The sequence below is a fragment of the Streptomyces sp. NBC_01317 genome (assembly GCF_035961655.1).
Taxonomy (GTDB): domain Bacteria; phylum Actinomycetota; class Actinomycetes; order Streptomycetales; family Streptomycetaceae; genus Streptomyces.
The window spans coordinates 1,952,777-2,183,462 of sequence record NZ_CP108393.1 but is presented as its reverse complement, the minus strand read 5'-3'; the positions used below and the strand labels follow the sequence as shown (position 1 = coordinate 2,183,462).

Genomic DNA, 230,686 nt, shown 5'->3' with positions numbered 1-230,686 from the left:
GACCGACGACACCGAGATGGCCGTGTCCGTCCTGGCGGTGCTCGCCGCGCACGGCCGGGTCGACCAGGACGCCCTCGCGCACTCGTTCGCGGACCACCACGACTTCGACCGCGGGTACGGCCCCGCCGTGAACCGCATGCTCAGGCTGGTCCGGGAGGGCGGTGACTGGCGCGAGCTGGCCGCCGGGCTCTTCGACGGACAGGGCTCCTGGGGCAACGGCGCGGCGATGCGGGTCGCGCCGCTCGGCGCGTGGTTCGCCGACGACCCCGAGCGGGCCGCGCGTGAGGCGGAGCTGTCCGCGTACCCGACCCATCAGCACCGCGAGGCCGTCATGGGGGCCGTGGCGGTGGCCGTGGCCGCCGCGCTGGCGGCGGATCCCGCCGGGCCGCCGTCCCCGGAGGCGCTGCTCGACGGCGTGATCGCGCTCCTGCCGCCCAGCGCCGTCGGCGCGGGGGTGCGGCGGGCGCGGGAGATGCTGGACTACGACGACGCGAGCACGGTGGCGGCGGTCCTCGGCTGCGGGCGGCGCACCAGCGCGCACGACACGGTGCCGTTCGCCCTGTGGTCGGCGGCCCGGGGGCTGGGCGACTTCGAGCGGGCCTTCTGGACCACCGCGCAGGTGGGGGGCGATGTCGACACGACCTGCGCGATCGTCGGCGGAGTGATCTCCTCCGGGCGCGCCGGGGCGCCGCCGACGGAGTGGCTGGAGCGGACGGAAGAGCTGCCCGCGTGGGGGGACACGGCCCGGCGTCGCCCCGCCTGACCTGTCACGGCCCTGCCACCGGTCCCTCAGGCCGCCGGCTGCCGCGCGCGGTGGCGGCGAGCGGGGCGTGCCGTAGAGGCGTACGAAAGCGGTACGGGACGCCCCACGCGGGAGCGTCCCGTACCGCCTCCGTACGAACAGCGACCTCTCAGGCGACCGGCCCCGCCGCCTTGCCGCTCAGCGCCTCCAGGTCGCTCTTCCGCACCCGGATCACCAGCACCGCCGTCAGCAGCGCGACCACCACCATCGCCACCGCCGCCATGAACGCGGTCGAGATGCCCTGGGTCAGCACCGCGTGACCCCAATGCCCCGGCAGCTGCTGCGTCTTCGCCAGCTCCGCCTTCTCCGCCGCGGTGCCCTGCGCCAGGAACGACGGCAGCTGCTTGTCGGCCTCGTCGCGGCTCGCCGTACCGAAGACGGTGACCAGGATCGAGAGCCCGAGCGAACCGCCCACCTGCTGGCTCGCGTTCAGCAGACCGGACGCCGCGCCCGCCTCGTGCTGCGCCACCCCGGAGACCGCGGTCAGCGTGAGGGTGACGAAGTTCAGCCCCATGCCGAAGCCGAAGATCACCAGCGGGCCGAGGACACCGCCGACGTACGTGCTCCCCGGGTCGATCAGCGTCAGCCAGAGCAGCCCGATCCCGGCGAACGCCGATCCGGCCACCATGAACGGCTTGGGACCGAGGACCGGCAGGAACCGCTGCGACAGCCCGGCGCCCACGGCGATCGCGACCGTCACGGGCAGGAACGCCAGGCCCGAGGTGATCGGGCTGTAGTCGAGCACGTTCTGCACGAAGAGGACGATGAAGAAGAACATGCCGAACATCGCCGCCGCCAGGCTCAGCATGATGACGTACGTCCCCGACCGGTTCCGGTCGGCGAACATCCGCAGCGGCGTGATGGGTTCCTTCGCCCGCGACTCGACCAGGACGAACGCGGCCAGCAGCACGACCGCCGCCACGAACGAACCTATGGTGACCGAGTCCTTCCAGCCCTCCTCGGACGCCCGGATGAAGCCGTACACGAGGGACGCCATGCCGAGCGTGGACGTCGCGGCGCCCGTGAGGTCGAAGCGCCCCGGGTGCCGCTCGGACTCGTTGATGTACATCGGGGCGAGGACGGCGATCAGCACGCCGATCGGCACGTTGACGAAGAAGACCCACCGCCAGTCGAGCCACTCGGTGAGCATGCCGCCGGCCAGGAGTCCGACCGCGCCGCCGCCCGCGGAGACGGCGGCGAACACCCCGAACGCCCGGTTGCGCTCGGGGCCTTCGGCGAACGTGGTGGTGATGAGCGCCAGCGAGGTGGGGGAGGCGATCGCGCCGCCGACCCCCTGGAGCACGCGGGCGGCGAGCAGCTGCCACGGCTCCTGGGCGAAACCGCCCAGGAGGGAGGCGAACGTGAAGAGCAGGATGCCCGCCATGAAGACCCGGCGGCGTCCTAGGACGTCGCCGGCCCGGCCGCCGAGCAGCAGCAGACCGCCGAACGTGAGGGTGTACGCGCTCAGCACCCAGGAAAGATCTGTGGTGGAGAAGCTCAGCGCGTTCTGGATGTGCGGGAGCGCGATGTTCACAATGGTGGCGTCAAGCACCACCATGAGCTGGCAGGCCGCGATGACGGCGAGCGCGATTCCCGGGCGCCCGCTCCGTCGGGCCGCGCCCGGTGAGGTGCCGGGTGTGTCGAGTTGAGAGGTTGTCACTGCTGGATCCCCCACAAGTGAATTAGTGAACGCATCCGTTCACTGTCCCGTACACGGTAGTGAGTCCCCTTCAAGGAACGCAAGCGTTCACTGGGTGCTGTCTCGCAGGCGTTCACTGGGCTCTGTCGTCCCAGGAGCCGTCCCCCGATGGAGAGTTACTGATGGTTTCTTCGCGTCCCGCCGCCGGGGCCCGGCCGCAATCCGTGTCCCTGCGCCGGCGGGGGCCCGTACTGGAACGGGCCATTCTCGAGGCCGCGCTGGAGCAGTTGAGCAGGGTCGGCTGGAACGGCCTGACGATGGAGGGGGTCGCCGCGGGCGCCCGGACGGGCAAGGCCGCCGTCTACCGGCGCTGGCCCTCCAAGGAGGACCTGGTCGCGGACGCCCTCCAGGCCGGACTGCCGGCGGTCGGGGAGGCGCCCGACCGCGGGAGTGTGCGCGAGGACCTGTACGAACTGTGCCGGCGGATGCGGGACGCGATGTTCTCCCTGCCAGGGGCCGCACTGCGCGCGGTCGTTCACGAATGCGACGCGCCCACGGCCGAACGTTTCCACGGGCTGATCTTCAGCGGTCTCATCGAACCGTCCAACCGCCTCTTCGGAGAGGTCGTGCGCCAGGGGATCCGGCGGGGGGAGGTCCGTTCCGACGCCATCGGCGAGCTGGTCTTCGACGTGATCCCGGCCCTGATGATGTACCGCTCCAAGATGTGCGCCAGCGAACTGCCCGACGAGGAGATCGTCGAGATGATCGACCGGGTCATGGTGCCGCTGCTGCGTTCGCGGCCTGTTTGAGCCGGTCCGGGGCGGCGCGGCCGGTTTGGGCCGGTCCGGGAGGCGCCCGGCGCGACAGTGGGTACCCGCCCTGTCGCGTCGCGTCGGGGCGGCGTAATGTTGCGAACGCCATGCCGTACGAAGCACCCACGCACACTGTCGAGCGATCGCTCCGAGCGACCACCGGCGCCAGGATCATCGCCGGCGTCGACGAAGTCGGACGCGGAGCATGGGCCGGACCCGTCACCGTCTGCGCCGCCGTCACCGGACTGCGCAGGGCTCCGGCCGGCCTCACCGACTCGAAGCTCATCAACCCCAAGCGCCGTACGGAGCTGGCCGGTGAGCTGGCGGGGTGGGTCACCTCGTACGCGCTCGGACACTCCTCCCCGGAGGAGATCGACGAGCTGGGGATGACCGCGGCCCTGCGGCTCGCCGCCGTACGCGCCCTGGAGGCGCTGCCGGTACGGCCCGACGCGGTGATCCTGGACGGCAAGCACGACTATCTCGGGGGACCCTGGCAGGTGCGTACGGTCATCAAGGGCGACCAGTCCTGTGTCTCGGTGGCGGCCGCCTCGGTGCTCGCCAAGGTGCGCAGGGACGCCATGATGGCCGAACTGGGCGCCGGGTCCGAGGAGTACGCCCCGTTCGCCTTCGGCGCCAACGCCGGCTATCCCTCGCCGGTGCACAAGGCGGCGCTGGAGGAACGGGGGCCGACGGCCCAGCACCGGCTCTCGTGGTCCTACCTCGACGGCCTGCCGCGCTGGCGGCACCTCAAGAAGGTCAGGGTCTCCGCGGAGACGGCCGCGATGGAAAGCGGGGGCCAACTCGGCTTCGATTTCTGAAACTTCCGGTGAACCCTCCGGCCCGTGTGTCTTCCGACCTCGGACATGGGTACAAATGTGCCAACCCGCCGATGCTTTTCGCGTCGGTATTTGATAGACATCCAGTTATGCCTCTCTTCCCCGAGGAGCCTCAGATTCACGAGAGAGCCCAGGGTCCCAGCGCCACCCCGGCCACCGGCCGGACCGCGCAGACCCCCCGTCCTGTACCCGGCCCGCGTCCCGTGCCGGGGCCGCGCTCCGCGGCGACCCCGCGTCCCGGTCGTCCGGGTCCCGGTCCCGCGAGGCCCGCGCCGCCGGCGCAGCGCTCGGCCGGCTCCGCCGGAGTGCCCCAGGCACCCCGGCCCGCCACCCCTTCCACCCCCAAGATCCAGCTGACCCCGGCTTCCGTGGACGGGGCGCTCGACGCCGCAGACGAGACCGTCGACCTGCTGCTCGACTCCGGTCGGGCGCCGGGCGACATCCTCGTGCTCACCACCGGCGAGCAGCACCCGTGGGCCACGCACGAGCTGTCCTTCGGCGAGGCCGCCTACTGGGCCCAGCACGACGCCCGCGAAGACGTGTTCTTCGCGGACGCCGCCGCCGTCGCCCGTGCCCAGCCCCGCCCGGTGGTCGTCGTGGTGGTCAACGGGGGCGGTGACGAGGTCTACGCCCGCGTGCTGCCCGCGGCCCGGGAGCGGGCCACGGCGCTGCTGGTCGTGTGCGGTGACCCCGAGCGGGTCAACGCCGTGCTCGGCGCGGGTGTCTGAGCCTCACCCTGTCGTGACCCGGCTGCCCGTCAGGGGGCGGCCGGGCCGCTGAGGCCGTGCGGCGTGCGCCTGTCAGGCCTGCCCGCGCGCGGGTGTTCGCCACGTCCGGCTCACGGTCGTACGGCATGCCCAGCTCACGGTCGTACGGCGACTTCGGCGTTCGGCCGTACGGCGGTTCAGCGCGCGGCCGTACGCCTCAGCGCCTCCACCGCCCCGCTGCGGAGCGGTGTCACCTCGGGGTCGGACGCCGTGTCGGCCAGATCGACCGGTGCGGACTCGGAGTTGGGGCGCCGGCCGCCGCGGCCCTCGCCCAGTACCTGCCAGCCGCCGCGCGTCAGCGTGATGTACGCGCCGCACCGCAGCCCGTGCAGGGTGCAGGCGTCCCGCAGCCCCCACATCCAGGCCCCGTCCTCCTCCGTCCAGCGCTCGTCGCCCTCGCGGCAGTAGAGCAGGACCGCGGTGCGCACCGGCGTACGGCGGCGCAGGTCGTGCGGGATGACCCGGCGCAGATGGGCCAGGAGGGCGTTACGGAACTCCCAGCCGTCCACCGGCGCCGCGCGGGGGACGAACGAGGCGCTCGCGGCGAGCCGTTCCTCATGGTCGAGCACGGCCACGACGGCCGTCGCGGGCTTCGGGCGGTGCCGGCTGTGCAGGCCGCTGACCACCTCACGGGGGTTGCTGAGCAGCGGTATGCCCGCCGCCGCCCATTCGGCCGGCTCCAGCATCCTGGTGAGGCGGCTGACGGAGCCGGCCGGTGATGTGGTGATCGAAGTGGCTGCGGACGGAGCGAATCCGAAGGTCACGATCCTCCCTTCGCATTCACGCCCACGGTGCGGGCAGGGTCGGGTGGGGGGCGCACCGCAGCACAGCCCTTGCGGACCGCAGGGGGACCGTGCGGGGAGACTCTCCAATTCTCGCTGGCGTATCGGCATGCGGCAACGAGCAATTGGCCCGACTGACCGGAATGCGGGTCTATGTGTGCCATATCCCTGCGGAGACCGGCCACAACCACCGATTCCCGTCCCGGCCGAACCGTGAAGACCAGCGGAAACATACCCGGCGCCCCGACCTGGCGTGCCGAAGGACCCGGGACGGAGCGGGCGCACCCTCCGTAACCGGTTCGCCACGCCGGGTGGATTCGTTGATTGTCACTGCCGTCGGGTTGCATGGGGGTATGGACAACCTGGAGCTCCGTACCGAAGCCGATGCCGTTCTCGCTGAGCTCGTCGGTGCCCCAGGGGGATCGGCGCGGCTGCGGGAGGACCAGTGGCAGGCGGTGTCCGCCCTGGTGGAGGAGCGTCGCCGTGCGCTGGTGGTCCAGCGGACCGGCTGGGGCAAATCGGCTGTGTATTTTGTGGCCACCGCCTTGTTGCGCCGGCGTGGCTCCGGTCCCACCGTGATCATCTCGCCGCTGCTGGCGCTCATGCGCAACCAGGTCGAGTCGGCGGCGCGGGCCGGTATCCAGGCGCGCACCATCAACTCGGCCAACCCCGAGGAGTGGGACACGATCTACGGCGAGGTCGAGCGGGGGGAGACCGACGTTCTCCTCGTCAGCCCGGAACGCCTGAACTCGGTGGACTTCCGGGAGCACGTACTCCCCAAGCTCGCCGCCACCACGGGCCTGTTGGTGGTCGATGAGGCGCACTGCATCTCCGACTGGGGCCACGACTTCCGCCCGGACTACCGGCGGCTGCGGACCATGCTCGCCGAACTCGCCCCCGGCGTACCGGTGCTGGCCACCACCGCGACCGCCAACGCGCGTGTCACGGCCGATGTGGCCGAGCAGCTGGGCACGGGGGGCGGGGACGCTCTGGTTCTGCGCGGGCCGCTGGACCGGGAGAGCCTGCGGCTGGGCGTGCTGGAGTTGCCGGACGCGGCCCACCGGCTGGCGTGGCTGGGGGAGCGTCTGCGGGATCTGCCGGGTTCGGGGATCATCTACACGCTGACGGTGGCGGCGGCCGAGGAGGTCGCGGCGTTCCTGCGCGGGCACGGGTATCCGGTGTCCTCCTACACGGGGAAGACGGAGAACGCCGACCGTTTGCAGGCCGAGGAGGATCTCCTCGCGAACCGTGTGAAGGCGCTGGTGGCGACCTCCGCGCTGGGCATGGGATTCGACAAGCCGGACCTGGGGTTCGTGGTGCACCTGGGCTCACCCTCGTCCCCGATCGCCTATTACCAGCAGGTGGGGCGTGCGGGGCGGGGCGTGGACCACGCGGACGTGCTGCTGCTCCCGGGCAGGGAGGACGAGGCGATCTGGGCGTACTTCGCTTCGGTGGGCTTCCCGCCCGAGGAACAGGTACGGCGCACACTGGCGGCCCTTGAACAGGCGGGGCGTCCGTTGTCGCTGCCGGCTCTGGAGCCCCTGGTCGACCTCCGGCGTTCGCGCCTGGAGACGATGCTGAAGGTCCTGGACGTGGACGGGGCGGTCGTGCGTGTGAAGGGCGGCTGGACCTCCACGGGACGGCCGTGGGCGTACGACGCGGAGCGCTACGCGTGGGTGGCCCGGCAGCGAGAGACCGAACAGCAGGCCATGCGGGACTACGTGGCGACCGCGGGCTGCCGGATGGAGTTCTTGCAGCGGCAGCTCGACGACGAGAAGGCCGTCCCCTGTGGCCGCTGCGACCGCTGCGCCGGTCCGTGGCTCGACCCGGCTGTCTCGCCGGGGGCCCTGGCGGCGGCCAGGGGGGAGCTGGACCGGCCGGGGGTCGAGGTCGAGCCCCGCAAGATGTGGCCGACCGGGCTCGCCGCGGTCGGCATCGACCTCAAGGGCCGTATCCCGGTGGGCCAGCAGGCCGTCGCGGGGCGCGCACTGGGCAGGCTGTCGGACATCGGCTGGGGCAACCGCCTGCGTCCGATCCTCTCGGCGCAGGCGGCCGACAGGCCGGTCTCGGAGGAGGTGCTGGCCGCCGTCGTGACGGTGGTGGCCGACTGGTCCCGTTCACCGGAGGGCTGGGCCGGCGGCTCTCCCGACGCGATGGCACGGCCTGTGGGGATCGTCGCGATGCCCTCCCGGACCCGCCCCCAGCTGATCGCTTCCCTGGCCGAGGGGGTGGCCCGGGTCGGCAGGCTCCCGATGCTGGGCGGTCTGGCCTACACCCCGCACGCCGACGAGCACGGCGCACACCGCAGCAACTCCGCGCAGCGGCTGCGCGCCCTGGTCGCCTCGTTCACGGTGCCCGACGAACTCGCCGCCGCCCTGGCCCATACCCCCGGCCCGGTGTTCCTCGTCGACGACTACTCCGAGTCCGGCTGGACCCTGGCCGTGGGCGCGCGCCTGCTGCGCCAGGCCGGAGCCGAGCAGGTGCTCCCGCTGGTCCTCGCCCAGGCCGGGTAGCCCAGGCCGGGTGGGGGTCTCCACGGGCTCGCGCCCGGATGTGGCTGGTTTGCCCTGTGGACAAAGTTATCCACAGGGGTCGCGGGATCCGGTACTTCCGCGAGACGGTCATGCCATGAACAAGCACCACGAACCGACCGGAACCGCCGACGAGCAGCAGATCACCCTGCGCAGTCCCGCGGAACTCGCCGACGCCCTGCCCTATCTCCTCGGATTCCACCCCACCGACTCCGTCGTCATGGTCGCGCTGCACGGCGGCCGTGGACGGTTCGGGGGGCGGCTCAGGCTCGGGATCCCCCGCTCGCCGGGGGAGTGGCCGCCCGTGGCCGAGCAGCTCGCCGAATGCCTGGTCGAGGGGAGCGAGCGGCGCGGGACCCGGCCGGACGGCATCGTCGTCTTCCTCTGCCAGGACCCGGCGGAGGGCGAGAGCGGCCGGCGGGTGATGGAGCGCCTGCGCCCGCTCGCCCAGCGGTTGCGGATCGCCTGCGGCGCGCTGGACGTGCCCGTGTACGAGGCGCTCTGCATCTCGGACGGGAGGTACTGGTCGTACTGCTGCCCCGACGTCCGCTGCTGTCCGCCCGAGGGTACGGGTCTGGCCCTGCCCGGTACGTCGGTGATGGCCGCGGCCGCCGCCTATGCCGGCATCCGGGTGCGGGGGTCGCTCCGGGAGATGGAGGCGCGCCTGGAGCCCCGGCCGGTCCGGGCTGCCGACGGGCAGGCGCGGGCGCTGGACGACGCGGGGGCCGCCCTCGTGCCCCGCATCCTGGGCGGCGGGAGCCGTGAGCGGGTCGGGGCGGAGACCTTACGGCTGGCGCGCGTGCTGATGAGGCGGCTGGAGGACGCGCCCCGCCGGGGTGTCCCGGACCGCGGCGCGGGGGAGTTGGACGCGGCGGACGACCGGCTCATCGGTGACGACGAGGCGGCCGCGGTCATCCTCGGGCTCCAGGACCGGGTCACCCGCGACCGGGCGGCGGAATGGATGGAGGGGGCGGAGGCGGAGTCCGCGCTCCGGCTGTGGCGGGCGCTGGCCCGCCGCTGTGTGGGGCCTTACGTGGAGCACGGGGCGGCGCCGCTGAGCCTGGCCGGCTGGGTCGCCTGGTCCCTGGGCGACGAGCCGGCGGCCCGGGTCGCGCTCGGCCTGGCGCTGCGCCTCGATCCCCGGTACGTCTTCGCCCGCCTGCTCCACCAGGCCTGCAACCAGGGCATGGATCCGGAGCAGTTGCGGCACTGCCTGCGCAGGGAGCGCGCGGCGCGGGACCGGTCGGACCCGCGCCGCGCGGCCCGGCGCCCCAAGGCCCGCCCCGTACGGCCACCCGCCCCGCGCAAGGCGCTGCCGCCCGCCGCTGCCACACGCCCCGAGGCACCGGCGGACCGCAGGGGAGCCGAGCGCCGCAGCGGGCGGCGCGGCACGAGGAGCGGGCGGTGACGGCCCGCCGGGCGGATCGCACCCGGCGGCGCACGTCGTCCTCGGTCACTTCGGTTGCTTCGGCCGGTGCCGGAGGGGGGTGCCGTCCGGGGGCGCGGCGATCAGGTGCGGTTCGCCGCGTAGTAGGTGCTGATCCAGGCCTGGCCGGTGGAGTTGACCGCGACCATGCTCGCGTGCTGATTGACGACGCCGAAGTAGTAGGTGCGGGCGGCGCCGGTTTGTGCCAGGGCGCTCCTGACGTCGTTCGTGGCGGTGGTGGTGATCTTCTCGCGGGCCTCCGCGAGATAGCCGGCGACCAGGGCGTGGACGCCGGCCGCGGCGGCCGGGACCGGGGGCCCGCCGCGCAGGAGATGCTTGAGGGTGTGCCCGACCAGGGCCTGGGCGGTACGGAAGTTGAGCTGTGCCGCCGCGGCGTGGATCGTCCGGGCGAATTCCGGCTGGTGGGTCTTCCAGTCCGCCTCCGTGCCCAGTTGTACGGGCCCCGCTCCCGCGGCGGCGGGCGAGCCGGCCGCCAGGGCGTACATCGCGTCCACCCGCCTCGGGTACGTGTCCGGGTCGTAGGCCCCGCCGAAGCTGTTCACGGCGGTCAGGAAGAACGAGTGCAGCTGGACGTAGTCGTGCACCGTCGCCGCCTGGAGGCGGTCGGCGAACGCCGTCCCGGCCGCGGCGATCACCGGGTCGGAGCCGCCCCGCAGGGACCTCACGGAGTCGCGGTGGCGCAGCAGCGCGATCTGCTCGTCCAGGGAGGGGAAACGGCCGGCGGCGAGCCCGAGGGCGGTGCGTACCTCCGGTATCTCCGTGAGGTGACTGTCCAGGGTCACCCGCCACTTCCCGAGCGCGGCGCCGAACGTCCGTTCGGTCGCGGTCACCAGGTCGGGGAGTCCGTTACCGAGCCGGACCTCGTCCAGGAACGCCGGGTGCGCGCGGAAGGACTCCCCGTTCGTCCCCTTCACCGTCCACAACGGATCGCCCTGTGTGTACGCGGCATTCTGCGCGGTGAGTACTTGCTTGAGCTCGTCCCACGGCATGGTGGTGTCCCCCCTCGTCCCATCCGTCCGCCTCTGCTGCCGCCGGGACCCACCCCTGGCCGGACGGCGGCGAACGGGCGCCGGTCGGCGCGAGCTTCACCTTCGCGTGGCGAATCCGGCGTGCCAACCCTGTGCTGGGGGGCGTGCGGGAGCAGAAAGGGCGCGCAAGGGACGCACCGGTGACGAGGCCGGCCCGGCTCCGGCCGATGAGGACGGTCGGCCGCGGCGCGTTGGGCATGCGCTGTTCGCCGGCGTCCCGGCCTGCCGCGTGGAGCTGGTGCCGGCGGGCGGCGGCCGGGCACACCGGGTGGGCCGTGGTGCGGCCCACCACGTAACCGAAGCCGTGCGGGCCGCCGGAGGGCGGGCGGGCGGCGCGATGGTCGTAACGGGTGTTTATCGTCAGGCAGACGACTATGATCGCGGCATGTCGCCCTACGACCCGTCAGCCTTCCCGCCCTTCGCTGTCACCGTCGACCTGGTCGTGCTCACCGTGCGGGCCCACGTGCTCTGCGCGCTGGTGGTCCGGCGCGGGGAGGCGCCCTTCCAGGGGCGGTGGGCGCTGCCGGGCGGATTTGTCCGGGGCGACGAGGATCTGGCCGCGGCGGCCGGGCGGGAGCTGGCCGAGGAGACCGGGCTGCCCGCGCACGACCCGTCGTCCCCGGCGCCCGGGAACACCGCCCACCTCGAACAGCTCGGCACCTACGGCGATCCCGGGCGGGACCCCCGGATGCGGGTGGTCAGCGTGGCGCATCTGGCGCTCTCGCCCGACCTGCCCGCGCCCCGGGCGGGCGGCGACGCCAACAGCGCCCGGTGGGCGCCGGTCGACGCGCTGCTCCACGGCGAGGGCGGGTTCGCCCGGGAGGACGAGCAGCCCGCGCAGCTCGCATTCGACCACGCGCGGATCCTCGGGGACGGCGTCGAGCGCGCCCGCTCCAAGATCGAGTACTCCTCGCTCGCCACCGCCTTCTGTCCCTCGGAGTTCACCGTCGGCGAGCTGCGGCGGGTGTACGAGGCGGTGTGGGGCGTCGCCCTCGATCCCCGTAACTTCCACCGCAAGGTGACCGGGACCCCCGGCTTCCTGGTCCCGTCCGGGGGCACCACCACCCGGCAGGGCGGCCGGCCAGCCCAGCTGTTCCGGGCCGGCGGCGCGACCGTGCTCAATCCGCCCATGCTGCGCCCCGAGGTCTGAACGCGGGCGGGAGCATTCGCGGGCGCGGGGTGATCGGACACGGCGTGCTCACCCTGCGCAACAAGTCGGACATATCGCGTTATCTTGCTGGGTAACCACTCTGCCGCCGAGCGGTCACACCTTCCCCGCGAGAGAAGCGATGCTCCAGGCCATCGGACTGACCAGCGCCCCCCGTCGAGACCTCACCCCCGCCGTCGACGATCTGACCTTCGAGGCCCGGCCCGGCTGTGTCACGGCGCTGCTCGGCGCCCCCGGCGCGGGCAAGACCACCGCCCTGCGGCTCATGCTCGATCTCGAACGCGGCCGCGGGGTCACCTACTTCCGGGGCCGCCCGCTGCACCGCATCGCCCACCCCGCCCGCGAGATCGGCGTGCTCCTCGGCGATGTGCCGGGCCATCCGGCCAGGACCGCCCGGGGCCAGCTCCGGATGCTCTGCGCCGCCGCCGGCGTGCCCGCCTCGCGCGCCGACGAACTGCTCGAAGTGGTCGGCCTCGCGGCCCTGCGGGACGAACCCCTCGGCGCGCTCTCCCTCGGCATGGACCGCAGACTCGGCCTCGCCTCCGCCCTGTTGGGCGACCCGCACACCCTGCTGCTCGACACGCCGTCGGCCGGCCTCTCGCCCCGCGAGACCAGCTGGCTGTTCGGACTGCTCGCCGCCCACGCCGGCCACGGCGGCACCGTGCTCTACACGACCGACGACCCCAAGGAGGCCGCCCGCACCGCCGACCGGGTCGTCACCGTGGACGGGGGCCGCCTCGTCGCCGACCAGGACCGCGCCGCCTTCTCCCGTACGCGGCTGCGCCCCCGGGTCGCCGTCAGGACGCCCCACGCCGCGCGCCTCGCCGACGCGTTGAGCCGCGAGGCCAGGGCGGGCAAGCGCTCCGTGGAGGTGATCGCCGAGGCGGGCAGCAGGCTCACCGTGTACGGGAGCAGCTGCCCGGAGATCGGCGAGACGGCCTTCCGGCACGGTGTCCTCGTCCACCAGCTCGCCGACGAGATCGGCGACACCGGCCCCGTACCCCCCTTGATCCCCGCGCCCACCGACGCCACCGACCCGCCCCTCAAGACCCTCAAGGCCCTCACCACCCCCGCCGAGCGCCAGGAGGCGCACGACACCCGGCCCGTGCCGCGGCCGAGGGCCCTGGCGTCCCGGCCCGCCCGCAGCCCGCTCAGACCCGTGCGGTACGAGCTCCGCCGCATGCTCGGCGTACGGACCGCGCCGGTGATCGCGGTCGCCGTGCTCGTCGCGTCGGTGGCGCTCGCCGTGCCGCTCGCCAGGACCGGCGGGACCCCGCTGCCCGGCCTGCTCGCCGCCTGGCCCGCGATCCTGCCCCTGCCGCCCGCCGCCCTCGGCGCGGGACTGCTCGGCGCGCTGTCGTTCGGCGACGAGTTCCGCTACCCGGCCCTGGCCGGCGCCCGGGGCACCGTCCCGCGCCGCCTCGGCCTCCTCCTCGCCAAGCTCGCCGTGACCGCCGGTACGGCGCTGCTGCTCGCCGCCCTCGTGGTGGTCGCCGACGCGGTGGCGCTGCGGCTCGCGTACGGGGCGGACGCCGCGCCCGTGCCGGACAACTGGTTCGCGCTGGGCGCGGGTTGGTCCTTGCTCGCCGTCGGCTGCGCCTGGGCCGGGCTGCTGGGCGCCGGGGTCTTCCGGGTCACGGCGGCCGGGATGGCGGCGGTCCTCGCCGTACCCGTGGCGGTCGTACCGCTCGTCCAGAAGGTGCTCGCGGGCCCGTCCGCGCGTTCGATCGCCGGATTCCCAGGCCGGTTGCGCGAGCTGGCCTGGCCCGCCTGGCCCCACCAGGCCGACCGCTGGCTGCCGGCGACCGTCCGGCTGGTCGCCCAACCGGTCGCGGCGGCGCTCACCCTGTCGCTCCTGGCCCTCCTCTGCGCGTATTTGCTCACCGGCCTTCGCCGAAGGGCCCGTTGGTGATCGAAGGTGGCCGGAAGCGTGCCCCAGTGGGCACAACTCCCCTGAAAACGCCCGCTTCTTTCCGATAAGGCGTCAATCGAAGGGCGGGCGCCGATCACCCTTTCGTGTGCTTTTCACCAAAGACCTCAAGGGCGGCGGAATCAACGCCGACAAAGGATGCGTGAGTACCCTTGCGCACACCATGATGACCGCCGCCCGCTCCGTCGACCCCGGCCTCGCCGGACCGGGCGAACTCGACCGCTACCCCTTCGCCGAGGCGCCCGGCGCCGAACGCGTGGCCTCGCCTGTCTGGGACGGGGCGGATACCGACCTCGGCCGGGTCGGCCGCCGTTCGGCGGGCAGCCGCGGCCGCGGGCTGCACGGCCAACTCGTCCAGCAGCTCGGCCAGATGATCGTGTCGGGCGACCTGGGCGCCGACCGGCCGCTCGTACCGGAGGAGATCGGACAGCGTTTCGAGGTCTCCCGTACGGTGGTCCGTGAATCGCTGCGCGTGCTGGAGGCGAAGGGGCTCGTCAGCGCCCGCCCCAATGTCGGGACCCGCGTCCGCCCCGTGAGCGACTGGAACCTGCTCGACCCCGACATCATCGAATGGCGGGCCTTCGGCCCCTCGCGCGACGACCAGCGCCGTGAGCTGGCCGAGCTGCGCTGGACCATCGAGCCCCTCGCCGCCCGCCTGGCGGCCGGCCACGGCCGGGAGGACGTCCAGCAGCGCCTCACCGACATGGTGGAGATCATGGGCCACGCCCTGGCCCAGGGCGACGCGATCACGTTCGCCCGTGCGGACGCCGAATTCCACAACCTGCTGATCCAGCTCGCCGGCAACCGCATGCTGGAGCACCTCTCGGGCATCGTCTCCGCCGCCCTCCAGGTCTCCGGGTCCCCCGTCACCGGCTGTGACCGGCCCACCGAGGCCTCGATCGCCCACCACGGGCGGATCCTGGAGGCGCTCGCGGCCGGGGACGCGAACGCGGCCGAGGCGGCCATGCGCCAACTGCTCACGGTCCACCCGGAAGTAGAGCGCGTCGTTCCGGCGCCGCGCGAGCACTGAACACCGCTCGGGTCAGGGCGTACGGGGATGTACGCGTCGTGTGTCGCCGGGCCCGCCGGGCCCGGCGACACGAATGTGGGGTCTTAGATCCCCTTCTGGCCACCTTGTCGCAAATGGGGTGTGACTCGGGCCACGTGGATTGGGCGTAACACTCCTCGGCACCGTGCGATGACCTAAGAGGTGAGAGCCGAGGAGGGAATACGACCGCCGCGCATGGCGCTGTATTCACCTCTGAGGTCCTAGCCCGCGCCGTCGGCGACATCCCCAGCCGCCGGTCGTCGGCTCCGGCCCGATCCTGGGCGGGGCCGGAAGCCGTTTCCATCGTTCCGAGAGGTTGTTCGTGTCGGCCAGCACATCCCGTACGCTCCCGCCGGAGATCGCCGAGTCCGAGTCTGTGATGGCGCTCATCGAGCGGGGAAAGGCTGATGGGCAGATCGCCGGCGATGACGTGCGTCGGGCCTTCGACGCTGACCAGATTCCGCCAACCCAGTGGAAGAACGTTCTGCGCAGCCTCAACCAGATCCTCGAGGAAGAGGGTGTGACGCTGATGGTCAGTGCCGCGGAGTCGCCGAAGCGCGCCCGCAAGAGCGTCGCTGCGAAGAGCCCGGTCAAGCGCACCGCCACCACGAAGGCCGTCGCCGCCAAGACGACCACGACGAAGACCGTCGCGGCCGCCACCGCCACCCCGTCGGCCGAGTCCGTGGACGCGGGCGCCGACGACGTCACGGCCGCCCCCGCGAAGAAGGCGGCGGCGAAGAAGACCGTGGCCAAGAAGGCGACTGCCAAGAAGGCCGCCGTGAAGAAGACGGCTGCCAAGAAGACCAGTGCCAAGAAGGACGCCGACGACGCCGACGGCGAGGAGTCGGCCGAAGAGGTCCAGGCCGGCAAGGGCGAGGAGGAGGAGACCGAGGGCGAGAACAAGGGCTTCGTCCTCTCCGACGACGACGAGGACGACGCGCCCGCCCAGCAGGTCGCCGTCGCCGGTGCCACCGCCGACCCGGTCAAGGACTACCTCAAGCAGATCGGCAAGGTCCCGCTCCTCAACGCCGAGCAGGAGGTCGAACTCGCCAAGCGCATCGAGGCCGGTCTCTTCGCCGAGGACAAGCTGGCCAACGCGGACAAGCTCGCCCCCAAGCTCAAGCGCGAGCTGGAGATCATCGCCGAGGACGGGCGCCGCGCCAAGAACCACCTCCTGGAGGCCAACCTCCGCCTGGTGGTCTCGCTGGCCAAGCGCTACACCGGCCGCGGCATGCTCTTCCTGGACCTGATCCAGGAGGGCAACCTGGGTCTGATCCGCGCGGTCGAGAAGTTCGACTACACCAAGGGCTACAAGTTCTCCACGTACGCCACCTGGTGGATCCGCCAGGCGATCACCCGCGCCATGGCCGACCAGGCCCGCACCATCCGTATCCCGGTGCACATGGTCGAGGTCATCAACAAGCTCGCGCGCGTGCAGCGCCAGATGCTCCAGGACCTGGGCCGCGAGCCCACCCCGGAGGAGCTGGCCAAGGAACTCGACATGACCCCCGAGAAGGTCATCGAGGTCCAGAAGTACGGCCGTGAGCCGATCTCCCTGCACACCCCGCTGGGCGAGGACGGCGACAGCGAGTTCGGAGACCTCATCGAGGACTCCGAGGCGGTCGTACCGGCCGACGCCGTGAGCTTCACGCTCCTCCAGGAGCAGTTGCACTCGGTGCTCGACACCCTCTCCGAGCGGGAGGCCGGCGTGGTGTCCATGCGCTTCGGTCTCACCGACGGGCAGCCCAAGACACTCGACGAGATCGGCAAGGTCTACGGCGTGACGCGCGAGCGCATCCGCCAGATCGAGTCCAAGACCATGTCGAAGCTGCGCCACCCGTCGCGTTCGCAGGTCCTGCGCGACTACCTCGACTAGCTCGACCAGAGGGCAACCGCACAGGTGTACGAAGGCCCGGCCCCGCGGAGACATGCGCTCCGCGAGGCCGGGCCTTCGCGCGGTCCGGGGGTGCGAGACTCGGCCGGTGGGATGACTCTGGGTGTACCAGAGTCCACCGGAGAGTCAGGAGCCTGTATGCGTCGTCCTCTTGCCCGAGCGCTGACCGGAGGACTGGCCGTGATCGCGGTGGGGGCCGTGCTGCCGCTCGCCTCGCCCGTGCCCGCCGCCGCGGACCGTGTGGTCATCGGCGGCCAGGCGGTACGGATCACCGACAGTCCGTGGGTCGTGGCCCTGTCCAGCCGTGCCCGCTTCGGCGGAACGCGGGCGGGCCAGTTCTGCGGAGGCGTGGTGGTGGCGCCGACAAAAGTCCTGACCGCCGCCCACTGCATGAGCCGGTCCGTCCTGGGTGCCGCGCCCGAGGCCGTACGGGATCTGCGGGTCATCGCGGGACGGGAGCGGCTGCCGGGGGCGGACGGCCAGGAGATCGCCGTACGGTCGGTCCTCGTCGACCCCGCGTACGACCCGGCCACCAACGCGTCGGACCTCGCCGTCATGACGCTGGCGGACGCGCTGCCCGCCTCGTACGTGATCCGCCCCGCGGAACCGGGCGACGAGGCGGCCGCCCCCGGCACCCCGGCGGCCGTCTACGGCTGGGGTGACACCACGGGGGAGGGGCGCTATGCGTACGGGCTCCGCTCCGCGCCCGTGACGGTCCTCCCGGACGCGACGTGCGAGCGGGCCTACCCGGGAGGCTCAGGCGGCCGCTACGAGCCCTCCACGATGCTCTGTGCGGGCGATACGGCCGGCGGGCACGACGCGTGCCAGGGAGACAGCGGCGGGCCGCTGGTGGCCCGTGGGCGGCTGGTCGGCCTGGTGTCGTGGGGCAGCGGCTGCGGGCGCGGGGAGAGTCCCGGGGTCTACACCCGGGTCACGACGGCGCTCCAGCCGGTCGCGGAGGCCCTGCAGGCCGACCTACAGGCCGACACCGGGAAGCGGCGCTGACGGTCTCGGGACGGCGCCGACCGGGCCGGACGGCGCCGACCGGGCCAGGAGACCGCACGCGGGCAGCGCAAACGGCGCCGGCGGCTCCGCCGGCGCCCCGCGTGCTCCCCGCCCTGACGAGAACGGGCGGCCTCCCCTGCTGTGCAGGAGCGGTCGCCCGTCGGTCGGTCCAGGACCGGCCCTTGGCTCGTCGTGGATGCGAGGTGTCAGTGTTCCTCTTCACCGGGGACGGCAGGGACGGCCGTCAGCCGGTCGGTCTCATCCTGTATTTCCGCGGCGATCTTCTTGAGTTCCGGCTCGAACTTACGTCCGTGGTGGGCGCAGAAGAGCAGTTCACCACCGCTGGACAGGACAACGCGCAGATAGGCCTGGGCGCCGCACCGGTCGCAGCGGTCAGCCGCGGTCAGCGGGCTCGCGGGGGTCAGAACAGTAGTCACGTCGCCTCTTCTCTAGCTCGACGAGCTGTCGTACCAGGGTCAACATCCAACCAGGCCGAAAACGTTCCCGCTCGCGGCTTTTCCTCGAAACTTCTTCTCGTGGTGGTCGGGTGTTGGCGGATGGCGGCGAATGAGCCGTATTGCTCGCTGGGCTTCGCACTACGGGGTTCGCGTTGCTTGACGTTGCTTGTCACAGGTGGGGGAGCCCTCCCGGCCGGCTTGCCGGTTGTTGATGAGGACGTGCCCGGAGCCTAAATGGTTCATGCCTGGAAGGGAACGTGATGTGTGCTTCACTCCATCGAGGGATCGAACACCTATGCGACCTTGGACTAGCATGAGAATTCGCGAGGGTGGCGTGACAACGGCTCTACCAGGCCTCTGTACCCTCTGACCGGTGACAGACGCCGGGCCTTTACCCCACTTGGGCCCATCTCAAATTCAGCGAGGAGCGAACCGCGTGACCGCCGATACGTCCGTGCCGTCCAGTGCGCTGCTGACCGCAGACCGTGACGGTTCCAACTACACCGCGCGGCACCTGCTCGTCCTTGAGGGGCTCGAAGCGGTCCGCAAGCGACCCGGGATGTACATCGGGTCGACCGACAGCCGGGGGCTGATGCACTGCCTCTGGGAGATCATCGACAACTCGGTGGACGAGGCCCTGGGGGGCTACTGCGACCACATCGACGTGACCCTCCACGAGGACGGCTCCGTCGAGGTCAAGGACAACGGCCGGGGCATCCCGGTCGACGTCGAGCCCAAGACCGGCCTCTCCGGCATCGAGGTCGTCATGACCAAGCTGCACGCGGGCGGGAAGTTCGGCGGCGGCTCGTACGCCGCCTCCGGCGGTCTGCACGGCGTCGGGGCCTCCGTGGTCAACGCCCTCTCCGCCCGGCTCGACGTCGAGGTGGACCGCAACGGCGCCACCCACGGCATCAGCTTCCGGCGCGGGGTCCCCGGCATCTTCACCGAGCAGGGCCCCGACGCGCCCTTCGACCCGGCGAACGGCCTCCTCAAGGGCAAGCGCGTCCCCAGGACCCGTACCGGCACCCGGGTGAGGTACTGGGCCGACCGGCAGATCTTCCTCAAGGACGCCAAGCTCTCCCTGGAGCACCTGCACCAGCGCGCCCGCCAGACCGCCTTCCTCGTCCCCGGCCTCACCATCGTCGTCAGGGACGAGCGCGCGGCCGGCGAGAGCGAGGGCGGCGGCACGGTCGAGGAGACGTTCCGTTTCGACGGCGGCATCAGCGAGTTCTGCGAGTACCTGGCGCAGGACAAGGCCGTCTGCGACGTGCTGCGGCTGACCGGCTCCGGCACGTTCAAGGAGACCGTGCCCGTCCTGGACGACCGCGGCCACATGACACCCACCGAGGTCACCCGAGAGCTGGGCGTCGACGTCGCCCTGCGCTGGGGCACGGGGTACGACTCCACGATCCGTTCGTACGTGAACATCATCGCCACCCCCAAGGGCGGCACCCACGTCAGCGGCTTCGAGCGGTCCCTGACCAGGACGGTCAACGAGGTGCTGCGCTCGGCCAAGATGCTGCGCGTCGCCGAGGACGACATCGTCAAGGACGACGCCCTGGAGGGCCTCACCGCCGTCGTGACCGTACGGCTCGCGGAGCCGCAGTTCGAGGGCCAGACCAAGGAGATCCTCGGTACGTCCGCGGCCAACCGGATCGTCGCGAACGTCATCGCCAAGGAGCTCAAGGAGTTCCTGACCTCCACGAAGCGCGACGCCAAGGCGCAGGCACGGGCCGTCCTGGAGAAGGCCGTCGCCGCCGCCCGTACGCGGATCGCGGCGCGCCAGCACAAGGAGGCGCAGCGCAGGAAGACGGCGCTGGAGTCCTCCTCGCTCCCCGCCAAGCTGGCCGACTGCCGCAGCGACGACGTGGACCGCAGCGAGCTGTTCATCGTGGAGGGGGACTCCGCGCTCGGTACGGCGAAGCTCGCCAGGAACAGTGAGTTCCAGGCGCTGCTGCCCATCCGGGGCAAGATCCTCAACGTCCAGAAGTCGTCGGTCTCGGACATGCTCAAGAACGCCGAGTGCGGGGCGATCATCCAGGTCATAGGGGCGGGCTCGGGCCGGACCTTCGACATCGACGCCGCCCGCTACGGCAAGATCGTGCTCCTGGTCGACGCCGACGTCGACGGCGCGCACATCCGCTGCCTGTTGCTGACGCTCTTCCAGCGGTACATGCGGCCGATGGTGGAGGCGGGCCGGGTCTTCGCCGCCGTGCCGCCGCTGCACCGGATCGAGTTGGTCCAGCCCAAGAAGGGCCAGGACAAGTACGTGTACACGTACTCGGACAACGAGCTGCGCGAGACGATGGCCCAGTTCCAGCGCAAGAACGTGCGCTTCAAGGACGCCATCCAGCGGTACAAGGGCCTCGGCGAGATGGACGCCGACCAGCTGGCCGAGACCACGATGGACCCCCGCCACCGCACGCTGCGGCGGATCAACATCGGGGACCTCGAATCGTCCGAGCAGGTCTTCGACCTGCTGATGGGCAACGAGGTCGCCCCCCGCAAGGAGTTCATCACCAGCTCGGCGGCGACGCTGGACCGCTCCCGCATCGACGCCTGAGACGCCGGAACGGACCCCGGGACCGGTGGTCTCCACCCACGGGTGGAGACCACCGGTCCCCCTTCGTTCCACCCCTGCGGCGATGTTCCGGAGCGCGCGCTTCCGTAGCGTCGGCGGTGTCGCACCACTTCGCCGCGGGAGGCCCCTCATGTCCACGTTCGTCGACGTCCTGGTCGCGGCGGCGGTCGTCGCCCTGATCGTCGCGCGCCGGACGAGGCCCCAGCGGATCACCGGTGACGGGCGCCGCTGGCTCGTCCTCCCCGTGGTCCTCGTTGTCATCGCCCTGCGCCGGTCGGGCCTCGTCGACGCGCACCACCAGGCCCTGTCCGGGCTGCTGCTCGGCACGGAACTCGTGGTGGGCCTGCTGATGGGCGCCGGCTGGGCCGCCACCAGCACGATCTGGGCCGAGCCCGACGGCTCGCTCTGGTCCAGGGGGACCAGGGCCACCGCCGCCGTCTGGGTCGCCGGGATCGCGGTACGGCTCGGACTGGCCGGCGTCGGCGCCCTGTACGGCATCCACCAGGGCACCGGAGCGCTGCTCCTCGCCCTCGCCGCCTCCGTTCTCGTCCGCAGGGGCATGCTGGTGGTGCGGTCCGGTGCCCTGAGGCCGTCGTACGGAGACGGCGCGCCGGCCGTGTCGGGGAAGGACCGTGTGTGATCACATCCCAGGCCTGGACCGTCTGGCCCTCCCGGGAGGCACTGACCGGGCAGGGCCGGACGGATTCCAGGCGCCGTATCGCCCACGTGTTCCGGCTGCTCGTCCTCGGCGGCCTGTTCTGGTCGACGTTCGCCCGTGACGAGGTCTCCGGCTGGGGCGCCGTCGCGGCCACCGCGGGACTCCTCGCCGTCGCCGGCTGCGTCTGGGCGTTCCACCGCAGCACCCTGAGGCACGAGCTGTGGCCGTCGCTCGGGCTGCTGGTGCCGCTGATGGGCGCGGCGGCCGGCGCCCACTAGGCCGGGTTCGACGTCCCGGCCGTCGTGCTGTGGTGCGTCTGCGCGGTCAGTGCCCTGGAGCGGCTGCCGTTCGCGGCCGGACTGCCGGTCGGCCTGGTCGCGCTCGGCGCCTTCGCGGCGGTCGACCACGACGCGTGGCTCACCACGCTCCTGACCGCCGCCGGCCTGCTGCTGGCCGGATACGTCCTGCGGCTGGACGCCGAGGCGCGCGGGACCGCGCAACGGCTGCTGACGCAGGAACGGGCGGCCCGCGTCGCCGAGGCGGAGTCCGCCGCGCTCGCGGAGCGGGCCAGGATCGCCCGGGACATCCATGACGTCCTGGCGCACAGCCTCTCCGCGCAGCTCGTGCACCTGGAGGCGGCGCGGCTGCGGATCGAGCAGGAACCGCACGGTCCGTTCCGCGACCAGATCCTCGAACGGGTGGTCGGCGCGCGTTCCATGGCCCGTGAGGGACTGGCCGAGACGCGCCAGGCGCTCTCCGCGCTGCGCGGCGAGATGGCCCCCCTCGGGGAGTACCTGCGGGAGCTGGCCGCGACGGACGGCGCCGAGGTCCGGATCGCCGGAGCCCCCAGGGCGCTGAGCGCCGAGGCCTCGCAGACGGTACGCCGCGTGGTCCAGGAGGCGCTGACCAACGCGCGCAAGCACGCCGCGGGCGCGCGGGTCCGGATCCGCCTCACGTACGGGACGGACGACGTGGCCCTGGAGGTACGGGACTCGGGCGGGACGGGCAAGGGCCCGGCCGGGCTCGGCACGTCCGGCTCCGGGTACGGTCTGCTGGGGATGCGCGAGCGGGCCGAACTGCTCGGCGGCACGCTGGAGGCCGGATCCGAGGGCCCCGGCGGGGAAGGATTCAGCGTGCGGCTGCGAGTACTGGCGTGACGGACCGGGCCGCGCGTACCGGCGTGACCGGCCGGGCACCGGCGCGGGTGATCGTCGCCGACGACCAGTCCGTGGTCCGCGAGGGCATCGTGATGCTGCTCGGGCTGCTGCCCGGCATCGAGGTCGACGGGGCCGCGCGGGACGGCGAGGAGGCGGTCGCCCTCGTCGCGGAACTCGCCCCCGACGTGGTGCTGATGGATCTGCAGATGCCGCGCTGCGACGGCGTGGAGGCCACCCGCCGCATCCGTACGGACCATCCGGGCACCCAGGTCGTGGTGCTCACGACCTACGCCGACGACGACTCGCTCTTCGCGGCGCTGCGGGCGGGCGCCCGGGGTTATCTCACCAAGGACGCGCAGGGCGAGGAGATCGTCCGGGCCGTCGAGGACGTCCTGGCGGGACAGGCCGGGCTGGCGCCCGCCGTCCAGCGCCGGCTGCTGGAGCGGGTCACGGCGCCGCCCGGCGCGCCGGCGCCCGACGCGCTGCCCGACGGGCTCACCACCCGGGAGGCCGAGGTACTGACCCTGGTCGCCGAGGGGCTCTCCAACAAGGAGATCGCGGGGCGGCTGCACATCGGCGCGGCCACCGTGAAGACCCACATCAACAACCTCTTCGCCAAGACCGGGGTACGGGACCGGGCGCAGGCGGTGCGCTACGCGTACCAGCGCGGACTCATCCCACCCCCGCAGCAGGGGACCACTGTCACCTGATGGAGTGAAGTCGGGGGAGTGAAGAGTCCGGGATCCCCCCACTCTGTCCATCCTTGGGGCGCGGCCGAAACGGTTCGCTGACAAGGAGAGTTGACCGGTGGAGAAGCAGGAAGGGCGTGACGCCGCAGCGGTGCGGCTCGACGACCCGTGGTACGACGCACTGGCCGACGGCTGGGGTGACCTGGACGGTACGGGCCTCCCCGCGGACCCCGCCGGCCCGGCCGCCCCCGCCGTACCGGACGGACCGCCGGCTCCCGGGCACGGCCACAGCGCCGCCGACATCTACGGGGAGGTGCAGCGCGGCCCCGCCTTCCAGGAGGTGCGCCGCCGCTACCGCAGGTTTGTCGTCCCCGCCTCGGTCGCCTTCTTCGTCTGGTACTTCGCGTACGTCGTGGCGGCGACCGCGGCGCCGGAGTTCATGGCCAGGCCGGTGGCGGGCGCGGTGAACGTGGCGATGGTGGCGGGGCTCGGCCAGTTCCTCTCCACCTTCCTGCTGACCTGGGCGTACGCGCGTCACGCCCGGCTGCACCGGGACCGGGCGGCTCTCGAACTGCGGTGGGAGACCCAGGAGATGACGCGGGGGACGGAACGGTGAGCGGCGACCACCAGACCCTGGCGCTGGTGCTGTTCAGCGCGTTTGTCGCGGTCACCCTGGGCATCACCACGTGGGTGAGCCGCGACCGCCGTGGTTCGGCGGAGGAGTTCTACGCGGGCGGCCGGCTGTTCTCGCCCATGGAGAACGGGTTCGCCATCGCGGGCGACTACATGTCCGCCGCCTCCTTCCTCGGGATCTCGGGGGTGATCGCCCTCTTCGGGTACGACGGCCTGCTCTACTCCGTCGGATTCCTCGTCGCCTGGCTGGTGGTGCTCTTCCTCGTCGCCGAACTCGTCCGCAACTGCGGGCGGTTCACCCTCGCCGACGTGATCGCCGCGCGGATGGGCGAGCGCCCGGTGCGGATCGCCGCCGGTACGTCCTCGGTCACCGTCTCCGTGCTCTACCTGGTGGCGCAGATGGTCGGCGCGGGCAGTCTGGTGGCGCTGCTGCTGGGCGGGACGAGCGGGGCGGCGCGCGCCTGGACCGTGATCGGGGTGGGCGCGCTGATGGTCGTGTACGTGTCGCTGGGCGGGATGCGGGCGACGACCTGGATCCAGATCGTCAAGGCCGTGCTGCTGATGGCGGGCGCGATCGCGCTGACCGTGCTGGTGCTCGTCCGCTTCCACGGAAACGTCAACGCGCTGCTGAACAGCGCCGTCGCGCACAGCGGCCACGGCAGGGAATTCCTGTCGCCGGGGCTCAAGTACGGCGGGGACTGGATCGCGCGCTTCGACTTCATCAGCCTCGGACTCGCCCTGGTCCTCGGCACGGCGGGGCTGCCGCACATCCTGTCCCGCTTCTACACCGTGCCCACCGCCCGCGCGGCCCGCCGCTCGGTCGTGTGGTCCATCGGGCTCATCGGCGGCTTCTACCTGATGACGATCGTGCTGGGCTTCGGCGCGGCGGCGCTGGTCGGCTCGGACGCCGTACGGGCCTCGAACGCGGCGGGGAACACCGCCGTACCGCTGCTCGCCCTGGACCTGGGCGGCGGGGCGGGATCGACCGGCGGAACGGTGCTGTTCGCGGTGGTCGCGGCGGTCGCCTTCGCCACGATCCTCGCCGTCGTCGCGGGCATCACGCTCGCCTCGTCGGCGTCCGTCGCGCACGACCTGTACGCGTCGCTGCGGCGTAAACAGGCCGAAGAAGTCAATCAAGCCAAGCAGCGGAGCGAGGTCGCGGTGGCGCGGGTGGCGGCGGCGGGCATCGGGGCGGTGGCGATCGGGCTGAGCCTGCTGGCGCAGAACCTGAACGTCGCGTTCCTGGTGGGGCTGGCTTTCGCGGTCGCCGCCTCGGCGAATCTCCCCGTCCTGCTCTACTCGCTGTTCTGGCGGAACTTCACCACCCGGGGTGCGGTCTGGTCGGTGTACGGGGGACTGATTCCGGCCGTTCTGCTCGTGGTGCTCTCGCCGGTCGTCTCGGGCAGCCCCGAGGCGATCCTCCCCGGGGTCGACTTCCACGTCTTCCCGCTCCAGAACCCGGGTGTGGTCTCGATCCCGCTGGGCTTCCTGGCCGGCTGGATCGGTACGGTCACCTCGTCGGAACCGCCGGACGCGGCGAAACACGCCGAGACGGAGGTGCGGTCGCTGACGGGGGCGGGGGCGGTGTGAGCGGTGGGTGTACGGGGCGTGCGCCTCGGACGCGAAGCTGCCCGGCCGGTCTCAGCCGTGCGGCCACGCGTACCGGTGTTCCGGGCGGCCCGTCTCGCCGTACCGCAGCGTCAGCCGTACCCGCCCCGCCCGTTCCAGCAGCTTGAGGTAGCGCTGCGCGGTCTGCCGGCTCATGCCCGCCCGCGCCGCGATCTCCTGGGCGGAGAGAGGGCCCCCGGCGCCGAGGAGCACCTGGCGGACGACCTCCGCGGTGGTGGGGGAGTGGCCCTTGGGGAGGGTGGGGACCGCGGAGGCGGACAGGGCCCCGAACATCCGGTCCACCTCGGACTGTTCGGCCTCCCCGCCGCTCTCCAGCGCGCGCCGCAGCGCCGCGTACGCCTCCAGCTTGGCCCGCAGGCCCGCGAAGGTGAACGGTTTGACCAGGTACTGGACCGCGCCGTGCCGCATCGCCGCCTGGACGGTGGCCATGTCGCGGGCCGCCGTCACCATGATCACGTCGGTCTCGCGGCCCAGCCGCCGCAGCTCCCGTACGACCGTCAGCCCGTTCTCGTCGGGCAGGCCGTGGTCGAGCAGGACGAGGTCGACGGGGCGCTCGGAGAGCCGCGCGAGCGCCTCGGCGGCGGAGTGGGCCCGGGCCACGACCCGGAAGCCCGCCACCTTCGCCACGTACGCGGTGTTGATCTCCACGATCCGGATGTCGTCGTCCACGACCAGTACGTCGATCACTCTTCCCCCGCTGTCCCACGCTCTGTCGCCCGCTCGTCCGGCGTCAGTGCCTCCGGGAGGACGACGGTGAACTCCGCGCCGCCGTCCGCCGACTCACCCACCCGTACGCCGCCACCCTGCCGTTCCGCGAGTCTGCGCACCAGCGCCAGACCCAGGCCGCGCCTGCCGTGGGACGGCAGCGCCTTCGTCGACCAGCCTTCGGAGAAGACCAGTTCGCGCTGATGGCCCGGGACCCCCGGGCCGCTGTCGGAGACACACAGCACGACCGTACGGCCTTCGGCGCGCAACTCCACCTCGATGCGCGCCTCCCCGGAGCCCGCCGCGGCGTCCAGCGCGTTGTCGGCCAGATTGCCGAGGACCGTGACGAGGCCCTGCGGGTCCACCAGCCGGTCCGGCAGGAAGGTCTCCGGGGACAGCCGCAGCGAGACACCGCGCTCCGCGGCGACCGTCGCCTTGCCGACCAGCAGGGCGGCCGCCAGCGGATCGTGGACACGCTCGGTGACCTGCTCGGCGGTCACCCGGTGCACCCCGACCACCTCGGTCACGAACTCGGCCGCCTCGTCGTGCATCTCCAGCTCCAGCAGCCCGAGCAGGGTGTGCATCCGGTTGGCGTGCTCGTGGTCCTGGGCGCGCAGGGCGTCGATCAGCCCCCGGGTCGCGTCCAGTTCCCGGCTCAGCTGCTCCACCTCCGTACGGTCACGCAGGGTGGCGACGGCGCCGCCGTCGTCCGTCGGCATCCGGTTGGCGACCAGGACGCGGCTGCCCCGTACGGTCAGCAGATCCTCGCCCCGCACCCGCCCCGACAGGACGTCGGTGGTGCGTCCCTCGCCCAGCGCCTCCTCCAGCGGCCGGCCCGTCGCCTCGGGGCCGACGCCCAGGAGCCGCTGCGCCTCGTCGTTCATCAGCCGGATCCGGCCGGTGGGGTCCAGTGCGACCACCCCTTCGCGCAGGCCGTGCAGCATGGCCTCGCGTTCGGCGAGCAGGGCCGCGATGTCGGAGAAGGCCAGGTCATGGGTCTGGCGCTGGAGACGCCTGGCGATCAGGTACGCGGCCAGCGCGCCGGCCGCCAGGGCTCCGCCCGCGTAGGCGAGCAGCCCCGGTATCGCGGCGAGGAGCCGGTCGCGGACGCTGTCGTACGCGATGCCGACCGATACGGCTCCGACGATGTCCCCGGCGTCGTCGCGCAGCGGGACCTTGCCCCGCGCCGAGCGGCCCAGGGTGCCGCTGTCGATCTCCATGACGTGCTCGCCGGCGAGCGCCTTGCCCGGGTCGGTGGAGACGACCCGGCCGATCTGGCGGGTGTCGGTGTGCGACCAGCGGACCCCGCGCCTGTCCATGATCACGACGTACTCGGCGCCGGTGGCCTTCCGTATCCGTTCCGCCTCGGCCTGCACGGGACCGCCGCTCGACGGGCGCGAGCCCAGGAGCGCGTCGGCGACCCGGGCGGAGGCGGTGGTCTCGGCGATCGCGAGGGCCCGGCGCATCGCCTGGTCGTCCAACTGCGCGCTGAGGGGGGCCACGAAGAGACCGGTGGCGAGCACGGTCACCCCGGCGGCGATGGCGAGTTGCATCAGCAGTACCTGGGAGAAGACCCGGCGTGGCCGGCCGAACCGCCGTCGTCGCTCCGACGGCGCCAACCCCAGGGTGATCGGTCCGGCGCTCATGTGTACGAACGGTAGAGGGCCAGGCGGCCTTTCCGAAATTTCCACATTCACGCAAAAAACTTGCAAGGTTTGCAGATCACTTACGTTTCCCTGTTCGGGGGCCGGATCCCGGGTGTTGGCCTGCCCCGGGCACCAACTCGGGAGGCGGGCCGAGGGATTTGGTTCTGCCGGAGATGTGGACGGACTCGCATTTCTCTGCAACTCTCTGACCGCAAAACGCAAAAGACTCCGCTGATCAGTGCAGAAACGCTTGCCGATGAGGCAGGCAGCCAGAGCCGCGCCCTCGCCGCCCCCGCGCCGAGGCCGAAGATCGGGGATCCATGAGATCGCTACGCCGGAGATGGCGGTTCCTCTCCACCGCCGTTGCCACCAGTCTTCTGATGGTGGGCTGGCCGTCACTCGCCGCTTCCGCGGCCGACGGCCCCAACATCGCCGCGGGGCGGACCGCGGCGGCCAACGCGACCACGGGCAACGGAACGGCCCGCAGTGTCACGGACGGCAACCAGTCGACCTACTGGGAGGGCAACGGCAAGTCCGCCCAGTGGGTGCAGTCGGACCTCGGGTCCAGCAAGCGCATCGACGAGGTGACGCTGAAGCTCCCCGCAGGGTGGGAGAGCCGCAAGCAGACCCTCTCGCTCCAGGGCAGTGCCGACGGCACCAGCTTCTCCACGCTGAAGTCGTCCGCCACGTACTCCTTCAGCAAGGGTGCGGGCAACAAGGTCACCGTCGCCTTCCCCGCCACCAAGGCGCGCTACGTCCGCGCCGACTTCACCGGCAACTCGGCGGGCAAGAAGGCCCAGCTGTCCGAGCTGGAGGTGCACGCCGCCGCGGCGGCCTCGGTGAACCTCGCCCTCGGCAAGACCCTCACGGCGAGCAGCTTCACCCAGGTCTACGGGCCCGGCAACGCCAACGACGGCAACAAGGCCACCTACTGGGAGAGCAACAACAACGCCTTCCCGCAGTGGATCCAGGCCGACCTCGGCTCGTCCGTCGGTGTCAACCAGGTGGTCCTGCGCCTGCCCGACGGCTGGGGCGCCAGGGACCAGACCCTCAAGGTCCAGGGCAGCACCAACAACAGCGCCTTCACCGACCTGACGGCGTCCAAGGCCTACACGTTCAACTCCGCCGGCGCGAACTCGGTGACGATCTCCTTCGACACCACCACCCAGCGCTACGTACGGATCCTCATCACGGCCAACACCCAGCAGCCCGGCGGCCAGCTCTCCGAGCTGGAGGTCTACGGCCCCGAGACCGGTGACACCACGGCCCCGAGCGCGCCCACCGAGCTGACGTACACGGAACCGGCCTCCGGCCAGATCCGGCTGTCCTGGCGGCCGTCCACGGACAACACGGGCGTCACGGGTTACGACATCTACGCCAACAACCAGCTGCGCAGCAGCGTGGCGGGCAATGTCACGACCTTCACGGACAACCAACCCGCGAGCGCGACCGTCGCCTACTACGTACGGGCGAAGGACGCGGCCGGGAACGTCTCCGGGAACAGCAACACCGTGACCCGCGCGGGCGCTTCGGGTGACACGCAGGCGCCGACCGCTCCCGCGAACCTCGCCTTCACCGAGCCCGCCTCCGGCCAGATCAGGCTGGCGTGGGGCGCGTCGAGCGACAACACGGGTGTGACGGGCTACGACGTCTACGCCAACAACACGCTGCGCGGCAGCGTCGCGGGCAACGTCCTCACCTACACGGACACCCAGTCCGCGGGCGCCACGGTCTCGTACTTCGTACGGGCCAAGGACGCGGCCGGGAACGTCTCGGTGAACAGCAACACGGTGACCAGGAACGGCACGCCGGGCACGGCCACGAACCTGGCCGTCGGCAAGCCGATCACCGCGTCCTCCTCGGTCTTCACCTTCGTCGCGGAGAACGCAAACGACAACAGCACGAGCACCTACTGGGAGGGCGCGGGCGGCAGCTACCCCAACACCCTCACGGTGAAGCTGGGCTCCAACGCCGACACGGACTCCGTCGTCGTCAAGCTCAACCCGGACAGCAGCTGGGGACAGCGGACCCAGAACATCCAGGTGCTCGGCCGCGAGCAGAACGCCACGGGCCTCACCAGCCTGGTGGCCGCGAAGGACTACACCTTCACCCCGGGCACCGGCAACTCGGTGACCATCCCGGTCGGCGCGCGCGTCGCCGACGTCCAGCTGAAGTTCAACTCCAACACCGGTTCCGGCGCGGGCCAGGTGGCCGAGTTCCAGATCCTCGGGGACCCGGCGCCCAACCCGGACCTCCAGGTCACGGCCGTCAGCGCCAGCCCGGCGTCCCCGGTCGAGTCCGACGCGATCACCGTGTCGGCGACGGTACGCAACGCCGGAGCGCTCGCCGCCCCTGCCAGCACCGTCGACCTGCGGCTCAGCGGCACGAAGGTCGGCTCCGCCTCGGTGGGCGCCCTCGCGGCGGGGGCCTCGGCCACCGTCACCGCGAACATCGGCCCGCGTGACTCCGGTACGTACCAGCTCAGCGCGGTCGCGGACCCGGCCAACGCGGTCGTCGAGTCGAACGAGACGAACAACACCTTCACCAGCGCCACCAACCTCGTGGTGCGGCCGGTCGACAGCTCCGACCTGGTCGCCGCCTCGGTCACCACCTCGCCGTCCTCGCCGTCGGCCGGTCAGACCGTCACCTTCTCGGCGACGATCAAGAACCAGGGCACGGTGGCCTCCGCGGCCGGCAGCCACGGCATCACGCTGACGCTGCTGAACTCCACGGGCGGCACGGTCAAGACCCTGACCGGCGCCTACAACGGCACGATCGCCCCGGGTGCGACCTCCGCCACGGTGGGTCTCGGCACCTGGGCCGCCGCGAACGGCTCGTACACCGTCCGGGTCGTCCTCGCGGACGACACGAACGAACTGCCGGTCAAGCGCGCCAACAACACCAGCACCCAGCCCCTCTTCGTCGGCCGCGGCGCCAACATGCCGTACGACATGTACGAGGCGGAGGACGGTGTCACCGGCGGTGGCGCGCAGGTCGTCGGTCCCAACCGGACCGTCGGCGACGTCGCGGGCGAGGCCTCGGGACGCAAGGCCGTCACCCTCAACAACACCGGCAACTATGTGGAGTTCACCACCAGGGCCAGCACCAACACGCTGGTCACCCGCTTCTCCATCCCGGACTCCGCGGGCGGCGGTGGCATCAACTCGACGCTGAACGTCTACGTCGACGGCACGTTCCTCAAGGCCATCGACCTCACGTCGAAGTACGCGTGGCTGTACGGCAACGAGACCGGTCCCGGCAACTCGCCCGGCTCCGGCGGCCCCCGTCACATCTACGACGAGGCCAACATCCTCCTGGGGAAGACCGTTCCGGCGGGCAGCAAGATCCGTCTCCAGAAGGACGCCGCGAACACCACCACGTACGCGATCGACTTCATCAACCTGGAGCAGGCCACCGCGGTGGCGAACCCGGACCCGGCCACGTACACCGTGCCGACCGGATTCACCCACCAGGACGTCCAGAACGCCCTGGACCGGGTCCGGATGGACACCACCGGCAAGCTCGTCGGTGTCTACCTGCCGGCCGGTGACTACCAGACGTCCAGCAAGTTCCAGGTCTACGGCAAGCCCGTGAAGGTGATCGGCGCGGGACCCTGGTTCACCAGGTTCTTCGCCCCGGCCACGCAGGACAACACGGACGCCGGCTTCCGCGTCGAGGCCGCCGCGAAGGGCTCGTCCTTCACGAGCTTCTCGTTCTTCGGCAACTACACCTCGCGCATCGACGGCCCCGGAAAGGTCTTCGACCTCTCCAACGTCACCGACATCACGATCGACAACATCTGGAACGAACACACCGTCTGCCTCTACTGGGGCGCCAACGCGGACCGGATCACGATCAGCAACTCCCGTATCCGCAACACGTTCGCCGACGGGGTCAACATGACCAACGGCAGCACCGACAACCACGTCGTGAACAACGACGCGCGGGCCACCGGTGACGACGCGTTCGCCCTCTTCTCGGCGATCGACGCGGGCGGCGCGGACATGTACAACAACGTCTACGAGAACCTCTCGGCGACGCTGGTGTGGCGTGCGGCGGGCCTGGCCGTATACGGCGGCTACCGCAACACGTTCCGCAACATCCACATCGCGGACACGCTCGTCTACTCGGGCATCACGGTCAGCTCGCTGGACTTCGGCTACGCGATGAACGGGTTCGGGACCGAGCCGACGACGATCGAGAACGTGTCGATCGTCAGAGCCGGCGGCCACTTCTGGGGCAGCCAGACCTTCCCCGGCATCTGGCTGTTCTCCGCCTCGAAGGTGTTCCAGGGGATCCGGATCAACAACGTCGACATCGTCGATCCGACCTACAGCGGCATCATGTTCCAGACCAACTACGTAGGCGGTCAGCCGCAGTTCCCGATCAAGGACACCATCCTCAACGACATCTCGATCACCGGGGCCAAGAAGAGCGGCGACGCCTTCGACGCCAAGTCCGGCTTCGGACTGTGGGCGAACGAGCTGCCGGAGGCGGGCCAGGGACCGGCGGTCGGTGAGGTCACCTTCAACCGTCTGACGCTCAACGGGAACGCCGTGGACATCAAGAACACGACGCCCAACTTCAAGATCATCATCAACCCGTAGGAGGGCAGTGGGGCGGCCCTCCCCCAGGGCCCCTAAGGTGATGCCGGCCGGAGCGATCCGGCCGGCATCGCGCTTGCTCGGCACTTCCTCGGCACGTGCTGGGCACCTGTAGGGCACTTGTTGGGCTCTTTACGCTGGGGAGCAAGCCGCTTGCAGCATTTGCGATAGTCTTGCGTGTATGACGCGACGACTTGCTCAGGTTGCTAAGAAGGTTGGGGTCAGTGAGGCCACGGTCAGCCGGGTTCTCAACGGCAAACCAGGTGTCTCGCAGTCCACGCGCCAGTCCGTCCTCACCGCGCTGGACGTCCTCGGCTACGAGCGCCCCACCCAGCTGCGCGGCGAGCGCGCGCGGCTCGTCGGCCTGGTCCTGCCCGAGCTCCAGAATCCCATCTTCCCGGCGTTCGCCGAGGTGATCGGGGGTGCGCTGGCCCAGCAGGGGCTCACGCCCGTGCTCTGTACGCAGACCAAGGGCGGGGTCTCCGAGGCGGACTACGTCGAGCTGCTGCTCCAGCAGCAGGTGTCCGGCGTGGTCTTCGCCGGCGGGCTGTTCGCGCAGGCGGACGCCCCGCACGACCATTACCGCCAGCTCGCCGAGCGCAAGATCCCGGTGGTGCTGATCAACGCGCCGATCGAGAATCTCGACTTCCCCTGCATCTCCTGCGACGACGCGGTCGCGGTCGAACAGGCCTGGCGCCACCTCGCCTCGCTGGGCCACGAGCGCATCGGGCTGGTGCTCGGCCCCTCCGACCACGTGCCGTCCCGGCGCAAGCTGGCGGCCGCCCTCGCGACCGCCAAGGCCGCCAGGGCGAAGCTCCCCGACGAGTACATCGAGCGGTCCATGTTCTCCCTGGAGGGCGGCCAGGCGGCGACGTCGCGCCTGCTGGACCGGGGTGTCACCGGCATCATCTGCGCGAGCGACCCGCTGGCCCTGGGGGCGGTACGGGCCGCCCGCCGGCGCGGCCTCGACGTGCCCCGCGAGGTGTCCGTCGTCGGCTTCGACGACTCCGCCTTCATGAACTGCACCGAGCCGCCGCTGACCACGGTCCGCCAGCCCATCGAGGCCATGGGGCGGGCGGCGGTGGAGATGCTGACCGCGCAGATCCAGGGCGGCGCCGTGCCGCCGGGAGAGCTGCTGTTCGAGCCGGAGCTGGTGGTACGGGGTTCCACGGCGCAGGCCCCGCGGGCCACGGTACGGGCCGAGGCGGCGGCGGCCCGCGGCTGAGCGCCGCGCCCGGCCACCGGCCATGCCGACAACGCTGTCAATGACGACATCATTGTCGAACTCTTTCGTAACACGCGTGAAATATTGCGTGTACCCGCCTCCTGTGCGCCCTCAGGTCCGCAGGATGCCCTCCAGCCGGCGCGCGGCCACCGCCAGGCCGAGGCCGCCGAGCGCGAGCAGATAGAGGGCGGGCAGGATCAGCCCCGTACCGGCCTCGCCCAGGAACGGGCCGCGCAGCAGCTCGATGCTCTGGTAGAGCGGCAGGCACTCCACCACGATCCGCAACGGGCGCGGATAGAAACCCAGCGGGTAGAACGTCGTCGCGAAGAGGAACATCGGCAGCATCGCCAGCTGGATGAACTGGAAGTCCTGCCAGTCGCGCAGGAACGTCACCACGGCCAGGCCGACCGCCGCGAAGGCGAAGCCGATCAGCAGGGCGCCGGGGACCACCAGGAGCGCCCAGGGGCTGTGGACGAGGCCGAAGGCCGTGACGACGGCGAGGAACCCGACCGTCACCAGGGTGCCCCGCAGCAGCGCCCACGCGACCTCGCCGAGCGCGACGTCCCGTACCGTCATCGGTGTCGTCAGGATCGACTCGTACGTACGGTCCGTCCTGAGCTTGCCGAACATGTTGAAGGTCGTCTCGTTCATCGCGCCGTTCATGGCGGCCGTGGCGAGCAGCGCGGGCGCGACGAACTCCGCGTAGTCCACGGACGGGTCGGGCAGGCCGGGGATGTGGCCGACCAACTGTCCGATGCCGACGCCGAACGACAGCAGGTAGAGGACCGGTTCGAAGACCTCGGCGAGCAGCAGCGGCCAGGTGTGCCGGTAGATCATGAGATTGCGTTCGACCATGGTCGCGGCCGGCATGGCGGTCCGCCTTCCTTCGCGTCAGGTGTGGAGCCGGCGGTGGTAGCGGCGCCGGGCCAGCAGGACGCCCGCCGCCGTCAGCGCGGCCAGCACCCCGGTGTGCAGCGCGGTGCCGCCCGGTGTGGCGGTGCCGAGCGCGAGCGCGCGGCACAGCTCCACGCCGTGCCACAGGGGGGAGAGGTACGCCAACGGCTCGACCCGGTCGGGCAGTTGGGAGAGCGGGAAGAACGCGCCCGAGAACATGTAGAGCGGCATGATCACAAAGCGGAACAGAGCCGTGATGCCGGCCTGCCGGCCGACTGTCACCGACCACGCCGCGATCGGCGCCGCGAAGGCGAACCCCGCCAGGACGGCCGCCGGGACCACCGCGGGGGCCCGGGTGGGGGTGACCGCGCCGAAGGCGGTGGCGACGGCCGTGAACAGGGCCGCGCTGACCGTGAGCCGGACGAGGATGTAGAGCAGGTGTCCGTACAGGATGTCGGCGGGCCGCAGCGGGGTGGCCGCCGCCGCACGGTAGTGCCCGCCGGGTCCGACCGACTGGTGGACGGGTCCGGCGGAGTCGACGAAGGCGTTCTGCATGCTCGCGGCGGCGAGCAGGCCCGGGGTGAGGAAGGCCAGGTACGAGCCGCCGTGCAGCGCGGGGTCGGTGTTGTCGCCGACCAACTGGCCGAGGCCGACGCCGATCCCGGTCAGGAACAGCAGGGGATTGGCGACGCTGATCACGACCGTGCCGCGCCAGGTGCGGCGCCAGAGGTGCAGCCAGTAGGAGAGTTCCCGCAGGGCGGGGTGGCGGACACCCCGAAACGGGAACGGGGCCGGGGCCGGGGACGGGGTGGCGGACGTCGGCACAGACACAGACACAGAGGCCCCCTAGTCGACCAGGCTGCGGCCGGTGAGCGTCAGGAAGACGTCCTCCAGGCTCGCCCGGCGGACGAGTGCGGTGACGGGAGTGATCCCGCGGGCGTGGACGGCGGCCAGGGTGGCCTCGCCGTCGTCCGTGTGGAGGAGCAGCCGGTCCGGCAACTCCTCGGCGCGGTCGACCAGTTCGCGGGCCTTGTCCACCTGGACCCGGTGCTCGGCGCGTTCGAAGCGCAGCTCCAGGACCTCACGGGTGACGTACCGCTCGATCAGCGCGGCGGGGGAGCCCTCGGCGACGATCCGGCCGCCGTCCATGACCACCAGCCGGTCGCACAGCTGCTCCGCCTCGTCCATGTAATGGGTCGTCAGGATGAGGGTGACGCCGTTCTGCTTGAGCTGGAACAGCCGCTCCCAGAGCAGGTGTCTGGCCTGGGGGTCGAGGCCGGTGGTCGGTTCGTCCAGCAGGACGATCTCCGGTTCGTTGATCAGCGCGCGGGCGATGGTCAGCCGCCGCCGCATCCCGCCGGACAGCGCCTCCACCCGTTCGTCGGCCTTCTCCGTGAGCCGGGCGAACTCCAGCAGCTCACCGGCGCGTTCACGGATCACCTTCCGGGGCAGCCCGAAGTAGCGGCCGTAGACGAGCAGGTTCTCCCGTACGGTCAGCTCCGTGTCCACGCTGTCGTCCTGCGGCACGACACCGAGCCGGGAGCGGATGTGCGGGCCGTCCGCGGCGGTGTCGAGGCCGAGGACCCGCAGGCTGCCCCCGGAGGCCGGGGAGACGCAGGCGATCATGCGCATGGTGGAGGACTTGCCCGCCCCGTTGGCGCCGAGCAGGCCGAACGCCTCGCCCCTGCGGACCTCGAAGTCGATCCCGTCGACGGCGGTGAACCCGCCCCGGTCGCCCTTGGCCCGGTAGGCCTTGCGCAGGGCGCGCGCCTCCACCAGCGGCCCGCCCGTACGGTCGTCCGGGCCGCTTCGGCCGTTTCCGTCGCCCCGGTCGTTCCACTTGTCCGGTTCTGTCATGTGACCCCCCTCGCTGACAGCAACTTTTCACGTGGATGACGCAAAAGCCAGACATTTGACGGGCTCCCCCGGGAACCCGCTCCGAGCACGAGGGACTTCCTCTACGTCGATCAGTCGGCGGCGGTCTAGTCGCGCTGCGCCGTTCGCCGTACGGCCACCTGCCGTGCCTCCCGTCCGCCGCGCCACCCCGGGGCAAGCCGCTTGCGGTATCTGCGTAAAAATTGCGTCGGGCTCTCGCAGGATCCGCAAGAAATGTGAGCCCTCACGCGCGGTGCGAGATGGCTGAAATCCCCTTCCCGGGAGGTGGGTTGAGGCGCGGAAGGCAGGTGGGGCCAGGGCTTCTCCGGTCGGTACGGGTCACCCCGTGGCCTCGCCGGGCCGCCCGGGCGGGTTGTCGGTGGCCCTGTGCCGGCCCGTGAGGCGTGGGGTCCGAAAGCGTGGGGTAGAGACCTCGCGTCGAGGTCGGCGCATGCAGGTAGCTGTCAAGTATTTGCGAAATCGGAGCGACATATTGCGGACATCCGTAGTTAGTGGTTGAGTGAGCGCCGCCACACAGCGATGCGGCTGTTGGTTTGCCACGCTCCTGCCCAAGAGGGGTCCCACCGATGAGAAGTTCCGGGTTCCGCCGTACCTGTACCGCCGCGATAGCCACCGCGCTCGCCCTCACCGGTCTGGCCGCCTGCGGCTCGGGCGATGACAGCAGCGCGGACGGCAAGACACGTATCACCGTGAACTGCATGCCGCCCAAGAGCGCCAAGATCGACCGGAAGAGCTTCGAGGACGACATCGCGGCGTTCGAGAAGGCGAATCCGACAATCGACGTGGTCGGCCGTGACGCGTTCCCCTGCCAGGACCCCAAGACGTTCGACGCCAAGCTCGCCGGCGGCCAGATGGAGGACGTGTTCTACACGTACTTCACCGACGCCAAGCACGTCGTCGACATCAACCAGGCCGCGGACATCACGTCGTACGTGAAGGACATGAAGGGCTACAGCGACATCCAGCAGTCGCTGCGCGACGTCTACAGCGTGGACGGCAAGGTCTACGGTGTCCCGCGCACCAACTACTCGATGGGGCTCCTGTACAACAAGAAGCTCTTCACGGAGGCGGGACTCGACCCCAACACGCCCCCGGCCACCTGGGAAGAGGTCCGCGCGGCCGCCAAGAAGATCGCGGCGCTCGGCAAGGGCTACGTCGGGTACGCCGACTACAGCGCCCAGAACCAGGGCGGCTGGCACTTCACCGCCGAGATCTACTCCCAGGGCGGTGACGTGGTCACGCCGGACGGCAAGAAGGGCGCCGTCGACACCCCCGAGGGCAAGGCCGTGCTCCAGAACCTCAAGGACATGCGCTGGACCGACAACTCGATGGGGACGAAGCAGCTGCTGATCCTCAACGACGTCCAGCAGATGATGGGCTCCGGCAAGCTCGGCATGTACATCTCCGCCCCGGACAACGTGCCGATCCTGGTCAAGGAGAAGGGCGGCAAGTACGAGGACCTCGCGCTCGCCCCCATGCCCGGTGGCAAGGGCACGCTCGCGGGCGGCGACGGCTACATGTTCAACAAGAAGGACACCCCGGCCCAGATCAAGGCCGGCCTGAAGTGGCTGGAGTACCAGACCAACACCCCCGGCTCCGGTCTCAACAACTGGAAGCGCGCGTCCGACCTGAAGGCCCCGGTCGGCCTGCCCGAGCCGCGGCTGTGGACCGGTGCCACCGACAGCAAGGACCAGGCGCTCAAGAAGCAGTACGCCAACGTCCCGGTGGAGAACTACCAGCCCTTCCTCGACGGCAGCCAGGCGCTGACCCTCAAGCTGGAGCCGCCGCAGGCGCAGCAGATCTACTCCGTCCTCGACGGAGCGGTGTCCGCGGTCCTCACCAAGAAGGACGCGAACATCGACAACCTGCTGAAGGATGCCCAGTCCAAGATCGACGGAATTCTGGCGCGAGGCTGACGCTCCGATGAAGACTGCCCAGGTCCCCCAGCGGTCCGCCGCCGTGCCGCCTCCCACAAAGGGGCAGCGGCCGGCGGGCCGCGGGGCCCCCAGCCCCTTCCGCCGCAAGCTGTCCCACCAGGCACGCGCCTACGGGTTCCTGATCGGCGGCCTGCTCTGCTTCGCGCTGTTCTCCTGGTACCCGGCGATCCGCGCGGTGATCATCGCGTTCCAGAAGTACACCCCCGGATCCGCGCCGGAGTGGGTGGGGACCGAGAACTTCACCCAGGTCTTCCAGGACCCGGAGTTCGGTGCGGCCTGGCGCAACACCCTGATGTTCACGCTGATCGCCCTGCTGATCGGCTTCGCCGTGCCGTTCGTGATGGCGCTCGTCCTCAACGAGCTGCGGCACGCGAAGTCGTTCTTCCGGGTCGTCGTCTACCTCCCGGTGATGATCCCGCCGGTGGTCAGCGCCCTGCTCTGGAAGTGGTTCTACGATCCGGGGGCGGGCCTCGCCAACGAGGTGCTCAGCACGCTGCACCTGCCGACGTCGAACTGGTCCAACGGCGCCGACACCGCCCTGATCTCGCTGGTGATCGTCGCCACCTGGGCCAACCTGGGCGGCACGGTCCTCATCTACCTCGCGGCGCTCCAGGGCATTCCCGGGGAGCTGTACGAGGCGGCGGAGCTGGACGGCGCGAACATCTTCCAGCGGATCCGGCACGTGACGGTCCCGCAGACCCGCTTCATCATCCTGATGCTGATGCTCCTCCAGATCATCGCCACGATGCAGGTGTTCACCGAGCCCTTCGTGATCACCGGGGGCGGTCCCGAGAACTCCACCGTCACGATCCTCTACCTGATCTACAAGTACGCCTTCCTCTACAACAACTTCGGCGGCGCCTGCGCGCTGAGCGTGATGCTGCTGGTCGTGCTCGGTCTGTTCTCCGCCCTCTACCTGCGGCTCACCCGCACCGACGACTGAGAGGAGCGCAGCGCCATGACCCAGATCGCGCCGCCTCCCCGGGAGGTGTCTCCCGACGACCTCGCGGCCAGGAAACGTCCCGCGGGACCGGCCGTACGTACCCTCGTGTCCCCGCTCGCCCTCGCGAGCGCCAAGGGCAGGGCGGTCTACTGGACCGTCTTCACCGGGGTCGTACTCGCCTTCGTCCTCGCCTTCCTGTTCCCCGTGTACTGGATGGTCACGGGGGCCATGAAGTCGCCGGACGAACTCGTCCAGACACCGCCGACGCTGATCCCGAAGACCTGGAGCCTCAGCGCGTACACCGATTCGTGGGAGCTGATGGACCTCCCCACGCATCTGTGGAACACGGTGGTGCAGGCCTCCGGCGCCTGGATCCTCCAGCTCGTCTTCTGCACGGCCGCGGCCTACGCCCTGTCCAAGCTGAAGCCCGCGTTCGGGAACGTCATCCTGGGCGGCATCCTCGCCACCCTGATGGTGCCGGCCCAGGCCCTGGTCGTACCGAAGTACCTGACCGTCGCCGACCTGCCGCTCATCCACACCAGCCTGCTCAACGACCCGCTGGGCATCTGGCTGCCGGCCGTCGCCAACGCCTTCAACCTCTATCTGCTCAAGCGGTTCTTCGACCAGATCCCGCGTGACGTGCTGGAGGCGGCGGAGATCGACGGGGCGGGGAAGCTCCGGACGCTCTGGTCGATCCTGCTGCCGATGTCCAGGCCGGTCCTCGGCGTGGTGTCGATCTTCGCGCTGGTCGCGGTCTGGCAGGACTTCCTCTGGCCGCTGATGGTCTTCTCGGACACCGACAAGCAGCCCATCAGCGTGGCGCTCGTCCAGCTGTCGCAGAACATCTCCCTGTCGGTGCTGATCGCCGCCATGGTGATCGCCAGTATCCCGATGGTGCTGATGTTCCTCGTGTTCCAGCGCCACATCATCGCCGGCATCAGCGCCGGCAGTACGAAGGGCTGACCCGGCCAGGATCGGTCCCGCACCGCATCACCCCGTTCATCTCACCCCCCTCATCTCACCCTGCCGAAGCCTTCGCACCGTGAGGCAGCTCTCCCCTGCCTCGTCGTCCCTCCGTGCACCTGGCGTCCCCGGTGTCCCGCACCACCGCGGACAGGCTCCAGGGTCCGGCCCTCCCCGGCCGGGCCGACGATCCTGCGCACCGCCGCGCCGATTCAGTCCCCGCTGCGGCGCGGCGGTGCGCAGCTCCCCACGCACCACCCTCGTCTCGTCACGGAAGGCACCGCCGTGAGGGCCAACGCACCAGCCCGAAAGGAACATCGCATGGAAGGCAGCCCTCTGGAGCCCGCCGCCCCGAACTGGTGGCGGGACGCCGCCATCTACCAGATCTACGTACGGAGCTTCGCCGACGGTGACGGAGACGGCACCGGGGATCTCGCGGGAGTGCGGGCCAGGCTGCCGTATCTGGTCGAACTGGGCGTCGAGGCCCTCTGGTTCACCCCGTGGTACCTGTCGCCGCTCGCGGACGGCGGCTACGACGTGGCGGACTACCGCACCATCGACCCGGCCTTCGGCACGCTGGCCGAGGCCGAGAAGCTCATCGCCGAGGCACGTGAGCTGGGCATCCGTACGATCATCGACGTCGTGCCCAACCATGTCTCCGACCGGCACGCCTGGTTCAAGGCGGCGCTGGCCGCCGGGTCCGGCAGTCCCGAGCGCGAGCTGTTCCACTTCAAGGCCGGGCGCGGCGAGAGCGGTGAGATCCCGCCCAACGACTGGGTGTCCGAGTTCGGCGGCACCCCCTGGACCCGCCTGGACGACGGCGAGTGGTACCTCCATCTCTTCGCCACCGAGCAGCCCGACCTCAACTGGGCGCATCCGGCGGTGCGCCGGGAGCACGAGGACGTGCTGCGCTTCTGGTTCGAGCGGGGAGTCGCGGGCGTACGGATCGACTCGGCGGCGCTGCTCGCCAAGGACCCGGCGCTGCCCGACTTCGGGGAGGGCGACCCGCACCCGTTCGTGGACCGCGACGAACTGCACGACATCTACCGCTCGTGGCGGGCCATCGCCGACGAGTACGACGCGATCTTCGTCGGCGAGGTGTGGCTGCCCGACACCGAGCGCTTCGTGCGCTATCTGCGCCCTGACGAGCTGCACACGGCCTTCAACTTCAAGTTCCTGGCCTGTCCGTGGGACCCGGCGCTGCTGCGGGCCGCGATCGACGAGACGCTCGCCGAACACGCGCCTGTCGGAGCGCCCGCGACCTGGGTGCTCTGCAACCACGACGTGACCCGCACGGTGACGCGGTACGGGCGCGAGGCCACCGGCTTCGACTTCGCGGCCAAGGCCTTCGGCACGCCGACGGACCTGGAGCTGGGCACCCGCAGGGCGCGCGCCGCCGCGCTCCTGTCGCTGGCCCTGCCCGGCGCCGTCTACCTCTACCAGGGTGAGGAACTGGGCCTGCCCGAGGTGGACATCCCGCTCGACCGCATCCAGGACCCGATGCACTTCCGCTCCGGCGGCAAGGACCCGGGGCGCGACGGCTGCCGCGTACCGCTTCCGTGGGTCGCGGACGAGCCGTACGCCGGATTCGGCTCGGAGGCCGAGCCGTGGCTGCCGCAGCCCGCGTCCTGGGCGTCGTACGCGGCCGATCTCCAGGCGGCCGATCCCACCTCGATGCTGAACCTCTACCGTGCGGCGCTGCGGCTGCGGCGGACCGAGCCCGGCTTCGGCGACGGTCCCGTGAACTGGCTGGACGCGGCGCCCGGTGTGCTGTCCTTCGCGAGAGCCGACGGCCTGATCTGCGTCCTCAACCTGGGCGCGGAGCCCGTGGACCTGCCGGCCCACTCGGCGGTCCTGCTGACCAGCAACCCGCTGGACGGCGGCGGGCGCCTCCCGCAGGACACGGCGGCCTGGCTGCGGGCCTGACCTCGCGGGCCGCCCCGTACGACCACTCGCCGCTCCGTGCCGTCCCACGGCGCGGAGCGGCGAGCGGAGGCATACGCCTCCATCCCCCCACAGAAAGGTGCAGGATCCGCACATGCATGCACATGTCAGGTACATGGCCACCGCACTGTCCGCGGCGGTGGCGGTCGCCGCGACGGGACTTGTCCTCGTCGCCCCCACGGCGACGGCCGCGGCACCCGTGAAGGCCGGCGCGACGGGGGCCGCTCCCGCGGCGGTCGCCGCCGGCGCGAGTCTCCCCTTCCGGTCCGTGGAGGCCGAGAGCGCCACCACCAACGGCGCGAAGATCGGCCCCGACTACACGCAGGGCTCCCTCGCCTCCGAGGCGTCGGGCCGCCAGGCGGTACGGCTGAACGCGGGCCAGAGCGTCGAGTTCACCCTCCCGGCCGCCGCCAACGCCCTCAACGTCGCGTACAGCGTGCCCGACGGGCAGTCCGGCACCCTCGCGGTGTACGTCAACGGGCAGAGCATCAACAAGACGCTCCCGGTCACGTCGAAGTACTCGTACATCAACACGCCCTGGATCGCCGGGGCCAAGACACACCACTTCTTCGACAACACCCGCCTGCTGCTCGGCCAGAACCTCGCCGCCGGGGCCAAGGTCAAGCTGGTCCCGAGCGTCCAGACCACCGTGGACATCGCCGACTTCGAACAGGTCGCGGGCGCTGCCGCCGCGCCGGCCGGGTCCGTCTCCGTGGTCTCCCAGGGCGCGGACCCCAGCGGCGCGGGCGACTCCACCCAGGCCTTCCGCAACGCCATCAACGCGGCGCGCGGCGGCACCGTCTGGGTCCCGCCGGGGACCTACCGGCTGACGCAGTCGCTCAGCGGGGTGGACAACGTCCAGATCAAGGGCGCGGGCAGCTGGCACTCGGTGATCCGTACGTCCCGGTTCATCGACCAGTCCAGTGCCCCCACCGGCCGGGTGCAGTTGCGTGACTTCGCCGTCCTCGGCGAGGTCACCGAGCGCGTCGACAACAACCCCGACAACTTCGTCAACGGCTCGCTCGGCCCCAACTCGGTGGTCGCCGGGGTGTGGATCCAGCACCTCAAGGTCGGCTTCTGGCTGATGGGGAACAACAACAACCTGGTGGTCGAGAACAACCGCATCCTCGACACGACCGCCGACGGCCTCAACCTCAACGGCGGGGCCAACGGCGTCCAGGTGCGCAACAACTTCCTGCGCAACCAGGGCGACGACTCGCTGGCCATGTGGTCGCTCAACTCGACCAACGCGTCGAGCACGTTCGCCAACAACACCATCTCGCAGCCGAACCTGGCCAACGGTGTGGCGATCTACGGCGGCCGCGACATCACCGTCAGCAACAACCAGATCCAGGACACCAACGCCCTGGGCAGCGGGATAGCGATCTCCAACCAGAAGTTCGCCGACCCCTTCTTCCCGCTGGCCGGCACCATCACGGTCTCGGGGAACACACTGGTACGGACCGGCGCGCTCAACCCCAACTGGGGCCACCCGCATGGTGCGTTGCGGGTCGACGCGTACGACAGCGCCATCGACGCGACGGTCAACATCAACAACACCACATTCGACAACAGCCCGTACAGCGCCTTCCAGTTCGTCTCAGGGGGCGGGACGGGCAAGGCCGTCAGGAACGTGAACATCAACGGCGCGACCATCACCAAGGTGGGCACCGTGGCGGTCCAGGCGGAGACCGCGGGCAGCGCGCGGCTCAGCAACGTCAAGGCCACGGGTGTCGGGGCGGCCGGGATCTACAACTGCCCCTACCCGGCCGGCACCTTCGCGCTCACCGACGGCGGGGGCAACTCCGGCTGGAACACGGTCTGGCAGGGCTGCTCCTGGCCCGCGCGCACGCCCTGAGCCGAGGCGGGTTCCCGCTGCCGGCATGACAGCCGCCCCTGGCGTCACTCCTGTGACGCCGGGGGCGGCTGTCCGCGTTCAGCGCCTGGGACCGTAATGTCCCGGCCCTCAAATCACCGCAGAACATGAAGAGTTGGGGGCCGTCGGAGTAGTTCACGGTTTGTCTTGACGGCCTGCATTTTCCTATGTCAATCTCTGCACAGGTCTGGACCATTGCGGCACGCAATACGCGGCAGAAGTGAGCAGCGACGATGCCTGAACAGAACGTTGCCCCTCTTTTTTCTCCGGCCGGCGCGGCTCAGTACGGCGTCTGGCTGACCGAGCGCCTGGAACTGGCAGGCCGTTGTTACCACATGCCGGTGCGTACGGTCTTCGACCGGGTCGACCCGGACGCCCTCGCCCAGGCCTGGGAGGACACGGTCGACCGCCATCCGGCCCTGGCGTGCGCGCTGGTGGAGCGGGACGGCCGGCTCGGCTCGGTGCCCGCGCCCTCGCGGCCCTCCCTGACCGTGGCCGACGCGAGCGCCGACACCACGGCCGCCTACGCCAAGCGCGTCGAGGCCGAGATCGCCCGCCCCTTCCGGCTGGACACGGGTCCGCTGATCCGGGCCACCCTCTACCGACACGGCGACGGCAGTGCGGAGTTGCTGACCGTCGCCCACCACGCCGTCTTCGACGGCACCTCGAAGGACGTCCTGCTCACCGACCTGGCGGAGGCGTACACCGCGCGGCTGCGGGGCGAGGAGCCAGTTCTTACAGCTGTCGCCGCACCGCCGTCCGCCGAGCCCCCGGAATCGGTCGTACGGGAAGCCGCCGAATGGTACGGCGAGGACGCGGCGGCAGGTCTGGTCGACGCAGCGGTCCTGCTGCCCGGGGTCCGCCCCGCGGCCCAGGTCTCCGCGCGGGCCGCCGGGGCGGGGGAGAGCGTGGAGCGGTGGCTCGAAGGGGCCGCGCACGACGCCCTGCGCGCGGCGGCCGACAAGGCCGGCGTGACCGTCTTCGAACTGCTGCTCGCCGCCGTCCACGCCCTGCTGCTGCGGTACGGCAACGAGGACGCGGCCGTCGGTGTGTCCCTCTCCACCCGCACGGCCGAACAGCGGGACGCCGTCGGCCTGTACGTCAACGAACTCCCCGTCCGCGCACCGGCCGTGGACCCCGACACCACCGGACTGGCCGACCTCGCCGCGGTGCTGCGCAAGGATCTCCGTACGCTCTACCGTTTCCGCGCGGTCCCGTACGGAGCCGTGGCGCGCGGACTCGGCCCGCGCGTGGGCCTGACCCCCGTCACCTTCAGCTACCGAAGATCCGGCGCGGACCCGCACTTCGAGGGCGCGCGGACACGGGTCGACCGGGCCGTCTTCCACCGCGCCGCACGCTCCCCGCTCAACCTCCAGGTCGTGGAGGAGCCCGCGCGCACGCTGATCGTGTTCCAGTACGACCCCGCCGTGGTGCCCCCGGACGCCGCGGAGCGCATCGCGGGACACTTCACCACCCTGCTCGACGCCGCGCTCACCACACCGGACCGCCCGCTCGCCCATCTGCCCCTGCTGGCGGGAGACGAACTGCGCCTCCTCACGGAGACCTGGCAGGCGCCGGGACCCGGACCGGACGCCCGGCTCCCGGAGGGCTTCGCGGGCGGCCTGACCGTGGTCGACCTGATGGAGCGTCAGGCGGAGCTGACGCCCGACGCCGTGGCCGTCACCGCCACGGACACGACGCTCGACTTCCGTACCCTGCAAGCCCGTTCGGCGTCCCTGGCCGCCGTGCTGAGAGCGCGCGGGATCGGCCCCGGACACCTGGTCGCCGTCCATCTGGACCGTACCTCCGCCCTCCCGGTCGCCCTGTTCGCCGTCCTGCTCACCGGAGCGGCCTACCTGCCGCTGGACCCCGGCTACCCCGCCGAGCGGCTCGCCTTCGTCGCCGCCGACTCCGGCGCCTCCCTGCTGCTCGCGGACCGGCCGCCCGCCCCCGAACTGGCCGCCACCACACCGGTGTTGCTACTGGACGACCTCGCACTCCCGGTGGTGCACCGCGCGGCGGTGACCTGGGAGCCGGAGGCCCGCGCGGTGACGACGGACACCGCGTACGTCCTCTACACCTCGGGCTCCACCGGCCGCCCCAAGGGGGTGGCGGTCGGCCACCGGGCCCTCGCCAACCTCCTCGGCTCGTTCGCCGGACTGCTGGGGTCGGGGCCGGGGCACGTCTGGCTCGGTCTGACCTCGCTCTCCTTCGACATCTCGGCGCTGGAGCTGTTCCTCCCGCTGATCACGGGCGGGCGGCTGGTGCTCGCCCGGGACGGCCTGGCGACCGACGGACCCGGCCTGCTCCGGCTCGTCCGCGACGAGGAGATCACCCACGCCCAGGCCACGCCCACCGGCTGGCAGGTGCTGCTGGCGGCGGAGCCGGGCGCGGCGGACCTCGCGGGGCTCACCGCCCTGGCCGGCGGTGAGCCGCTGTCCCTTCCTCTCGCGCGCGAACTCCGTTCTCTGGTGGGGCGGTTGTTCAACGTCTACGGCCCGACCGAGACGACCATCTGGTCGACCCGCGCCGAGATCCCCGCCGATCCGGTACGGGTCGGGATCGGCCGCCCGATCGCGCACACCCGCGCCCACGTGGTCGACCGGCACCTGCGGCTCGTCCCGGTCGGACAGGCCGGGGAACTGCTGCTCGGCGGGGACGGTCTCGCCTTCGGCTACCTCGGCCGGCCCGAGCTGACCGCGGACCGCTTCGTGCCCGACCCGTACGGGCCGCCCGGGTCCCGCCTCTACCGCACCGGTGACCTCGCGGTCCGCACCGCCGACGGCGAACTGGATTGCCTGGGCCGGATCGACCAGCAGGTCAAGATCCGGGGCCACCGGATCGAGCTGGGCGAGATCGAGGCGGTCCTGCTGGAGCACCCGGCGGTCGCGCGGGCGGCGGTCGCCGTGTACGAGGGCGGCGCCGACGGTCCCGTACTGGTCGCGTATGTGGTGCCCGCAGGGGGCGCGCCGGACGCCGGGGCGCTGCGCGCGCACCTGCGGCGCACCCTGCCGGCGGTGATGTGTCCCCAGCGGTACGTCACGCTGGAGGAGCTGCCGACGACCCCCAACGGCAAGCTCGACCGGCGCGCGCTGTCGGTACGGGAGGTGGCCCCCCTCACCCCTTCCGCCGCCGCTGCGCCCGCCGCCGTCCCGACCGCCTCCGCCGGGGACGGGGTGGTCCCGGCCCTGTGCGCGATCTGGTGCGAGGTGCTGGACCTGCCGGCCGTCGACCCCGAGGACGACCTCTTCGATCTGGGCGGCCACTCGCTGACGATCATCCGCATCGCCGCGCGTATCCGTGAATCCCTCGGTGTGGAGGTGGACTTCGACGTCTTCTTCGACACCCCGACGGTGGTGGGGATCGCCCGCGTGGTGAGCGCGTCGCGCTGATCGCGCGGCCCCTCCCCTCCACGGCGTCAGAGGACCCCACCTCGCCGGCCCCCACCCCGCCGGACCTCTCGGGCATCATCCGCCCCCGTTCGACCGTCACCCTGCTCGACCCCACCCTGCTCGACCCCACCCCGTTCGACCCCACCCCGTTCGACCCCACCCCGTTCGACCCCGCCCCGCTCGACCCCCGCGCCCCACCGCGTCCCCTGTGTCCACCGCGTCCCCTGTGCCCCACCGCAGGGCCGACGGCATCGCCCCTGGCCCGCCGCCCCCGGCGCCCAGCTCCGGCGATCTTGACCTGAACAGGACGACGATGACAGAAACACACCCCCCGACCACGGAGTGGTCGGAGGCCAAGCGCTCCCTGCTGGCCCAGCGCCTGCGCGGCGGCCGGGGCCGGGCCCGTACGGTCGACCGCAGACCCGAGGGCACCGCGCCACCGCTGTCCAGCGGCCAGGAACGCCTGTGGTTCATGGAGCAGTTCACCCCCGGATCCACCGCCTACACCCTCGCCCCGGCTCGCCGCATCCGTGGCCCGTACGACCGGATCGCCCTGGACGCCGCGCTCACCGATCTGGTCGCCCGGCACGAAGTGCTCCGTACGGTCTTCCCCGCGACGGAGGACGGCACGGCCCACGCGGTGGTGGCCGAACCGGCCCCGTTCGGCGCGGAGTTCCTCGACCTGAGCCAGGAGCCCGATCCCGGGGTACGCGAGGCCCGGGCCGCCGAGGCGGTCGAGCACCTGCTCGCCCGGCCCTTCGTGTTGGCGGAAGGCCCGCTGCTCAGGGTCCTGCTCGTCAGGATCGAGGAGCACGACCACGTCCTGGCGCTCGTCATGCACCACATCGTCTGCGACGGCTGGTCCATCGACCTCCTCCAGCGGGAGTTGGACGCCCTCCACGCCCACCACACCCACGGCACCCCGCACGGACTGGCCGAACCGCGGCTCCAGTACGGCGACTACGCGGCCTGGCAGCGCGGAAGGCTCGCCGACGGCACCCTCACCGCCTCCCGCGACCACTGGCGGACCGAACTCGACGGGGTGCCCGCGCTGGAGCTGCGCGTCGACCGGCCGCGCCCGCCGACCTTCACCTTCGAGGGCGCCGCGCACGAGTTCCGCTGGGACCGCGCCCTGTCCGAGCGGATCACCGAGGTCGCGGCGGCGTACGGCGCCTCCCGCTACATGGTGCTGATGGCCGCGTACCAGACCCTGCTGTCCCGCCACAGCGGCCAGGGGGACTTCGCGGTCGGCTCGCCCGTGGCGGGCCGGCTGCACAGTGAACTGGAGCCGCTGGTCGGCATCTTCGTCAACATGCTGCCGATCAGGGCCCGGATCACCCCCGACCTGACCTTCGCGCGCCTGCTCGGGCAGGTCAGGGAACGGACCCTGGACGCTTACGCGCACCAGGAGGTGCCGTTCGAGCAGATCGTCGGCGACCTCGCGGTGGAGCGTGACGTGAGCCGCGCCGCCGTCTTCCAGGCCACCCTGGCCTTCCAGAACTACGGCGAGTCGGCCGTCGGGGCCGCGACCGGGGCGCCGCACGCGGAGGGGTTCGGCTACCGGGCCACCACCACCCACCACGACCTCGCGCTGTATCTGCGGGACGAGGCGGACGGCGGGGTGTACGGCCTGTTCACCTACCGCACCGACCTGTTCGAGGCCGCGACGGTCGAGCGGCTGGCCGAGCGCTTCGAGGTGCTGCTGACCGCCGCCCTCGCCGACCCGGGACGCACGCTCGGCGCCCTGCCCCTGCTGGCCGACGGTGAGCGCGCCCGGCTGGCCGCCTGGTCCGCCGGACCGGCCCTCACGGTCCAAATCCCTCGCACGCTCTCCGAGTTGCTCTCCCGGGCGGCGGCGGAGACCCCCGGGGCCGTGGCGCTCACGGACGGCCGGGACAGCCTCTCGTACGGGGAACTGGAACGCCGCGCGACCGGACTCGGACACCGGCTCCGGGCGCTCGGCGTGGGCCCCGGCGCGGTGGTCGCCCTCTGCCTGGAGCAGTCCCCGGAGCTGGCCGTCGCCATGCTCGGGGTCCTCAAGGCCGGCGCCGCGTACCTGCCGCTCGACCCCGAACAGCCCACCGCCCGCGTGGAGTTCCTGCTCGCCGACGCCGGTGTGGCGGTGCTGGTCACCGATCCCGTACTGGCCGCGAAGGCCCCCGGATTCCGGGGGCGCGTGCTCCATCCGGACCCGGCGGCGGAGACCGCCGCAGGCGCCGAGCCGTTGCCTCAGACAGCCGGCCCCGGCGACCTCGCCTACGTCATCTACACCTCCGGATCCACCGGCACCCCCAAGGGGGTGGCCGTCCAGCACCGGCAGATCCTCACCTACCTCGCGGGCGCGCGGGAGCGGCTGCGCATCGAGGACCATGGGTCGTACGGGCTGCTCCAGTCGCTCGCCTTCGACTTCAGCATCACCCTCCTCTACCTCGGCCTGTCCACCGGCGGCCACGTGCACCTGCTGCCACGCCGTATATCGGGCGCCGAACTCGCCGACCGTATCGAGGAGTCGGGCATCGACTACCTCAAGATGACGCCCTCCCACCTGGCCGCGCTGGCGGCCGACGCACCCGCCGAGCGGCTCCTGCCGCGCAAGGCGCTGGTGCTGGGCGGCGAGGCGTCCTCGGCGGCCTGGGCGAGCGGTCTCGCCGCGCTCGGCCGGTGCGCGGTGTTCAACCACTACGGACCCACCGAGACCACGGTCGGTGTCACCGTCCACGAGGTCACCCCGGACGGCCCGCCCCACGGCTCCACCCCGATCGGCCGGCCGCTCGCCGGGGCGCGGACCTATGTCCTCGACGCGGCGCTGCGGCCCGTACCCCCCGGGGTCACCGGCGAACTGCACGTCGGCGGCGACCGGTTGGCCCGGGGCTACCTCGGCCGCCCCGACCTCACGGCCGACCGGTTCGTGCCGGACCCGTTCACCGGCGAGCCCGGCGCGCGGATGTACCGTACGGGCGATCTCGTACGCCAACGGGCCGACGGCGAGCTGGAGTTCCTCGGCCGCGCCGACCATCAGATCAAGGTACGCGGCTACCGCGTCGAGCCCGGCGAGATCGAGGCCGCCCTCAGCGCCGTGGACGGCGTCGGACAGGCGGTGGTCGTCGCCCGGGGCGAGGGCGTGAGACAACAGCTGGTCGGCTACCTGGAACGCGCGGGCGACAGCGAGCCGCCCGCCCCGGCCGAACTGCGCACCCGCCTGCTCGACCTCCTGCCGGACTACATGATCCCGGCGCGGTACGTCGTCCTCGACCGGCTCCCGCTGCTCGCGCACGGCAAGGTCGACCGCGCCGCGCTGCCCGCCCCCGAGGACAGCGGCGCCGGTACGGGGGAGCACGTCCCGCCCGAGGGCGGGACGGAGGAGCTGATCGCGTCCCTCTGGGCCGACCTGCTCGACGTGGAGCGGATCGGCGCGCTGGACGACTTCTTCGTCCTCGGCGGCCACTCGCTCATGGCCACCCAGGTGGTCGCCCGGCTGCGCCGCGCCCTGCCCGAACAGGCCGCCGGACTGGGCGTGATGGACCTCTTCCAGCACGCGACCGTACGGGCGCTGGCCGCCCTGCTCAGCTCCTCCGAGGAGGACCGGGGCCCGCGCAGACTCCTGCACCGGCTCACCCCGCCCCGTACCCGCACCACCGGAAGTGTGATCTGCGCGCCCTACGGCGGCGGCAGCGCGCTCATCTACAAACCCCTCGCGGACGCGCTCCCGGCGGACTGGGCCCTGCACTCGCTCGCCGTACCAGGACACGAACTGGGCGAGGAGGCAAGGCCGTTCGACGAGGTGGCGGCGGAGACGGCACAGGAGATCCTGGACGGCGTCGAGGGCCGGATCGTCCTCTACGGCCACTGCGGGCTCGGGGTCATGCTGATCGTCGAGGTCGCGCGGCGGCTGGAGGCGGCGGGCCGGGTGGTGGACGCCGTCCACCTCGGCGGCATCTTCCCCTTCGCCCGTCCGGAGAGCCGGGGCGCCGCGCTCGCGGAACGCTTCTCGGCGTTCGTGGACCGGCTGCGCAGCGACCAGGACATGGTCAACGCCCTGACGGCGGCGGGCCTCGACACCGACGACTTCAGCTCCGAGCAGCTGAGGCTGATCGTCCACAACCGGCGTTCCGGCACGAAGGAGGCCGAGCGCTACTTCGGGGAGCTGTTCCGCACCGAGGGCGGCCGGCTGCGGGCCCCGGTCATCGCGGTGGCGGGCGACCGTGACCCCGCGACCGAGTTCTACCAGGAGCGCTACCGCGAGTGGCACCGCCTCACCGACACCACCGGAGTGGTGGTGCTGGACGAGGCCGGGCACTTCTTCCTCAAGTACCGCGCGGAGGAACTGGCCGTGGTCCTCACCGAGGTGGCCCCGGCCGTCGCGGAGGGCGCGGACCGGCGCCATGCCCGTACCCCCGGGGCCACGTGGTGGCTGGAGGGAGTGTCGCGGGAGGGGGGCACGGATCCGGCCCCGGTCGCCGGGGTGGACGCCGACCGTGCCGAGCGCGCTGACCGTACGACCGTACGCCCCAGCCTCGGCCGCTTCCTGGCCGTCGCCACCGGCCAGCAGGTCTCGATGATCGGCTCGGCCCTGACCGAGTTCGCACTCCCCATCTGGATCTACCTCAGGACCGGCTCCCTCGCCAGCTTCGGCCTGCTCGCCGCCTGCGCCCTCGTCCCCGGCATCCTCGCCGCGCCCCTGGCCGGCGCCGTCGTCGACCGCAGCGACCGCCGCAAGGTCATGCTCGCCGGCGACCTCGCGGCCGGTGCCACCCAGGCCGCCCTGCTCGTCCTCTACCTCACCGACAGCCTCCAGGTCTGGCACGCCTACGCCCTGATCGGCCTGCTCTCCCTCGCCCTCGTCTTCCAGCGCTTCGCCTGGGGCTCGTCGGTGCCCCAACTCGTACCCAAGCGTTTCCTCGGCCGCGCCAACGGCGTGACCCAAATGGCCCTGGGATTCGCCCAGTTCCTCGTCCCGCTGTTCGCCGTCGGGCTGCTCGCCGGAATCGGACTCGGCGGCATCCTCGTCCTCGACGTCGTCAGCTACACCGCCGCCGTCGCGATCACTCTCGCCGTACGGTTCCCGAAGGCCATGGCCGCCGTGCGCAGGGAGAGTGTGCTGGAGGAGATCAAGGGCGGGTTCCGGCGGGCGCTCGGCAGCCGCCACTTCCGCGCGATGCTGCTCTTCTTCGCCGCCCTCAACATCTTCCTGTCCCCGCTCTTCCTCCTCACCACCCCGCTGGTGCTCTCCTTCGCCGACCTGGCCGCCACCGGCTGGGTCGCGGTCGCGGCGGGGGCGGGCGCGGTGGTCGGCGGCCTCACCCTGCTCATCTGGGGCGGCCCCCGCCACCACCGGCTGCGCGGTGTCCTGTACGCGACGGCGGGACTGGCCGTCGCCTGCGTCCTCACCGGGCTGCGGCCCTCGCTGCCGCTGGTCGCCCTCGGGGCGTTCGGGATGACGCTCGGCCTCGCGCTGCTCAACGGCACGTACGCGACGATCATCCAGACCAAGGTGCCGCTGCGCTTCCACGGGCGGATCATCGCCGTCAACACCATGGTCGCCTGGTCCACCCTGCCGGTCGGTTTCGCCGTGATCGCCCCGCTCGCACCCGGCCTGCTCCAACCGCTGATGGAGGAGCACGGCGCGCTCGCCGGCACCGTCGGCCAGGTCATCGGCACCGGCGAGGGCCGGGGGATCGGTCTGCTCTATCTGCTCTTCGGCCTCGCGATGGCCCTGCTCGCGGTGATCTGCCTGCGGATCCCCGTGCTGGCCCGGTTCGACCGCGAGGTGCCCGACGCCGTCTCCGACGACCTGGTCGGACTGGAGACCCTGCTAGCCCGTACGAAGGACAAGGTGGCCCATGACAGCGGCCGTTGACCCGACGCCGATCCCGACACACCACGTGCGTCCCACGACCGACTACCCGCTGACGGTGGATCAGCGACGGCTGTGGTTCCTGCAACAGCTCGATCCAGCCGACACCGGCTACCACCTGTATCTCGTACGGCGCTGGCGCGGCCCGCTCGACGTCCGCGCCCTGCGCACGGCCCTGGACGCCCTCACGGCCCGGCACGAGATCCTCCGTACCCGGTTCGTGGTGGCCGGCGACGGGCCCCGGCAGGTGGTCGACCCGCCCGCCCCTGTCCCGCTCGTCCGCCACGACGTGTCCCCGGCCGGGGAGGACGACGTCGAGCGGGTGCTGACCGGGGCGGTGGCGCCGTACGTCAACACGCCCTTCGATCTCGCCGCGGGACCGCCGCTGCGCGCCGTGCTGGTCCGCGCGGGGGAGCACGAGCACGCGCTGTGCCTCGTGCTGCACCACATCGCGGGCGACGGCTGGTCGGCCGGGGTGCTCTGGCACGAACTGCTGACGCTGTACGGGGCCGCCCTGACGGACTCCGTACCCCAACTGCCCGTCCTGGCCATCCAGTACGGCGATCACGCGCGCGCCGAGGAGTCGCGGCTGGGCCCCGATGAGCAGGAGCAGGCGTACGTCCACTGGCGGGACCGGCTGGCGGGCGCCGAGCCGCTCCGGCTGCCGCTGGACCGCCCCCGGCCGGCGGATCCGCGGCGGCCCGCCGGATTTGTGGATCTCGCACTCGGTCCCGAACTCACGGACGCCGTGGACCGGTTGGCCCGGCAGGAGCGCTGCACCCCCTTCATGGTGCTCCTCACCGCCTACCAGAGCGTGCTGGGCCGCTGGTGCGGTCAGGACAACTTCACGGTCGGTACGCCGCTGGCCGGCCGGCCCGACGTGGCGCACGAGGCGCTGATCGGCTACTTCACCCGGACCGCCGTGATCCGCGCGGACCTGCGGGGGGACGCGGGCCGTGGCCCGGACTTCCGTACGGTGCTGCGGCGCGTCAGGTCCGCGACCATGGGCGCGCTCGCCCACCAGGACGTGCCGCTGGAGCGGCTGGCGGCGGATCTGGGCGAACCGCCCGGCGGGCTGCCGTTCAGGACGCTGTTCGTGCTCCAGAGCCAGCACGAGACAGGGGGAGGCGCCGCCGAACCCCAACTCCCGCCTGAGGTGACCCTGTTGTCCCTGGATTCGGGCTTCGACCGGGCCAAGGCCGATCTCCTGCTGGACACATGGCGGACGGAGGCCGGGCTGACCTGCTCCTTCTCGTACGACGAGGAGCTGTTCGACCGGTCGACGGTCGAGACCCTGGCCCGGCGCTACCGCACCCTGCTGACCCGGGCCACCGCGGATCCGCTGCTGCCCGTGCACGGCGACTGGCTGCTCGACGCGGCGGAGCGGGCCGCCGTGCTCGCGCGCGGCACCGGGCCCCGGCTGGACCCCGGCCGCCGTACGGTACCGGCCCGCTTCGCCGAACAGGTCGCCCTGCGGCCGGGCGCGCCCGCGCTGGCGCTCGGCGACGACACTCTCTCGTACGCCGAACTGGACCGCCGCTCCTCGCTGTTGGCCGCACGGATCGGCCCGCTGGAGGGTGGGGTCGCCGCCGTACGGATCCCTCCGTCCTACGCGCTGGTGATCGCGCTCCTCGCGGTGTGGAAGGCGGGCGGTGGCTACCTGCCGCTGGATGAGGCGTATCCGCCGGATCGGCTGCGGCAGTTGGTCGCGGACGGGGGAGCGCGGCTGCTGATCACGGCGGGGGAGGGGCCTGACCTGGGGATACCGACGCTCTCCGTGCCTGCGGAGTGGCCGGACACGTCGGCGGTCCGAGCGGTCCGGGCGGTCCCGGCGGGGGATCCGTCCGCCGGTGCGTGGCCGGGTGTCGCGGCGGGCGATCCGGCGTACGTGCTGTTCACCTCGGGGTCCACCGGCCGGCCCAAGGGGGTCGTGGTCGAACAGGGTGCGCTGGCCGACCGGGTGGAGTGGATGACCGGGACGTCGGCGACCGGGACGGCCGACGGTGAGGGGTACGGCCTTCGGCCCGGCGACCGGATCGTCCAGTTCGCCTCCATCGGGTTCGACACCCACGCCGAGGAGATCTGGCCCGCCCTGGCGTCCGGCGCCTGCTGCGTCCTGCTGCCCGGGGGCTCCCGTACGCTGCCCGACGTCCTGCGCACGACGGAGGGCGCGGGCGTCACGGTCCTCGACCTGCCGACCGCGTACTGGCACGAACTGGTCTTGATGGAGGACGAGTTCACCTGGCCGGCGGATCTGCGGCTGGTGGTGCTGGGAGGCTCGGCCGTGGACGGCACCGTCCTGGCGCGGTGGCACGCGCGGCACGGTGGGCGGGTCCGGCTGGTGAACACGTACGGTCCGACGGAGGCGACGGTGATCGCCACGAGCGCGGACCTGTCGGCGCCTTCGGGGGGTGTCGTGGCCCGGCCGCCGATCGGGCGGCCGCTGGCCGGGGTGCGCTGCTATGTGCTGGACGAACGGCTCGGGCTGGTGCCCGACGGCACCGAGGGCGAACTCTTCCTCGGCGGGCGCGGGTTGGCCCGGGGCTACGCGGGCCGCCCCGGCCTGACGGCGGAGCGCTTCCTGCCGGATCCGTTCGCGGCGGACGGCAGCCGGATGTACCGCACGGGCGACCGGGTGCGCCGACTGCCGGACGGGGAGCTGGAGTTCGTCGGCCGGACGGACGGACAGGTGAAGCTTCGCGGCTACCGGATCGAACCGGGCGAGGTGGAACACGCGCTGACGAGCCACCCGGCGGTGGCGCAGGCGGTGGTGGTCGTGCGGGAGGGGCGGCTGCTGGGCTACGTGGTCCCGTCGCCGGGCGCGACGCCGCCGCGCGTGGCCGAACTCCTGGATCACCTTTCCGGATTGCTCCCGACCTTCATGGTGCCGAGCGGCCTGGCGGTCCTCGACCGGCTCCCGCTGACGGTCAACGGCAAGCCGGACGTCTCGGCGCTGCCGCTGCCGGGGCCCTCCGTCGCGGCGCCCGCGTTCGTCTCTCCCCGCACGGACGCGGAGGCGCTCGTCGCGGAGCTGTGGGAGGAGGTGCTGGGGGTCGAGCGGGTGGGCGCCCTGGACGACTTCTTCTCCCTCGGCGGCGATTCGCTGCGGGTCACGCGGGTGGCGGCGAGGATCCGCACGGTGGCGGGCCTGGAGATCAGCATCCGGGACGTGTTCGACCACCGGGTGCTCTCCGACTTGGCGGCGCGGGTGGAGGAGTTGCTGATCGCGGAGATCGACGCGTTGTCGGAGGGGGAGGCGGCGGAGAGGTTGTCGCCGTGAGGCGACGCCTTTGCGTCCCCCTGTTTGTTGGCCCGCCCCCACCTTTGACCCATGTCCCACATCCCTAGGAGGAACGATGTTCGCGGTGGTCGTCAACCACGAGGAGCAGTACTCGGTCTGGCCGACCGACCAGGAGATCCCGGCGGGGTGGCGGGCGGAGGGGACGCGGGGGTCGCGGGAGGAGTGCCTGGCGAGGGTCGGGGAGGTGTGGACGGACCTGCGCCCGTTGAGCGCGCGAGCCTGACTTTGCGGGTGGCGTTGCGGGGTACGCCGCCGCGAGGGCGTTGTCCTCAATCGCCGGACGGGCTTGATGTGGCCGGCTGGCGGCTGAAGGTGTGCGCGGGGCCGGTGGGTGGGTGTCCTCAAGCGCCGGACGGGCTTGAGGTGCCCGTCGGCGTCGGCGGGTACGTGCGGCTCGCATGAGGGGTGTCCTCAATCGCCGGACAGGCTTGATATGTCCCCCGCGCCGGACGGGCTGGGTATGCCGCCCGGAGTCGAAGGGCACGCGCGGGGATGCTCCGGGACACCGGACCGGCCTGATCTGTTCCTCCGGCGCGGGGACATATCAAGCCCGTCCGGCGATTGAGGACAACGCCGCGTCAGCGGCACTCGTCGCGGTCGAGCCGGCCGCGCGCCGCATGCCGCCGCCAATCAAGCCCGTCCGGCGATTGAGGACGACACCGCGTCAGCGCCGGTCCAGGCGTGGGGAGCCGCACGCCTCCTCCAGCGAGCGCACAAAATCCTCTGCCAGGCCCACGATCACGCGTTCCTCGAACGCGAGCGCGTTGTACTGGAGCCAGCAGCGCAGACCGCCCCCCGGCTGCTCCACCACCGTCAGCTCCGGCACCCCCCGATCCCCGCCCGGCAAGGGCCACGGCACCGTCGTGCCCCGTGGCAGTTCCCAGGGCGCGCACCGCACGCCCGGGAGCTGCGCGGGCGCGGACCACGCCTCGTACCGGAGCCACGCCGCGAACGGCGCCGCGGGGCTGAACTCCGCGAACGGGTACAGCTGGTGGTCCAGCGCCTCCGTCGCGGTGACCCGCAAGCGGTCCAGCAGCTCCGCGAAGCCCGGGCTCCCCGACGCGTCCACCCGAAGCAGCAACGACTGTACGAAGCAGCCGACCGCGTGCTCCGCGTCCGGTCGCGGCCGCCCGGGGACAGGTGTCATCAGGACCAGTTCGCTCTGCCCGCTCCGGGCCGCCAGCAACCCCGTCCACGCCGCCGTCACCGCCAGGAACGGCGTCGCCCCCAGCTCACCCGCCCGCGCCCGCAGCGCCTCCGCCCGCTCGGCCGGCAGGTCGAACCGGTAGGCCTTGGTGAGGACCTCCGCCACCTCCCGGCGCCCCGGGAACACCTCCACCGCGGCCGGCGCACCCGCGAGCGCCCCGGCGAAGTGCCGCCGCGACACCGGCCAGTGCGCGTTGGACCACTCCACCAACTCCTCGTACCCGGGCCCCGACCGCACCGGCGGCGCCGTCCGCCCGCGCCGCAGCGCCGAGTAGAGCACGCCCAGGTCCGACAGCAGCACCCCCACCGACCAGCCGTCGCTGACCATGTGATGCACCGCCAGCAGAACCACGTGGTCCCCGGGTCCCCGCGTCACCACCAGCAGCCGCGCCATCGGGTCGCGCGCCAGATCCGTCAGCCGGTCGCGCTCGGCGAGCAGCAGCTCGTCCACCTCGGCGTCGCTCGCGCCGGGCGCCTCACGCAGGGTGATCCGTACGGCGGGCTCCTCGTCCAGGACGACCCGTACCACCCCGGGCTCCCCCGCCACCGGTTCGAAGCGGGTCCGCAGCGCGGGATGCCTGCGCACCGCCTCGGTCAGCGCCCGCCCCAGGGTCTCCGGCTCCAGCCGGTCCGTGACCCGGAACAGCGCGGTGACCGCGCCCGCGTCCCGGCCCGGCGCCTCCGCCATCCAGCGGAAGAAGTTCTCCTGCTGGGAGGTGAGCGGTACGGCGTGCGGTTGGGCGCGGAGACGGGTGAGGTACGGCGTCACCGTGGCCGGGGCCGAGTCGGTGGCGCCGGCCACGGTGGCGCCGCCCACGGCCTCCCGCGCGTCCAGCCACGCCGCCTGCGCCCGCAGCGAAGGGCGCTCGAAGATCAGCGCGGTTCCCGCCCGTACCCCGAACTCCGCGTCCAGCGCCGCCGCCAGCTGCACCGCCCGGAACGAGTCCCCGCCGAGGGCGAAGAACTCAGCGGACACGTCCGCCACCGCCCGGCCCAGCAGCCTGCGCCAGATCGCCGCCAGCCGCAGCTCGGTGGGGGAGGAGGGCGCGACAACCGCCGCCGCCTCCACCGGCGCGTCGAACAGAGGGCGCAGCAGGTGCTTGACCACCTTGCCGGTCGGGTTCTTCGGCAGCCGGTCCACGAGCACGATACGGAGGGGGAGTTCGGGGCGGCTCAGCCGCGCGCTCAGGAAGAGCCGCAGTTCGTCGAGGTCCAGGCCGTCCGGGCCCGGGACGACCACGGCCACCGGCACCGCGCCCATCACCGCGTGCGGCAGCCCGAGCGCCGCCGCGTCGGCCACGTGGGGGTGTTCGTGCAGGACCTCCTCGATCCGCAGCGTCGAGACTTTCAGCGCACCGGACTTGATGACATCGCTCTCCCGGTCGACCAGGTACAGCCGGCCCCCGTCGTCCACCCGTCCCAGGTCCCCCATCCGCACCCACCCGTCGCGGAACACCCGCGCGCTGTCCGCCGCCCCAGGTCCCCCGGCGGGACCGGGACCCCCGCCGAGATAACCGCGCGGCGGTCCCGGCTGCCGCAGCCACACCTCACCCACCTCGCCCGCCGCCAGTTCCCGCCCCTCCCCGTCGAGGATCCGCAGGTCGGCGGGGTCGGCCGGGCGGCCCACCGACCCGGGATGCCGGGTGTCGACGATCGCGGAGATCTGCGCGGGAGCGGCCTCCGCGGAGGTGTACGTGTTGACCAGGGTGGCCCCGGGCAGCGCCGCCGCCAGGGCGGTGGCGACGGGACCCGGCAGCGCGGCGGCCGACGAACTGACCAGCAGCACACTGGAGAGGTCGTACGTCCGCGCCGTGCCCGCGTTCAGCAGCTCGACGGCCATCGACGGGACGAGGAAGACCGTGCCGACCCCGAACTCCCGCACCGTACGGCCGAATTCATCCGCGTCGAAGCGGGGGAGGATCACGGTGGCCGGTGCGCCCGTGAGGGCGTTCAGCAGCATCACCTGCCCGGCGTTCGTGCCGAGAGGGAACGCGTACAGCGCGTGCCGGGAGTGCGCGTACGGCCGGGGGCGGGGGTTGAGGGTCAGCCCCGCCGTCAGATTGCCGTGCGCGGCGAACACCCCCTTGGGCGCACCGGTGGTCCCGGACGTGCCGATCACCTGGGCCTCGTCCAACGGCCCGACCCGGTACGGGGGTTCGGTCGGCGCCACCTGATGCCGCGTCAGCAGGTCGGACAGGACCAGGTCCACCGTGCCGGGCAGAGCACCGGGAGCGGGCGACGAGGCGCCCACGGCACTTCCGTCCTGCCCGGCCGCGTCACGCAACACCGTCCCCGCCTCGGCCAGTGCCGCGAGCCGCGCCGCCTCCGGCTCCGCGAGATCCTCCCGTACGGGCACCGGCACCCCGCCCGCGTACTGCACGGCGAGGAACGCGACGGCGAACCGTTCCCACACGTCGTTACGGAACCGCAGGGCGACCCGCGCCCCCGGCCGTACCCCCGCCTCCGCCAGGCCCGCGGCGGCCCTGAGCGCCTGGTCGCGCCACTGCCGGTACGTCACCGAGCCACCGCCGACGACCTGGAGGGCGAGCCGGTCGGGATGTTCCGCGGCCCGCGCGTCGAGCAGCTCGGGAACGGTCGAGGCGGGAACGGCCGGCGGGCGGCCCGTACGCGGGCTGGTGGGCGCGGAGCGGGTGATGACAACCTCCAGGTGCGGCTTCGGCGGGCGACCCCGTCGCGAACACGCCGCAGCGCCGAACTACTCCCCGGGCAGGAGAAGTTGCCGACCATGGCGTCAGCGCCCGCGGCTCCGCTATGGTCTGGACCAATGCGCGGTCTTCGTCAGAATATCGCCGCTGTGTCGCAGTTGTGTCGCACCCGCCACCTCTACGCCCAGGAGCGGACCACGTGGCCGTCACCCACCCCCGAACCCCCGCCCGTACAAGCCCCAGCGCCGGTACGGGCACCGGCACCGGCACCGGATCCGCCGCCGGCCGTCACCTCGCCGAGCTGCTCGCTCGCCCCGGCCCGTACCGGGACCGCTGGCTCCGCCAGGTCGTCCGCGCCACCCCCGAACCGGTCAACCAAGCCGCCGTAGCACGGGTGTTGGCCCACTGGCTCTGGCTCAACGGGGACGCCGCCGGAAGCGAACTCCTGCCCCGCGCCCTGCGCGACCGGGTCTCCCGCGCGCTCGGCGGACATCTGCTGTCGGCCGACACCCTGCGCCTGTTCACAGCGGCCTTCACGATGGACGAACAGGACGAGACCGCTCTCTGGACCCTGCTGGACGAGACCTCCCCGTACGGACGATGACGCGCGTCCCACCACCGGGCCGCGTGCCCGCCCCGCGCATACCCTGGTGCGGGCGGACGGGCTCCACGGCCGACCGCCGGAACAAGCGGCCCGGAAGCACCGACACGGACAGCACCGACACGGAGGCACGGCGATGAGCGGCACGGACCCGGCCGGCAGGCAGCAGATCCCGGTGGTCGTGCTCACCGGCTTCCTCGGCTCCGGCAAGACGACCCTCCTCAACCACCTGCTCCGCAACCGCGCGGGCCGCCGGATCGCGGTCGTGGTCAACGACTTCGGCGCCATCGAGATCGACTCCATGACCGTCGCCGGACAGGTCGGCTCCACCGTCTCGTTCGGCAACGGCTGTCTGTGCTGCGCCGTGGACGCGAGCGAACTCGACGGCTACCTGGAGCGCCTCACCCGCCCCGAGGCGGAGATCGACATCATCGTCATCGAGGCGAGCGGTCTCGCCGAGCCACAGGAACTGGTCCGGATGATCCTGACCGGTGACCATCCCGGCACGGTGTACGGGGGACTCGTCCAGGTCGTCGACGCCGCCGAGTTCGACACCACGCGCACCCGCCACCCCGAGATCGACCGTCATCTGGCCCTCGCGGACCTGGTCGTCCTCAACAAGACCGACCGGGTGGCGGAGGACGACCGGCAACGCATCCGCACCGCCCTGCGCGAGCTGAGCCCCGGGACGCCGGTGATCGCCTCCTCGTACGGACGGATCGACCCTGAGCTGCTCTTCGACCCGGCGGTCAGGCCGGCCGAGGACGAGAAGGTGCGCCAACTGACCTTCGAGGACCTGTACGCGGACGAGCCCCCCGCACATGACGCCCAGGCCGACCCCCACCATCGCCATCCGCACGCCGCCTACGACACCGTCTCGTTCACGGCCACCGCCCCGATGGACCCGCGCCGCCTCATGCGGTTCCTGGACTCACGGCCCGAGGGGCTCTACCGGATCAAGGGTTTTGTCGACTTCGGCGACGGCGACCCCGCGAACCGCTACGCCCTGCACACCGTCGGCCGCTTCCTGCGCTTCCACCCGGAGCCCTGGGGTCCCGGCGAGGAACGCCTCACCCAGCTGGTCCTGATCGGCGCCGGCGTCGACGGCGACGTCCTGCTCAAGGAGCTGGCGGCCTGTCAGGGCCCCGCCGTCCAGGACGCCGCCGACGACCGTGCGATGTGGGGCGTCCTGCGTTACGTACCGTCCGGCGACGGCCCCGACGCGCCACCGTCGGCCGCCCCCCGAACGGAGTCGCCGGACGGACCCGAAGGCCCGCCCGGCGACTGAAAGCCCGTACGCCGGTCGCGGACGAGGCGTCAGCCCCCGCGACCGGCAGCCCCCCGTCAGCGCGCCGGCCCCGCCAGCGCCGCGATCTCCGCCGTGAACGGCGTCCCCGACCCGTCCCGCCTCGGGTCCGGCGCGGGCAGCTCCACCGGAGCGCCGTTCTTCCGCGCCCCCCTCGCCGGTCCCGCGCCCGCCCACGCCAGCGCGAGGAAGTCCTCACCCTTGAGGAACCGGTGGCAGCGCACGCCACCCGTCGCCCGCCCCTTGCGCGGATACTGGTCGAACGGGGTGAGCTTCGCGGTCCGTACGGAATCGTCCAGCGTGCCCAGCGAGCCGGTCACTGTGAACACCGCCCCCTCCGCCGCCGGATCCACCGCCGTGAACGAGATCACCGTCGCGCCCTCGGCCAGCTTGATGCCCGCCATCCCGCCCGCGGGCCGCCCCTGCGGCCGTACCTGCGCGGCCTGGAAGCGCAGCAGTTGGGCGTCGGAGGTGATGAAGACCAGGTCCTCCTCGCCCGTACGCAACTCCTGGCCGCCGATGATCCGGTCACCCTCCTTGAGGGAGATGACCTCCAGCTCGTCCTTGTTCGAGGGGTAGTCCGGGACCACCCGCTTGACCACGCCCTGGAGCGTGCCCAGCGCGAGCCCCGGGGAGGACTCGTCCAGCGTGGTCAGGCAGATCAGCTCCTCGTCGGGCTCCAGCGTCAGGAACTCCGCGACCGGCGCCCCGCCCGACAGGTTCGGCGCCGAGGCCGTGTCGGGCAGCTGGGGCAGGTCGATCACCGAGATCCGCAGCAGCCGACCCTCGGACGTCACCGCGCCCACGTCCCCGCGAGCCGTCGCGGGCACGGCCGAGAGGATCACGTCGTGGTTCGTCCGCCGGCCGTCACCGCCCTCCAGCGGCTCGCCGTTGACCGTACGGGCCAGCAGGCCCGTCGAGGACAGCAGTACCCGGCACGGGTCGTCCGCGACCTCCAGCGGCACCGACGCCACCGTCGACGCGCCGGACTCCAGCAGCACCGTGCGCCGCGGGGTGCCGAACTTCTTGGCCACCGCGGCCAGTTCGGTCGAGACCAGCTTCCGCAGCTCCGCGTCCGAGTCCAGGATCCCGGTCAGCTCGTCGATCTCGCCGGTGAGCCGGTCGCGCTCGCTCTCCAGCTCGATCCGGTCGAACCGGGTGAGCCGGCGCAGCGGCGTGTCCAGGATGTACTGCGTCTGGATGTCGCTCAGCGAGAAGTGCTCGATGAGCCGCTCCTTCGCCTGCGCGGAGTTGTCGCTCGACCTGATGAGGCGGATGACCTCGTCGATGTCGATGAGAGCGACGAGCAGGCCCTCGACCAGGTGCAGCCGGTCGCGCCGCTTGGTCCTGCGGAACTCGCTGCGCCTGCGGACCACGGTGAACCGGTGGTCCAGGTAGACCTCCAGCAGCTCCTTGAGCCCGAGCGTCAGCGGCTGGCCGTCGACCAGGGCCACGTTGTTGATGCCGAAGGTCTCCTCCATCGGCGTGAGCTTGTAGAGCTGCTCCAGCACGGCCTCCGGCACGAAGCCGTTCTTGACCTCGATGACCAGGCGCAGACCGTGCGAACGGTCCGTGAGGTCCTTGACGTCGGCGATGCCCTGGAGCTTCTTGGCGGAGACCAGGTCCTTGATCTTCGCGATCACCTTCTCGGGGCCGACGGTGAACGGCAGCTCCGTGACGATCAGGCCCTTGCGGCGCGCGCTGACGTCCTCGATCGTGACCGTGGACCGGATCTTGAAGGTGCCCCGGCCGGTTTCGTACGCGTCCTTGATGCCGCCGAGGCCGACGACGCGGCCGCCGGTCGGCAGGTCGGGACCCGGCACAAAACGCATCAGCGTGTCCAGGTCGGCCGACGGATGCCGGATCAGGTGGCGTGCTGCCGCCACGACCTCACCGAGGTTGTGCGGCGGCATGTTCGTCGCCATGCCGACGGCGATCCCGGTGGCTCCGTTGACCAGAAGGTTCGGGTACGCCGAGGGCAGCGTGACCGGTTCCCGCTCCTGGCCGTCGTAATTCGGCTGGAAATCGACGGTGTCCTCGTCGATCGACTCCGTCATCAGTGACGTGGCGTCAGCCATCCGGCACTCGGTGTACCGCATGGCGGCCGGCGGATCGTCGTTCCCGAGCGACCCGAAGTTGCCATGACCGTCCACCAGCGGCAGCCGCATGGAGAACGGCTGTGCCATCCGGACGAGCGCGTCGTAGATCGACGCGTCCCCGTGCGGGTGGAGCTTTCCCATCACTTCGCCCACGACTCGGGCGCACTTCACATACCCGCGGTCGGGGCGCAGCCCCATCTCGTTCATCTGGTACACGATGCGGCGGTGCACCGGTTTCATGCCGTCGCGGGCGTCCGGCAGGGCCCGGGAGTAGATCACCGAGTACGCGTACTCGAGGAAGGAGCCCTGCATTTCATCGACCACGTCGATGTCGAGGATCTTCTCCTCGAAGTCCTCCGGCGGCGGGGTCTTCGTGCTGCGGCGGGCCATCGCTGCTGCGGCTCCTTCACAGGTCCTGTACGGCGACTACTTGAACTGACGCCGACCATTGTGGACCGCTCCACCGACAACGCCGACCTCGCCCCGTCCCCCAGCGTGTGACGCACGGGAACTTCGCCAGGCATCGGCACGCTTGCATACAGTGGCAGGACTTCTCCATATCGCGATCGAAGGGACGTACATGCCCATGGGTCACACGGCCACAGCGCAGGCCGGTTCCGGCGGCCTGACAGCGACTGAGCACCGGCTGGCCAACGGCCTGCGCGTGGTGCTCTCCGAGGACCACCTGACCCCGGTCGCCGCGGTCTGCCTCTGGTACGACGTCGGCTCCCGGCACGAGGTCAAGGGCCGTACGGGACTCGCCCACCTCTTCGAGCACCTGATGTTCCAGGGCTCGGCGCAGGTGAAGGGGAACGGCCACTTCGAACTGGTCCAGGGCGCCGGCGGCTCCCTGAACGGCACCACCAGCTTCGAGCGCACGAACTACTTCGAGACCATGCCCACCCACCAGCTGGAGCTGGCGCTCTGGCTGGAAGCCGACCGGATGGGCTCCCTGCTCGCCGCCCTCGACGACGAGTCGATGGAGAACCAGCGGGACGTCGTCAAGAACGAGCGCCGCCAGCGGTACGACAATGTGCCGTACGGTACGGCTTTCGAGCGCCTGACCGCGCTCGCGTACCCCGAGGGCCACCCGTACCACCACACGCCGATCGGCTCCATGGCCGACCTCGACGCGGCGACCCTCGAAGACGCGCGCGCCTTCTTCCGTACGAACTACGCGCCGAACAACGCGGTGCTGTCGGTCGTCGGCGACATCGACCCCGAGCAGACGCTCGCCTGGGTCGAGAAGTACTTCGGCTCGATCCCCTCCCACGACGGCAAGCAGCCGCCGCGCGACGGCTCCCTGCCCGAGACCATGGGCGGCCAGCTGCGCGAGGAGATCCACGAGGAGGTCCCGGCGCGCGCGCTCATGGCCGCCTACCGGCTGCCGCACGACGGCACCCGTGAGTGTGATGCCGCCGACCTGGCGCTGACGGTCCTCGGCGGCGGCGAGTCGTCCCGCCTGCACAACCGTCTGGTACGGCGTGACCAGACCGCCGTCGCCGCCGGCTTCGGCCTCCTGCGCCTCGCCGGCGCCCCCTCGCTCGGCTGGCTGGACGTGAAGACGTCCGGCGGGGTCGAGGTCCCGCAGATCGAGACCGCGGTGGACGAGGAGCTGGCCCGGCTCGCCGCCGAGGGCCCCACCGCCGAGGAGATGGAGCGGGCCCAGGCCCAGCTGGAGCGCGAGTGGCTGGACCGGCTCGGTACGGTCGCGGGCCGCGCGGACGAACTGTGCCGGTACGCCGTGCTGTTCGGCGACCCGCAGCTGGCGCTCAGCGCCGTCACGCGCGTGCTGGACATCACCGCCGACGAGGTCAAGGCCGTCGCGGCCGCCCGGCTGCGCCCGGACAACAGGGCCGTGCTGGTGTACGAACCGGTCACCGCAGAAGACGAAGCCGCCGAAGAGACCGACGAGCACGAGGGGGCGGACCAGTGACCGACGCTGCCGTGACCATGGAGTTCCATCCGCAGCCGACCGCCGGCGAGGCCAGGCCGTGGGCCTTCCCCGCCCCCGAGCGCGGCGCGCTCGACAACGGGCTGACCGTGCTGCGCTGTCACCGCCCCGGCCAGCAGGTGGTGGCCGTCGAGATCAACCTCGACGCGCCGCTGGACGCGGAGCCCGAGGGCCTCGACGGCATCGCCACGATCATGGCGAGGGCGCTGTCCGAGGGCACGGACAAGCACACCGCCGAGGAGTTCGCCGCCGAGCTGGAGCGCTGCGGCGCCACGCTCGACGCGCACGCCGACCACCCCGGCCTCCGGGTCTCCCTGGAGGTCCCGGTCTCCCGGCTGCCCAAGGCGCTCGGCCTGCTCGCCGAGGCCCTGCGCGCCCCGGCGTTCGCCGACCCCGAGGTCGAGCGGCTGGTGCGCAACCGCCTGGACGAGATTCCGCACGAGACGGCCAACCCCGGCCGCCGCGCGGCCAAGCAGCTCTCCAAGGAGCTGTTCCCGGCCTCGCTGCGCATGTCCCGGCCCCGCCAGGGCACCGAGGAGACGGTCGGCAGGATCGACGCCGCCGCCGTACGCGCCTTCTACGAGGCGCACATCCGCCCCGCCACCGCCACCGCCGTGATCGTCGGCGACCTCACGGGCGTGGACGTCGACGGGCTGCTCGCCGAGACCCTCGGTGCGTGGACCGGCAACACCGCCGCCGCCCGCCCCGCCCCCGCCATCACGGCGGACGACACCGGCCGGGTCGTCATCGTGGACCGCCCCGGCGCCGTCCAGACCCAGCTGCTCATCGGCCGCATCGGCGCCGACCGGCACGACCGGGTCTGGCCGGCCCAGGTGCTGGGCACGTACTGCCTGGGAGGCACCCTCACCTCCCGGCTCGACCGGGTGCTGCGCGAGGAGAAGGGCTACACCTACGGCGTACGGGCCTTCGGCCAGGTGCTGCGCTCGGCCCCGGACGGCACGGGCGCCGCGATGCTGGCCATCAGCGGTTCCGTCGACACGGAGTCCACGGGCCCGGCGCTCTCCGACCTGTGGACGGTGCTGCGCACGCTGGCCGCCGAAGGTCTGACGGACGCCGAGCGTGACGTGGCCGTGCAGAACCTGGTCGGGGTGGCCCCGCTCAAGTACGAGACGGCGGCCTCCGTCGCGGGCACGCTGGCCGACCAGGTCGAGCAGCACCTCCCGGACGACTTCCAGGCGCGGTTGTACGCGCGCCTGGCCGAGACCGGCACGGTCGAGGCGACGGCCGCGGCGGTCAACGCCTTCCCCGTGGACCGGCTGGTCACGGTGCTCGTCGGCGACGCGTCCCAGATCAAGGCGCCGGTCGAGGCGCTGGGAATCGGCGGAGTGACGGTTGTCACCGGCTGATTCAGGCTGATTCAGGGCAGGTTCTTTTCCGGACAAGGGGAAACCCCGGCGGCACCACGTCGCCGGGGTTTCCCCGTATGTCCGTTCGATCCTCAGGTGTGCGCCGCGAACAGGCCTGCCGGCCCGGCCGGGTGGCCAAAAGGTATGCACAAATTCCGGGCACCCATCGGAAATCCGCGAAGATTGCAATAGAGTCACGGACAGGCGTCAATCGGCAGTGTTTCGCGCGGATTAAGTCGGAGGTTCGGACATGCGCATTCCCGCGCACTCGGTATGCACGGCGATCCGCGACGACATCGTCTCCGGTGTATTCGAGCGGGGCAGCCGGCTCACCGAGGAACAGCTGGCCCGGCGGTACGGCGTCTCCCGCGTCCCGGTGCGCGAGGCGCTGCGCACGCTGGAGTCGGAGGGCTTCGTGACCACCCGCCGGCACGTCGGCGCGTGTGTCGCCGAGCCCACCGACCAGGAGGCGGCGGACCTTCTGGAGGTACGGCTGCTCCTGGAACCGCTCGGCGCGGCCCGCGCCGCCCAGCGCCGTACCGAGGCGCACCTCAAGGTGCTGCGCGGCCTGGTCAGACTGGGGCAGGAGCGGGCCAGGCGGGGGCAGGGAGAGGATCTGCGCGCGCTCGGGGCGTGGTTCCACGAGACCCTCGCGCAGGCCTCCGGGAGCCCCGCGCTGACCTCACTGCTCACCCAGTTGCGGCACAAGATCGCCTGGATGTACGTGGTCGAGCAGCCCGCCCACCCCGTGGAGTCCTGGGCGGAGCACGGCGCGATCGTGGACGCGGTGGCGCGCGGCGACGCGGAGCGCGCGCGGGCGCTCACGACGCTGCACGCGGAGCGCACGGCGGCCGTGCACCGGCTCCGGCGGCCGGAGCGGGGCCGGGAAAAGGTGAGGCCTTCGCAACATGCCGTAAACACCGCGAGTGCTCGTTCTTAACATCCGCACCGTATACAAAGAGAAGTAATACGCAGGACTTCTTTTCCGCTGCCCGCACGGAAAAGGACGAGCCGTGGTGCGCTGAATTCTCGCGCACCACGGCTCGGCCGTGAAATGAATTCGGGACGACCTGCGGCCGATTCCGGTCGTGGCCGGCGGTCAAACCGTCTCGGGCAGCTCGTCGAGCCCCTCGGTGACCAGCTTCGCCAGCCGGTCCAGCGCCGCGTCGGCGCCCTCCGCGTCCGAGGCGAGCACGATCTCCTCGCCGCCCCGCGCGCCCAGGCCCAGCACCGCCAGCATCGAGGCCGCGTTCACCGGGCTGCTCTCCGCCTTCGCGACCGTGACAGGGACGCCGGTGGCCGTGACGGCACGGACGAAGATGGAGGCGGGGCGGGCGTGCAGGCCCTCGGTCCAGCCGACGTTGACGTGTCGCTCAGCCATGGTGGTGCCCTTCGGTGTCACGAGGTTCGATGTCGCGGGGGCGAGATCATGAATCATGAATCAGCATGATGAATCGACATCATGAATCACCATCATGCGGTCGAAATCATCAGGTTGTCTAGACCAGTCTCTCACGTGCCGTACGGTCCACTCCTGCCGACCCGCTGTGCCCGTCCGCCGTAGGCTTCGACCTATGGAGACGGCGTCGGAGCACGCGTACCCCGGTCACTGGGAAGCGGATGTGGTGCTGCGGGACGGGGGCACCGCCCGGATCAGGCCCATCACGGCCGACGACGCGGAGCGCCTGGTCAGCTTCTTCGAACAGGTCTCCGACGAATCGAAGTACTACCGTTTCTTCGCTCCCTACCCCCGGCTGTCCGACAAGGACGTGCACCGCTTCACCCACCACGACTACGTCGACCGGGTCGGTCTCGCGGTGACGGTGGGCGGCGAGTTCATCGCGACCGTGCGCTACGACCGCATCGACGACCGGGGGCGGTCCGCGTCCGCGCCGGCCGACGAGGCGGAGGTCGCGTTCCTCGTGCAGGACGCGCACCAGGGGCGGGGGATCGCCTCGGCGCTGCTCGAACACATCGCGGCGGTCGCCAGGGAGCGGGGGATCCGGCGGTTCGCGGCGGAGGTGCTGCCCGCGAACAACAAGATGATCAAGGTCTTCCGGGACGCCGGGTTCACCCAGAAGCGCAGCTTCGAGGACGGGGCCGTGCACCTGACCCTCGACCTGGAGCCGACCGACGCGTCGCTCGCCGTTCAGCGCGGGCGCGAACAGCGCGCGGAGGCGCGTTCCGTACAGCGCCTGCTCGCGCCCGGCTCGGTCGCGGTGATCGGCACGGGCCGTACGCCCGGCGGGGTCGGCCGCACGGTCCTGCGGAACCTGGGGGCCGGGGGCTTCACGGGCCGTACGTACGCGGTGAACGACGCCTTCGCCCCGGACACCCGGGAACTGGACGGCGTCCCGGCCGTCCGTTCCCTCGCGGAGATCCCCGGCCCCGTCGACCTCGCGATCCTCGCGGTGCCCGCGCGGCGTGTGCCCGAAGCGGTCGCGCGCTGCGGTGAGCACGGCGTCCAGGGGCTGGTGGTCCTCTCCGCCGGATACGCGGAGAGCGGCGACGACGGGCGCGCGCGCCAGCGCGAACTCGTCCGGCAGGTCCGCTCGTACGGGATGCGCCTCATCGGCCCCAACGCCTTCGGGATCATCAACACCTCCCCGGCCGTACGGCTGAACGCCTCCCTCGCGCCGGAGCCGCCGGCGCGCGGCCGGATCGGCCTGTTCACCCAGTCGGGCTCGATCGGCATCGCGCTGCTGGCGGGCCTGCACCGGCGCGGGGCGCGCCTGTCCACCTTCATCTCGGCGGGCAACCGGGCGGACGTGTCCGGCAACGACTTCCTCCAGTACTGGTACGAGGACCCGGACACCGATGTCGTCCTGATGTACCTGGAATCCCTGGGCAACCCGAGGAAGTTCACCCGCCTGGCCCGCCGCACGGCCGCCGTGAAACCGGTCGTCGCGGTCAAGGGGGCGCGCCACAGCGGCAGCGCGCCCCCCGGCCACGCGGTGCCGGTGACCCGCATCCCGGACGCCACGGTCTCGGCGCTGCTGCGCCGGGCGGGCGTGATCCGCGTGGACACGGTGACGGAACTGGTCGACGCGGGCCTCCTCCTGGCGTCCCAGCCCCTCCCGGCGGGCCCCCGCGTCGCGATCCTCGGCAACTCCGAGTCCCTCGGCCTCCTCACGTACGACGCCTGCCTGGCGGAGGGCCTGCGCCCGCTCCCACCCCGCGACCTGACGACGTCCGCGACCCCGGCGGACTTCCGTACGGCCCTGACCACGGCCCTGTCCGACCCGTCGTGCGACGCGGTGGTGGTCACGGTGATCCCCCACGTGGGCGAGATGTCCACGCCACCCCTCCCGGAGACCACGGAGGCCACCGCCCTGGCCCGAGCCCTGAGAGAGGCCACCACCCACGCCCCACCGAAGCCGGTGGCGGTGGTCCACGTGGAACTGCCGGGCCTGGCGGAGGCCCTGTCGGCGACGGATCCGGACGGCGACCGCGCGGACGCGGCCGGTGAGGACGCCCCGGGCGGCCCCCGGGCCGTCCCCGCCTACCCCGCCGCCGAGCGCGCCGTGCGCGCCCTCGCCGAGGTGGTGCAGTACGCCGCCTGGCGGCGGGGGATCGCCGAGCCGGGGAAGGTGCTCGAGTACGACAACATCGACGAGGTGGGGGCCGGGGCGCTCATCCGGCGGGCGCTCGCGGAAGGGGCGGCCGACCCACGGGGGGTGAAGCTCGGGGACGATGACGCCGCGGAACTGCTCGGGCGGTACGGGATCTCCGTACGGCCCACCCTCCCCGCGCCAGGTCCCGACGACGCCGCCACCGCCGCCGCGCGGCTCGGATACCCCGTGGCGCTCAAGACGACCGCGCCCCACCTGCGCCACCGCGCCGACCTCGGCGGCGTACGGCTCGACCTCGGCGACGAGGCCCAACTCCGCCTCGCGTACGGCGAGCTGACCGACGCCCTCGGTGCTCCCGCCGAACTGCTCCCCGTCGTCCAGTCCATGGCCCCCCGAGGCGTCGACACCGTCGTACGCGCCGCCATCGACCCGGCCGCCGGCGCCGTCCTCTCCTTCGGCCTCGCCGGCGCCGCCTCCGAACTCCTCGGCGACCTCGCCCACCGCCTCGTCCCCGCCACCGACCGCGACGCCGCCGAGCAGATCAGGTCCATCAGGGCCGCCCCGCTCCTGTTCGGCTGGCGCGGCTCCACGCCCGTCGACACCCCCGCCCTCGAAGAGCTGCTGCTCCGCGTCTCCCGGCTGGTCGACGACCACCCCGAGATCGTCTCCGTCGACCTCGAACCCGTCGTCGTCGCCACCCACGGACTCTCCGTCCTCGGCGCGGGCGTCCGCCTCGCCCCGCCGCCCGCCCGCGACGACTTCGGCCCGCGCCGCCTGCCGAGCTACTGACGATCCGCCGAGGGGGAAGGGGGTGCGGACCGGGCCGGGACGCCACCCCGCACGCCGTCCTCCGAAGCCATCCGGCCACCGTAGGATGGAGCCCATGGCGAAGACCGGTACGACGACCCAGGGGCTGCGCACGGCGATCGAGCGCAGCGGCTACTACCCGGCTCTCGTGGCCGAGGCGGTGGAGGCCGCTGTCGGCGGCGAGCCGATCGTGTCGTACGTGGTGCACCAGGAGACCACCTTCGACGCGAACGAGGTGCGCCGCCATGTCACCGTCCTCGTCCTGACGGCCCACCGCTTCATCGTCAGCCACACGGACGAACAGGCTTCCGACACCAGCTCCCCGACGCCCTACGCCACGACCTCCACCGAGTCCGTCAAGATCGACCGCATCTCGTCGGTCGTGGTCAGCAGGGTCGTCGGCAACCCGGAGTCGTACACCCCCGGCACCCTGCCCCGCGAGGTCGTCCTCACCATCGGCTGGGGTGCCGTCTCCCGTATCGACCTGGAGCCCGCCGCCTGCGGCGACCCCAACTGCGAGGCGGACCACGGCTATACGGGCAGTTCCACCGCCGACGACCTGAGCCTGCGGGTCAGCGAGGCGGGCGACGGCCCCGACACCGTCCGCCAGACGCTCGCCTTCGCCCAGGCCCTCTCGGAAGCCACCGCGGCCACCGCGGCGACCGCTCGCTGATGTCCGCGCAGCCACCACCCAAGCCACGGCCCCGCCCCCACCCGCAGCCGGCGAAGCCCCGGCAGCCTCCGACGCCCCCGCCGCCCACCGTGCGGACAGGCTCCCGGCCCGTACAGGCGCAGACCCCCGCCCCGACCACGGCCCGCTGGCCCGACGACCCCCTCCCGCTCGCCCTCGGCACCGCCCCCGTACCGGAGTACGGCAGCGGCTCCCTCGCCGACCTGCTCCCCACCCTCGCCGCCGGACAGGGCGTACCGAACCTGACCGCGGCCATCCCCGAACTCACCCCCGCCGACCGCAACTGCGTCTTCCTGATCGACGGCCTCGGCTGGGAGCAGATCAAGGCCCACCCCGCCGAGGCGCCGTACCTGACCTCGCTCCTCGGCACCTCCCGTGGCTCCACGGGACGGCCGATCACCGCCGGGTTCCCCGCCACCACCGCGACCTCCCTCGCCTCCGTCGGCACCGGCCTGCCCCCCGGCGCGCACGGCCTGCCCGGCTACACCGTCCGCGACCCCGCGACCGGCGCGCTGATGAACCAGCTCCGCTGGCAGCCCTGGACCGCGCCGCACGTCTGGCAGCCGTACCCGACGGTCTTCCAGCTCGCCGACGCGGCCGGCGTGCACACCGCCCAGGTCTCGTCCCCGACGTTCCGCGACACCCCGCTCACCCAGGTCGCGCTGAGCGGCGGCACGTTCCACGGCCGGCTCACCGGCGAGGACAGGATGGACCTCGCCGCGGCCCAACTCGCCGCCGCCGACCGGTCGCTGGTGTACACGTACTACAGCGAGGTCGACGGCAAGGGCCACCGCTTCGGCGTCGACTCCGACGCCTGGCGCGGGCAGTTGATGTACGTCGACCGTCTCGTCCAGCGCCTTGCCGAACAACTCCCGCCTCGCGCCGCGCTCTACGTGACCGCCGACCACGGCATGATCGACATCCCCTTCGACGACGAGTCGCGCATCGACTTCGACGAGGACTGGGAGCTGCGCGCCGGAGTCGCCCTGCTGGGCGGCGAGGGCCGCGCCCGCCATGTGTACGCCGTCCCGGGCGCCGAGGCCGACGTCCTGACCGTGTGGCGCGAGGTGATCGGCGACCGCTTCTGGGTGGCGAGCCGCGACGAGGCCGTCGAGGCGGGCTGGTTCGGCCCGCCGGGCACGGTGGAGGAGCGGGTGTACGGCAGGATCGGCGACGTGGTCGCGGCGGCCCACGCCGACGTCGTGATCACCGCCTCGGTGAAGGAGCCCCACGAGTCGGCGATGGTCGGGATGCACGGCTCGATGACCCCCGTCGAACAGTTGGTCCCCCTCCTCGAAGTACGCTCCTAGTCGCCCGGTCCGCCAGCAGCGCGCTCCGGGGCGCAGAGTTGCCCGTACATCCGAAAGGCCGTCACCCCGCATGCCAGAGCTCGTCTTCTTCTCCGGAACGATGGACTGCGGGAAGAGCACGCTGGCCCTCCAGATCGGGCACAACCGTTCGGCGCGTGGCCTCCAGGGCGTGATCTTCACGCGCGACGACCGGGCCGGCGAGGGCAAGCTGTCCTCGCGTCTGGGCCTGGTCACGGACGCCGTCGAGGCCGACGAGGACATGGACCTGTACGCCTACCTCGTCGACCACATCACCCGCGGCGGCCGCGCCGACCACGTGATCGTGGACGAGGCGCAGTTCCTCGCCCCCCGCCAGATCGACCAGCTCGCCCGGATCGTGGACGACCTCAACCTGGACGTCTTCGCCTTCGGCATCACCACCGACTTCCGTACGAAGCTGTTCCCGGGGTCCCAGCGCCTCATCGAGCTGGCCGACCGGATCGAGGCCCTCCAGGTCGAGGCCATGTGCTGGTGCGGCGCGCGGGCGACGCACAACGCCAGGACGGTCGGCGGCCGGATGGTGGTCGAGGGCGCGCAGGTCGTGGTGGGCGATGTGCACCACTCGACGGGGGACGTCGGGTACGAGGTGCTCTGCCGGCGCCACCACCGGCGCAGGATGACCAGCGCGGCGTCCCACGCGGGCGCGCTGTCACCGGACGTCCTGCCCGTCACCCCCGGCTGACCATGGGGTCTCACCCCCGGCCGACGGTCCGCTCTCACCCTCCGGTGACCGTACGGTCCGTTCCGGTGATCGTACGATCCCGAAGAGCGCGCCCTCCGGGTCCGTGACGATCGCGGTCCGCCCGTGCGCGCCGTCCCGGGGCGCCCGGAGCACCTGGCCTCCCCGCTCGGTCACCATCGCCGCCGCCGCGTCCGTGTCGTCCACCTCGAAGTAGACGATCCAGTGCGGGTGCCGCTCCCGGAAGCGACCGCTGCCGATGCCGTGCAGCGACGCCACCGGTGTCCCCGCCAGCGCCAGCGTCTGGACGTCCGGCCCCGAACCGCCGCCGCCCGCGCCGCCGGCGGGCTCGTCGTACGCGAACAGGCCCCGGTAGAACGCGCCGATGGACGCCGTCTCCGGCGTGATCAGCTCGCACCAGACGGGGGTGCCGTGCGGCCCGGAGACCATCGTGCCGACATGGGTCCCCGCCTCCCAGAGCCCGAACAGGGCGCCCGCCGGGTCCGACGCGATGGACAGCCGCCCGGCCCGCCCCGCCGCCAGCGGCGGGACCGCGACCGTCCCGCCGTTGATCCTGACCGCGCTCGCCGTCGCGTCGGCGTCGTCCGTCGCCAGGTACGCGGACCAGGCGACCCGGAGCATCGGGTTCGGCTGGAGCTGGCCGATGCCCGCGATCTCGTCCTCGCCGATCCGGCCCCGCACGTACAGTCCCAGTTCGGGCGGCCCCGGCACGAACTCCCATCCGAACAGCGCGCCGTAGAACGCCTCGGTCGCGGGCACGTCGTGCACCATCAGGCTGACCCAGCAGGGGGTGCCCGGGGTGCGCCGGACCGGTGCGTCGGTCATCGTCACTGCTCCTCGGACCGTTGTGGTGGCGGTACGTAAGGATGCGCGAGGATGCATCCATGACTGCCATCATCTCCGCCGCCCAACTCGCGGGCGAGTCAGCCGGGCCGCGACCGCCCGTCCTCCTGGATGTGCGCTGGAGCCTGGGCGGCCCTCCAGGGCGTCCCGCGTACGACGCGGGGCATCTGCCGGGCGCCGTCTACATCGACCTCGACAGGGAGCTGGCGGGCCCGGCAGGCGCCGGCGGCCGGCACCCGCTGCCGGGCGTGGCGGCCTTCGGCGCGGTGATGCGCCGGGCCGGCGTCTCGGCGGACACGCCCGTGGTCGTGTACGACGGGGGTCAGGGCTGGGCGGCCGCCCGCGCGTGGTGGCTGCTGCGCTGGACCGGCCACCTGGACGTACGGGTCCTGGACGGCGGCCTCGCGGCCTGGACCGGCCCGCTCTCCACCGACACCCCGTCCCCGGCCGAGGGCGACTTCGCGCCGGTGCCGGGCGGGATGCCGCTGCTGGACGCGGACGGCGCGGCGGCGCTGGCGGACGAGGGCCTGCTGCTGGACGCGCGGGCGGCGGAGCGCTACCGCGGGGACGTCGAGCCGATCGACCGGGTCGGCGGCCACATCCCGGGCGCGGTGTCCGCCCCGACGACGGAGAACGTGGCCGAGGACGGCCGCTTCCTGCCCGCCGACCGCCTCACCGCCCGGTTCGGCGCGCTGGGAGCCACGGAGGAGACCAAGAACGTGGGGGTGTACTGCGGCTCGGGCGTCTCCGGGGCCCATGAGGTGCTGGCCCTGGAGATCGCCGGACACCGGGCGGCCCTGTACGCGGGCTCCTGGTCGGAGTGGTCCTCGGACGAGTCACGCCCGGTCGCCACGGGCCCGGACCCGCGCTAGACCTGCCCCTGGTTCGTACGAGCGTCCGTACGGGCGGAGGAGCGCCGCCCACGTGCGGGCGGCGCTCCTCCGAGGTCTCCGACCAGCTCTGCCGGTCTTCCGACTAGTCCTGCTTCTTCCGTCTCGTACCGAACACGATCTCGTCCCAGCTCGGCACCGCCGCCCGGCGGCCCGGACGGACGCCGTCCGCCTCCGCCTGGCGGTCCGTCGTGCCCGTGAGCCGGTCGCGATGACCCGTCACGGAGCGCGGCATCAGCACGTCCGCGTACGCCGAACCGGCACCGGCCGACGCGGCGGGCGCGACCGGCTCCTCCTCGTCCGGGGCCGGCCCCGGATCAACGTCGGGCGGCTCCGGCGGCGCGGGCCGTTCCGGTACGACCATGTCGCCCCGGAAGCTGGGCACCGCCTCCAGCAGGCTGGTCAGCGAGTCCCGCTCGCTCTCGTCCGACTCCGGCAGCGAGGCACGCTCGGGCCCCCGGTCGAGCGCGCGGTCCATCGGCCGGTCGCGCGGCAGCCGGGCGATCCGGGGCACGAACGGGAAGCTCGGCTCCTTTGTAGCGAGCGTGTCGTCCGTGTCACCGATCAGCGCGCGCGCCTCGTCGTCGACGGCCTGGACCAGCCGCCTGGGCGGGTCGTACGTCCAGCTCGCCGAGTGCGGTTCACCCGCGACCAGGTAGACGAGCAGGACTTCCCACGTGCCGTCGTCGCGGCGCCAGGAGTCCCACTGGACGGTCTCCTTCTCGGCGCCACGCAGGGTCAGGCGCTCCTGCACGGCCTCACCGAGCTGGGGTCCCGCGTTCTCACCGGGCCGGCGTACGGGGGTCTTCCTGGCCCGTTCGGCCATGAAGGCGCGCTCCGCCAGCACCGGGCCCTCGAACCGGCGGACCCGGTCCACCGGGATGCCGGCGTGCTGCGCGACCTCCTCGGCGGAGGCGCCCGCCCGTATCCGGGCCTGGATGTCACGAGGCCGGAGATGGCTCTCCACCTCGATCTCGATCTGGCCGAGCCGGGCGCGGTCGTTGCGGACGGCAGCCCGGAGCCGCTCGTCGATCGGAAGCGTGTATTCCGTGCTGTCCGCAGCCTTGAGCACCAGTCGTGTGCCGTCGTTGGAGACGGCCACGACACGCAGTTCGGGCATGGGGACCTCCCGGGTGGTGCCTGCCGACGTCACGTGCGTCGCTGCTTCCGCTAGTCGAGTGTGGCCTGCCCGGGTGCAGCCTGCCACAACCTTGCCGTGCTGCCCGGCGTGTCGGGCAAGTGCCCTGGATCGCGGGAGTCCGGCCCCAGGGCTCGCCACAGTACTCCATTTGGGCCATGCGGGTGGAGCGGCACGCCGCCCAAGTTCTCCACCGGCACGGGAGTTGGGCCCGGGCATCCGTCGCACGCGCGTGTCAAGCTTCACACAATCCACAGAAGCGGAACGATTCCCTTCGCTCAACGGTCCCTTCCTGGTGCAGGGTGGGACAGATGGGTCGGCAGGGGGTGGAGATGGACCAGAGGAAGAACGACGGCAGGTACGAGCGGGAAGACCAGGGAGAGAACGACGCAAAACTGACACAGAAGCGGCTGGATCTGAGTGTGCCGCAGGTCGCGGGCAGCGCGGTGGCGGCGATCACGGCGGCCGTCCTCGCCTCCCAGCTCGGCGTGTACGGCACGATCATCGGCGCCGGCGTCGTCAGCGTGGTCGCCACCTGCGGGGCGTCGGTCTTCCAGCACGTCTTCCGCCGCACCGGCGAGCAGATACGCGTGGTGACGGTCCAGGCGAAACCGAAGGGCCGTCAGGTCCCGGCCGAACCGCCGTCGCTACGGAAGGCTCAACCGGACCGGACCCCGGACGGGGAGTTCGGCAGGGCCACCGGGGAGTTCGGCGAGGCCACCGTCCACGGCACGCGGGTCCGTGGATGGAAGCGCCCGGTCCGGGCCGCCGTCGTGGTCTTCCTGGTGGCGATGATCGGCATCACCGGCTTCGAACTGATCTCGGGCCACGACCTGAGCGGCGGCAAGGGGACAACGGTCGGGACCGCCGTCAGCGGCGGCCACCACCGGTCCGCCCCCTCCCGGACACCCGGCGGCACCCCCGCCCCGGGCCAGGACCCGAGCGGCCCGCCCGGCACCGGCAGCGGTGGCGCGTCCGGCGGCGGTACGGACCCGGCCTCGCCCCCGCCGAGCACCACCTCCGGCGGCGGTACGGGCCAGGACGGCGGCACCACCCCACCCGCGTCCCCGACCCCGACGCCCTCGCACTCGCACTCCGCCACCACCCCGCCCCCGGCCACCCCGCCCGCCGGAACACCCCCGGACCCGGACACGACCCCGGCCGCGCCCCGGGCGGGCGTCAGTCCCCGATGACCCGCCGCAGATAGTCGTTCCCGAACAGCCGGTCCGGGTCGAGCCGGTCCCGTACCGCCGTGAACTCCGCGAAGCGCGGATACACCCCCGCGAGGTACGCCGCGTCCCGCGTGTGGACCTTGCCCCAGTGCGGCCGGCCGCCGTACGCGATCATGATCCGCTCCACCGCCGTGAAGTACGAGCGGTGCGGCGTGCCCCGGTACAGATGGACCGCGATGTACGCGCTCTCCCGCCCCGACGCCGTCGACAGCGGGATGTCGTCCGCGGGCGCCGTCCGGATCTCCACCGGAAAGCTGATCTTCAGCGGGGACCGCTCGACCATGGCCTTGACCTCGCGCAACGCCTCCACCACGCCCTCCCGGGGGAGGGCGTACTCCATCTCCAGAAAACGCACCCGGCGCGGAGAAGTGAAGACCTTGTAAGGGATGTCCGTATACGTGCGGGCCGACAGGACGCGGCTGGAGACCCGCGCGAGCGGCGGGATGACCATGGGAACGGCCTTGCCGACCGAACAGACGACCTCGAAGAGACCGTTGGCGAGGAACTCGTCCTCCACCCAGCCGCTCACCCGGCCCAGCGGGGCGGGCAGGCCCGCGCTGCGGTTGTTCCGCTTGGTACTGCAATTCCCCGTGTGCGGGAACCAGTAGAACTCGAAGTGCTCGTTCTCGGCGACGTGCTGGTCGAACTCCGCCGTGACCCGGTCGAAGCTCATCGGCTCCTCACGCGCCGTCAACAGGAAGACCGGCTCGACGGCGAACGTGACCGCCGTGATCACCCCCAGCGCGCCCAGGCCGACCCGGGCCGCGGCGAAGACGTCCGCGTTCTCCTCCGCCGAGCACCTCAGCAGCGAACCGTCGGCGGTGAGCAGCTCCAGGGCCCGTACCTGCGCCGCGATCGACGCCGACTCGCGGCCGGTGCCGTGCGTGCCGGTGGATATCGCGCCCGCGACGGTCTGTTCCATGATGTCGCCCATATTGGTGAGCGACAGACCCTCCCTGGCCAGCGCCGCGTTCAGCCGCTTGAGCGGCGTCCCCGCCTCGACCGTGACGGTGGCCGGGCTGCCGGTCCTGTCGATCTCCCGGATACCGGTGAGCAGGTCGGGCCGTATCCGTACCCCGTCGGTGGCCGCCACGGCGGTGAAGGAGTGCCCCGTGCCGCCGGCCTTCACCTTCAGCCCGTCGGCGGCGGCCCTGCGGACGACCGCGGACAGCTCGTCCACGGAGGCGGGGGAGACCGTACGGGCGGGCCGGGCGGTGACGTTCCCCGCCCAGTTACGCCACGCGGTCCTGCTCGTCGTGTCTGTACGGTCGTCGCTCATCCGGCCCGTGCCCTCCCCGAACAGTGACCGGCTCGCGCAGCCGGCGGTACCCCAGGAACGCCACCGCGGCCGCGAGCGCTCCCGCCACGGCGGGCACCGCGTACCCCGCCCGTGTCCCGGCCTCGTCCACCACCCGGCCGGCGGTGGAGGCGCCGAGCGCGACACCGACCGCGAGCCCGGTGGTCGTCCAGCTCATGCCCTCGGTCAGCTTGCTGCGCGGTACGTGCGCTTCGACCAGGGCCATGGTGCTGACCATCGTCGGTGCGACGGACAGGCCCGAGACAAAGAGCGCCACGGCCAGAAACGGCAAGTTCCCGGCCAGTTGGAGGGGGATCATACTCAGCGCCATCACGCCGACCCCCACCACCCACCCCCGGGCGGGCGGACCCTTCACGTGCACCAGCCCGAACACCACCCCCGCCAGGCACGATCCGCACGCGTAGCCCGCGAGCACCAGACTGGCCGCCGCCTTGTGCCCCCGCTCGTCCGCGAAGGCGACCGTCACCACGTCCACGGCCCCGAAGATCGCCCCGGTCGCGACGAAGGTGGCCACGAGCACCCGCAGCCCGGGGGAGCGCAGCGCGCCGCCGCGGATGTGCCGCTCACGCGGCTGCGGTACGGGTTCCGTCGCGTGCTGCGCCGTCAGCCAGAGCACCCCGGCCACCAGGAAGACCCCGGCGAGCAGCGGACCCGCTTCGGGGAACCACGCGGTGGAGAGCCCGATGGAGACGATCGGGCCGACGATGAAGCACAGCTCGTCCATGATCGATTCCCACGCGTGCGCGGTGTGCAGGGCGCGGGGCGAGCCGCGCAGGATCGCCGCCCAGCGGGCCCGCACCATCGATCCCACGCCCGGTATGCAGCCCCCCGCCACGGCGAAGACGAACAGCGTCCACTCCGGGGCGCCCCGCTGGGCGCAGACCAGCAGGCCCGCGATGCCGGTCGCGGCGACCAGGGTCGCCGGGCGCAGGACCCGCCGCTGCCCGTACCGGTCGGCCAGCCGGGATATCTGCGGGCCCGCCACGGCCTCGGCGGCGGCGAGGGTGGCGGCCAGCGCGCCGGCCAGGCCGTACCGCCCGGTGAGCTGGGAGACCATCGTCACGACGCCGATGCCGAGCATGGCGAACGGGAGCCGGCCGAGCAGACCGGCGGCGCTGAAACCCCTGGTCCCGGGAGCGGAGAAGATCGAGCGGTAGGAACTGAGCACACGGCGCTCCGGCAGGGAAACACTCAGGGAATCACTGAGGCGGCCACAGCCTACGACCGGATTCCGGGCGTGCCCATCGCTTTTTCCGCCGCGGGCCGGCCGACAGGGCCGGGTGGCCCGAAGGCAACGCCCCGGGGGCGGCGGTGATCCGCCGTACCCCGGCGGATGGCAGGATCAAAACATGCCCGAACAGCACCCCACCACCCCGTACGACGCCCTGCTCCTGTTGTCCTTCGGCGGCCCCGAAGGACCGGACGACGTGGTTCCGTTCCTGGCCAACGTGACCAAGGGCCGCGGCATCCCCGAGGAGCGGCTCAAGGAAGTGGGTAAGCACTACTTCCTGTTCGGGGGCGTCAGCCCGATCAACGAACAGAACCGCGCCCTCCTGGACGCGCTGCGAGAGGACTTCGCCGCGCACGACGTGGACCTGCCGGTCTACTGGGGGAACCGGAACTGGGCGCCCTACCTCACCGACACCCTGCGGGAGATGGCCAAGGACGGCCGGCGCCGGATCGCCGTCCTGGCCACCAGCGCGTACGCCTCCTACTCGGGCTGCCGCCAGTACCGCGAGAACCTCGCCGACGCCCTCGCCACCCTCGTCGGCGAGGGGATCGAACCGCCCCGCGTGGACAAGCTGCGGCACTACTTCAACCACCCCGGCTTCCTGCGCCCCATGACCGACAGCGTGATCGCCTCCCTGGCCGACCTGCCCGAGGACGTACGGGCGGGGGCGCACCTCGCCTTCACGACCCACTCCGTCCCGGTCGCGGCGGCCGACACCTCGGGCCCCGTGGACGAGCACGGCGAGGGCGGCGCGTACGTCGCCCAGCACCTCGACGCGGCGCGGGTGATCGTGGACGCCGTCCGCGCGGAGACCGGCGTCGAGCATCCGTGGCGGCTCGTCTACCAGTCGCGCAGCGGCGCCCCCCACATCCCCTGGCTCGAACCGGACATCTGCGACCACCTGGAGACGCTGAGTGAACAGGGCGTCCCCGCCGTCGTGATGGCCCCCATCGGCTTTGTCTCGGACCACATGGAGGTCCTGTACGACCTCGACACCGAGGCCACCGCCAAGGCCGCGGAGCTGGGCCTGCCCGTCCGCCGCTCGGCCACCGTGGGCGCGGACCCGCGCTTCGCCGCGGCCGTACGTGATCTCCTGCTGGAGCGGGCCGCCGCCGAACGGGGGCAGCCGGTGGAGCGCTGCGCCCTGGGGGCGCTCGGCCCCAGCCACGACCTCTGCCCGGTCGGTTGCTGCCCGGCCCGGGCCCCGCGGCCCGCCGCCGCGGGCGCCGACAGTCCGTACGCCTGAAGGAGCCCGCTGTGACCGACGTACCGCACGACGCCCCCGACGATCCCTCGCACGACGTACCCGCCGACGCACCGGCCACCGACCCCCTCACGGGTGAACTGCTGGCCCTGGCCCTGGAGGCGGCGCGGCGGGCGGGCGCGCTCCTGCGCGACGGGCGGCCCGACGACCTCGCCGTCGCCGCCACGAAGTCCAGCCCCATCGACGTGGTCACCGAGATGGACATCGCCGCCGAGAAGCTGATCACCGGCTACCTGACCGAACACCGCCCCGACGACGGCTTCCTCGGCGAGGAGGGCGCCAGCTCGGCGGGCACCAGCGGCATCCGCTGGGTCATCGACCCGCTGGACGGCACGGTGAACTACCTCTACGGCCTGCCGACCTGGTCCGTCTCCATCGCCGCCGAGCGCGACGGGGAGCGGCTGGTGGGCGTGGTGGAGATCCCGATGCGCCGCGAGACCTTCCGGGCCGTCCTCGGCGGCGGCGCCTTCCTCAACGACCGGCAGGTCCGCTGCCGCCCGGCCCCGCCGCTGGAGCGCGCCCTGGTGTCGACGGGCTTCAACTACGTCACCACCGTCCGCGCCCACCAGGCGGACATCGCCCATCGCCTGATCCCGCAGCTCAGGGACATCCGGCGGGGCGGCTCGGCCGCCGTCGACCTCTGTGACGTGGCGGCGGGCCGGCTGGACGGCTACTACGAACGCGGGCTGCACCCGTGGGACCTGGCGGCCGGGGACCTGATCGCGCGGGAGGCGGGCGCGCTCACGGGCGGCCGGCCCGGCGAGCGGCCGGCGTGGGACCTGACGGTGGCCGCCCCGCCCGGTGTGTTCGAGCCGCTCCAGGCACTGCTGGAGGAGTACGGCGCCTGGCACGACTGAGCCGCCGTGACACACGGAACAGCCCCGGTGCCGTCCCCTCGGCACCGGGGCTGATCTCTGTTGTGTTCATCCGTGTGATGCGTGTGGTTCGTGTGTTTTCTCAGAAGTGTTCATCAGTAGTGGTATGCGTCGGAATTCGTCGTACGGGCTGGTCAGACGCTGGCCGCGCCGACCTCCACGCCATGTTCCGCGGCGAGCCGGCGCAGATCGTCCAGCTCTTCCTGCTCGACGTCCGCGAGGAAGTCGTCTCCCGCTTCCCGGGCATGGGTGAGATCAGTTTCCGTGGCCTTTATACGCTGAAGCAGCCCTGCGGTGAATGCGTCCATTGCGCCCCCTCGTCGTGGGTCAGTGGCACGGGGGTGTGCCGACGTCGTGGTCGATGGCACGGGGGTGTGCCGACGGCGGGTGATCACGCGCCCACTGCCTTCTGGGGGGCAGTTGTGGGACCTGACATGCCACAAACAGGGCGTGATCTCGGATGTGAAGTCGTTTTCCCCAGGCTCCGTCTTCAAGAAACCTCAACTCTTCAAAGAATCCTGAGTATTCCCGTCGTGCCCGGTGGGGGCCGTCCGCCGTGCGGCAGCAGGGGCCCGGTCTCGTCTTACCGCCGGTTTACGGGCGTAGCGGGCAGGATGGGGGCGCACACCCAGTGCGACGACCTGCCCTGATCCCAGGTGGCGGGCGACCAGAGGAAGGAACAGCGACGTGCGCGTACTCGTCGTCGAGGACGAGCAACTGCTCGCCGATGCGGTGGCCACCGGACTGCGCCGGGAGGCCATGGCCGTCGACGTCGTGTACGACGGCGCGGCCGCCCTGGAGAGGATCGGGGTCAACGACTACGACGTGGTGGTGCTCGACCGCGACCTCCCCCTGGTGCACGGCGACGACGTCTGCCGCCGGATCGTGGAGCTGGGGGTGCCCACCCGGGTCCTCATGCTCACCGCCTCGGGCGACGTCAGCGACCGGGTCGAGGGCCTTGAGCTGGGCGCGGACGACTATCTGCCCAAGCCCTTCGCCTTCACCGAGCTGACCGCCCGCGTCCGCGCGCTCGGCCGGCGGACGACGGTGCCGCTGCCGCCCGTCCTGGAGCGCTCGGGGATCAAGCTCGACCCGAACCGCCGCGAGGTCTTCCGGGAGGGCAAGGAGATCCAGCTCGCCCCCAAGGAGTTCGCGGTGCTGGAGGTCCTGATGCGCAGCGAGGGCGCGGTCGTCTCGGCCGAGCAGCTGCTGGAGAAGGCGTGGGACGAGAACACGGACCCGTTCACGAACGTCGTGCGCGTCACGGTCATGACCCTGCGCCGCAAGCTGGCGGAACCGCCCGTGATCGTCACGGTCCCCGGTTCGGGTTACCGGATCTGACGCCGGTGGCGACCAACCCGGTGCCGCCCTCGGCACCTCCGAAGCCGACCTGGGACCCCAGGCGGCCCGACCAGACGCTGCCGTGGGTGCGTCCGACGATCCGTATACGTCTCACGCTGCTGTACGGCGGGATGTTCCTGATCGCCGGGATCCTGCTGCTCTCGATCATCTATCTGCTCGCGGCGCAGGCCCTGCACGTGGGCAGCAACCTCCCCTTCAAGATCGTCTCGGGGTCGGTGAGCAGCGACACCTGTTCGTTCCCCAACGACCGGCCCACCCCCGACGAGTTCAACGCGGCGATCAACAGCTGCGTCAACCACCAGCGCGCCCAGGCGCTCGACGACCTGCTCACCCGCTCGCTGTTCGCCCTGGTGGGCCTGAGCATCATCGCGTTCGCCTTCGGGTACGCGATGGCGGGCCGCGTGCTCTCGCCGCTGGGCCGGATCACCCGTACCGCACGCCGCGTGGTCGGCTCCGACCTGTCCCGGCGGATCGAGCTGGACGGCCCGGACGACGAGCTGAAGGAGCTGGCGGACACGTTCGACGAGATGCTGGAGCGGCTGGAGCGTGCCTTCACGGCGCAGCAGCGCTTCGTCGCGAACGCGTCCCACGAGCTGCGTACGCCCCTCGCGATCAACCGGACGCTGCTGGAGGTCCACCTCTCGGACCCGGGCGCGCCCAGTGAACTCCAGCAGCTCGGCAAGACGTTGCTGGCGACCAACGAGCGCAGTGAGCAACTGGTGGAGGGCCTGCTGCTGCTCGCCCGCAGCGACAACCAGCTCGTGGAGCGAAAACCGGTCGATCTCGCCGAGGTGGCCGCCCGCGCGGTCGACCAGACCCTCGGTGAGGCTCAGGCGAAGAACGTGGTCATCCGCGGGGAGCGGGCGCCCGCGGTCGTCCAGGGCAATGGCGTCCTGCTGGAGCGGATCGCGCTCAACCTGGTCCAGAACGCCGTTCGGTACAACGTGCCGGAGGACGGCTGGGTGGAGGTCACGACCGCGCTGGAGCCGGGACAGGCGGTCCTGCTGGTGTCGAACACGGGGCCGGTCGTTCCCGCTTACGAGATCGACAATCTTTTCGAACCGTTCCGCCGGCTCCGTACCGAAAGGACCGGCAGCGACAAGGGCGTGGGCCTCGGCCTGTCGATCGCCCGGTCCGTGGCCCGGGCCCACGGCGGCCGTATCATCGCGGAGCCCCGCGAGGGCGGTGGTCTCGTGATGCGGGTCACCCTCCCGGTCTGAGATGCTGCTCGCGGCATTCCGGACGAGGCTGGCTTTTGTTCGCTTTGCGCGGAATTTTCGGGGCCCCTGCCAGGTTGGGGGTTGTGTGATCGATCACAGGGTCGAATTCCCGCCCATCCACTCTCTGTGATCAAGCCACCTTCGGAAAGCCGGTAAAGTCCGGGTTTCCAGGGCCCCGGATCACGGGAAGTACACGGGGTGGCGCCCGTGTAGCACGACCCCAGGACCGTGTACGGTCCCCTTCGCCACCCGCAGTCGATCACTCAGCAGGAGTGCGATTGGGTGTCGATTGAGTAACAGACCTTGATGTGAGGCAAAATCTCCGCCTCAGGTCGGGCACAAGTCCGGCCTCTCACGCGTTACGTGCGCTGGAGACACCACAGAAACCCAGAGGGGGAGAGCGACATGGCAACGGATTACGACACCCCACGCAAGACCGATGACGACGTCGATCAGGACAGCCTTGAGGAACTGAAGGCCCGTCGGAACGACAAGTCGACCTCGGCGGTCGACGTCGACGAGTTCGAGCAGGCTGAAGGCCTGGAGCTGCCCGGCGCGGATCTCTCCAACGAGGAGCTTTCCGTCCGTGTGCTGCCCCGTCAGGCCGACGAGTTCACCTGCATGAGCTGCTTCCTGGTGCACCACCGCAGCCAGTTGGCCAGGGAGAAGAACGGTCAGCCCATCTGCCGCGACTGCGACTAGGGCGGGCCGGCCGTGACAGGCGACTCACCGTCTTGGAAACGGCGCTTCGGCCCTGCGGGTCCACCGGAGGCGTTCGAGAGCGGCTCAGGCCCGGCAGGAGGCCCTCAGCCTCCCGCCGAGCACTCCGCTCTCCTGCCCCTTCCGGGCCCGGACGACGACGAGCGAGACCCTCGGGTCTCGCTCGAAGCGGCCCAGGACGACCACGACGGCCCCAGGACCAAGGGCCGGCGCCTGGCAGCCGTCACACGGGGAGTACGCAAAGGAGGCGTGGGCGCCAAGGCGGCGCTCGGCCATCTCGCCGACCGGATCATCGAGAACGCTCCTCGGGTCCCGGTCCGCGATCTGGCGACGCTTCGCCGCCAGTTCCCGGGTCTCGGACCCGAGGAACTGGCCGACAAGCTGATCGCGGGCGCCGCGAACAGCAGCTCGACGGTGGGCGCGGGCATCGGCGCGGCGGCGATGCTGCCCGTGCCGCCCGCGATGCCCGCCGAGCTGGCGGCGGAGATCACCGCCGTCGCCGCGATCGAGCTCAAGCTCATCGCGGAGCTGCACGAGGTCTACGGACAGCGGCCGCCCGGCACGGCCAAGGAGCGCGGTTTCGCCTATCTGACCGCGTGGACGGAGGAGCGCGGGGTGGACGTCACGCGTCCGTCGACGATCAACAGCGCGCTGAGCGGCCGGATGAAGCGCGAGCTGCGCCAGCAGATCATGAAGCGCACCGTCCGCAGCCTGCCGAACCTGGTCCCGTTCATGATCGGCGCCGCGGTCGGCGCGATGATGAACCGCCGTGACACCCAGAAGGTCGCGGGGCGCGTCCGCAAGGACCTGCGCTCCCGGCAGGTGCCGTGGGAGGCGCTGCCCGAGCTGCCCCCGCTGGAGCGGCCCAAGGAGCTGCCGCCCGAGCTGCCCAAGGAGCTGGGGCTCTGAGCCGGCCCCCCGGGGCCCGGGCCGGCCGCCCGGTCCTGGGGGCGGCGCTCAGCCCGCCCGTACCGCTTCCAGCGCCGCCGCCAGAGCCCGCGGGTTCCTGGTGGACAGATAGAGGTACGGAGTCGCGTCGTCCGGGTCCGTGACCTGGACCCGCAGCGCGGTCGGCACATAGCTGCGCAGCAGCATGAAGGCCCGGGGATCGGCCTTGTGCAGCCGCCAGGCCCGCGCCTCCTCCTCGTCCAGCTCCTCGGCCTCGCCGAGCGCCGTGACCGGGATGCGGGCGTCGCCCGCGACGAGGGAGTCCGCGACGACCCGGATCCGTACCGATCCGTAGGAGCTGACCAGCACGGCGGCGAACGCCCCCGCGACGATCACTCCGCCCAGCAGCGGCAGTGGCCCGAGAGGCAGCAGGATCAGACCGCCCGCGACCCCGGTGAGGGCGGCGATCGCCCACCAGGAACGGGGCGCGGTCAGACGTTCGTCGTAGCGCGTGGCGGATGGCTCCATGGGCGCAAGCTTGGCACGGTGCTGTCCGGGGACCACCGCGCGGGTAAGGTCTGCGGCTGTGAGTAACGTGCCGCCGCTGTGCCGCCACCGGCGGACCACACCGGGCGCCCCCCGCGCCGCCGAGGTGAACCCATGAGCCGTCCCCCCGTTGACGTACTGATCCGCCGGGTCGATCCCGAGGTCCCGCTGCCCGCGTACGGGCATCCCGGCGACGCCGGGGTCGATCTGGTGACCACCGAGGCCGCCGAGCTGGCCCCGGGCGAGCGGGCCGTGCTGCCGACGGGGGTGTCGATCGCGCTGCCCGACGGGTACGCGGCCTTCGTGCACCCGCGCTCGGGGCTCGCCGCCCGCTGCGGTGTCGCCCTGGTGAATGCCCCAGGGACCGTGGATGCCGGGTACCGTGGAGAGATCAAGGTGATCCTCGTCAATCTCGATCCGCGCGAGGGTGTGCGGTTCGAACGATTGGACAGGATTGCCCAATTGGTCGTCCAGCAGGTCGAGAAGGTGCGCTTCCACGAGGTGGCGGAGCTTCCCGGGTCCGCGCGGGCCGAAGGGGGCTTCGGGTCCACCGGGGGCCACGCCTCCGTGGGCGGCGCACAGGGTGGGAATCGATACGCTTCGGTCGTATCAGACCGGGAAGGACAGTAACGTGTTCGGTCGCAAGAAGAGTGGTTCCGCAGAGGACGCGGCGGACGCGGCAGGCGAGGCCGAGCAGTTCGACGGCGTTGGCGGCGTTGACGGCGCCGACGCGGACGACAGCGAGGCCGCGTCGGGCTCCCGCCGGGTGAATCTTCCCCCGGCGCCCCGCCCCGACGGCCCCTGGGACATCTCGGAGGTCTCCAAGCCCGACGAGGGCCGCGTCGACCTGGGCGGCATCTTCGTGCCCGGGGTCGACGGCATGGAGCTGCGCGTCGAGGTCGCCGGTGACGCGATCGTCGCCGCCACCATCGTCCTGCGCGACAGCGCGGTCCAGCTCCAGGCCTTCGCGGCGCCCAAGAAGGAAGGCATCTGGGGCGAGGTACGCGAGGAGATCGCCTCCGGCATCACCCAGCAGGGCGGCATCATCGACGAGGTCGAGGGCCCCCTGGGCTGGGAGCTGCGGGCCCAGGTGCCCGTACAGCTGCCGGACGGCACCGGCGGCATCCAGCTGGTGCGCTTCATCGGTGTCGACGGCCCCCGCTGGTTCCTGCGCGGGGTGATCTCCGGCCAGGGCGCCGTCCAGCCCCAGGCGGCGGGCCTCCTGGAGCAGATCTTCCGGGACACCGTCGTCGTGCGTGGTGACGGACCGATGGCGCCGCGTGACCCGATCGTCCTCAAGCTGCCCGACGACGCGCAGATGGTCGCCGAGGGTGTCCAGCAGGAGGAGCAGGAAGGATCCCGCTTCTCCGGTGGCATGGGCTCGCTCCAGCGCGGCCCGGAGATCACCGAGGTGCGCTGACCTCCGCCGTACCAGCTCTCTCCACGTGTGGCCGGTGGGCCGCTCCCGTCCCCGGGGTGCGGCCCACCGGCCTTTTCCGGTGCTCTCCGCAGTGCTGTCTCCGGTGCCTTTCCCCGTGTCTTCCCCGGCGATCACGGGCGCGTCCGTAAGGAGTCCGTCAAGCCGGTGCCCCGGGACGTATGGGAGCCGTCAACAACCGCGGGACCGCTCATCACAGGAGGTTTCCTCAGGAAGTCACATTTCCCGGAAATCATCTAGGAGCACACGATGGCCGACGTGGCCTTCGTCGTCACCACGATCGCGGTCTTCGCGCTGGTGGCCCTCATCGCCAAGGGGGTCGCGAAGCTATGACCGCCGAGAACATCGCCGGCCTGGTCGTGGCCGTCGCCCTGCTGGGCTATCTCGTCCTCGCCCTCCTCTTCCCGGAGAGGTTCTGAGTGATGGGTCCCGTCCCCGCCGGCGTGCTCCAGGTGGTCGCGCTCGCCGTCGCCCTCGGTCTGGCGTACCGCCCCCTCGGCGACTACATGGCAGGCGTCTACAGCTCGTCCAAGCACCTCAGAGTCGAGAAGGCCGTCTACCGGATCATCGGCGCCGATCCCACCACCGAGATGCGCTGGCCCGCCTATCTGCGCGGCGTCCTCGCCTTCTCCGCGGTGAGCGTCCTCTTCCTCTACCTGCTCCAGCGGGTCCAGGGCGGTCTGCCCGGCTCGCTGGGCTTCTCCTCCATCGACCCGGACCAGGCGTTCAACACCGCCGCGTCCTTCGTCTCCAACACCAACTGGCAGTCGTACTACGGCGAACAGGCCATGGGCCACGTCGTACAGACCGGCGGCCTCGCCGTCCAGAACTTCCTCTCGGCCGCCGTCGGCATGGCCGTCGCGGTGGCGCTGGTACGGGGCTTCGCCCGCTCCCGCACCGGTGAGCTGGGCAACTTCTGGTCGGACCTGGTGCGCGGCACCGTACGGATCCTGCTGCCGATCGCCGTCATCGGCGCGATCGTCCTGGTGGCCTGCGGCGCGATCCAGAACTTCGCGGGCATCCACGAGGTCGGACAGTTCACCGGTGGTTCCCAGCAGTGGAACGGCGGCGCCGTCGCCTCCCAGGAGGCCATCAAGGAGCTGGGCACCAACGGCGGCGGCTACTTCAACGCCAACTCCGCCCACCCCTTCGAGAACCCCAACGGGATCTCCAACCTCTTCGAGATCTTCCTGATCCTGCTCATCCCGTTCGCCCTGACCCGCACCTTCGGCCGGATGGTCGGCAGCGTCAAGCAGGGCTACGCGATCCTCGCCGCCATGGTGGTGATCTGGATCGGCTTCACCGCCCTGATGCTGTGGACGGAGTTCCACCACGGCGGCACGGCGTTCCAGGACGCGGGCGGCGCCCTGGAGGGCAAGGAGACCCGCTTCGGGGTCGGCGGCTCGTCGATCTTCGCGGTGGCCACCACCCTCACCTCCACCGGCGCGGTCAACGCCTTCCTCTCCTCGTTCACCGGGTACGGCGGCGGGATCGCCCTGCTCGGCATGCAACTGGGCGAGGTGGCGCCGGGCGGGGTCGGCTCCGGCCTCTACGGGATCCTGATCATGGCGCTCATCGCGGTGTTCCTCGCCGGGCTGATGGTCGGCAGAACGCCCGAGTACCTGGGCAAGAAGATCGGCACCCGCGAGATCAAGTTCGCCGCGCTCTACATCCTGATCACCCCGGCGCTGGTGCTGAGCTTCACTGCCGTGGCCATGGCGCTGCCCACCCCGGGCCACTCCATGACCAACTCCGGGGCCCACGGCTTCTCCGAGATCCTGTACGCGTACACCTCGGCGGCCAACAACAACGGCTCGGCGTTCGCCGGGCTCAACGCCGACACCCAGTGGTTCAACACCACCCTCGGCATCGTCATGCTGCTCGGCCGCTTCCTCCCCATGGTGTTCATCCTCGCCCTGGCCGGTTCGCTCGCCGGACAGAAACCGGTGCCCGAGACGCTGGGCACCCTCCGTACCCACAAGCCGCTCTTCGTCGGGCTGCTCGTCGGCACGATCCTGATCGTCACCGCTCTGACCTACTTCCCGGCGCTGGCCCTGGGCCCGCTGGCCGAGGGGCTGGGGTCATGAGCGTCCGTCCCGAGCACGAGGATCCGATGTCCACTGTCACTCCGACCCGTGCGCCGCACAGCGACATACCCGGCGGCCACGGCCCGGGGGACGGCCGCGTCGGCGGGGGTCTGTTCGATCCCAAGCAGCTGATCACGTCCTTCCCCGAGGCGCTGCGCAAGCTCGACCCGAGGGTGATGGTCAAGTCACCGGTGATGTTCGTGGTCGAGATCGGCTCCGTCCTCACCACCGTCCTGGCCCTCACCCACCCCGGGGACTGGTTCGGCTGGGCCATCGCCGCCTGGCTCTGGCTGACCACGATCTTCGCCAACCTGGCGGAGGCCGTCGCCGAGGGGCGCGGCAAGGCGCAGGCGGACACCCTGCGCCGGGCCAAGACCGAGACCGTCGCCCGCAGGCTCGTGGAGAAGAACCCCGCGAGCCGCGCCGAGGAGCGGGTGCCCGGCACCGAGCTGCGCATCGGCGACCTGGTCGTCTGCGAGGCCGGGGACATCATCCCCGGCGACGGGGACGTCGTCGCGGGCGTCGCCTCCGTGGACGAGTCCGCCATCACCGGTGAGTCCGCGCCCGTCATCCGCGAGTCCGGGGGCGACCGCTCGGCCGTCACCGGCGGTACGAAGGTCCTCTCCGACCGGGTCGTCATCAAGATCACGACAAAGCCCGGCGAGACCTTCATCGACCGCATGATCAAGCTGGTCGAGGGCGCGGCCCGGCAGAAGACGCCCAACGAGATCGCGCTGAACATCCTGCTCGCGTCCCTCACGATCGTCTTCCTGATCGCCGTCGTCACCCTCCAGCCGTTCGCCGTCTACGCGGGCGCGGGACAGTCCCTGATCGTGCTGACCGCCCTACTGGTCTGCCTCATCCCGACGACCATCGGCGCCCTGCTCTCGGCGATCGGCATCGCGGGCATGGACCGGCTGGTGCAGCGCAACGTGCTCGCCATGTCGGGCCGGGCCGTCGAGGCCGCGGGGGACGTCTCCACGCTCCTGCTGGACAAGACCGGCACGATCACCCTCGGCAACCGCCAGGCCGCCGAGTTCGTCCCGGTCGCCGGGGTGACCGCCGCCGAACTCGCGGACGCCGCCCAGCTCTCCTCGCTGGCCGACGAGACCCCCGAGGGCCGGTCCGTGGTCGTCCTCGCCAAGGAGCGGTACGGGCTCCGCGAGCGCGGCCGGGGCGAACTGGCCGGCGCCGAGTGGGTCGCGTTCACCGCCCAGACCCGGATGTCCGGCGTCGACCTCACGGAGCACGGCGCCACCCGCCGTATCCGCAAGGGCGCGACCGGCTCGGTCGTCGCCTGGGTCGAGCAGAGCGGCGGGCGTGCCTCCACGGAGGCCAGGACGCTCACCGAGCGGATCTCCACGGCCGGCGGCACCCCGCTGCTGGTCGCCGTGGAGGACGGCACGGGAGCCCGGGTCCTCGGGGTGATCCACCTCAAGGACGTCGTCAAGGAGGGCATGCGGGAACGATTCGCCGAGCTGCGCCGTATGGGCATCAAAACCGTCATGATCACGGGCGACAACCCCCTCACCGCACGGGCCATCGCGGAGGAGGCCGGCGTCGACGACTTCCTCGCCGAGGCCACCCCCGAGGACAAGATGGCCCTCATCAAGCGGGAACAGGCCGGCGGCAAGCTCGTCGCCATGACCGGCGACGGCACCAACGACGCCCCGGCGCTGGCGCAGGCGGACGTGGGCGTGGCGATGAACACGGGCACCTCGGCCGCCAAGGAGGCCGGGAACATGGTGGACCTGGACTCCAACCCCACCAAGCTCATCGAGATCGTGGAGATCGGCAAGCAGCTGCTCATCACGCGCGGCGCGCTCACGACCTTCTCCATCGCCAACGACGTCGCGAAGTACTTCGCGATCATCCCCGCGATGTTCGCGGTCGCCTACCCCAGCCTGGACCGGCTCAACATCATGGACCTGTCCTCGCCCGAGTCCGCGATCCTCTCCGCCGTCGTCTTCAACGCGCTGGTCATCGTGGCGCTGGTGCCGCTCGCCCTGCGGGGCGTGCGCTACCGGCCGACGAGCGCCGACCGGATGCTCAGGAGAAACCTGGGGATCTACGGCCTCGGCGGGCTGATCGCCCCGTTCGCCGGGATCAAGATCATCGACCTGCTCCTCTCCCTCATCCCCGGCATCGGGTGAACGGCATGTCTCTCATGAACAGCTCCGCAAGCGGCGGCGCACGGCTCCTCGGGGCCGCCCTGCGCGCCCTCATCGTCCTCACCGTCCTGTGCGGGGTGCTCTACCCGCTGGCCGTCACCGGCGTCGCCCAGGGCCTCTTCCCCCACCGGGCGAACGGCTCGGAGGTGACCTCGGACGGCCGGGTCGTCGGCTCCTCCCTCATCGGACAGCGCTACGACCTGCCGCTGAAGAAGGGCCAGGAGACCCCCGCGCCGGACCTCAAGTGGTTCCAGCCGCGCCCCTCCAACGGCCTGGGCGGCAACTCGGTCAACACCCAGTACAAGCTGATCCTCTCCGGGGCGACCAACCGGTCCGGCGACAACGAAGAGCTGATCCAGTGGGTCAAGGACGCCAAGGCCGCCGTGGTGAAGGACAACTCCGTCCCCGGCCACCCGGTCAAGCCCTCCGAGGTGCCGCCCGACGCGGTGACCTCCTCGGGCTCGGGCCTCGACCCGGACATCTCACCGGCTTACGCCCGGCTCCAGGTGAACCGGGTGGCGGAGCGCAACCACCTCACCGCCGAACAGGTCGGCCGGCTGGTCGAGGACCACACCGACGGGCGCACGCTCGGCTTCATCGGCGAACCCACGGTGAACGTCCTCGCCCTCAACACCGCCCTGAAAGAACTGGCCGGCTGACCGCGCCAGCACATCCTCAGGACCGTCCGGCCCGCGGCGACCACCGCGGGCCGGACGCGCCGGAGCGTACGGAAGACGACAATGGGGCCATGGGACGCGGCAAGCTGAGGATCTATCTGGGTGCGGCGCCCGGGGTCGGCAAGACGTACGCGATGCTCTCCGAGGCCCACCGCAGGGTCGAGCGCGGTACGGACTGCGTCGTCGGCTTCGTCGAGCACCACGGCCGGTCCCGTACGGAAGTCATGCTGCACGGCCTCGAAGAGGTACCGCGCCGGGAGCTGCAGTACCGGGAGACGCTGTTCACCGAGATGGACGTGGACGCCGTCCTGGCCCGCCACCCCTCCGTCGCGCTCGTGGACGAGATGGCCCATACGAACGTCCCCGGCTCCCGCAACGAAAAACGCTGGCAGGACATCGAGGAACTGCTCAGGGCCGGCATCGACGTCGTCTCCACCGTCAACATCCAGCACCTCGAATCACTCGGTGACGTGGTCGAGTCCATAACGGGCGTACGGCAGCGGGAGACCGTACCGGACGAGGTGGTGCGGCGGGCCGACCAGATCGAGCTGGTCGACATGTCCCCGCAGGCGCTGCGCCGCCGCATGGCCCACGGGAACGTGTACAAACCCGACAAGGTCGACGCGGCCCTCTCCCACTACTTCCGGCCCGGGAACCTGACCGCGCTGCGTGAGCTGGCGCTGCTCTGGGTCGCCGACCGGGTGGACGAATACCTCCAGGAGTACCGGGGCGAGCACAACATCCGCTCCACCTGGCAGGCCCGCGAACGCATCGTCGTGGGCGTGACCGGCGGGCCCGAGGGCCGTACGCTCATCCGCCGCGCGGCCCGCCTCGCCGAGAAGGGCGCGGGTGGCGAGGTGCTCGCCGTCTACATAGCGCGCAGCGACGGCCTCACCGCCGTGTCGCCCAAGGAACTCACCGTCCAGCGCACCCTGGTGGAAGACCTCGGCGGCACCTTCCACCACGTCATCGGCGACGACATCCCCTCCGCGCTGCTCGAATTCGCCCGGGGCGTCAACGCCACCCAGATCGTGCTGGGCTCCAGCCGCCGCAAGACGTGGCAGTACGTCTTCGGTCCCGGCGTCGGCACGACCGTCGCCCGGGAGTCGGGCCCCGACCTCGACGTCCACATCGTCACGCACGAGGAAGTGGCCAAGGGGCGCGGCCTGCCGGTGGCGCGCGGCGCGCGCCTGGGCCGCCAGCGGATCATCTGGGGCTGGCTGGTCGGGGTGGTCGCGCCCGTCCTGCTCTCCCTCCTGCTCACGGCCCTGCACGACACGCTCGGACTCGCCAACGACGTCCTGCTCTTCCTGTTCCTGACGGTGCTGTCCGCGCTGCTCGGCGGGCTGCGGCCGGCCCTCGCCTCGGCCGCCGTGAGCACCCTGCTGCTGAACTTCTACTTCACCCCGCCCACCCACACCCTTACGATCCAGGACCCCAAGAACCTCGTCGCCATCACGATCTTCTTCGCGGTCGCCGTGGCCGTCGCGTCGGTGGTGGACCTGGCGGCCCGCCGTACGCACCAGGCCGCCCGGTTGCGGGCGGAGTCCGAGATCCTGTCGTTCCTCGCGGGCAGTGTCCTGCGCGGGGAGACGACGCTCGACGCGTTGCTGGAGCGGGTACGGGAGACCTTCGCCATGGAGTCGGTGGCCCTCCTGGAGCGCGGCGGGGACGTCGAGCCCTGGACTCGCGCGGGCAGTGTGGGGCCCGCGCCCGTGGACCGCCCCGAGGCGGCCGACGTGGACATGCCGGTGGGGGATCACATGGCGCTGGCGCTGTCGGGGCGGGTGCTGCCGGCGGAGGACCGCCGGGTCCTGGCGGCCTTCGCGGCGCAGGCGGCGGTGGTGCTGGACCGGCAGCGGCTGGTGGGGGAGGCGGAGCACGCGCGGGCGCTGGCGGAGGGCAACCGGATTCGTACGGCGCTGCTAGCGGCGGTCAGCCACGACCTGCGGACCCCGCTGGCCGGGATCAAGGCGTCGGTCACCTCCCTGCGCTCCGACGACGTGGAGTGGTCCGAGGAGGACCGGGCCGAGCTGCTGGAAGGCATCGAGGACGGCGCCGACCGGCTGGACCACCTGGTGGGGAACCTGCTGGACATGTCCCGGCTCCAGACGGGAACCGTCACCCCCCTGATCCGCGAGATAGACCTCGACGAGGTCGTCCCGATGGCGCTGGGCGGTGTCCCCGACGGCAGCGTCGTCCTGGACGTCCCCGAATCGCTGCCCATGGTCGCCGTCGACCCCGGCCTCCTGGAGCGCGCGGTCGCCAACATCGTGGAGAACGCCGTCAAGTACAGCCCGTACGGACAGCCCGTCGTCGTCGCGGCCAGCACCCTCGGCTCGCGCGTCGAGGTGCGCGTCGTGGACAGCGGCCCCGGTGTCCCCGACGATGCCAAGGACCGCATCTTCGAACCCTTCCAGCGCCATGGCGACGCCCCGCGCGGCGCCGGGGTCGGCCTCGGCCTGGCGGTCGCCCGCGGCTTCGCCGAGGCCATGGGCGGCACCCTCGCCGCCGAGGACACCCCCGGCGGCGGCATGACCATGGTCCTCACGCTCCGAGCGGCTCCCGGACCCGCGCCGGCCCCCTCGGGACAACCCGCCCGCGTCAGCTCATGACCGGGCCCGCAGAAAGGCAGACCCCTATGACCCGGGTGCTCGTGGTCGACGACGAGCCGCAGATCGTGCGCGCCCTCGTGATCAACCTCAAGGCGCGCAAGTACGAGGTGGACGCGGCGGCCGACGGGGCCGGAGCCCTCGAACTCGCCGCCGCCCGCCACCCCGACGTCGTCGTCCTCGACCTCGGGCTGCCGGACATGGACGGCGTCGAGGTGATCAAGGGCCTGCGCGGCTGGACCCGTGTCCCGATCCTCGTGCTCTCCGCTCGCCACACCTCCGACGAGAAGGTGGAGGCGCTCGACGCGGGCGCCGACGACTACGTCACCAAGCCCTTCGGCATGGACGAGCTGCTGGCCCGGCTGCGCGCCGCGGTCCGGCGCGCGGAACCGGTCGGCGGGGACGGCGACGAGGGGGTGGCGCTGGTCGAGACGGAGGGCTTCACCGTCGACCTGGCCGCGAAGAAGGTGCACCGCGAGGGACGGGACGTACGGCTCACGCCCACCGAATGGCACCTGCTGGAGGTCCTCGTACGGAACACGGGCCGGCTCGTGAGCCAGAAACAGCTCCTCCAGGAGGTCTGGGGGCCCTCGTACGGCACGGAGACCAACTATCTGCGGGTCTACATGGCCCAGCTGCGCCGGAAGCTGGAGACGGATCCCTCGCACCCGCGGCACTTCGTCACCGAACCCGGCATGGGCTACCGCTTCGAACGTTGATGCGAGTGTTCGGCCGACGGGAGGACGGGATGGGCGTGTCATGGTTCGAATCTCGGTTCGAAAACCCGGTGCGGGACCCGCGAACGCCGAGCCCGGGGCCCGGTACCCTCAAGGTATGAGTGCTGAGAAGCCGAGCGGCCGCTTCCGCCGGATGCTCGAACGGCTGTCCAGCTCCCAGGAGGATCTGGAGTCCGAGGAGCTGCGGGAGGACACGCAGGCGTCGGGCTGCACCCGGATCTCCGAGTGCAGCGACCGCCAGATCGTCCGGGTGGCTGGTACGTTGCGGACGGTCACCCTGCGTCCACGGGCGGGAGTCCCCGCTCTGGAGGCGGAGCTGTTCGACGGCACCGCGCCGCTGGACGTCGTGTGGCTGGGCCGGCGCTCCATCGTGGGCATAGAGCCGGGCCGCAAGCTGATCGCCTCCGGCCGGATCTCCATGAGCCACGGCCGGCGGGTGCTGTTCAATCCCAAATACGAAATCCGACCGCTCGGACAGGAGTAGCCGGTGACGTCACTCGACAAGCCCGCCGCCTCGACAGCCCCACCCGCCTCTCCCGCCACGGCGGAGCAGCAGGCGGCCGACGCGAAGGCCGTCACCGAGGCGGCGCTTTTCGAGGCCTTCGGCGGCCTGCGCGGCATGGTGGAGACGGTCCTCCCCGGACTGCTCTTCGTCACGATCTTCACGATCAACAAGGACCTGCACACGTCGGCGATCGCCGCCGTGGGGGTCTCGCTGGTGCTCCTGGTCGTCCGGCTGGTCCGCCGCGACACGGTCAAGCACGCGTTCAGCGGGGTCTTCGGCGTCGCCTTCGGTGTCGTCTTCGCGATGATGACCGGCAACGCCAAGGACTTCTACCTGCCGGGCATGCTCTACACGCTGGGCCTGGCCGTCGCGTATCTGGCGACCGCCGCCGCCGGGGTGCCGCTGATCGGGCTGATCCTGGGCCCGGTCTTCAAGGAGAACCTCTCCTGGCGCACCCGTAACCCCGGCCGCAAGAAGGCCTATGCGAAGGCCAGCTGGGCGTGGGGCCTGATCCTGCTGGCCAAGTGCGCGATCCTCTTCCCGCTGTACTGGTGGGCGGACACGGCGCAGCTCGGCTGGGTCCTGGTGGCGCTCAAGATCCCGCCGTTCCTGCTGGCGGTCTGGCTGACCTGGGTCTTCCTGGCGAAGGCGCCGCCGCCCATCGACGTGTTCGCGGAGATGGAGGCGGAGGAGGAGGCCGAGAAGGCCCGCAAGGCCGCCGCCGCCGGGACGTCGGACGGCCCGGTGAGCCACCGGCGCGAGGCGTAGAGCCCGCTCCGTACGGGATTCCGTACAGGACGCGCTTCGGGCGCCGGACCGCAACAGGTCCGGCGCCCGAAGCCGTTCTTCCCGTCTTTTGGCAGGCCCTAGTCCGTCTCCTCGCGGAGCACCGACAGCAGATCCTCCAGCTGCTCCTCGCGCGCCTGCGCCGCCACGAACAGCAGCTCGTCGCCCGCCTCCAGGGTCTCCTCCGGATTCGGCGTCAGCACACGCGTCCCGCGGATGATCGTCACCAGCGAGGTGTCCTCGGGCCAGACCACGTCCCCGACCTGCGTGCCCGTCACCGCGGACTCCGGCGGCAGCGTCAGCTCGACCAGGTTCGCGTCCCCGTGGCTGAAACGCAGCAGCCGTACGAGATCGCCGACGCTCACCGCCTCCTCCACCAGCGCCGACATCAGACGCGGCGTGGAGACCGCGACGTCGACGCCCCAGGACTCGTTGAAGAGCCACTCGTTCTTGGGGTTGTTCACCCGGGCCACCACCCGCGGCACCCCGTACTCGGTCTTGGCGAGCAGCGAGACGACCAGATTCACCTTGTCGTCGCCGGTCGCGGCGATCACCACGTTGCAGCGTTGCAGCGCGGCCTCGTCCAGCGAGGTGATCTCACAGGCATCGGCCAGCAGCCACTCCGCCAACGGCACCCGCTCCACCGAGATGGCGGTCGGTGCCTTGTCGATCAACAGGATCTCGTGACCGTTCTCCAGCAGCTCGCCCGCGATGGAACGGCCCACCGCCCCGGCCCCGGCAATCGCGACGCGCATCAGTTCCCGCCTTCGTCCGGGCCCTCGGCGAATGACGCCTCGACCTTCTCGATCTCGTCCGTACGCATCATCACGTGGACGAGGTCGCCCTCCTGGAGCACCGTCTGCGACGTCGGCAGCATGGCCTCGCCCAGCCGGGTGAGGAACGCCACGCGCACGCCCGTCTCCTCCTGGAGCGTGCTGATCTTGTGCCCGATCCAGTGCGCCGACGTGTGCACCTCGGCGAGCTGCACGCCGCCGCTCGGATCCCGCCACAGCGGCTCCGCGCCGGACGGCAGCAGCCGTCGCAGCATCTGGTCGGCGGTCCAGCGGACCGTGGCCACGGTCGGGATGCCCAGGCGCTGGTAGACCTCGGCGCGACGGGGGTCGTAGATACGGGCCGCGACGTTCTCGATGCCGAACATCTCCCGGGCCACGCGCGCCGCGATGATGTTCGAGTTGTCGCCGCTGCTGACCGCCGCGAAGGCGCCGGCGTCCTCGATCCCCGCTTCCCGCAGGGTGTCCTGGTCGAATCCGACGCCGCTGACCCGGCGGCCCCCGAAACCGGAGCCGAGACGGCGGAAGGCTGTGGGGTCCTGGTCGATGACGGCGACCGTGTGCCCCTGCTGCTCCAGGGTCTGCGCGAGTGCGGCTCCCACCCGGCCGCATCCCATGATGACGATGTGCACGTGCGCTTACCCCGCAGTCCTGGTCATCTCGCTGACCTGCGAAAACACCCTGTTCACTCTTCCTTCTCGGCATACCGCGCGACCGGCGGGACACCGTATACGGTGTCCCCTGCACCTGAGCTTATGCGGCAACGCCGCCGTTGCCGCCATCTCAGTAGGCGGTGCTGCCTGCACAGCTCATCGTTCGAACGCATACGATCCTTTGCGTGTCCAAACTGACCGACGTGCCCAAACGGATTCTCATCGGGCGGGCGTTGCGTAGCGACAGGCTGGGAGAGACCCTCCTCCCCAAACGCATCGCGCTGCCCGTCTTCGCCTCCGACCCGTTGTCCTCGGTGGCGTACGCACCGGGAGAAGTCCTCCTGGTCCTGTCCGTCGCGGGTGTGTCGGCCTACCACTTCAGCCCGTGGATCGCCGCCGCCGTCGTGGTCCTGATGTTCACGGTTGTCGCCTCCTACCGGCAGAACGTCCACGCCTACCCGAGCGGGGGCGGCGACTACGAGGTCGCCAACACCAACCTCGGGCCGAAGGCCGGCCTCACCGTCGCCAGCGCGCTGCTGGTCGACTACATCCTGACTGTGGCCGTGTCCATCTCGTCCGGGGTCGAGAACCTGGGCTCGGCGATCCCCTTCGTCATCGAGAACAAGGTGGCGTGTGCCGTCGGGATCATCATCCTGCTGACGGTGATGAACCTGCGCGGGGTACGGGAGTCGGGCAAGCTCTTCGCCATCCCGACGTACGTCTTCGTCGGCGGCGTCTTCCTCATGATCCTCTGGGGCGCGTTCCGCGGTCTTGTCCTCAACGAGACCATGCACTCCCCGACCAGCGACTTCAAGATCAAGGCGGAGCACCAGGGACTGGCCGGCTTCGCGCTGGTCTTCCTGCTCCTGCGCGCCTTCTCCTCCGGATGTGCCGCGCTCACCGGCGTCGAGGCGATCAGCAACGGCGTCCCGGCGTTCCGCAAGCCCAAGAGCAAGAACGCCGCCACGACCCTCGCCCTGATGGGCGGCCTCGCCGTGACCATGTTCTGCGGCATCATCGGCCTGGCCATGGCCACGCACGTGAAGATGGCGGAGTTCCCGGAGACGGACCTGCTGCGGAGCAGCGGCGTCCCGGTCGGTCAGGGGTACGTCCAGAACCCGGTGATCTCCCAGGTGGCGGCCGCCGTCTTCGGTGACGGAACGTTCTTGTTCGTGGTGCTCGCGGCGGCCACGGCGCTGGTGCTGTTCCTGGCCGCGAACACCGCGTACAACGGCTTCCCGCTCCTCGGCTCGATCCTCGCCCAGGACCGCTACCTGCCCCGTCAGCTGCACACCCGCGGCGACCGCCTGGCGTTCTCCAACGGCATTGTCCTGCTGGCCGGCGCGGCGGCGCTGCTCGTCTGGATCTACGGCGCCGACTCGACGCGGCTGATCCAGCTCTACATCGTCGGGGTCTTCGTCTCCTTCACCCTGAGCCAGACCGGCATGGTCCGGCACTGGAACCGCCACCTCAGGACCGAGAAGAACGTGGCGAAGCGCCGCCACATGGTCCGCTCCCGGGCCATCAACGCCTTCGGGGCGTTCTTCACGGGGCTGGTGCTCGTGGTGGTCCTGGCGACCAAGTTCACGCACGGCGCCTGGGTCGCGCTGCTCGGTATGGTGATCTTCTTCGCCGTGATGACCGCGATCCGCAGGCACTACGACCGGGTCGCCGAGGAGATCGCGGCGGCCGAGGGCCCGTCCGACGACAGCGTCAGGCCGTCCCGCGTGCACTCGATCGTCCTCGTCTCCAAACTCCACAAGCCGACGCTGCGCGCCCTCGGTTACGCGAAGCTGATGCGCTCCGACACCCTGGAGGCGCTGTCCATCAGCGTCGACCCGGCGGAGACGAAGGTGCTGCGGGAGGAGTGGGAGCGGCGGGGCATCAACGTGCCGCTGAAGATCCTGGACTCCCCGTACCGCGAGATCACCCGCCCGGTGATCGAGTACGTACGCGGCCTGCGCACCGAGAACCCGCGGGACGCCGTCAGCATCTACATCCCCGAGTACGTGGTGGGCCGCTGGTACGAGCACCTGCTGCACAACCAGAGCGCGCTGCGGCTCAAGGGGCGGCTGCTCTTCACGCCGGGGGTGATGGTGACCTCGGTGCCGTACCAGCTGGAGTCCTCGGAGCGGGCGAAGAAGCGCGCGAAGAAGAGGGCGGTGTACCAGGCGCCGGGGGCGGTGCGGCGGGGTCCGGTGGACGAGAGGCCGAAGGAGCCGACGAACAAGGGCTGAGGGTCGCGGAGGGTTTCGCCGGTGGCGGGCGGCGGGACGGGGCGCACGTACACTGGTGGGCTGAGCAGGAGCACAGGCGTGTCTCCCCCCAACACCACCCCCCGTGCAGCACTCCCACCCCCCCCGTGATCGCACCCACGAACCGTGAACTTGGAGCTACTCCCTCATGCAGACAGAACCGCAGCCTTCTTCCGAGCAGGCGTCGCTGGTGGGGGAGGAGTACGAGGTCGAGGTCGGTCCCGTCGCGCACGGTGGCCATTGTGTGGCCCGTACCGACGAGGGCCGGGTGCTGTTCGTACGGCACGCGCTGCCCGGCGAGAAGGTCCGGGTACGCGTGACGGAGGGCGAGGCGGACTCCCGCTTCCTGCGCGCCGACGCGGTGGAGATCCTCGACGCGTCCAAGGACCGGGTCGAGGCGCCGTGTCCGTACGCGGGCCCCGGCCGGTGCGGTGGCTGCGACTGGCAGCACGCCAAGCCGGGCGCGCAGCGGCGGCTCAAGGGTGAGGTCATCACCGAGCAGCTCCAGCGGCTCGCGGGCCTGACGCCGGAAGAGGCGGGCTGGGACGGGACGGTCATGCCCGCGCCCGGCGACAAACTGCCGGCGGGCGAGGTGCCGGCGTGGCGCTCGCGGGTGCAGTACGCGGTGGACGAGGACGGCAGGGCGGGCCTGCGCAAGCACCGCTCGCACGACATCGAGCCGGTCGACCACTGCATGATCGCCACGGAGGCGGTCAGCGAACTGGGTGTGGAGAAGCGCAGTTGGCCGCAGATCGCGACGGTCGAGGCGATCGGCGCGTCGGGCTCCGGCGACCGCCAGGTCGTCCTGGCGCCGAGGCCGGGCGGCCGGCTGCCGCTGGTCGAACTGGACAAGCCGGTGTCGGTCCTGCGGGTCGAGGAGCACGACGGGGGAGTGCACCGGGTGCACGGCCGCGCGTTCGTCCGCGAGCGGGCGGACGGCCGTACGTACCGCGTCGGCATGGGCGGCTTCTGGCAGGTCCACCCCGAGGCACCCCAGATGCTGGTGGAGGCCGTGATGCAGGGCCTGATGCCGAGGAAGGGCGACACGGCGCTCGACCTGTACTGCGGGGTGGGCCTGTTCGCGGGCGCCATCGCGGAACGGGTGGGCGAGACCGGCGCGGTCCTCGGCATCGAGTCGGGCAAGCGAGCGGTCGAGGACGCGCGGCACAACCTCCAGGACCTGCCCCGGGTCCGGATCGAACAGGGCAAGGTCGACCAGGTCCTGCCCCGCACGCACATCACGGAGACGAACCTGATCGTCCTGGACCCCCCACGCGCGGGCGCCGGCAAACAGGTCGTCAAACACATCACCACCCTCGGCGCCCGCCGCATCGCGTACGTGGCCTGCGACCCGGCGGCCCTGTCCCGAGACCTGGCGTACTTCCGAGAGGGGGGCTACAAGCCCCGAAAACTCCGCGCCTTCGACCTCTTCCCGATGACGCATCATGTGGAGTGCGTGGCGATCCTGGAGCCTGCTGAGAAGGGTGCCTGACCTGCGTTTTTACGGTTCGCGTGGGTTGTTCGACCTGCTTCCCCCGGTACACGACGTGGAGTGCGTGCCGTTCCGGGCAGACTGCTCTGACCTGTGGTTTCACCCACGACCGCGAGGGCTGAGCCAGCTGCGGTGACTTTCTCCGGGAATGGTGCGCGACGGGCTGACGCTCACTTGACGCCCGTTCTGATTGCGCGTCAGCCAAGGCTTGAGCTCACCGAGCCGCACGGGGCGTCGCGTCCTTGCTGAGGGTGCGCTTCGTGGCCGCCTCGTGCCATCCGACCGCAGGGAGCCGCCGGCGATCACGATGCGCTGCGTCCGGGAAATAGACGACCGCGAGGCGAGAGCTGTTGTGGTGTCAGAGACGACTGGCCCACGGTGACTTCGGCGCAGCTGCCTCTGGGTGTCACCGAGTAGGTCGAACCTCCAAGCCCTGGTGTCTCTACAGGAGGTGAAGCCGCATCGCATCGAAGGGACGGCCTGATCGCGCAAGCGTGTCAGGAGTGACCGAGGGATCGCCTGGGCGGAGCTGTTCTCGTCGTCCCGTCCGCTGTTGATTACGCGTCACCTGCGCCATCAGTGCTCCGGAGCGTTGGGCTCGCCAAACGGGGCGGCTGAGTCCCCGAGGATCTCCTGCTCCAGGGTGGCTCAGCCGTCCGGTGTGTTCATGAAGCGGGCAAACGCATGAGCGGGTCGAGGAACGGGCTCGGACGGCCGTGCCAGAAGATGGCGAGGCTGTCCCGAGAACGGGTGGCAGCGACGAAGAGCAGTGAGCGGGCCCGCTGGAGCTCGCGTCGATAGCGGACGGCATCGTCGCTCTGTAGGCGGGTGACCGCCTCCCGGGGGACGAGCCCGTCCCGCACGCCCGCGATGACCATGCGCTGGTACTCGAGTCCCTTGAAGCGGAACATCGTGCCGATGTGGACGCCTTCGTCTCCACGAGGGCCCTCGGGGCCGATCTCGACGGCCTTGATTCCCTTGTGGGCGAGTAGAGTGTAAGCAAGCTCGCTTGCCATGGCGTTGGTCGGAACGCAGACGGCGATCTGCCCTGGGGGTGTCGGCAGGGCGATCCAGTCGACGAGGAGTGCGGCGATCGACTCTTGCTCGGACTCCCAGTCGTCGCAACCGTGCAACTGCGGAAGGCTTCCGGTCAGGACGGACCTGTACCCGGCCAGGTCCTCGGTACTGCCGTCCAGGTCGTCGAAGCTCTCACCGCTGAGCACCCCGAGAGCGGATCCGAGGATCTGCCGCGTCGTTCGGTAGCTCAACGTCAGCTTGGCCGAGCGGCCGCGGATATGGACCCCGAGGCTGCCCAGGGTGACCTGGTTGCCGTAGATACGCTGGTGCGTGTCGCCCACGAGGAAGATGTCGTTGGCGGCACGCGGCACCATCGCCCGCAGCAGCTTCCAGTGCGCGGCCCGCAGGTCCTGTGCCTCGTCGACGACGATGTGCTGGAAGCGGTGCCGCAGCCAGCCCGCCGAGCTGGCCTGAAGATGGATGTTGTCGAGACCACCCGCCTCCTCCCGCTGACGTTCGACGGCTTGGATCCGCCGCTCGCGGTCCATCTCCAGCCGCGCAGCGCGCTCCGCGACCTGTTCCCAGGTCTGCCGCCCGAGGCGGTCGAGTCGCTGGGTGAAACGCTCCGCGAGCTGCCAGATCTCGGCGCGCTCGGCCCGTGCGATGTTCTTGCCCCGGCCGGCTCGCCGCGCACGGAAGTATTCGGTGCGGGAAACGACGGCCTGGCCCAGGATGACCTGCGACCATTCGTCGTGCAGGAACTGGGCGTCCCACCCGGTTTCGCCCAGCTCGTCGAGCATGGCACGCCACTCTCGCAGAGCCTGGCTCTCGTCGAGCGTCTGCTTGGCGCTTCCGGGCTCGGCTTCGCGTACGACGCGCAGCGCGAGCTGATCGACGTGGCTGATCTCCACCCGCGCCAGCAGCTCCTCGCCGCCCAGCTGGAGCAGCCGTGACCTGAGGTCGGCGGCAAGATTCTTGTTGTAAGTGGTGAGGAGAACGGGCTTGTTGCGTCCGGGAGGGAGCCGGTCCACCAGGTGCTTGACCCGGTGCAGGGCCACGATGGTCTTGCCCGTGCCCGGCCCGCCACCCACCCGTGCGGGGCCCGAGTAATCGCGGTCGACGAGCCGGGACTGGGTCGGGTGGAGGAATACCTTCCACCGACCGAAGTCGCCGCCTTCCAGGGCTTCGCGCAGCGCCTCGTCCGTCGTCGTGACTATGGTGGCCGGCCGCTCGGCGGCGGCCCGGAAGTCGTCGGTGTCGACGGGGCCCGGTGCGGAGACGGCACTGGTGATCTGCTCCAGCACCGCGTCGTACGACGCGCCGTCGTGAAGTGCGAGCAGGACTTCGGAAGTGAGCTGCGGGGCGTACTCCGCCAGGCCGAGGAGCTGATCTTCTGTGGTCAGGGTCCGGACGACCGGTACGAGCGGTCCCGCGACGCCGAGGTCGGTGAGCTGCTCATCGGAGAACGCGGCGAACAGGGGGGCGGGAGCGGGCGCCGGGGCAGGCTCGATGGGGGCGGTGGCCGGCCCGGGAGTCGCCGCTCGACGAAGGACGCTCTCCTCGACGATCTCGAGGTCGACGTATTCGATGCCGCCGGTGATCCGATTGATTCCGTACGAGAGCCGGTCGAGCTTCTCGTACACGTCTTTGCGGTGTTTGACGGAGACGATGAGCCAGTCGGTGTCCGCCAGGCGCAGCAGCAGGGCCCGGTACTCGTCGTTGACACGGGCTGACCAGAGCCGGCCGTGACCCTCCAGTTGTTTCAACCGCAGACCCCGGAGGTGCGGGTTCTCCTTGAACTTGTGCTGGAAGTCGTAGATCGCGCCCTTGACCGCACGAGGCAGCCTCAGGATCTCCTTGTCCGCTTTGTCGAGCAGACGCAGGGTCACGCCCGTGGTCGTCATCGCTGCTGGTCTCCGTCGTTCGCGTCCGTGTCTTCGCCCTTTGCCGTGGCGAGGAGGTCCTTGATGTCCCGGGGGGTGCAGGAGACGGCTGTGCTGATCCACCAGCCTGCCGCGGTGAAGGCTCTGTCCCGGTCCTCCGCGTCGTGATCGTGCTCCCCGTCGGCCGGCCGGTGGGCCGTCACCACGGCGATGCGGGCGGAGGACCAGGCGAGTTCGGCCATCCAACCGTGCTCGTCCAGCTCGTAGCCGGCTTCCGGCGGCACCACGTCCAGAGCGCGCAGCCCTTGGCTGAGGGGGAGCAGACCGGGTTCATCGGGGTCGAGGAACTCCAGCACCTGTTCCCAGCCTGTGTCATGAGCCGAGTCGGAGGGATGGGCCGGCCGAGAGGCTGGGACGACCGGGGCGGGCTCTTCCATAAGGTCTCCGGCGGGGCTCGCCGTGACGGCGGTGGCCGGCCGTTCGGCCCGCTGCGATTCGAGCCAGCCCGAGCCTCCGGCGACGCTGAGGCCGTCGACGGTGAAGCCTTCCAGGAGGCTGGTCGTCAACTGGACACTGTCACCGCCGCCATGATCCAGAAACTGGAGCACATTGCTCCAGTAGAGCCATCCCTGCCAGCGCCGCTTGTGCCCTGCCTCGTCCGCGACAGCCCGGTCGCTGTCGTCGAGCAGAGTCAGTGCGGTCCACATCGGCGGCCGGTGGCGACCGTCCGCGGCGGCGGTGACCACACATCCTGCGGCGTCGATCGCGGTCAGCAGCTGCACCGGTCCCTTGGGCCCCTGCGGGGCGGCGCCCCGCAGCGCGGTGAGGAGCTGTTCGCCGACGGCTTGAGGGTGCAGTGCGGCGATCCGGGCCCCGGCGCCCAGCAGTCCCGCGACTGCGGCCTCGGCGCGCAGCTGCCACAAGGAAGCGTCCGGGGCGCGCAGATGAGCGATCAGAAGGTCGGCCGGATTCACCCAGAGGTTCGCAGACAGCTCGCCCGGCAGGCCGCCGTGCACGCCCGCGTAGTAGTCGCGTGCTCGTTTCTGGCCCTGCTCGCCGTACGGAAGCCAGACCGGGTTCTCCGGCCCCGTGCTCGCGTACCCCGTGTCGCGGACCCGGGTCCGCCAGTCCTTCACGTCGTAGTAGGTGAGCTGGAAGACCCGTATCCCGTCGGCGCGCAGCCGGGTGCGTTTGACGGCGTCGTCGGCCAGCCTGTCCTTGTGCTTGGGCCCGGCATGGAACTCGTATCCGTCGAGGTAGAGCGCGATCCGCGGACCGGGCGCATCCGTACGTTCGAAGAGGACATCGGGGCGGGTGCCGTCGAGGACCCGCTGCTGGGAAACCCGCCAGCTGACGGTGGCCCCGTCGACGCCGGTCAGTCGCAGGTCCAGCGAGTACGTTCCGGCCGTGGTCGTGTAGGCGTCCGCGCTGGCCTTGGCCGAGGGCTGCTTCGCCCATTCGTCCAAGGTCTCCAGGAACATGACCTCAAGATCGCTCTCGGCCTGCCGTTCCAGCGGGATCTGGTGGGTCGTCGTGACCGGTGAGGTGGCCCAGTCGCCGCCGTCGGCACCCAGCAGCTCGTCGAGCATCTGCCGGACCTCGTTGCGGCTGACCTTGTCGTAGTCGCCGGCCGGTACGCGGCGCAGCAGACAGCGGTGGCAGCCGTCGAGCCCCTTCTCGATGCACGGGCAACTGTCGATCACCTCGCGGGCCCTCAGCAGCACTTCGCGGAAGCCGTCGGAGGTGGCGAGCCGGTGCAGGTAGCCGGTGCCGCCCGGCAGACGGTCGTAGACGACGAGGAAACGACGGGGCCATTCCGGGTCGTTGCCGTCGGGCATGGACGCGGCGGTGATGTCGATGTGGTCCGGGTCGCCGCCGTAGCGTGCGGCGATGCCCACGAACAGCGCGGCGGTGAAGGAGGCGAGGCGTTCCTTGACGCGGGCGACCGAGGCGGGAAGCAGGATGCGGACGGCCTCGGTGGTCAGCTCGTGGGCCAGGAGCAGGGGGACGTCCTCTCCCTTCCCCTGGCCTTCCGGGGTGCTCGTCCGGACTTTGCGGCGCGGGCACCACAGCTGGTGGTGAGCGCTGGCTCTGGTCGCCGCGGCAAGGGATTCGGTGAGCGCGTCCTGATGAATGTCCACGACCGGACGCCCATCGGAGGTGGCACCGCCGCAGCTCGTGCAGACGTAGAACGGATTGATCCGTACGTCGGCCCCGGCGAGGGGCACGGTGCTGCTGCCGTCCTGACGGTCGAGGCCCAGGTTGAGCGTGCGCACCACGGCCTGGCGGGTGAAGTCGACGCCGAAGACGGCGGTGTCGTGGCGCCAGGAGCCCGTGGCCAGGTGCACGGGGTCGACGTCCACGGTGGTCAGGACGGCGTACCTCTTGCTGTCACGCTCGTCCTTGTCGTCGCGGACCCGGGCGTCGTCCCGCTTGTCGCGTGACATGACCCGCTTCGGTTCGAGAACGCGCTGGACACAGCCGGCGTCGGCGATCTCCCGGCCGCCGCAACGGGGACAGGGCGAGGCATCGGCCTGGGCGTTCTCCGTACGGACGTAGCCGCAGGCGGGGCACAGTCGCCACACCGACCAGGCACGACGCTCCGGACTACCGATGTCCAGGGCCCGGACGACGTGCTTGTAGCCGTTGACGTAGAAGCTGTTTCCGGGCGCCAGTTCGGACAACGCGGACCGGCGGGAGCGCTCGTAGTCCCGGACCTCGCTGTGGTAGGTCTTCTTGGCCCCTTCGGTCTCGGGCTGCTCCGTCCAGGAGAGGGTGGCCTCCAGCTGCGTGGTGGTGTCCGAGAGGGTGTAGTTGGGCAGGAGACCGAGCTCGACGAGAGCCCCGTGGGCACTGGTCTGGTTCAGGTCACGCAGCAGATTGCCCGTCGCGTAGCGCTCGGCGCGCAACTCGCGCCATTCGCGTTCCTGCTCGGGATCACTGCGCACGAGCTGGTCCATCGCCGCGTCGATGGCGTGGAGCCGGCGCCGGAGTTCCTCACCGCGGCCGGTCCATTCCTCCTCGGCTTCCTGGAGCGAGCGCACGATGCCACCGCACGCGTACGCGCGCAGTTCTTCGGCGGCCTGGCCGGAGACCCCGGTGTCCGGCCGGCCCGGGAGGGAGGGGAAGAGGTCCAGGAACGATTCGACGAGCACGGCGCCATGAGCGAGGGCGGCGTCCGCGAGCTCCTGGCACCAGGCCGTACTGCCGAACAGTGCCGACACCAGGCGCGGCGCGGGCTGCAGTGGCTCACCGTCGCTCGTCGTGAGCCGGCCCCGCGCCGCGAGGTCCAGAAGGTGTGCCGTGTACTGGCGGCGCAGGATCTCCACCGCGGAGAGGTAGCAGCCAGGCGGCACGATATCCCCTGCGATCATCTCCCGCGGCTCGTCGAGGTAGTACAGATCGCGGGCCCGGCGACCGCCGAAGGCCACAACCAGGGCGTTGCCCGTCCTGCGGCCCGCGCGGCCCGCTCGCTGTACGTAGTTGGCAGGGCCCTTCGGAAGCGATCCCAGCAGGACCGCGGACAGGTCTCCGATGTCGATGCCGAGCTCCAGGGTCGGAGTGCACGACAGCACGTTCGGGTCGGTGTAGTGGGTGCCGTCGCGGAAGGCCCGCTCCACGCGCTCCCGCTGCGGCCGGGTGAGCATGCCGGTGTGTTCGGCTGTGACGACCCGGAAGGTGCCACCCGTCCGGTACAGGTGCCGGTAGTAGTCGTCGCGGTAGTCGCGCGGCCGGGGGCCGCCGAAGCTGGTGGAACCGGAGGACAGCACCGTGGCCTGGCCCGGTTGCGGCGCGGTGATCTGTCCCCGGCACCGGTACCGGGGACAGGGATGGCCGTACCAGCGGGTCCGCCGGGAGGGATGGACCACCTGCTGCCAGCCGCACGCCTCACAGGTGACGAAGGCCTTGTTGACGATGTCGTCCTCAAGGAGCCGCACCTCGACATGGCCGGGCTGCAGGCCGTAGACCTTCATCGTCCGGTCCTGTGCCGTCCGCACCGCGAGGAGACCCTCGTCGACGAGGACCGGCAGCAGTCTGCGGAGATACTCCGTCGCCCCGGGGGCGTCGAGCCCCAGGCACCGGCGCGCCCAGTCCTGGTACCAACCGGTGCGGGCTGTCGTCGAGTCGAAGTCGGACCTGCCCTTGTCACCGTCGAGCAGGAAGCGCGGCGCCGCCACACTGTCGGGGAACGCCGGCATGCCGTCGGGCCTGCCGCCCCAGATCTTGAACCGGGTCACCCCGGCGTCCTTCACCCACGGCTCCAGCCACCGGTGCCGGACCCCGCCGCGCAGCCGGACCCGCTCCAGCAGCCCGCGGACGAAGGCCAGATAGCGCTCGGCCGTCGGCAGGCCGGTGCCGAGAAGCTGGCCAGGCAGGGCCATGTGCAGGTCGCGGGCGAGCATGGTGATCCGGTTCTGGTCCCCGATGACGACCTCGGCGGCTGCCGTCCGGGTCAGTTCCAGGGTGCGGCCCTGCCGGGAACGGAGCCCGAACTCCATGACGGTGGCGAAGGCGAGCCGCTCCCCGATGAGCTTCCAGGTCCGCAGATCGCCCGTGCCCCGCCCGGAGAGCAGCCGGTCCACGCCCGGTTCGTCGTACAGATCGGGCGGGACGACGGCAGCAAGGGCCTGCGGATCGTCGACGGAGTCGAGTACGTTCCCGATCAGGTCGTTCAGAGCTGACGGCTCGCCTGATTCGTCGAGGTTGCGCGCGAGGAGTGAGCGCAGCGAGAACGTGAACGACCGGTTCGCCACGTACCCCGCACGGTGGGCGGCGTCCTGGGTCGAGTCGTTGAACAGGAGGGTCTTGCGCTCCTCCGCTTCGAGCGCGACCTCCTGACCGGTGAACAGCTGGGTCACCGTCGCCGCCGCCAGGGCGGCCGGCCGAGTGCCGAGGAAGCGCATCGCGTTGTCGGTGTCGCAGGCAGGGCAGCGCTGATCGACGGCAGCTCGGTCGGCGGTCTTCTTCTCGGTGATCGCCTGGACGAAGCAGGCGTCCTGCAGGTTCCCGGCGTCCTGGGCGACCGCTAGCCGGTATGTCCCTTGAGCACCGTCCAGGATCAGCGCCGGTGGCTGTCCGCCTCCCGTTGCAGGGCGGGACTGGCTGACTGCCGCCAGCGTGTCCTCCTGCTCCGCGGCCGTGGCAGCGATGAAATAGCGGATCCGCCGCTTCTCCCGCCCCACGCTGGCGCGCCAGATCTTGTCGTGGGCCATCACGAGCTGTTGGGGATCGGCTTCCGGAGAGACGGCCGCCCAGCCGGAGCGGCCGCAGTTGCGGCAGTACACGGCAGGCAGCCTTATGCTCGCCTGTCGTACGGCGGTGTCCGCGCCGATCGCCGATTGCGCGCGATGAGAACGCGCCACATGCCCGATCTGGCCGGCTTCGGGTTCCTCGTCGCCCTCAGGGGGTGCCGTGGGCAGCGCGGAGCGCGGAGCGCGATCGTCCTCGTACCAGTGGAATTCGGGCTTTCCCGTGCCGACTCCGCGCACGATCCGGCCGACCGGCCGGATCCAAAGATGGGTCTCCACGTGCAGCAGGGGGCGCGGGCGGCGCTCGTCCGATTCCGGATCACGGGCGGCCGACAGCAGGGCGACGAAGCGTGCGAGCGCGGCGAGGGCGAGGCGGGGGTTCTCCCGGGCGGTCCGGCCCCAGGTGTACCCGAACCGGCCGAGGCGGTCACGGAGTTCCCATTCGCTCAGCGGGTCCCCGTCGAGAAGGGACAGCACCCCCTGAGTGAAATCGTGCTGCTTGAGCAGCCGTCCGATCTCGAAGGCGGACAGGCCCTGCTGTCCGAGCATCCGTGCCGCCAGGGCATTGAGATCGAGCGTGTCCGGGCGCGACACCACGTCGGGGCCGCCCGAGCGGGCGATGACCTCCTCGGGCGAAGGCGGTTCGGGCAGACCGTAGTTCACCGGCCCGGTGAACTGCTCGGGCGTCATCCGCTCCTCGCCCACCAGCGCGTCCGCGGAGAACGGCATGCCGAAGACCTGAGCGGCCACTTCCAGGATGGAGCCGGGTCCGGTGCCGGGCCCGCCCTCACCGAGGGTCGCCGAGGTCGCCACCGGGCAGATCGAACCGAGGGGACGCCCGGGCTTGCTCTGCCCCGTGGCCATCGCCAGGCGGCGCAGCAGCATGGCGACGTCCGTGCCTTGCGCCCCGTCATAGGTGTGGAACTCGTCCAGCACCACGTACTGAATCTTGGAGTCCTGCCACAGCGCGCGGTCCTCTGTCCGCTGGAGCAGCAGATCGAGCATTTTGTAGTTCGTGATGAGCAGGTCGGGCGGTGACTGCCGCATCTCCTCGCGCCGCGTCATCACCCGGCGGAAGTCGGTGTCGGGCCGGTCGCCGATGTAGAGCCCCGCGGTCACCTGGGCAAGGTCCGGCTGCGCGAGGTACTCACCGATGCGGCCGGCCTGATCGGTGGCGAGCGCGTTCATCGGATAGAGCAGCACGGCCTTGACCCCGCGGCGGCCGAGGGCTTTCTCGCGGCGGCAGTGGTCGAGGACGGGGACGAGGAACGACTCGGTCTTCCCGGAACCCGTCCCCGTCGTGACCAGCGTCGGCAGGGCGGGCCCGTGGAGCGTGCTCAGCCGCTCGTACGCCTTCGCCTGATGCCGGTACGGAGTGAACCCCGGGTTCCACTCCAGGTGCTTCTCCCAGCCGGCGACGGCCTTGTGGAAGGGGGTCCTGATCCGCAGATAGGGGCCACGGAACATCCCGGTCTCGGGATGTTCGAGGAACCGCTCCAGTGCCCGACGGGTGTCCTCGTCGGTGAGCGCGTACGTCGTCGTGAGGTACTGGGTGAGACTGCCCCGCAGCTGCGCGGCGGCCAGCGTGGGCCTCACGACGTTCTCCTTCGCTTCGAGTCAGGTCGGTGAGCTGCGCCAACGGTATACGGAGCTGCCGACATCGCTCCTGGCAACGACCGATCGCGAATGATTCAGGCCAGTGACAGGTGGGTGCCTGGCCATGGCCGTCGAATGGTCCGTTCGAAGGCGGTCGACTCACGTACAGTCACCGAAGCTTTGGGACGATGGTGGGGGAGCGGTGAACATGACCGGCACGGGGCGTCCATATCCCGTCGAGGAGCTTCTGACGGCGGCGCGCGCCGAGATCCTCGCCGAACAGCGGAGCGACGCCGACGGCGCTGTGAAGGTCGCCCTGTCCAAGGGACGGCTCCTCTCGCAGTCCGGGGGGACGCGCGAGTATCTCTTCGAGTGCCGTGCCTGGCAGGACAGCCTGCACGGTCTTCCCGTCCTCGCCCGGCCGTCACGTTCCCGGAAGCCATGGGATCCGGCCGAGGCCACGCGTGCTCCTGACGGAACCGTACGGCTCGTGACGAAGGCCGATCTCGGGACGGCGCCCGCCAACATCCAGATCCGCAAGGACGACTCCGTGAACTGGGCCGTGCTGGCCGAGCGCCTGGAGACGGCCGGCGGCCAGGACAGCCCCATCGACACGGACCATGCGGGCTGGCTGGTCGGGCGGGGCACCCCGCGCACCAGCCGTGCCGAGAACCCGGGACAGTGGGTGGCCAACTGGGCGGGGCTCCAGCTGAACCCGCGTCAGCGTGACGCCGTCGCGCAGGCCCTCGCCAGTGAGGTGCTGTTCCTGTGGGGGCCGCCCGGCACCGGGAAGACGGATGTCGTCGGCCACATCGTGGAGGGCAGTTTCCGTCAAGGACTCAGGGTCCTCTTCCTGGCTCCCACGAACGTCGCGGTGGACCAGGCCCTTGAGCGGATGTGCTCCCTGCTGGAGCACGAGGAGGGCTTCGCAGAGGGGATCGTCCAGCGGTCCGGGGGCATTGTCCTGCCGTCGCTGCGCAGCCGTTTCGGAGACCAGGTCGACCCGGCCCGGATCGCCGCCCTGCTGGTGGAGAGCATCGACCGGCAGATCAGCACGGCGGCCGACCAGCTCAAGGGCGCACGGGCGGCGCTGGTCCTGCACGACCGGGTCCGGGAGCTGGAGTCGGACCAGGCCACCGGTACACAGGAGATGGCCGGGGCCGGCCGCGACCACGCCGCAGCGGCGAAGACGGTGGCTGCCGCGGACACCCTGGCCGCACAGCTGCGGCTGAAGATGGAGAAGGCCGGGCAGCCGAGCGGACTCTTCGTGGAGCGCAGAGCGGCGAAACTCCGTGACCTCCAGGCCGCCCTGGCGAATGAGGAGGACGAGGCGAGGCGGGCCAGGGAGGACGTCTCGCGCGCGGCCCGTCGCCACACGGCAGGCGAGAAGCAGGCCGCCGAGGCCGGCCGAGCCCTCCCTGCTGCCCGCGCCGCCGTCCTCGGGATCCCGCCCAGGCAGAACGTCGTCGAGTCCGTTGCCTCTCTCCAGGAGCGACTCGACGAACTCGGGCAGAAACGCAAGCGCATCCAGGACGAAGTCCGCTCCCGTTGCCGGGTGCTCGGAGCGACCGTGGCCAAGGCCGTCCAGTCGAGGAAGCTGCTCGACGAGGTCGATGTCGTGGTGATCGACGAGGCCGGCATGGTCAACCTTCCCTCGGCCTGGTTCGCAGCCGGACTCGCCCGCAAGAGGCTGATCGTGGCCGGCGACTTCCGGCAGCTGCCCGCCGTAACCAAGGGCGACGGCGACCGGACGGCGAGCGAGGAGGAGCGTGCCCATTCCCGTGAGTGGGCGGCGCGGGACGCCTTCCATGCCGCAGGCCTGGTCGACCCTTCCGGCCGGGTACGCCAGGACCCTCGACTGGTGGCGCTCGACACCCAGTACAGGATGCGGGAGCCGATCTGCGCGGTCGTCAACGAGGTCGCGTATCCGGACGCCCCGCTCAGGACCGGGTGCGGAAACACCAGCCGTCTGCCGTTCGCCCCCCTCATCGACTCTCCGGTGATCCTGATCGACACGTCCGGCCGGCGGATCTCCGGCGGCGGACGCAAGCCGCATATGACGAACGCCGTTCACGCCGCGGTGATCCACGAGCTGGTCCGAGGGCTCCAGTACGAGGGAATCCTGCCCGGCCGCAAGTGGCAGGAGGTCCCCGAAGGCGAACGGGCGACCGACCGGCTCGCCGTCATCTCCCCGTACCGGGAGCAGGTCAAGGCCCTCAAGAGCAGCCTGGCCCACCGTTTCGGGGAGGACTACGACGGCCTGGTCGACACCGTCCACCGGTTCCAGGGCAGCCAGCGCCCCGTCGTACTCCTCGACACGGTGGCGGGCGCCGGCAAGGATGCCGGCTTCTTCTACAGCGGTACGGGGCTGTCCTCGCAGACCTGCCGCCTCCTCAACGTCGCTCTCAGCCGGGCCCAGGACCACCTGGTCGTCGTGGCGGACGTTGCTTTCCTTCGCAAGCACGTGGCCCCGCACAGCGAGGCACTGGCGATGGTCGACCATCTGGAGGCGCACGCGCAGACCATCTCAGCCGACCAGCTGATCCCGGTCCGCGACGCGGACCAGTTGGCCACCATGTCGGCGGAGGAACTGGCACGGCCTGCCTTCTTCGAACACAGCGAGGTCCAGGAAGCGGTGGCATGGGACGTGGAGCGAGCGCAGCGTGGCATCGAGCTGTATTCGGCGTTCATGGACGCGCCGCCGGTCCGCCGGTGGGCCAGGATGCTCGAACCGAAAACGGCTGCCGGGGTCCAGGTCACGGTCTTCACCCGCCCGCCGGAGGAGCAGCAGGAACCCTCCCGCGCGGCGCGGCACCGGGAACTGGTCGGGCAGCTGGAGGCTGTCGGCTGCCGGGTCGAGTTCCGCGACCGCATGCACGAGAAGGTCCTCATCCTGGACGGTTCGGTCCTGTGGCACGGCTCGAAGAACCTGCTCGCGAACATCGGGCCGACGGACCTGATGATGCGCTACACCGACCCGGCCTCCTGCGACCGCGTACGGCGGCTGATGGAGCGCACCCGCATGGAACGTCCGGCGCGAGCACAGTGGCGCCCCGAAGGAGAGACCGCTCCGGCGTCCGAGGTGCCTGCCCAGCGAGCCGAGGCGTCGGCAGGCAAGGTGTACCCGGGACTGGAACGGGACGGCCGTCTGTACCTCAACGTCCCGTACGAGCAGAGGAACGATGCCAAGCGTCTGCTCCGGGCCCGGTGGGACAAGGAGGCCGGGCACTGGTGGGTCGACGCGGAGACGGTCAACCGGGAAGAGGCGGCGCGCTGGCTGCCGTAGTCGTCGCTACCGGGCGCTGCGCGGTACCCCGGCCGTCAGGCGTTTGCGACCGACGTACCCCACACGGATCCTGCCCTCATCCGAGATCAGTCGGAAGTGGATACGCCCCTGGTACGGCTGGTACCGGACATGGGGACTGAACGTCCTCTTCACACCGTCGAGATCGGTGAAGTCGACCAGCCCCATATTGATGCGGGTGTCGCTCTCGGGAACGACCTTGACCGCCCACGAGGGCTCCGACTCCCCGGGCTTCCAGCTCTCCGCAGCGGTATTGAGATGCACGAGCTCGCCCCGTACGTTCGCCACGGCCACGCCCGGTAGCTCCTTCAGATTCTGCTCCACCCCCGGCACGAACTGGAGGTAAGGGAACAAAGTGTCGCGCTCCTCCCACAACTGCACACCGCTGGTGGTGGCGGAGGCGGCGGTGGTGCGTATCCAGTCCTCGTGCTCACGGACGTGTACGTCCTCGGAGGCGTGGTGGACGCTCGCGCTGTCCGTGGTAAAGCCGTCGTCATTGAGGATCTCGTAGTCGACCTTGAGCCAGGGGGCCGCCCAGCGGGGGCCTGTGGGCAGGCTGACAGCCAGCATCTTCATCAGGTGGGCGGCGGCCAGGCCGAGAACCGGGTCGCCTTCGTGTCGATACTCGCTCTCCTGGTCCTCCGGTGGCTTGGGAAGCACGCCCGAGAGGGGCGCCTTTCTCTGCAATGTCCTCCGCATGAACTGCCAGGCGTCGTGGTTGGCGGGCTCGTTGCGCCACTGCTGGAGGTAGTAGCCCGGAGAGATCTCCACGTCCTCCAGCCGCACCTCGCTCACCAGAGTCGTCCCGCGATGGATCTGCCACACCGCCTGGCAGACCTTGATGAAGTCGCGCATGGCCTGCCGGGCTTCGGCCTGCGTCGCGTCCGAGACGCAGGACCTCTCGTTGAAGAACATGAGCACCACTGAGCGCTCTCCCCCCCTGGTGAGCTCCGATATCCGGTACGGGCGTTCAGCCCAGCAGTTGGTCCAGTGTGTGGTCCGACTCGTCGAAGAAGCCCTCCGGCCATTCGGAGAGCGATCCGTCCTCGGCGACCGTCGGGGTGATGATTTCCACTCCGGCCCCGTTGCCCCGGAAGAAGTGCACGGCGGTGTCCCCGGCCGCGAGCCGCCCCTGCTTGACCGCGAGCCGGGTCCCGTCGAGTACGTGGTCGCTGTGCGTCTCGACGACGAGCTGAGCACCGGCGGACGCCGCGGCGGCGATGAGGGAGGCCATACGGGACTGGCCGCGCGGGTGTAGATGGGCCTCGGGGTTCTCCAGCAGGATGAGGCTGCCGGGCCCGGCGGTGAGACAAGCCACGACGATGGGGAGGGCGTACGTGAGACCGAAGCCGACGTTCGTCGGGCGCCGGAGCCGGGTGGAGTCGAGGCCGGCGGTGCCGCCGAACCCGAAGCTGAGACGTACCGAGTCGATCCCGGGGATCTCCGAGGCTTCGAGTCTGACCCCGGGGCACAGCTCCTGCATCCACGCGACGACCTGGTCGAGCAGAGTGTGCCCGCCGGCCTGCGGATGCCGCAGAGGGCCGTCCGGCACGACGTCCTGTGCGTGGTGCCGCAGGAAGTTGACGGCGTGCTCGCCGCGTGCTCCGAGGAAGCCGCGGCCGATTGCCTGGTGGTGGGACCGGGGATAGGTGGTGGCGGGCGTGATCCGGTCGGCCTTGAGGTACTGGAAGCGCCGGGAGAAGAGGGGTGCGTCCTCCCAGCCTTCCGGTTGGACGGGGAGGACGATCGGCAGTACATCCTGCTCGGCCGCGTAGCGGGCGGACCAGGCGTACGTCTCCTTGGTGGCGGTTTCGAACGCGACGGCGATCAACGGGTCCCCGCCCGGCTCCGCGGTGTCGAAGTCCTCGTGCAGGAGGTCCTGGCCGGTCCCCAGCTCCACGAGGTCACCGTCGAGGAGGAAGCCCCCGCGGCTGTTGGCATCCCCGTCGGTGGACATGAGGACGCCCGAGTCGTACGACTGGCGTAGCAGCGCGAGGGACTGCAGGACCGTGCTCTTGCCGGAGGAGTTGAGGCCGGTGAGGAGAGTGACCGGGGCCAACCTGATACGGGCGGACCGGAAGGCCTTGAAGTTGGCCAGTGACAGGTGCTCGATCACTGCGTGTTGCCCCCGTTGCTCTCCAGGACGGTGCGGAAGAGTTCGCGGACCTTCGCGAAGCGGTCGACCACTTTGACCCGGTCGCCGGTGCCCACGGACACGGCTCGCTCGAAGTCCCGGTCGGTCATGAGCTGCTGGAAACCCTCGACGACCTGTTCGCGGAAGGTTACCAGCGCGGATCGTTCACGGTCCGAGAGAGCGGCCAGATTCACGGAAACCGTCTCGAAGATGGCCTTGTTGACGGGGGAGCGCCGAGTTTGACCAGGGAACTGTTTACGGAAGGCATGACCTTCGAAGATCTTCTCGGCCGTGACCATGGCCTGTCGGAAGCCGTGGGCGTGAGCCTCCCGCTCGTCATCGGTGAGCCGGTTGACCTGGCGCATGGTGAGAGCGAGGAACTGGTCGAAGTCCTGACTTCTGAACAGGTTGGGGTCGGTGAGCCGGAAGGCGAGATAGCGCAGCACCATCTCGCGGTCCGCCATCCGCTCGCTGTAGACGCCATAGCTGGTGGCCGAGGCGAACTCCTGCGATTCGGCGAGCGAGGACAGGAGCGTGCGGGCCGGTCCCGGAACGAGTGCGTGCCGGATCTCCTGGCGGGTCAGCGGGAGGCCGCCGGTGTTGATACGCGCGAAGATGTTGAATTTGACCTCTTCCGGAGTTCCCGGACGGATGAGGTGAACGACGACCTGGCTCTCGTTGAGACGGATCTGCATGCGCCCCGACAGATCGTCGTACCCCTTGCCCTCAAAGTCCTTCTTGAGGTACTCCAGGCCGCGCAGCTTGAGCGGCCCGGACTTCACCCCCGCCTCCGCCAGTGCTCCGGGTGCGATGAACCGCGCGATGGCGGTGAGGCGCTGGATGCCGTCGACGATGGCCCAGGAACTGTCCTGGGCCCAGGAACTGTCGGTCAGTTCGGAGGCGTAGAAGGAGGGGATGGGGATACGCAGGAGCAGGGACTCGATCAGCCGGCTCTGCTGCTCGTCCGACCAGATGCCCGCCTTGCGCTGAAAGTCCGGGGCGAGGTCGATCATCCCGTTGACCAGCCGGGAGATCAGCAGGTTGATCGTCGGGTTGAGGGTCTGGATCTCGATCTTGGACGGGTCGTACGGCGCCGTGATGGGCTCATCCGCGATGTCCGGCTCCTCGTCGGGCCGCTCCAGCTCGACACCGGTGCTCTGCCCGCCCGCCCCGATCTCCACCAGGAAGCCCCCGCTGTCCTCGGCGGCCGCATCGTCCAGGTAGCGGCCGTACAGGGACAGCTGGTCCTTCGGCTGGGGTGCGCGGTTGCTGCCGCTGTCCTCCGGTGACATGTCTTCGCGTCCGTTCCCTCGTAGGAGTGGCTTCCTGTCGACCCGCATTGATTCTGCCTCACACCTGTGCGGTCAGATCGATTGCCTTCCACCGGGCGTGGAGGGAGCCGGCCAGTCCCACGGCCAGGCACACGCCGAGGGTGCCGAGGAGTGTCCCCTCGGGGCGCAGCTCCCAGGGCGAGCCCATGGCGGCGGGCGCCGAAGACGAATACAGGGCCATGCATCCCAGGACGGCGATCAGCCCGTACCAACGCGCTCGTACGGGGTACCCGGCCGCCGAGGCACCGGCGACGAGCACCAGCCCGGCGCCCATGGGGAAGAGGAACGGATAGCCCTGCCAGACGTAGGTGTCCCCGTACTCGCGGGCAGCCAGGAAGAAGCGGGCTGTGCCGTATGTGGCAATCAGCCCCCCGGTCGCCGCGGCAGCCGTCGGGAGGAGGCGGGGACCGGGCGGCACGATCCGTACGCGCCACCGCGTGCGCCGCGAGGGTGCGTCTCCTGACAGGGACGCGGTGAAGCGGCGGGCTGCCCTGCCCGCCGACCGGTGGGCCAGCAGGCTGAAGATAACGCTGAGCACCAGCAGCAGGACCGCGAGCGGCAGCCAGGCACGCAGGTAGGCGAGGAGCACGGACGGCCTACCGAAGAGCCCGGGGGCCGCGAGCAGGGCGGTGACCGTGCTGAGCAGCAGGCCGTGCAGGGTGCGCCGACGTGTTCCCTGCCGACGCCGGACCTCGTCGAGCCGGGTGACAGCGCAGTCCCAGTCGGCCGCCGCCAGCTCCAGACCGAGATCGCCGAGGAGGTCGGCTGCCAGGCGGCGGGGGAGGACGCCCGTGCGGTGGAAGTACAACGTGTGGTCGCCGAGGGGCTGGCCCACCGGGGCGATCCATGGTTGCTCGACATCATCGGGGAGGGTGGGGCCCAGCATCCGGCCGACCATGTCGTGGGGGCTGCTGTATTCGCGCCACTTGATGTCCCGGCTGTGGTGGTCGAGGTCGAGGGAATACGGAGGCCGGGCTTGCAAGGCCGCGTTGATCAGCCGCATCAACAGGATGGCCGTGGCGATGGACACGACGAGAGCGGCCCCATGAGCGAGGTCGAGACGCTGGCTGGGCAGGGCTGTGAAAGCCCGGCGTAGCTCTATGGCAAGGACGTCGCGCTGGAGCTCTGCGAGGTGTGGATCGCCGAGGGCGGCTGTCGGCGTCACCGTCACTTGTAGGGCCAGATACAGCAGTCGTAGGAAGGTCTGCCCCAGCCATCCGAAGAGCTGCCACGTCCAAGGCCCGAGCCCCCACAGGCACGCCGGGACGAGGCATGCGAGGCCCCATAGGCTGGGCCCGATGCCGCTGTCGGCCAAGGTCTTGAGGAGGCTGATCGGTTTGAGGCCGGATCCGACGCCGATGAACCTCCGGACCTTCGGGTGGCGCCGGTCGGCGGTGGGGGACAGGACGCGGTGCATGAGATAGCCGCCCTGCGAGTGGGCGACGACGACCACCTCGTCGCAATGTCGTTCCATCCAGGCCACTTTGCGGTGAAGGTGCGCGAGGAGCTGTCGCGTCCGCTCCTCGTCGACGGCGGCGACCCGGACGTGCCACAGGAGGTTGCGGCGGGAACGGGCGAACCAGGCCAGCAGACCCAGCAGAAGCACCGACACCAGCAGGCTGTGTGCCGCGAGCGAGATCCCGTAAACGAGCGTGGTCGCGATCACCGCCAAGGTGAGAAGTCGCCACATCAGCCTCAACTGCGCGAGCCCGGCTTCCCTGCGGGCTAGGGGGCCGCGATCGGTGGAGGTGAGAACCCGCAGGTCGCGTCGGTCCGGACCGACCACCCAGAAGAGAAGGGGGAGGCTTGCGACGAGGAACGTCAGCGTTCGTCGGATGGAGGGCCGGCCCAGTGCGGTGAACGTGTCGGCCCAGAGCGCTTCGGCGAAGAGCGCGCGACGGCTCGCGCCACCCCCGCCGAGGGAGATGACGACTTCGGCGTGCCGGGTCACGGCGTCCTCGGGCGAGGCCGTCAGGGGCTGTTCTTTCCAAGAAAGCACCTGCTCGCCGTGCACGTCGCGGAGGGCGTCGAAGGTGGTCCTGCCCCACTCCAGGGTCGTGCCCGGTTTCTGGTTGCCGACGCCATGCACGAAGAGGTATCCGACGCGCCAGCGGGTGGTGTGGCGCCGCTTGCTCTTGGCCAAGGAAAAGAGCCTCTCGGTCAGTTGGTGATTCGGGGAACATTCTGTACCCGACCACTGACAACGAGTTGCGCCCAGACGGTCTTGCCAGGGGCTGCGACGCGGGATGTGGTGCCCCAAAGGGTCGCGAGGGCCGCCACGAGGAGCAGGCCACGGCCTGCCTCGGCGTCCGGCGCAGGGGAGGCGAGGGCGGGAATCCGCTCGGTACGGGTGTCGGTGACCTCGATACGGATGGCTGTGGAGCCGGCGTCGGCGTCTGCGTCGATGCTCAGGCGGAGGCGGAAGTCCCGGCCGGGGACGTGGCCGTGGCGTACGGCGTTCGCGGCGAGCTCGGCGGCGATGAGGGTGACGGTGTCGTTGGTAGTCGTGTTGTACGGGTGGCCCCACTCGTGAAGCCGGTGCGAGACGAGACGCCGAGCGAGCCGTGCGCCGCGTGGGGTGGACGTGAAGCGCATGTCGAACTCCTGGCCGGGGGCGTGGAGTTCGTGTGCGGGCTGAGTGGGGTGAGTTGTGGATTTCATGCCGCCAACGGTGGCGTTGCGTGAGTACCGTTGACCAGGAGTGACGCGCGGACGGGTGCGGGCTGTATGCGTCGGTGCGGAGGGTGTCGGCGGTGCGGGGCGGGACGGCCGGGGCGTTGGGCGTGGGAGGCGCGGATCATGGACGATCGAGAAGTGGAAGCTGGGTACGAGGCCGAGCAGGGGGCGACGGGCATCCTTCAGGTGTTCGGGCGGCAGCTGAAGCGGTTTCGGGAGTGGGCGGGGCTGGACCGGGCGGAGTTCGGGGCGAGGACCGGGTATTCGGCGGCGACCATCGCGGCGTACGAGCAGGGGCGGCGGATCCCGCCGCCGAAGTTCATCGATCAGGCGGATGAGCTGCTCGGGGCGCGCGGCATCTTGAAGGAGATGAAGGAGGAGGTTGCGCGGGCTCAGTACCCGGCGTTCTTCCGGGGCGCGGCGAAGTTGGAGAAGGAGGCCGTGGAGCTGCATGTGTATGCGACGAAGGCCATTCCGGGGCTGTTGCAGACCGAGGAGTACGCACGGTCGGTGTGTGCCATGTGGCGGCCGTTGCTGTCCGAGGAGACCGCCGAGGAGCGGGTGACGGCCCGCCTGGCCAGACAGACGATCTTTGCGCGATCGCCGCTGCCCACCATCAGCTTCGTCATCGAGGAGTCGCTCTTGCGCCGCCCGTTCGGAGGACGGGCCGCTATGCGCGGTCAGCTGGAACAGCTCCTCCTCTGCGGGCAGCGGCGCAATGTCGAAATCCAGGTGATGCCGATCGAGGTGGAGGAGCACGCTGGTCTTGAAGGCCCCTTCACCTTGATCGAAACGCGAGAGGGGCGGAGGATCGCCTACGTGGAGGGGTACAAGGACAGCCGTCTGTACACAGAGCGGAAGCCGGTCCGAGAGCTTGAGGAGCAGTACGGCATCCTCAGGGCTCAGGCGCTCACTCCGCGCGAGACGCTGGCCCTCATCGAGAAGCTGCTGGGAGATGCATGAACACCGAAGAGTCTGCCGGAACCGTGCCTGAGTCGGCCTGGTTCAAGAGCAGTTACAGCACCGGATCGGGCGGCGAGTGCGTGGAGGTGGCGAACGCCGCCCGTTCAACGCACGTCCGTGACTCGAAGAACAAGGCCGGGGCCATGCTGAGCTTCGACGCGGAGCAGTGGGCGACGTTCGTCGCCTTCGCGTCGCACTGACCTGTACGACAACGCGGGCCGCGCCAACCGTGGTTGGCGCGGGCCCGTTCGTCTGCCTAGGCGTCGGCCTCCCCAGGCGGTTCCCACCGGCCGGCAGCGATCTCCGCGTCGAGCCGAGCGGAGAAGTGCGCGTGCGCGGCCCGCATCTCGGTCTCACGGTGGGCCTTGTAGAAGGGGGCGGTGTACCCCTCGGGCGGCGGAGTGGCGGACGGGTTGTTCAGGTGATCGAGGAGAGCCGAGTAGGTCTCCTTGGTTTGGCCGAACCCGTAGGTGTGGTGGCTAGCTGCGATCTTGCGGCCATTGGCGTCGAAATACATCTCCGACTCACGTTGGGCCAGGATGTAAAAGCGCGACCTGTAGATCGTTGTCAGTTGGTCGGCGCTGATTCCGAGCCAGACTGAGACGAGGGCATCCAATTCGACTAGTGCTGCACGCCGTTCGTACTCGCTGCGAAGCGGAGTGTCGTGTGCCCAAAATGGCACTAGGTGCTGCGCGAGAGGCGAGAGATTAGGCCAAGAGTGTGCCCAGTCCTCGTAGTGTGGCCACGTGGCGTGAAATAGCTCCTCCCAGAGGGGGGCGTACGCATTGGTCAGGCAGTTGAGGCGCAGTGTACGAAGAAGGAGTGCGGGGGCCAGGGGGTGATCCGGAGCAGGTGCAGGCATCTTGACCGCGTCCGAAACCACTAGATGGGAACGGCTCGTGATGCGGAGTAGGTAGTCGAGGGGGAGGGAAGCCCAGAATCCGGCATTCAAGGTAGTGGTGAGATTATCTGCGAGTGCCATTGAGCGCACTGTGTCGAGGTGTGCTGGGCCTGGCGGAATGAGAGCTGCGAACAGGCTCCGCTCGGTGTCGAGGGGGATCATGCTTCGCCAGGCGAGGCGGAAATATTTCGTGTACGGGGCGCCATTCCATTGATCCTGGGCGCTGAGATAACGATCTGGGTTACATGCGCGCACATAGTTAGTGCGAGGAACTACTTCCTCGGGGAGTTGTGTGAGGTCCCAGGATTCGTAGTCGTTCCGATTCTTCAGGGGGATGTTCGGCTGCTTCTCGAACGGGGTGGCGACACCGAAGTGGGGCCCTTGGAGAATGGCCTCTGACAGTGTGAAGGGCGCACCTGTGGCATGACGGTATAGTCCGAGTTTTTTCGTGGCCAGATTCTCGAACATTCCGACGGTGATACGAGGGTTCTGCGCCCCCAGGCGATTCCTGAAAGAAGAGAGTGCAGTGATGGCGCCTTGCTCGTTACCGGTTACCGGATAGAGCATGGTGGCCTGACGGGTTGACTCATCCGTCTCACCAGAAAGTTTCTGCCATTGGGCTAGGAGGGCATCATTGACAATTACGAGGCGGGCCCGGTGTGGGCGGACATCCCAAGAGCCGTCGTGTTTGATTCCGGGGGGGCCTCCAGTTCCGTCGTGGCATAGCGATGCAGGTAGGGTCTCCGGCGCAAAAAGCCAACTCATGTGTTTAAAGCTTACGGCGCCCGGGTGGCCGTAAATGTTGATCGAGAATTGCCGTGTTTCCTTAATGTCGGCGAAAATGCGACGCTGATTCCAATAGTGTGCATGGAGGCGCAAATGAGTGTAAGTTGCCGCCCGGAGTAGACCTTCCTGGGCTCCGCTGAAGTGAGTGTCGGGGTGAATCAGCCCAGTCATTCCGGGCGGGCTTGAATTCTTCCATGTCTGACACATGAATGCGCGGTATAGATTGGCACGGGTTGCGGCGATTAGAGGGTATGTGGATTCGCTTCCGAGCATAGCTACTGTGCCGGAATTGTCCGACAGTTCATTCAGGAAGAATGATTTACCTGCAACTTTCTTGGTTATTTCCTCCTTCCGTTCGCGCCACTCGGCCATGTCGGGATTGTTTGTGAGGGAGAACCATGGATCAAGCTCGGCCAGTACTGTGCGCTCATCCCAGTCGGGGCGAACCCAAGGCGGATTACCCATTTGGAGGTCGTAGCCGCCCCGCTCAAAGACCGTCGCGTACTCCAGCTCCCAGTGGAAGAACCCCTGCTGGGTGGCGATGTCCTTCGACCGAGCTGCCCAAGGGAACCGGGACTCCAGCCAATAAGACCGATCCATCCCCATCAAGTCCGGGAGCGCATCCTCATACGGCGTCAGCTCAGTAAGCGACTCGAACTCCGCGATCAACGACTCCGCCGGCACGTTCTGCGTCCCCAGCAGTGACTCCGCGAAGTCCAGCCAGTTGTCCAGGTTCGTCAGCGGGATCACCTCGCGGCGCCGCTCAGTGATGGACTCCTTGCGGCGGCCCATCCGGCGCTTGGCCACGGACTCCTGGGTCAAGGACAGCTGCTTGGCCTCCGTACCAAAACCGGGGAGGGCCTCCTCCTCCCAGGACATCAGGACACCGGCGCTCTCGTCCCCGTCCTCTTCCTCCGCCCCCGAGACGGCCACCTCATACGCCGCCGACTGCTCCGCCAGCTCCGCCGCCTGCCGGTAGTGGGGATTCGTACCATTCAGCAGCGACGCCTCCTGAACCGGCCAGAACCACAGCGCACACCACGCGTCCATCAGCGTCTTCAGCCGCCAGTATGGGGTGTCCACCGCCTCAAGGTCCGCCAGAACCTCTTCTCGCTGCACTGCCTCCACCGGCTGCCGCAACCACTCCGGCTCCGCACCCCAGACGTCGATCTTGCGGCTGATGTCCCGCTCGGAGATCTCCAAACGACGCACCACCAGCTGCCACAGGTACTCCGCCCGACGTGCGAGCCCCTGGAGCCGGGCCGTCTGCTTCGCGCTCGGTGACTTCGTGATCGCCTTGCGCCAAGCGCCCAGGGCCTTCGCCTCCTCCGGGGCCAAGGCCTTCGCCTCCTTCTCGGCGGCGACCGCGCCCCACTCCTTCGCCGGGAGCAGGAAGTGGTGGACCGAGCCGGTCGGCAGGCCCGCCGAAGCCTCCGTGAGGGGGAAGCGTTCCGGTGTGGCGCCCAGCCAGCCGCCCTTCTTCAGGCGTTCCGGACCGTAGATCTCCCGCCGGCCGCCGATCAGCGAGTTGCCCCGCCGCAGGTGGAGGCCGAACCACGGCGCCTCCATACCGGGGTGCATCGTGTTCAGCCACAACGAGACCTCGGCCAGCTCGACCGCCGTCGAGTTGAGGTCCACGCCGTACGAGTTGTGCAGCGCGATGTACGCCTTGGCCTTCTGGAGCTCCACCGGGTACTGCTCGGTGTCGATCGCCCGGCCGGTCTCGTCCTGGCGGCGGCGCAGGTACTCGGCCGCGACCTGGTTGATGGCCTCGTTGAGGAACGCGCCCGAGCCGAGGGCGGGCTCGCAGATCTTCCAGTCCAGGAGTTCCCGGGCCTCCGTGACCGTGTCGTCCTGGTCCAGGCGGTGCTGCAAGGCCAGTTGGACCGTGACCTTCGTCAGGGATTCCGGCGTGTAGTACGAGGCTGAGGTCTGGCGGTCGCGACCGGAGAGGCGGTAGACGAACGAGCCCGGTCGGTACCGGACCCGGACATCGGCGCCCGTCTCCTCGTCCCTGCGGCGTACGAAGACGGAATCCGCGTACTCGTCGGCCTTCGACGACGGGATCAGCCAGGAGCCGTCCTTCGGGTCGCCGTTCTTCGCGACCTCGTACAGTTCCTCGCCGGCGATGAAGCCCGCGTACGACATCAGGCCCTCGTACACCGCGCCGAGCTGGTTGATGCCGAGCTGCGCGTACGAGATGAAGCCGCCGCGCTCTCCCTTCCTGCCCCGGGTGAGCATCAGTTTCCGCAGGACCGTGTACAGGGTCGCGTTGCGGAGCCGGGTGTCCAGGTAGCGCGGGCCCTCGTCCGAGTCGTCGTCGTGGCGGGGGTCCTTGACCGACTCCGCGCCGATCAGACGGATCGAGTCCGGTTCGAAGAGCTTCGATTGGAGGGGTTCGAAGCGGAGGCCGACATCCTCGGAGTCCTTGGCACCTACCCCGTGCGTGCGGCGCGGCCGGTAGCCCTCCTGGACCTTACTGAAGAGCAGGTCCAGGGACTCGTACAGGTAGACACCGTCGCGGGCCTTCTCGCCCACCAGGTCCCGCTCCGCGACGAGTTCGCCGAGGCGGCCGAGGCCGTACCCCTGGTGGTACTCGGGGTAGTCCGACGGCAAGATGCCCAGCTCCGGGCGGGCCTCCGCGTACAGGAGGAACAGGATGCGGTACAGGTAGCGGAGCGACTCGCGGGTGAGCTGCCGGGAGAGTTCCGGGAGTTCCTTCACGTCCTCCAGGCGGACGCCGTCGTGGCTGGTGATCCGTGCAAGGACCTCGTTCGCGATGAGTTCGACCGACTCGCGCAGGCCGTCACGGAGTTCGGACGAGACGCCCACGGCATGCTTCGTGGACTTGTCGACGAGCCCGGCGAGCGGGTTCTCGCCGCCCGCCTCCGGAGTGCGCAGCGAGTCCGCGCCGAACAGGGCCGCCAGGGTGTCGAGTTCCTGGCCGTCCTTGGTGTTGTTGCGGTCCAGGGCCGTGTCCAGGGAGGCCGCGAGGTAGCGGCCCTCGCCCCACGCCGCCCGGTCCGCGAGGACGATCACGCCGCCCGCCAGCAGCAGCACGTACCGTGGCGCGTCCTCGCTCGCAAAGAGGAACGAGGCGAGCTTCGAGCCCGTACGCAGGACGGTGGAGGCGTCCAGCTGTACGGGGGTGAGGAGGCGGCCGGAGCCGTCCGGGTCCAGGGCCGCGTCCGGCTCGGCCGCCCAGCCGCAGTCGACTGCCACCAGGCCCGGTTCGGCGTGCGCGACGGGGATCTCGTACGTGTGGTCCGCCCGGGAGACCGTCAGGGTCCGGGGCTTGGCGTCATAACCGAGGGCGCGGAGAACGGAGGCGTTGAGAGCGGTCGCGCTCTCGCGCCACTCGGGTGCGTCGTACATTGTCGCGTCGTCGTGTGTGACCGCCGCCTCCGCGAAGAAGGCGCGGGTACGGAAGTACGGGCGGCGCAGGGCGCGCAGACCCAGACGAGGGGTGACCGGGAAGGCGTCCGGGGCCGGTTCCTGCTCGGAGCCGTCCGAGTCCGAGGACTTGGCCTCCTCCTCGCGGGTCTTCCAGGCTGCGAGGAGCCCGGACTTGAGGTCCTTCGGGAAGACCTCAGCCAGGTAGTGCGCGGAGAAGTAGTCACCGCGGTTGACCAGGGAGTCGTACGTCATGGGGATTCTCCTAGGCGTGCGCGGCGGAGCCGTGGGCGGAATCGAGGACGGCCAGGACGCGCAGCATGGGCCGGCCCGTCGTCAGCAGGGAGTCGGCGAGGCGGGACAGGTCGTCCTTGGTCTCCTCGCCCGCGAGGGTGGGCTGTTCCCACTGGCCAAGGCGTTGCCGGTACTCCTCGATCGGGGCGAGGAGCGCCTTGTCCCACTCCGCGCTGTGGCGCGAGAGGAAGGCCTCCGCTGCCTCCAGGGCGGCCGGGATACCGGCCCGCAGGCCGTCCACGTCGTGGGGCCGCAAGGGGTTGGCCATGGTCGGGCCGATACCTGCCTCGCGCAGTGTTCCCACCATGTCGTCCGTGACGTCCTCGCCCGTGACGGCCATCCACTTGACGACCGTCGGGCGGCCGAGGGAGTTGGAGTAGATGCCCTGCACGAGGTACACGGGGGCATCGACGTCGGCCGTGATAACCGGGGCCTCCTGGCGGCCCAGTTTCACCAGGACCTTGTCGGTCAGCCACTCCACCACCGGGTGGAGGTCGGTGAGCAGGGAGATCTCCGGCCAGCTGGAGGTGCCCGACTCACGGGCCCGTACGAGGGCCCGGTCGGCCAGCTTGCGGTTGAGGGTGACAAGCAGCCGCTCGCTCAGGCGCTGCTCGCGGCGGTAGTCGGGCGGCAGCGCCTTCAGCCGGTGTACCAGGTCGACAGGGGGTTTGAACGAGATCAGGCCGTTCTCGGGGTCCCGGTCCATCCCGAGGGACTGCTGGGCGTCCGGGAAGACCTCCCGTACCGCCTCGTCGACGAACTCGCGGGTGGTCGTGAAGAGACGGGGCACGTGGGCCTTCGGCGGGGCAGCCGAGGAACCGTCCGACACCGGGGCCGCGACGGCGGGCTCGGCGGACACGTCGTCGACCTGGGCGAAGAAGTCGGCCAGGAAATCGTCCGCGCCGCCCGCCTCGTCTGCGGTGTGCTGGAGCGACTCGTCGACCGTCCGGCCCCTGAGCAGGTCCTGGATCAGCGACTTCTCCTCGGCCTCCGCGCGGTACAGCCCGGAGACCGCCTCCGCCGTGCCGAGCGAGCGGTGCGCCTCGTGCTCCCGTTCGAGGAGGCGCTCGGCGACCGTGCGGTCGTCCTTCGCGCCGTCCACCTCGCTGGTCAGGATCAGGGCGCGGAACTGAGGCTTGTGGATCTGCCCGTAACGGTCGATACGGCCGTTGCGCTGCTCGATGCGGATCAGCGACCACGGAACGTCGTAGTGGATGAGCTGATGGCACTGCCGGTGGAGGTTGACACCCTCCGACGCCACATCGCCGGTGAAGAGGATGCGTACGGGTGCGTCGGCGAGGCCGAAGTCCTCGATGCACTGCATCTGCTGCTCGTCGGAGAGGCCGCCGTGCATCACGCGGGCCGCTTCCTCCAGAGCCTTGCCCTTGAAGCCGAGCGCGGCCGGTACGGCGGACCGCAGCCACTCCAGGGTCTGGACGCGCTCGGAGAAGACCACGACACGTGTCTCGCTGCGCGATCCGACGCCGATCGCCTTCAACTGCCCGACGAGAGCGGTGAACTTGCCGGAATCCTCAGTGGTCAGATCGGCCGTCAGCTCTCGCAGACGCTGGAGGGCGGTCAGTTCGGCGCCCGTCGCGTCGGGGGCGTCCTTCTTCTCAAGCGTCTTGATCCGGGTCTCGACCGTGGAGCTCAGCGCGGCGTGCGAGGAGAGGAAGGACTTGAGCAGGGTGTACGGGAAGAGCGGGACGTCGGTCACCGAGCGCCCCTCGGCGGGCAGCCATACCTGGGCCAGCTCGTCGAAGATCTTCTCCTCGGCCGGGGTCGCCGGGCAGTGCACCGACTCGGAAGGGCCTCGGTCGGCCCACTGGCCGGACATCTTCTCCCGTACCTCGGCGCTGACCTTGGTGCGGCGGATGAACAGGTGCTTGATGTCCTCGGCAGAGTAACGCTCCGGGTCACGGATCGCTGCCGGGTCAAGCAGCGCGATCAGTTCGGCGAACGAACGGGCGTTGCCGTTGTGCGGGGTGGCGCTGGCGAGGATGAGGGCGTCCGTCTGCGGCGCGAGGAGCTGCGCCAGCTGGTTGCGCAGCGAACCGCGGTTGATCAAGTTGTGCGACTCGTCGATGACGACGGCGTCCCACCGGATGTGCTCCAGGTGGTGCTTGTACTGATCGGTGTTCTTGAGGGTGTCGATCGATACGATCACGCGCTTGAAGAACGTGAAGGGGTTGCGGCCGGCCGGGATCTCCCGCTGGATCCGCTCGATGCCCGCGGAGTCGAGGCGGATCAGCGGGATGGCGAACCGGGTCCACAACTCGTGCTGGAACTGCTCCAGAACGTGCTGCGGGGTCACGACGAGGATCCGCTCGCCGCGGCCGCGGCGGATCAGCTCCGCGAGGGTGAGTCCGATCTCCAGGGTCTTGCCGAGGCCGACGACGTCCGCGATCAGCAGGCGGGGGCGCAGGTTCCGGCCCGAGAGCGCGAGCTGCGCGGGCCGCTGCTGATAGGGGAGCGGGTCGAGGAGGAAGCTGTCGGCGAGGGCCAGGCCGCGCTCGGACTGGGGCAGCGGGGTCTTGCGCAGGATCGCTTCGAGGAAGAGCCGGCTGCGGCGGAAGTTCGGTGAGTCGTCGCTGATCAGGGTGGTCTTGGCGGGGTCCAACAGCTCGATGCCGGGCGCGCCGTCGCGGGTGCGCTCCAGGCCCGTGAAGAAGACGGCCTCCTGGTCGCGGACGAACTCGGAGATCCCGACAGCCTCGATGCGGTCGCCGTCGTGATCGGTGCGGGTGGCGTTCTTGACCAGCCATTCCTCGTCGCGTACGACGATCTGGGCGCCGGGCGGGAGGCTCGGACCGGTGCCCGGGACGGGCTGCCCGCTGGACTGCCGACTGGACTGCTGGGCGGTCACCCGCGGTACCTCCTGATAGCTGCTGAACTGTGTAGATCTTCGTGCGGGCCACGCCCCCGGACAAGGGGCGAGGACCACCTCGGCCTGGTGCACCCTGGAGCGTCGCGGCCTGCCGTCCCGCTCAGAACGGAGCCGTCGACGCGTACGTCTCCCGCAACTGTGCCGCGATCCGGAGCGCGGCGACGGAACGGCGGGGGCGCGGATGCGGCGCCGGCGTGGGCTGGGCCTCGGCCGTGGGCTCGGCCTCCGGGGTGGTCACCGCTACCGTCGGGGTGTAGCGCGGCGGGTGGGCAGGGGCGGCGGACGGCTGCTGCAGTGGGACAGTCGGTGCCATGGCCGCCAGGTTCGGGGCCAGGAGAGTCGGCACTTCGGAGAAGGCCTCGGCGGCGGTGGGCGGCGGAGCCGGAGCCGGTACGTGGGAGGGTTCCGGCGGTCCGTACGCGACCTTGGTCAGGGAGGCCAGTTGCCGTCGGGCCTGGGCCACGGTCGCCCCGTGCGCCTTGATGACCGCAACGCACTGGGTGACGACCTCGTCCATCGTCGGACGGTCGTGTTGCGCGTACCTGAGCATGGACGAGAGGAGACCGACCAGTTCCTCGGGGGCTCCCGTCAGGTCGGGGGCCTTTTCGGGGTTGACGATGTGGCTGAACAGCACCTGTACGTGGTCGGCCTGGTACGGATAGTGGCCCGCACTCATGAAGAGCAGCACCGCCCCGAGCGCGTACACATCCACCGGGGCCGTCAGCGGCTTCTCCCCGTTCGCCTGCTCCGGAGACATGCAGGCGGGAGTGCCCATCACCATGTTCGGCGCGGTGAGGGAGGCGCTGGACTCGGCGAAGACGGCGAGGCCGAAGTCGATGATCTTGGGGCCGTTGGGGCCGAGCAGGATGTTCGCCGGCTTGAGGTCCCTGTGCAGCAGCCCTTGGCTGTGGACTCCGGCCAGAGCCTCGGCAAGGGTCGCTCCGAGCGAAGCGGCTGCCAGGGGCGACAGAACACCCCGGGTGTCGAGAAGCCGACGCAGGTCGGGTCCCTCCACGTACTCGGTCGCGAGCCACGGCTGCTCCGACTCCGTGTCGGCCTTCACGAACGCGGCGACGCGCGGTCCCCAGACCGTCTTGAGGACCTCGATCTCCTGGGCGAACCGCTGCCGGGTCTCCGAATCGACAACCGTGGGTTTGATCACCTTCACCGCGACGGCCTCACCGGCAGCGGACTCGCCGAGGTAGACCTGGCCCATGCCGCCGTGGCCGATCCGTCCCAGCAGCGTGAACCCGCCCAGCTCGGCCGGATCGTCCGGGCTCAGTGGCGTTGCGTTCACTCTGGTCCCCCACCTCGAAGGTCTGCCGAAGGCTGTGTGATGGCCGCGCGCGTACGGTCCGATGGTCGCGCGCCTACAGCCAAGGGTATCGGCGGTATCCGACAGCAGGTCCCGTTCGGGACAGGTCACCCTTGCCCCGAACGGATACAGCCCGGGGGCGATCGGGAGACGCCCCTTCTCCGGCTTCGTCCTGACATCCTGAACCGGTCAGAACGGGGTGAACCGGCCGGATAATTCGGTCTCTTTCCGAGGTTGTCGCGCCTCAGGGACAATGGCGGCGATGACTGTCACCGCCCCCAGTGCTTTCGCCGGCCCCCTTCCCGCGCCATCGGGCTTCGGCCCCTTCGCTCATCTCACGGTGCCGAACACCCCGCTCTACCGCCACGTGATGGGGACGTTCCTGACGGCCAAGGAGCGGTTCGCTGTTCACCTGCGGCCCGAGGACGTGCACACCGCGCTGCCGGCGGATGTCCGTTCCGCCGAGCCGGACGCCGTCGTCGGCGCGCTCGACAGGCTCGTCGGTCGGGGCAATCTGCGGGCGGATCCCGATACCGCCCGGGTGACTTTCCGCCCGGGCCCCCGGTGGCGGCAGGTCTCTGGCCGTACGGCTGGAAGCGGTCGACGCTGTACTGCGCCGTTCGGGCGCTAGCCCGAATGGCCTCGCCGCCGCGGTCGCGCCGCTCACCGGGCCTGTCACATCGCTCGTCCAAGCCCGCCAAGAGGAGGAGGAAGCCTGGGGGAGGGCGCACACGCCGCTCGACGAGCTCGTCGCTACGGTCCCCGCGCTTGCGGAGTGGGCGGCCCGGGTACGCGCCGACGGCCTGGCGCGGCGTCTGGGGCGCACACCAGACGTCACGTTCGGCCTGCTCACCGGTGTGTGTACCGCCTTGTACGCACTCCCCGCCGTCCCGGTCGTTTCGCTACCCGCCTTCGCTGCCCGGGTCCTTGGCGGGGCTCACGCCCTTGATGACGGCACACCGCTGGCCACCCTCACTCTGTCCGGGGCCCGTGCGCTGACCGGTTTCCACGATGGTCAGGGCGCCGAATGGCGACGTGAGGCCTGGGCCTCGGTGGGGCTGTTGCGGGACGAGCTGTCCTCGACCGTCCTGGCCCTGAACCTGCGCGGCACCCCGGCCCTGGACTGCCTGGCCGAAGACGGCGAACCCTGTGGGCTCACCCTTCGCCAGCTCACCCGCAGACCTCCGGCCGTCGCCGATCCCGTGGTGCGGATCTGCGAGAACCCGACCGTTCTCGCGGCGGCGGCCGACATGCTCGGCCCTGCCCGCCTGCCCCCGGTCTGCCTCCAAGGCCAGCCTTCCGCCGCCGCCCTCACACTGCTCCGGGGTTGCACGACCACGGAGCGACCCTGCACTACCACGGGGACTTCGACGGGAGAGGGCTCCGGATCGCCGGCGTCCTTCGCCGCCGCGTCCCCTGGCTGCCCTGGCGCTACACGGCCGCGAACTACCGCGCCGCCGTGCCCAACCTGCGTTGTCACCGTTCGTCAGCACCCCGACGGAGACCCCCTGGGAGCCCGCACTCGCTATGGCCGTCGCCGAACTGGGTGTTCGTGTCGAGGAGGAGAGGGAGCTGGAGCTGCTGTTGTCCGATCTCACGCGAGGATCTAGACCGTCCGGCTGAGCAGGGGCAGTTGAGAGTGAACCGTTCCGGGTTCGGTGGAGACATTGGCCGGGGCGGTGATGGGGTTCTCCCGGTGCAGCGCGAAGTCGTTGGCGTCCGAGACCGAGGAGTTCCTCCGCCCGGGTGCGGGGTGTTGTCGGCCGGCGGGCCTGGCCCATGATGTCGGTCGGAAAGATGGTGCGGGGCGTGACAGGTGAGCTGGCCTCCGGAGCCGGTTGGGGGTGGACCCGATGGGTGACATGGCTTCGGCGGCCTGTTCACCGGCTGCTGGCCACGACGCCTGTTTGACGCTCCAGGCCGCCACACGCAGGACGGCGAGCTGAGAAATGATCTCTGACCTGGGCTTTTCCATCACGTGCTCAGGCCGACATCATTTCGATGACGCACCACGTGGAGTGCGTGGCGATCCTCGAACCTGCCGTAAAGGGCCGCTGACCTGCGGCTTTGGCCGGTGCGCATGATGTGCCCCATGTGCCCCATGTGCGTGAAGGGCGATGTCTTGACGCTGAAATGACGTTCTCAGCGGCATCTTGACGCTCATGTGACGCTCGTTCTGATGGGGTGTCAGGTGCATTGGAGTGCTGGTCGGGACATGTGAAGCAATGGTCTGCGACGCGAGATCGCTTGGAATTCTGCCTCACCAGGGGGCCTTGCTGCGGCGCACCAGCGAGGATTGGTCCGGATCTTGACTGATGCCGATCTCGGGGCGGCGGCTCTGTTGGAGTGCCGTGTCCGCCTGCCCCGCGTTGACGATCCCGCCTGGCACAGGTTGTCGTGGGGTAGCACGGTGGCCTGCCGTACTCGGCTGGACCCCGTGCTACTCCCGCATTTCGTCGAGCCGCGGACCCAAGGTGCGTGACCCAGCCGTTTCTTCTGGAACGGATTCGGCGGACCGCGCGAAATGGGGCCGCCCCCCGCTTCGTACACCGTTGCTCACTCCAGTGACGCGGACCCGGCCGACGCGCTCCGGCGGGAGGCCTTCTTGCTGCTGGGCACCAGATATCACAGTGACATTCCGCTGGCGCCCTCGCCCGAGGACGCTTGCTCCGTGGAGTTCACGTGGGAGGACCAGCTCGGCCACGAGCACGTACCGACCGAGTACCCCGGATGGGCGGACTACGCCGAGGTGTTCCTGGACGAGCGACAGACACGCGTTGTCGTGCGGCGGTACGGGTTTGCCGGACACGGAACCCAGTACGTGCTGCCGGCCACGGCCGACCGCCTGGGTCTGATCCGCAGAATGCGCGAGGAGTACCTGTACTCGGCCTCCGCCTATGCCAGTGTCGGAGCCGGTCCGGGCGCCGCCGGCATCCTGGCGGGAACCCCGTGGAGCCCGGTGGCCCTGCGGCGACTCCTTCCGGTGATGGCTGTCAGGACCGCCGCCGACGCCTCGTGCTTGATCTCCCGGTCGCCGGAGCGCGGGCGTCGGCAGGGCTGGCCTGTCGACACGACGGACGACTGCGGGCAGAGGCCTCCCCGCGCGGACCGTGACGCGGAGCCGCTGAACGCCTGGCGGGCGTCGGAGGCCGAGGTTCTCGGCTCAGCGGGGATCACGGCCGAACGGGCCCGCGAACTCAGGTTTGCGGGCTTCACCTCGGTCCCGGCTGCGATCTCCGCCCACACGACGCGGCCGACCGCGGCTGCCAGGAGGGCGGGGGAGCTGATCGGCGCGTCGGAGACTCCGGTCCCCGCCTGGATCGCCGCGGAGGTCGCCACCGCTCGCGGGCACTGTCCCGAGGAGGTGAGGTCCTGGGGGCGCGATCATCGCGAGAGCTGCAGCATCGAGGGCTGGGGGGTGTGGGTGACGCTGACGCGCCACGGGTTCGAGCTGCCGGGCGGCGATGTCCGCACGCTGTGGAACGTCACGAACGGATGGTGGGCGATCAGCGACGAGGGCGACGAAGGAGAGAGCTGCTGTGTCTACACCGATGTGAGGCAAGCGATGAGCGTCTGGCGGGCGGCGCGGTCGGAACTGCGGCTGTACGAGACGCAGTTCCTCCAGGCGCAGCCGACCCCGCTGGTCTGAAAAAGATGTTGGGGCGGCTTCACCTTTGACACCAGGCAGTGTTCCTGAGGTGTTCGGAGCTGGCCTTCCCTGCCCCGGTGCGGGCAGGGGACGGTGTCCCGGTGTGGCGTTGTCAGGAGACCGGGTCGCCGACCGCGCGCCGGGGCTCCCGGACCGCGGTGCAGTCACCGGCGTGCACGTCGTGGCCGGCCGAGCAGCGCGTCACCGTGTGGACCTCCTCGCCGCAGTCCCGGTGCGTGAAGCGCCAGGGGGTGGGCCCGTGCCCGTCCGACGCCCAGCTCTCGCCCCAGTCGCGCAGCGACATGATGGCGGCGAAGAGGTCCTGGCCCTTGTCGGTGAGCTGGTACTCGTAGCGCCCGCGCTGGCCGGGCTCCTGGTAGGGGATCTTCTCCAGGAGCCCGGAAGCGGTCAGCTCCCTCAGCCGGCCGGCGGTGGCGGCCTCGCCGATGCCCACCCGCTTGGTGAAGTCCTGGAACCGGCGGGTCCCGAAGAACGCCTCGCGCATGATGAGCAGGGTGGAGCGGGCGCCGACCACTTCGAGCGTCCGGGAGACCGGGCAGTTGGCGAGCGCCTGTGCGTCCGGGGACTTCGACAGGTCATCCATGCGACCAGCCTACCTACTGACTATGGCGGACAAAAGTCACCTGGCCCCGGCCGCCGGCCCGCCGGTGGGGGCGGCCGTGGACCCGCCGCCGGAAGCGACGGGAGCGGGCGCGCCCGGCAGCCGGTGCCGGACGAAGAGCGCGGACGGGACCGCGACGAGCAGCACGACGACGCCGGCCACGAGCAGACCGCGGTGCACCGCGTCCGTGAAGGCTCGCGGCACGACGTCGGCGACGGTCCGGGCGACGGACTCGGGCAGGCCGGAACCGCTGCTGCCGTGCGCTGCCCCCTCCGCGATCCTCTGGGCGTCGGCGCGGGGGACGCCGGCTCCGGTGAGCCGCTCGTGGAGGTTGTCGGGGAAGCGGGTCGTGACGATGGTGCCCAGCACGCTGGGGCCGAGGACGTTGCCGAGCTGGCGGGCCATGTTGATGGCCGAGGCGGCCATGCCGGCCTGGAGCGGGGGAACGCTGCTGACGGCGGCCGCGGACGACGGGGCGACGAGCAGACCGCCGCCGATGCCGGTGACGAAGAGGCCGGGCCACACGGCTCCGTATCCGCCGAAAGGGGTCGTGGCGAGGAGCGCGAGTGCTCCTGAGCCCATGGCCACGAGGCCCGCGGTGAGCACCGGTGTGAACCCGAACCTGCGCACCAGTCGAGGGGAGACGGCGCTGACGGCGACGAACGTGCCGAAGAGGATCAGCATCCGCACACCGGCGCCGAGCGTGCTGAGGTGCTGGACGCGCTGCATGTAGAGCACGCTGAGCAGGGCGACCCCGACAAAGCCGAACATGGCCGCGGCGGCCACCGCCATCACCGCGCTGAACGAGGCGTTGCGGAAGAGGCGCAGGTCGAGCATCGGGTCGTGGTGGCGCAGTTCCACGCGTACCAGGAGCGCCGCCGAGATCGCGAAGACCACGTACATGACGATGATCCGCGGCTCGGCGTAGCCGCTCGCACCGCCCTGGATGATCGCGTAGGTCGCGGAGGCCAGGGTCACCGTGCCCAGGACCACGCCGGCCAGGTCGAGGCGTCGCGAAGGGTGCTTGCTCTCGTGCACGAAGAAGGGGGCCAGTGCTGCCGCCGCCGCGCCGATCAGGAGATTGGTGAGGTAGACGGAGTGCCACGAGAAGTGTTCCAGCAGTACACCGGCGATGATCGGTCCTGCCGCGAGGCCGAGGCCGGAGCAGGCCGCCCAGGCGCTGATCGCGGTGGTGCGCTCGTGCGGATCGGTGAACGTGGTGGTCACGATGGTGAGGCTGGACGGCAGGACGGCCGCGCCACCCAGCCCCATGACGGCCTGGGCGGCGATGAGCGTGCCGGAACTGTCGGCGACGTAGGCCAGCAGGCTGCCGAGGGTGAACACGACGGCGCCGGAGATGAAGGTCAGCCGGCGGCCTATCAGGTCGCTCAGGGTGCCTGCGGACATGACCAGGCTGACCACGGCCAGGCTGTAGGAGCTGGTCAGCCAGACGAGGGTGGCGGGCGAGATGTGCAGGTCGTCCTGGATCCGGGTGAGGGCCGAAATGGTGCCGGTGATGTTGACGAACGCCATCATCACGCCGAGGCACACCACTATCAGGCCGAGCCACCGGCGGGGAATCTTCTCTCCCGCCGGGGCGGCGGAGCGGGAGGGGGTGGCCCGGGGCCCCGGGCCGGTGGGCTGCTGACTTTTCATAGGCATAGCCAGGAACCTAGCAGCCTGGCTGTTTGTTTCGAAAGTCAGGCGGGAGACGTAGCATGCAGTCGACCGAACGAACCACGGAGGCTGATCCCCATAAGCCCCGTCGCCGACGGAGGCGCCCACCATGCCGTCACATCCACTGGACAACGCGATCCACTCGGCGCTGACAGGTGCCCAGGCCCACCTCGCGCGGCGACGGGGGAACGCGCTGCGCTACCCGGCCGACATGTCGCCTTTCATGGCACTCCCGGCCCGTCCTGACGTGACCGACTGGGCCGACGCCGCTGCGCTCGCCGGAGAGGGGGCGACGGTGACGCTCGGCGATCCCGGCGTCGAGCCGCCGGACGGTTGGGAGGTGCTGAGGCGGATCCCCCTGCTCCAGTTCACCGGTGAGGGGATCGCGGCCGCTGCCGACGAGAAGGCGGTGCTCCTCGGCCGGGACGACGTCCCGGAGATGCTGGCGCTGGCGGAGGCCACCAAGCCAGGACCCTTCCTGCCACGGACGATCGAGATGGGTGCCTACCTCGGGATCCGCCATGAGGGTCGCCTGGTGGCCATGGCCGGGGAGCGCATGCACATAGCCGGCTGGAGAGAGATCAGCGCGGTCTGCACCGACCCGCAACGCCGGGGAAAGGGGCTGGGGACACGCCTGTTGCTCGCCGTCGCCGCCGGAATCAAGGAACGCGGCGAGACCCCGTTCCTGCACGTGCTCGCGTCGAACACCTCGGCCATCGGCCTCTACGAGTCCCTCGGGTTCCGGCTCCGCCTTCGCACCGCACTCCTGGTCCTCGCCCCCTGAAGCGGTACGGCCCGCCGAGCCAGACGACGAAGCATCGGCCGACCCGAACGGAAGTCACGTCAAGGCTCCCCGCGTCCTCATCTCCGGTGGGGGTGTTGCCGGTCCGGCCCTCGCTACTGGCTCGCCCGCCGTGGTGCGACGGTGACCGTCGTGGAAGTGGCGGAGGGGCTTCGCGAGGCCGGAGCCGCCGCCGACTTCCGCGGGAGACAGAAGGAGCTGCTGCGGCACGTGGGCATTCTCGACGCCGTGTCCGAGCGGCGGACCGGCATGGGCGGCATCGCCCTCGTGGACGTGTCGGGACGCCGCCCCGTGACGCTGCCGGCCGGCTTTCTGAGCGGTGAGATCGAGATCCTCCATCCGTTACCGGCTCTGCGGGCCGGCCGCGACGGTCACCACCGCCTGCGCGGCCGGCGCGCGGACGATCGCCACCTGGTCCTCGTGCTCCCGTCGCGGAACTGACAGGGCCGGGTACGGGGGAGCGGTTCCGGTCAGGGGGGTGGGGCGCCGGTCACGCCGGAGGGGCACCTTCGGGACCCGGCGCCGCGTTCCACCGGTTGTCCCAGGTGCACAACTCCACAATCATCCGGGCGAGTTCGAGGCCCGCCGGCGTGAGGTGGTACTCATGGCGCGGAGGGTGCTCGCTGTACGGCCGGCACTCGACGACCCCGACGCCGGTGAGCTGGCGCAGCCGGTCCGCCAGGATGTTCCTCGACACTCCCGTGCCGACTGCGATCCGGCTGAATCGGTGCTCACCACGGGACACCTCACGCACGATCTGCAGCGTCCACCGCTGTCCCAAGACATCGAGGATGCTCGCCATCGACGTTCCTTCTCCACCCGGGTGTGTTGTCATGCGTCCGGGCTCAGGCGGACGGCTCCGACGCGGCGCCATTCCGGTCGTCGGGGGCGGGTGCTGACGCGGGGAAGAGCATGCAGCTGCTGGTGGCGTGGGCGAGGAGCCGGTCCTCGGCGTCGAACAGCCGCGCCTCCGCGAGAGCTGTCCGCCGCCCACTGTTGAGTACGGTGCCCACGGCCCGGATCCGTCCGCTCGCGGCGGTCACCGGGCGCAGGAACTTCACCGTGAGGTCGAGCGAGGTGTAGGCCATGCCCGCGGGCAGCAGGGTGTGGACCGCGCATCCCGCGGCGGAGTCCAGGAGGGTGGCGAACACGCCACCGTGGACGCTCCCCAGCGGGTTGTAGTGCTCCTCGCCCGGAGTCAGACCGAAGACGGCCCGACCGGGCTCCACCTCCTCCAGGACGGTGCCCAGGGTCGCGGCGAACGGTGGCGCCGGTAGCCGCCCCGCGAGCACGTCCCGCATGAACTCCAGGCCCGGGGTGCCGCCGACGGCCGATGCCGTCGTCCCGGGGTCCTCCCAGGTGTAGGTACGAGATCTGGGCATCGCGAGCCCCTTCCGGCGTGATCTGACTATTGGAGTAGATAGTCAGCGGACTCTAACGAGAGCGTGGGGCAGACGCCACCTCCGACCGCTCGTCTTCTGTGGTCGGGTCCGCTGCTGAGGCTTTTGTGATGAAGGACACTTGAGTCTTACTGTGTTCCGGTACGTGTAGCTATTGGGGGGCCAGGAGCGGCGGCTTTCCCGCCGCGTCCCCGCCGGGCCGTTTCAGCCCGCGCCACGCCTCTCGCCAGGCCTTCTCTTCGTGGGGCCGACGCACCCCCCGTGGTCCGCCGGGGTTCTCTGCGGGCACGGCCGCCCGGAGCGCGGCTCCGAGTACCGACAAGGAAGAAGTACGGATGACTTACCTGCCACATCTGAGCGTTCGGAACGCGGCGGAAGTGCCGGACGACCAGCCGGCCGGCCCGGATGCGGGGCTGCCGCGGGTGTTCGACGTGTACGAGCGTCTGGGCCACGCCGATCCGACCGGGGCGTGGGACTCGTTCTGCCGGGCGCACAACTGGGCCGCCTCCTTTCCCAGGGCTTCTCCCGCCGACGGCGTGGGCGACCACGTCCCGTCCGTCCGGCTCACCGAGGGGGGCCGGCTGCTTTCCGGGGTGTGGCGACTGCCCCCGGCATACCGGCGGGCGCGGTGGCTGGCACTGCGGTCCGCGCCCGCAGGAGACGGGCGGCCGGGGGAGTGCAATTCGCTGTACGTCGTGGGTGTCGGAGCGCTGGAGCGCTCGGGCGCGGTGGACGACGAGGCTCTGCTGATACGGCTGCGCGACCTGTACATACCGGCGGGGCTGACCGCCTGTGCGGCGGGGCGGGAGCTGCGGGCGAAGGAGGCGGAGTTCCTGTGGGTCGCGGTCACGGCGATGGCGATGGGGGCCGCGAGGCACCTGCTCGAGACCACCGCACGGCTGGCCCCCGAACCCGTATCGCCCGACTCGCCGACCGCGGGCCTGGGTGCCGCGCTGGACCGGAGGCGGGAGGCCGTACGACGGGACCTGACCCTCGCCGCGGCCTCGGGCGCCGGGGCGGGGGCGGCGACGCCCGGCATCGTCGAGCGGGTGGAAGAATCGCACCATCTGGTACGCGACGTGTACGCGGCGGCGTACCAGTACGCGCTACCGCGTACCCAAAGCGTTCACCCCCTTGAATCGATCATGACAGGGAGTGCGCCGGTACTGCAGCACGCCCGGTTCACCACCAGCCTTCTCCCCGCAACCGGCACAACCTCCTGACTAGGACACGGCACCACATATGACAGTCATCGCTTACCAGGGCGAACCAGGCTCCAATTCGGCGACCGCGGTGGCCCACTTGTACCCCGGAAGCCAGGGGCTGCCCTGCTCCGGCTTCGACCAGGCGCTGGACGCCGTGCTCCTGGGGTCCGCCGACCTGGCGGTCATCCCGGTGGACAACTCGGCGGCCGGACGGGTGGCGGACGTGCACCACCTGCTGCCGGACTCCGGCCTGTCCATCATCGGGGAGTACTTCCTCGACATCCGCTTCGACCTCATGGGCGTACCGGACGGGTCGCTGGAGCAGGTCGAGACCGTACGCAGCCACGTCCACGCGCTCAGTCAGTGCCGGAAGGTCCTGCGGGAGGGCGGCTGGCGGACTCTTGTCAGCGATGACACCGCGGGTGCCGCTCGTGAGGTGGCGGAGTCGCGCGATCCCCGGCAGGCGGCACTCGCCCCGCCGGCCGCGGCGCAGCTGCACGGGCTGCGGGTCCTGAAGTCCGGTGTCGAGGATGATCCGGACAACACCACGCGCTTCGTCGTCCTCTCGCGCGATCCGGCACGTGCGCCGGACGCCGGCGTTCCGACGGTGACAAGTCTGTTCTTCCTGGTACGCAACATTCCCAGTGCGCTCTACAAGGCGCTGGGCGGGTTCGCCAGCAACGCGGTCAACCTCACCAAGATCGAGAGCTACCAGCTCGGGGCCGGGACGCAGCCCAGCCGCTTCTACATCGAGATCGAGGGCAGTCCCGACGAGACCCGCGTGGCCCACTCCCTGGACGAACTGCACTTCTTCTCTTCCGAGGTACGCGTTCTGGGCGTCTACCCCGCGCATCCGCGCCGCTTCCGTAACCGTTAGCGTGGACGGTCGTCCGCACGGTTATGCCCCGGAGGTGCGAGGGGGACGGTGGTGATGTCGACGCCGAAGGCCCGCATGCGGTCGAGTGTGCGGGCCGGGTCGATCGCAGACTCGGGAATTGCCATCCCGGCGGCCATCGGCGGGGCACCGTCCAGGCCAGGATCTGTTCGACGCCGATGACCGCTCCGGCGGCGGTCGAGTGAGCCTGCCGGAGAGGGTCGCTGACGACCGTTCGCCCGGCCAGGGGCCTGCCCGGTTCGTCCCGCAGAGGTCGGCGAAGATCTTGTGGGACGCCGTCCGGCCGGCGTGTCGGCCGACTAGCGGAGCTGTCCGGGCGATCACGGCTGGTTGGAGCGTCCATATCGAGGTCTGAAGTCGATTGCCCAAGGTGTGAAGGTGCGTCACCATCACTGGATGAGTGACGTTGAGGGCCGACTGCTGGTGCGGGTGGTGCAGACGAGTTCCGGCTATCCTTCGCAGTGGGATGCCCGGACGGCAGATGGGCAGTACTTGTACCTCTGGTACCGGCACGGCGAAGGCTGCGTTGAGCGGCATCCTGGCCCTGATATCGACACACCGGACACCTGGGATGAGGGCCTCTCGGCACTCCTGGTCGAATGGGACGACGGTACCGACAGTGGCGTCACCAGCCTTGAAGTCTTCCTCGCAGCCTCTGGTCTGACGCTGGCGCCGGGTGCTTCGGTGAGCTGAACGCGGTCACGTACGAAGCCAGATGGCGACGGATGCGGCCGCGACGGTACCGAGGAACACGTAGCCGCGCTTGTCATAACGAGTGGCCACTGCACGGTGGTTCTTCAGCTTGTTGATGGCCCGCTCGACGGTGTTGCGCTTCTTGTACCGGTCCCGGTCGAAGCCAGGTGGCCGCCCGCCGCGCGATCCTCTGCGCTGGCGGGCGGCCTGGCTGTCGGCCTTCTCCGGGATGGTGTGCCGGATGCCGCGCTGCCGCAGGTACTGACGGCAGGGCCCGTTGCTGTATGCCTTGTCGGCTGCGACGCTGTCCGGCTTCTTGCGGGGCCGACCAATCCCCTGGCGGGGAACCCGGATCTTCTCCAGTACCGGCGCGAACTGGGTGCAGTCGGCCCGCTGTCCGGGCGTGATGATCAGGGACAGCGGGCGGCAGCGGCCGTCGGCGCTCAGATGGATCTTGCTGGTGAAGCCTCCCAGCGAGCGGCCCAGGCCCTCACCTCCCGCACCACCTCCACCAGCCGGGCGACCCGACTCTGCCACGGCAATTCGGCCTGGTGTTCCACGGCCTCGGCCCCCTTTGACCTGCCCGGGACTGGCGGTGGAGCGGTCCGGGCGCCGGCCGCGTGCTGGTGGGCGCGCACGCTGGTGGAGTCCACCGACACATCCCAGTCGATCTCTCCGGCCGCGTCGGCCGCGGCCTGGACCTGCCGCAGCAGACGTTCCCAGGTACCGTCCGCCGACCACAGCCGGTGGCGTTCGTAGACGGTTTTCCAGGGCCCGAACCGCTCCGGGAGATCACGCCGGTGCACCCCGGTCCGCACCCGGTGCAGAATCCCGTAGATCACCTGACGATGGTCACGCCACCGCCCGCACCGGCCATTGCTCACCGGCAGGAACGGCCGCAGCCGCTCCCACTCGGCATCCGACAGCTCACCACGCCGATCCCCACCCACACCCTGGCCAACGACCGGATGAACAGCCAGTCACATGATCGCCCGGACGCCTCCTAGTGGTGTCCGTCCGGTACCGGGCAAGGAGCGGACGTCGGTGACGCGCGAAGTGCCTTCGCTGTGACGCACGCCGGCGGCGGTCAAGGCCACCTCGACGGCTGGACGCACCCGTGCCCTCAGCACTGCGGCTGCCGCTCGGATCCGCTCCGCCACGGGGTCGATGACGTCGACGCTGATCCGGCCGGCCGGCTTCGCAGCGGGCCCTTCCGGGCGCGCCGAGGAGTGCTGTAGGCCGCTGGCTCGGGGCGTCCGCAGTGGGTCTTTATGTCGGGCCCGGCCGATGCGGCTTGGGAACGGGCGGTCTTCGCCGTCGCTCCGGCGTTCAACGCGTTCACGCTTCCGGTCGCCTGCCGGCTCGTACCTCGCCGTATCGCGGCGATAGGACAAGAACAGCACACGAAGAAGAACGCACCCGTGCCCCGCCGGGCACCCTCCGGGGCCGGCCGTGCACACCGAACACATGAGAGCGAGGAGATGACGGTGGATTCCCAGTTCGACACAGCGGTGGCGGCGTACGAGAGCAGCATGGAGGAGATGCCGTTCCGGGAGCACGTCGAGGCGTACAGCTTCCTGAAAGCGGTCGGTGACGTCGTCGGGCGGAATGTGCTCGACCTCGGGTGTGGCAGCGGGTTGTACGCCCGTCGGTTGCGCCGTGCCGGGGCGGCCCGTGCGGTGGGGATGGACGAGTCGGCCGCCATGGTGGAGCACGCCCGGCGGCGCGAGGAAGGCGAGGGGCTGGGTGTGGAGTACCTGGCTGCGAACGCCGCCGACCCCGCCGCCGGAGACCTGTCGGACATCGCCGGTTCATTCGACGTGGTCACGGCCGTGTACGTGCTCCCCTACGCGTCCAGCCGGCAGGCGCTGGAGGGGTTCTGCGCGACGGCGCGGCGAGCGCTGCGCGCGACGGGCGGGCGGTTCGTGGCCGCGGTCCTCAACCCGGAGTTCTCCACGGACCCGCAGTGGTACCGGGGCTATGGCATGCTCCTGAGCTCGCAGCGGTCACCGGCGGAGGGCACGCCGGGGCACCTGCGGGCCTGGGTCGGGCCGGAGGTGTTGGACCTGGACTTCTTCCGCTGGTCCGCGGCAGCGCACGAGCAGGCTCTCGAGGCGGCGGGATTCGACCGTGTCTCATGGATTCGTCCGACCGTCTCAGAAGAGGGCCGGACGAAGTACGGGGAGGCGTTCTGGGCGAACTACCTCGACTGTCCTCACGCGCTGATCATCGACGCGCACGCCGGCCCCACGGCTGTATCCGAACGCCGGGCCCGCCCGGCTGAGGACACCGCAGGGGTCCCGAAGAGGTGAGCTCCTCTCTCACGAACGAACTCTGCGTCCCGCCCCGCCCCAACCCATCGGAGAAGTAAGGCCACTGCCATGAGCCGAGTCCATACGCTTTCACCGCCCCCCACCGCTACAGACCGACCCCCGGGGACAGCGGCACAAGACACCCCAGGCCGGAGCGGGTTCCGGGTAGAGGGGCTAGACCTCCGCAGCCCCCGCCTGGCCGAGCGGTACGGCACCTTGGTGCTGGGCCTGTCACCGTTCAATTCCTTCTATTCCACCCAGACCGTGACCGACCTGTGCCAAAGCGCCGCCGTGTCCTTCTCCGATGTGCATGTGGTCCTTCCGGGGGCCCCCGAATCGGCGCTGCGCTACATATCCGCCGGCAAGGCGCCGCGGCACGCGGTCCAGCGTTCCAAGCGTGTCATTCACAACATGCGCAACGTCGCACGGCGCGCCCTGGCCGACTGCGGGATGGCCGACACGGACTCCCGGGTGCATGTGATGACCCGTTTCGCCTCCCATCCGCGCTACCAGAAGAGCCGGGCCCGTATCGAGACCGCATACCGCACGCAAACTCCGATGCGGGAAGCGGTGCACGCGATGACCCGCACGGCCCTGGCCACCTCTCTCGACTCCGAGCCCACATGGGCTCAGATCGAGAGCAACACCCGCTACATCTTCGCGGAGGCCCCGCTGCTGCTCGATGCGGCCGGCATGCTCGCGCGGCCCAGCGCCCTGTTCGTCTACCACCGCAGGGTGCCCCTCTATGACGTGGTGGCCGCCGGCCAGGTCCCCGGCCTCACCGTCGGGACCGGCCATGCCCTGTCCGTGCTCACCGATGAGAGGAACGACCGTGGCAACGACGATTCCCGATGAACTGACCTGGCCCGACTCCTTCCCCACCCGCGGACACGGCCTGCCCCCTGAGATGTTCGACCTCCTGCGCCGCGAACGGCCGGTGGCCCCGGTTACCTTCCCTTCCGGCCACCGCGCCTGGCTGGTGACCCGCCGCACCGACATCACCGCGATCGGATCCAGCCGCAACTTCTCCCGCGACCTCACCTGCCCCGGCGGGCAGCGCATCGCCGGAGACGACTTCAACAGCGTGCCCGGCGGCATCTTCAACCTCGACCCGCCCGAGCACACCACCGTACGGCGCGTAGTGCAGCCGTTCTTCAGCCCGGCCGCCGCGACGGCCCTCCAACCCGCCATCGCCCTGGCCGCCTCCGACCTGGCGACCGCACTGCGTGACGGTCCCAACCCCGCAGATCTGCACCGCGCCTACGCCCACCCGCTCGCGGCGACCCTGGCCTGCGACCTCATGCGCGTGGCACCACTCCAACGCCGCAAGATCGTGCCCCGGCTGCGCTCGCAGGTCGACTACACGACACCAGCCGCCAAGATCGACACCTCCACCCGGTGGATGCTCGACTTCGCCGCCGAAGTCATCGAAGCCAAAACGGCCGACTACGACGACGGACGCGAACCGCGCGACCCGGTCGAAGCGCTGATCCGCGCCCACCACCAGGGGACCATCACCTCGGAGCACCTGCACGCCACGGTGATGTACCTGTTCGTCACCTCCGCCGAACCCGTCACCGGCCCGGTCACCACCGGCGTCTACACCCTGCTGCGACACGGCGACCAACTCGCCCGCGTCCTGCGCGACCCCGGTCTGTGGCCCACCGCGGTGGCCGAACTCCTGCGACTGCACCACAACGGCATGACCTCGATGCCCCGGCTCGCCCTGGCCGACACCGAACTGCACGGGGTGCGCATCCGGGCCGGCGACGCCGTCGTCACCCCCTGGGTCGCCGCGACCTGGGACCCCGAGCACTACAAACAACCAGAGCGATTCCGCCTCGACCGCAGCACACGGGAGGACCCGGCCATCACCTTCGGCACCGGCCCCCACTTCTGCCTCGGCGTCAACATCGCCCGCCTGTACCTGCAGACCGCGCTCTCAACCCTCTTCACGCATCTGCCGGACCTGGCCTTGGCGGCCAAACACGAGGACATCGCCTGGGAACCGGACACCTACCTGTTCACCCGACCGACGGAACTGCCCGTCACCTGGTCCTGAGCCCTCCGGCCCGCAGCGTGCTTCCAATCCTGGCGGCGATCACCGCATGGGGCGAGGTCCATATGCTGAGCGCCGGCGATCATGACACTGCCAAGGTGAGTCTCACGGCCGGGCAAGCCTCAGTGCCCTTCTCATGACTGCGCTCGGGAGACCACTTGGGCCCCCTATGGTGCCCGATGATCAAGGTGGAGGCTAAGCCCGTGCCGTCGATGAACCGCCCGGCCGGCCCAAGTGGGCCTCGCCCTGGACGAGACCGCTCATCGGGGCGGCGCGCACGAGGTCGGTGTGGGGGCATCGCCACAGGGTGGTCGAGCCGTTGCGTTTCCGGCCGGGGCGAGGGTTGTTCGGGATGTTCGCCGAGCCAGTGACCGCGTACGTCACGTGCTCGTTTGCCGACCGTTGCCGTGATGTTCGCCATGTCGGTGGGCGGGGTCGGCTCGGAGGAACTGTGTTGCGGAAGCTGTCGGTTGGGCAACTCAGAGTCCAGACGGTGCGGCACGGCGATGGCCGTGAGGCGTACGCCTACCTCCTCGTCGATCACCTTCGGTGGCTGGAGCACGAAGGACTGACGCCGGAGGGCGTCGGCTTCGGTGACCTTGAGCGGTACATGGGCGCGATCGGAGCAAAGATCGCCGGACCGTACGGACGCCCGTGGCGGGTGGGGAAGCGGCCCTACGGCAACGACGCGCTGCGAGGTGCCGCGGCGGTCCTGAAAGGCTTCTAGCTGAAGCAGGCCGAGTCGGGTCGGCGGCGGTGTACCTGAGCGACAGCCGGCAGGAAGGGGCTGAGGCGGAGTACCGGATCGGCGTGGCGACCGGCCCCGGGACGGTCGCCGAGGGGCTCGACGCCCTGGACGTGCCGGCCGGTACCTGGGCGGTCTTCGACAACCACGGTGTCTACCCGACCGCTCTCCAGGAGCTGTGGCGCGACGTGTTCACGCAGTGGTTCCCCTCGAATCCGTACACGAGCCGACCGGGTCCGGAGCTCCTGCGGACGCGGCCGGTGGAGCCCGGCACGGAGACCGACGCCCAGCTGTGGATCCCGGTGGAGCGGGGCAGCGGAAGCTCCACGGTGTGAACATCAGCACCTCGACCGGCTCGGGGAGAACACACCTCCCCGGGCCCGCGGTGTGTGGCCCCGGTACTTCCCCTCCACCCCGGCGTCGAGGGCACCGCTGGGACAGGATATAGTTGCGTGATACACGCAACTGGTTGCTGATGTGAGGGGAGGTGCGAGCATGGGCGATCCGCCCCCGGAAGGGGATCCCGGCTCGTCGCCCGAGGGGTCCGGCGGCGGTGAGACCGTCCGGCTACTCGCCGACGGTGTCGACCGCCTCATGCGGATGTTCATCCGTACGCGCGCGCAGTTGCTGGACCGCGCCCGCGACGACGTCGACTGGTCGGTCCAGATCGTGATGGGCGCCCTCGTCAAGAACGGGCCCATGCGCGTCAAGAAGCTGGCGGAGCTGGTCCAGTCCGATCCCTCCACTGTCAGCCGTCACGTGGCGCAGCTCGTACGTGACGGCTTCCTCGAAAGACGCGCCGACGCCGAGGACGGCCGCGCCTGCCTCCTGGTGGCCACCGGCAAGGCCCGGCGTGCCGTCGCCGACCGGACCCGGTCGCGCGACGTGCACTTCGAGAAAATGCTCCACGCATGGGACGACCACGACCGTGAGCGGCTGGCCGCACTGCTGGTGCGATTCATCGACGACTTCGAAACGTACAAGAACGTGCTCGCCGACAAGGACTGGAAGGGCCTCGGTCCGGCGGCGAGCCGAGAGGAGAGCACCGCATGAGTTCCACCAGCGCCGCGTCCGCCGATATCGGCCCGGTCGGTACGGGGGAGGCGCCGAGAACCGGTTACACCCACCAGCAGATCATGGTCATCCTGTCCGGTCTGCTGCTCGGGATGTTCCTGGCGGCCCTGGACCAGACCGTCGTCTCGACCGCGATCTACAAGATCGGTGAAAGCCTCGACGGGCTGACCGCCCAGGCCTGGGTGACCACGGCGTTCCTCATCACGTCGACGATCGCCACGCCGATGTACGGCAAACTGTCCGACCAGTACGGGCGCAAGCCCTTCTTCCTCTTCGCCATCGCGGTGTTCATCACCGGCTCGGCGCTCTGCACCCTCTCCACCTCGATGTACATGCTCGCCGGGTTCCGCGCGTTCCAGGGCATAGGCGCCGGCGGCCTGTTCTCCCTCGCCTTCGCGATCATCGGCGACATCATCGCGCCGCGTGAACGCGCGAAGTACCAGGGTTACTTCATGGCCGTCTTCGGTACGTCCAGCGTGCTCGGCCCGGTCGTCGGCGGCGCGCTGGCCGGCCAGGACACCCTGCTCGGCATCGACGGCTGGCGCTGGATCTTCCTCATCAACGTCCCGATCGGCGTCGTGGCGCTGATCGTGGTGGCCAAGGTCCTCCACCTGGAGCACCACCGGCGCGAGCACCGCATCGACTTCGCGGGTGCCCTCGCGCTCGTGGTCGCGCTGGTGCCCCTGCTGATCGTCGCGGAACAGGGCAGGACGTGGGGCTGGGGTTCCGGCTCCTCGCTCGCCTGCTACGTCATCGGCGCGGCCGGCGTCGTCGGCTTCCTGGTCGCCGAGCACCGGGCCGGGGACGACGCGCTGCTGCCGATGCGGCTCTTCCGCAACGGCGTGTTCGCCGTCGGGGCCGCCCAGTCGACGATCATCGGTATCGGCATGTTCGGCGGCATCACGCTGCTGCCGCTCTACCTCCAGCTCGTCAAGGGCAACTCCCCGACCAAGGCGGGTCTGCTGACCCTCCCCCTGGTGCTGGGCATCATGGCGCTCTCGGTCGTCGCGGGTCAGATCACCTCACGGACCGGCCGGTACAAGATCTTCCCGATCATCGGCGGCGGACTGCTCGTCATCGGCATGCTCATGCTGTGGCGGCTGTCGGCCGACAGCGGCCTCGTCTACACGGACATCTCGATGTTCGTGGTCGGCGCCGGTCTGGGGCTGAACATGCAGACCATCGTGCTGGCCATGCAGAACGCCGTGCCGCCGCGTGACATCGGGGTCGCCACCTCGTCCACCACGTTCTTCCGGCAGATGGGCGGTACGGCGGGTGTCGCCGTGTTCCTGTCGATCGTCTACTCCGTGGTGGGCGGCAAGATCAGCGACGCCTTCGCCGACGCACGCGGCACAGCCGCCTTCCAGGCCGCCGCGAAGGCCCACCCCGACCAGCTCAAGACACTGACGTCGGCGTCCTCCGGCTCGGCGGGCACACTCGACAACACGTCGTTCCTCAACCACCTCGACCCCGTTCTCGCCCACCCCTTCAAGGTCGGCTTCACGAACGCGGTCACGGTCGCGTTCCTGGTGGGCGCCGTGGTGTTGGTGTTCGCCTTCATCCTCGCCTTCTTCATCAAGGAGGTGCCGCTGCGCACCACGGCGGCGGCCTTCACGAAGGAGCCGGCCGAGAGCGAGGCGAAGTAACGACACCGCACGGCGGGCCCGGGTGAGCGGCGAGTGAGGCCGACCGGTCGCCGGATCACCTCATGGCCCGTTGTGCGGGCATCTTGGCTGGACCCCGTCCGAGCCCTCCGCCCCGGGTCAGGGGGTGACCATGATCGCCTCGATCGAACGGTTCGCACCCGTCGTACCGACCGTGATGCGGCCGCCCGCCACCCAGCCCTGCCAGCCGTAGCCGCTCAGGTGCGCGTTGGCCGCCACGCTTCCGCCCTGGGTCTGGAACTCGACGGCCTCGATCGGCAGGGACTGGCCGGTGGTGCCGATCTCCAGGGTCTCGTTGTCCCCGACGCAGATCCAGGACTGCCAGCCGATCGTGGAGACGTGCGCACGCGCGCAGAGACCGGTCATGCCGACCGTGACGAATCGCAGCGCTTCGACGGCCCTGCCCTCGCCCGTGGTTCCCGCCATCACTCCGCCGCAGGAGTACGCACTCTCCCAGCCGATGCCCGCGACGTGCGCCTGGTAGCAGAGCACGCGGTTGGCCGCGGCCTGCGCCGTGCCCGTACCCGACTGCCCGCCCCCGGCGCCCCCGGCGGCCCCAGCGGTGCCGGCCCCGACGAGCGAGCAGCCGAGAGCGAGCAGGGCGCCTGCAAGAGCCATCGTCGGTGACTTGCGCATGGGTCATCCCCTCCCGGGGGTCGGCTCGACTTCGACAACCAGCGGCAGTGCGTGACAAGGATGTGCAACCGCCCCGCACACGGTCAACACCGCGTACACGGTCGCTCACCGTCCGGGCGGAGCCGGGCGAACCTGCGGGAGGAGCATCCACAACGGGTCCCGCCCGGGCGCTGGGCTCATGGGGGCCGATCGGCGTACGGCGGCCGGACCTCGGCCGCTCAGAGTCAGGGCGGTTCGGGGCGGTTCAGTGCCTGCGGCATCCGCCAGGGACGAAGAACCGGCGACCCGCCACCCATCATGACGTGAGGCGAGTCCTCGCCAGCGGCCGGCCCCGCCAGCGCCCTAACCACCACAAGGTCGGCACCGAGCCGCGGCGGGCCGGTGATAGGTCAAGCCGGGTGGGCGCTGCCGGACAGGCGCCGGAGATCATGAGGCCAGTGCCGGGAAGTTCCACGGATGGCCTAGTGTTCGGGAGACCTCTAGGTCTTCGTATCGAGCAAGGATGTGCGTTGTGGCTGGTGAAAACGTTACGGGGCGTCTGGTGGCCCTGCTGTCCGGTGGTGGCGACGATTTCGCCGCGAACTGGGTGGCGGAGGTGTCCGGCTCCCTGGGTGGGCGTGTCAGCCGTAGCGAGGTCGAACTGGAACTGCGTGAGCTGTATACCGCTCTGCTGGCCGCTCTTGGCCACGGAAGCATGGACGCTCACAGCGAGGCGTTCGGCGAGGTGCGCGCGCTTCTCACCGAGCTGTCACGCAACCGGGCCCGGCAGGGTTTCACCCCGTCGGAGACGGCGGTCAGCGTTCTCGCGCTGAAGACCGTCCTGGAGCCGACGCTCGCCGGCGGTGACAGCAAGGACCTGCGTGGCTACCTCCAGTTGTCCCGTCTCCTGGACAGCCTGAGCCTCTTCACCATCGAGACCTACACGCAGGCGCGCGAGGAGCTGATCAGCGCCCAGGCCGAGCAGCTGCTGGAGCTGTCCACTCCCGTGGTCAAGCTCTGGGACGGGGTGATCGGTGTTCCGCTGGTGGGCACCCTGGACTCGGCGCGCACGATGGTCGTGATGGAGAAGATGCTCCAGGCCCTCATCGACACCGGGTCCGAGCAGGCCATCATCGACATCACCGGTGTCCCGGCCGTGGACACCGAGGTCGCCCAGCACCTGCTGAAGACAGTCGTCGCCGCCCGGCTGATGGGCGCGGAGTGCACCATCTCCGGTATCCGCCCCCAGATCGCGCAGACCATCGTGGCCCTGGGCATCGACTTCGGCGACATCACCACCAAGGCCACCCTCGCCGACGCCCTGCGGCACGCGCTGCGCCGCTCGGGCACCACCCTGTCCGCCGACGGCAAGACCGGGCTCGGCCGATGAGCGAGCGGGTGCCGGTCCTGCGCATCGGCCAGGTTCTCCTGGTGTCGATCCAGACCGACCTGGACGACCACGCCGTCATGCTGCTGCAGGACGACCTGGCCGCGAAGGTCGTGGAGACCGGGGCGCACGGTGTGGTGATCGACATCACCGCGGTGGAGATCGTCGACTCCTTTGTCGGCCGGATGCTGTCCACCATCGCCTCCATCTCGCGCATGCTGGACGCGGAGACCGTGGTGGTGGGCATGCGCCCGGCCGTGGCGATCACGCTGGTCGAGCTGGGCCTGTCGCTGGGAGGTGTGACCACCGCGCTGACCCTGGAGAAGGGACTGCGCGCGCTGGAACGCTCCCGGGCCCTTCTGGACTCCGGGGCAGACACCGGCCCCGGCGGCGCCGAGGTGGCCGATGACGGGACGGCAGATCCCGACCAGGCCCTGCGGTGACCGAGCAGGAGCTGTCGATCACCGCCAACGACGGTGTCGTACTGGCCCGCCAGCTTGTCCGGTCGCTGGCGCAGGAGTGCCGGCTCTCGCTGGTCGAGCAGACGAAGCTGGTGACGGCGGCGAGCGAACTGGCCCGCAATACCTTGATCTACGGAGGGGGTGGCACCATGACAGCCGCTCTGATCTCCGAGCGGGGCCGGCGCGGCGTGCGCGTCGCCTTCGTGGATCACGGCCCCGGCATCGAGGACATCGATCTGGCCCTGACCGACGGCTGGACCTCCGGCAACGGCATGGGCCTCGGGCTGTCGGGCTCCAGACGGCTGGTCGACGACTTCCTCCTGGACAGCGCCCCTGGGCAGGGAACCACCGTCACGATCACCAAGTGGGCCCGGTGAGGACCGGCCCACTCCTCGTCGACTGCGAGGACGTCGCGTGGTTCCGCGACCAGGCCGACGCCGCACGCGGCGCCGCGGCGGCGCTGGGCCGGCGTACCGGACTCAGCGAGCAGCGCACCGCCGAACTGGGCCTGGCCGTCGCGGAGCTGGTGACCAACCTGGCCAAACACTCCATCGACGGGTCGCTCCTGCTGCGCGCGGTGCGCACGGCGGACACCGCGGGCGTGGAGGTGGTCGTGGTCGACAACGGGCCCGGCATGGCGGATGTGCCCGCGGCCCGGCTGGACGGTGTGTCCACCGTCGGCACCCTGGGTATCGGGCTCGGAGCGATAGGGCGGCTCGCGGACGTCTACGACGTCCATTCCCGGCTCGGCCACGGGACGGTTCAGCTGGCCCGGTTCTGGCCCCGCCCCGTGCCCCGCGACCTGAGCGGCCGGGAGCCGGCCGTGGGCGGCCTCACCCGCCCCATCAGCGGCGAACGGGTCTGCGGGGACGCCTGGGCCACCCGTATCGATCCTGACCGTCCGGAAGGCGACGCCGGAGAGACCGGCCGCCCCGCTCGTACGACGGCCGCACCCGACGCCGCCCACGCGAGCCCCTCCGCCACCAACTGGGCAGTCCTCACCGGCCTCTCGTCACCGGCGCGCGCCACGGGGCCTTCCCGCTCCCCGGTCCGACCGCGCGAATCGGTTCGTACGGTGCCGGTGCGCGCCGCGGTCGCGGGCCCCGGCGAGGGCGTCATGGTCATGCTCTGCGACGGGCTGGGGCACGGTCCGATGGCCGCCCTCGCCGGCCAGGCAGCGGTCCAGGCCTTCCGTACGAGTGACAGCCGCCTGCCCGAGCAGGCCATGCAGGACATCCACCGGGCCCTGCGCGGTACACGCGGAGCCGCGGTGGCGGTGGCCCGTATCGAACCGGACAACGGGCGACTGCTGTTCTGCGGGATCGGCAACATCACCGCGGCCCTGGTCACCGCGACCACCCGCAACAACCTGTTGTCCCATCCGGGCATTGTGGGGCACCAGACGCACACGCCCCGTACCTACGAGCACCCGCTGCCCGCCCACGGCGCCCTGGTCATGCACTCCGACGGGCTCACGGAACGCTGGACCCCCGCCGACCTCTCCGGTCTGCTTCCCCACCGGGCCACCGTGCTGGCGACCGGACTCATGCGCCAGGCCGGCACGCGCCGCGACGACGCCAGCGTGGTGGTCGCCAAGGGGCTCTGGTGACCGTGCCCACCGCTTTGATGACCGTCTCACTCGTGTCCGAACAGGACGTCTTCGCCCTGCGCCGCCAGGCCAAGACCGCCGCGGTCGCCGCCGGCCTGGAACCGCGCGACCAGGTCCGCCTGGCCGCCGCACTGAGCGAACTGGGCCGTGACCTGTTCCGCCCCAAAACGGCGATGACGGCTGCCTTCCTGCTCGACGAGACGTCCCTGCGGCTACGGGTCGATCTCACCTGGCCGGACGGACGAGTCCCCAGTACGGAGTCCCTCGACGCGGTCAGGCGACTACTGCCCCAGACCCACTACCGGTCCGAGTCGCCCGGCCGCCGCATCGAGGTGAGCTGCGCCCTGCCGGCGGTCGCCGGCACGAGAGCATCGGCGAAGGCCGTTCGAGCGGCCCTGCGCGCGGAAGCGCCCGCCACCGGCCCCTTGGACGACCTGCGGGCGCAGACCACGGACCTCATGGCCGCCTTGGAGGAATCCCGGGCCCAGCGCGACGAACTCGCCCGCCTGAACGCGGAACTGACGGAGACCAACCAGGGCGTCATGGCCCTGTACGCGGAACTGACCGCCGAACTCGAAGAGACCAACCGCGGAGTCGTCGCCCTCTACGGGGAGGAACACCAGTTCGCCCTGACCCTCCAGCGCACCTTCCTGCCGGAACACCTGCCCGACGTGCCCGGCGCGCGGCTCGCGGTGCGCTACCTGCCCGCCGCCGCCGAGAAAGAGATCGGCGGCGACTTCTACGAAGCCGTCATCACCCCCGCGGGCCTCCTCCTGGCGGTCGGCGACGTCGTCGGCCACTCCCTCCAGGCCGCGATCGTCATGGGCGAACTACGCCACGCCCTGCGCGCCTACGCCGCCGAGGCCCACCCTCCGCATGTCCTGCTGGAACGCCTGGACCACCTCCTGGGACTCCATCACCGAGGCTGGACCGCCACGGTGTGCGTCGTCCTCGTCGAACCTGGCCACGCGCGCATCCATGTCGCCAACGCCGGCCATCTCCCACCGCTGTTGATCTCGCCGGACGGTGAGGCCGGCTTCCTTTCCGAACACGGCCCGCTGCTCGGGATCGGCCTCCCGCAGCCTCCCGCCACCGTCCATGACACGACGTCCGGCAGTCGGCTCCTGATGATCAGCGACGGGCTCATCGAGACCCGCGACACCCATCTGTCCGACCGATTGAACGCACTACGCCTTGCGGCGCTCGCCGGGCCGACCGACCCGGAAGACCTCTGCGACAGCCTGCTGGCAGCGTTCGGAGCTGAGCAGGAGGACGACACCATCGTCTTCGCGGCCTGCTTGAACACAGCGTGACCGCCGCACTCGTGCGCAGTGTGGCCTTCGGCGGAGAACGGAGTCGGTGGCCCGGGTCGCTCAGGCTTTTCGACCGCCCCTTCCACGGTTACGACCCGGAGCGGACGGCCGAGCGGCCCCCCGCGGACACGGGCCGCCCCCGGAAGGCGTGAGCGCGGCTCACGTCTCCGTGCCGGTGAGCGCCAGGTACGCGGTCAACGGCACGGAGACGTGAGCCTGTTCCTACACCGGGCAGCCGTTTGTCCAGCGGTGGCTGGAGATGTTGTTGTTCATCGACTCGCCCTGTCCGGAGTTGCCGTCCCACAGGAAGTAGATGCCCGACAGGTTGTTGAGGTAGTGGCCGTTGGGCAGGCAGTTCTTGGCGCCGCCGTAGCCCGTGGTCCAGTACAGGTTGACGTCGTCGTACGAGCCGGCGTAGCCGCGGTTCTCCAGGGAGCTGGCCCTGTTCCGCATGGTCCCGTTGTTGCTGGATCCGGAGCACGTGGTCCAGTCCGAGTCGTCGCCGGCCCAGTAACAGTAGACGCCGCCCCTGTTGATGCCGTCCCACGCCCAGAGGTTGCCGTCCGGGGCGGCCATGGACGCGGAGGCGGACGACGCGGGGCTCGGGGCCGCCGCCTGTGCGGCGCCGGGGGCGGCGAACACGGCCAGGGCGGTGAGCGCCAGAGCGGACAGCGCGGTGTTGATCTTCATCACTGTTCTTTCCTTTTCTTCTCGGCAGGTTGGTCGGGCTGGTCCCGTTCGTTCCGGACGGTGGAACGACCGCGTTCCAGAGCGGCGGCTTCCAGTCGCCGCCTGGTGAGTACCTCGTCCGCGTACTCGTGCCGCAGGCGCTCGCCGTATCGCCGGTCCAGGCGACGGGCCGTATCGGAGAGGCCGCTGCTGATCGCGCATTCGGCCTCGGTGACCGCTGTACGTATTTCCCTCACCCGCGGAACGGCCTTGTCCGGGTCCAGGAACGCGGCGCGGGCTTCGTGAGGATCCGCGTACCGGGACCCCCTTTCCCGCATGCACGCCGACCACTTTCTGATCGAGTCGGCGTAGTCGGTATCGGCGGTGACCTGTGAGTAGCGGATCTTGTTGAGCGCGTCGGTCACCGTCGTGACGCGGAACCAGACAGCCAGGTCCCCGTAGAGCCTCTTCTGGGCCAGCGCGGTGCAGCCGCCGTCGACGCGTCCGAGCGTCGCGCCGTCCGGGGTCCTGGCCTCCAGGCGCCTCGCGGACGGTTCGCCGTGGAGGGCGTCCAGCGCGCGCTCGCGTTCCCTCGGCGACAGACCGCCGAAGTACCGCCGGTTCGGGTCGGATACGCGCAACTGATCGCGTCGGGCTCGGATATCGCTTCCGTAGCCGTGTGCGGATGCCCACGGCACATCGTCGATGACGTACGGGAATTCACGGTCCTCGGGCAACGGTTTCCGAGGGACGACCCACGTTTTGAAACCGCGGGATGCCATACACGAACGTGTCAGCGACTCCTCGGCGTCATGGAGCAGGTCCTTGTCCTGTTCGGTGAGTGGCCGCGTCCCGTACTCCGTCGTCGGCTGTTTTCCGGCGACCGGACGGGAGTCGGACACGCCGCAGGAGACCGTTGCCAGCGCGACCGCGGCCGCTGCCGTCATGGCGACCGCTCGCCGGTGAATCCGCATGCCGCCCTCCTTGGCGCATTCACGCTCCTCCCCCTCGTACGAGGTCTCTTTCCTACGGAAGGTGCGGGTGTTTCTGTGTGGTGTTTGTGGTGCCGCCCATAGGTATAGTCGCGAGGGGGTTGTTCAGCATGTGCACGTCAGGGTGGACAAACAACGTCTCAACCATGGGGGGACCGTGGGGCGTCCGGAGCGTCGGCTGGATCCGGAGGCGGGGCCGCTTGAGCGGTTCGCCTGGGAGTTGCGGCAGTTACGGGGAGCCGCGGGGGGCTTGAGCTACCGGGAGTTGTCCAGACGCGCGCATTTCTCGGTGACGGCGCTGTCCGAGGCGGCCGGTGGACGCGAAGTGCCCAGTCTGGGCGTCACGTTGGCGTACGTGAAAGCCTGCGGAGGGGACCGGGCGGCGTGGGAGCAGCGCTGGCTGCTGCTGACCGCCGAGCTGGCGGCCGGCGAGTCCGTCGAACCTGTCGCGGCGTTGGCGGACGCGCCCTATCTGGGGCTGGCCACCTTCGAACCGGCAGACGCCGAGCGGTTCTTCGGGCGCGAGCGGTTGGTGGGGGAGTTGTGCGCCCGGCTGGCCGAGAGCCCGTTTCTGGCGGTGTTCGGCGCTTCGGGGGCCGGAAAGTCCTCGGTCCTCAGAGCGGGACTACTGCCCGCGGTGCGGGCGGGAGGCGTCGAGGGCGGCCGACACTGGCCGACCGTCCTGCTGGTCCCCGGTGAGCGCCCGGTGGACGAACTGGCCGTACACCTGGCGAACCTGAACAACATCGCGGCGGGGTCTCTGGCTCACGCGCTGACCACCGCACCCGAGGGAATCCGTCTGACCATCCGTCAGACGCTGAGCGGTCTGCCGGAGACGGCGTGTCTGCTGATCGTCGTCGACCAGTTCGAGGAGGCCTTCACCCTCTGCCACGACGAGGGGGAACGAGCACGGTTCGTCGACCTGCTCGTGGCCGCCGCCGGAGAACCCCGGGCGCGGGTCGTGATCGGGACGCGTGCCGATTTCTACGCCCGGTGCGCGGAACACGCCGGCCTGGTGGCGGCGCTCGACGGTCGGCAGGTACTGATCGGGCCCCTCGACGAGGCCGATCTGCGCCAGGTCGTCGCCGGGCCCGCGAAGCGCGAAGGGGTCAGGGTCGAGCCCGAACTGGTCGAGGCCGTGGTGAACGACGCACTCGGCCAGCCGGGTGCGCTGCCGCTGGTGTCGCACGCGCTGCTGGAGACCTGGCGTACCCGGCGGGGGACAGCGTTGACGGCGGCCGGCTACCGGGCGGCGGGCGGGGTCCGCGGAGCGATCGCGCAGAGTGCCGAGCGGGTCTACGGCACGCTGGACGAGACGCAGCGAAGACTCTGCGGCCATCTGTTCGTCCGGCTCACCGCGTTGGGCGAGGGCACGGAGGACACACGCAGGCGGGCGCCACGCGCGGAGTTGCTGGGCGGTCCGGAGCGGGAAGCGGTCTCCGTCGTACTGGACCGGCTGATCGCGGCCCGCCTGGTGACCGTCGACGAGGAGTCGGTGACGGTCGCGCACGAGGCGCTCATCCGGGGCTGGCCACGGCTGCGCGCCTGGCTGGCGGAGGACCGCGAGCTACTGCGGGCCCACCGACGACTGACCCAGGCAGCGGCCGAGTGGGAGCAGCACGGGCGCGACGACGGCGATCTCTTCCAGGGGGCCCGACTGCTCGCCTGGGACGGGCGAAGTCTGGAGCGGTTCAACGACGTGGAGCGGGCCTTCCTGGACGCCGGCCGCTCCCGCCGCGCGTCCGAACGGCGGGGCCGCCGCAGACGGGTGCGGATCGGCGTGGCCATGTTCGCGGCGGTCGTGGCGGTGGTGGGAGCACTGGGCGGGGCCGCGCTGGTACAGAGCGACCGTACGGCGGTCGAGCGCGACCGGGCCGAGTCCCGGCAGCTCGCCGCCGAAGCCCGCAGCGCGCTGCGGACCGATCCCCGCGGGGCGTGGCTGCTGGCGCGGCGGGCGTACGCGACCTCGCCGACCGCGGAGGCCGAGGCGGTACTGCGGCAGGCCGTGGCCGACGACCGGACCGCCGCGGTGGTGCGGGGGCGGGACGGCCGGATGCTCGGAGTGGCGATCAGCCCGGACGGGAGCCGGCTGGTCGGCACCAGCGAGAACGGCGCGGTACGGATCTGGGGGTGGTCGGACGGCCGTGTCTCCGGGGACGCGCCGCGTGTGCTGCGTGGACACCGGGGCGAGGTGTGGAGCCCCGCCTTCACCCCCGACGGGCGGCGGCTGGCCACGGCGGGGCTCGACAGCACCGTACGGGTCTGGGATCTCTCCGGCCGACAGCGGCCCGTGGTACTGCGCGGACACCGGGGACCGGTGCGGAAGGTGGCGTTCAGCCCGGACGGGCGGCGGGTCGCGAGCGCCGGTGACGACGGCACCGTACGCGTCTGGGACGCCGCCGGTCGGGGAAAGCCGCAGGTCCTGCGCGGGCGGCAAGGGGGCGTGCTGGCGGTGGCGTTCAGCGCGGCCGGCCGGCACATGGTCACCGGCGGCAAGGACGGCACGGTCCGGATCTGGGACACGACGGGGAAGACGGACCCCGTGGTGCTGCGCGGCCACCAGGACGACGTCAAGAGTCTCGCGTTCAGTCCGGACGGCACCCGGATCGCCAGCGCCGGCATCGACGGAACGGCGCGGGTCTGGGACACCAGCGGGAAGACCGACCCCGTGGTGCTGCGCGGGCACGGCGGCACGGTAGAGGGCGTGGCCTTCAGCCCCGACGGCCGACAGGTGGCCACCGCCAGCGACGATGCCACGCTCCGCGTCTGGAATCCGTCCGGCGGCGGGAATCCCGTGGTGCTGCGCGGTCACGGTGCCGTGGTCTGGGGCGCGTCGTTCAGCCCGGACGGCACCCGGCTCGCCAGCGTCAGCACCGACGGAACGGTACGGGTGTGGGATCCACGCGGCCCCGGCGCGCCCCTCGTCCTGCGCGGACACGAGGACGCGGCCTGGACCGTCTCCGTCGGAGACGGCGGGCGGCGGGTGGCCAGCGGTGGCCAGGACGGCACGGTGCGGATCTGGGACCGGGCCCCGGGCCGCGCGGCACGGGTCCTGCGCGGACACAAGGGCGAGGTGCTCGGCCTCACCGTCAGCCGGGACGGGCGGACGGTGGCCAGCGGCGGCCAGGACGGCACGGTGCGGATCTGGGACCTCGTGGGGGCGGACCGGCCGGTGGTACTGACGGGCAGTGCGAAAGGCGCGTGGTCCGTGGCCCTCAGCCCGGACGGACGCCGCGTGGCCGGCGTCGACGGCTCCGGCGGGCTGCGGATCTGGCCGCTCGACGGCGCGAGCCGCCCCCGGGCGCTGCTTCTCCGGGCGGGAGACACGGTCTTCCGGTCCGTTTCCTTCAGCCCGGACGGCCGGCGCGTGGCCGCCGGCGGCGACGACGGAGCCGTACGGATCTGGGACTCCGAGCGCGGCGGCACCCCGCGCGTCCTGCGCGGACACGGCGGGCTGGTCTGGTCCGCGGCCTTCAGCCCCGACGGCCGGAAGCTGGCGAGCGTCGCCAACGACGGCCTCGTACGGATCTGGGACCTCGCGCGCGGCGGTGAACCCCTCGTGCTCCACGGCCACCAGGGCTTCGCCTGGAGCGTCGCGTTCAGCCCCGACGGGCAGTGGGTCGCCAGCGCGGGCAAGGACGGCACCGTACGTCTGTGGCGGACCGACGTGGGCGGCGAAGCGGTCACCTTCGGGGACTTCGGTACGTCGGTGGAGAGCATCGCCTTCGTCTCCGGCGGCCAGAACCTGGTCACCGCGCACGGCGACGGCACGGTCCGCCTCTGGCGCTGCTCCGCGTGCGAACCGGTCGAGCGGCTGACCACGAACAACGCCTGGGGCCGGCGGGAAGACCCCCCGACACCCCGGCGGACGAACAGCGCGGGGGCGCCGGGAGGTTCTTCCGTACGGGGGGAATCGGTTCCGCGGTACCGGGTGCGGCCGCTCACCGAGCCACCCCAAGCCGCCACGATCGGCCGCTGATCGACCCGGCCCCTCCCCGCCCCCGCCCTCAGACGTGTGTCACGGGCCTTGTAGAACTCGAGCCTCTACGCGCGTCGGGCGAGGACGAAATCACCCTCCGCTGATCACTCCACCCTCGCCGGCACCCGCACAACGAGTTCTTCCGGAGAGATGCCCAACTCCCGCGCCAGCGTTCCGATCCGCTCCCAGCCGTCGCCGTCGAAAGTGATCACCCGCCGGACCGGTGGCCCACTGCCCATGCTTCTACCATCCTCGCCCCGCTGAGGGATGCGGCGAAGTCTGAACGAGGGAAGACGCCTTGCGCGCCCTCAGGCGGACATCCATCAGGCGGCGACCGACTGTCTTCGCCACAGACCTCACGGACCGGTGGGGATCGGACGGACTCGACGGTGTGGGGGGCGGTCAGCCCGTGGGGGTGTTGAAGTTGACGATGCCCTCCACCATGAGAGCGACCGCGCCTGCCAATGGGTTGGGTGTTCCTGTGGCCACGACGTCGGGCAGCTTGTGCGCCTCACTCTGCGTTACGGCCACCATGCCCCAGAACGCGTTGAAGCCCGAGGGATCGGCCGGCTTGTCCGTGGCCGCCCCCACGGTCAGGACGCCTTCCACCTCGGCCACGGCCAGTGCGCCCATCTGCCGCAGCGTGTCGTGATTCCGTTCCTCCGCGGCCACGACACACCAGCCCGCCACCTCCGCCTGGCGCAGGGCGTGCAGGAGCTTGCCCGGGGTGTCCGACCCCACGACAACGATGTCGGGCAGCACGAGAGCCACCGGCCCCCGCGTCATCGGCAGGGCGGAGCGGATCGCCCCGTCGAGACCGGGTCCGCACGACTCGTTCTGGTAGACGAAGACCATCTGAAAGGTGTCGGCATAGCGGGCGAGGTAACTCACCGTCTCCAGTTTGTGTGTTCCGAACACGATGACCAGGCGCACGTTGAGTCCGCTCTTGGCGAGTTCGACGACGCCTTCCAGGCTGCGGTCCAGCACCGTGACCCCAGGAGCGAGACAGTGCAACTCCTTCGGGTAGGGCGCCCCGAAGCGTGTTCCGTACCCGGCACAGGGCAGGATGACCGAAACATCAGGTACGGGTGTGGACGAACTCTGCATCGCAGCACTCCGGTTGTGTGGACGATGGAGGATCTTGCACACCTCGCCGAGCACAGACTGCCCAGAGTCGACCGCCGCCGAACCTCCCGGCCCCGGGCAGGCCGACGCGCGCCGCCGCCACCGGTACGGCTCTGCCCCGAGGAAAGAGGACGCTGAATGCGGGTGCTGTTGTCCACATACGGGACACGTGGCGACGTCGAACCGCTGGTGGCACTCGCCGTGCGGCTACGGGCACGTGGCGTGGCCGTGCGGATGTGCGCCCCGCCGGACGAGGAGTTCGCCGAACGGCTCGACGGTATCGGAGTGCGGTTGGTGCCGGTGGGGCCGCCTGTCCGGGCGTTGATGCGCGGGAAGGTCCTGCCCTCGGCGACCGAACTGGCCTGCTACCGGGACGAGTTGGTCGAGACACAGTTCGACACCTTCCCCGCGGCGATCGACGGATGTGACGTCGTGGTGGCGGCAGGTCTGGGGCAGATCGCCGCGCGATCCGTGGCCGAGGCCGCGGGTGTCTCCTACGTGTACGTGAGCTATGCGGCGGTCCACCTGCCGTCGCCGCATCACGCGCCACCGCCGCGGCCGGGCTGGCCGGAGCCTGATGCCGCCGACAACCGGACACTGTGGGGGCTCGACGCCCGGAACGTCGACGCGCAGTTCGGCGAGGCGCTCAACCGTCAGCGGGCGGCGCTCGGTCTGGCACCGGTGAGCAACGTGCGCGATCACGTGATCACCGACCGTCCCTGGCTGGCGGCGGACCCGGACCTGGGGGCGTGGCGGGAGACCCCCGGCCTCGACGTCGTACAGACAGGCGCATGGACCCTCGCGGACGAACGCCCCCTGCCCTCGGACCTGGCGAGGTTCCTGGATGCGGGCAGTCCGCCGGTCTATGTGGGCTTCGGCAGTATGTCCCCGGCCGAAGGCGTCGGCTCCATGGCCGTCGAGGCGGTCCGTGCACAGGGGCACCGCGTGCTCGTGTCCCGGGGTTGGGCGGACCTGGAGCTGGTGGACGACGGGAACGACTGCTTCGCCGTCGGCGAGGTCAGCCATCGGAGCCTGTTCGGTGAGGTGGCCGCTGTGGTCCACCACGGTGGCGCGGGTACGACGCTGACGGCGGCCCGGGCGGGCACGCCGCAAGTGGTGATACCTCTTCAGCTGTCGGACAACCCGTACTGGGCCGGCCGGGTGGCGGCATTGGGCCTCGGCGCGGCTGTCGACGCTCCGACCACGACCGCGGAATCCCTGGGCGGCGCGCTCGAAACCGCTCTGTCACCCGGGACCCGGGCGCGTGCGAGGTCCCTGGCAGGCCGGCTCCGTACCGACGGGGCGGAGGTGGCCGCGCGCCGGTTGGTCGACGAGTTCCGGTGAACGACGCCGGTCCGTAGGGCCGATCCGGACGGGTCCACCCCCGGCGGGGTGGACCCGCTCCGCATGCCGACGTTCCGGCCTCGCGGTTGTCGGCTGTGGCTGACACCGCGCCCTCGGTTGCTAGCGTTCGGGTTCATGGACGACGGCGTGTACGTGGGCAATGCGGACAAGGAAGCGGCAGCTGACGGGGGATGGCTGCTCGGGCATTTCAAGGAGCGGGGCGATCCTCGCCACAGTGACGCCGTCGAGGTCAAATGGGGTGTCCATCCCCGCGGTGAGCGACGGGCGCGGTGGGTGAAGGGCGAGGTGCGGACGGCTCTGCTGGTTCTCGTCTCGGGACGCTTCCTCATGGAGTTTCCCGGCCGCAGCGTGCTGCTGGCGCGGCAGGGCGACTACGTCGTCTGGGGCCAGGGGGTGGATCACTCCTGGTTCGCCGAGGACGACTCCGTGGTCATGACCTTGCGATGGCCTTCTGTCTCTGGATACGCCGTCCCCGACGAGGAGTGCGGGGCACGACCGGAGTGAACCACCGGCCTCACGCGGGGGCCGCCTGACCGGCACCCGCTCATCCATCCGCAGTGACAACGCTCCGGACTCGACCGCTCTGAGTCATGGGCTACAACGGCGGCGCTCGATCGTGTGTCAAACCTGGGAGGCACTTGGGCGATTCAAGGAGAGAACATGCGAACGAAACGAATCACGGCGGCGTTGCTCGGACTGGTCCTGCTGACGGGTGGCAGCGTTGTGGCCTCCGGCGGCGTGGCGGTTGCCGCCGGAGGCGTGGCCGCCGGCGCGGCGCTGGACACCACTCCGCCGCCGGCGCCGAGCGTGCGTGCCTCGGTCGTGGCGCGGACGGTCACCCTGACCTGGTCGGCGGTGGCCGCGTCGGACCTCGCGGGGTATCTGGTGTATCGGTCGGACAGGACCCCGGTGACGCTGGATCCCGCGCACCTGCGCAGTACCGCGGCGCCGTTCAACGCACTGACCTTCAACGACTACCCGCCGGCGACCGGAGCGACGTACCACTACGTGGTTGTCGCCGTGGACACCTCCGGCAACCGGTCCGCCTCCGTAGCGGTGGCTGTTGTCTCCAGGGACCTGACTCCGCCGCCCGTTCCCACCGGAGTCACGGGCTTCATCGATCCGGTCACCCTTGAACTCACCGTCAGCTGGAACCCCAGGGCCGCGACGGACACGGAGACGGTCGGCTACCGCATCTGCTGGGGATCCGTCCCCAACGATCCCTGCTTCTACGACGCGTCGGCGCCGCTCATCACCGGCTACTCGTACACCGTGCAGCTGACCGGCACCTCTCCCGTACACCTGCGGGTGGGCGCCGAGGACGCGGCCTATCAGCGGTCCTGGTCCCCCCTCACGACCATCGGGGCGCCGGGCACAACGCCGTAGCCACGGCGGCGCCTCGATCCGACGATCAGGACGGTCGGCCGGCAGAAGCCGCGGTCAGGCCGGTCCTGGGAACCGCTGTCGCCCGTGATGATCGGAAAGTCCCCTCCGGTGACGTCCTGACGGCCTATTCGTCCCGGCGTGGCCCGCCCGGATCAGGCGCATCGCCAGGCGATCCACGAGCGCTCATGAGTGCGCCGGCCCGGCCGTCGCGTCGCACGGTCGAGTTCGCTGTCGGCCGGTGGCCTGGAATCACGTTTGCGAACGAGTGCGCGCCCTCATCTCCGCCACCGAGCGGCGGCCCGCCTCGCGGAGTCTGTGCTGGTGATGCCTCCTCAGCGGCGGCTGGTGGTCAGGGTGATGAGGAACTGGCCACCGCCCGGCTCGATGTCGGCGGTCACCGGCAGCCCCGGTACGAGTCGGGAGAACCGGTCCACCAGCCAGTCCGCCGCCTCTTGGGCGTCCCGCCTGGTCGGGCAACGGCCCACCATCTCGCGGCCCCCCTTGCGCTCCAGCCTCCCTGCAACGGTGATCAGCGGCGCTGGTTCGACCACGTACAGGCGGTCCGGCCAGGGGATGACCACCTTGACCGCACCCTTGCGGGTGTTGCATCCGCGGTGCGCGAGCCGCTCTGCGACCTTGGCCTTCCGGTCGGCGGTCCGGCTGTCGACGCTGGGCCCCCGGGGGTCGTTCACCGACTCGTCGGGGTCGACCGCTTCGTCACACACCCAGCAACGCCAGCCGTCGCGCTCGGCCACATCATCAAGGAGACTCATCCGAGCAAACTAGCCTGCCCGGCCGCCACCCCGCGCACCCGGGCCCGGCACACCCGACAACTCCTCGACCGTGGCGTGTACGAGCGGCTGGTCCACCAGGCCGGGGCGTTTGCCGGCCGTGCTTCACGCCTGGCACGGAGGGGAGCGATCAGCCCGCGAGTGTGGCCAATGAACGGGCGCGACCGCATGACTGACATCGCGTCGGCGTGGGGGTGCCAGGACGGCTGCCCCGTCATCGCTGGGGCCGGGGCTGGGGATGATTGGGCAGTGACGCGAAACAAGGACGACCACGTGAAGGTCCATTTCCGGCTGGAGGTGGACGAGGACGGCTGGCCGCCGGCGAACGTGGAGAGTTTGTGGGCGGTGGACCTGGGGGACGGGACTGTGCGTCTGGACAACACCCCCTGGTTCGTACGCGGGGTTGCCGGCGACGACATCATCCGGGTGGAGATCGACGACGAAGGCGTCCGCTGGGCCGGTGAGATCCTGCGGGCCTCGGGGAACTGCACCATTCGCCTGATCGTCCTGAGGGACGGCGGTTCGGGTGCTGCCCGGCGGACCGTGCTGGAGACGTTCCACGGCCTCGGCACGACCGGCGAGGGAATCGAGCAGTTCGGGATGGTGGCTCTCGACATACCACCGGGCGCGGACCTGCCCCGGATCCGGAAGCTCTTGGAACATGGCGAGGCCGAGGGGTGGTGGCAGTGGGAGGAAGGGGCCGTCACCGGTGCCTGGCGGGCGACGGCAGCAGCGTGAGCGCCAAGGTCATGGTGCGAGAAAGAGGCGCGGAGGACTGGGGATGACCATCCTTCGCTGCGTCAACTGCGGGCAGCCCTTGACGAGCGAGGTGGCGCTCGGGGAGCCGTCGAGGGGAGCTGAGTTGATGGCGGCCCACGAGATCGTCTCTCCCCGGATGGACGCCGGGACCTTCGAGGTCGATTTCGATGCGAGTCTGCTGATCCTGCATCCGGATGATGTTCCGGGGTCGGCGCCGCACCCGGATTCCCGCCGTCGCTCCGGTTGCTGCGGATTTGCCGGCCAGGACGGCCCCAACCTTGTATGCGGCGGCTGTGGTGTCGAAGTGGCGACCAAGGAGTCGGACTGCTGGACCGACAACCTCGTGGCGTTGATCGTGGCCGCGACGGACGTGGCCGGCAGCGGCCCGCTTCCTTTCCCTCTCCCTGACGAGTAAGGATCTCGGATGAGTGACTCCGTACGCCCCGGCATCAACGTCGTGCCGACCGTTCCCAACTCCGCGCGGATCTGGAACTACGCCCAGGGTGGTCGGGACAACTACCAGGTCGACCGGGACCTCGCCGACGTGATGACGGGCTCCTTTCCGGAGATCAGGACGGCGGCCGTGGAGTCGCGGGCCTTTCAGGAGCGGGTGTCTGCCCACGTGGTCCGGGAGGGCGGGATTCGTCAGTTCCTCGATCTGGGCGCCGGCATCCCGACGGGCGGCGGTACCCACGGGGTGGCGCAGGAGGCGGCTCCGGAGTCGCGGGTCGTGTATGTCGACAACGACCCCGTCGTGCTCGACCACGTCGGCTCGCTGCGGAGTTCGCCCGAGGGCAGGATCCGCTGCCTCCGGCGGGACTTCCGCGACGTGGACGCCGTCCTGGAGGACGCGTCGGAAACCCTGGATCTGGACAAGCCGGTCGCGCTGCTCGTCCTGTCCACGCTCGGCCACTTCCCGCCGGGTGAGGCGGCGGAGTTGGTGGAGCGGTACACGGGACGTCTCGTCCCCGGCTCGTACCTGGCCGTGTGCGACACGATCGAGACGCCCGGCGTGCTCAGGATGCAGGAGCACTACGTACAGGCTGATCCGGAGGGGGCGTACCTGGCCCGTACACCTGACCAGATCGCCGACTGCGCACGCGGCCTGACCCTGCTGCCGCCGGGGCTCGGCCCGCTGCCGGAACTGGTCCTGCCGACCGGGGTTACGGCTCCGGAGGGGGCCGACGCGTGCGTGCAGTGGGGGTTTCTGGCCGTCAAGCCGTGACGTGGCGGGTCCAGGAGCGCTCCGCCGACTTTGCACCCCGTCACGGAACGGATACGGGAACTCGCGGCGGCGAGCCGGAGAGGGGGCGGCCGGCACTGGGTCGTCCCCCTCGGCCCGGGGTCAATGCGCGTACTGGTGGGCCGGGTAGGTCAGGTAGCCCGCGTCACCGCCCTGGTAGTACGTGGCTTCGTCGGCGGGGGCGATCGGGAGTCCGCCGCGCAGCCGCTCGACCAGGTCGGGGTTGGCGATGAAGGCACGGCCGAAACTGATGAGGTCGGCGCCCAGGGCGAGCCAGTGGTCGGCGTCGTCCCGGCCGGTCTGCTTGGGGCCCATCGGAAGCACGGGGTTGACGACGAGCGTGCCCGGCCACGCCCGGCGCAGGGCGAGGAGCACCTCTTCGTCGGCGGTGGCTTCGAGGTGTACGTACGCCACTTTGAGGCGGGCCAGTTCGGTCAGCAGGGCGGTGTACAGATCGAGGACGTCGGTCTCCTGGACTCCCCAGAAGGTTCCTCCCGGTGAGAGCCGGATGCCGGTTCTGTCTCCGCCGACGGCCTCGACGGTGGCGGCGGCCGCCTCGACGGCGAACCTGATCCGCCCGGCGACCGGGCCTCCGTAACGGTCCGTGCGCCGGTTTGCGTTGGAGGAGAGGAACTGCGAGATCAGGTAACCGTTGGCGCCGTGCAGTTCCACGCCGTCGAAGCCCGCCTCGACGGCGCGGCGGGCGGCCCGGCCGTACGCCTGGGCGTGCTCGGGCACTTCGGCGGTCTCCAGGGCGCGTGGCGTCGGGGCGGGCTGGGGCCCGGTCGGGGTGAACACGTCGCCGACCGCGGGTATCGCCGAGGGCCCCACCGGCCGCATGCCGATGGTGTCGGGATGCGAGACCCGGCCGCCGTGCATCAGCTGGGCGAAGATCCTTCCGCCGTTGGTGTGGACGGCCGCGGTCACGGGCCGCCACGCGGCGACCTGCTCGTCGGTGTGCAGTCCCGGCGTGCCGGGGTTGGACTGCCCGATCGCGCTCGGCTGCACGCCTTCGCTGACGATGAGTCCGGCGGTGGCCCGCTGGGCGTAGTAGCGCGCCATGGACGGCGTGGCCAGACCGCCGGCGGCCGCCCGGACCCGGGTCATCGGGGCCATGACCACCCGGTTGGGCAAGGCCGTGCCGCCGAGCCGGTAGCTGGTGAAAAGGGTCGTCATGCGGGGCTCCTTCGCGGTCCGCGGTGCCCGGACGTCGGGCACGGCGACTACGCTAAAACCTCACATTGATGTCAGAGGCAAGCCGCTATGACGCGGGACATAGTCGGGAGGACTTCGTGCGGATCGGGGAGCTTGCGGCACGGGCCGAAGTCAGCGTGCGGTCGGTGCGCTACTACGAGGAGCAGGGGCTGCTGACCAGTACCCGCAGTGCCAGTGGGCAGCGCCACTACACGGACGCCGAGGTCGAGCGGGTCGTGTTCATCCAGCTTTTGTACGCCGGGGGCCTGTCCAGCCGCACCATCGTCGAGCTGCTGCCCTGCGTCGACGCTCCCAGTGAGGCGAACTCCGACTCCGCGCTGGAGCGGATGGAGCTGGAACGGGACCGGCTCTCCACGCGGATCGCCGACCTTCTGCGGACCAGGGACGCGCTCGACGGGCTGATGGCCACGGCCCGGGCGTACCGGGAACAGGTCGGCACGGCCGCGGCGGGCTGACGGGCTGACGGGCGACCACGGTCACAGCGCTTCGGCCGCCACGAGCGCGTGGAGTGGGGGCGGGCGCGCTGTGCGCGGGGTCAGGTGAGGGGCCAGTTGCGGAGGGTGGCTGCGGCCAGGGACTGGAGTTCTCCACGGGTGACGCCGCTTGCGGCTTGTACGGCCAGGCCGTTGGCGAAGGTGGTGAGGTGGCGCGCCAGTAGGGACGGGTCGGTCCGTGCGGGGAGGTCGCCTTCGTCCACCGCGCGCCGGAAGCGGTCCCGGACGCGGGTGTAGCCGTCGTTGCGCCAGGCGACCAGCAGGTCGCGGATCTCCTGGCCGGAGTCGCTGGTGGTCAGGGCGCCCTGGACACCCAGGCAGCCGTGGGGCTGGGCCGGGCGGGTGGTGGTCCGGATGGTGCCGGCCAGGATCGCGGTGGCGACGCCGAGGGCCGTCGGCTCCTCCAGGGCGCGGGCCAGGTAGGCGCTCGGGCCTTCGGTGTAGCGCTCCAGGGCCTTGCGGAACAGCTGCTCCTTGTTGCCGAAGGCCGCGTACATGCTGGTGGTGGAGATGCCCATCGCGTTCGTCAGGCCGGCCGTGCTCGCGCCCTCGTAGCCGTGCTTCCAGAAGAAGAGCATGGCGCGCTCAAGCGCTTCGTCGGCGTCGAATCCTCGCGGGCGGCCGATGGGGCCGGTCTGTTTTGTCTCCACACCCGGAGCCTACCCCTTCCGCATCGATCGTTGCGGAAGTGCTAACGTTCGACTTCCGCAGCGATCGCTGCGGAAGTCGAAGGGTTGTCTCATGTCCGACAGTGATCTGCGCGCCTTCTACCTGCGTTACGTCGAGGCGCTCAACGCCCACGAGTTCGACGGTATGGACGCGTTCATCAACGGCCTGACCACCCTGAACGGCGAGCCGGCCACCCGGGACGACCTCATCGCCGTACAGAAGCACGACGTGGACGCGGTCCCTGACCTCCACTGGGAACTCAAGGAACTGCTCTTCGACGGTGACCGGCTGGCCGCGCGCCTGGTCAACACCGGTACCCCGGTGAAGGAATGGCTCGGCGTGACTCCCACCGGCGCCTCGTTCGAGATCGTCGAGTACGCGATTTATCAGGTACGCGACGGACGGTTCGTCCACATGACCGCCCTGCACGACGCCGGTGAGCTCTCCCGGCAGCTGGCCGGTCGACCCTCCTGATCGGCGCGAGCCGACGGGCCACTTGAATCACTTACCTCGCGAGGATTCGCATGACCATCACACTGATCACCGGCGCCAACAAAGGCATCGGCTTCGAGACCGCCAGGCAGCTTCTGGCCTTGGGCCACGTGGTCTATATAGGCGCTCGTGACGCCGAGCGCGGCGAGAAGGCCGCGGCGGCGCTCGGTGCGCGATTTGTGCAACTCGACGTGACCGACGACACGTCCGTGCGCGACGCGCTGGCGGCGATCGACGCGGCCGAGGGCCGGCTCGACGTCCTGGTGAACAACGCGGGCATCCTGGGAGACGGAGTCGCCGACGGTCCCACGGCGCTCCGGGCCTTCGACACCAACGCGGTGGGGCTCGTACGGGTCACGGAGGCGGCGCTTCCTCTCCTGCGCAGGTCCTCGAACCCGACCGTGGTCACCGTTTCCAGCAGCGCCGGGTCCTTCTGGGCGGTGACCCATCCGGACCGGCCGGAGTACCACCTGCCGCTGGCCCTCTACTCCGCGTCCAAGGCCGCGGCCACCATGCTCACGGTCCAGTACGCCAAGTCCGAGCCGGGCATCAGGTTCAACGCGGTCGAGCCCGGCACCACGGCGACCGACCTGACCGCGGCGTTCGGAATCGGCAGGACGCCGGAGGAGAGCGCCAGGGTCGTCGTACGTTTCGCGACTCTCGACGCGGACGGCCCGACGGGGACCTTCCAGGACGAGAACGGTGAGGTGCCCTGGTAGCGGTGTGCCGGTCTGCCGGTGTAACGGTGTGGCGGTACGGCGTTACGGCTCCGAACGGGTGGATTCGGCGGAACACGTCCGGAAGCCGGGTCTCCGTGAGGGGTGCCGGTGGTGGTGTGGGGCCGTCCTTGCCCCGACCGGAAGAGGTGCCACGGTATGCGACGCACTCCCCGCCGCCGGCTGCTCGCCGCGACGCTGTTCGTGGCATCCGTGCTGATTCCGGTGACGGCGGCCCCCGCCGTGACCGTCCAGACCACGACCGTCCGTGCCGTGACCGCCGACCGGCACGAGGGGAGCGAGGGGAGCGAGGGGAGCGAGGCGGACCCGCGCCCGGCCGGTGGTCTCGGCCCCGAGCTGACCGCCCGGCTCGACAAGGCGATCGAGGACACCCGTCGGCAGGCGGCCATTCCCGGGGTTGTTGTCGGCCTGTGGATGCCGGGTAAGGGAAGTTACGTCCGGGCTACCGGCGTCGCCGACACCGTCACCCGCGAGCCGATGACCGTCGACCCCTTCGTACGGATCGGCAGCGAGACCAAGACCTTCACCGTCACCGCGCTGCTCCAGCTCGTGGACGACCACCGGATCCGCCTGGACGACCCGATCTCCCGCTACGTCCACGGTGTGCCGGACGGTCACCGGATCACGCTCCGTCAGCTCGCCGAGATGCGCAGCGGCCTGTTCCCGTACACCTCCGACGCGGACTTCACCCAGGCCCTGTTGAGCGACCCGGAGCGTTTCTTCACCCCGCACGAGGTGCTCGCGTACGGATTCAGGCACGCGAACACCTTCGCGCCGGGTGCGCGGTTCGAGTACTCGAACACCAACCTGGTCCTGCTCGGCCTGGTGATCGAGAAGGTGACCGGTCACCGGCTCGCGGACGTCATCGACCGGCGGGTGCTCCGCCCGGCGGGCCTGCACGCCACGCTGTTCCCGTACGGAACCGAGTTCCCCGAACCGCACCCGCACGGGTACACCGACCAGACGCTGAGCGGAGCGGTCGCCGACGCCACGGACTGGAATCCCAGCTGGGCCTGGGCCGCCGGGGCGATGATCTCGAACCTGCACGACCTGCGCCGCTGGGCGGACGTCGTCGCCACCGGAAAACTGCTCAGCCCGCAGACCCAGGCGCAACGCCTCAAGACGCTGCCGACCGGCTTCCCCGGCACCACGTACGGTCTCGGCATCTTCGAGACCAACGGATGGATCGGGCACAACGGCTCCATCCCGGGGTACGAGACGGTGACCGTGTATCTGCCCTCGGAGAAGGCCACCCTGGTGATCATGATCAACACGGACTCGACCGTGGACGGTCAGGAGCCGTCCACCCTCGTCGCCCGCGCGGTCACGGCGGTCGCCACCCCCGACCACGTCTACGACGGTGCGGTCGTCACGCCCTGAACGGTGTGGGGAGCCGGCGTGTGGAGCCGTTCGGCGGCTGAATTTCCGGCGGGAGCGCCCCTGAGCTGCGGCTCAGGGGCTTTCTGCGTGGTGTCCGTACCGATGGGCGATGCTTCGCGCACGCGGGCTTGACTTCAAGCGCTTCAAGTATCGGAGGCTTCTCTCATGACGGCAGCGACCGGAGAGCAAGCAGTGGGTCTGACCATTCAGGAGATGGCGCGGCGGTCGGGTTTCAGCGAACCCACGCTGCGCTACTACGAGAAGATCGGCCTGCTGGGAACGGTCGGCCGGGACGAGTCCAGCGGTCATCGCCGGTACGAGCCGGACACCGCGGCCCGCATCGAGGCACTGTCGTGCCTGCGTTCGGCGGGGATGACGGTGAGCGGGATGCGCCGCTACCTGGACCTGCTGGCGCAGGGGGCCGCTGCCGCCGCCGACCAGCAGGAGCTGTTCGCCGCGCAGGCGCGGAAGCTGGCCGCCGACATCGAGCAACTCCAGCTGCGCCTCACCTATCTGCGGCGGAAGGCGGACCTGTGGGACGCCCGCGTCCGTGGGGACGCCGAGGCGGAGAAGCGGGCGGTCGACGACGTCATACAGGTAGTAGAAAAATTCTCCTATTGAGGGGCTCACTGGTATGGAAACTGTCTTGGTCACCGGTGGTACGGGCTTTCTCGGCGGTCACTCCGTCGCCCGGCTGCTGCGCGAGGGCTACCGGACCCGGGTGACGGTCCGGGAGCCCGGACAGCGGGCCGGGGTGCTGGCGGCGTTGCGGGACGCCGGGGTCGACCCGGCGGACCGGCTGGAGTTCGCCGTCGCCGACCTCCGTACCGACGCCGGGTGGGACCGGGCCATGGAGGGCGCCGGACATGTCCTTCACCACGCCTCACCCTTCCCGTCCACACCGCCCGACACGGAGGACGAACTCATCCTGCCCGCCCGTGACGGTGCGCTGCGCGTCATCTCCGCCGCTCGCAAGGCCGGGGTCCCCCGGGTCGTGATGACGTCCTCGTACGCCGCCGTCGGCTACACGCTCAGGCCCGACAACCACTACACCGAGGCGGACTGGACCGATCCGGACACCGCGGGCCTGCCCGCCTACCACAAGTCGAAGGTCCTGGCGGAGCGTGCGGCTTGGAGCGATGTCCGTACGCACGGAGGGGTCGAGTTGGTGGTCATCAACCCCACCGGCATCTTCGGCCCGCAGCTGGGCGACCGGCCCTCCGGCTCGCTCGGCCTGGTACGGGGCATGCTGACCGGGCAGATGCCGACGGTGCCGGTCATGTATTTCGGTGTGGTGGACGTACGGGACGTCGTGGACCTGCACCTGCGGGCCATGCTGCGTCCCGAGGCGGCGGGCGAGCGCTTCATCGCCGTCAGCGGCGCGTCGGTCAGCTTCTTCGGCATGGCGCGGATCCTGCGGGAGCACTTCCCCGCCGCTGCCGCCCTGCTGCCCTCCGCCGAACTGACCATCGAGCAGGTACGGGAGGCCGCGAAGACGCAGCCCGCGCTGCGGGACGCGGCGACCTTGCAGGGCCGGATTCCCGTCATCAGCAACGAGAAGGCCCGCTCGGTGCTGGGCTGGGAACCCCGGGACGTCACCGAGACGATCGTGGCGACCGCCGAGAGCCAGATTCGGCGCGGCCCGGCCCTTCAGGAGAACCCCGGGCCCCGGTCATGACGGGCCGGGGCGAGGGCGGCGGCGTCCGACCCGGCCTCGGCCGGACCGTGCCGGTGGACGCCGCCGCCCCGCGTCGGAGTGTGCTTCTAGCGTGAGCACCCCAGGGCGTTCACGTTCACCGTGTCCGCCATCAGCTTCATCCCCGCGTCGTTCGGGTGCAGGTGATCGCCCGCGTCGTACGCCGGGAGCATCTTCGTCGGCGCCGCGGGATTCCGTATCGCCGCGTCGAAGTCGACCACCGCGTCGAACGCGCCGCTGCGGATGAAGCGGTTCACCTCCTGGCGGATGGCCTCACCGTTCGCGTTCCACTCGGGCCAGCCCTCGTACGGCATGACGGTCGCGCCCACGACACACGCGCCCCTCGCCCGGGTCCGGTCGATGATCTGCCGGTACGCGGTGATCAACTGGGCGGCCGTCGGGGCCGGGTTGGCCTTGATGTCGTTGACGCCTTCGAGCAGGATCACCGTACGCAGACCCCGCTGGGACAGGACGTCCCGGTCCAGCCGCTTCAGCGCGCTCACCCCGGCGCCGTCGGTCAGCACCTTGTTGCCGGAGATGCCTTCGTTGGCCACGCCCTTGAGGGTGGTGCCCGTGGTGGCCTGGAGACGGGCCGACAGCAGGTCCGGCCAGCGGCGGTTGGTGTCCGGCGTGGAGTTCGAACCGTCCGTGATCGAGTCGCCCAGGGCGACCACCGCTCCGGTGCCCGCCGGTGCGTCGGCGACCACGGCGTCGAGGTAGTAACGGAAGCCCGTGGTCTGCGTGTAGGCCGTGGCCGCCTCGGCCGCCGCGTGGTTGCCGGCGGGTGCGATGTACGAGGTCTGACGGCCCATCTGGTGACCGGTCGCGGTACCGGCCGCGCTCTGGACGTAGATGCTCACCGCGAGATCGGCCTGCGCCCGTACCGTACCGGGCAGCGGGTCGCTGTACACCGACCCGCCGGCCGGTACGGTGACGGCCGCCGCCCCGCCGAAGGTCAGGGCCCGGTTCGTACCGGGCGCGACGGCGGCCCCGGACGCGCGTACCCCGACGTAGGCGCGGCCGAAGGTGACCGGCTGCTCACCGAAGGCGTTGGAGAGGCGGATCCGCAGGGCGCTGCCGCCCGCGCTGGTGCGGATGACGAGGCGGTGCGTCCGCCCGGCCACCGCCGCGTCGAGCCGGTCGGCGCTCGCGCCCCAGGTGACGACCTGGGTGGTCGCGGCGGCGGACGTGGCCCGGGAAACGGTCCGAGAGCCGGTCTGCGATTCCGCCCGGGATTCCGCCTGCGACACGGCCGGTGTCAGCAGGGCGGTGGTGAGCGTCAGAGCGAGGAGGGTGCTCGCGCGGCGGGCGCGGCGGAGTGACTGCGGTCTGTTCATAGCGGGTGAGGTCCCTCTCATCGTGGCCATGAGCATGTCACCTCACTGCACGGACGGAGCCGGCTCCCGGTTCAGGGCGGGCCGCTCCGTGTGCTTCCGCTCCGCGCGGGCATCCGTCCGGAGTGACGAAGAAGAAGCGGAAACTCACCCTCGCGTACAAGCCCGTCGGCTTTGTCCTCGGCTGGGCGGGCGGCGCCCTGGCGGGACTCGCCTTCCAGCAGACCTGGAAGGTCCTGCGCCACGAGGACGACGCCCCGGACGCCCTGGACCGCGATCGCGGCTGGGGCGAGGTCCTGCTGGCGGCCGCGGTCCAGGGCGCGATCTTCGCGGTGGTACGGAGTGCGGTCGACCGGTCAGGAGCCAAGGCGATCGAGCGGGCGACGGGCACGTGGCCGAGCGACGGCGGAGGCGGCAGGGACTGACGGGTCGCGTAAATCGGTGTGCTCCCCGGCGCGGTGCCGCGATCATAGGGCCGGTCACCGACACGCGACCCCTGGGGATTGTTCACCATGCCCGTGCCCGCCGGCCTGCCCGCCGATCCGTCCGTGCTTCATCCGATGCCCGACCAGACGAGGGTGGTGCTGCTCAGGCCGCTGGTGACGTCCCCGCTGATCGAGGTCGGGGAGTACTCCTACTACGACGACCCGGACGACCCCACCGCCTTCGAGACGCGCAACGTGCTCTACCACTACGGTCCTGAACGGCTGGTCATCGGCAAGTTCTGCGCACTGGGCACCGGAGTGCGGTTCCTCATGAACGGCGCCAACCACCGCATGGACGGCCCGTCCACGTTCCCCTTCCCGACGATGGGCGGCTCCTGGGCCGATCATTTCGATCTCCTCACCGGGCTGCCGAACCGGGGCGACACCGTGGTCGGGAACGACGTCTGGTTCGGATACGGCACGACGGTGATGCCCGGCGTACGGATCGGGCACGGCGCGGTCATCGCCTCCGGCGCGGTGGTGACGAAGGACGTGCCCGACTACGGAATCGTCGGCGGCAACCCGGCGACCCTGGTGCGCACGCGGTACAGCGAGGACGACGTGGCCCGGCTGCTCGCGGTGGCCTGGTGGGACTGGCCCGCGGAGCACATCACCGGCCATGTGCGGACGATCATGTCGGGGAGCATCGCCGACCTCGAAGAGGCCGCCCCGGGCACCCGTCGTCCGTGACAGGCCCGGACCGCTTGCGCCGCCTAGGGGTCCTAGGTTAAAACTAGGACCCCTAGGATGATGTGGAGAGCGGGGAGGGCGGCGCATGGCGCGGGCCGGGCTGACGGTGGAGCGGGTGACGGTCGCGGGCGCCGAGGTGGCGGACGAGGTCGGGCTCGATCAGGTGAGCATGTCGCGGGTCGCGCGGCGGCTCGGCGTGAAGGACGCGAGTCTCTACACGTACGTCCGCGGTCTGGAGGATCTGCGCGGGCGGATCGCGCTGCTCGCGGCGGACGAGAAGACCATCCGTATCGCGGAGGCGACCGCCGGGCGGTCGGGCAAGGACGCGCTGGTCGCGTTCGCCGACGCCTGGCGGGAGTACGCCCACCGGCATCCGGGCCGCTACGCGGCGACGCAGGCTTCGATCCGGATCGACCCGGAGCTGGCCGCCGAGGCGCCGGGACCGCGGCGCGCGGTGGAGCTGACGTACAGCATGCTGCGTGGTTACGGACTGGCCGAGCCGGACCTGACCGACGCCGTCCGGTTGCTGCGCAGCACGTTCCACGGGTTTGTCGCGCTGGAGGCCGCGGGTGGATTCGCGCACCGGCGCGCGCCGCAGCAGTCCTGGCTTCGCGCCCTCGATGCCCTGCACGTCCTCCTGGAGCACTGGCCGTCCCTCGAAGGAGACCCCTCATGACCGCCCCGACCGTCGGCAGCCTGCGTGTGAACGGCGCGACTCTGCACTACGAAGTCCGTGGCCACGGGCCGTTTCTGCTGCTGATCCCCGGCGGGACGGGCGGCGCGGCCTCCCTCGGTGACCTGGCCGCCGGTCTCGCCGGCGAATACACCGTCGCCACGTACGATCCGCGCGGCATGGCCCGGAGCACGCTGGACGACCCCGAGGCCGGGCAGAGTGTGGCCGAGCACGCCGACGACGCGTATCGGCTGCTGGAACTGCTGTCGCCCGGTGAGCCCGCCCGGGTCTTCGGCGCCAGCTCGGGCGGGATCGCCGCCCTGCACCTGCTGACCACCCGTCCCGAACGCGTCGAACGGGTCGTCGTGCACGAGCCTCCGGTGGTGATGGTCCTGCCGGACGCGGCCGAGCATCGCCGGCTGCTCGCGCGGGTGGGGGAGACGCTCCGTACGGAAGGGCTCATGCCGGCGATGGCCGTGTTCGCGGCGGGGTTGAAGGGGGACGGCGACGCCGCCGAGCCGAAGGCGGAGGGCGAGGCGGAGGCCGAGGTGCAGGTCAAGGCCGAGGTCGAGCTTCCGCCGCAGGCGGCGGCGAGGGCCGAACAGACGATGGCCGGACTGCCCTACTTCGTCGGGCGCATCGTTCCCGCCTTCATGTCCTACACCCCGGACGTGGACCGGTTGGAGGCGCTGTCGGACCAGCTCGTACTCGCCGCGGGCGAGGACTCGCGCGGCGAACTGGCGTACCGCCCGGCCGCACTCCTGGCCGACCGCCTCGGCACGGACCTCGTGCACTTCCCCGGCGGCCACATCGGGCTGACCACCCACCCCGCCCGCTTCGGCGAACTCCTCCGCGAGACGCTCCGCGCCGACTGTCGGCCGGGAGACTCGTGCCCTTCGGCCGGGTCGGCCGAGTCGTCGTCCGTGGCTTCCGCCGCGGAGTAGGAGGTCAGATGGGTGGTCACTTCCACACTCCGCGTCAGGGTGTCGGAAGCCGCTCAGGCTGAAGTCGGACTCCAAGTGCACCCGGAATCCGCGCAGTTCGATGCCGCGCGCGGCCGCGTTGGCGGTGAGGTCACGTGGCCGAGGGCCCGGTCGCTCTGTATCGCTTCGACCGTGTTCTGGAGGGCGGTGGTGCTGACACCGTTGAGGAGTGCCGTACGAATCTTCCGTTCAGGGTCGTGGGGCGGGGGCGGCAACGGGCCCGTACGTCAGTTGCGTCCGGCCATCACGCCGCCGTCCACGTTCCAGACGGCGCCGGTGACCCAGGCCGCGTGAGGGGAGAGGAGGAAACGGATGGTGGCAGCGACGTCGGTCGGTGTTCCGGTGCGGCCGGCGGGGTGGAAGGCGTCGAACGAGTCCAGTACCTCGTCCAGTTGGTCCTTGGCGATGAACGCCTCGTAGATGGGGGTCCTGACGACGGCCGGCGCCACCGCGTTGACGCGGATGTGGTGCGGGGCGAGTTCCATGGCCAGGTGCTGGGTGAGCGCGTGGAGACCGGCCTTGGCCATGGAGTAGGCGGAGGACGGGGTGGCCGCGACGGCCTGATGGGCCCACATGGAACCGATGTTGACGACGGCGCCCCCGGCACCGGTCTCCGCCATGTTCGCGGTGACGGTCTGGGTGAGCAGGAACGCCGCCTTGCTGAAGGCGTGGTAGCGGTCGTAGTCCTCCTCCGTGTGCTCCCAGAAGGGCTTCGGGGTGAAGACACCGGCCGCGTTCACCAGCAGCTCCGCGTCGGCGTGCTCCTGGGTCAGCCGCTCGCGGAGGGCGTGGACGTCCTCTGTCCGGGTGAGGTCGGCCGTGAGGGTGTCCACCGTGCCGAGCTTCTCCAGCACCCGGGCGGCCGAGGCCGCCACCTGGGGGTCGCGGCCGACGACGACGGCCGTGCCGCCTTCCAGCATCACGAGGCGCGCCGCCTCCAGCCCCATGCCACTGGTGCCGCCGATCACGATGAGCTTCTTGCCGCCGAAGTCCTGGCTCATGATTCTCTCTATCTACTAGTTGGTAGGTGCCGGGCGGTACGTCTCGACGCTACGTCGTCCGTGTCCGCTCGGGTAGACGCTCCTCGGTGATGGGGCCATAGCGGCTGCTACTGGCCGAGAGGCGGGCTGAGGGGCGGGGGCGGCAGGTCCGGCGGGGCCGGTTCGGTGGCGAGCAGGGAGACGAGCCGCGCGAGGTCGGCGCTCAGCGGTGTGTCGCGGCTCCACACGGCTTCGTACCGGATCTCCACGGGCCGGCCGGAGCGCACCAGCGGCCGGCACGAGGCATGCGTACCGGAGACCTTCGACGCGGGGAGCAGGGCGGCGCCCAGGCCGAGGCCGGCCCATTCCTCCAGCACCCGGTAGTCCGACGCCTCGCCGGGATAGCGGCGCAGGGGCAGGCCCCGGTCGTGGAAGAGCGCGGTGGTGAAGGCCGTCAGTCCGCAGGTGTCGGGCACGAGGATGTACGACGCGTCCGCCGCGGCTTCCAGTTCCAGCGGCGTGTCCGCGATCGTGGCGGAGGGGTCGACGACTACGACCGGCTCGCGGTGGACGACCCGGTGCTGGAACCGTGGCATCGGCCGCACCGCGGGGATCAGGACGACGTCCAGGTCCCCGGCCGTCAGACCGGCTTCCAGGTCCTCCCTGTCGGCCTCCCGCAGGACCACGGCGCGCGGCGGGCCGAGGGCGCGGGCCGCGTCGAAGGCGCGGGCGACGAGGTCCGGTCCGATCAGCGGTGAGACGCCCACGCGGATGGTCTCCGGCGCCGGGTCCGCCAGACGCCGGGCCTCCGCGCTGACGGAGTCCAAGGCGGACAGAGCCCGCTCCACCAGCGGCAGGATCCGCGCCCCGTGCGCGGTGGGCCTGACCCCGCGCGGGGACCGGTCGAACAGCTTCAGACCCCACTCCTCCTCCAGGCGCGCGATCCCGTTGGACAGCGCGGGCTGGGTCACTCCGTAGGCGCGGGCGGCGGCGCTGAACGACTTGGTCTGGGAGACCGCTCGCGCGTACCGCAGTCCTTCGATGTTCACGGCACCGCCACCCTCTCCGTTCCCCGCCCTCTCCGCTCCGCCGGCCTCTACGCTCCGCCGCTCCGTGCTCCGTCAGTGCGCCGCGCGCGGACGCAACCCCTCGACGGCCGAGGCGGCGACACCGTCGAAGTAGGACACGTCACCCAGGGCGCGGGCCGTGAACATCGCTCCCTGCACCGCCGAGAGGAATCCGCGCGCCGCCTGCCCGGGATCCGGGATCGCCGCCAGCTCGCCGGACGCGATGCCCTGGGCGACGAGACCGGTCAGCCAGTCGACGTTCGCGGCGAAGAACCGCGCCACGGCCCGGCGGGCCTCCTCCGGGACCGCTTCCGCCTCCGCCGCCAGCGTCGCGCACAAGCACGCCTGACCGTCCTCCAGTCCTTCGCGGTACAGACCCGCGTAGAACTCCAGCAGTCTCACGGCGCCCGGTCCGCCCTGCCCGGCGGACCGCTGTTCCACGGACCCCTGCTGCGCCGACCGCAGCCGGGCCATGAAGTCGCCGCTGTACCGCGACACCATCTCCAGAGCCAGATCCGCCTTCGTCGGAAAGTGATGGTGGACGCTCGGCTTCCTGATCCCGACCGCCTCCGCGAGATCCGCGTAGCTGAACGCGGCGTAGCCCCGCCGCCGCACCACGGACGTGGCGGCGTCGAGAAGCTGTGTGCGCGTCATCGTACTCATACGGTTACGCTACCTACCAGAAGGTAGATCGACAAGTGGAGCGCGCGGGCGCCGCCGTTCTTCGCGGCACGCACGCCGTCGGCCCGTCCACCACCGCCGTCCGAAAGGCAGACCGACCGCCATGTTCGACATCGAAGAGCTGCTGCGTGAGTACGACCGCGCCCGCGCCTACACCGACCAGCTGTGGACCGATCTCGCCCCGGACGAAGTGCTGTGGCGCCCGCACGACGACTCCAGCGCCATCGGATGGCACGTAGGACACCAGGCCCACGTCGCCCACTTCATGGTCCGCAACCTGACCGCCGCGGAACCGAGTCCAGACCCGGCGCTGGACGCGCTGATGGATTCGGCGACTCCCGAGCGTGGCCGGGGACAACTGCCGGAACTGGAAAGGCTGTCCGCGTTCCGCGCCGCCGTCGCCGAGAGCGTCCACCGCCGTATGACGGACATCAGCGAGGGCCGGGTCGGCGCACCCCGGCAGCTCGCCGTCGTGGCCGGGCACCTGCTGACCACGATCATCAACCATGAGTACCAGCACGACCGGTGGATCGGGGAGGTCCGCGCCCGCGACCTCGGCCGTCCCCTGCCCGACGCCCCCGACTCGGACAAGATCACACGCGTCGACGGCTACCTCATGGTGTGCGCCCCGTCGTAGGCACCGCGGGGCGAAGGGTTCTAGGACGCCTCGCTCAGGGCGGGGTCGGTGCGCCAGACGAGGGCGAGGTCCGACAGGGGTACGTCCAGAACCTCGCTGAGGCGGACGATCGTGCCGAACGCGGGGGTCGGCAGGCGGCCCGTTTCGATCTTGCGGAGGGTCTCCGGTGAGATCTCCGCCGCCAGGGCCACTTCGACGGGGCTGCGTCCGGCTCGGGCGGCGCGCAACGCCGCTCCGAGGCGTCGGCCCGCCTCGATCTGTTCGGGGGCGAGCGGGTAGCGAACCATGCGCTCATGCTAGGTGGGCGGGTGTGTGGCGGCAACCATCCTCCCTGGCTGGTATAAATATACCTGCCAGTGGGCCGGAGGGTGCCCCGGAGAAATCGAGGAATGCAGTGATCGAGCTCAAATCTCCCCAAGACATCGAGCGCATGCATGTCACTGGACAGTTCCTCGGCCAGGTGCTGGCCGAGCTGGGTGACCTGGCCGCCGTGGGGGTCAACCTGCTGGACCTGGAGCATCACGCCCGCCGCCGGATCAAGGAGCGCGGCGCGGAGTCCTGCTACTGGGACTACGCGCCCTCGTTCGGCAAGGGCCCGTTCCGTAACGTGGTGTGCCTCTCGGTCAACGACGCCGTCCTGCACGGACTGCCCCACAGCTACAAGCTGCGCGACGGGGACCTTCTGACCATGGACATGGCGGTACGTGTCGACGGCTGGGCCGCGGACTCGGCCCACTCCGTCGTCGTCGGCACCCCGGCCGCCGGGGATCTGCGGCTGATCGAGGCCACCGAGGTCGCCCTGGAAGCCGCGATCGAGGTCGCGCGGCCGGGCAACCGGCTCGGGGACATCTCGGCGGCCATCGGCGGGGTCGCCGCGTCGTACGGGTACCCGGTCAACCTGGAGTTCGGCGGTCACGGTATCGGCCGCACGATGCACGAGGACCTGCACATTCCCAACGACGGCCGGCCAGGCCGTGGTTGGAAGCTGCGGCCCGGCCTGACGCTCGCGATCGAGCCCTGGTTCGCGGCCGGCACCAACAAGATCGTCTATGACCCGGACGGCTGGACGATCCGCTCGGCCGACGGCTCGCGCACCGCTCACTCCGAACACACCGTCGCCATCACCGAGACCGGCCCGCTCGTGCTCACCCGGCGCCCCGAGAACGGCAAGGGGCGGCCGGAGGGCCGGCGGGAGTCTTCGCCGAACCGACGCTGACGAGGGCGGATTCGCCGGTGGGGCCGCCCCTCCGGGACGTTCCCCGGCCCGGCGTCAGGAGTCCGCATGGGGACATAGGGGCAACATTCGAGTGAAGTGTTCGGCCGGTGATCGATTGAAACCGCAACTGTCCCGCTCGTCTCAATAAGTTGCTCCTGCCGTTCCCAACCCCGGGAAGGGCGGGGGGAGCTGAAGGTCATGAAGCGATCGGACGAGTTAGGCAGAGCCGCCGTGGGCGGGGCGCGGTGTCAGATCGACACCGATCCGGCGGGCGGGTTCGGCTGGCGGCTCATCGCGCACAACGGCCGGGTGGTCGGGGTGTCCGCGGCCAGCTTCACGGACAGCCGGGCCTGCGCGCGGGCGTTCGGCGAGATGTGCGCCCAGGCGGACAAGGCGGCCGGAGGCGTTCATCACGGACCGGGCGGTGACGGGTGGGCCTGGTGGTTACGCATGCCCGACGGAACGGCCGTCGCGGCGTCCTCACGTACGTACGAGAGGTACTCCACCTGCCGGGCGGCGCTGGGCCGGTTCGTCGGGCTGCTCGGGCAATTCGCCGCTCTGAAACAGGAGTTGGCAGATTTAAAGGAGTCGGGGGAGGCAAAGTGTCAGAGATGAACGGAAGTTGCCCCTAGGGCACACCTCGTTCACACACCTGAGCACACGTGTCAATGACGCGCCCCGAGGGTGACCGGTGTGACGACACACATCGAAGTGCGCCCCGGGGAGGGGTCCGAAGGGCCCAGACGCCTGTTCGCGGACCCAGGGCTGCCGGACCGGATCTTCCGTGGTGTCGCCCGCTCCGGCGGCGGATTTGTGCTCGCCGTGATGCTCCTGGTCGGCGGCTTCCTGCTCTACCGCGCCTGGCAGGCGCTCTCCCGGGCCGGCTGGTCCTTCCTGACCACCGAGACCTGGGAGCCGGACGCCGGGCGCTTCGGCATCGCGGCCGTGCTGGTGGGAACAGTCCTCATCGCCCTGGTGGCGATCCTGGTCGCCGTACCGCTCGCGGTGGGGGGCGCGCTCTACATCTCGGAGTACGCCCCGCCCCGCATCCGGCAGACCCTCATCGGTGTGGTCGACCTGATGGCCGCCGTGCCCTCCGTGGTCTACGGGCTGTGGGGGCTGTTCTTCTTCCAGAACCAGGTCCTCGGCACGGCCCGCTGGATCTCCACGTACTTCGGCTGGATCCCGTTCTTCGCCGTCGACGGCGCCGACCCGCGCGACCCGCTCGCCAACGCGACCGTCTACGCCTCCTCCACCCTGATCGCCGGCATCGTGGTCGCGCTCATGGTCGCGCCCATCGTCTGCTCGGTGATGCGTGAGGTGTTCTCGCAGGCCCCGGTGGGCGAGCGGGAGGGTTCGTACGCGCTCGGCGCCACCCGCTGGGGCATGATCCGCAGCGTCGTCCTGCCGTTCGGCAAGGGCGGCATGATCGGCGGGACCATGCTCGGGCTCGGCCGGGCGCTCGGCGAGACCATCGGTGTCTATCTCGTCATCTCGCCGATCTTCGACATCCAGTGGCACGTGCTCCAGAGCGGCACCAGCTCGATCTCCTCACTGATCGCCCTGCGGTACGGAGAAGCCAGCGAGTTCGGCATGTCCGCGCTGATGGCAGCCGGCCTGGCGCTCTTCCTGATGACCCTCGTCGTCAACTTCGCCGCGTCCTCCATCGTCGCCCGCAGCCGCTCCGGCGCGGCGAGCGAGTAGGGAATCCCCGTCATGACCACAGCACCTCCGCGCCCGCGCACCACCCTGGCCGCCGAACGCCCGCCGCCCGCCGACCCGTTGGGCGAGCGCCGCCGTGACACCTCACTGACGCGCGGCAGTGATGTGTACGCGCTGGTGGGGGCCGCCGCCGCGTCGTTCGCGCTCACCGGCCTGCTCTTCACCCGGCTGCTGCCCTTCAACGGCCTCGTGGGCTTCGTCGTGGTCGCGTACCTCCTGTTCCTCGGCGTGTACGCGCTCCTCGTGTCGTTCGACGAGTCGGGACCCGCCGTCCGCGACAAGGTGGCCGGGGTGGTGATCCAGAGCCTCGCGCTGCTCATGCTCGTGGCGCTGGTGTTCGTGGTCGTCTACACCCTCTTCGAGGGCCGGGAGGCGCTGCCGCACCTGAACTTCTACACCGAGGACATGCGCACGGCGGGCCCGCTCGACCCCCTGTCCGCCGGGGGCGTCCTGCACGCGGTCGTCGGGACGCTGGAGCAGATCGCGCTGGCGCTCGCCTTCACCGTCCCCGTCGGCCTGGTCTGCGCGGTCTTCCTCAACGAGGTGCCCGGACGGTTCGCCCGGCTGGTCAGGACGGTGGTGGAGGCGATGACCGCGCTGCCGTCGATCGTCGCCGGCCTTTTCATCTACGCCACGGTGATCCTGACGCTCGGCCTCGGCCGGTCCGGGTTCGCGGCCTCGCTCGCGCTCGCGGTGATGATGCTGCCGATCATCATCCGGGCCTCCGACGTGGTCATCCGGCTCGTCCCCGGCACCCTGCGCGAGGCGTCGTACGCCCTTGGTACGTCGCGCTGGCGCACGGTGTGGCACGTGGTCCTGCCCACCACCCGGTCCGGACTGACCACGGCGGTGATCCTCGGTACGGCGCGGGGCGTCGGGGAGACCTCCCCGGTGCTGCTGACGGCCGGATTCACCGCCGAGTTGAACGCGAACCCCTTCAACGGGCCGCAGGTCTCGCTCCCGCTGGCCGTCTTCGAGTTCGTCAAGTCGCCGGAACCCACCATGATCGCCCGGGGTTTCGGCACGGCGGCGGCCCTCATGACCCTGGTCCTGCTGCTGTTCATCCTCGCGCGGGTGATCGGCGGCCGTAACTCCGGCCGGCTCAGCCGCGGCCAGGAGCACCGCCGCGTCCAGGCGTCCCGCAAGGACGCCGAGCGGTTCGCCGCGCGTGACAGGGCGCACGCCGCCCCGAAATCCGTTACAGATCCAGGGAGTTCCCAGTGAGAGCCGCACCGCTCACCCGCACGCTCGTGTTGCTCGCGGCGCTGGCCTGCGCGTTGGCCGCCGTCCATCCACCGGCGTGGGCCGAGTCGTACACGAAGCTCAGCGGTTCGGGGTCGACCTGGAGCTCGAACGCGCTGGACCAGTGGCGGCGCAACATCGGCGCCAACATCGGGCTGACCGTGAACTTCTCGGCGTCCGGCTCCTCGGTGGGCCGGGAGGAGTTCAAGAACGGCGTCTCGGACTTCGGCGTCTCGGAGATCCCGTACGGGCTGACCGAGGGCCGGACCACGGACGTGCCGCCGACCAAACGCAGCTACGCGTACATGCCGATCGTGGCCGGTGGCACCTCGTTCATGTACAACCTCAAGATCGGTGGCAAGAAGGTCACCAATCTGCGGCTGTCGGGCGAGGTGATCACCAAGCTCTTCACCGGCAGGATCACCATGTGGAACGCGCCGGAGATCAAGGCCGACAACCCGGGCCTCACCCTTCCCGCCCGCCGCGTCGTCCCCGTGGTGCGCTCCGACGGCTCCGGTACGACGGCCCAGTTCACGACCTGGATGGCCAAGAAGCACGGCTCGCTGTGGAACGACTACTGCCGCAGGGCGGGCCGGTCGACGCCGTGCGGGATGACGTCGTACTACCCGGTGATCCCCGGGTCCTCGACCGTCGCCAAGTCCGGCTCGCTGGGCGTGTCCGGCTTCACCAAGCAGTCCAGCTTCGAGGGCGCGATCACGTACGTCGAGTACTCGTACGCGATCAAGACCGGCTTCCCGGTCGCCAAGATGCTGAACAGCGAGGGGTATTACGTCGAGCCGACCTCGTCCAGTGTCGCGGTGGCGTTGCAGCAGGCCCGTATCAACGAGAACAAGAACTCGCCGAACTACCTCACGCAGATCCTCGACGGCGTCTACGTCAACCGGGACCGCAGGTCGTACCCGCTCTCCAGCTACAGCTACATGATCATCCCGACCTCCACGGAACTCGGCTTCACGACCGGCAAGGGCAAGTCGCTGGGCACCTTCGCCAACTACTTCCTCTGTGACGGCCAGCAGCAGGCGGAGGAGCTGGGCTACTCGCCGCTGCCGATGAACCTGGTGCAGGCCGGCTTCAGCCAGGTCCGGCGCATCCCGGGCGCGCCGGTCGCGGACATCAAGATCAGCAGCTGCCGCAACCCCACCTTCTCCTCCGACGGCTCCAACACGCTGGCGAAGAAGGCTCCTTACCCCAAGGAGTGCGACAAGCGGGGGCCGACGCAGTGCTCCACCGGCACGGCGGGCGCGGCCCGCGAGGAGACACCGGTCGTCCCGGCGGCCCGGGGGAACGGTGGCGGTGGTACGAACTCCGGCGGTACGAGCGGTGGTTCGGGCTCGGGGACCGCGAGCGGCGGCAACGCGACCGCTACGGGCGGGAGTTCCGCTTCGGGTGGCGCCGCGGACTCCGCCGGGAACGGTACGGGCGGCTCCCCGGACTCCGAGGGCGCCGCGGCGTCCGGTGGTACGGGGGCCGGAGGCGCGGTCGACCCCGACACGGGTGAACCGCTGGGCAGCGAGGCGGGGACGGGTGACGCGAGTGTGGTCGGTACGCCGGTCACCCTGGCGTCCGAGGGATCCATGGGCCTGCGCGGCGCGCTGATGGCGCTCTCGGCGGCCCTGCTGCTCGGCGTGGTCGTGGGCCCGCCGGTCGTGGCCCGCGCACTGGCCGGGCGGGCGCGACGCAGAGGGGACGAGCGATGAGACGCGGATCTGACCGGCGCAAGCGGGACCGGCGACTCGACCGCCGTACGGCGGCGGGCGTGTGCGCGCTGCTCGGAGCCCTGGTCCTCGCGGTGCTGCCGCTGCCGCCGGGCGACGAGGCCCAGGCGGCGGGACAGGAGCGCGCGTCCTCGGCGCTCACCGTCCAGGGGAGGAAGGGGACGCTGGACGATTTCTCCGGCCTCAAGGTGACGGTAGGTCAGACGAAGGACCTCCGCTCGCAGGGGGTACGGGTGAGCTGGACGGGCGGGAAGCCGACCACGGGGTACCCGTCGTACAACTACCTCCAGGTGATGCAGTGCTGGGGCGACGACCCGAAGGGCCCCGACCGCGAACAGTGTGTGTTCGGGGTGGCGAAGAAGGGGGACAAGGGCGGCGGCCTGGTGGCTCTGCGGCAGCTCGACGGGGACCCCGCGGAGACCGAGTACGTCGACAACGGCACCGCCGAGTCCTTCGTGCCGTTCCGCCCGGCCAACGGCGAACCCGCCACGACCGGCAGCCGCGACTTCACGTACTTCAGCAATCTCGACACCAACGAGGAACTGTTCGGCATCACCCGGGCCGACGGGACGGGTGACCTGGTCTTCCCGGTGCAGACAGCCCGGGAGGCCCCGCATCTGGGCTGCGGCGAACGCCTCGGGACCGGCGCCTCCGAGAAGGTCAGGAACTGCTGGCTGGTGGTGGTGCCGCGCGGCGAGCACGACGTCGACGGCACCGGGGGCAACAACCAGATGTTGCAGAGCTCCCCGCTCTCCACCTCCAACTGGGCCCAGCGGCTGGTGTTCCCGATGGGCTTCCAGCCCGTGGGCGACGGCTGCGCGCCGGACAAGGCCGAACGCCGCATGATCGGCTCGGAGATGGCCACCGACGCCATCACCTCCTGGCAGTCCCGGCTCTGCGCCGGCGGGGAGACCCGGTTCACGTTCAGCCAGTCCGGCGAGGACTTCGCGCGGTCGCAGATCACCGAGCCCACGGACTCCGCACCCGGGCTGGCCTTCACGATCGACCCGGTCAGGGCGCCGAAGGGCGCCGCGCCCGTGGTGCACGCGCCGGTGGCGCTGAGCGGACTGACGGTCGGGTTCTTCTGGGAGCGCGAGGGCCAGACCGCGGTCCAGGACATCAAACTCACCCCGCGCCTGCTCGCGAAGATCCTCACCGCGTCCTACATCAACGACGTGCGGCTGATGACGGGCGCCGAGTCCAAGGTCCCCGCGCATCTGGTGGGCAACGCCGCGTCGATCGTCGTGGACCCGGAATTCCTGAATTTGAATCCCCAATTCAAGGAAGGCGCCCTGAATCCGCTCGCGAACGCCGGAGCGATCATGCTGATCGGGGATGTCTCTGATGTGAACAGTATGGTCTGGCGGTATATCCAGAGCGATCCCGAGGCGCGTTCCTTCCTCAAGGGCGAAGCGGATCCGTGGGGCACGAAGGTCAATCCGTACTACAAGGGACTGGACCTGGACTCCAAGGCTCCGGTCGAATTCCCCAAGGTCGATCCGACCGAGACCGAACTCACCAGCGACGGCAAGCACATCACGTACGGCCAACTGGACTGGGCGCCCTATGTGGCGGACATGCACCAGGGGGCGCTCTTCGTCCGCCGGGGGAGCAACGGCGGGAAGTCCCGCATCGAGCAGGACACCTCGGCCCCCGAGGGGGTGAAGCTGGTCGGCGTCCCGCCGACGCACGGCAGCCGGCGGGCGTACGGGATCGTCGACACGGCCTCCGCCGCGCGCTACCAGCTGGGGGTCGCCGCGCTGCGGACGTCCGACGGCCGGTTCGTGAAGCCCACGGACGCGTCGATGCTGAAGGCCGTCGGCGCGATGAAGGACACGGCCGTGCCCGGCGTCAAGGCCGCCGACCCCGGCAAGGCCAAGGGCGGGGCCTATCCGCTGACCACGCTGACCTACGCGGCCGCGTCGACCGACCTGGACAGGCCCGTGCGGGAGGACTACGCGCGCGTGCTGCGGTACGCGGCAGGTCAGGGGCAGGTGCCCGGGTACGGGCCGGGGGAGCTGCCGCCCGGGTACGTACCGCTGCCGGCCGCGCTCCGGCGGCAGACCGAGGCCGCGGCGGACCGGCTGGAGAAGGGCAACCCGGACGCCGCCGGTCCGGAGGACGGTGCTTCGTCCGGGGGCGGGGGCTCGGGGAACGGCGGGGACGGCGGGTCGGGGTCGGGCTCCGGCTCCGGCGGCGTCGGTGGAGGTACCGGAGGCGGTACGGCCGGTTCCGGCGACGGCGGCGGGAGCGGCGGCGGTGCGAGCGAGGATTCCGGCGCCGGGCCCGGGAGCGGCGCGCCGTCCACCCCGGCGGCCGGCTCCGCGGCGGACAAGAAGACCGTGGCGCAGTCGGGCGGTGTGACCCCCGGCGGGGTGCTGGGCGTCATCCGCTGGGCCCTGCTCGGCGTGCTCGTCGCGGGCGGCGCCGCCGCGCTGGCCGGGCCCGTACTGCTGCGGCTTTCGGTGCGCCGGTCCCCCTGAACGCATGACCGCCCGACCTGAACACGTGAACAACTGACGGCTCTTCGGAGAGGAATTCCCGTTCCGGCCGGGACGGGAATTCCCTTTCCTTTTCCCTTTCGCCGATCTTTTTGGAGATGCGTAGGCAATGCGCACGTAACCTGATCCGCTGCCGGAGTTGGTGGCCGTCCGCAGCTCCGTAAGGAATGGTTTGCGGTGGCCGGCCGACGGGTCGGTGGCTGCGAAATCCGGATTCTTCTTGTACGTCCATTCCTTGCTGTCTTGCTCCACGGAGGAGAACAGAAGTGAACGTCAAGTCCTACGCCCGTATCGGTGCCCTCGTCGGCACGGCCGCCCTCGGCCTCGGCCTGCTCACCACCCCCGCGTCCGCCGACCCGCCGTCCGTCCGCGTCCTCGCGGGCACCGGCTCCGACACCACCCAGGACGTGCTGAACGGCCTGGGCAACACGGTCGACAGCGGCGCCACGATCGCCTCGTACAACGCGACCGGCACGGCCACCATCCAGACCCGCGCGACCGGTTGTGTGATCGCCCGGCCCAACGGCTCCTCGGCCGGCATCGACGCGCTCCGTACCGCGGTCGACACCGCCTCGGGCTGCCTCGACTTCGCCCGCTCCTCCCGTACCCCCGCGGACACCACCACCACCGACCTGACCTGGATCCCGTTCGCCAAGGACGCGGTCTCCTACGCGTACCGCAGCGGCAGCGGTCTGCCCACGAACCTGACGACGGCGCAGCTGAAGTCGGTCTACGAGTGCACGCTCACCACGCTCAACGGCGTCGCCCTGACGCCCCTGCTGCCGCAGGCCAGCTCCGGCACGCGGCAGTTCTTCCTCAGCTCCATCGGCGTCACCACGCCCGGTGCCTGCGTCACCAGCGGTTCGCAGGAGAACGACGGCACCGTGCTGGACACCGCCGGCGACATCGCGCCGTACTCGGTCGCCCAGTACTACGCCCAGGGCCGGGGCATCGCCGGTGTCCCGAACCGCCGCGGCTCCGCGCTGCTCGGCTCGGTCAACGGCCAGGCGCCGCGCGTCGGCACCGCCCTGAACGCGAGCTTCCCGTACCTGCGCGACGTCTACAACGTCGTCCCCACCAACCAGCTGACCGTCTCGCCGATCTCGACGACCTTCGTCGGCTCGACGTCCAAGGTCTGCAACGCCGTGACCACCGCCGCCATCGCCAACTACGGCTTCGGCGGCCTCGGTTCCGCGTGCGGTTCCACCACGCTCAAGGGCGAGCGCTGATCACCGCCGCTCCCTGACCGCGCCACGGCCGGGCACCCCCAGGGTGCCCGGCTCCACGGCGTATCCGACGACCGACACCATCCCGTGGGGGAGAACAGATGTACCGCCTGGCACCACACAGATCACCTGTCAGCCTGCTGACCTGTTGCGCACTGCTTTTCGGCATGCTCGCGGCGGTGCTGGCGCTGTCCACCCCTGCGCGCGCCGACGAACCGATCGGTACGTTCACCCTGGCGCCCGCCACGGGCAACACCGCGGACGCGTTGTCCGGGACCCTCACCACGAGCGCGGCCTGCCCGGCGCCGGCCGACCCGGCCTCGCCGTACCAGAACCTGCGGGTCGAACTGTCCAACGAGGACGGCTCGTACCGCGAACGTGTCGCGACGACCATCGACGGCGCCCCCTTCGACGGGGCCGGCCCGGTGGTGGCGGACCTCACGAAGACGCCCCCGGACGGGCTGCTCAACGTCTCGCTCGACGAGGCCGCGCTCTACATCGACCGGGTGGACGCCGACGGGAAGATCCTCGACGGTGACTACGTGCTGGCGGCGGGCTGCGCGCCCGCGGACAACGTCGTGAACGGCTACTTCAGCGCCGTCATCCGGGTGACCGCGGGCTCCTGGAGCCTGGTGCAGATACGCCCCACCCAGACCGCGCTGACCGCCACCCCCGCGAAGGGCGAGGCGGGCGCGGCGATCGAGCTCACGGCCACCGTGACGCCTGAGGACGCGGCCGGAACGGTCGTCTTCCGCAGCACCCACGGCACTCCCGCCGAGCTGGGCTCCGCCGTGGTCGCCGGGGGGAAGGCCAAGATCAGCACGACGCTGCCGACGAACGCCAACCCGGCTTTGTACGAAGCGGTGTTCACGCCGAACGACACCGAGGCCTTCACCGAGTCGACCGGCACGCTCGGCGTCCCCGTCACCGCCCCTTCCCCGAGCCCCAGCGGTACGCCCACGGGCCCGGAGGAGCCCGCCGACCTCGATGTCATCGACGAGGCCGGTACGACCCTCGACCCGAACCCGACGCTCGAAGCGGGCCAGAAGGTGTACGTCACCGCTCGGGGCTACGCAAAGGACGCCAAGGTCAAGGTCGCTCTCGCCGACTCCGGGGCGGCGCTCGCCGACGCGACCGCGAACGCCGACGGCACGGTCGACAAGTACCCCTTCACCGTCCCCGAGGACATCGTGGACGGGGAGCACACGCTGACACTGGCCGAGGACGCGGCGGACGGTCACAGTGTGGCCTTCGCCTTCACGATCGGGGGCGGGGGCGACCCGGACCCGGACCCGTCGGACGACCCGAGCGAAACCCCCACGCCTGAGCCGAGCGACACCGGCGGCGGAACGTCGGGTGGGGACAGCGGCGGGAACGGCGACGGCGGTGCGGGTACGTCCGGTGGCGGTGGCGGCGGTTCCTCCGACGGCGGGGGTTCGCTGGCGAGCACCGGCACCGACGCGCTCGCGGCCGGGCTCGGCGCGCTGTCGCTCGTGACGGCGGGTGCGGCGTGTGTGCTGTTCGTACGGCGCCGGGGCCTGCTGAGCTTCACGGCTCCGAGGCACTGAACCGCGCCACAAGCCACCCCCCCCATCTCAACCTCATCTCTCACCTCTCCGCCTCGCGAGGAGCGCACCCCCGTGACCGTGCTGTCCCCGCCGCCGCCCCTCGCGACGGCCACACCCCAGCGACCGGAGCCCGCAGTCCGGGCCCGGCCGCCCGCCAAACCGGGGCTCGCGCTGCTGGGCGCGATCCTCTGTGTCCTGGCGGCCGTGCTGCTGGGCTTCGTCGCGAGCCTCACAGTCGTCGGGCATCTCCAGCACGCGCGCGACCAGGAGGTGGCGTACGACGAGCTGCGCAAGCAACTCGCCCTCGGGACGGCCCCGGTGGGGCAGCGGACGTACGACAACAAGCCGCTCGCGATGGGCGCGCCGGTCGCGCTGCTGAAGATCCCCGTCCTGGGCCTGCGCGAGGTGGTGGCCGAGGGCACCACCTCGGGCGTCCTGATGTCCGGGCCCGGACACCGCCGCGACTCCGTACTGCCGGGGCAGGCGGGTACCTCCCTGATCATGGGCAGGCAGTGGGGGTACGGCTCTCCGTTCGTGCATCTCGACCGGCTTCCCACCGGGGCGGTGGTCGAGGTGACGACCGGTCAGGGAAAGGCGGTGTACCGGGTGACGGGGGTACGGCACCCCGGCGACCCGCTGCCACCGGCGATCGGCGCGGGCGAGGGCCGCCTGACACTCATCACGGCGACCGGCGACGCGTACACCCCCTCCGGACTCCTGCGGGTGGACGCCGAGTTGACCGGTCCGGTACAGCCCGCCCCGCCGCGCTCCGGGCGGATCGACGCGTCGGAGGAGGCCCTCGCGGGCGACGGCGGCGCCTGGCTCGCGGTCTTCCTCTGGTCGCAGGTGCTGCTGGCCGCCTCGCTGCTCACGGTCTGGGCGCACCGGACGTGGGGCCGCTGGCAGACCTGGATCTGCGCGGTGCCCGTACTGGCCGCGACGGGTCTCTCCGTCGCGTCGGCGGCCACCCGCCTCCTCCCGAACCTGCTGTGAATGTCCAAACCCAGAATAAGAACAGAGGAGTCGAACGAGACGATGACCACCACCCCGGACCTTCTCGACACACTCGCCCTGCCGCCGGTACGGGGTCTGACCAGCGGCGGCCCCGCCACGCTGGAGGCGTCGGCGATCTCCGCGTGGTTCGGTGACCACAAGGTGCTCGACCGGGTCTCGCTGACGATGCCCGCCCGCGAGGTCACCGCCCTCATCGGCCCGTCCGGCTGCGGCAAGTCGACCTTCCTGCGGATCCTCAACCGCATGCACGAACTGATCGGTTCGGCCTCGCTCGCGGGCCGGGTGCTCCTCGACGGCGACGACATCTACGACCGGGGCCGGCGCATCACCCGCGCCCGCCGCGAGATCGGCATGGTCTTCCAGAAGCCGAACCCGTTCCCCGCGATGACCTTGTACGACAACGTCCTCGCCGGCCTGAAGCTGAACGGCATCAAGGCCCCCCGGGACGGCAAGGACGACCTGGTCGAGGAGTGCCTGACCAAGGCGGGCCTGTGGCGCGAGGTCAAGGACCGCCTCCGCCAGCCCGGCGGCGCGCTCTCCGGCGGCCAGCAGCAACGCCTGTGCATCGCACGCTCGTTGGCCGTACGCCCGCGCGTCCTGCTGATGGACGAGCCCTGCTCGGCCCTCGACCCGACCTCGACGCGCCGGATCGAGGAGACCATCCACGACCTGAAACACGAGGTGACGATCGTCATCGTCACCCACAACATGCAACAGGCGGCCCGCGTCTCCGACTCCTGCGCCTTCTTCCTCGCGGAACAGGGCACCCCGGGCGCGATCGTCGAACACGGCCCGACGGAGGACATGTTCAACCGCCCCCGCGACGAACGGACATCGGACTACGTGAACGGCCGCTTCGGCTGACGGCCCGCCGGGGGAGGGCCGAAGGCCGCGGTCACGTCGGCCCGCGTACGGTCGTCCCCGGCCCACGGGCCGGATGTGTCCGGCGGTACGGCGTACGTCTCGGGCCCCACAGTCCCCGCCGCTCCCCGCGGTCCTCTGTCACTCGTCGGGTTTCCCCCGGTCACAGCGTGGTGGTGCCGCCACCCCCGCCCTGTCCAGCGCCAGCCACACCCGGTCGCGGGTGAGGGGGAGTTGGGTGAAGCGGAGGCCCGTCGCGTCGCGGAGGGCGTTGGCCAGGGCGGGGGCGACCGGGTTGAAGGGGCTTTCGCTCATCGATTTGGCGCCCAGGGGGCCGATGGTGTCGGCGGTCTCCATGAAGTGGACCTCGGTGCGCGGGATGTCGGCGTACTGGGGGACGCGGTAGCGGCGGAAGTCGGCGGTCTCGACCTCGCCGCGTTCGTTGATCCGTACGTCCTCGAAGAGCGTGGCGCCCAGGGCCTGGGCGACTCCGCCCTCGACCTGGCCCCGGCACTGCATCGGGTTCATCACCGTGCCCGCGTCGGCGGCGTGCACACTGCGCAGGATACGGATCTCGCCGGTGCCGGGGTCGACGGCGAGGCGGAACCACTGGGCGTTGAAGGCGACCGAGCGAGGAGTGCCACCGAAGTGACCGTCGGCGCCCAGGGTGACTCCCCGCGCCCCGGCCGCCTCGTACAACTCCTTCAGGAGCAGTCGGCCACCCGGGTGGGCCACCGCCTCCTCCGTGAGCCGGCAGTCGGCGCGTGGTACGGACAGGTGGCCGGCGGCGAAGTCGAGGAGCAGGCCGGCGAGGGCGCGGGAGGCGCGCAGCGTGGCCTTTCCCGCGACGACGATGCCGGTGGAGGCGAAGGCGCCGGTGTCATGGCGTACGACGTCGGTGTCGGACTGCCGGACGGTGATCCGTTCGACGGTGGTGGCGAGTTCGCCGGAGGCGATCTGCCGGTGGACGGTGGTGGTGCCGTTGCCGAACTCGGCCGTGCCGACGGCGAGATCGAAGGTGCCGTCGGGCAGCAGGGTGGCGCGGGCGTCGGCGAGGTGGCCGCCGGGAGGGCCCGTGGCGATCATCGCGAGAGCGGTGCCCTCGCCGGTCAGCCAGCCGTCCGGCACGGTCCCGGTCTCGGACCCGGCCCGGGTCGGCGTTTCCGCCTGCGCCCGTCGCACCACGCCGAGGCACTGGTCGAGGCCGTAGCTGGCGACGTGCAGATCCTCGTCCCAGCCGCCGGGAGTGACCATCGGCTCTCCGGGCCCGATGATGTTCTTCGCCTTGAACTCCAGTGGGTCCAGGCCGAGTCGGCGGGCGAGTTCGTCCAGGGCCGACTCGACCGCGAACATGACCTGGCCCAGTCCGTAACCGCGAAAGGCGCCGGCCGGGACGGTGTGGGTGTAGACGGCGAAGGCGTCGACCTTCTTGTTCGGGGCGCGGTAGACCGCCAGCGACTCGCCGACGCTGTGGAACATCACCGACGGGCCGTGATTCCCGTACGCCCCCGTGTTGGACACCACACGCAGCCGCATCGCGGTCAGCGTGCCGTCGCGGCGGGCGCCGACCTCGACGCGGACGGTGAACGGGTGGCGGGTGGTGGCGCCGTAGAACTGCTCGGCGCGGGTGTACTCCAACTTCACCGGGCGGCGCAGCCGCAGCACCGCCAGCGCCACGATGTCCTCCACGAGCATCTCCTGCTTGCCGCCGAAGCCGCCGCCGACCCGGCCCGCGACCACCCGTACCCGCTCCTCCGGGAGGTCGTACAACGCGCACAGCGCACGCCGCGTCAGGAAGGGCGTCTGCGAACTGGTGCGTACGTTCAGCCGGTTGTCCTCGTCGAACCAGGCGAGGGCTCCGTGCGTCTCCAGGCTGGCGTGCTGGACGCGCTGGGTGCGGTACGTGTCCTCGTACACGGCGTCGGCCTCGGCGAAGCCCGCCTCGACGTCGCCGATCTCGCCGTGTGCCTCGGCGACGACGTTGTTACGGGGGCGGGCGATCCGGGCCGTCGCCGGGTCCTTGTCGTGGACGACCGGTGCGCCCGGACGCATCGCCTCCTCCGGGTCGAGGACGGCGGGCAGCACGTCGTACGTCACCTCGACACGGCGGCAGCCCTCCTCGGCGGCGGCCTCGCTGTCCGCGACCACCGCCGCGACACGCTGGCCGATGTGGCGGACGGTGTCGTCGAGGACGCGCGTGTCGGCCGGGTCCTCCTCGGGGTGTTCATGGCGCGCGGTGGAGAAGTGCCGCCGGGGAGCGTCGTGATGGGTCAGTACGGCGTGCACGCCCGGTACGCGCAGGGCGGCGGAGGTGTCGATGGCCACGATGCGGGCGTGGGCGTGCGGGGAGCGCAGCAGCTTCATGTGGAGCAGGCCGGGCAGGTCGACGTCGAAGGTGTAGCGGGCGGTGCCCGTCACGACCTGCGGCCCGGCGGGCGCCGGCAGGTTGCGGCCCACGGCCTCGCCGGGCGCGGGAGCCTCGGCGTGGCACACGCCGCGTACCGCGTCCTCGATGGCCCGGTAACCGGTGCAGCGGCACAGGTTGCCCTTGAACGCCCTGGGCAGGTCGGCGCGTTGGTCTTCGTCCAGGGCAACGGTCGTCATCAGGAACCCCGCTGTGCAGAAGCCGCACTGGAAACCCTGCGCGTCCAGGAACCGCCGCTGTACGGGGTGGAGTTCACCGTCCTCGGCGGCCAGGCCCTCGACGGTGGTGACCGTACGGCCGTCGGCGCGGAAGGCGGGGTAGAGGCAGCTGTGCACGGGCTCGCCGTCCACATGGACCGTACAGGCACCGCAGTCGCCCGCGTCGCAGCCCTTCTTCACACCGAACCAGCCGCTGTCGCGCAGGTAGGTGCGCAGGCACTGGCCGGGGCGCGGCTCGCGCGTGAACGGCCGGCCGTTCACCTCGATCCCGAAGCTCATTCATGCTCCCTGTGCTCAGTGGTGTTCCTCAGCCGGTGACAGTGCGCGGCGGATCTCCTCCGCGTACCGGAGCGTCATGTGCCGCCGCCACTCCGGCAGCCCGTGGATGTCGTCGAACCACTCGTCCTCGGCGACGACCCCGTCGATCGCGGTCCGTACCTCGTCCGCCGTGGGCGCCCCCGGGAACCACAGCCGGACCGGACGGACGGTCGAGGCCGTGACCGTGAGCGTGAGGGAGCGGACGACGGGGTCGAGTGCGCCGATGACCAGCACGGCCGAGCGGCCGAGCCCGTACAGCGAGGCCTGCCGGAACGCCGTACGGCACGCGAGGGCCCGCGCGGGCAGAGTGATGGACCGCAGCAGCTCGCCGTCGGCCAGCACCTGGCGGCCCGCGCCGGTGACGAAGCCGGTGGCCGGGACCCGGCGCAGGAGACCGGCCTGGGAGCGCAGCAGGCACGTTCCGTCCAGCGCGGCGGTGAGGGAGATCATGGGGCCGGCCGGGAGGGCGTTGCAGAGGTTCCCGCCGACCGTGGCCATGGTCCAGATCTTGAAGGAGGCGAGGAAGGCACGGCAGCATTCCTCGAACAACGGCGCGGCCTCGGCGCGCAGCCCCTTCGCGAACCGGGACAGCTGGGCGATGGTGCAGGTCGCGGCGATCTCCAGTGAACCGTCCGGGTGTGCCGTGACCGGGGTCCAGCCGGTACGGCTCAGGTCCACCAGGCGCCGCAGGTGCGGCTGCGGCTCGGAGAACAGGTACGTCCCGCCGCCCAGCCAGGCATCACCCGGCAGCCAGGCCGCGGCGTCGCGCGCGTCCCGTACCTCCATCACCGTGTTCAGGTCCATGACGGTCAGTGAACCAACCCGGAGGCGCTCGGGACGACTGGTTCATCACACGGAAACACGGACTTTCCCGCCGGGCCCTCCGGAGGATCGGCCACGAGGGATGGGGCGCGCCTTGCCTCCCAGGTGCGAGCTGGTCAGGCGTAGGTCCCTGGTGAATGTGAGATGCGGGCGGGAGGTGTGTGGGCGCCACGCCGGAGAGTTACGTTGGGGTGGTGGGCGACGCCGGCGCCGTACGCGGTGAACCCCGCCCGCCCCGCCACACGTTTCCACTCTCGGAACGGCATCGACGCCCCGAGGAGGGACAGTGCCCCTGCACACCCCGACGATCGACACGATCGGCACGACGGAAGCCCGCTTCGCCTCGACGTACCGCGAGGTCCGGCTCGGCCCCGTGGGCCTCGGCGATGTCACCTTCCCGCAGGACTGGGCCGTCACCTGCGACGACATCGGCGCCCACTACTACGTCCACCTCCCGCTCGCGGGCCGCTTCGACTCGCGCCACCGCGGCGTCGATCTGACCCACAGCCGCGAGGCCACCGCCGTTTTCCGCCCGGGCGGGGGATCGTTCGCCGGCCGGTGGGCCGCGGGCTACCACGCGCTGTGCGTACGGTTCGAACTGCCGTCCATGAACGCCGCGTTGGCGCGGCTCCTGGGCGGCGACCGCACACCGGAACGGATCACCTTCGGGCACACCATGAACACCGCCGCCGGCTTCGGGCGCGGCTGGGCGGATCTGCTGCTGTCGGTCAACCGGCAGTCGACCGCGCCGGACAGCCTGCTCCACCAGCCGCTCGTCGCGGACCCGCTGGCGGAGAGCATGGTGAACGGGTTTCTCCTGGCCGCGACACACTCGTACTCGGAGCAACTGAGGACGCCCGTGGGCGCCGCGCGCCCCGCCGCGGTCCGTACGGCGGTCGACCTCATCGAGGCCGACCCGCTGGCGCCCCTGACCGTGTCGCTGCTGGCGTCGTCCTGCGATGTCAGTGTCCGTACGCTCCAGAACGGTTTCCGCCGGCACCTGGGAATGTCGCCGATGGCCTATGTACGTGAGGTCAGGCTGCGCCGGGCGCACGAAGAACTGCGCGCCGCGGACCCCTTCACGGAATCCGTCGCCGCGGTCGCCCGGCGCTGGGGCTTCCGCCATCTGGGCCGGTTCGCCGCCGCGCACGAGGCGGCGTACGGCCAAACGCCGTCGAGGACGCTCCGCGGATAATCAATTTCGCTTGCCGGACAATTTCCCGGAAAGTGAGCGGTGCCCTGTTAGTGTTCATATTCGAAAAGCACAAAGAACGCGGACACTCTTAGGGAAACGAACATGAGCAACGAGCCCTACGCCGATGTGCGTGATATGTATCTGGCGCATTCCATGTTCCGGCGCGAGATCGGCCTCGCGCCCGACCTTGTACGCGGCGTGGCGAGCGGCGACGCCGAGCGCGCGCGGATCGTCGCCGATCACCTCGACCTCGTGGACACCGTCCTGCGCCATCACCACCAGGGCGAGGACGTGCACCTGTGGCCCAGACTCCTCACCAGGGGCGGCCCGGAGGCGGCGGCGGTCGTACGGGTCATGGAGGACCAGCACGAGGCGATCGAGCGGGCCATCGATGAGGTGCGGGACCGGTCGGCCGCGTGGCGGGTCACCGTCGACCCGGAGGACGGAGCGGCGCTCACGGACGCGCTGCGGCGGCTGCTGGACCTGTTGGCCGAGCACCTGGCGGTCGAGGAGGATGAGGCACTGCCGCTGGTCGAGAAGCACATCACGGCGGCCGAGTGGGGGCAGATGGTCGCCGAGGGCGGCGCCGATGTGGCACCGGAACACATGGCGCTGATGTTCGGGATGATGGCGTACGAGGGCGACCCCGAGACCGTCAGGGACATCGTCGCCGGCATGCCGCCGGAGATCCGTCCGGTCATCGCGGATCTCGCCGCGCAGGCGTTCGCGCGGCACGCGGTGAGGGTGTACGGCACGCCGACGCCGCCGCGGACGGGAGTGCGGCGATGACCGACGACCAGCGTGGACACGGCCACGAATCCGGGCATGGAAACGGCCAGGGAAACGGCCGTCCGTACGGTCGCGACTATGGTCACGACCTGATGTTCGGGGCCCTGCTGGAACCGCCCGCCGACCGGCCGCAGGATGTCGTCGCCCTGGCCGAGCTGATGGAGGCCGTCGGACTCGACGCGGTGACGCTCTCGGATCATCCGTACTGGCCGGAACGGCTCGAAACGATGGCCCTGCTGGCCACCATCGTGGCCAGGACGGAGCGCATCACGGTGATGACCAACATGGCGAACCTCCCGCTGCGCCCGCCCACCACCCTCGCCCGCACCGCCGCGACGCTCGACATCCTCAGCGGCGGTCGTTTCGAACTGGGCCTCGCCACGGGAGCCCAGCAGATGTGGGACCTGGTCGTCGCCGAGGGCGGTCCGCGGCGGAACGCCGGCGAGTCGGTCGAGGCGCTGGAGGAAGCGGTACGGATCATCCGCGCCCTGTGGACCTCGGACAGCGCGGTCAGCTTCGAGGGCACGCACTACCGGCTGGCCGGGACGAAGCCGGGGCCGCGTCCCGTGCACGACCTCGGCATCTGGCTGGGCGCGTACCAACCCCGGATGCTCCGCCTGGTGGGCGCGGTCGCCGACGGGTGGGTGCCCAGCTCGCCGTTCCTGCCGCCGGAACACCTGCCGACGGCGAACCGGGTCATCGACGAGGCCGCCCTGGAAGCGGGACGCTCCCCGGGGGAGGTGCGGCGCGGGTACAACATCGAGGGACGGTTCGCGCCGGATTCCGGCTCTGGTTCCGGTTCCGGCTCCGGATTCCTGGACGGGCCGCCGCGGCTGTGGGTCGAGCAGTTGGCGGACCTCGCCCTCTCCCACGGAATCAGCGCGTTCTTCCTCTATCGGGCGGAGTCCCCGGACGTCATCCGGCAGTTCGCGGAGGAGGTCGCTCCGGAGGTGCGCGGAATCGTGGCGGCGGAGCGAGGGAACGGCGCCGGACCCGTAACGCCGGTAACGCCCGTAACGCCCGTAACGTAGAAGTGGCAATCGCGATGAAGAGGCACGGGTCACGCCATTCGCGAAGGTCCAAGGAATTCACCGAATAGTGCGGCGCGCATGACGTACGCAGAAAAGTTACGATTGCGTCATGAGGTACGAGGAGGACGACACCCTCACTCAACGGGACCCTGGCACGACCGGGCGCTTCGACCTCGACCTGGCCCCCGCCGGCCTCCGCCTGGTCCAGGACCTGGTGAACACCTCCCTCTACGCCTGGCGGGGACAGCCGGGCCTGGATCTGCTGACCGACCTGCCGACGGCCCGTGCCTGGCTCGACCGGGCGGTGGCGGGCTGGTCGGCCGAGTCCGGGCTCCGGGCCCCCGCGATCGACCTCCGTGAGGGCGACCTCGACGGGCTGCGGGAGCTGCGCGAGTCCCTGCGCCACGGCCTGCGCGCCACGGCGGAGAACGCCGGGACGCTGCCGCCGGGCGAGCGGGGCTTCCGCCGGATGGGTTCCGAGGTCCGGCTGGACATCACGGCGGACGGCGAGGTGGAGTACACCCCGTCGCAGGGCGGAGCGGAGGGCGTGAGCGCTCTGGTGGCGATGGAGATGCTGCTGGCCCGTACGGCGGGCACCTGGACCCGCCTCAAGACGTGCGCGCAACCCGGGTGCGGCGCGTGCTTCTACGACGCCTCGCCCAACCGCTCGCGCGCCTGGCACTCCACGAAGACCCGCGGAAACGTCAACAACCTACGCGCTTCGAGGGCGCGCGGACGCGCAGACGCCAGGTGACGTGGGGAACCCGGAATCAGCACGCGCCCGGCTCAGCGCGCGCCCAGCGGCGGTGTGGGGAGGGCGCCGCCCTCTGTGGTGTGGCTTTCTACGCCGGGCAGGCCTTTGCTCCACCTTGTGGTGATCGTGGCGAGGTGGGACGCGGGTGGGGGTGTGGAGCCGAGGCCTATCGCGTACGTCGCTGACGTCGGGCCCGTTTCGAAGGGGTGGGGCCAGGCGTGGGCGTCGGGGGTGCCGGTTTCTTCGAGGGCGGTGAGCAGGGCGCGCATGCGGCCCCGGAAGCGGCCCCGGGTCTCTTCGAACTCCTCGGCGCCCGGGGCCCGTACGGTCAGGACCAGCCAGGCGGCGTGCCTGCGGTGCAGGGGTGGGCGAGTCCGGAGCCGGGGCAGCGGGTCGGTGCCGGTACTCGCCGCGGTCTCCACGATGTCCCAGCCCCGGTAGAGCTCCTGGGCCAGCAAGTCGCGGAAGCCGGGGCCGACTTGTGCGGTGCACAGGCGGACCGGGGCGGTGGGGGTCAGGATCTGGACCGGGGTGGCGGGGGCCGGGGTGGAGGGGGTTTGGATACGGGCCGCAGGGGTGGTGCTGCCGGCGGGCGTGAGGGCGATCGGGTCGCGCCAGTCCCAGGCGGCCCAGGTCGCGAAGAAGTGCCTGAGCAGGTCGGCGGAGGGAAGGCCGCCGGCCTCGCGCGTCGTGCGGGCCGCCATCACCGACCAGGCCAGGCCCGGCAGTCCGCCGAACGGGGCGGAGTCGAGGCCGCGCGCCTTGGCCCACTCCTTGACCTGCCCGGCCAGGAGGGCGAAGCCGGTGTGGTGGTGGCCGACGGCGGCCCGTACGGCGTCCGCGTCGCTCACCGCGCTCAGCGCGATCGCCGCCGCCTCGCCCAACTCGGCACGCCTGGGCACCGCTTCGGCGGGCGCGAGCGATCCGGTGGCGACGACGCCGAGGTCGACGTCCAGGCCGTCGACGGTCAGCCGCAGGCCCGGCACCCGGGCGCCCGTCACCTGCCGCAGGCGCGTGGCGTCCGGCAGCGCGGCCGCCACCCGCGCCCGGACGTCCGCCATGTCGACGACGCCCGGGAGGGCCGCGACCAGGTCGAGGTCCGCTCCGGCGTGGGCGCCGCCCATGCGTCGTGATCCGACGACGTGCACGATTCCGTCGGGCAGTGCGTGAGAGAGGTGCTGTGTGATCCGCGTGGAGTGGTCCTCCGTTCGGGGTGCGGTGGGTGTGGGGGACGGGGTGGGCCGGTGTTCCGGCAGCCAGCGCACTTCGCCCGTTCCCAGCGCGATCGTCGCCCGGGGGCGCATCGGCTCGTCGCCCCGGCGCGAGAGCACCACAAGTTCGTCCACCTGTGCCGAAACACCGTCGCCCAGACGGTCGGCGCACTGTGCCGCGAGGTGGTGCGGGTCCTGGGTACGGCCCAGGGTGAGGTGCGGGGTGAAGCCTTCCGCGCGGCCTTGGCAGCGGGGGAACCGGCGCTCCAGGGCGGTGCGCAGGTCCGCCCAGGGCGTGGGTCCTTCGGCGGCCGGGTCGAGCCAGACCGTGGCGTCCTCCCGGTGCCCGAAGGTGTGTACTCCGTGGAGCCGGGCGGTGAACGGCGTTGTCGCGGCGGCCACTTCGGCCAGGAGCGGTACGGCCCGCTCGAACGCGGACTCCGGGACGAAGCCGAAGAGCAGATTGACGTGCGGCGGCCAGCGGTGGATCTGCGGGTCGTGCTCCCGTCGGATGTCCTGGATCGCGGGCCACAGTTCCCCGGGCGGGAGCCAGGCCACCGCCGTACGGGGGGTGGGTGGGAGGTCGAGCAGGTGAGGGGAGTTGGGGGAGTGAGGGGAGTGAGGGGTGAACGACGTGGGCCCGGGTACGGCGATGGGGTCGGCGGGCACGTCGGGTTCGGTTCCGTCCGGGGGCAGGCTCACCTCCACCTCCACGCCGTAGTGGTCCGAGATGAACAGCCCGCCGGGACCCGGTGTGTCGCCCCGCAGGACGGCTCCGGTCGCGCGAAGTCCCCCCGCCCCCAACAGGATCCGGTCCAGCCGGGACGCCCGGCCGGACAGTGAGGAGATCCTGGCCAGCGGGTTGACGCCCGGGTCGAAGGTCGGGGTGCGGTCGCCGGGCCCGTACACCTCCGTCCAGGCGTCGCGCAGCCCGAGGGCGGCGGCCGGTCCGGCCGGGCCGTCACGGCCGTCGTTGAAGTCGCCGAGCAGGATCAGGGGGACGTTGAGGTCGGCAAGTCCCGTGGTGAGCCTGGCCAGTTCGGACTGTCGTCGTGCCGGGCCGTTGTCGGAGTGGTCGCTGCTCAGGTGGGTGGTGGCGACCACGAGCGGGCCGCGGGCCGTCTCCGCGACGACGGCGGTGACGGCTTTGTGCGGGCCGAGCAGGTGCCGTCCGGCCTCGCGTACGGGCAGTCGGCTGAGGAGCAGCAGACCGGTGCCGTCGACGTCGTTCCCGCGTGGGTCGGTACCGAGGGCGTAGCCGGCGCGGACCCAGGGCGCCCGCAGCAGTAGAGCGAGCAGCCCGGCCTCCACCTCCTGCAACGCGATGATGTCCGCGTCGGACTCCTCCAGCGCGGCGAGCAGCAGGGGCCTGCGGCGGGCGGTGTCGATGCGGTCGCTGTCGTACCGGTCCCACAGGGTGTTCCAGGTCAGTACGCGCAGCTCCGCGCCCGTCCGTACGGTGGACGCGGCGGGCGCGCGGTCCGCGGCACGCCACCCGGCCGCCGCGTCCCACTCGTACGGCGTACCGGCCGTGAAGAACGGCGCGCGCAGGATGCGCGGCTCCCGTGCCCGGCCGGCGTGCGAGACGTCGATGCGGTCCACGCCGGTGGCACGGTCCCAGACCAGTTCTCCGTCCGCCTCGACGAACAGCACCCGGTGCCACGGGATGTCGCCCCCGGGGACGAAGGCGGGCAGCGGGACGCGTTTGGGGGCGGCGCCGCGCTGGTTGATCCCCAGGACGAACCGGGCCGGGTCGAAGCGGGGGTCCCAGCGGACCCGGTGGTAGATCTCGTCGCTGGTACGCATCAGGTCTCGTTTCGGGCGGGGGCGTTTCCAGCGGGGGCGCCTCCGACCGGGGCGCGGGTTCCGCTCGCGGAGCCGTACCCGGCCGAGGTGCCGTCTTCGTTCAGGCCGCCGTCGGTGTCCTCGACGGTCCCGGTCTGCCCGACGTACCACGTGCGGTGTGCCTCGCCGGGGTACGGCGGGTCGAACCGGTGCAGCTGTCCGGCGAGCACCTCCGGGGGCACCGGGTGGGCGCGCGTGGCGTTGCGCCGTACCAGCTCCTCCTCCCCGACCAGGACGACCACCCGCGTGATCAGCGCGTCGCGGCGGCGCGCCACCGCGTGCACCAGGGAACGCTGGTGGCGGCTGAGGGACGTGGCGTCCCACACCACGGTCGTGCGGCCGGCCGCCAGCGCGGTGTCGAGCCGGCGCAGGCCCTCGCGCAGCACGTCCGCGTTGGCTCGCTGGTCGGCACGGGAGCCGCGGGCCTGCCTGAGGTCGTCCAGAGAGACGCGGGTGTCGACCCCGGGGAGCCGCGCGGCGAACGTGCTCTTCCCGCTGCCCGACGGGCCGACCAGGTGGATCAGCCGGGGGAAGTCGCCGTTCCGCCACCGCCAGGTCGCTGCTGTGGCCGCGTCGGCGCTGGTCACGCGCCCGGTGGCGTACGCCTCCCGCGCCTCGGCCCAGCACCGGTCGGCGGCGTCGGGGTCGCCGAGGCCGGCGAGGGCGTCGCGCAGGCCCGGACGCAGGGGCTCCAGCGGGGCCTCCCCGAGGAGTCCCGCCTCCTCCGCGTGCAGCGCGGACCAGTCGACCTGCTCGCGCGCCTCGGCGCCCCGGCCGACCGCGACCGCCCCGGCGACCGCGTGCAGGACACCCAGATCGGCTGCGAGCGCCAAGTGCCCGAGCCCGGTGCGCCGTTCGTCGTCGGGGTGGGGGCGGTGCAGCCTGGTGTGCAGGCCGACCAGGTCCGCGATCCGCCGGGCGAGCGGCATGCCGAGCGTGCCGGCCAACTGCGGGACCAGCCAGGACCGTCGGTGGTCGTGCAACAGGGCGGCGAGGACGCCCGCCAGCCGGGCGTCACCGGACCGCCCGAGGACGTCGAGCCTGGCGGAGACGTCGGCGACGAGGGCTTCGGGGGACAGTGCTGTGAGGGCGGCCTCCGCCGTGGTTCGGTGCGCTGCTTGTGCTGCCCGCGCTGAGGCTGACTGCGCCACCTCCACGGCTGTGGGGTGCGCCCCGCCCGCACTGGCCGTCGTCTCGGCCCGGTGCGCTGTCCGCGCGGTGGCCGAGTGTGTCGCTTCTGCCGTGGCCGGGCGTGCCGACGCGGTTGCGGCCGATCGCGCCCCGCCCGTCGTGGCCGAGCCCGCCGAGTCCGCTACTCCTGTCGCGGCCGGCCGCGTTGCTCCCGCCCCGGCGGCCGAGCCTTCCGACGTCGCCCCGCCCGACAGCTCCACCTCCACCTTCACCCCCACCCCCGCCGCGAGCGCCGCGACGTGGGGCGGCGCGCCGGACCGTACCGCCCACAGTGCGGCGGCCGGGCCCAGGCTGTTCTCCACGACCTCGGCGTACATCCAGTGGCTGTCGGTGCGCACGTGCCCCGGACGCACCCACTTGGCCGCCCGCCGCCCGAACTCCTCGCGGGCGAAGCCCTCGACGGTTCGTACGACGTACCCCTCCTGCCGCGCGGCGTCCAGCCGCAGCGCGCGCAGCGCCCGTACGGCCCGCTCGTCCAGGACGCCCCGCCACAGCACCGGCGGGACCGGAATCCCCAGCCGTCGGAGGAACGGGACCGTACGGTCCCAGTCCAGGCACCGCTCGCCGTCCCAGACGGAGAACCCGTAGAACCAGCTTTCCAGTTCGGTGTACGCGATCGAGTGCCGCGCGAACAGGTTCTCCCCGCACACCCGCCACCCGGGTGGGATGCCGGCGCCGATCCGCCCCTGCAAGCCCTTGACCCACGCGCGCGAAGGATGGTGCGCGGAGTCCGGCGAGCGGGCGTGCAGTCCGTCGGCGTACAGGGTGGTGTTCTCACCGTCCAGCTTCTCGGTGACCACGACCTCCCGGTCCCGCAGCCCCGACAGGCCGGCGGTGCGTACGTCGTCCGGGGTCGCCCCCGGCGACCAGGGCAGGTGCGGGGTGCGGGGGTAGTGGACGCGCCGGGTCGCGGCCATGGTCACGACCGGGGCCGGAGGTACGTACCGGCCGAGGGCGCCGGTGGGCTCGTCACCGGGCAGGTCGGTGTGTTCGGACCGCATCCTGCCCCAATCCCCCGGCGAAGCGGTTCGACCCCGGCTCGCGGGTATCTGACCGATACGTGACCGAGGACGAGAGGGCCGACTTTAGCCGACACCACCGACACCGGCCCGTGCATTGTTTTCGCCTGACGGGTGCGGCCCATCGGCGGAATGCCACAAGCGGAAGCAGGGACGGACGGGTCGGTGGTCGGCCGCACCCGGGACTGTCCGAGCTGATCGTCAGGCTCGCGCCCATGACGAACGACCTCGGATTCACCTGCTCGTGCTGCGGACAGGTGGGACACCCTTGGGCGCGAGAGCGAGAAGCCGTACTTCGGGTGGCTGAGCACCGAGCTCTTCCTCTACTCGCCCACCACCATCAATCTGAAGACCCACGTCCACACCGGGCCGGTGGGCCGGCGCCCCTCCATCGAGCTGGAACCCACCGACCATCCTCTCGCCGTCGAACAGCGCACCGGCATCACGCGGGATCGCGTACGGGACATCGCGGAGGCCGTCCTGCACCCCGCCGGCGACGACGCCTGACCGGGGCAGGCAACTCCCTTTGTACGGTTCCGATTCCGCCGGCACGCACAGGGGGGCCACCCACGACGTTCCGGTCGAGCATCCCCGTCGCGGTGAGCGCCGCGTGGCCGCACGACACCGCGTCGCCCGGGAGACACGGCGCACGCCCAAGGGCCGACGGAGAACCCTCGGCGATCAGTCGCACCGGCCGCCGCACAGGTGTCCTCGCCGTACATCCGACCGGGACTTGGCCAACACCGGTACAGGCGCCCATCGGCCGCGGTGGGCCCGGTGGGGTGGGGGGCCGTACGGCGACTGCCAGGCCGGGCGGTCGGTCCGGACCGGGCCGCGCACGTCGCGGGTCGGTGTGACCGGGGCTTGGTGCGGATCGGCTGCGAGGCCGGGGGTGCACCTGGGGCAGTGGTGGAGACGGAGGGGCAGGGGCGTGGGCACGGCGAACAGCCGGTATGGGGACACAGTGATACACCAGTTCCAGTGAGAGGACCGCAGCGAAAAGGAGCGCGCCGCATACGTGCGACGTGCTCGGTGGATCAGCGCTCGGGATGTCTCACTTGGAGTTCAACAGGGCGTCCTTGACGGGGTGACTGTGGGTGGGAGCACGGTAAGGGAAGACGGGCGGGAGGCTCCACCGATTTTTCGGGCGCGTCAAGAGACCCCTAGGTTGTGACCATGCAGATGGAGATGGATACGTTCGCGCCGGGATTTGTCCGGGACACCTGGCCCGGGGCCAAGATCGACTCCATGCCCGGGCCGCCCCCGCTGATCGACCGGGCCGGGGATCTTGTGGTGGTCGACGGGATCGTACGGTGGACGACCCCCGCGTACGAGAACGAGGGCGGCGGGCGTGCGCACCGGGTGCCCGACGGGACGTATCCCGTCTATGCGGGCAGTGTCGGGTGGGACGACGGGGAGGTCGGGTTGCGGTATTACGTGACCACGCTCTTCATACCCCTCGCGGAACCTGGGCAGTTGGCCGGCGCGAGCTGGGACGACGGCTACGACGACCGGGGGCCGGAGTTCGAGAACTACGCGTGTCTCTGGAGCGAGCGCGCCAGCCGTGTGACGCAGCCGCACGTGGGGGACGGGAGGAGCGAGATCCTCCGTGTGACGGAGGAGGCGTTGCTGTCCGGCGATGCCCTCGCCGGAAGAGGCAACTGGACCAACGATGTTGTCGATCCGGAGACCGGCGCGAACATGCTGGCGTTCCCGGTGTACGTCGGCATCAGCATGACGGGGTTCGAGGCGACGGACGAGGACGGCCGGCTCGTCGGCCTTCTCTTCACCACCTGGTGAACTCCTCGCGACGAGGCCCGGGGACCGTCCGTAATCCGCTTGTACGGGTGGGGTGTTGACGTGCCCGCCGGCGCGGTGATTCCCGAGCCGGCCCCTCGGCGCCTGAGCCGGGACGGAGGTGACCCCGGCCGGCACCCCTTCGACAGCGCGTCGGCGGAGCGGGTGGTGCACTCACTCGGGCCCGCCGCCCCGGCCGCCGCCGTACCGTAAAGACTCTCTACAGCGCCACCGTCAGCTGCGTCCTCAGGTGCGCTCGCAGCACCCCCGCCATGTCCGTCGCGCACCCGCTGAGCAGCCACTGCACCTGGAGCCCGTCCATCAGGGCGATCAGCTGCTGCGCCGCCGCGTCCGGTGCGATGCCGGCGCGCAGGGCGCCCTCGTCGGACGCCTGGGCGTACGCCTGTGCCGTGGACGCGACCGAGTCGCGGTAACGCTCCACGAAGTAGGCGTGCGCGGGGTGTTCGGGGGAGGTCGCCTCCGCCGCGACCACCGAGAAGAGTTCCACGATGCCCCGGCGTGTGGCGTTCAGCTCCGCCAGGTCGGCGAGCCGGCGCAGCCGGTCCACCCCCTTCGCGCCGCCCAGCGCCAGCCACTCGCCGTCCACTTCGTCGCGGTGCTCCAACACCGCGAACAGGAGCGACTCCTTGGTGGGGAAGTGGTGCAGCAGGCCGGGGTGCGAGATGCCGCAGCGCGACGCGATCTCCCGCAGCGAGGCCCCGCGGTAGCCGACCTCACCGAACAGGGCCATGGCGTGATCGATGATCTCGCGCCGCTTCGCGCGGCCCTTCGCGTAGCCACGGCCCTTGGCATGGCCACGGTGCGGTTCGGCGGTCACTCGTCACTCTCCCCTGTCAGGTCCCCTCGGACGGCCCCGGGCCGGACAGCCCCGAGCAGGCTCGCACACCTACATACTTACCACTAGGTCGGTATTGGGCTACCGTGAGTCGGAGTGGCCTGAGCAAGCCGTTCCGACCCGGGAGACCACCGACCATGACCACGACCGCGGTCTGCCCCACGCCTGACCCGGTGACCGGAGAAGGACGACGACCACCGACGTCGCGGGGCTCCCCCACCGGGTCCTTCCGCCGCGGACCCGACGTGAAGCGGAACCGCCTCCGCCGCGTCCGGGTGTCCGCTCGACACACACATTCGACGTTGTGAAAGGAACTGCTGTGGGCTCCTTGCCGCCCTACCTCGACCCCGGACTGCCCGTCGCGGAACGGGTCGACGACCTCGTCGGTCGTATGACCCTGCCCGAGAAGGTCGGTCAGATGCTCCAGTTGAACGCCAAGGACGGGGTACGGGGCCTCATCGAGGACATGTACGCCGGGTCGATCCTCCACGCCTCGCCCGAGCGCGTCCTCGAAGCGGCCGAGCTGACCGACCGGACGCGCCTGGGCATCCCGCTGCTCGTCGCGGAGGACTGCATCCACGGGCACTCCTTCTGGGAGGGCGCCACGATCTACCCCACGCAGCTCGGCATGGCCGCGACCTGGGACCCCGACCTCGTGGAGCGCATCGCCAGGGCCACGGCCGTCGAGGTCGCGGCGACCGGCGTCCACTGGACCTTCTCGCCGGTGCTGTGCATCACCCGCGACCTGCGCTGGGGCCGCGTGAGCGAGACGTTCGGCGAAGACCCCTTCCTCATCGGCGAGTTGGCCTCCGCGATGGTCCGCGGCTACCAGGGCGACGGGCTGTCCGACACGACGGCGATCCTGGCCTGCGCCAAGCACTTCGCGGGCTACTCCGAGACCCAGGGCGGCCGGGACGCCAGCGAGGCGGACATCTCGCGGCGCAAGCTGCGCTCGTGGTTCCTGCCCCCGTTCGAGCGGGTCGCCCGCGAGGGCTGCCGTACGTTCATGCTCGGCTACCAGTCCATGGACGGCGTGCCGATCACGGTCAACGACTGGCTGCTCAACGACGTCCTGCGCGGCGAGTGGGGCTACACCGGCACGCTGGTGACCGACTGGGACAACGTCGGCCGCATGGTGTGGGAGCAGCAGGTGTACGCCGACCACGCGCAGGCCGCCGCCGCGGCGGTCCGCGCGGGCAACGACGTGGTGATGACCACACCCCAGTTCTTCCAGGGCGCGCAGGACGCGGTCGCGGCCGGCACGCTCCAGGAGGCGGAGATCGACGCGGCCGTACGCCGTGTCCTGACGCTCAAGTTCGAGCTGGGGCTCTTCGAGAACCCCCGGCGCCCCGACGCCGCCCGGCAGGCCGAGATCATCGGCAGCGCCGGGCACGCCGAGCTGAACCTGGAAGCCGCCCGGCGCTCGCTCGTCCTGCTCACCAACGACGGCACCCTCCCGCTCGCCGGCGGGTTCGAGGCCGGCGAGGAGGGCCGCGCCGTCGCCGCCCCCGGCGCCGCGCCCCGTACGGTCGCCGTCGTCGGGCCCAACGCCGACGACGCGCAGACCCAACTCGGCGACTGGGCAGGGTCGTCGGGCCAGGCCGACTGGCTGCCGGACGGCCAGCCGCGCGACATGATCCGTACCGTCCTGGACGGGTTCCGTGAGCACGTGCCCGCCGACTGGACCGTGTCGTACGCGCGCGGCGCCGACATCGTCACCGTCGGCCCCGACCCCGAGGGGGAGTACTTCCCCGATGGGCAGCCCCGGCCGCACGTCGTGGTCCCCGTCGAGCCGGACGACGCCCTGATCGCCGAGGCCGTCGCCGCGGCCGAGGCCGCCGACTACGTCGTCGCGGTGGTGGGGGACCGGATCGAGCTGGTCGGCGAGGGACGGTCGACCGCGACCCTCGAACTCATCGGCGGACAGGTCGCGTTGCTCGACGCGCTCGCCGACACCGGCAAACCGCTCGTCGTCGTGGTGATCAGCTCGAAGCCGCTCGTCCTGCCGCCGTCCGCGCTGGGCGCGGCGGCGATCCTGCACGCCTTCAACCCGGGCATGCTCGGGGGCCGCGCCGTGGCCGAGGTGCTCCTCGGCCTGGTCGAGCCCTCGGGGCGCCTGCCGATTTCCTTCGCCCGGCACGCCGGCCAGCAGCCGACGTACTACAACCAGGTACGCGGCCAGCACGGCAGCCGGTACGCCGACCTCACCCAGAGCCCGGCGTTCGTGTTCGGCGAGGGCCTCGGCTACACGACCGTCGAGTACTCGGACCTCAAGGTGCTCACGACCACCCTCGGGGCGGCCGACGCGGTGCGCGCGCGTGTCGTGGTGACCAACACGGGCAGCCGTCCCGCGCTGGAGACCGTCCAGGTGTACGTCAGCGACACCGTCACGTCCGTCACCTGGGCGGAGAAGGAGCTGAAGGCGTACCAGCAGGTTTCTCTCGCACCGGGCGAGTCGCGCGAGGTCTTCATCGAGCTGCCCGTCTCCGCGTGCACGCTCGTGGACGCCGGAGGAGACCGCATCGTCGAACCGGGCGCCTTCGAGCTGCTCGTCGGCCCCTCCTCCCGTGAGGAGGCGCTGCTCCGGGCGGGCTTCACCGTGGGCTGAGACGTGCCGGCAGCCCCCTTCCCGGCGCCGGGAAGGGGGCCGCCGATTTGGCGTGCCCGGTGCTCCGCCGCAGGTCAGAGCGGTGGTGAACGCCGTGGATGCCTCAAATGAGCTTTGTACAAACAAGATTGACAAGGCATCAGTCGAATGCGAGGGTCATCCGCGTCGAGCCCGAGTCGGTCGACGAGGACCGCGATCTGTCGGGCGGCCCCCGGTATCGCACGGCGTTTCCGCACGTTTAGGAGAAGTACGTGAACCAGTTGACACATCTCCCGGCGTGGCCGTCGTTACGGTCCGACATCGCTCCCGACCCGGCGCTCGAACAGGCCATCCGCGGCATCCTCGCGCGCATGACGGTCGAGGAGAAGATCGGGCAGATGATCCAGCCCGACCTGGTCGAGCTGACCGCGGACGACGTACGGACGTACCGGATCGGCTCGGCGCTGAACGGCGCGGGGCGCTGGCCGGGCGGAGACCGGCGGGCGGGGGCCGCGGCCTGGGCCGAGACGGTCGGCGGCTTCTGGGAGGCCGCGCAAGAGGCGTACAAGGACCGGCCGTTCACCATCCCCTTCATGTGGGCGAGCGACGCGGTGCACGGCCACAACAACGTGCACGGGGCGACGATCTTCCCCCACAACATCGGTCTCGGCGCGGCACACGACGCGGACCTGATCCGGCGCGTCGGCGCGGTCACCGCGCGCGAGATCGCCGCCACCGGCATCGACTGGACCTTCGCCCCGACGGTCGCCACCCCGAGGGACCTGCGCTGGGGCCGCTGCTACGAGGGCTATTCCGAAGACCCCGAGATCGTGCATGTCTACGCGCGTGCGATGGTCGAAGGCCTCCAGGGCGACGCCGAGGGGTTGCGTACCGACTCCCGGGTCATCTCCTGCGTCAAGCACTGGGTGGGCGACGGCGGCACCTTCGGGGGCGAAGACCGGGGCATCGCGCGGTGCAGCGAGGACCTCCTGCGCAACATCCACGCCATGGGATTCTTCTCCGGCATCGAGGCCGGCTCCCAGTCCGTGATGGTCTCCTACAGCGGGTGGGAGAGCGAGGACCGCTCCGAGGAGCGCGCCCACGGCAGCGCCTACCTGATCACCGACGTCCTCAAGAACGCGCTCGGGTTCGACGGCATCGTCGTCGGCGACTGGGACGCCCACCCCTACGTCGAGGGCTGCACCCAGGGCGACGCCGGGAACGTGATCAAGGCCGGGGTCGACATCCTCATGATCTCTTCCCGCGATAAGTGGCAGGCCGTCCACCGCGACGCGCTGGCGCGCGTGAACTCCGGCGACATCCCGATGTCCCGCATCGACGACGCCGTCCTGCGCGTCCTGCGGGTCAAGATGAGGGCCGGCCTGTGGGACAAGCCCAGGCCCCAGGACCGGTCGCTGGCCGGTCGGGAGGAGATCCTCGGCGCCGCCGAACACCGGGCGCTGGCCCGCGAGTCCGTACGGAAGTCGCTCGTGCTGCTCAAGCACGAGAGCGACGTGCTGCCCCTCGCCAGGACCGCGAGGGTCCTGGTCACCGGCAGCGCCGCCGACGCCATCACGAAGCAGACGGGCGGCTTCACCGTCACCTGGCAGGGCGACGACGTCACACTGGACGACTTCCCGGGCGGGGCCACGCTGGCGGGCGCCGTCGCGGAGGTCGTCGGCGACGGCCGGTGCACGGTCGACCCCCTCCTGGAACACGCCGACGTGTCCGAGCACGACGTCGTCGTGGTCGGCATCGGCGAGGACACCTACGCGGAGATGCTCGGGTCCATCAGCCCGTGGCACACCGTCGAGTACGCCGCGCTCAAGCCGTCCTACGCCCGCGACCTGGAGATCCTGCGCGAACTGCGCGCAGCGGGCGCGACGGTGGTCACGGTCCTGTTCAGCGGCCGTCCGCTCTACGTGACGGAGGAGATCAACCTCTCCGACGCGTTTGTTGCGGCCTGGCTTCCCGGACCCGCCGCGCAGGGCATCACCGACCTTCTCTTCGCCGCCGCTGAGGGAGAGCAACCGTACGACTTCCAGGGGCGGTTGAGTTTCAGCTGGCCGCGCGGCCGGCGTACGACGACCTCGCACCGCGTCCCGCCCCACATCCCGGACTACCAGGTGCCGCCCGGCGAGGAGGAGCCGGTCGGCAAGCACGCGCCGCTCTTCGCGTACGGGTCGGGGCTGACCCTGCGCGGCCCGGCCGCGACGGACGGTCCGGGGCCGTACCCGCTGCCGCTGGACGAGGACGACGACGCCCCGCCGGCCGAACGGTTCACCGGCGACACACTGGTGGTCGGGCCCGGCGACCCCGCGTACCTCTTCGAGGTCAGCGCCACCGCCAACGGGCCCCAGCCGATCCCCTCGGACGGCCGGCACGAGACCGTCTTCATCACGACCGAGCCGGTCGGGACGCCGGGCGGGCGGGACGGGGTGTCCCTGACCTTCAAGGGCACCAGGACGTTCGTGTACGCGCAGGCCCACGGAGGCCGGCCGGCCGACCTGCGGGATCTGGTGGCGCGGGACGGCACGCTGTCGTTCGACGTGCGGGTGGTCGAGCCGCCGACCGATCCGTTCCACCTGGCCTGCCACAACGACTATCCGCGGCAGCCCGCACTCGACATCTCCGGCCGGCTGACCGCGCTGCCCGCCGGGGAGTGGACACGGATCTCCGTACCCCTGTCCGAACTGGCCGACGCCGGAGTCGACTTCGCTCACGTCGACGTGCCCTTCCTGGTCTGTACGGAAGGAAAGACGCGCCTGGAGATCAGCGGGATAGAGCTGGCGGCCGCGCCACGGAACGCCTGAACGACCGTACTGCCGAACGACCGAACGACTGAACTACCGAACGGCTGGGGGAAGTCATGGGTGACAGAGTCATGTGGTTCAACGGATCCGTCGTGCCCTGGGAGGACGCACGGGTCCATGTCTGGGACGAGTTGGCGCTGCGCGGCGCCAACGTCTTCGAAGGAATGACGGCGTTCTGGGACGCGACCCAGGACCGCCACCTGATGCTCGCCGCCGAGCAGCACGTGGACCGCCTCTTCAACTCCGCCCGCATCGCCGACATCCCGGCGCCCGAGACCCGGGACGAGGTCTTCGCCGCACTGGCCGAGGTCGCCTCCCACCACCCCGGGAAGGACGTCTACCTGCGGCCGACGTTCTACGCCGCGCGCGGCCGGTCGACCCTGGCGCCCGGGAGCGAAGGGGCCATGTACATCGGCGGATTCGAGTTCGCCCCGGTGGCGCCGCCCCGGGTACGCGCCGTCGTCAGCGCCCACCGCCGCTTCGGCGGACCCATCGGCCCCCTCGCCAAGTCCGGCGGATCGTACCTGGACTTCCGGGTGTTCGAGCGGGAGAGGACCGAGCGGGGCGCTGAGCACATCTTCATCCTCAACGAGGACGGCCATGTCGCCGAGGCGGACGGCGCCGCCATCCTGATCGTCCGCGACCAGGAGATCATCGTCCCCTCCGTGGACACCGGCGTCCTGGACTCCATCACCAAGCGCATCCTCCTCGACATCGCGCGCGACCTCGGCCGGCAGGTGACCGAACGCCGCGTCCTGCGCGAGGAGTTGTACGACGGGCAGGTCCTGCTCGCCGGGACGCTGCTGGGGATCCGGCTGGTCGACAGCACGGACGGCGTCGCGCCCCGCGACCCGGGGGCGACCGACCGGGCCCGCGAACTGGCCGCCGCCTACGACGACTTGTGCCGGGGCGGGCATCCCCTGTCCAAGACCTATCTGACCCCGCCGGCCTGAGCCGGTGGGGGCCATGCGTGAGATCGGAAGCGAGACGGTCCACCGCAATCCCTGGTTCTCCGTCCTGCGCAAGCGGTACGAGGACGGCGTGGGGGACCGGCACGCGTACTTCATGGTCAGCAAGCCGGACTCCGTCCTGGTGGTCGTACGGCACGAGGACCGCTTCGTCGTCGTGGACCTGCCCCGGCAGACCTTCGGCGGCGCGCGCAGCGTCGAATTCCCCCAAGGGGGCATCGAGGCGGGGGAGTCACCCGAGTCCGCCGCACGGCGCGAGGTGCTGGAGGAGACCGGTCTGCGGGTGACGGACCTGCGGCACCTCGGGACCTTCGCCGAGAGCAGCGGCTTCTCGACCACCTCCTGCCACGCGTACAGCGCGCGTGCCGTGGCCGAGGCCGGCGCCACGGACCGGGATCCGTTCGAGGAGAGCATGACGGTACGGACGCTGTCGTGGCCGGAGCTGCGCCAACTGGCCCGCGACGGCGGCATCCAGGACTCCGCCACGCTGGCCGCGCTGGCCCTGGCCGAGGTGCTGAACGATGACCGTTGACACCATGGAGATCGCGGTCTCGCTCTTCATCGACGTACGGATCAGCCTCGTCAGCGGGAACGTGGTGGCCCGGCACCCCGGCGCGTCGTCGGACGCGCAGGACCGGCTGCTGCTGGCGGGGCTCGGTCCGCTGCGCTCCGTGTCGCCCTGCGGCAACACCGGTCTGCTGCTGGAGACCGCCCGGGGGGAGCAGTGGCTGGTGGGCCTCTCGGAGGCGTCCGGGCTCGTCGCCTCGGTCGAACACGTCAACCCGTTCGCGGACACGCCCTAGACAGGCGGACACGCCCGGGACAGGTCGGTGCCTGAATCCAGGACAGGGACAACAGTGACACGCAGCTATGACGTCGTGGTCGCGGGTGCGGGCATGGCCGGAATACTCACGGCACTGGGACTGACCGCGCGCGGCGCCCGGGTGCTGCTGGTCGAGGAACGGCGGCTCGGCGGGGGCCAGTCGGGGCAGTCGCACGGATATCTGCACCGGGGCTACGCGTTCGGCCCGAACGAGCCGCGCCTGCCGCTCCTCTTCGACCGCGCGCGGGACCACTGGCTCGCCCTCACGGCCGGTCTGGCGCCGGTCACGGCGGGCTCGGTGGTGTCGTTCTCCAACCCGAACGCGTTACGCCGCGCCCAGGAGCACTGGCAGGCCTCCGGGCTCCCGGTCCGCCCCGTGGAACCGCCGCCCTGGCTCGGCGACGGCTTCATCTCCTCGTTCAGGAGCGAGGAGGAGACCTACGACTTCGGCCCCGTCCTGCGCCGCCTCGGCGAGCGGACCGCGTCCAGCGGCATCGACCTCGCCCGGGGCAGCATCAGCCGGACAGCGGACGAACCGGGCGGTGTGCTCTGCGAGTTGGTCCGTCCGGACGGCCTCACGGAGACGATAGCGAGCCGCGCCGTGGTCGTCGCGGCCGGAGCGGGCGCGCCCGGCATCCTCGCCCGCTCGGGGCTGCCGCCCGTCGTGCGGTGCCGGAAGTCCTTCATGCTGGTGCTGCGCGGGAACCTGCCCGTCATCAGCGCCGTCTTCCCCGAGCGGGAGGAACACGGACTCTTCGTCGCCGGGCGGACGGGGCACGAGGGCGGGACGACCTGGCTCGTCTCCGACTTCCAGTCGTTCGACAGCGCGCGGGGCGCCGGGGGACAGCTGGCCGGGTGGTGGGCGCACCGCGTCCTGTCCACCCTGCGCGGGGTCGTCCGGCCGGGCCCGCTGGCGGGCGTGCGGCTGATCTCCGGGTACGCGGCGGTCAAGTCCGGGCTGCTGCCGAGCAGCGGCACGGTGGCGGACGAGTTCAGCCACGACTTCCTCGGGGGCCGGGCGGTGGTCGTCAGCCCGTCGAAACTCACCCTCGCGCCCCTGGCCGCGGAAAGCGCGGTGAAGTCGGTGTCGGGTGTGCTGGGGATACCGTTCACCGGCGTCGAATGGGACCGCGTGACGGCGCCCGTGCCACCGCCTGTGTCACCGGCCGGGTCACCGTCCGTATCGACGCCCCTGTCGACGCCCCCGTCGCCGCCGGGCCCGGCCGCCGCCGACTCCGTACTGCTCACCTCGGCAGGTGAGTTGTGGGAGACCGACCTGCACGCCCTCAAGGACCCCGACCTCCTCGGCGACCTCCCGGGCATCGCCGCGCTCAGCTCGCTCTACGCCCACTGAACCACCCCACCCACTTCACCCACCCCCCACCGAAAGGAACCGGAATGCCGCACGAATCGGCGGCCATCGTGACGCGTGGCCTGACGAAGACGTACAAGGTGAGGCGCCCGACCACCGGGCGCCTCGCCACGTTCAGGTCGCTCATGAGCCCGGCGAGGGACGAGCGCACCGTGGTCTCCGATCTTGATCTGACCGTCGGCCGGGGCGAGTTGGTGGGCCTGCTCGGCCCCAACGGCGCCGGCAAGTCGACGTCCATCAAGATGCTGACCGGGATTCTGACACCGACGTCCGGCGAGGTGTACGTGGACGGACGTGTCCCGCACCAGAACCGGGCGGACAACGCCCGTTCGATCGGGGCGGTGTTCGGCCAGAAGACCCAGCTCTGGTGGGACCTGCCCGCCCGGCACTCCTTCGGCCTGATCCAGGACATCTTCGACATCGCGCCCCGCGACTACGAGCGTCAACTCCAGGACGTCGACCAGGTGTTGGGCATCTCCGAGTTCTGGGACACACCGGTACGGCTCATGTCGCTGGGCCAGCGCGTCCGCTGCGACATGGCGGCCGCAGTCCTCCACGACCCCGCGATCCTCTTCCTCGACGAGCCCACGATCGGCATGGACGTGGTGGCGAAGGAACGCACCCGCGCCTTCCTGCTCCAGCAGGTCCACGAGCGCGGCCGGGCGGTTGTCCTCACCACCCACGACATGACCGACGTGGCCCGGCTGTGCGAGCGCGTCCTGCTGATCAACCACGGCAGGCTGGTGTTCGACGGGACCCTCGACCGGATGAAGCTCCAGTACGGCGCGAGCAGGACGGTCAACGTCACCTTCGGGGAACCGGTCGCCGAGGTACGGGTGGCGGGCGCGCGTGTCCTCTCCCACGAAGGGACCCGCGCCACGCTAGCCCCCGAGGACGGTCACACGCCGGAGGACGTGGTGCGCGCCCTGATCGCCGGATTCCCCGTGGTCGGCATGACCGTGGAGGAGACCGACCTGGAGGAACTGATGCGGAACGCCTACGAGGCCAAGAACGAAATCCTCGTCCCGTGAGCGCCGGGGTCACCACCGGTGCGGACAGCCGGCCGGGCAGTCGGCCGGACGGCGGGCCCGGCGGCAGATTGGGCGGCGGACGCGCCTGGCGGATCTGGCGGATCGTGCCGCTCTACCAGACCATCGCCTACCGGGGCCGGTTCTTCCTCGCCCCGTTCATGATGGGCGTGCAGGTCTACCTGTACTACCTGCTGTGGACGGCGGTCTACCAGGGCAAGGAGTCGGTCGCCGGACTCGACGTCCACCAGGCCGTCACCTACGCCGCCCTCGCGATCCTCGTCGGGAGGATCCGGTGGAGCAACCGGATGGTCACCAAGGACAACCTGCCGCAGCGTACCCGCGAGGGCACGGTCATCTACTGGTTCCTCCGGCCGATCTCACCCGGCCGCTACTACATGTACCGGGCCGTGGGCGACATGGGGTACGGCGCGATGTGGGCCCTCATCGGCTACCTCATCGCCCTCGCGACCGGCGTGATCCGGCCGCCCGCGTCCGTCACGGTCGGACTGGTCTTCGTCGTCAGTCTCGTACTCGGGCAGATGATCCTCTACTACCTCGGCCAGCTCGTCGACCTCGCCACGTTCTGGCTGACCTCCAACAGCGGCCTGACCCGTATGTACAGCTTTGTGCAGGACCTCCTCTCCGGGGTGTTCGTCCCGCTCTGGTTCCTGCCGGGCTGGCTGCTCACCACGGCGTCGGTGCTCCCGTTCGCCGCCACCGTCAACGTGCCCATCTCGATCTACGTCGGCCGCATCCCGCTCGCCGACGCGCCCGAGAACCTGCTGCGCGAGGTGTGCTGGGTGGTCGCTCTCGCCCTGCTGACCAAGTTCGTCTGGTCGCGCGCGGCCCGGCGCGTCACCTCACAGGGAGGCTGAACCATGACCACCACGGTCAAGGCGCCCCGGCCCGCCGAGCCACGGGCCGGCAGCAGCGCCGGCACCAGTGCCCGCGCCCGCGTCCGCCGGACGGTCCGCGTCCTGCGGATCATCCTGCGGACCACCGCGGTCAACATCAGGGGACGCCTCGAATACCCCGGCGACTTCGCGTTCGAGATCATCTTCGGCATCCTCTGGCAGACCTCGACGCTCGCCTTCGCCGCCGTCCTCATCACCCGCTTCGACGGTCTGGGCGACTTCCCGAACGGTGGGGTCCTGCTGATCGTCGGCATGCGGCTCATGTCGCACGGACTGTTCACCATGGTCTTCGGGAACCTCTCGGACCAACTGCTCGAACTGGTCGAGGAGGGCCGGGTGGAGGGCTATTTCCTCCGCCCCATGTCCGTCCTCACCCAGATCCTCATCAGCCGTTTCAACATCAACGCCCTCGGTGACTTCTTCGTCGGCGTCACCGTCTGCGCCATGGCCGTGGCACAGGCCCCCGTCGAGTGGGACATCGGCGCCGTGCTCTACCTCGGCGCCGCGATCGCCGGCGGGGTCTTCCTGGAGGCCGCCGTGCAACTCCCGCTGGCCGCGCTCCTGTTGCGCTCGCCGTTCGCCCACGGGGTGGGCAAGTGGATCGACGACATCATGGCGACGATCGGCAACTACCCGCTGTCGATCCTGCCCGTCGTGCTGCGCGGGATCTTCACGTACGTCCTGCCGCTGGCCTTCGTCGCGTACTTCCCCGTCCTCGTCCTCCTGGACAGGGAACCGGAGCACGGGCCCCTCGCCTGGCTCGCCCCGTGGTCGCCGGCCGTCTGCGTCCTGCTGTTCCTCGTCGCCAAGCGCTTCTGGAACTGGAACCTGCGCCACTACCAGAGCAACGGAGGCTGAAGTGACCGACGAACCGGGCCCGTTGCCGTACGCCCTGATCGCCACCGACCTGGACGGCACGCTCCTGCGCTCCGACCGTACGATCGGCGCGCGGACCCGCGCCGCCCTGTCCCTGGCCACCGAGCGGGGCGCGCGGCACATCGTCGTCACCGGCCGGTCCGTCTCCTGGACCCGGCACGTCCTCGCGGACCTCGGGTACACCGGGCTCGCGGTCTGCGGGCAGGGCGGCCAGGTGTACGACACGGCCGCGCACCGGCAGTTGACGTCCGTCACGCTGGACCGGCGGCTGGCCAGACGGGCGGTCGCCCTGATCGAGGCGGTGACAGGACCGCTGACCCTGGCCGCCGACCGGGCAGGACTGGACGGGGTGGTGGTGGCCGCGCCCGGCTATCTGCACGACCTCGCAGGTGAGACACCGCTCGTCCCGGACGCGGACGAGGAGGAGCTGTGGGCGCTCCCCGTCCGCAAGTTCTACGTCCAGCACGCGACCCTCACCGAGGACGAGCTGGCCTCGGTCGCGGTACGGGTCGCCGGGGACCTCGTCGGGGTGGTCAAGGCGGGCCCCGGCGAGGTGGAGCTGCTGCCGAAGGGCCTCACCAAGGCCACCGGCCTCGCCTTCGCCGCCCACCGCCTGGGCCTGAGCGGCGCCGACACCATCGCGTTCGGGGACATGGCGAACGACATCCCGATGCTCGACTGGGCGGCGCACGGGGTGGCCATGGCCGCCGCGCCCGCCGAGGTGAAGGCGGCGGCCGACGAGGTGGCCCCGGGCAACGACGAGGACGGTATCGCCGTGGTCCTGGAGCGTTTCCTCGGCGGGTGAGGACCAGGCGGCCGTACGGGGTCCCCCGCCGGGCCCCGTACGGCCCCCGGCCCCGCCCCCGGCCTACGAGGATTCCGCCGGAAGGGACGGTGTGAAGCCGAACACGTCCCCGTACAGCTCCAGTTCGGCGTGCAGCGCGGTGACGGTGTTCGCCGCCTTGCGGAATCCGTGCCCCTCGCCCTCGAAGCGCAGGTAGCGGCACTCCCCGCCGGTCTCCGCGATCCGTTCCGCCATCCGCAGGCTCTGGGCGGGCGGGCAGACGCGGTCGTCCAGCCCCTGGAGGAGCAGGAACGGCGCGCGGATACGGTCGGCGCCGGCCAGCGGGGAGCGCCGCTCGTACCGGTCCTTCGCCTCCGGCCAGGGGCCGATCAACCCGTCCAGATAACGGGATTCGAAGTCGTGCGTCCCGCCGGCGCTCCAGATCACCGGATCGAGGAGCGGATAGTAGATCCCGGCGGCGGCGTACAGCTCCGGCTCGGCGCACAGCGACGCGGCGGCGGTCCAACCGCCCGCGCTCGCGCCCCGGATGGCGAGTTTCGCCGCGTCGGCGAGGCCCTCGGCCACCAGCCCCCGGGCCACGGCGGCGCAGTCCCGCACGTCCGTGACACCCCAGTCGCCCCGCAGCCGCTCCCGGTAGGCGCGGCCGTAGCCGGTGGAGCCGCCGTACTGCACGTCCACCACACCGATGCCCCGGCTGGTGAAGAAGCCGATCTCCTGGTTGAGTACCAGCGGCGTGCCGCTCGTCGGGCCCCCGTGAGCGAAGACCACCCACGGCGGGAGTTCGCCCGCGGGCCCGGTGTGGGTGGGGCTGTACGGCGGATACACGTGGGCGTACACGTCCTGGCCGTCGTCGCCTTGGAAGGCACGGCGGTACGGCGTGGTCGCCCACGCGTCGAGGGCGGTGCCCGAGGGCGGCCGTACGACACGCACACTGCCGTCCGCCGGGTCGGCGAGGACCACACTGCGGCGCTGCCGCGGCCCCGCGCACACCGCGGCGACGCGGCGGCCGTCGGTCGCCAGTGAGAACCACTCCGCGCCCGCCCCGGCGAAGCCCTCCGGGTCGGTGAGGGTGCCGTCGGGGGAGAGAATCCCCAGCGTGCGGTTGCCCTTGCCGTGCACGACGGCGAGTGTGCCGTCGCGCAGCGGGAGGCACCAGCGCAGCCCGATCCGCCACAGCGCGTCGCCGAACTCCTCCTCGCGCGGGCACAGGTTGCGCAGGAGGCCGCCGTCCGGTGCGACTTCGTGGACGTTCCACCACCCGTCCGGGTCGGCGAGCGCGTACAGCGTGCCCGATCCGTCGGCGGCCCACTCCGCCTGCGTCACCGCCACACGGTCCTCTCCGACGAGGACGGACGGCTCGCTCAGGGTGCCGTCGGCCTGGATCACGGCTTCCATGAGCTGGGTGGCGTCCCAGGGCATGTCGGGGTGGTTCCAGCCCAGCCAGACGACCCGGTCGCCGCCCGGCTCGATGCGCGGACCGCTCATGAAGTGGTGACCGGCCGCCAACTCCCGTACCCGCGAAAGGTCGTCGGCCGCACCGCCGTCCAGGGGCAGGGCCACGAGATGCCGGGTGACCCGGGTGCCTTCCTCGTCCTCGACCCGCTCGCGCAGACACCACACCTCGTCGCCGCGCACCGCCAGGTCGGCGTGGCGCAGCTCGGCCGGCCAGGCGCCGGGCGGGCTGAGGGGCACCGGCTCCGCGCCGGGGCGCCAGAGGTGGACACGCTGGTCCCCGGCGTGGGTGAAGACGACGCCGTCCTCGGCCCGGTCGGAGAGCGCGAGCCAGGGGCGGCCCCCGTACTCGATCACCCGGGTCCGGACGTCCCAACCGCCGCCGGGCAGCGCCTCCTCGGGGCCGTCAGGACCACCGCGCATGAGGGCGGCACGACCGCCCTCCTCGGGCAGCGCCTCGGTCCACCACACCTCGTCCCCGACAAAGCCCACCCAGTCGAGCTGGGCCTCGCCCCGGGCGACGTCGGCGGCGCCGAGCGGGGACGGCCAGCTTCCGTACGGCGCCGTCCGATGTCCGTGTGCCATGTCCTGCCTCCCGATTGACAAGCTTGGCAAGATATTGACACTGTGTCGGACATTCAGGCAAGTGATGTCACCAAGGAGTTGATCGACATGGCGGAACGCGTCCTTTCCGTACGGTCGGTGAGGGCGGGGGACCGGCCATGACCCACCAGCCGGGAACCCTCACGCCCCTCGACGTGCCCACGGCGCAGGCTCCGCGCCGCCTGCGCTCCGCGCTCTCCCTCGACCATCTCTTCGGCAGCCTCGGCCTGTTCACCGTCTTTCCCGTGCTCGGCCTGCTGCTCGCCGCGCGGGCGCCGGGGTCCGGGACCGCCGTGGTGGGCGCCGGGCTGTTCTGCTACACCGCGTCCGCCGGACTCGCCGCCCTCGCGCTCAACCGGTGGCTGCACCGGGTGGGTTACCGCACCGGGATGGTGGGCGGGGTCCTGCTCACCGCCGTCGCCTTCGGCTCGCTGCCGTACGCGGGTACGGCGTGGTCGCTGTGCGCGCTGCTCGTCCTCGCCGGCACCGGTGTGAGCGTCCACTTCACCCTGTCCCGCGTGCTCATCGCCGAGGTCGTGCACGACAGCATCGGGCGGAACCGGATCTTCTCCCTGTTCCAGATAGCCGTCAACGCGGGCGCGATGCTGGGCCCGTTCGTCGCCAACCTGCTCTACACGGACTCCGATCCCCGGCTGCTCATGGGGTTCGTGGCGCTCTGCTACCTGGGGGCCGGCGCGGTCATGGTGCCCGGCATCCCGCCCGCCCGCCGCCCGCCCGCCACGTCGGGCACGTGGCCGGTGAGCAGGGCGGTCCTGCTGCGGGTCGTGCGGACCCCCGCCATGCTGCGGCTGGTGGTGGTGAGCACCCTGGGCACGTTTGTGTACGCGCAGTTCTACTCGGCCTTCGCGCTGTCCGTGGGCCGCGACTTCGAGTCGGCGGCGGCCCGTTCGGTGCTGATCGCCGCGCCCGCCGTGTCGATCGTCCTCTTCCAGACGGCGGTCACGGCGCTGATCAGCAAGCTGATGGCGGCGGGGAGGACACCCTTCGCCATTCTCGGGCGCGCCAACATCCTCTTCGGCGTGTCCATGCTGCTGCTCGGGGTGGGCCTGCCGCCGCTGTTCGGAGCGGGTGTCGCGGTTCTGGTGTTCGCGCTCGCCGAGATGATGTTCGCGCCGATGATGAGCACCGCGTTCGCGGGGCTCGGGGTGGGCTCCAGCCTGGAGGTCATGCACCTGCGGCAGGTCTGCTGGTCCACGGGGGAGGCGCTGGGATCGCTGGCGGGCGGGTCGCTGTTCCTCATGCTCCACGACGCGGGCGACGCGTGGCTGTACTGGGACGTGCTGGGGGTGGTCACGCTGGTGTGCACGGGGCTGCTGGCGTTCCTGGTCCGGCCCGGGACACCTCGTACCTGACGCTGTCATTCTTCTCGTGGAGCGCGCCGCAGCCTCGACCGCTTCCGTATCGTGCCCTGCCGGCTGGTGGAGCTGGACAGTGACGTGCGCATCACCGATGAGGGGGCGGCACCCGCAAGGCGGTGCCCGTACCGGCCCTGTACGAACCGCAGTCGGCGCGCCACGACCCCGGATTCGGCGTCAGCGTCCACCTCCTGCCCCGGCGGACCGCTGACCGCCCTCTCCCGTTCCCAGGCGCCGGTCACCGCCGTCGCGCGGACCATCTCGGGCAAGCACGGCCCGGGGGTGGCCGTCCTCAGCGACGCCCGGTACCGGGCCGCGCTGCCCTCCCCGGGCCGGGCTGGACCATCCGGCCGGACGGGACGCTCGCCCCCGTCGGCGAGCGTCCCACCGTGTCGAGGCCGCCGCTCACCCCGACCGGCACATCCGTGGAGTACGGCCAGGCGGTGGTGTACGGCCAGGCGGTGGTGTACGGCACCAACGGCCGCCTTCTCGCCGAGGTGCTCAAGGTCGCCGAGGACAGCCTCTCGGACCCGGACCCGGACGCGGACCCGGACCCGGACCACCGTGCTGACCGGCTTCCAGGGCCTCCCCTAAGTGGGAGGGTTCAGGTTCAGTGGCAATCGGTCCGGGTTCAGTGGTGGACGACGGACCGGTCGAGGAGCCCGAGGACGATCTCGGTCTGACGGCCCAGCGTGCGGCCGATGAGGAGATCGCGGAGTGATACGGAGACCCCGAGCCGCAGCTTGATCCTGCGCGCCAGATGGGTGGTCGCCAGCGAGTCGCCGCCCAGGTCGAAGAAGTCCGCGTCGGCGGTGAGGCCGGTGTGGCCGAGGAGTTCGGCCCAGAGCCCGGCGAGGACGGTCGCGGGGTCTTCCTCGGCTGCCGCTTCCTCGACCCGCACGGCCCCCAGCTGCCCGTGTGCCGTCGCCGTGTCCGGACCCTCCGCCGCCCCCGGCGTCCGTCCGGCGGCCCCCAGGAGCACCGCCTCGCGGGGACGGGCCTCCGGGGCCATCCAGCGCGGCCCGGCGAACGCGTATCCGGGCAGGTGTACGCGTCGTCCCGGGCCGCTCAGTGCCGTCGGCGCGAGCGGCAGCCCCTTCGCCCAGAGCGTGCCCAGGGCGGTCAGGACCTCCTCGCCCGGCCGCGCGGTACGGGCCGGGGAGAGCGCGACCGGCGTCAGCCCGGCGGCGACGGCCAGGGCCGACAGCACCCGCCCGGGGCCGATCTCGACGGCGACCGCGCCCGGGAAGCGCCGTGCCAGGGTCTCCATCGCCTCGGCGAACCGCACCGTCCCCCGCGCCTGTGCCACAAACCGGTCCGCGGTGATCCGGGTGCCCGCCGGGACCAGCTCCC

175 protein-coding genes and 5 pseudogenes (2 of these 180 cut by a window edge) are annotated in these 230,686 nt (G+C 71.0%); 125 read left to right on the top strand and 55 right to left on the bottom strand.

Features of this window, described 5'->3' with window-relative positions; all coding sequences use genetic code 11:
* On the top strand, window positions 1-763 hold the 3' portion of the coding sequence (locus OG349_RS09085; protein WP_327234138.1) for an ADP-ribosylglycohydrolase family protein. It extends 176 nt beyond the left edge of the window; 763 of the gene's 939 nt are visible here — the last part of the coding sequence; its start codon lies off the left edge, out of view; its stop codon occupies window positions 761-763.
* A gap of 148 nt (window positions 764-911) precedes the next feature.
* Here OG349_RS09085 and OG349_RS09080 read toward each other — a convergent pair whose 3' ends face one another.
* A complete protein-coding gene (locus OG349_RS09080) occupies window positions 912-2,462 on the bottom strand; it encodes an MFS transporter (RefSeq protein ID WP_327234137.1) in 1,551 nt (516 codons plus the stop codon).
* A 161-nt stretch (window positions 2,463-2,623) separates the two neighbouring features.
* Between OG349_RS09080 and OG349_RS09075 the strand changes: the two genes are divergently transcribed.
* The 3 genes from OG349_RS09075 to OG349_RS09065 all read left to right on the top strand — a co-directional run bounded on the left by OG349_RS09075 (window position 2,624) and on the right by OG349_RS09065 (window position 4,817).
* A complete protein-coding gene (locus OG349_RS09075) occupies window positions 2,624-3,250 on the top strand; it encodes a TetR/AcrR family transcriptional regulator (protein WP_327234136.1) in 627 nt (208 codons plus the stop codon).
* Window positions 3,251-3,360: 110 nt separating this feature from the next.
* Window positions 3,361-4,071 (top strand): ribonuclease HII, encoded by a 711-nt coding sequence (locus OG349_RS09070; RefSeq protein WP_327234135.1) that lies wholly within the window; start codon window positions 3,361-3,363, stop codon window positions 4,069-4,071.
* A gap of 107 nt (window positions 4,072-4,178) precedes the next feature.
* Window positions 4,179-4,817, top strand: a complete 639-nt coding sequence (locus OG349_RS09065; protein WP_327234134.1) for a hypothetical protein — start codon at window positions 4,179-4,181, stop codon at window positions 4,815-4,817.
* A gap of 176 nt (window positions 4,818-4,993) precedes the next feature.
* Here OG349_RS09065 and OG349_RS09060 read toward each other — a convergent pair whose 3' ends face one another.
* The gene (locus tag OG349_RS09060; protein ID WP_327234133.1) at window positions 4,994-5,620 is read right to left on the bottom strand and encodes a hypothetical protein; all 627 of its coding nucleotides are present in this window, start codon (window positions 5,618-5,620) and stop codon (window positions 4,994-4,996) included.
* A gap of 371 nt (window positions 5,621-5,991) precedes the next feature.
* Between OG349_RS09060 and OG349_RS09055 the strand changes: the two genes are divergently transcribed.
* Together OG349_RS09055 and OG349_RS09050 are read left to right on the top strand one after the other, a co-directional pair.
* Complete coding sequence (locus OG349_RS09055) at window positions 5,992-8,151, top strand: RecQ family ATP-dependent DNA helicase (protein ID WP_327234132.1); 2,160 nt, start codon at window positions 5,992-5,994, stop codon at window positions 8,149-8,151.
* Between the two features lie 115 nt (window positions 8,152-8,266).
* Window positions 8,267-9,577, top strand: coding sequence for a DUF4192 domain-containing protein (locus OG349_RS09050; RefSeq protein ID WP_327234131.1), 1,311 nt, complete (start codon window positions 8,267-8,269; stop codon window positions 9,575-9,577).
* 101 nt (window positions 9,578-9,678) lie between these two features.
* Here the strand turns inward: OG349_RS09050 and OG349_RS09045 are convergent, their stop codons facing one another.
* Window positions 9,679-10,605: a hypothetical protein gene (locus OG349_RS09045; RefSeq protein ID WP_327234130.1), complete on the bottom strand. Its 927-nt coding sequence runs from the start codon at window positions 10,603-10,605 to the stop codon at window positions 9,679-9,681.
* Between the two features lie 424 nt (window positions 10,606-11,029).
* On the opposite strand from OG349_RS09045, the gene OG349_RS09040 reads away from it, so the two are divergent.
* The 5 genes from OG349_RS09040 (at window position 11,030) to OG349_RS09020 (ending at window position 17,689) form a co-directional block, all read left to right on the top strand.
* Window positions 11,030-11,794 carry an NUDIX hydrolase gene (locus OG349_RS09040; protein WP_327234129.1) on the top strand — a complete coding sequence of 255 codons (765 nt, stop codon included), beginning with the start codon at window positions 11,030-11,032 and terminating at the stop codon, window positions 11,792-11,794.
* Between the two features lie 139 nt (window positions 11,795-11,933).
* Complete coding sequence (locus tag OG349_RS09035) at window positions 11,934-13,724, top strand: ATP-binding cassette domain-containing protein (protein ID WP_327234128.1); 1,791 nt, start codon at window positions 11,934-11,936, stop codon at window positions 13,722-13,724.
* Window positions 13,725-13,884: 160 nt separating this feature from the next.
* The gene (locus tag OG349_RS09030; protein WP_327234127.1) at window positions 13,885-14,772 is read left to right on the top strand and encodes a FadR/GntR family transcriptional regulator; all 888 of its coding nucleotides are present in this window, start codon (window positions 13,885-13,887) and stop codon (window positions 14,770-14,772) included.
* A gap of 340 nt (window positions 14,773-15,112) precedes the next feature.
* On the top strand, window positions 15,113-16,666 hold the full coding sequence (locus tag OG349_RS09025) for an RNA polymerase sigma factor (protein ID WP_327234126.1): 1,554 nt from the start codon (window positions 15,113-15,115) through the stop codon (window positions 16,664-16,666).
* Window positions 16,667-16,822: 156 nt separating this feature from the next.
* A complete protein-coding gene (locus OG349_RS09020) occupies window positions 16,823-17,689 on the top strand; it encodes a serine protease (RefSeq protein WP_327234125.1) in 867 nt (288 codons plus the stop codon).
* Window positions 17,690-17,895: 206 nt separating this feature from the next.
* Here the strand turns inward: OG349_RS09020 and OG349_RS09015 are convergent, their stop codons facing one another.
* Window positions 17,896-18,126 carry a DUF7455 domain-containing protein gene (locus OG349_RS09015; protein WP_167025966.1) on the bottom strand — a complete coding sequence of 77 codons (231 nt, stop codon included), beginning with the start codon at window positions 18,124-18,126 and terminating at the stop codon, window positions 17,896-17,898.
* A gap of 457 nt (window positions 18,127-18,583) precedes the next feature.
* On the opposite strand from OG349_RS09015, the gene OG349_RS09010 reads away from it, so the two are divergent.
* The 6 genes and pseudogenes from OG349_RS09010 (at window position 18,584) to OG349_RS08985 (ending at window position 25,455) form a co-directional block, all read left to right on the top strand.
* Window positions 18,584-20,710, top strand: coding sequence for a DNA gyrase/topoisomerase IV subunit B (locus tag OG349_RS09010; protein WP_327234124.1), 2,127 nt, complete (start codon window positions 18,584-18,586; stop codon window positions 20,708-20,710).
* Between the two features lie 148 nt (window positions 20,711-20,858).
* On the top strand, window positions 20,859-21,368 hold the full coding sequence (locus OG349_RS09005; RefSeq protein WP_327234123.1) for a DUF1453 domain-containing protein: 510 nt from the start codon (window positions 20,859-20,861) through the stop codon (window positions 21,366-21,368).
* Window positions 21,368-22,543: pseudogene (locus tag OG349_RS09000) on the top strand (sensor histidine kinase). The gene OG349_RS09005 and the pseudogene OG349_RS09000 overlap by 1 nt, the downstream one beginning before the upstream one ends.
* Window positions 22,540-23,253, top strand: coding sequence for a response regulator transcription factor (locus tag OG349_RS08995; RefSeq protein WP_327234122.1), 714 nt, complete (start codon window positions 22,540-22,542; stop codon window positions 23,251-23,253). Before OG349_RS09000 ends, OG349_RS08995 begins: the two are co-directional and overlap by 4 nt.
* A gap of 97 nt (window positions 23,254-23,350) precedes the next feature.
* A complete protein-coding gene (locus tag OG349_RS08990; protein ID WP_327234121.1) occupies window positions 23,351-23,848 on the top strand; it encodes a DUF485 domain-containing protein in 498 nt (165 codons plus the stop codon).
* Window positions 23,845-25,455, top strand: a complete 1,611-nt coding sequence (locus tag OG349_RS08985; RefSeq protein ID WP_327234120.1) for a solute symporter family protein — start codon at window positions 23,845-23,847, stop codon at window positions 25,453-25,455. Before OG349_RS08990 ends, OG349_RS08985 begins: the two co-directional genes overlap by 4 nt.
* A 51-nt stretch (window positions 25,456-25,506) precedes the next feature.
* On the opposite strand, the gene OG349_RS08980 is transcribed toward OG349_RS08985, so the two are convergent.
* Both OG349_RS08980 and OG349_RS08975 read right to left on the bottom strand, forming a co-directional pair.
* Window positions 25,507-26,181 carry a DUF7342 family protein gene (locus OG349_RS08980; RefSeq protein WP_327234119.1) on the bottom strand — a complete coding sequence of 225 codons (675 nt, stop codon included), beginning with the start codon at window positions 26,179-26,181 and terminating at the stop codon, window positions 25,507-25,509.
* Window positions 26,178-27,845: a sensor histidine kinase gene (locus OG349_RS08975; protein WP_327234118.1), complete on the bottom strand. Its 1,668-nt coding sequence runs from the start codon at window positions 27,843-27,845 to the stop codon at window positions 26,178-26,180. Before OG349_RS08975 ends, OG349_RS08980 begins: the two co-directional genes overlap by 4 nt.
* 320 nt (window positions 27,846-28,165) lie before the next feature.
* Here OG349_RS08975 and OG349_RS08970 point away from each other — a divergent pair, with 320 nt between their 5' ends.
* Window positions 28,166-32,452, top strand: coding sequence for a galactose-binding domain-containing protein (locus OG349_RS08970; RefSeq protein ID WP_327234117.1), 4,287 nt, complete (start codon window positions 28,166-28,168; stop codon window positions 32,450-32,452).
* 178 nt (window positions 32,453-32,630) lie between these two features.
* Complete coding sequence (locus OG349_RS08965; protein WP_161307185.1) at window positions 32,631-33,674, top strand: LacI family DNA-binding transcriptional regulator; 1,044 nt, start codon at window positions 32,631-32,633, stop codon at window positions 33,672-33,674.
* A gap of 111 nt (window positions 33,675-33,785) precedes the next feature.
* On the opposite strand, the gene OG349_RS08960 is transcribed toward OG349_RS08965, so the two are convergent.
* The 3 genes from OG349_RS08960 to OG349_RS08950 are packed head-to-tail and all read right to left on the bottom strand — an operon-like array spanning window position 33,786 to window position 36,425.
* Entirely contained in the window at window positions 33,786-34,544 is a 759-nt protein-coding gene (locus OG349_RS08960; protein WP_327234116.1) for an ABC transporter permease, read from the bottom strand.
* A 21-nt stretch (window positions 34,545-34,565) separates the two neighbouring features.
* A complete protein-coding gene (locus tag OG349_RS08955) occupies window positions 34,566-35,405 on the bottom strand; it encodes an ABC transporter permease (RefSeq protein WP_327234115.1) in 840 nt (279 codons plus the stop codon).
* A gap of 9 nt (window positions 35,406-35,414) precedes the next feature.
* On the bottom strand, window positions 35,415-36,425 hold the full coding sequence (locus OG349_RS08950; protein WP_327234114.1) for an ABC transporter ATP-binding protein: 1,011 nt from the start codon (window positions 36,423-36,425) through the stop codon (window positions 35,415-35,417).
* 605 nt (window positions 36,426-37,030) lie between these two features.
* Between OG349_RS08950 and OG349_RS08945 the strand changes: the two genes are divergently transcribed.
* From OG349_RS08945 to OG349_RS08905, 9 genes are all read left to right on the top strand, one after another.
* A complete protein-coding gene (locus OG349_RS08945; RefSeq protein ID WP_327234113.1) occupies window positions 37,031-38,380 on the top strand; it encodes an ABC transporter substrate-binding protein in 1,350 nt (449 codons plus the stop codon).
* A gap of 7 nt (window positions 38,381-38,387) precedes the next feature.
* Complete coding sequence (locus OG349_RS08940; RefSeq protein WP_327234112.1) at window positions 38,388-39,344, top strand: carbohydrate ABC transporter permease; 957 nt, start codon at window positions 38,388-38,390, stop codon at window positions 39,342-39,344.
* Between the two features lie 15 nt (window positions 39,345-39,359).
* On the top strand, window positions 39,360-40,307 hold the full coding sequence (locus tag OG349_RS08935; protein ID WP_327234111.1) for a carbohydrate ABC transporter permease: 948 nt from the start codon (window positions 39,360-39,362) through the stop codon (window positions 40,305-40,307).
* Between the two features lie 321 nt (window positions 40,308-40,628).
* Window positions 40,629-42,233: a glycoside hydrolase family 13 protein gene (locus OG349_RS08930; protein ID WP_327234110.1), complete on the top strand. Its 1,605-nt coding sequence runs from the start codon at window positions 40,629-40,631 to the stop codon at window positions 42,231-42,233.
* A 112-nt stretch (window positions 42,234-42,345) separates the two neighbouring features.
* Complete coding sequence (locus OG349_RS08925; RefSeq protein ID WP_442806222.1) at window positions 42,346-44,109, top strand: glycosyl hydrolase family 28-related protein; 1,764 nt, start codon at window positions 42,346-42,348, stop codon at window positions 44,107-44,109.
* Window positions 44,110-44,360: 251 nt separating this feature from the next.
* Entirely contained in the window at window positions 44,361-47,519 is a 3,159-nt protein-coding gene (locus OG349_RS08920; RefSeq protein WP_327234109.1) for a non-ribosomal peptide synthetase, read from the top strand.
* A gap of 313 nt (window positions 47,520-47,832) precedes the next feature.
* Window positions 47,833-53,376, top strand: a complete 5,544-nt coding sequence (locus OG349_RS08915; RefSeq protein WP_327234108.1) for a non-ribosomal peptide synthetase/MFS transporter — start codon at window positions 47,833-47,835, stop codon at window positions 53,374-53,376.
* The gene (locus tag OG349_RS08910; protein ID WP_327234107.1) at window positions 53,360-56,653 is read left to right on the top strand and encodes an amino acid adenylation domain-containing protein; all 3,294 of its coding nucleotides are present in this window, start codon (window positions 53,360-53,362) and stop codon (window positions 56,651-56,653) included. The genes OG349_RS08915 and OG349_RS08910 overlap by 17 nt, the downstream gene beginning before the upstream one ends.
* A 76-nt stretch (window positions 56,654-56,729) precedes the next feature.
* A complete protein-coding gene (locus OG349_RS08905; protein ID WP_327234106.1) occupies window positions 56,730-56,897 on the top strand; it encodes an MbtH family protein in 168 nt (55 codons plus the stop codon).
* A 441-nt stretch (window positions 56,898-57,338) separates the two neighbouring features.
* Here the strand turns inward: OG349_RS08905 and OG349_RS08900 are convergent, their stop codons facing one another.
* A complete protein-coding gene (locus OG349_RS08900) occupies window positions 57,339-60,464 on the bottom strand; it encodes a class I adenylate-forming enzyme family protein (protein ID WP_327238499.1) in 3,126 nt (1,041 codons plus the stop codon).
* Between the two features lie 281 nt (window positions 60,465-60,745).
* Here OG349_RS08900 and OG349_RS08895 point away from each other — a divergent pair, with 281 nt between their 5' ends.
* Both OG349_RS08895 and OG349_RS08890 read left to right on the top strand, forming a co-directional pair.
* Entirely contained in the window at window positions 60,746-61,150 is a 405-nt protein-coding gene (locus OG349_RS08895; RefSeq protein ID WP_327234105.1) for a hypothetical protein, read from the top strand.
* A gap of 133 nt (window positions 61,151-61,283) precedes the next feature.
* The gene (locus tag OG349_RS08890) at window positions 61,284-62,435 is read left to right on the top strand and encodes a CobW family GTP-binding protein (protein ID WP_327234104.1); all 1,152 of its coding nucleotides are present in this window, start codon (window positions 61,284-61,286) and stop codon (window positions 62,433-62,435) included.
* A gap of 56 nt (window positions 62,436-62,491) precedes the next feature.
* Here OG349_RS08890 and OG349_RS08885 read toward each other — a convergent pair whose 3' ends face one another.
* The gene (locus OG349_RS08885) at window positions 62,492-64,942 is read right to left on the bottom strand and encodes a DNA gyrase/topoisomerase IV subunit A (RefSeq protein WP_327234103.1); all 2,451 of its coding nucleotides are present in this window, start codon (window positions 64,940-64,942) and stop codon (window positions 62,492-62,494) included.
* A gap of 190 nt (window positions 64,943-65,132) precedes the next feature.
* Here OG349_RS08885 and OG349_RS08880 point away from each other — a divergent pair, with 190 nt between their 5' ends.
* The 3 genes from OG349_RS08880 (at window position 65,133) to OG349_RS08870 (ending at window position 68,813) form a co-directional block, all read left to right on the top strand.
* Window positions 65,133-66,488, top strand: a complete 1,356-nt coding sequence (locus OG349_RS08880; RefSeq protein WP_327234102.1) for a M16 family metallopeptidase — start codon at window positions 65,133-65,135, stop codon at window positions 66,486-66,488.
* Between the two features lie 17 nt (window positions 66,489-66,505).
* Window positions 66,506-67,873 (top strand): M16 family metallopeptidase, encoded by a 1,368-nt coding sequence (locus OG349_RS08875; RefSeq protein ID WP_327238498.1) that lies wholly within the window; start codon window positions 66,506-66,508, stop codon window positions 67,871-67,873.
* 250 nt (window positions 67,874-68,123) lie between these two features.
* Window positions 68,124-68,813: a GntR family transcriptional regulator gene (locus OG349_RS08870; RefSeq protein WP_327234101.1), complete on the top strand. Its 690-nt coding sequence runs from the start codon at window positions 68,124-68,126 to the stop codon at window positions 68,811-68,813.
* Window positions 68,814-68,972: 159 nt separating this feature from the next.
* Here the strand turns inward: OG349_RS08870 and OG349_RS08865 are convergent, their stop codons facing one another.
* Window positions 68,973-69,254 (bottom strand): HPr family phosphocarrier protein, encoded by a 282-nt coding sequence (locus tag OG349_RS08865; protein WP_327234100.1) that lies wholly within the window; start codon window positions 69,252-69,254, stop codon window positions 68,973-68,975.
* Between the two features lie 193 nt (window positions 69,255-69,447).
* Between OG349_RS08865 and OG349_RS08860 the strand changes: the two genes are divergently transcribed.
* From OG349_RS08860 to OG349_RS08845, 4 genes are all read left to right on the top strand, one after another.
* Window positions 69,448-72,234 (top strand): bifunctional acetate--CoA ligase family protein/GNAT family N-acetyltransferase, encoded by a 2,787-nt coding sequence (locus OG349_RS08860; RefSeq protein ID WP_327234099.1) that lies wholly within the window; start codon window positions 69,448-69,450, stop codon window positions 72,232-72,234.
* Between the two features lie 94 nt (window positions 72,235-72,328).
* Complete coding sequence (locus OG349_RS08855; protein ID WP_161309731.1) at window positions 72,329-72,925, top strand: DUF5998 family protein; 597 nt, start codon at window positions 72,329-72,331, stop codon at window positions 72,923-72,925.
* An 89-nt stretch (window positions 72,926-73,014) separates the two neighbouring features.
* Window positions 73,015-74,253, top strand: a complete 1,239-nt coding sequence (locus OG349_RS08850; protein WP_327234098.1) for an alkaline phosphatase family protein — start codon at window positions 73,015-73,017, stop codon at window positions 74,251-74,253.
* A 70-nt stretch (window positions 74,254-74,323) separates the two neighbouring features.
* Complete coding sequence (locus tag OG349_RS08845; RefSeq protein ID WP_161309558.1) at window positions 74,324-74,974, top strand: thymidine kinase; 651 nt, start codon at window positions 74,324-74,326, stop codon at window positions 74,972-74,974.
* Here the strand turns inward: OG349_RS08845 and OG349_RS08840 are convergent.
* Window positions 74,942-75,817, bottom strand: coding sequence for a VOC family protein (locus tag OG349_RS08840; protein WP_327234097.1), 876 nt, complete (start codon window positions 75,815-75,817; stop codon window positions 74,942-74,944). The two genes, OG349_RS08845 and OG349_RS08840, sit on opposite strands and share 33 nt — an antisense overlap.
* A gap of 59 nt (window positions 75,818-75,876) precedes the next feature.
* Here OG349_RS08840 and OG349_RS08835 point away from each other — a divergent pair, with 59 nt between their 5' ends.
* Window positions 75,877-76,707, top strand: a complete 831-nt coding sequence (locus OG349_RS08835) for a sulfurtransferase (protein WP_327234096.1) — start codon at window positions 75,877-75,879, stop codon at window positions 76,705-76,707.
* Window positions 76,708-76,810: 103 nt separating this feature from the next.
* On the opposite strand, the gene sepH is transcribed toward OG349_RS08835, so the two are convergent.
* Window positions 76,811-77,845, bottom strand: coding sequence for a septation protein SepH (sepH, locus tag OG349_RS08830; RefSeq protein ID WP_327234095.1), 1,035 nt, complete (start codon window positions 77,843-77,845; stop codon window positions 76,811-76,813).
* 350 nt (window positions 77,846-78,195) lie between these two features.
* Here sepH and OG349_RS08825 point away from each other — a divergent pair, with 350 nt between their 5' ends.
* Window positions 78,196-79,056, top strand: a complete 861-nt coding sequence (locus tag OG349_RS08825; protein WP_327234094.1) for a hypothetical protein — start codon at window positions 78,196-78,198, stop codon at window positions 79,054-79,056.
* Here OG349_RS08825 and OG349_RS08820 read toward each other — a convergent pair.
* The gene (locus tag OG349_RS08820; RefSeq protein WP_327234093.1) at window positions 79,043-80,374 is read right to left on the bottom strand and encodes a D-arabinono-1,4-lactone oxidase; all 1,332 of its coding nucleotides are present in this window, start codon (window positions 80,372-80,374) and stop codon (window positions 79,043-79,045) included. The genes OG349_RS08825 and OG349_RS08820 overlap by 14 nt on opposite strands.
* Window positions 80,328-81,581, bottom strand: coding sequence for an MFS transporter (locus tag OG349_RS08815; RefSeq protein WP_327234092.1), 1,254 nt, complete (start codon window positions 81,579-81,581; stop codon window positions 80,328-80,330). Before OG349_RS08815 ends, OG349_RS08820 begins: the two co-directional genes overlap by 47 nt.
* A 181-nt stretch (window positions 81,582-81,762) precedes the next feature.
* Here OG349_RS08815 and OG349_RS08810 point away from each other — a divergent pair, with 181 nt between their 5' ends.
* Window positions 81,763-82,890, top strand: coding sequence for a ferrochelatase (locus OG349_RS08810; RefSeq protein WP_327234091.1), 1,128 nt, complete (start codon window positions 81,763-81,765; stop codon window positions 82,888-82,890).
* Window positions 82,891-82,988: 98 nt separating this feature from the next.
* Window positions 82,989-83,765, top strand: a complete 777-nt coding sequence (locus OG349_RS08805) for an inositol monophosphatase family protein (protein WP_327238497.1) — start codon at window positions 82,989-82,991, stop codon at window positions 83,763-83,765.
* Between the two features lie 152 nt (window positions 83,766-83,917).
* Here OG349_RS08805 and OG349_RS08800 read toward each other — a convergent pair whose 3' ends face one another.
* Window positions 83,918-84,091: a hypothetical protein gene (locus tag OG349_RS08800; RefSeq protein WP_167025849.1), complete on the bottom strand. Its 174-nt coding sequence runs from the start codon at window positions 84,089-84,091 to the stop codon at window positions 83,918-83,920.
* 379 nt (window positions 84,092-84,470) lie between these two features.
* Here OG349_RS08800 and OG349_RS08795 point away from each other — a divergent pair, with 379 nt between their 5' ends.
* From OG349_RS08795 to OG349_RS08780, 4 genes are all read left to right on the top strand, one after another.
* Window positions 84,471-85,124 carry a response regulator transcription factor gene (locus OG349_RS08795; protein WP_161312429.1) on the top strand — a complete coding sequence of 218 codons (654 nt, stop codon included), beginning with the start codon at window positions 84,471-84,473 and terminating at the stop codon, window positions 85,122-85,124.
* 5 nt (window positions 85,125-85,129) lie between these two features.
* Complete coding sequence (locus OG349_RS08790) at window positions 85,130-86,365, top strand: sensor histidine kinase (RefSeq protein WP_327234090.1); 1,236 nt, start codon at window positions 85,130-85,132, stop codon at window positions 86,363-86,365.
* Between the two features lie 405 nt (window positions 86,366-86,770).
* Window positions 86,771-87,067: a DUF4193 domain-containing protein gene (locus OG349_RS08785; protein WP_030350183.1), complete on the top strand. Its 297-nt coding sequence runs from the start codon at window positions 86,771-86,773 to the stop codon at window positions 87,065-87,067.
* Between the two features lie 12 nt (window positions 87,068-87,079).
* Window positions 87,080-87,994 (top strand): hypothetical protein, encoded by a 915-nt coding sequence (locus OG349_RS08780; RefSeq protein ID WP_327234089.1) that lies wholly within the window; start codon window positions 87,080-87,082, stop codon window positions 87,992-87,994.
* Between the two features lie 48 nt (window positions 87,995-88,042).
* Here OG349_RS08780 and OG349_RS08775 read toward each other — a convergent pair whose 3' ends face one another.
* Window positions 88,043-88,501, bottom strand: a complete 459-nt coding sequence (locus OG349_RS08775; RefSeq protein WP_327234088.1) for a DUF3093 domain-containing protein — start codon at window positions 88,499-88,501, stop codon at window positions 88,043-88,045.
* Window positions 88,502-88,633: 132 nt separating this feature from the next.
* Here OG349_RS08775 and dut point away from each other — a divergent pair, with 132 nt between their 5' ends.
* From dut to OG349_RS08725, 10 genes are all read left to right on the top strand, one after another.
* On the top strand, window positions 88,634-89,149 hold the full coding sequence (dut, locus tag OG349_RS08770) for a dUTP diphosphatase (protein WP_327234087.1): 516 nt from the start codon (window positions 88,634-88,636) through the stop codon (window positions 89,147-89,149).
* A 1-nt stretch (window position 89,150) separates the two neighbouring features.
* Window positions 89,151-89,939 carry a DUF3710 domain-containing protein gene (locus OG349_RS08765; protein WP_327234086.1) on the top strand — a complete coding sequence of 263 codons (789 nt, stop codon included), beginning with the start codon at window positions 89,151-89,153 and terminating at the stop codon, window positions 89,937-89,939.
* Window positions 89,940-90,286: 347 nt separating this feature from the next.
* Complete coding sequence (gene kdpF, locus OG349_RS08760; protein WP_167025832.1) at window positions 90,287-90,376, top strand: K(+)-transporting ATPase subunit F; 90 nt, start codon at window positions 90,287-90,289, stop codon at window positions 90,374-90,376.
* A 3-nt stretch (window positions 90,377-90,379) separates the two neighbouring features.
* Entirely contained in the window at window positions 90,380-92,044 is a 1,665-nt protein-coding gene (gene kdpA / locus OG349_RS08755) for a potassium-transporting ATPase subunit KdpA (RefSeq protein ID WP_327234085.1), read from the top strand.
* Between the two features lie 26 nt (window positions 92,045-92,070).
* Window positions 92,071-94,197, top strand: a complete 2,127-nt coding sequence (gene kdpB / locus OG349_RS08750) for a potassium-transporting ATPase subunit KdpB (protein ID WP_442806370.1) — start codon at window positions 92,071-92,073, stop codon at window positions 94,195-94,197.
* Between the two features lie 14 nt (window positions 94,198-94,211).
* Window positions 94,212-94,874, top strand: a complete 663-nt coding sequence (locus OG349_RS08745; RefSeq protein ID WP_327234083.1) for a potassium-transporting ATPase subunit C — start codon at window positions 94,212-94,214, stop codon at window positions 94,872-94,874.
* Window positions 94,875-94,963: 89 nt separating this feature from the next.
* The gene (locus OG349_RS08740; RefSeq protein WP_327234082.1) at window positions 94,964-97,507 is read left to right on the top strand and encodes a sensor histidine kinase KdpD; all 2,544 of its coding nucleotides are present in this window, start codon (window positions 94,964-94,966) and stop codon (window positions 97,505-97,507) included.
* Window positions 97,508-97,533: 26 nt separating this feature from the next.
* Window positions 97,534-98,223, top strand: a complete 690-nt coding sequence (locus OG349_RS08735) for a response regulator (protein ID WP_161308296.1) — start codon at window positions 97,534-97,536, stop codon at window positions 98,221-98,223.
* A gap of 151 nt (window positions 98,224-98,374) precedes the next feature.
* On the top strand, window positions 98,375-98,725 hold the full coding sequence (locus tag OG349_RS08730; protein ID WP_388336682.1) for an OB-fold nucleic acid binding domain-containing protein: 351 nt from the start codon (window positions 98,375-98,377) through the stop codon (window positions 98,723-98,725).
* A gap of 3 nt (window positions 98,726-98,728) precedes the next feature.
* On the top strand, window positions 98,729-99,514 hold the full coding sequence (locus OG349_RS08725; RefSeq protein ID WP_327234081.1) for a DUF3159 domain-containing protein: 786 nt from the start codon (window positions 98,729-98,731) through the stop codon (window positions 99,512-99,514).
* Window positions 99,515-99,612: 98 nt separating this feature from the next.
* Here the strand turns inward: OG349_RS08725 and OG349_RS08720 are convergent, their stop codons facing one another.
* Window positions 99,613-100,287, bottom strand: coding sequence for a potassium channel family protein (locus OG349_RS08720; protein ID WP_327234080.1), 675 nt, complete (start codon window positions 100,285-100,287; stop codon window positions 99,613-99,615).
* A complete protein-coding gene (locus OG349_RS08715; RefSeq protein WP_161308300.1) occupies window positions 100,287-100,955 on the bottom strand; it encodes a potassium channel family protein in 669 nt (222 codons plus the stop codon). The genes OG349_RS08720 and OG349_RS08715 overlap by 1 nt, the downstream gene beginning before the upstream one ends.
* A 206-nt stretch (window positions 100,956-101,161) precedes the next feature.
* On the opposite strand from OG349_RS08715, the gene OG349_RS08710 reads away from it, so the two are divergent.
* The gene (locus OG349_RS08710; RefSeq protein WP_327234079.1) at window positions 101,162-103,213 is read left to right on the top strand and encodes an APC family permease; all 2,052 of its coding nucleotides are present in this window, start codon (window positions 101,162-101,164) and stop codon (window positions 103,211-103,213) included.
* A 166-nt stretch (window positions 103,214-103,379) separates the two neighbouring features.
* The gene (locus OG349_RS08705; RefSeq protein ID WP_327234078.1) at window positions 103,380-104,723 is read left to right on the top strand and encodes a class I SAM-dependent RNA methyltransferase; all 1,344 of its coding nucleotides are present in this window, start codon (window positions 103,380-103,382) and stop codon (window positions 104,721-104,723) included.
* A 665-nt stretch (window positions 104,724-105,388) separates the two neighbouring features.
* Here the strand turns inward: OG349_RS08705 and OG349_RS08700 are convergent.
* Complete coding sequence (locus tag OG349_RS08700; RefSeq protein ID WP_327234077.1) at window positions 105,389-107,644, bottom strand: UvrD-helicase domain-containing protein; 2,256 nt, start codon at window positions 107,642-107,644, stop codon at window positions 105,389-105,391.
* Window positions 107,641-114,468: a DEAD/DEAH box helicase gene (locus OG349_RS08695; RefSeq protein WP_327234076.1), complete on the bottom strand. Its 6,828-nt coding sequence runs from the start codon at window positions 114,466-114,468 to the stop codon at window positions 107,641-107,643. The genes OG349_RS08700 and OG349_RS08695 overlap by 4 nt, the downstream gene beginning before the upstream one ends.
* 208 nt (window positions 114,469-114,676) lie before the next feature.
* On the opposite strand from OG349_RS08695, the gene OG349_RS08690 reads away from it, so the two are divergent.
* Complete coding sequence (locus tag OG349_RS08690; protein WP_327234075.1) at window positions 114,677-117,754, top strand: AAA domain-containing protein; 3,078 nt, start codon at window positions 114,677-114,679, stop codon at window positions 117,752-117,754.
* A 6-nt stretch (window positions 117,755-117,760) separates the two neighbouring features.
* Here the strand turns inward: OG349_RS08690 and OG349_RS08685 are convergent, their stop codons facing one another.
* The 5 genes from OG349_RS08685 to OG349_RS08665 are packed head-to-tail and all read right to left on the bottom strand — an operon-like array spanning window position 117,761 to window position 123,898.
* Complete coding sequence (locus OG349_RS08685; protein WP_327234074.1) at window positions 117,761-118,696, bottom strand: hypothetical protein; 936 nt, start codon at window positions 118,694-118,696, stop codon at window positions 117,761-117,763.
* Window positions 118,697-118,742: 46 nt separating this feature from the next.
* Entirely contained in the window at window positions 118,743-119,888 is a 1,146-nt protein-coding gene (locus OG349_RS08680; protein WP_327234073.1) for an AAA family ATPase, read from the bottom strand.
* Window positions 119,885-121,198, bottom strand: a complete 1,314-nt coding sequence (locus OG349_RS08675) for a DUF262 domain-containing protein (RefSeq protein WP_327234072.1) — start codon at window positions 121,196-121,198, stop codon at window positions 119,885-119,887. The genes OG349_RS08680 and OG349_RS08675 overlap by 4 nt, the downstream gene beginning before the upstream one ends.
* A gap of 58 nt (window positions 121,199-121,256) precedes the next feature.
* Window positions 121,257-123,380, bottom strand: a complete 2,124-nt coding sequence (locus OG349_RS08670; RefSeq protein ID WP_327234071.1) for a hypothetical protein — start codon at window positions 123,378-123,380, stop codon at window positions 121,257-121,259.
* Between the two features lie 17 nt (window positions 123,381-123,397).
* Entirely contained in the window at window positions 123,398-123,898 is a 501-nt protein-coding gene (locus OG349_RS08665; RefSeq protein ID WP_327234070.1) for an ATP-binding protein, read from the bottom strand.
* A gap of 138 nt (window positions 123,899-124,036) precedes the next feature.
* Here OG349_RS08665 and OG349_RS08660 point away from each other — a divergent pair, with 138 nt between their 5' ends.
* Together OG349_RS08660 and OG349_RS08655 are read left to right on the top strand one after the other, a co-directional pair.
* Complete coding sequence (locus OG349_RS08660) at window positions 124,037-124,876, top strand: helix-turn-helix domain-containing protein (RefSeq protein WP_327234069.1); 840 nt, start codon at window positions 124,037-124,039, stop codon at window positions 124,874-124,876.
* Window positions 124,873-125,076, top strand: coding sequence for a DUF397 domain-containing protein (locus tag OG349_RS08655; RefSeq protein ID WP_327234068.1), 204 nt, complete (start codon window positions 124,873-124,875; stop codon window positions 125,074-125,076). Before OG349_RS08660 ends, OG349_RS08655 begins: the two co-directional genes overlap by 4 nt.
* Before the next feature lie 56 nt (window positions 125,077-125,132).
* On the opposite strand, the gene OG349_RS08650 is transcribed toward OG349_RS08655, so the two are convergent.
* From OG349_RS08650 to OG349_RS08640, 3 genes are all read right to left on the bottom strand, one after another.
* Window positions 125,133-130,211: a class I SAM-dependent DNA methyltransferase gene (locus OG349_RS08650; protein WP_327234067.1), complete on the bottom strand. Its 5,079-nt coding sequence runs from the start codon at window positions 130,209-130,211 to the stop codon at window positions 125,133-125,135.
* 10 nt (window positions 130,212-130,221) lie between these two features.
* Window positions 130,222-133,116, bottom strand: coding sequence for a DEAD/DEAH box helicase (locus tag OG349_RS08645; protein WP_442806221.1), 2,895 nt, complete (start codon window positions 133,114-133,116; stop codon window positions 130,222-130,224).
* Window positions 133,117-133,237: 121 nt separating this feature from the next.
* On the bottom strand, window positions 133,238-134,434 hold the full coding sequence (locus OG349_RS08640) for a serine/threonine-protein kinase (protein WP_327234066.1): 1,197 nt from the start codon (window positions 134,432-134,434) through the stop codon (window positions 133,238-133,240).
* Window positions 134,435-134,714: 280 nt separating this feature from the next.
* Here OG349_RS08640 and OG349_RS08635 point away from each other — a divergent pair, with 280 nt between their 5' ends.
* The 3 genes and pseudogenes from OG349_RS08635 to OG349_RS08620 all read left to right on the top strand — a co-directional run bounded on the left by OG349_RS08635 (window position 134,715) and on the right by OG349_RS08620 (window position 138,101).
* A complete protein-coding gene (locus OG349_RS08635) occupies window positions 134,715-135,083 on the top strand; it encodes a DUF2397 family protein (protein ID WP_327234065.1) in 369 nt (122 codons plus the stop codon).
* Window positions 135,031-136,235: pseudogene (locus OG349_RS34810) on the top strand (TIGR02679 family protein). Before OG349_RS08635 ends, OG349_RS34810 begins: the two are co-directional and overlap by 53 nt.
* Before the next feature lie 888 nt (window positions 136,236-137,123).
* Window positions 137,124-138,101, top strand: coding sequence for a hypothetical protein (locus OG349_RS08620; protein ID WP_327234063.1), 978 nt, complete (start codon window positions 137,124-137,126; stop codon window positions 138,099-138,101).
* 112 nt (window positions 138,102-138,213) lie between these two features.
* Here the strand turns inward: OG349_RS08620 and OG349_RS08615 are convergent, their stop codons facing one another.
* Window positions 138,214-138,705, bottom strand: a complete 492-nt coding sequence (locus OG349_RS08615) for a winged helix-turn-helix transcriptional regulator (protein WP_327234062.1) — start codon at window positions 138,703-138,705, stop codon at window positions 138,214-138,216.
* Window positions 138,706-138,741: 36 nt separating this feature from the next.
* Window positions 138,742-140,385, bottom strand: a complete 1,644-nt coding sequence (locus OG349_RS08610; RefSeq protein WP_327234061.1) for an MFS transporter — start codon at window positions 140,383-140,385, stop codon at window positions 138,742-138,744.
* Between the two features lie 124 nt (window positions 140,386-140,509).
* On the opposite strand from OG349_RS08610, the gene OG349_RS08605 reads away from it, so the two are divergent.
* Window positions 140,510-141,184, top strand: coding sequence for a GNAT family N-acetyltransferase (locus OG349_RS08605; RefSeq protein ID WP_327234060.1), 675 nt, complete (start codon window positions 140,510-140,512; stop codon window positions 141,182-141,184).
* A gap of 141 nt (window positions 141,185-141,325) precedes the next feature.
* Window positions 141,326-141,643: a hypothetical protein gene (locus OG349_RS08600; protein WP_327234059.1), complete on the top strand. Its 318-nt coding sequence runs from the start codon at window positions 141,326-141,328 to the stop codon at window positions 141,641-141,643.
* A gap of 49 nt (window positions 141,644-141,692) precedes the next feature.
* Here the strand turns inward: OG349_RS08600 and OG349_RS08595 are convergent, their stop codons facing one another.
* Complete coding sequence (locus OG349_RS08595) at window positions 141,693-142,004, bottom strand: winged helix-turn-helix transcriptional regulator (protein WP_327234058.1); 312 nt, start codon at window positions 142,002-142,004, stop codon at window positions 141,693-141,695.
* Window positions 142,005-142,047: 43 nt separating this feature from the next.
* Entirely contained in the window at window positions 142,048-142,584 is a 537-nt protein-coding gene (locus OG349_RS08590; RefSeq protein ID WP_327234057.1) for a PaaI family thioesterase, read from the bottom strand.
* 353 nt (window positions 142,585-142,937) lie between these two features.
* Here OG349_RS08590 and OG349_RS08585 point away from each other — a divergent pair, with 353 nt between their 5' ends.
* The 3 genes from OG349_RS08585 (at window position 142,938) to OG349_RS08575 (ending at window position 145,395) form a co-directional block, all read left to right on the top strand.
* Window positions 142,938-143,825: a hypothetical protein gene (locus tag OG349_RS08585; protein ID WP_327234056.1), complete on the top strand. Its 888-nt coding sequence runs from the start codon at window positions 142,938-142,940 to the stop codon at window positions 143,823-143,825.
* A 19-nt stretch (window positions 143,826-143,844) separates the two neighbouring features.
* Window positions 143,845-144,684, top strand: coding sequence for a prephenate dehydratase (locus OG349_RS08580; RefSeq protein ID WP_327234055.1), 840 nt, complete (start codon window positions 143,845-143,847; stop codon window positions 144,682-144,684).
* Window positions 144,685-145,098: 414 nt separating this feature from the next.
* Window positions 145,099-145,395, top strand: coding sequence for a hypothetical protein (locus OG349_RS08575; protein WP_327234054.1), 297 nt, complete (start codon window positions 145,099-145,101; stop codon window positions 145,393-145,395).
* Between the two features lie 6 nt (window positions 145,396-145,401).
* Here the strand turns inward: OG349_RS08575 and OG349_RS08570 are convergent.
* Window positions 145,402-146,345 (bottom strand): IS5 family transposase gene (locus OG349_RS08570; RefSeq protein ID WP_442806220.1). Its coding sequence is split into 2 segments (ribosomal slippage): window positions 145,402-145,959 and window positions 145,962-146,345, totalling 942 coding nucleotides; the frame shifts between segments, so codons are not numbered across the junction.
* A gap of 321 nt (window positions 146,346-146,666) precedes the next feature.
* Here OG349_RS08570 and OG349_RS08565 point away from each other — a divergent pair.
* The 7 genes and pseudogenes from OG349_RS08565 to OG349_RS08535 all read left to right on the top strand — a co-directional run bounded on the left by OG349_RS08565 (window position 146,667) and on the right by OG349_RS08535 (window position 153,231).
* Window positions 146,667-147,707, top strand: a complete 1,041-nt coding sequence (locus OG349_RS08565) for a class I SAM-dependent methyltransferase (RefSeq protein ID WP_327234053.1) — start codon at window positions 146,667-146,669, stop codon at window positions 147,705-147,707.
* A gap of 69 nt (window positions 147,708-147,776) precedes the next feature.
* Entirely contained in the window at window positions 147,777-148,562 is a 786-nt protein-coding gene (locus tag OG349_RS08560; RefSeq protein WP_327234052.1) for a tRNA-dependent cyclodipeptide synthase, read from the top strand.
* Window positions 148,540-149,769, top strand: a complete 1,230-nt coding sequence (locus tag OG349_RS08555) for a cytochrome P450 (RefSeq protein ID WP_327234051.1) — start codon at window positions 148,540-148,542, stop codon at window positions 149,767-149,769. The genes OG349_RS08560 and OG349_RS08555 overlap by 23 nt, the downstream gene beginning before the upstream one ends.
* Window positions 149,770-150,259: 490 nt before the next feature.
* Window positions 150,260-150,493, top strand: a complete 234-nt coding sequence (locus OG349_RS08550; protein ID WP_327234050.1) for a hypothetical protein — start codon at window positions 150,260-150,262, stop codon at window positions 150,491-150,493.
* 20 nt (window positions 150,494-150,513) lie between these two features.
* A pseudogene (locus OG349_RS08545) lies at window positions 150,514-150,846 on the top strand (GyrI-like domain-containing protein); the annotation flags it as partial.
* Window positions 150,847-151,006: 160 nt separating this feature from the next.
* The gene (locus tag OG349_RS08540) at window positions 151,007-151,564 is read left to right on the top strand and encodes a MarR family winged helix-turn-helix transcriptional regulator (protein ID WP_327234049.1); all 558 of its coding nucleotides are present in this window, start codon (window positions 151,007-151,009) and stop codon (window positions 151,562-151,564) included.
* Window positions 151,561-153,231, top strand: coding sequence for an MDR family MFS transporter (locus OG349_RS08535; RefSeq protein WP_327234048.1), 1,671 nt, complete (start codon window positions 151,561-151,563; stop codon window positions 153,229-153,231). The genes OG349_RS08540 and OG349_RS08535 overlap by 4 nt, the downstream gene beginning before the upstream one ends.
* Before the next feature lie 117 nt (window positions 153,232-153,348).
* Here the strand turns inward: OG349_RS08535 and OG349_RS08530 are convergent, their stop codons facing one another.
* Entirely contained in the window at window positions 153,349-153,885 is a 537-nt protein-coding gene (locus tag OG349_RS08530) for a hypothetical protein (RefSeq protein WP_327234047.1), read from the bottom strand.
* 511 nt (window positions 153,886-154,396) lie between these two features.
* Between OG349_RS08530 and OG349_RS08525 the strand changes: the two genes are divergently transcribed.
* The 5 genes and pseudogenes from OG349_RS08525 (at window position 154,397) to OG349_RS08505 (ending at window position 158,634) form a co-directional block, all read left to right on the top strand.
* Entirely contained in the window at window positions 154,397-155,254 is an 858-nt protein-coding gene (locus OG349_RS08525; protein ID WP_442806219.1) for an STAS domain-containing protein, read from the top strand.
* Window positions 155,251-155,601: pseudogene (locus tag OG349_RS08520) on the top strand (STAS domain-containing protein); the annotation flags it as partial. The gene OG349_RS08525 and the pseudogene OG349_RS08520, both read left to right, overlap by 4 nt.
* An 89-nt stretch (window positions 155,602-155,690) precedes the next feature.
* Complete coding sequence (locus OG349_RS08515; protein WP_327234045.1) at window positions 155,691-156,089, top strand: anti-sigma regulatory factor; 399 nt, start codon at window positions 155,691-155,693, stop codon at window positions 156,087-156,089.
* The gene (locus tag OG349_RS08510) at window positions 156,077-157,321 is read left to right on the top strand and encodes a SpoIIE family protein phosphatase (RefSeq protein ID WP_327234044.1); all 1,245 of its coding nucleotides are present in this window, start codon (window positions 156,077-156,079) and stop codon (window positions 157,319-157,321) included. Before OG349_RS08515 ends, OG349_RS08510 begins: the two co-directional genes overlap by 13 nt.
* A 32-nt stretch (window positions 157,322-157,353) precedes the next feature.
* Window positions 157,354-158,634 carry a PP2C family protein-serine/threonine phosphatase gene (locus OG349_RS08505; RefSeq protein ID WP_327234043.1) on the top strand — a complete coding sequence of 427 codons (1,281 nt, stop codon included), beginning with the start codon at window positions 157,354-157,356 and terminating at the stop codon, window positions 158,632-158,634.
* 222 nt (window positions 158,635-158,856) lie between these two features.
* On the opposite strand, the gene OG349_RS08500 is transcribed toward OG349_RS08505, so the two are convergent.
* Both OG349_RS08500 and OG349_RS08495 read right to left on the bottom strand, forming a co-directional pair.
* On the bottom strand, window positions 158,857-159,324 hold the full coding sequence (locus OG349_RS08500) for a hypothetical protein (RefSeq protein ID WP_327234042.1): 468 nt from the start codon (window positions 159,322-159,324) through the stop codon (window positions 158,857-158,859).
* On the bottom strand, window positions 159,324-160,277 hold the full coding sequence (locus tag OG349_RS08495; protein ID WP_327234041.1) for a hypothetical protein: 954 nt from the start codon (window positions 160,275-160,277) through the stop codon (window positions 159,324-159,326). Before OG349_RS08495 ends, OG349_RS08500 begins: the two co-directional genes overlap by 1 nt.
* 373 nt (window positions 160,278-160,650) lie before the next feature.
* Between OG349_RS08495 and OG349_RS08490 the strand changes: the two genes are divergently transcribed.
* Window positions 160,651-164,274, top strand: a complete 3,624-nt coding sequence (locus OG349_RS08490; RefSeq protein WP_327234040.1) for an nSTAND1 domain-containing NTPase — start codon at window positions 160,651-160,653, stop codon at window positions 164,272-164,274.
* A 104-nt stretch (window positions 164,275-164,378) separates the two neighbouring features.
* Here the strand turns inward: OG349_RS08490 and OG349_RS08485 are convergent, their stop codons facing one another.
* Window positions 164,379-164,513, bottom strand: coding sequence for a hypothetical protein (locus OG349_RS08485; protein ID WP_327234039.1), 135 nt, complete (start codon window positions 164,511-164,513; stop codon window positions 164,379-164,381).
* A gap of 163 nt (window positions 164,514-164,676) precedes the next feature.
* Complete coding sequence (locus OG349_RS08480; protein WP_327234038.1) at window positions 164,677-165,381, bottom strand: NTP transferase domain-containing protein; 705 nt, start codon at window positions 165,379-165,381, stop codon at window positions 164,677-164,679.
* Window positions 165,382-165,537: 156 nt separating this feature from the next.
* Between OG349_RS08480 and OG349_RS08475 the strand changes: the two genes are divergently transcribed.
* The 3 genes from OG349_RS08475 (at window position 165,538) to OG349_RS08465 (ending at window position 168,150) form a co-directional block, all read left to right on the top strand.
* Window positions 165,538-166,743: a glycosyltransferase gene (locus tag OG349_RS08475; protein WP_327234037.1), complete on the top strand. Its 1,206-nt coding sequence runs from the start codon at window positions 165,538-165,540 to the stop codon at window positions 166,741-166,743.
* A 135-nt stretch (window positions 166,744-166,878) separates the two neighbouring features.
* Complete coding sequence (locus OG349_RS08470; protein WP_327234036.1) at window positions 166,879-167,268, top strand: signal peptidase I; 390 nt, start codon at window positions 166,879-166,881, stop codon at window positions 167,266-167,268.
* A 156-nt stretch (window positions 167,269-167,424) separates the two neighbouring features.
* Window positions 167,425-168,150 (top strand): hypothetical protein, encoded by a 726-nt coding sequence (locus OG349_RS08465; RefSeq protein ID WP_327234035.1) that lies wholly within the window; start codon window positions 167,425-167,427, stop codon window positions 168,148-168,150.
* A gap of 332 nt (window positions 168,151-168,482) precedes the next feature.
* Here OG349_RS08465 and OG349_RS08460 read toward each other — a convergent pair whose 3' ends face one another.
* On the bottom strand, window positions 168,483-168,923 hold the full coding sequence (locus OG349_RS08460; RefSeq protein ID WP_327234034.1) for a hypothetical protein: 441 nt from the start codon (window positions 168,921-168,923) through the stop codon (window positions 168,483-168,485).
* Window positions 168,924-169,190: 267 nt separating this feature from the next.
* Here OG349_RS08460 and OG349_RS08455 point away from each other — a divergent pair, with 267 nt between their 5' ends.
* Genes OG349_RS08455 through OG349_RS08445 form a run of 3 tightly spaced genes read left to right on the top strand, consistent with a single transcriptional unit; the run spans window position 169,191 to window position 170,925 of the window.
* On the top strand, window positions 169,191-169,679 hold the full coding sequence (locus OG349_RS08455) for a DUF4265 domain-containing protein (protein WP_327234033.1): 489 nt from the start codon (window positions 169,191-169,193) through the stop codon (window positions 169,677-169,679).
* Between the two features lie 43 nt (window positions 169,680-169,722).
* Window positions 169,723-170,115, top strand: a complete 393-nt coding sequence (locus OG349_RS08450; RefSeq protein WP_327234032.1) for a hypothetical protein — start codon at window positions 169,723-169,725, stop codon at window positions 170,113-170,115.
* 9 nt (window positions 170,116-170,124) lie between these two features.
* Window positions 170,125-170,925: an SAM-dependent methyltransferase gene (locus tag OG349_RS08445; RefSeq protein WP_327234031.1), complete on the top strand. Its 801-nt coding sequence runs from the start codon at window positions 170,125-170,127 to the stop codon at window positions 170,923-170,925.
* 120 nt (window positions 170,926-171,045) lie between these two features.
* Here the strand turns inward: OG349_RS08445 and OG349_RS08440 are convergent, their stop codons facing one another.
* Window positions 171,046-172,119 carry an alkene reductase gene (locus tag OG349_RS08440; protein WP_327234030.1) on the bottom strand — a complete coding sequence of 358 codons (1,074 nt, stop codon included), beginning with the start codon at window positions 172,117-172,119 and terminating at the stop codon, window positions 171,046-171,048.
* 68 nt (window positions 172,120-172,187) lie between these two features.
* Between OG349_RS08440 and OG349_RS08435 the strand changes: the two genes are divergently transcribed.
* The gene (locus OG349_RS08435) at window positions 172,188-172,613 is read left to right on the top strand and encodes a MerR family transcriptional regulator (protein ID WP_327234029.1); all 426 of its coding nucleotides are present in this window, start codon (window positions 172,188-172,190) and stop codon (window positions 172,611-172,613) included.
* 80 nt (window positions 172,614-172,693) lie between these two features.
* Here the strand turns inward: OG349_RS08435 and OG349_RS08430 are convergent, their stop codons facing one another.
* Window positions 172,694-173,302, bottom strand: coding sequence for a TetR/AcrR family transcriptional regulator (locus OG349_RS08430; protein ID WP_327234028.1), 609 nt, complete (start codon window positions 173,300-173,302; stop codon window positions 172,694-172,696).
* Window positions 173,303-173,393: 91 nt separating this feature from the next.
* Here OG349_RS08430 and OG349_RS08425 point away from each other — a divergent pair, with 91 nt between their 5' ends.
* The 5 genes from OG349_RS08425 (at window position 173,394) to OG349_RS08405 (ending at window position 177,608) form a co-directional block, all read left to right on the top strand.
* Window positions 173,394-173,795, top strand: coding sequence for an ester cyclase (locus tag OG349_RS08425; RefSeq protein ID WP_327234027.1), 402 nt, complete (start codon window positions 173,394-173,396; stop codon window positions 173,793-173,795).
* 50 nt (window positions 173,796-173,845) lie between these two features.
* Window positions 173,846-174,532, top strand: coding sequence for an SDR family NAD(P)-dependent oxidoreductase (locus OG349_RS08420; protein WP_327234026.1), 687 nt, complete (start codon window positions 173,846-173,848; stop codon window positions 174,530-174,532).
* A 156-nt stretch (window positions 174,533-174,688) separates the two neighbouring features.
* Window positions 174,689-175,930, top strand: coding sequence for a serine hydrolase domain-containing protein (locus OG349_RS08415; RefSeq protein ID WP_327234025.1), 1,242 nt, complete (start codon window positions 174,689-174,691; stop codon window positions 175,928-175,930).
* A 165-nt stretch (window positions 175,931-176,095) separates the two neighbouring features.
* Window positions 176,096-176,551, top strand: a complete 456-nt coding sequence (locus tag OG349_RS08410) for a MerR family transcriptional regulator (protein WP_327234024.1) — start codon at window positions 176,096-176,098, stop codon at window positions 176,549-176,551.
* A 13-nt stretch (window positions 176,552-176,564) separates the two neighbouring features.
* On the top strand, window positions 176,565-177,608 hold the full coding sequence (locus tag OG349_RS08405) for an NAD-dependent epimerase/dehydratase family protein (RefSeq protein ID WP_327234023.1): 1,044 nt from the start codon (window positions 176,565-176,567) through the stop codon (window positions 177,606-177,608).
* A gap of 86 nt (window positions 177,609-177,694) precedes the next feature.
* Here OG349_RS08405 and OG349_RS08400 read toward each other — a convergent pair whose 3' ends face one another.
* Window positions 177,695-178,963 (bottom strand): SGNH/GDSL hydrolase family protein, encoded by a 1,269-nt coding sequence (locus OG349_RS08400; protein WP_327234022.1) that lies wholly within the window; start codon window positions 178,961-178,963, stop codon window positions 177,695-177,697.
* Window positions 178,964-179,085: 122 nt separating this feature from the next.
* Between OG349_RS08400 and OG349_RS08395 the strand changes: the two genes are divergently transcribed.
* The 4 genes from OG349_RS08395 (at window position 179,086) to OG349_RS08380 (ending at window position 181,752) form a co-directional block, all read left to right on the top strand.
* Complete coding sequence (locus tag OG349_RS08395) at window positions 179,086-179,385, top strand: DUF4235 domain-containing protein (protein WP_327234021.1); 300 nt, start codon at window positions 179,086-179,088, stop codon at window positions 179,383-179,385.
* Between the two features lie 87 nt (window positions 179,386-179,472).
* Window positions 179,473-180,135: a CatB-related O-acetyltransferase gene (locus OG349_RS08390; RefSeq protein ID WP_327234020.1), complete on the top strand. Its 663-nt coding sequence runs from the start codon at window positions 179,473-179,475 to the stop codon at window positions 180,133-180,135.
* 85 nt (window positions 180,136-180,220) lie between these two features.
* Window positions 180,221-180,811, top strand: coding sequence for a TetR/AcrR family transcriptional regulator (locus tag OG349_RS08385; RefSeq protein ID WP_327234019.1), 591 nt, complete (start codon window positions 180,221-180,223; stop codon window positions 180,809-180,811).
* On the top strand, window positions 180,808-181,752 hold the full coding sequence (locus OG349_RS08380; RefSeq protein ID WP_327234018.1) for an alpha/beta fold hydrolase: 945 nt from the start codon (window positions 180,808-180,810) through the stop codon (window positions 181,750-181,752). Before OG349_RS08385 ends, OG349_RS08380 begins: the two co-directional genes overlap by 4 nt.
* Window positions 181,753-182,018: 266 nt before the next feature.
* Here OG349_RS08380 and OG349_RS08375 read toward each other — a convergent pair whose 3' ends face one another.
* The 3 genes from OG349_RS08375 to OG349_RS08365 all read right to left on the bottom strand — a co-directional run bounded on the left by OG349_RS08375 (window position 182,019) and on the right by OG349_RS08365 (window position 184,501).
* The gene (locus OG349_RS08375) at window positions 182,019-182,792 is read right to left on the bottom strand and encodes an SDR family NAD(P)-dependent oxidoreductase (RefSeq protein ID WP_161309751.1); all 774 of its coding nucleotides are present in this window, start codon (window positions 182,790-182,792) and stop codon (window positions 182,019-182,021) included.
* Between the two features lie 107 nt (window positions 182,793-182,899).
* Window positions 182,900-183,820, bottom strand: coding sequence for a LysR family transcriptional regulator (locus tag OG349_RS08370; RefSeq protein ID WP_327234017.1), 921 nt, complete (start codon window positions 183,818-183,820; stop codon window positions 182,900-182,902).
* Window positions 183,821-183,892: 72 nt separating this feature from the next.
* Window positions 183,893-184,501, bottom strand: coding sequence for a TetR/AcrR family transcriptional regulator (locus OG349_RS08365; RefSeq protein WP_327234016.1), 609 nt, complete (start codon window positions 184,499-184,501; stop codon window positions 183,893-183,895).
* A 121-nt stretch (window positions 184,502-184,622) separates the two neighbouring features.
* Here OG349_RS08365 and OG349_RS08360 point away from each other — a divergent pair, with 121 nt between their 5' ends.
* Complete coding sequence (locus tag OG349_RS08360) at window positions 184,623-185,156, top strand: DinB family protein (RefSeq protein ID WP_327234015.1); 534 nt, start codon at window positions 184,623-184,625, stop codon at window positions 185,154-185,156.
* Between the two features lie 20 nt (window positions 185,157-185,176).
* Here the strand turns inward: OG349_RS08360 and OG349_RS08355 are convergent, their stop codons facing one another.
* Entirely contained in the window at window positions 185,177-185,443 is a 267-nt protein-coding gene (locus tag OG349_RS08355; RefSeq protein WP_161309755.1) for a helix-turn-helix domain-containing protein, read from the bottom strand.
* A 107-nt stretch (window positions 185,444-185,550) separates the two neighbouring features.
* On the opposite strand from OG349_RS08355, the gene map reads away from it, so the two are divergent.
* From map to OG349_RS08305, 10 genes are all read left to right on the top strand, one after another.
* Window positions 185,551-186,372 carry a type I methionyl aminopeptidase gene (gene map / locus OG349_RS08350; protein WP_327234014.1) on the top strand — a complete coding sequence of 274 codons (822 nt, stop codon included), beginning with the start codon at window positions 185,551-185,553 and terminating at the stop codon, window positions 186,370-186,372.
* Between the two features lie 198 nt (window positions 186,373-186,570).
* Window positions 186,571-186,987, top strand: coding sequence for a hypothetical protein (locus tag OG349_RS08345; RefSeq protein WP_327234013.1), 417 nt, complete (start codon window positions 186,571-186,573; stop codon window positions 186,985-186,987).
* Between the two features lie 78 nt (window positions 186,988-187,065).
* Window positions 187,066-188,076: a phosphate ABC transporter permease subunit PstC gene (pstC, locus tag OG349_RS08340; protein WP_327234012.1), complete on the top strand. Its 1,011-nt coding sequence runs from the start codon at window positions 187,066-187,068 to the stop codon at window positions 188,074-188,076.
* 12 nt (window positions 188,077-188,088) lie between these two features.
* A complete protein-coding gene (gene pstA / locus OG349_RS08335; protein WP_327234011.1) occupies window positions 188,089-189,318 on the top strand; it encodes a phosphate ABC transporter permease PstA in 1,230 nt (409 codons plus the stop codon).
* Complete coding sequence (locus tag OG349_RS08330; protein WP_327234010.1) at window positions 189,315-191,054, top strand: phosphate ABC transporter substrate-binding protein PstS; 1,740 nt, start codon at window positions 189,315-189,317, stop codon at window positions 191,052-191,054. Before pstA ends, OG349_RS08330 begins: the two co-directional genes overlap by 4 nt.
* Window positions 191,051-193,555 carry a hypothetical protein gene (locus OG349_RS08325; protein ID WP_327234009.1) on the top strand — a complete coding sequence of 835 codons (2,505 nt, stop codon included), beginning with the start codon at window positions 191,051-191,053 and terminating at the stop codon, window positions 193,553-193,555. Before OG349_RS08330 ends, OG349_RS08325 begins: the two co-directional genes overlap by 4 nt.
* A 284-nt stretch (window positions 193,556-193,839) precedes the next feature.
* Window positions 193,840-194,802, top strand: a complete 963-nt coding sequence (locus OG349_RS08320) for a hypothetical protein (RefSeq protein ID WP_327234008.1) — start codon at window positions 193,840-193,842, stop codon at window positions 194,800-194,802.
* A 164-nt stretch (window positions 194,803-194,966) separates the two neighbouring features.
* Window positions 194,967-196,367, top strand: coding sequence for a hypothetical protein (locus tag OG349_RS08315; protein ID WP_327234007.1), 1,401 nt, complete (start codon window positions 194,967-194,969; stop codon window positions 196,365-196,367).
* A 72-nt stretch (window positions 196,368-196,439) separates the two neighbouring features.
* Window positions 196,440-197,360, top strand: coding sequence for a sortase (locus OG349_RS08310; RefSeq protein WP_327234006.1), 921 nt, complete (start codon window positions 196,440-196,442; stop codon window positions 197,358-197,360).
* Window positions 197,361-198,245 carry a phosphate ABC transporter ATP-binding protein gene (locus OG349_RS08305; RefSeq protein WP_327234005.1) on the top strand — a complete coding sequence of 295 codons (885 nt, stop codon included), beginning with the start codon at window positions 197,361-197,363 and terminating at the stop codon, window positions 198,243-198,245.
* Between the two features lie 138 nt (window positions 198,246-198,383).
* On the opposite strand, the gene OG349_RS08300 is transcribed toward OG349_RS08305, so the two are convergent.
* On the bottom strand, window positions 198,384-201,164 hold the full coding sequence (locus tag OG349_RS08300) for a molybdopterin-dependent oxidoreductase (RefSeq protein ID WP_327234004.1): 2,781 nt from the start codon (window positions 201,162-201,164) through the stop codon (window positions 198,384-198,386).
* 15 nt (window positions 201,165-201,179) lie between these two features.
* Window positions 201,180-202,007, bottom strand: coding sequence for an FAD binding domain-containing protein (locus OG349_RS08295; RefSeq protein WP_327234003.1), 828 nt, complete (start codon window positions 202,005-202,007; stop codon window positions 201,180-201,182).
* Between the two features lie 304 nt (window positions 202,008-202,311).
* Here OG349_RS08295 and OG349_RS08290 point away from each other — a divergent pair, with 304 nt between their 5' ends.
* The 4 genes from OG349_RS08290 to OG349_RS08275 all read left to right on the top strand — a co-directional run bounded on the left by OG349_RS08290 (window position 202,312) and on the right by OG349_RS08275 (window position 205,794).
* Window positions 202,312-203,220 (top strand): helix-turn-helix transcriptional regulator, encoded by a 909-nt coding sequence (locus tag OG349_RS08290; RefSeq protein WP_327234002.1) that lies wholly within the window; start codon window positions 202,312-202,314, stop codon window positions 203,218-203,220.
* A gap of 102 nt (window positions 203,221-203,322) precedes the next feature.
* Entirely contained in the window at window positions 203,323-204,009 is a 687-nt protein-coding gene (locus OG349_RS08285; RefSeq protein WP_327234001.1) for a hemerythrin domain-containing protein, read from the top strand.
* Window positions 204,006-205,040: an LLM class flavin-dependent oxidoreductase gene (locus OG349_RS08280; protein WP_327234000.1), complete on the top strand. Its 1,035-nt coding sequence runs from the start codon at window positions 204,006-204,008 to the stop codon at window positions 205,038-205,040. Before OG349_RS08285 ends, OG349_RS08280 begins: the two co-directional genes overlap by 4 nt.
* Before the next feature lie 109 nt (window positions 205,041-205,149).
* Window positions 205,150-205,794: a CGNR zinc finger domain-containing protein gene (locus OG349_RS08275; RefSeq protein WP_327233999.1), complete on the top strand. Its 645-nt coding sequence runs from the start codon at window positions 205,150-205,152 to the stop codon at window positions 205,792-205,794.
* 32 nt (window positions 205,795-205,826) lie between these two features.
* Here OG349_RS08275 and OG349_RS08270 read toward each other — a convergent pair whose 3' ends face one another.
* Complete coding sequence (locus OG349_RS08270; RefSeq protein ID WP_327233998.1) at window positions 205,827-208,811, bottom strand: poly(A) polymerase; 2,985 nt, start codon at window positions 208,809-208,811, stop codon at window positions 205,827-205,829.
* On the bottom strand, window positions 208,811-210,958 hold the full coding sequence (locus tag OG349_RS08265) for an RNA ligase family protein (protein WP_327238494.1): 2,148 nt from the start codon (window positions 210,956-210,958) through the stop codon (window positions 208,811-208,813). The genes OG349_RS08270 and OG349_RS08265 overlap by 1 nt, the downstream gene beginning before the upstream one ends.
* Window positions 210,959-211,300: 342 nt before the next feature.
* On the opposite strand from OG349_RS08265, the pseudogene OG349_RS08260 reads away from it, so the two are divergent.
* Both OG349_RS08260 and OG349_RS08255 read left to right on the top strand, forming a co-directional pair.
* Window positions 211,301-211,567 (top strand): annotated as a pseudogene (locus tag OG349_RS08260) (DUF2199 domain-containing protein); the annotation flags it as partial.
* A gap of 669 nt (window positions 211,568-212,236) precedes the next feature.
* A complete protein-coding gene (locus OG349_RS08255; RefSeq protein WP_327233997.1) occupies window positions 212,237-212,860 on the top strand; it encodes a hypothetical protein in 624 nt (207 codons plus the stop codon).
* A 217-nt stretch (window positions 212,861-213,077) separates the two neighbouring features.
* Here the strand turns inward: OG349_RS08255 and OG349_RS08250 are convergent, their stop codons facing one another.
* Window positions 213,078-213,695, bottom strand: coding sequence for a TetR/AcrR family transcriptional regulator (locus OG349_RS08250; protein ID WP_327233996.1), 618 nt, complete (start codon window positions 213,693-213,695; stop codon window positions 213,078-213,080).
* Between the two features lie 337 nt (window positions 213,696-214,032).
* On the opposite strand from OG349_RS08250, the gene OG349_RS08245 reads away from it, so the two are divergent.
* The 10 genes from OG349_RS08245 (at window position 214,033) to OG349_RS08200 (ending at window position 225,902) form a co-directional block, all read left to right on the top strand.
* Window positions 214,033-216,321 carry a glycoside hydrolase family 3 N-terminal domain-containing protein gene (locus OG349_RS08245; protein WP_327233995.1) on the top strand — a complete coding sequence of 763 codons (2,289 nt, stop codon included), beginning with the start codon at window positions 214,033-214,035 and terminating at the stop codon, window positions 216,319-216,321.
* A gap of 251 nt (window positions 216,322-216,572) precedes the next feature.
* Window positions 216,573-219,113 carry a glycoside hydrolase family 3 protein gene (locus OG349_RS08240; RefSeq protein ID WP_327233994.1) on the top strand — a complete coding sequence of 847 codons (2,541 nt, stop codon included), beginning with the start codon at window positions 216,573-216,575 and terminating at the stop codon, window positions 219,111-219,113.
* Between the two features lie 56 nt (window positions 219,114-219,169).
* On the top strand, window positions 219,170-220,066 hold the full coding sequence (locus OG349_RS08235; protein ID WP_327233993.1) for an aminotransferase class IV: 897 nt from the start codon (window positions 219,170-219,172) through the stop codon (window positions 220,064-220,066).
* 13 nt (window positions 220,067-220,079) lie between these two features.
* Window positions 220,080-220,613, top strand: coding sequence for an NUDIX hydrolase (locus tag OG349_RS08230; protein ID WP_327233992.1), 534 nt, complete (start codon window positions 220,080-220,082; stop codon window positions 220,611-220,613).
* Entirely contained in the window at window positions 220,603-220,884 is a 282-nt protein-coding gene (locus OG349_RS08225; protein WP_327233991.1) for a hypothetical protein, read from the top strand. The genes OG349_RS08230 and OG349_RS08225 overlap by 11 nt, the downstream gene beginning before the upstream one ends.
* A 54-nt stretch (window positions 220,885-220,938) precedes the next feature.
* Window positions 220,939-222,258: an FAD-dependent oxidoreductase gene (locus OG349_RS08220; RefSeq protein ID WP_327233990.1), complete on the top strand. Its 1,320-nt coding sequence runs from the start codon at window positions 220,939-220,941 to the stop codon at window positions 222,256-222,258.
* A 44-nt stretch (window positions 222,259-222,302) separates the two neighbouring features.
* On the top strand, window positions 222,303-223,307 hold the full coding sequence (locus OG349_RS08215; RefSeq protein WP_327233989.1) for an ABC transporter ATP-binding protein: 1,005 nt from the start codon (window positions 222,303-222,305) through the stop codon (window positions 223,305-223,307).
* Entirely contained in the window at window positions 223,304-224,182 is an 879-nt protein-coding gene (locus tag OG349_RS08210; protein WP_327233988.1) for an ABC transporter permease, read from the top strand. Before OG349_RS08215 ends, OG349_RS08210 begins: the two co-directional genes overlap by 4 nt.
* Before the next feature lie 3 nt (window positions 224,183-224,185).
* The gene (locus tag OG349_RS08205) at window positions 224,186-225,079 is read left to right on the top strand and encodes an ABC transporter permease (RefSeq protein ID WP_327233987.1); all 894 of its coding nucleotides are present in this window, start codon (window positions 224,186-224,188) and stop codon (window positions 225,077-225,079) included.
* 1 nt (window position 225,080) lies between these two features.
* The gene (locus OG349_RS08200; RefSeq protein WP_327233986.1) at window positions 225,081-225,902 is read left to right on the top strand and encodes an HAD family hydrolase; all 822 of its coding nucleotides are present in this window, start codon (window positions 225,081-225,083) and stop codon (window positions 225,900-225,902) included.
* Window positions 225,903-225,965: 63 nt separating this feature from the next.
* Here the strand turns inward: OG349_RS08200 and OG349_RS08195 are convergent, their stop codons facing one another.
* Window positions 225,966-227,939 carry an alpha/beta hydrolase family protein gene (locus OG349_RS08195; RefSeq protein ID WP_327233985.1) on the bottom strand — a complete coding sequence of 658 codons (1,974 nt, stop codon included), beginning with the start codon at window positions 227,937-227,939 and terminating at the stop codon, window positions 225,966-225,968.
* Window positions 227,940-228,076: 137 nt separating this feature from the next.
* On the opposite strand from OG349_RS08195, the gene OG349_RS08190 reads away from it, so the two are divergent.
* The gene (locus OG349_RS08190; RefSeq protein WP_327233984.1) at window positions 228,077-229,330 is read left to right on the top strand and encodes an MFS transporter; all 1,254 of its coding nucleotides are present in this window, start codon (window positions 228,077-228,079) and stop codon (window positions 229,328-229,330) included.
* A gap of 634 nt (window positions 229,331-229,964) precedes the next feature.
* Here the strand turns inward: OG349_RS08190 and OG349_RS08185 are convergent.
* Window positions 229,965-230,686, bottom strand: the final stretch of a protein-coding gene (locus tag OG349_RS08185) for a type I polyketide synthase (protein ID WP_327233983.1). The gene runs 2,260 nt beyond the window's last position; 722 of the gene's 2,982 nt are visible here — the last part of the coding sequence; its start codon lies off the right edge, out of view; the stop codon is at window positions 229,965-229,967.

Excerpts from the sequence above, each read along its gene's own strand:
- OG349_RS09075 (WP_327234136.1), top strand. The coding sequence starts at position 2,624 with ATGGTTTCTTCGCGTCCCGCCGCCGGGGCCCGGCCGCAATCCGTGTCC.
- OG349_RS09070 (WP_327234135.1), top strand. The coding sequence starts at position 3,361 with ATGCCGTACGAAGCACCCACGCACACTGTCGAGCGATCGCTCCGAGCG.
- OG349_RS09065 (WP_327234134.1), top strand. The coding sequence starts at position 4,179 with ATGCCTCTCTTCCCCGAGGAGCCTCAGATTCACGAGAGAGCCCAGGGT.
- OG349_RS09055 (WP_327234132.1), top strand. The coding sequence starts at position 5,992 with ATGGACAACCTGGAGCTCCGTACCGAAGCCGATGCCGTTCTCGCTGAG.
- OG349_RS09050 (WP_327234131.1), top strand. The coding sequence starts at position 8,267 with ATGAACAAGCACCACGAACCGACCGGAACCGCCGACGAGCAGCAGATC.
- OG349_RS09045 (WP_327234130.1), bottom strand. The coding sequence starts at position 10,605 with ATGCCGTGGGACGAGCTCAAGCAAGTACTCACCGCGCAGAATGCCGCG.
- OG349_RS09040 (WP_327234129.1), top strand. The coding sequence starts at position 11,030 with ATGTCGCCCTACGACCCGTCAGCCTTCCCGCCCTTCGCTGTCACCGTC.
- OG349_RS09035 (WP_327234128.1), top strand. The coding sequence starts at position 11,934 with ATGCTCCAGGCCATCGGACTGACCAGCGCCCCCCGTCGAGACCTCACC.
- OG349_RS09020 (WP_327234125.1), top strand. The coding sequence starts at position 16,823 with ATGCGTCGTCCTCTTGCCCGAGCGCTGACCGGAGGACTGGCCGTGATC.
- OG349_RS09005 (WP_327234123.1), top strand. The coding sequence starts at position 20,859 with ATGTCCACGTTCGTCGACGTCCTGGTCGCGGCGGCGGTCGTCGCCCTG.
- OG349_RS08975 (WP_327234118.1), bottom strand. The coding sequence starts at position 27,845 with ATGAGCGCCGGACCGATCACCCTGGGGTTGGCGCCGTCGGAGCGACGA.
- OG349_RS08970 (WP_327234117.1), top strand. The coding sequence starts at position 28,166 with ATGAGATCGCTACGCCGGAGATGGCGGTTCCTCTCCACCGCCGTTGCC.
- OG349_RS08965 (WP_161307185.1), top strand. The coding sequence starts at position 32,631 with ATGACGCGACGACTTGCTCAGGTTGCTAAGAAGGTTGGGGTCAGTGAG.
- OG349_RS08960 (WP_327234116.1), bottom strand. The coding sequence starts at position 34,544 with ATGCCGGCCGCGACCATGGTCGAACGCAATCTCATGATCTACCGGCAC.
- OG349_RS08950 (WP_327234114.1), bottom strand. The coding sequence starts at position 36,425 with ATGACAGAACCGGACAAGTGGAACGACCGGGGCGACGGAAACGGCCGA.
- OG349_RS08945 (WP_327234113.1), top strand. The coding sequence starts at position 37,031 with ATGAGAAGTTCCGGGTTCCGCCGTACCTGTACCGCCGCGATAGCCACC.
- OG349_RS08940 (WP_327234112.1), top strand. The coding sequence starts at position 38,388 with ATGAAGACTGCCCAGGTCCCCCAGCGGTCCGCCGCCGTGCCGCCTCCC.
- OG349_RS08935 (WP_327234111.1), top strand. The coding sequence starts at position 39,360 with ATGACCCAGATCGCGCCGCCTCCCCGGGAGGTGTCTCCCGACGACCTC.
- OG349_RS08930 (WP_327234110.1), top strand. The coding sequence starts at position 40,629 with ATGGAAGGCAGCCCTCTGGAGCCCGCCGCCCCGAACTGGTGGCGGGAC.
- OG349_RS08925 (WP_442806222.1), top strand. The coding sequence starts at position 42,346 with ATGCATGCACATGTCAGGTACATGGCCACCGCACTGTCCGCGGCGGTG.
- OG349_RS08920 (WP_327234109.1), top strand. The coding sequence starts at position 44,361 with ATGCCTGAACAGAACGTTGCCCCTCTTTTTTCTCCGGCCGGCGCGGCT.
- OG349_RS08915 (WP_327234108.1), top strand. The coding sequence starts at position 47,833 with ATGACAGAAACACACCCCCCGACCACGGAGTGGTCGGAGGCCAAGCGC.
- OG349_RS08910 (WP_327234107.1), top strand. The coding sequence starts at position 53,360 with ATGACAGCGGCCGTTGACCCGACGCCGATCCCGACACACCACGTGCGT.
- OG349_RS08905 (WP_327234106.1), top strand. The coding sequence starts at position 56,730 with ATGTTCGCGGTGGTCGTCAACCACGAGGAGCAGTACTCGGTCTGGCCG.
- OG349_RS08890 (WP_327234104.1), top strand. The coding sequence starts at position 61,284 with ATGAGCGGCACGGACCCGGCCGGCAGGCAGCAGATCCCGGTGGTCGTG.
- OG349_RS08885 (WP_327234103.1), bottom strand. The coding sequence starts at position 64,942 with ATGGCCCGCCGCAGCACGAAGACCCCGCCGCCGGAGGACTTCGAGGAG.
- OG349_RS08880 (WP_327234102.1), top strand. The coding sequence starts at position 65,133 with ATGCCCATGGGTCACACGGCCACAGCGCAGGCCGGTTCCGGCGGCCTG.
- OG349_RS08875 (WP_327238498.1), top strand. The coding sequence starts at position 66,506 with ATGGAGTTCCATCCGCAGCCGACCGCCGGCGAGGCCAGGCCGTGGGCC.
- OG349_RS08870 (WP_327234101.1), top strand. The coding sequence starts at position 68,124 with ATGCGCATTCCCGCGCACTCGGTATGCACGGCGATCCGCGACGACATC.
- OG349_RS08865 (WP_327234100.1), bottom strand. The coding sequence starts at position 69,254 with ATGGCTGAGCGACACGTCAACGTCGGCTGGACCGAGGGCCTGCACGCC.
- OG349_RS08860 (WP_327234099.1), top strand. The coding sequence starts at position 69,448 with ATGGAGACGGCGTCGGAGCACGCGTACCCCGGTCACTGGGAAGCGGAT.
- OG349_RS08855 (WP_161309731.1), top strand. The coding sequence starts at position 72,329 with ATGGCGAAGACCGGTACGACGACCCAGGGGCTGCGCACGGCGATCGAG.
- OG349_RS08845 (WP_161309558.1), top strand. The coding sequence starts at position 74,324 with ATGCCAGAGCTCGTCTTCTTCTCCGGAACGATGGACTGCGGGAAGAGC.
- OG349_RS08840 (WP_327234097.1), bottom strand. The coding sequence starts at position 75,817 with ATGACCGACGCACCGGTCCGGCGCACCCCGGGCACCCCCTGCTGGGTC.
- OG349_RS08835 (WP_327234096.1), top strand. The coding sequence starts at position 75,877 with ATGACTGCCATCATCTCCGCCGCCCAACTCGCGGGCGAGTCAGCCGGG.
- sepH (WP_327234095.1), bottom strand. The coding sequence starts at position 77,845 with ATGCCCGAACTGCGTGTCGTGGCCGTCTCCAACGACGGCACACGACTG.
- OG349_RS08825 (WP_327234094.1), top strand. The coding sequence starts at position 78,196 with ATGGACCAGAGGAAGAACGACGGCAGGTACGAGCGGGAAGACCAGGGA.
- OG349_RS08820 (WP_327234093.1), bottom strand. The coding sequence starts at position 80,374 with ATGAGCGACGACCGTACAGACACGACGAGCAGGACCGCGTGGCGTAAC.
- OG349_RS08810 (WP_327234091.1), top strand. The coding sequence starts at position 81,763 with ATGCCCGAACAGCACCCCACCACCCCGTACGACGCCCTGCTCCTGTTG.
- OG349_RS08800 (WP_167025849.1), bottom strand. The coding sequence starts at position 84,091 with ATGGACGCATTCACCGCAGGGCTGCTTCAGCGTATAAAGGCCACGGAA.
- OG349_RS08785 (WP_030350183.1), top strand. The coding sequence starts at position 86,771 with ATGGCAACGGATTACGACACCCCACGCAAGACCGATGACGACGTCGAT.
- OG349_RS08775 (WP_327234088.1), bottom strand. The coding sequence starts at position 88,501 with ATGGAGCCATCCGCCACGCGCTACGACGAACGTCTGACCGCGCCCCGT.
- dut (WP_327234087.1), top strand. The coding sequence starts at position 88,634 with ATGAGCCGTCCCCCCGTTGACGTACTGATCCGCCGGGTCGATCCCGAG.
- kdpF (WP_167025832.1), top strand. The coding sequence starts at position 90,287 with ATGACCGCCGAGAACATCGCCGGCCTGGTCGTGGCCGTCGCCCTGCTG.
- kdpA (WP_327234085.1), top strand. The coding sequence starts at position 90,380 with ATGGGTCCCGTCCCCGCCGGCGTGCTCCAGGTGGTCGCGCTCGCCGTC.
- kdpB (WP_442806370.1), top strand. The coding sequence starts at position 92,071 with ATGTCCACTGTCACTCCGACCCGTGCGCCGCACAGCGACATACCCGGC.
- OG349_RS08745 (WP_327234083.1), top strand. The coding sequence starts at position 94,212 with ATGAACAGCTCCGCAAGCGGCGGCGCACGGCTCCTCGGGGCCGCCCTG.
- OG349_RS08740 (WP_327234082.1), top strand. The coding sequence starts at position 94,964 with ATGGGACGCGGCAAGCTGAGGATCTATCTGGGTGCGGCGCCCGGGGTC.
- OG349_RS08735 (WP_161308296.1), top strand. The coding sequence starts at position 97,534 with ATGACCCGGGTGCTCGTGGTCGACGACGAGCCGCAGATCGTGCGCGCC.
- OG349_RS08730 (WP_388336682.1), top strand. The coding sequence starts at position 98,375 with ATGCTCGAACGGCTGTCCAGCTCCCAGGAGGATCTGGAGTCCGAGGAG.
- OG349_RS08720 (WP_327234080.1), bottom strand. The coding sequence starts at position 100,287 with ATGCGCGTCGCGATTGCCGGGGCCGGGGCGGTGGGCCGTTCCATCGCG.
- OG349_RS08705 (WP_327234078.1), top strand. The coding sequence starts at position 103,380 with ATGCAGACAGAACCGCAGCCTTCTTCCGAGCAGGCGTCGCTGGTGGGG.
- OG349_RS08700 (WP_327234077.1), bottom strand. The coding sequence starts at position 107,644 with ATGACGACCACGGGCGTGACCCTGCGTCTGCTCGACAAAGCGGACAAG.
- OG349_RS08690 (WP_327234075.1), top strand. The coding sequence starts at position 114,677 with ATGACCGGCACGGGGCGTCCATATCCCGTCGAGGAGCTTCTGACGGCG.
- OG349_RS08675 (WP_327234072.1), bottom strand. The coding sequence starts at position 121,198 with ATGTCACCGGAGGACAGCGGCAGCAACCGCGCACCCCAGCCGAAGGAC.
- OG349_RS08665 (WP_327234070.1), bottom strand. The coding sequence starts at position 123,898 with ATGAAATCCACAACTCACCCCACTCAGCCCGCACACGAACTCCACGCC.
- OG349_RS08660 (WP_327234069.1), top strand. The coding sequence starts at position 124,037 with ATGGACGATCGAGAAGTGGAAGCTGGGTACGAGGCCGAGCAGGGGGCG.
- OG349_RS08655 (WP_327234068.1), top strand. The coding sequence starts at position 124,873 with ATGAACACCGAAGAGTCTGCCGGAACCGTGCCTGAGTCGGCCTGGTTC.
- OG349_RS08650 (WP_327234067.1), bottom strand. The coding sequence starts at position 130,211 with ATGACGTACGACTCCCTGGTCAACCGCGGTGACTACTTCTCCGCGCAC.
- OG349_RS08635 (WP_327234065.1), top strand. The coding sequence starts at position 134,715 with ATGACTGTCACCGCCCCCAGTGCTTTCGCCGGCCCCCTTCCCGCGCCA.
- OG349_RS08615 (WP_327234062.1), bottom strand. The coding sequence starts at position 138,705 with ATGGATGACCTGTCGAAGTCCCCGGACGCACAGGCGCTCGCCAACTGC.
- OG349_RS08610 (WP_327234061.1), bottom strand. The coding sequence starts at position 140,385 with ATGCCTATGAAAAGTCAGCAGCCCACCGGCCCGGGGCCCCGGGCCACC.
- OG349_RS08605 (WP_327234060.1), top strand. The coding sequence starts at position 140,510 with ATGCCGTCACATCCACTGGACAACGCGATCCACTCGGCGCTGACAGGT.
- OG349_RS08595 (WP_327234058.1), bottom strand. The coding sequence starts at position 142,004 with ATGGCGAGCATCCTCGATGTCTTGGGACAGCGGTGGACGCTGCAGATC.
- OG349_RS08590 (WP_327234057.1), bottom strand. The coding sequence starts at position 142,584 with ATGCCCAGATCTCGTACCTACACCTGGGAGGACCCCGGGACGACGGCA.
- OG349_RS08585 (WP_327234056.1), top strand. The coding sequence starts at position 142,938 with ATGACTTACCTGCCACATCTGAGCGTTCGGAACGCGGCGGAAGTGCCG.
- OG349_RS08580 (WP_327234055.1), top strand. The coding sequence starts at position 143,845 with ATGACAGTCATCGCTTACCAGGGCGAACCAGGCTCCAATTCGGCGACC.
- OG349_RS08575 (WP_327234054.1), top strand. The coding sequence starts at position 145,099 with ATGAGTGACGTTGAGGGCCGACTGCTGGTGCGGGTGGTGCAGACGAGT.
- OG349_RS08565 (WP_327234053.1), top strand. The coding sequence starts at position 146,667 with ATGTCGGGCCCGGCCGATGCGGCTTGGGAACGGGCGGTCTTCGCCGTC.
- OG349_RS08560 (WP_327234052.1), top strand. The coding sequence starts at position 147,777 with ATGAGCCGAGTCCATACGCTTTCACCGCCCCCCACCGCTACAGACCGA.
- OG349_RS08540 (WP_327234049.1), top strand. The coding sequence starts at position 151,007 with ATGGGCGATCCGCCCCCGGAAGGGGATCCCGGCTCGTCGCCCGAGGGG.
- OG349_RS08535 (WP_327234048.1), top strand. The coding sequence starts at position 151,561 with ATGAGTTCCACCAGCGCCGCGTCCGCCGATATCGGCCCGGTCGGTACG.
- OG349_RS08530 (WP_327234047.1), bottom strand. The coding sequence starts at position 153,885 with ATGCGCAAGTCACCGACGATGGCTCTTGCAGGCGCCCTGCTCGCTCTC.
- OG349_RS08500 (WP_327234042.1), bottom strand. The coding sequence starts at position 159,324 with ATGAAGATCAACACCGCGCTGTCCGCTCTGGCGCTCACCGCCCTGGCC.
- OG349_RS08495 (WP_327234041.1), bottom strand. The coding sequence starts at position 160,277 with ATGCGGATTCACCGGCGAGCGGTCGCCATGACGGCAGCGGCCGCGGTC.
- OG349_RS08485 (WP_327234039.1), bottom strand. The coding sequence starts at position 164,513 with ATGGGCAGTGGGCCACCGGTCCGGCGGGTGATCACTTTCGACGGCGAC.
- OG349_RS08480 (WP_327234038.1), bottom strand. The coding sequence starts at position 165,381 with ATGCAGAGTTCGTCCACACCCGTACCTGATGTTTCGGTCATCCTGCCC.
- OG349_RS08475 (WP_327234037.1), top strand. The coding sequence starts at position 165,538 with ATGCGGGTGCTGTTGTCCACATACGGGACACGTGGCGACGTCGAACCG.
- OG349_RS08470 (WP_327234036.1), top strand. The coding sequence starts at position 166,879 with ATGGACGACGGCGTGTACGTGGGCAATGCGGACAAGGAAGCGGCAGCT.
- OG349_RS08465 (WP_327234035.1), top strand. The coding sequence starts at position 167,425 with ATGCGAACGAAACGAATCACGGCGGCGTTGCTCGGACTGGTCCTGCTG.
- OG349_RS08460 (WP_327234034.1), bottom strand. The coding sequence starts at position 168,923 with ATGAGTCTCCTTGATGATGTGGCCGAGCGCGACGGCTGGCGTTGCTGG.
- OG349_RS08450 (WP_327234032.1), top strand. The coding sequence starts at position 169,723 with ATGACCATCCTTCGCTGCGTCAACTGCGGGCAGCCCTTGACGAGCGAG.
- OG349_RS08445 (WP_327234031.1), top strand. The coding sequence starts at position 170,125 with ATGAGTGACTCCGTACGCCCCGGCATCAACGTCGTGCCGACCGTTCCC.
- OG349_RS08440 (WP_327234030.1), bottom strand. The coding sequence starts at position 172,119 with ATGACGACCCTTTTCACCAGCTACCGGCTCGGCGGCACGGCCTTGCCC.
- OG349_RS08435 (WP_327234029.1), top strand. The coding sequence starts at position 172,188 with ATGTCAGAGGCAAGCCGCTATGACGCGGGACATAGTCGGGAGGACTTC.
- OG349_RS08425 (WP_327234027.1), top strand. The coding sequence starts at position 173,394 with ATGTCCGACAGTGATCTGCGCGCCTTCTACCTGCGTTACGTCGAGGCG.
- OG349_RS08420 (WP_327234026.1), top strand. The coding sequence starts at position 173,846 with ATGACCATCACACTGATCACCGGCGCCAACAAAGGCATCGGCTTCGAG.
- OG349_RS08415 (WP_327234025.1), top strand. The coding sequence starts at position 174,689 with ATGCGACGCACTCCCCGCCGCCGGCTGCTCGCCGCGACGCTGTTCGTG.
- OG349_RS08410 (WP_327234024.1), top strand. The coding sequence starts at position 176,096 with ATGACGGCAGCGACCGGAGAGCAAGCAGTGGGTCTGACCATTCAGGAG.
- OG349_RS08405 (WP_327234023.1), top strand. The coding sequence starts at position 176,565 with ATGGAAACTGTCTTGGTCACCGGTGGTACGGGCTTTCTCGGCGGTCAC.
- OG349_RS08400 (WP_327234022.1), bottom strand. The coding sequence starts at position 178,963 with ATGAACAGACCGCAGTCACTCCGCCGCGCCCGCCGCGCGAGCACCCTC.
- OG349_RS08390 (WP_327234020.1), top strand. The coding sequence starts at position 179,473 with ATGCCCGTGCCCGCCGGCCTGCCCGCCGATCCGTCCGTGCTTCATCCG.
- OG349_RS08385 (WP_327234019.1), top strand. The coding sequence starts at position 180,221 with ATGGCGCGGGCCGGGCTGACGGTGGAGCGGGTGACGGTCGCGGGCGCC.
- OG349_RS08380 (WP_327234018.1), top strand. The coding sequence starts at position 180,808 with ATGACCGCCCCGACCGTCGGCAGCCTGCGTGTGAACGGCGCGACTCTG.
- OG349_RS08375 (WP_161309751.1), bottom strand. The coding sequence starts at position 182,792 with ATGAGCCAGGACTTCGGCGGCAAGAAGCTCATCGTGATCGGCGGCACC.
- OG349_RS08365 (WP_327234016.1), bottom strand. The coding sequence starts at position 184,501 with ATGAGTACGATGACGCGCACACAGCTTCTCGACGCCGCCACGTCCGTG.
- OG349_RS08360 (WP_327234015.1), top strand. The coding sequence starts at position 184,623 with ATGTTCGACATCGAAGAGCTGCTGCGTGAGTACGACCGCGCCCGCGCC.
- OG349_RS08355 (WP_161309755.1), bottom strand. The coding sequence starts at position 185,443 with ATGGTTCGCTACCCGCTCGCCCCCGAACAGATCGAGGCGGGCCGACGC.
- OG349_RS08345 (WP_327234013.1), top strand. The coding sequence starts at position 186,571 with ATGAAGCGATCGGACGAGTTAGGCAGAGCCGCCGTGGGCGGGGCGCGG.
- pstA (WP_327234011.1), top strand. The coding sequence starts at position 188,089 with ATGACCACAGCACCTCCGCGCCCGCGCACCACCCTGGCCGCCGAACGC.
- OG349_RS08325 (WP_327234009.1), top strand. The coding sequence starts at position 191,051 with ATGAGACGCGGATCTGACCGGCGCAAGCGGGACCGGCGACTCGACCGC.
- OG349_RS08315 (WP_327234007.1), top strand. The coding sequence starts at position 194,967 with ATGCTCGCGGCGGTGCTGGCGCTGTCCACCCCTGCGCGCGCCGACGAA.
- OG349_RS08305 (WP_327234005.1), top strand. The coding sequence starts at position 197,361 with ATGTCCAAACCCAGAATAAGAACAGAGGAGTCGAACGAGACGATGACC.
- OG349_RS08300 (WP_327234004.1), bottom strand. The coding sequence starts at position 201,164 with ATGAGCTTCGGGATCGAGGTGAACGGCCGGCCGTTCACGCGCGAGCCG.
- OG349_RS08295 (WP_327234003.1), bottom strand. The coding sequence starts at position 202,007 with ATGGACCTGAACACGGTGATGGAGGTACGGGACGCGCGCGACGCCGCG.
- OG349_RS08285 (WP_327234001.1), top strand. The coding sequence starts at position 203,323 with ATGAGCAACGAGCCCTACGCCGATGTGCGTGATATGTATCTGGCGCAT.
- OG349_RS08280 (WP_327234000.1), top strand. The coding sequence starts at position 204,006 with ATGACCGACGACCAGCGTGGACACGGCCACGAATCCGGGCATGGAAAC.
- OG349_RS08275 (WP_327233999.1), top strand. The coding sequence starts at position 205,150 with ATGAGGTACGAGGAGGACGACACCCTCACTCAACGGGACCCTGGCACG.
- OG349_RS08270 (WP_327233998.1), bottom strand. The coding sequence starts at position 208,811 with ATGCGTACCAGCGACGAGATCTACCACCGGGTCCGCTGGGACCCCCGC.
- OG349_RS08265 (WP_327238494.1), bottom strand. The coding sequence starts at position 210,958 with ATGGCCGCGACCCGGCGCGTCCACTACCCCCGCACCCCGCACCTGCCC.
- OG349_RS08255 (WP_327233997.1), top strand. The coding sequence starts at position 212,237 with ATGCAGATGGAGATGGATACGTTCGCGCCGGGATTTGTCCGGGACACC.
- OG349_RS08235 (WP_327233993.1), top strand. The coding sequence starts at position 219,170 with ATGGGTGACAGAGTCATGTGGTTCAACGGATCCGTCGTGCCCTGGGAG.
- OG349_RS08230 (WP_327233992.1), top strand. The coding sequence starts at position 220,080 with ATGCGTGAGATCGGAAGCGAGACGGTCCACCGCAATCCCTGGTTCTCC.
- OG349_RS08225 (WP_327233991.1), top strand. The coding sequence starts at position 220,603 with ATGACCGTTGACACCATGGAGATCGCGGTCTCGCTCTTCATCGACGTA.
- OG349_RS08215 (WP_327233989.1), top strand. The coding sequence starts at position 222,303 with ATGCCGCACGAATCGGCGGCCATCGTGACGCGTGGCCTGACGAAGACG.
- OG349_RS08205 (WP_327233987.1), top strand. The coding sequence starts at position 224,186 with ATGACCACCACGGTCAAGGCGCCCCGGCCCGCCGAGCCACGGGCCGGC.
- OG349_RS08195 (WP_327233985.1), bottom strand. The coding sequence starts at position 227,939 with ATGGCACACGGACATCGGACGGCGCCGTACGGAAGCTGGCCGTCCCCG.
- OG349_RS08190 (WP_327233984.1), top strand. The coding sequence starts at position 228,077 with ATGACCCACCAGCCGGGAACCCTCACGCCCCTCGACGTGCCCACGGCG.